The sequence below is a fragment of the Pseudomonas sp. GL_103 genome (assembly GCF_057835175.1).
In genome coordinates this window covers 1184237-1411787 of record NZ_CM174420.1, presented here as the reverse complement: position 1 = coordinate 1411787, position 227551 = coordinate 1184237, and the positions used below count along the sequence as shown (strand labels likewise).

215 protein-coding genes and 2 tRNA genes (2 of these 217 cut by a window edge) are annotated in these 227551 nt (G+C 60.0%); 91 read left to right on the top strand and 126 right to left on the bottom strand.

Features of this window, described 5'->3' with window-relative positions; genetic code table 11:
- Together AC3IP0_RS06360 and dinG are read right to left on the bottom strand one after the other, a co-directional pair.
- A protein-coding gene (locus AC3IP0_RS06360; protein WP_489326931.1) for a beta-galactosidase crosses the window boundary here: on the bottom strand, nucleotides 1-458 show its 5' portion. 1936 nt of this gene lie to the left of the window's left edge; the window shows 458 of its 2394 coding nt (coding positions 1-458); its start codon is at nucleotides 456-458; its stop codon lies beyond the left edge, outside the window.
- 96 nt (nucleotides 459-554) lie between these two features.
- Nucleotides 555-2699, bottom strand: coding sequence for an ATP-dependent DNA helicase DinG (gene dinG / locus AC3IP0_RS06355; RefSeq protein ID WP_007992389.1), 2145 nt, complete (start codon nucleotides 2697-2699; stop codon nucleotides 555-557).
- Between the two features lie 98 nt (nucleotides 2700-2797).
- Here dinG and AC3IP0_RS06350 point away from each other — a divergent pair, with 98 nt between their 5' ends.
- On the top strand, nucleotides 2798-3262 hold the full coding sequence (locus AC3IP0_RS06350; protein WP_489326929.1) for a CopD family protein: 465 nt from the start codon (nucleotides 2798-2800) through the stop codon (nucleotides 3260-3262).
- A 59-nt stretch (nucleotides 3263-3321) separates the two neighbouring features.
- Here the strand turns inward: AC3IP0_RS06350 and AC3IP0_RS06345 are convergent, their stop codons facing one another.
- The 4 genes from AC3IP0_RS06345 to AC3IP0_RS06330 all read right to left on the bottom strand — a co-directional run bounded on the left by AC3IP0_RS06345 (nucleotide 3322) and on the right by AC3IP0_RS06330 (nucleotide 5987).
- Nucleotides 3322-4080, bottom strand: a complete 759-nt coding sequence (locus AC3IP0_RS06345; protein ID WP_489326927.1) for a collagen-like triple helix repeat-containing protein — start codon at nucleotides 4078-4080, stop codon at nucleotides 3322-3324.
- Nucleotides 4073-4351, bottom strand: coding sequence for a DUF1145 domain-containing protein (locus tag AC3IP0_RS06340; protein WP_489318637.1), 279 nt, complete (start codon nucleotides 4349-4351; stop codon nucleotides 4073-4075). The genes AC3IP0_RS06345 and AC3IP0_RS06340 overlap by 8 nt, the downstream gene beginning before the upstream one ends.
- Nucleotides 4352-4499: 148 nt before the next feature.
- On the bottom strand, nucleotides 4500-5207 hold the full coding sequence (locus AC3IP0_RS06335; RefSeq protein ID WP_489318636.1) for a PA1041 family peptidoglycan-binding anchor lipoprotein: 708 nt from the start codon (nucleotides 5205-5207) through the stop codon (nucleotides 4500-4502).
- Between the two features lie 90 nt (nucleotides 5208-5297).
- Nucleotides 5298-5987 (bottom strand): PA1041 family peptidoglycan-binding anchor lipoprotein, encoded by a 690-nt coding sequence (locus tag AC3IP0_RS06330; RefSeq protein WP_489318635.1) that lies wholly within the window; start codon nucleotides 5985-5987, stop codon nucleotides 5298-5300.
- Nucleotides 5988-6176: 189 nt separating this feature from the next.
- On the opposite strand from AC3IP0_RS06330, the gene AC3IP0_RS06325 reads away from it, so the two are divergent.
- From AC3IP0_RS06325 to AC3IP0_RS06310, 4 genes are all read left to right on the top strand, one after another.
- Nucleotides 6177-6674 carry a DUF6231 family protein gene (locus tag AC3IP0_RS06325; protein ID WP_489318634.1) on the top strand — a complete coding sequence of 166 codons (498 nt, stop codon included), beginning with the start codon at nucleotides 6177-6179 and terminating at the stop codon, nucleotides 6672-6674.
- A gap of 4 nt (nucleotides 6675-6678) precedes the next feature.
- Nucleotides 6679-7155, top strand: coding sequence for a YchJ family protein (locus tag AC3IP0_RS06320; protein WP_489318633.1), 477 nt, complete (start codon nucleotides 6679-6681; stop codon nucleotides 7153-7155).
- Between the two features lie 87 nt (nucleotides 7156-7242).
- Entirely contained in the window at nucleotides 7243-7737 is a 495-nt protein-coding gene (locus AC3IP0_RS06315; RefSeq protein WP_489318632.1) for an LEA/WHy family protein, read from the top strand.
- Nucleotides 7734-7952, top strand: coding sequence for an SEC-C metal-binding domain-containing protein (locus tag AC3IP0_RS06310; protein ID WP_489318631.1), 219 nt, complete (start codon nucleotides 7734-7736; stop codon nucleotides 7950-7952). Before AC3IP0_RS06315 ends, AC3IP0_RS06310 begins: the two co-directional genes overlap by 4 nt.
- A gap of 142 nt (nucleotides 7953-8094) precedes the next feature.
- Here AC3IP0_RS06310 and AC3IP0_RS06305 read toward each other — a convergent pair whose 3' ends face one another.
- Nucleotides 8095-8652, bottom strand: a complete 558-nt coding sequence (locus tag AC3IP0_RS06305; protein ID WP_489318630.1) for a cysteine hydrolase family protein — start codon at nucleotides 8650-8652, stop codon at nucleotides 8095-8097.
- A 262-nt stretch (nucleotides 8653-8914) separates the two neighbouring features.
- On the opposite strand from AC3IP0_RS06305, the gene AC3IP0_RS06300 reads away from it, so the two are divergent.
- From AC3IP0_RS06300 to AC3IP0_RS06275, 6 genes are all read left to right on the top strand, one after another.
- Nucleotides 8915-11365, top strand: coding sequence for a penicillin acylase family protein (locus tag AC3IP0_RS06300; protein WP_489326925.1), 2451 nt, complete (start codon nucleotides 8915-8917; stop codon nucleotides 11363-11365).
- A gap of 352 nt (nucleotides 11366-11717) precedes the next feature.
- A complete protein-coding gene (locus AC3IP0_RS06295; RefSeq protein WP_056720873.1) occupies nucleotides 11718-12500 on the top strand; it encodes a transporter substrate-binding domain-containing protein in 783 nt (260 codons plus the stop codon).
- 56 nt (nucleotides 12501-12556) lie between these two features.
- Nucleotides 12557-13285 (top strand): ABC transporter permease, encoded by a 729-nt coding sequence (locus tag AC3IP0_RS06290; protein WP_489318628.1) that lies wholly within the window; start codon nucleotides 12557-12559, stop codon nucleotides 13283-13285.
- Complete coding sequence (locus AC3IP0_RS06285; protein WP_489318627.1) at nucleotides 13282-13992, top strand: ABC transporter permease; 711 nt, start codon at nucleotides 13282-13284, stop codon at nucleotides 13990-13992. Before AC3IP0_RS06290 ends, AC3IP0_RS06285 begins: the two co-directional genes overlap by 4 nt.
- 27 nt (nucleotides 13993-14019) lie before the next feature.
- Nucleotides 14020-15138 carry a succinylglutamate desuccinylase/aspartoacylase family protein gene (locus tag AC3IP0_RS06280; RefSeq protein WP_489318626.1) on the top strand — a complete coding sequence of 373 codons (1119 nt, stop codon included), beginning with the start codon at nucleotides 14020-14022 and terminating at the stop codon, nucleotides 15136-15138.
- Nucleotides 15139-15151: 13 nt separating this feature from the next.
- On the top strand, nucleotides 15152-15916 hold the full coding sequence (locus AC3IP0_RS06275; protein ID WP_489318625.1) for an ABC transporter ATP-binding protein: 765 nt from the start codon (nucleotides 15152-15154) through the stop codon (nucleotides 15914-15916).
- A 132-nt stretch (nucleotides 15917-16048) separates the two neighbouring features.
- Here the strand turns inward: AC3IP0_RS06275 and AC3IP0_RS06270 are convergent, their stop codons facing one another.
- Nucleotides 16049-16258, bottom strand: a complete 210-nt coding sequence (locus AC3IP0_RS06270) for a hypothetical protein (RefSeq protein WP_204930092.1) — start codon at nucleotides 16256-16258, stop codon at nucleotides 16049-16051.
- Nucleotides 16259-16365: 107 nt separating this feature from the next.
- Complete coding sequence (gene dcd, locus AC3IP0_RS06265; RefSeq protein ID WP_007940589.1) at nucleotides 16366-16932, bottom strand: dCTP deaminase; 567 nt, start codon at nucleotides 16930-16932, stop codon at nucleotides 16366-16368.
- 353 nt (nucleotides 16933-17285) lie between these two features.
- Here dcd and AC3IP0_RS06260 point away from each other — a divergent pair, with 353 nt between their 5' ends.
- Entirely contained in the window at nucleotides 17286-17495 is a 210-nt protein-coding gene (locus tag AC3IP0_RS06260; protein WP_002554837.1) for a cold-shock protein, read from the top strand.
- A gap of 148 nt (nucleotides 17496-17643) precedes the next feature.
- On the opposite strand, the gene AC3IP0_RS06255 is transcribed toward AC3IP0_RS06260, so the two are convergent.
- Nucleotides 17644-18651, bottom strand: a complete 1008-nt coding sequence (locus AC3IP0_RS06255) for a DUF481 domain-containing protein (RefSeq protein ID WP_489318624.1) — start codon at nucleotides 18649-18651, stop codon at nucleotides 17644-17646.
- Nucleotides 18652-18814: 163 nt separating this feature from the next.
- Here AC3IP0_RS06255 and AC3IP0_RS06250 point away from each other — a divergent pair, with 163 nt between their 5' ends.
- The 4 genes from AC3IP0_RS06250 to AC3IP0_RS06235 all read left to right on the top strand — a co-directional run bounded on the left by AC3IP0_RS06250 (nucleotide 18815) and on the right by AC3IP0_RS06235 (nucleotide 23603).
- A complete protein-coding gene (locus AC3IP0_RS06250; RefSeq protein WP_489318623.1) occupies nucleotides 18815-19168 on the top strand; it encodes an MGMT family protein in 354 nt (117 codons plus the stop codon).
- A gap of 44 nt (nucleotides 19169-19212) precedes the next feature.
- Complete coding sequence (locus AC3IP0_RS06245) at nucleotides 19213-20772, top strand: AmpG family muropeptide MFS transporter (protein ID WP_489318622.1); 1560 nt, start codon at nucleotides 19213-19215, stop codon at nucleotides 20770-20772.
- A 142-nt stretch (nucleotides 20773-20914) separates the two neighbouring features.
- Nucleotides 20915-22630: a proline--tRNA ligase gene (locus AC3IP0_RS06240; RefSeq protein ID WP_489318621.1), complete on the top strand. Its 1716-nt coding sequence runs from the start codon at nucleotides 20915-20917 to the stop codon at nucleotides 22628-22630.
- 19 nt (nucleotides 22631-22649) lie between these two features.
- Entirely contained in the window at nucleotides 22650-23603 is a 954-nt protein-coding gene (locus AC3IP0_RS06235; protein WP_489318620.1) for a hypothetical protein, read from the top strand.
- Nucleotides 23604-23713: 110 nt separating this feature from the next.
- Here AC3IP0_RS06235 and dinB read toward each other — a convergent pair whose 3' ends face one another.
- Nucleotides 23714-24775, bottom strand: coding sequence for a DNA polymerase IV (gene dinB / locus AC3IP0_RS06230; RefSeq protein ID WP_489318619.1), 1062 nt, complete (start codon nucleotides 24773-24775; stop codon nucleotides 23714-23716).
- Between the two features lie 300 nt (nucleotides 24776-25075).
- Between dinB and AC3IP0_RS06225 the strand changes: the two genes are divergently transcribed.
- From AC3IP0_RS06225 to AC3IP0_RS06210, 4 genes are all read left to right on the top strand, one after another.
- Nucleotides 25076-25152, top strand: a tRNA-Met gene (locus AC3IP0_RS06225).
- A gap of 232 nt (nucleotides 25153-25384) precedes the next feature.
- Nucleotides 25385-25461 (top strand) — tRNA-Met (locus AC3IP0_RS06220).
- Between the two features lie 279 nt (nucleotides 25462-25740).
- Nucleotides 25741-28383 (top strand): bifunctional lysylphosphatidylglycerol flippase/synthetase MprF, encoded by a 2643-nt coding sequence (mprF, locus tag AC3IP0_RS06215; RefSeq protein ID WP_489326923.1) that lies wholly within the window; start codon nucleotides 25741-25743, stop codon nucleotides 28381-28383.
- Entirely contained in the window at nucleotides 28383-29681 is a 1299-nt protein-coding gene (locus tag AC3IP0_RS06210; RefSeq protein ID WP_489326922.1) for a virulence factor family protein, read from the top strand. Before mprF ends, AC3IP0_RS06210 begins: the two co-directional genes overlap by 1 nt.
- A gap of 254 nt (nucleotides 29682-29935) precedes the next feature.
- Here AC3IP0_RS06210 and AC3IP0_RS06205 read toward each other — a convergent pair whose 3' ends face one another.
- Entirely contained in the window at nucleotides 29936-31837 is a 1902-nt protein-coding gene (locus AC3IP0_RS06205; RefSeq protein ID WP_489318616.1) for a potassium transporter Kup, read from the bottom strand.
- 293 nt (nucleotides 31838-32130) lie between these two features.
- Between AC3IP0_RS06205 and rimO the strand changes: the two genes are divergently transcribed.
- The 6 genes from rimO (at nucleotide 32131) to tsaA (ending at nucleotide 37140) form a co-directional block, all read left to right on the top strand.
- Complete coding sequence (rimO, locus tag AC3IP0_RS06200; protein WP_008052161.1) at nucleotides 32131-33468, top strand: 30S ribosomal protein S12 methylthiotransferase RimO; 1338 nt, start codon at nucleotides 32131-32133, stop codon at nucleotides 33466-33468.
- A 112-nt stretch (nucleotides 33469-33580) separates the two neighbouring features.
- A complete protein-coding gene (locus AC3IP0_RS06195; protein WP_489318615.1) occupies nucleotides 33581-34054 on the top strand; it encodes a GNAT family N-acetyltransferase in 474 nt (157 codons plus the stop codon).
- Nucleotides 34055-34154: 100 nt separating this feature from the next.
- Nucleotides 34155-34865 carry an rRNA pseudouridine synthase gene (locus AC3IP0_RS06190; protein WP_489318614.1) on the top strand — a complete coding sequence of 237 codons (711 nt, stop codon included), beginning with the start codon at nucleotides 34155-34157 and terminating at the stop codon, nucleotides 34863-34865.
- A gap of 75 nt (nucleotides 34866-34940) precedes the next feature.
- Nucleotides 34941-35411: a YehS family protein gene (locus AC3IP0_RS06185; RefSeq protein WP_489318613.1), complete on the top strand. Its 471-nt coding sequence runs from the start codon at nucleotides 34941-34943 to the stop codon at nucleotides 35409-35411.
- Between the two features lie 135 nt (nucleotides 35412-35546).
- Nucleotides 35547-36317 (top strand): SDR family oxidoreductase, encoded by a 771-nt coding sequence (locus tag AC3IP0_RS06180; RefSeq protein ID WP_008054102.1) that lies wholly within the window; start codon nucleotides 35547-35549, stop codon nucleotides 36315-36317.
- Between the two features lie 121 nt (nucleotides 36318-36438).
- A complete protein-coding gene (gene tsaA, locus AC3IP0_RS06175; protein WP_489318612.1) occupies nucleotides 36439-37140 on the top strand; it encodes a tRNA (N6-threonylcarbamoyladenosine(37)-N6)-methyltransferase TrmO in 702 nt (233 codons plus the stop codon).
- A gap of 132 nt (nucleotides 37141-37272) precedes the next feature.
- On the opposite strand, the gene fpr is transcribed toward tsaA, so the two are convergent.
- A complete protein-coding gene (gene fpr / locus AC3IP0_RS06170; RefSeq protein ID WP_008054100.1) occupies nucleotides 37273-38052 on the bottom strand; it encodes a ferredoxin-NADP reductase in 780 nt (259 codons plus the stop codon).
- 122 nt (nucleotides 38053-38174) lie between these two features.
- Here fpr and AC3IP0_RS06165 point away from each other — a divergent pair, with 122 nt between their 5' ends.
- Complete coding sequence (locus AC3IP0_RS06165; RefSeq protein ID WP_046041182.1) at nucleotides 38175-39101, top strand: LysR family transcriptional regulator; 927 nt, start codon at nucleotides 38175-38177, stop codon at nucleotides 39099-39101.
- Here the strand turns inward: AC3IP0_RS06165 and AC3IP0_RS06160 are convergent.
- The 3 genes from AC3IP0_RS06160 to AC3IP0_RS06150 form a co-directional block, all read right to left on the bottom strand.
- Complete coding sequence (locus tag AC3IP0_RS06160; protein WP_150754183.1) at nucleotides 39098-39460, bottom strand: diacylglycerol kinase; 363 nt, start codon at nucleotides 39458-39460, stop codon at nucleotides 39098-39100. The genes AC3IP0_RS06165 and AC3IP0_RS06160 overlap by 4 nt on opposite strands.
- 76 nt (nucleotides 39461-39536) lie before the next feature.
- Nucleotides 39537-40187 carry a response regulator transcription factor ErdR gene (gene erdR / locus AC3IP0_RS06155; protein WP_008054094.1) on the bottom strand — a complete coding sequence of 217 codons (651 nt, stop codon included), beginning with the start codon at nucleotides 40185-40187 and terminating at the stop codon, nucleotides 39537-39539.
- Nucleotides 40188-40405: 218 nt separating this feature from the next.
- Nucleotides 40406-41164: a tRNA-uridine aminocarboxypropyltransferase gene (locus tag AC3IP0_RS06150; RefSeq protein ID WP_489318611.1), complete on the bottom strand. Its 759-nt coding sequence runs from the start codon at nucleotides 41162-41164 to the stop codon at nucleotides 40406-40408.
- A 189-nt stretch (nucleotides 41165-41353) separates the two neighbouring features.
- Between AC3IP0_RS06150 and AC3IP0_RS06145 the strand changes: the two genes are divergently transcribed.
- On the top strand, nucleotides 41354-41776 hold the full coding sequence (locus AC3IP0_RS06145) for a PA3611 family quorum-sensing-regulated virulence factor (RefSeq protein WP_057716150.1): 423 nt from the start codon (nucleotides 41354-41356) through the stop codon (nucleotides 41774-41776).
- Here AC3IP0_RS06145 and AC3IP0_RS06140 read toward each other — a convergent pair whose 3' ends face one another.
- A complete protein-coding gene (locus AC3IP0_RS06140; protein WP_057716151.1) occupies nucleotides 41777-41971 on the bottom strand; it encodes a hypothetical protein in 195 nt (64 codons plus the stop codon).
- A 481-nt stretch (nucleotides 41972-42452) separates the two neighbouring features.
- Here AC3IP0_RS06140 and AC3IP0_RS06135 point away from each other — a divergent pair, with 481 nt between their 5' ends.
- Complete coding sequence (locus AC3IP0_RS06135) at nucleotides 42453-43571, top strand: LOG family protein (protein WP_489318610.1); 1119 nt, start codon at nucleotides 42453-42455, stop codon at nucleotides 43569-43571.
- 45 nt (nucleotides 43572-43616) lie between these two features.
- Here AC3IP0_RS06135 and recX read toward each other — a convergent pair whose 3' ends face one another.
- From recX to AC3IP0_RS06110, 5 genes are all read right to left on the bottom strand, one after another.
- On the bottom strand, nucleotides 43617-44084 hold the full coding sequence (gene recX, locus AC3IP0_RS06130; RefSeq protein WP_489318609.1) for a recombination regulator RecX: 468 nt from the start codon (nucleotides 44082-44084) through the stop codon (nucleotides 43617-43619).
- Nucleotides 44085-44092: 8 nt separating this feature from the next.
- On the bottom strand, nucleotides 44093-45151 hold the full coding sequence (gene recA / locus AC3IP0_RS06125) for a recombinase RecA (protein WP_046041172.1): 1059 nt from the start codon (nucleotides 45149-45151) through the stop codon (nucleotides 44093-44095).
- An 83-nt stretch (nucleotides 45152-45234) separates the two neighbouring features.
- Entirely contained in the window at nucleotides 45235-45735 is a 501-nt protein-coding gene (locus AC3IP0_RS06120; RefSeq protein ID WP_056722269.1) for a CinA family protein, read from the bottom strand.
- Between the two features lie 118 nt (nucleotides 45736-45853).
- The gene (locus AC3IP0_RS06115) at nucleotides 45854-46195 is read right to left on the bottom strand and encodes a phage holin family protein (RefSeq protein ID WP_489318608.1); all 342 of its coding nucleotides are present in this window, start codon (nucleotides 46193-46195) and stop codon (nucleotides 45854-45856) included.
- A 172-nt stretch (nucleotides 46196-46367) separates the two neighbouring features.
- A complete protein-coding gene (locus AC3IP0_RS06110) occupies nucleotides 46368-47111 on the bottom strand; it encodes a LexA family transcriptional regulator (RefSeq protein WP_489318607.1) in 744 nt (247 codons plus the stop codon).
- 455 nt (nucleotides 47112-47566) lie between these two features.
- Between AC3IP0_RS06110 and AC3IP0_RS06105 the strand changes: the two genes are divergently transcribed.
- Complete coding sequence (locus tag AC3IP0_RS06105; protein ID WP_489326920.1) at nucleotides 47567-48409, top strand: TIR domain-containing protein; 843 nt, start codon at nucleotides 47567-47569, stop codon at nucleotides 48407-48409.
- 707 nt (nucleotides 48410-49116) lie between these two features.
- Here AC3IP0_RS06105 and AC3IP0_RS06100 read toward each other — a convergent pair.
- Together AC3IP0_RS06100 and AC3IP0_RS06095 are read right to left on the bottom strand one after the other, a co-directional pair.
- A complete protein-coding gene (locus AC3IP0_RS06100; protein ID WP_489326918.1) occupies nucleotides 49117-49527 on the bottom strand; it encodes a response regulator in 411 nt (136 codons plus the stop codon).
- 321 nt (nucleotides 49528-49848) lie between these two features.
- Complete coding sequence (locus AC3IP0_RS06095; protein ID WP_489326916.1) at nucleotides 49849-50217, bottom strand: 4-fold beta flower protein; 369 nt, start codon at nucleotides 50215-50217, stop codon at nucleotides 49849-49851.
- Between the two features lie 370 nt (nucleotides 50218-50587).
- Here AC3IP0_RS06095 and AC3IP0_RS06090 point away from each other — a divergent pair, with 370 nt between their 5' ends.
- Together AC3IP0_RS06090 and AC3IP0_RS06085 are read left to right on the top strand one after the other, a co-directional pair.
- Nucleotides 50588-50953 carry a hypothetical protein gene (locus tag AC3IP0_RS06090; protein WP_489326915.1) on the top strand — a complete coding sequence of 122 codons (366 nt, stop codon included), beginning with the start codon at nucleotides 50588-50590 and terminating at the stop codon, nucleotides 50951-50953.
- Nucleotides 50954-51002: 49 nt separating this feature from the next.
- A complete protein-coding gene (locus AC3IP0_RS06085; protein WP_489326914.1) occupies nucleotides 51003-51284 on the top strand; it encodes a hypothetical protein in 282 nt (93 codons plus the stop codon).
- A gap of 53 nt (nucleotides 51285-51337) precedes the next feature.
- On the opposite strand, the gene AC3IP0_RS06080 is transcribed toward AC3IP0_RS06085, so the two are convergent.
- The gene (locus AC3IP0_RS06080; protein WP_489326912.1) at nucleotides 51338-52132 is read right to left on the bottom strand and encodes a DNA adenine methylase; all 795 of its coding nucleotides are present in this window, start codon (nucleotides 52130-52132) and stop codon (nucleotides 51338-51340) included.
- 265 nt (nucleotides 52133-52397) lie between these two features.
- Between AC3IP0_RS06080 and AC3IP0_RS06075 the strand changes: the two genes are divergently transcribed.
- Nucleotides 52398-52757, top strand: coding sequence for a hypothetical protein (locus AC3IP0_RS06075; protein ID WP_489326911.1), 360 nt, complete (start codon nucleotides 52398-52400; stop codon nucleotides 52755-52757).
- On the opposite strand, the gene AC3IP0_RS06070 is transcribed toward AC3IP0_RS06075, so the two are convergent.
- The 30 genes from AC3IP0_RS06070 to AC3IP0_RS05925 form a co-directional block, all read right to left on the bottom strand.
- A complete protein-coding gene (locus AC3IP0_RS06070) occupies nucleotides 52726-53259 on the bottom strand; it encodes a lysis system spanin subunit (RefSeq protein WP_489326910.1) in 534 nt (177 codons plus the stop codon). The two genes, AC3IP0_RS06075 and AC3IP0_RS06070, sit on opposite strands and share 32 nt — an antisense overlap.
- A complete protein-coding gene (locus AC3IP0_RS06065) occupies nucleotides 53256-53681 on the bottom strand; it encodes a cell wall hydrolase (protein WP_489326909.1) in 426 nt (141 codons plus the stop codon). The genes AC3IP0_RS06070 and AC3IP0_RS06065 overlap by 4 nt, the downstream gene beginning before the upstream one ends.
- Before the next feature lie 72 nt (nucleotides 53682-53753).
- Nucleotides 53754-55919, bottom strand: a complete 2166-nt coding sequence (locus AC3IP0_RS06060; RefSeq protein WP_489326908.1) for a hypothetical protein — start codon at nucleotides 55917-55919, stop codon at nucleotides 53754-53756.
- Nucleotides 55920-55931: 12 nt separating this feature from the next.
- The gene (locus AC3IP0_RS06055) at nucleotides 55932-58469 is read right to left on the bottom strand and encodes a phage tail protein (RefSeq protein ID WP_489326907.1); all 2538 of its coding nucleotides are present in this window, start codon (nucleotides 58467-58469) and stop codon (nucleotides 55932-55934) included.
- Complete coding sequence (locus AC3IP0_RS06050) at nucleotides 58441-58911, bottom strand: CHAP domain-containing protein (RefSeq protein ID WP_489326906.1); 471 nt, start codon at nucleotides 58909-58911, stop codon at nucleotides 58441-58443. Before AC3IP0_RS06050 ends, AC3IP0_RS06055 begins: the two co-directional genes overlap by 29 nt.
- A complete protein-coding gene (locus AC3IP0_RS06045; RefSeq protein ID WP_489326905.1) occupies nucleotides 58908-59765 on the bottom strand; it encodes a DUF2163 domain-containing protein in 858 nt (285 codons plus the stop codon). Before AC3IP0_RS06045 ends, AC3IP0_RS06050 begins: the two co-directional genes overlap by 4 nt.
- Nucleotides 59762-60412, bottom strand: a complete 651-nt coding sequence (locus tag AC3IP0_RS06040; RefSeq protein WP_489326904.1) for a DUF2460 domain-containing protein — start codon at nucleotides 60410-60412, stop codon at nucleotides 59762-59764. The genes AC3IP0_RS06045 and AC3IP0_RS06040 overlap by 4 nt, the downstream gene beginning before the upstream one ends.
- A 9-nt stretch (nucleotides 60413-60421) precedes the next feature.
- Nucleotides 60422-63199: a hypothetical protein gene (locus AC3IP0_RS06035; protein ID WP_489326902.1), complete on the bottom strand. Its 2778-nt coding sequence runs from the start codon at nucleotides 63197-63199 to the stop codon at nucleotides 60422-60424.
- Nucleotides 63200-63260: 61 nt separating this feature from the next.
- The gene (locus AC3IP0_RS06030) at nucleotides 63261-63464 is read right to left on the bottom strand and encodes a hypothetical protein (protein WP_489326900.1); all 204 of its coding nucleotides are present in this window, start codon (nucleotides 63462-63464) and stop codon (nucleotides 63261-63263) included.
- A 65-nt stretch (nucleotides 63465-63529) separates the two neighbouring features.
- Nucleotides 63530-63877 (bottom strand): hypothetical protein, encoded by a 348-nt coding sequence (locus AC3IP0_RS06025; protein ID WP_489326899.1) that lies wholly within the window; start codon nucleotides 63875-63877, stop codon nucleotides 63530-63532.
- On the bottom strand, nucleotides 63874-64629 hold the full coding sequence (locus AC3IP0_RS06020) for a major tail protein (protein WP_489326897.1): 756 nt from the start codon (nucleotides 64627-64629) through the stop codon (nucleotides 63874-63876). The genes AC3IP0_RS06025 and AC3IP0_RS06020 overlap by 4 nt, the downstream gene beginning before the upstream one ends.
- A gap of 10 nt (nucleotides 64630-64639) precedes the next feature.
- Entirely contained in the window at nucleotides 64640-65092 is a 453-nt protein-coding gene (locus AC3IP0_RS06015; RefSeq protein ID WP_431494831.1) for a hypothetical protein, read from the bottom strand.
- Between the two features lie 5 nt (nucleotides 65093-65097).
- Nucleotides 65098-65385, bottom strand: coding sequence for a hypothetical protein (locus AC3IP0_RS06010; RefSeq protein WP_489326895.1), 288 nt, complete (start codon nucleotides 65383-65385; stop codon nucleotides 65098-65100).
- Nucleotides 65378-65590, bottom strand: a complete 213-nt coding sequence (locus AC3IP0_RS06005; RefSeq protein ID WP_489326893.1) for a hypothetical protein — start codon at nucleotides 65588-65590, stop codon at nucleotides 65378-65380. The genes AC3IP0_RS06010 and AC3IP0_RS06005 overlap by 8 nt, the downstream gene beginning before the upstream one ends.
- Nucleotides 65580-65828, bottom strand: a complete 249-nt coding sequence (locus AC3IP0_RS06000; protein WP_489326892.1) for a hypothetical protein — start codon at nucleotides 65826-65828, stop codon at nucleotides 65580-65582. The genes AC3IP0_RS06005 and AC3IP0_RS06000 overlap by 11 nt, the downstream gene beginning before the upstream one ends.
- A 34-nt stretch (nucleotides 65829-65862) precedes the next feature.
- Nucleotides 65863-66807 carry a Mu-like prophage major head subunit gpT family protein gene (locus AC3IP0_RS05995; RefSeq protein WP_489326890.1) on the bottom strand — a complete coding sequence of 315 codons (945 nt, stop codon included), beginning with the start codon at nucleotides 66805-66807 and terminating at the stop codon, nucleotides 65863-65865.
- A 53-nt stretch (nucleotides 66808-66860) separates the two neighbouring features.
- Nucleotides 66861-67277 carry a hypothetical protein gene (locus tag AC3IP0_RS05990; RefSeq protein ID WP_489326888.1) on the bottom strand — a complete coding sequence of 139 codons (417 nt, stop codon included), beginning with the start codon at nucleotides 67275-67277 and terminating at the stop codon, nucleotides 66861-66863.
- A 40-nt stretch (nucleotides 67278-67317) separates the two neighbouring features.
- Nucleotides 67318-68670 (bottom strand): S49 family peptidase, encoded by a 1353-nt coding sequence (locus AC3IP0_RS05985; protein ID WP_489326886.1) that lies wholly within the window; start codon nucleotides 68668-68670, stop codon nucleotides 67318-67320.
- A gap of 2 nt (nucleotides 68671-68672) precedes the next feature.
- Complete coding sequence (locus tag AC3IP0_RS05980; RefSeq protein ID WP_489326884.1) at nucleotides 68673-70283, bottom strand: phage portal protein; 1611 nt, start codon at nucleotides 70281-70283, stop codon at nucleotides 68673-68675.
- Entirely contained in the window at nucleotides 70280-70501 is a 222-nt protein-coding gene (locus tag AC3IP0_RS05975; protein ID WP_085715656.1) for a DUF6148 family protein, read from the bottom strand. The genes AC3IP0_RS05980 and AC3IP0_RS05975 overlap by 4 nt, the downstream gene beginning before the upstream one ends.
- A gap of 3 nt (nucleotides 70502-70504) precedes the next feature.
- Nucleotides 70505-72586: a phage terminase large subunit family protein gene (locus AC3IP0_RS05970; protein WP_489326881.1), complete on the bottom strand. Its 2082-nt coding sequence runs from the start codon at nucleotides 72584-72586 to the stop codon at nucleotides 70505-70507.
- A complete protein-coding gene (locus tag AC3IP0_RS05965) occupies nucleotides 72549-73043 on the bottom strand; it encodes a hypothetical protein (protein WP_489326879.1) in 495 nt (164 codons plus the stop codon). Before AC3IP0_RS05965 ends, AC3IP0_RS05970 begins: the two co-directional genes overlap by 38 nt.
- Nucleotides 73044-73222: 179 nt before the next feature.
- A complete protein-coding gene (locus tag AC3IP0_RS05960) occupies nucleotides 73223-73939 on the bottom strand; it encodes a hypothetical protein (RefSeq protein WP_489326877.1) in 717 nt (238 codons plus the stop codon).
- 39 nt (nucleotides 73940-73978) lie between these two features.
- Nucleotides 73979-74269, bottom strand: coding sequence for a phage holin family protein (locus tag AC3IP0_RS05955; protein ID WP_489326875.1), 291 nt, complete (start codon nucleotides 74267-74269; stop codon nucleotides 73979-73981).
- Entirely contained in the window at nucleotides 74262-74615 is a 354-nt protein-coding gene (locus AC3IP0_RS05950) for a putative holin (RefSeq protein ID WP_110963210.1), read from the bottom strand. Before AC3IP0_RS05950 ends, AC3IP0_RS05955 begins: the two co-directional genes overlap by 8 nt.
- Nucleotides 74616-74804: 189 nt before the next feature.
- A complete protein-coding gene (locus AC3IP0_RS05945) occupies nucleotides 74805-75287 on the bottom strand; it encodes a hypothetical protein (protein ID WP_489326873.1) in 483 nt (160 codons plus the stop codon).
- Nucleotides 75288-75615: 328 nt separating this feature from the next.
- Nucleotides 75616-78312: a DUF5906 domain-containing protein gene (locus AC3IP0_RS05940; protein ID WP_489326871.1), complete on the bottom strand. Its 2697-nt coding sequence runs from the start codon at nucleotides 78310-78312 to the stop codon at nucleotides 75616-75618.
- Complete coding sequence (locus AC3IP0_RS05935) at nucleotides 78309-78515, bottom strand: TraR/DksA C4-type zinc finger protein (RefSeq protein WP_008048893.1); 207 nt, start codon at nucleotides 78513-78515, stop codon at nucleotides 78309-78311. Before AC3IP0_RS05935 ends, AC3IP0_RS05940 begins: the two co-directional genes overlap by 4 nt.
- Nucleotides 78508-78996: a phage regulatory CII family protein gene (locus tag AC3IP0_RS05930; protein WP_008048886.1), complete on the bottom strand. Its 489-nt coding sequence runs from the start codon at nucleotides 78994-78996 to the stop codon at nucleotides 78508-78510. The genes AC3IP0_RS05935 and AC3IP0_RS05930 overlap by 8 nt, the downstream gene beginning before the upstream one ends.
- A gap of 139 nt (nucleotides 78997-79135) precedes the next feature.
- The gene (locus tag AC3IP0_RS05925; protein WP_160388883.1) at nucleotides 79136-79363 is read right to left on the bottom strand and encodes a transcriptional regulator; all 228 of its coding nucleotides are present in this window, start codon (nucleotides 79361-79363) and stop codon (nucleotides 79136-79138) included.
- A gap of 99 nt (nucleotides 79364-79462) precedes the next feature.
- Here AC3IP0_RS05925 and AC3IP0_RS05920 point away from each other — a divergent pair, with 99 nt between their 5' ends.
- From AC3IP0_RS05920 to AC3IP0_RS05870, 11 genes are all read left to right on the top strand, one after another.
- The gene (locus tag AC3IP0_RS05920) at nucleotides 79463-80209 is read left to right on the top strand and encodes a S24 family peptidase (RefSeq protein WP_460155938.1); all 747 of its coding nucleotides are present in this window, start codon (nucleotides 79463-79465) and stop codon (nucleotides 80207-80209) included.
- Between the two features lie 328 nt (nucleotides 80210-80537).
- Nucleotides 80538-81110, top strand: a complete 573-nt coding sequence (locus tag AC3IP0_RS05915; protein ID WP_489326868.1) for a deoxynucleotide monophosphate kinase family protein — start codon at nucleotides 80538-80540, stop codon at nucleotides 81108-81110.
- A 10-nt stretch (nucleotides 81111-81120) separates the two neighbouring features.
- Nucleotides 81121-81396: a hypothetical protein gene (locus tag AC3IP0_RS05910; protein ID WP_489326866.1), complete on the top strand. Its 276-nt coding sequence runs from the start codon at nucleotides 81121-81123 to the stop codon at nucleotides 81394-81396.
- A complete protein-coding gene (locus AC3IP0_RS05905) occupies nucleotides 81393-81767 on the top strand; it encodes a hypothetical protein (RefSeq protein ID WP_154947123.1) in 375 nt (124 codons plus the stop codon). The genes AC3IP0_RS05910 and AC3IP0_RS05905 overlap by 4 nt, the downstream gene beginning before the upstream one ends.
- Entirely contained in the window at nucleotides 81764-82006 is a 243-nt protein-coding gene (locus tag AC3IP0_RS05900) for a pyocin activator PrtN family protein (RefSeq protein ID WP_237882103.1), read from the top strand. The genes AC3IP0_RS05905 and AC3IP0_RS05900 overlap by 4 nt, the downstream gene beginning before the upstream one ends.
- Before the next feature lie 59 nt (nucleotides 82007-82065).
- A complete protein-coding gene (locus tag AC3IP0_RS05895; RefSeq protein ID WP_008048880.1) occupies nucleotides 82066-82407 on the top strand; it encodes a hypothetical protein in 342 nt (113 codons plus the stop codon).
- A gap of 52 nt (nucleotides 82408-82459) precedes the next feature.
- Nucleotides 82460-83269: a DUF2303 family protein gene (locus tag AC3IP0_RS05890; RefSeq protein ID WP_489326863.1), complete on the top strand. Its 810-nt coding sequence runs from the start codon at nucleotides 82460-82462 to the stop codon at nucleotides 83267-83269.
- 80 nt (nucleotides 83270-83349) lie between these two features.
- Nucleotides 83350-83769: a hypothetical protein gene (locus AC3IP0_RS05885; protein WP_489326861.1), complete on the top strand. Its 420-nt coding sequence runs from the start codon at nucleotides 83350-83352 to the stop codon at nucleotides 83767-83769.
- Nucleotides 83766-85856 carry a DNA cytosine methyltransferase gene (locus tag AC3IP0_RS05880; RefSeq protein WP_489326859.1) on the top strand — a complete coding sequence of 697 codons (2091 nt, stop codon included), beginning with the start codon at nucleotides 83766-83768 and terminating at the stop codon, nucleotides 85854-85856. Before AC3IP0_RS05885 ends, AC3IP0_RS05880 begins: the two co-directional genes overlap by 4 nt.
- A gap of 166 nt (nucleotides 85857-86022) precedes the next feature.
- Nucleotides 86023-86220 (top strand): excisionase family protein, encoded by a 198-nt coding sequence (xisR, locus tag AC3IP0_RS05875; protein WP_056856218.1) that lies wholly within the window; start codon nucleotides 86023-86025, stop codon nucleotides 86218-86220.
- Nucleotides 86187-87446, top strand: a complete 1260-nt coding sequence (locus tag AC3IP0_RS05870; protein WP_489326858.1) for an Arm DNA-binding domain-containing protein — start codon at nucleotides 86187-86189, stop codon at nucleotides 87444-87446. Before xisR ends, AC3IP0_RS05870 begins: the two co-directional genes overlap by 34 nt.
- A 420-nt stretch (nucleotides 87447-87866) precedes the next feature.
- Here the strand turns inward: AC3IP0_RS05870 and AC3IP0_RS05865 are convergent, their stop codons facing one another.
- Nucleotides 87867-88520 (bottom strand): hypothetical protein, encoded by a 654-nt coding sequence (locus tag AC3IP0_RS05865; RefSeq protein ID WP_489326856.1) that lies wholly within the window; start codon nucleotides 88518-88520, stop codon nucleotides 87867-87869.
- A 471-nt stretch (nucleotides 88521-88991) separates the two neighbouring features.
- Here AC3IP0_RS05865 and mutS point away from each other — a divergent pair, with 471 nt between their 5' ends.
- Together mutS and fdxA are read left to right on the top strand one after the other, a co-directional pair.
- Complete coding sequence (gene mutS / locus AC3IP0_RS05860; protein WP_489327782.1) at nucleotides 88992-91559, top strand: DNA mismatch repair protein MutS; 2568 nt, start codon at nucleotides 88992-88994, stop codon at nucleotides 91557-91559.
- Nucleotides 91560-91701: 142 nt separating this feature from the next.
- Nucleotides 91702-92025, top strand: a complete 324-nt coding sequence (gene fdxA / locus AC3IP0_RS05855; RefSeq protein WP_150727667.1) for a ferredoxin FdxA — start codon at nucleotides 91702-91704, stop codon at nucleotides 92023-92025.
- A 678-nt stretch (nucleotides 92026-92703) separates the two neighbouring features.
- Here fdxA and AC3IP0_RS05850 read toward each other — a convergent pair.
- The 9 genes from AC3IP0_RS05850 to AC3IP0_RS05810 form a co-directional block, all read right to left on the bottom strand.
- Nucleotides 92704-93726, bottom strand: coding sequence for an IS110 family RNA-guided transposase (locus AC3IP0_RS05850; protein WP_489319727.1), 1023 nt, complete (start codon nucleotides 93724-93726; stop codon nucleotides 92704-92706).
- Between the two features lie 127 nt (nucleotides 93727-93853).
- Entirely contained in the window at nucleotides 93854-94861 is a 1008-nt protein-coding gene (gene rpoS, locus AC3IP0_RS05845) for an RNA polymerase sigma factor RpoS (RefSeq protein ID WP_007990225.1), read from the bottom strand.
- A gap of 105 nt (nucleotides 94862-94966) precedes the next feature.
- The gene (locus AC3IP0_RS05840; protein ID WP_489318605.1) at nucleotides 94967-95824 is read right to left on the bottom strand and encodes a peptidoglycan DD-metalloendopeptidase family protein; all 858 of its coding nucleotides are present in this window, start codon (nucleotides 95822-95824) and stop codon (nucleotides 94967-94969) included.
- Nucleotides 95825-96036: 212 nt separating this feature from the next.
- On the bottom strand, nucleotides 96037-96672 hold the full coding sequence (locus tag AC3IP0_RS05835; RefSeq protein WP_172435346.1) for a protein-L-isoaspartate(D-aspartate) O-methyltransferase: 636 nt from the start codon (nucleotides 96670-96672) through the stop codon (nucleotides 96037-96039).
- A gap of 41 nt (nucleotides 96673-96713) precedes the next feature.
- A complete protein-coding gene (surE, locus tag AC3IP0_RS05830; protein WP_489326855.1) occupies nucleotides 96714-97463 on the bottom strand; it encodes a 5'/3'-nucleotidase SurE in 750 nt (249 codons plus the stop codon).
- Complete coding sequence (truD, locus tag AC3IP0_RS05825) at nucleotides 97451-98509, bottom strand: tRNA pseudouridine(13) synthase TruD (protein ID WP_489318603.1); 1059 nt, start codon at nucleotides 98507-98509, stop codon at nucleotides 97451-97453. Before truD ends, surE begins: the two co-directional genes overlap by 13 nt.
- Nucleotides 98506-98979: a 2-C-methyl-D-erythritol 2,4-cyclodiphosphate synthase gene (gene ispF / locus AC3IP0_RS05820; RefSeq protein WP_007970721.1), complete on the bottom strand. Its 474-nt coding sequence runs from the start codon at nucleotides 98977-98979 to the stop codon at nucleotides 98506-98508. The genes truD and ispF overlap by 4 nt, the downstream gene beginning before the upstream one ends.
- A gap of 43 nt (nucleotides 98980-99022) precedes the next feature.
- Nucleotides 99023-99868, bottom strand: coding sequence for an S-formylglutathione hydrolase (fghA, locus tag AC3IP0_RS05815; protein WP_489326853.1), 846 nt, complete (start codon nucleotides 99866-99868; stop codon nucleotides 99023-99025).
- A gap of 8 nt (nucleotides 99869-99876) precedes the next feature.
- Nucleotides 99877-100989, bottom strand: coding sequence for an S-(hydroxymethyl)glutathione dehydrogenase/class III alcohol dehydrogenase (locus AC3IP0_RS05810; RefSeq protein WP_489318601.1), 1113 nt, complete (start codon nucleotides 100987-100989; stop codon nucleotides 99877-99879).
- A 107-nt stretch (nucleotides 100990-101096) separates the two neighbouring features.
- Between AC3IP0_RS05810 and AC3IP0_RS05805 the strand changes: the two genes are divergently transcribed.
- Nucleotides 101097-101993 carry a LysR family transcriptional regulator gene (locus tag AC3IP0_RS05805; protein WP_489318600.1) on the top strand — a complete coding sequence of 299 codons (897 nt, stop codon included), beginning with the start codon at nucleotides 101097-101099 and terminating at the stop codon, nucleotides 101991-101993.
- 95 nt (nucleotides 101994-102088) lie between these two features.
- On the opposite strand, the gene ispD is transcribed toward AC3IP0_RS05805, so the two are convergent.
- The 23 genes from ispD to rpsB form a co-directional block, all read right to left on the bottom strand.
- Nucleotides 102089-102796 (bottom strand): 2-C-methyl-D-erythritol 4-phosphate cytidylyltransferase, encoded by a 708-nt coding sequence (gene ispD / locus AC3IP0_RS05800; RefSeq protein WP_347910905.1) that lies wholly within the window; start codon nucleotides 102794-102796, stop codon nucleotides 102089-102091.
- Nucleotides 102793-103071, bottom strand: a complete 279-nt coding sequence (gene ftsB / locus AC3IP0_RS05795; RefSeq protein ID WP_007970710.1) for a cell division protein FtsB — start codon at nucleotides 103069-103071, stop codon at nucleotides 102793-102795. The genes ispD and ftsB overlap by 4 nt, the downstream gene beginning before the upstream one ends.
- A 169-nt stretch (nucleotides 103072-103240) precedes the next feature.
- Nucleotides 103241-104530: a phosphopyruvate hydratase gene (gene eno / locus AC3IP0_RS05790; RefSeq protein ID WP_056720952.1), complete on the bottom strand. Its 1290-nt coding sequence runs from the start codon at nucleotides 104528-104530 to the stop codon at nucleotides 103241-103243.
- A 156-nt stretch (nucleotides 104531-104686) separates the two neighbouring features.
- Complete coding sequence (gene kdsA, locus AC3IP0_RS05785) at nucleotides 104687-105532, bottom strand: 3-deoxy-8-phosphooctulonate synthase (RefSeq protein WP_046054578.1); 846 nt, start codon at nucleotides 105530-105532, stop codon at nucleotides 104687-104689.
- Nucleotides 105533-105537: 5 nt separating this feature from the next.
- Nucleotides 105538-107169 carry a CTP synthase gene (gene pyrG, locus AC3IP0_RS05780; RefSeq protein ID WP_489318598.1) on the bottom strand — a complete coding sequence of 544 codons (1632 nt, stop codon included), beginning with the start codon at nucleotides 107167-107169 and terminating at the stop codon, nucleotides 105538-105540.
- 274 nt (nucleotides 107170-107443) lie between these two features.
- On the bottom strand, nucleotides 107444-108772 hold the full coding sequence (tilS, locus tag AC3IP0_RS05775; RefSeq protein ID WP_489318597.1) for a tRNA lysidine(34) synthetase TilS: 1329 nt from the start codon (nucleotides 108770-108772) through the stop codon (nucleotides 107444-107446).
- Between the two features lie 135 nt (nucleotides 108773-108907).
- Nucleotides 108908-109855 carry an acetyl-CoA carboxylase carboxyltransferase subunit alpha gene (locus AC3IP0_RS05770; RefSeq protein ID WP_489326852.1) on the bottom strand — a complete coding sequence of 316 codons (948 nt, stop codon included), beginning with the start codon at nucleotides 109853-109855 and terminating at the stop codon, nucleotides 108908-108910.
- 139 nt (nucleotides 109856-109994) lie between these two features.
- Entirely contained in the window at nucleotides 109995-113516 is a 3522-nt protein-coding gene (gene dnaE, locus AC3IP0_RS05765) for a DNA polymerase III subunit alpha (RefSeq protein ID WP_489318596.1), read from the bottom strand.
- Nucleotides 113517-113593: 77 nt separating this feature from the next.
- Nucleotides 113594-114220 (bottom strand): ribonuclease HII, encoded by a 627-nt coding sequence (gene rnhB / locus AC3IP0_RS05760; RefSeq protein ID WP_340316675.1) that lies wholly within the window; start codon nucleotides 114218-114220, stop codon nucleotides 113594-113596.
- A gap of 11 nt (nucleotides 114221-114231) precedes the next feature.
- Entirely contained in the window at nucleotides 114232-115362 is a 1131-nt protein-coding gene (gene lpxB / locus AC3IP0_RS05755) for a lipid-A-disaccharide synthase (RefSeq protein ID WP_489326850.1), read from the bottom strand.
- 2 nt (nucleotides 115363-115364) lie between these two features.
- On the bottom strand, nucleotides 115365-116141 hold the full coding sequence (gene lpxA, locus AC3IP0_RS05750) for an acyl-ACP--UDP-N-acetylglucosamine O-acyltransferase (RefSeq protein ID WP_489318594.1): 777 nt from the start codon (nucleotides 116139-116141) through the stop codon (nucleotides 115365-115367).
- Nucleotides 116138-116578 (bottom strand): 3-hydroxyacyl-ACP dehydratase FabZ, encoded by a 441-nt coding sequence (gene fabZ / locus AC3IP0_RS05745; RefSeq protein ID WP_007978374.1) that lies wholly within the window; start codon nucleotides 116576-116578, stop codon nucleotides 116138-116140. Before fabZ ends, lpxA begins: the two co-directional genes overlap by 4 nt.
- A 108-nt stretch (nucleotides 116579-116686) precedes the next feature.
- The gene (gene lpxD, locus AC3IP0_RS05740; protein ID WP_489318593.1) at nucleotides 116687-117742 is read right to left on the bottom strand and encodes a UDP-3-O-(3-hydroxymyristoyl)glucosamine N-acyltransferase; all 1056 of its coding nucleotides are present in this window, start codon (nucleotides 117740-117742) and stop codon (nucleotides 116687-116689) included.
- 3 nt (nucleotides 117743-117745) lie between these two features.
- Entirely contained in the window at nucleotides 117746-118249 is a 504-nt protein-coding gene (locus AC3IP0_RS05735; RefSeq protein WP_056720972.1) for an OmpH/Skp family outer membrane protein, read from the bottom strand.
- 45 nt (nucleotides 118250-118294) lie between these two features.
- Nucleotides 118295-120685, bottom strand: a complete 2391-nt coding sequence (bamA, locus tag AC3IP0_RS05730) for an outer membrane protein assembly factor BamA (protein ID WP_489326849.1) — start codon at nucleotides 120683-120685, stop codon at nucleotides 118295-118297.
- A gap of 74 nt (nucleotides 120686-120759) precedes the next feature.
- Entirely contained in the window at nucleotides 120760-122112 is a 1353-nt protein-coding gene (rseP, locus tag AC3IP0_RS05725; RefSeq protein WP_489326847.1) for a sigma E protease regulator RseP, read from the bottom strand.
- A gap of 53 nt (nucleotides 122113-122165) precedes the next feature.
- Nucleotides 122166-123356, bottom strand: coding sequence for a 1-deoxy-D-xylulose-5-phosphate reductoisomerase (gene ispC, locus AC3IP0_RS05720; RefSeq protein ID WP_489318590.1), 1191 nt, complete (start codon nucleotides 123354-123356; stop codon nucleotides 122166-122168).
- On the bottom strand, nucleotides 123353-124159 hold the full coding sequence (locus tag AC3IP0_RS05715) for a phosphatidate cytidylyltransferase (protein ID WP_056720980.1): 807 nt from the start codon (nucleotides 124157-124159) through the stop codon (nucleotides 123353-123355). Before AC3IP0_RS05715 ends, ispC begins: the two co-directional genes overlap by 4 nt.
- On the bottom strand, nucleotides 124159-124914 hold the full coding sequence (uppS, locus tag AC3IP0_RS05710) for a polyprenyl diphosphate synthase (RefSeq protein WP_046041127.1): 756 nt from the start codon (nucleotides 124912-124914) through the stop codon (nucleotides 124159-124161). Before uppS ends, AC3IP0_RS05715 begins: the two co-directional genes overlap by 1 nt.
- A gap of 13 nt (nucleotides 124915-124927) precedes the next feature.
- Nucleotides 124928-125485 (bottom strand): ribosome recycling factor, encoded by a 558-nt coding sequence (gene frr / locus AC3IP0_RS05705; RefSeq protein ID WP_008000041.1) that lies wholly within the window; start codon nucleotides 125483-125485, stop codon nucleotides 124928-124930.
- A complete protein-coding gene (pyrH, locus tag AC3IP0_RS05700; RefSeq protein ID WP_003222124.1) occupies nucleotides 125482-126225 on the bottom strand; it encodes a UMP kinase in 744 nt (247 codons plus the stop codon). Before pyrH ends, frr begins: the two co-directional genes overlap by 4 nt.
- Nucleotides 126226-126434: 209 nt before the next feature.
- A complete protein-coding gene (gene tsf, locus AC3IP0_RS05695; protein WP_477755108.1) occupies nucleotides 126435-127298 on the bottom strand; it encodes a translation elongation factor Ts in 864 nt (287 codons plus the stop codon).
- Nucleotides 127299-127487: 189 nt separating this feature from the next.
- The gene (rpsB, locus tag AC3IP0_RS05690; RefSeq protein WP_008052780.1) at nucleotides 127488-128225 is read right to left on the bottom strand and encodes a 30S ribosomal protein S2; all 738 of its coding nucleotides are present in this window, start codon (nucleotides 128223-128225) and stop codon (nucleotides 127488-127490) included.
- A 371-nt stretch (nucleotides 128226-128596) separates the two neighbouring features.
- Here rpsB and map point away from each other — a divergent pair, with 371 nt between their 5' ends.
- The 7 genes from map to AC3IP0_RS05655 all read left to right on the top strand — a co-directional run bounded on the left by map (nucleotide 128597) and on the right by AC3IP0_RS05655 (nucleotide 137018).
- Nucleotides 128597-129379, top strand: a complete 783-nt coding sequence (gene map, locus AC3IP0_RS05685) for a type I methionyl aminopeptidase (RefSeq protein ID WP_489318589.1) — start codon at nucleotides 128597-128599, stop codon at nucleotides 129377-129379.
- Nucleotides 129380-129420: 41 nt separating this feature from the next.
- Entirely contained in the window at nucleotides 129421-132123 is a 2703-nt protein-coding gene (locus AC3IP0_RS05680; RefSeq protein ID WP_489326846.1) for a [protein-PII] uridylyltransferase, read from the top strand.
- A gap of 121 nt (nucleotides 132124-132244) precedes the next feature.
- Nucleotides 132245-133441: a succinyldiaminopimelate transaminase gene (dapC, locus tag AC3IP0_RS05675; protein WP_489326845.1), complete on the top strand. Its 1197-nt coding sequence runs from the start codon at nucleotides 132245-132247 to the stop codon at nucleotides 133439-133441.
- A gap of 463 nt (nucleotides 133442-133904) precedes the next feature.
- Nucleotides 133905-134213, top strand: a complete 309-nt coding sequence (locus AC3IP0_RS05670) for an arsenate reductase (protein ID WP_236709756.1) — start codon at nucleotides 133905-133907, stop codon at nucleotides 134211-134213.
- A gap of 32 nt (nucleotides 134214-134245) precedes the next feature.
- Nucleotides 134246-135280 (top strand): 2,3,4,5-tetrahydropyridine-2,6-dicarboxylate N-succinyltransferase, encoded by a 1035-nt coding sequence (dapD, locus tag AC3IP0_RS05665; protein ID WP_489326844.1) that lies wholly within the window; start codon nucleotides 134246-134248, stop codon nucleotides 135278-135280.
- A gap of 128 nt (nucleotides 135281-135408) precedes the next feature.
- Complete coding sequence (locus AC3IP0_RS05660; protein ID WP_489326842.1) at nucleotides 135409-136614, top strand: aminotransferase class V-fold PLP-dependent enzyme; 1206 nt, start codon at nucleotides 135409-135411, stop codon at nucleotides 136612-136614.
- The gene (locus AC3IP0_RS05655; RefSeq protein ID WP_489318585.1) at nucleotides 136611-137018 is read left to right on the top strand and encodes a SufE family protein; all 408 of its coding nucleotides are present in this window, start codon (nucleotides 136611-136613) and stop codon (nucleotides 137016-137018) included. Before AC3IP0_RS05660 ends, AC3IP0_RS05655 begins: the two co-directional genes overlap by 4 nt.
- Before the next feature lie 93 nt (nucleotides 137019-137111).
- Here the strand turns inward: AC3IP0_RS05655 and tcdA are convergent, their stop codons facing one another.
- On the bottom strand, nucleotides 137112-137930 hold the full coding sequence (gene tcdA, locus AC3IP0_RS05650; RefSeq protein WP_477806627.1) for a tRNA cyclic N6-threonylcarbamoyladenosine(37) synthase TcdA: 819 nt from the start codon (nucleotides 137928-137930) through the stop codon (nucleotides 137112-137114).
- A 264-nt stretch (nucleotides 137931-138194) separates the two neighbouring features.
- On the opposite strand from tcdA, the gene AC3IP0_RS05645 reads away from it, so the two are divergent.
- The 4 genes from AC3IP0_RS05645 to AC3IP0_RS05630 all read left to right on the top strand — a co-directional run bounded on the left by AC3IP0_RS05645 (nucleotide 138195) and on the right by AC3IP0_RS05630 (nucleotide 143455).
- Complete coding sequence (locus AC3IP0_RS05645; protein ID WP_489318583.1) at nucleotides 138195-140786, top strand: glycosyltransferase; 2592 nt, start codon at nucleotides 138195-138197, stop codon at nucleotides 140784-140786.
- 255 nt (nucleotides 140787-141041) lie between these two features.
- Nucleotides 141042-142193, top strand: coding sequence for a succinyl-diaminopimelate desuccinylase (gene dapE / locus AC3IP0_RS05640; protein ID WP_489318582.1), 1152 nt, complete (start codon nucleotides 141042-141044; stop codon nucleotides 142191-142193).
- The gene (locus AC3IP0_RS05635) at nucleotides 142193-143002 is read left to right on the top strand and encodes a putative RNA methyltransferase (protein WP_489318581.1); all 810 of its coding nucleotides are present in this window, start codon (nucleotides 142193-142195) and stop codon (nucleotides 143000-143002) included. Before dapE ends, AC3IP0_RS05635 begins: the two co-directional genes overlap by 1 nt.
- 75 nt (nucleotides 143003-143077) lie before the next feature.
- A complete protein-coding gene (locus AC3IP0_RS05630; RefSeq protein ID WP_489326841.1) occupies nucleotides 143078-143455 on the top strand; it encodes a hypothetical protein in 378 nt (125 codons plus the stop codon).
- 92 nt (nucleotides 143456-143547) lie between these two features.
- Here AC3IP0_RS05630 and AC3IP0_RS05625 read toward each other — a convergent pair whose 3' ends face one another.
- Nucleotides 143548-143757: a cold shock domain-containing protein gene (locus AC3IP0_RS05625; RefSeq protein ID WP_007954750.1), complete on the bottom strand. Its 210-nt coding sequence runs from the start codon at nucleotides 143755-143757 to the stop codon at nucleotides 143548-143550.
- Between the two features lie 236 nt (nucleotides 143758-143993).
- Here AC3IP0_RS05625 and plsB point away from each other — a divergent pair, with 236 nt between their 5' ends.
- The 4 genes from plsB (at nucleotide 143994) to AC3IP0_RS05605 (ending at nucleotide 148225) form a co-directional block, all read left to right on the top strand.
- On the top strand, nucleotides 143994-146492 hold the full coding sequence (gene plsB / locus AC3IP0_RS05620; RefSeq protein WP_489318579.1) for a glycerol-3-phosphate 1-O-acyltransferase PlsB: 2499 nt from the start codon (nucleotides 143994-143996) through the stop codon (nucleotides 146490-146492).
- Nucleotides 146493-146637: 145 nt separating this feature from the next.
- The gene (locus AC3IP0_RS05615; RefSeq protein WP_489318578.1) at nucleotides 146638-147021 is read left to right on the top strand and encodes a YbaY family lipoprotein; all 384 of its coding nucleotides are present in this window, start codon (nucleotides 146638-146640) and stop codon (nucleotides 147019-147021) included.
- Between the two features lie 88 nt (nucleotides 147022-147109).
- A complete protein-coding gene (locus AC3IP0_RS05610) occupies nucleotides 147110-147508 on the top strand; it encodes a YbaY family lipoprotein (protein WP_489318577.1) in 399 nt (132 codons plus the stop codon).
- A gap of 27 nt (nucleotides 147509-147535) precedes the next feature.
- Entirely contained in the window at nucleotides 147536-148225 is a 690-nt protein-coding gene (locus AC3IP0_RS05605) for a DUF4197 domain-containing protein (RefSeq protein WP_489318576.1), read from the top strand.
- A gap of 45 nt (nucleotides 148226-148270) precedes the next feature.
- Here the strand turns inward: AC3IP0_RS05605 and AC3IP0_RS05600 are convergent, their stop codons facing one another.
- From AC3IP0_RS05600 to AC3IP0_RS05585, 4 genes are all read right to left on the bottom strand, one after another.
- On the bottom strand, nucleotides 148271-149617 hold the full coding sequence (locus AC3IP0_RS05600; RefSeq protein ID WP_489326840.1) for a Fic family protein: 1347 nt from the start codon (nucleotides 149615-149617) through the stop codon (nucleotides 148271-148273).
- Nucleotides 149618-149766: 149 nt separating this feature from the next.
- Entirely contained in the window at nucleotides 149767-150048 is a 282-nt protein-coding gene (locus AC3IP0_RS05595; protein ID WP_223458798.1) for a DUF6124 family protein, read from the bottom strand.
- 787 nt (nucleotides 150049-150835) lie between these two features.
- Nucleotides 150836-153901, bottom strand: a complete 3066-nt coding sequence (locus AC3IP0_RS05590) for an efflux RND transporter permease subunit (protein ID WP_489318574.1) — start codon at nucleotides 153899-153901, stop codon at nucleotides 150836-150838.
- A 6-nt stretch (nucleotides 153902-153907) separates the two neighbouring features.
- Nucleotides 153908-155008 (bottom strand): efflux RND transporter periplasmic adaptor subunit, encoded by a 1101-nt coding sequence (locus tag AC3IP0_RS05585; RefSeq protein ID WP_489318573.1) that lies wholly within the window; start codon nucleotides 155006-155008, stop codon nucleotides 153908-153910.
- A 93-nt stretch (nucleotides 155009-155101) separates the two neighbouring features.
- Here AC3IP0_RS05585 and AC3IP0_RS05580 point away from each other — a divergent pair, with 93 nt between their 5' ends.
- Entirely contained in the window at nucleotides 155102-155737 is a 636-nt protein-coding gene (locus AC3IP0_RS05580; RefSeq protein ID WP_489326839.1) for a TetR/AcrR family transcriptional regulator, read from the top strand.
- 108 nt (nucleotides 155738-155845) lie between these two features.
- Here AC3IP0_RS05580 and AC3IP0_RS05575 read toward each other — a convergent pair whose 3' ends face one another.
- Entirely contained in the window at nucleotides 155846-156628 is a 783-nt protein-coding gene (locus tag AC3IP0_RS05575) for a class I SAM-dependent methyltransferase (RefSeq protein WP_489318571.1), read from the bottom strand.
- A 93-nt stretch (nucleotides 156629-156721) separates the two neighbouring features.
- Between AC3IP0_RS05575 and AC3IP0_RS05570 the strand changes: the two genes are divergently transcribed.
- Nucleotides 156722-157342 (top strand): energy transducer TonB, encoded by a 621-nt coding sequence (locus AC3IP0_RS05570; RefSeq protein ID WP_489318570.1) that lies wholly within the window; start codon nucleotides 156722-156724, stop codon nucleotides 157340-157342.
- A gap of 22 nt (nucleotides 157343-157364) precedes the next feature.
- Here AC3IP0_RS05570 and AC3IP0_RS05565 read toward each other — a convergent pair whose 3' ends face one another.
- The 6 genes from AC3IP0_RS05565 to ppc form a co-directional block, all read right to left on the bottom strand.
- Nucleotides 157365-158186 (bottom strand): isocitrate lyase/PEP mutase family protein, encoded by an 822-nt coding sequence (locus AC3IP0_RS05565; RefSeq protein WP_489318569.1) that lies wholly within the window; start codon nucleotides 158184-158186, stop codon nucleotides 157365-157367.
- A gap of 34 nt (nucleotides 158187-158220) precedes the next feature.
- A complete protein-coding gene (locus AC3IP0_RS05560) occupies nucleotides 158221-159081 on the bottom strand; it encodes a DUF72 domain-containing protein (RefSeq protein ID WP_489318568.1) in 861 nt (286 codons plus the stop codon).
- Complete coding sequence (locus tag AC3IP0_RS05555) at nucleotides 159081-159386, bottom strand: hypothetical protein (RefSeq protein WP_489318567.1); 306 nt, start codon at nucleotides 159384-159386, stop codon at nucleotides 159081-159083. Before AC3IP0_RS05555 ends, AC3IP0_RS05560 begins: the two co-directional genes overlap by 1 nt.
- Nucleotides 159387-159604: 218 nt before the next feature.
- Nucleotides 159605-160279, bottom strand: coding sequence for a tRNA (adenosine(37)-N6)-threonylcarbamoyltransferase complex dimerization subunit type 1 TsaB (tsaB, locus tag AC3IP0_RS05550; RefSeq protein WP_489318566.1), 675 nt, complete (start codon nucleotides 160277-160279; stop codon nucleotides 159605-159607).
- Between the two features lie 94 nt (nucleotides 160280-160373).
- Nucleotides 160374-161021, bottom strand: coding sequence for an adenylate kinase (gene adk / locus AC3IP0_RS05545; RefSeq protein WP_489326838.1), 648 nt, complete (start codon nucleotides 161019-161021; stop codon nucleotides 160374-160376).
- A gap of 288 nt (nucleotides 161022-161309) precedes the next feature.
- A complete protein-coding gene (gene ppc, locus AC3IP0_RS05540; protein WP_489326837.1) occupies nucleotides 161310-163940 on the bottom strand; it encodes a phosphoenolpyruvate carboxylase in 2631 nt (876 codons plus the stop codon).
- 201 nt (nucleotides 163941-164141) lie between these two features.
- Between ppc and AC3IP0_RS05535 the strand changes: the two genes are divergently transcribed.
- Nucleotides 164142-164486, top strand: coding sequence for a pilin assembly protein (locus tag AC3IP0_RS05535; protein ID WP_150754222.1), 345 nt, complete (start codon nucleotides 164142-164144; stop codon nucleotides 164484-164486).
- 36 nt (nucleotides 164487-164522) lie between these two features.
- On the opposite strand, the gene AC3IP0_RS05530 is transcribed toward AC3IP0_RS05535, so the two are convergent.
- The 15 genes from AC3IP0_RS05530 to AC3IP0_RS05460 all read right to left on the bottom strand — a co-directional run bounded on the left by AC3IP0_RS05530 (nucleotide 164523) and on the right by AC3IP0_RS05460 (nucleotide 180993).
- Complete coding sequence (locus AC3IP0_RS05530; protein WP_046041078.1) at nucleotides 164523-164852, bottom strand: PA3694 family proteiin; 330 nt, start codon at nucleotides 164850-164852, stop codon at nucleotides 164523-164525.
- Nucleotides 164849-165763, bottom strand: coding sequence for an alpha/beta hydrolase (locus tag AC3IP0_RS05525; protein ID WP_489318562.1), 915 nt, complete (start codon nucleotides 165761-165763; stop codon nucleotides 164849-164851). The genes AC3IP0_RS05530 and AC3IP0_RS05525 overlap by 4 nt, the downstream gene beginning before the upstream one ends.
- 146 nt (nucleotides 165764-165909) lie before the next feature.
- Nucleotides 165910-167187, bottom strand: coding sequence for a flavohemoglobin expression-modulating QEGLA motif protein (locus AC3IP0_RS05520; RefSeq protein WP_489318561.1), 1278 nt, complete (start codon nucleotides 167185-167187; stop codon nucleotides 165910-165912).
- A gap of 32 nt (nucleotides 167188-167219) precedes the next feature.
- Entirely contained in the window at nucleotides 167220-167774 is a 555-nt protein-coding gene (locus AC3IP0_RS05515) for a hypothetical protein (protein ID WP_489318560.1), read from the bottom strand.
- 52 nt (nucleotides 167775-167826) lie between these two features.
- Nucleotides 167827-168543: a TetR/AcrR family transcriptional regulator gene (locus tag AC3IP0_RS05510; protein WP_223532495.1), complete on the bottom strand. Its 717-nt coding sequence runs from the start codon at nucleotides 168541-168543 to the stop codon at nucleotides 167827-167829.
- A 98-nt stretch (nucleotides 168544-168641) separates the two neighbouring features.
- Nucleotides 168642-170144, bottom strand: coding sequence for a lysine--tRNA ligase (lysS, locus tag AC3IP0_RS05505; protein ID WP_489318559.1), 1503 nt, complete (start codon nucleotides 170142-170144; stop codon nucleotides 168642-168644).
- Between the two features lie 110 nt (nucleotides 170145-170254).
- Nucleotides 170255-171350, bottom strand: a protein-coding gene (prfB, locus tag AC3IP0_RS05500; RefSeq protein WP_185754790.1) for a peptide chain release factor 2 whose coding sequence is annotated in 2 segments (ribosomal slippage) — nucleotides 170255-171277 and nucleotides 171279-171350 — 1095 coding nt in all. Because the reading frame shifts where the segments join, the coding sequence is not laid out codon by codon here.
- 245 nt (nucleotides 171351-171595) lie between these two features.
- On the bottom strand, nucleotides 171596-172597 hold the full coding sequence (locus tag AC3IP0_RS05495; RefSeq protein WP_223458768.1) for a response regulator: 1002 nt from the start codon (nucleotides 172595-172597) through the stop codon (nucleotides 171596-171598).
- Nucleotides 172598-172645: 48 nt separating this feature from the next.
- The gene (locus AC3IP0_RS05490; RefSeq protein ID WP_489326835.1) at nucleotides 172646-173656 is read right to left on the bottom strand and encodes a chemotaxis response regulator protein-glutamate methylesterase; all 1011 of its coding nucleotides are present in this window, start codon (nucleotides 173654-173656) and stop codon (nucleotides 172646-172648) included.
- Complete coding sequence (locus AC3IP0_RS05485) at nucleotides 173653-175932, bottom strand: hybrid sensor histidine kinase/response regulator (protein WP_489318557.1); 2280 nt, start codon at nucleotides 175930-175932, stop codon at nucleotides 173653-173655. Before AC3IP0_RS05485 ends, AC3IP0_RS05490 begins: the two co-directional genes overlap by 4 nt.
- On the bottom strand, nucleotides 175929-176609 hold the full coding sequence (locus tag AC3IP0_RS05480; RefSeq protein WP_489318556.1) for a chemotaxis protein CheW: 681 nt from the start codon (nucleotides 176607-176609) through the stop codon (nucleotides 175929-175931). Before AC3IP0_RS05480 ends, AC3IP0_RS05485 begins: the two co-directional genes overlap by 4 nt.
- Nucleotides 176606-177877 (bottom strand): CheR family methyltransferase, encoded by a 1272-nt coding sequence (locus AC3IP0_RS05475; RefSeq protein WP_489318555.1) that lies wholly within the window; start codon nucleotides 177875-177877, stop codon nucleotides 176606-176608. The genes AC3IP0_RS05480 and AC3IP0_RS05475 overlap by 4 nt, the downstream gene beginning before the upstream one ends.
- The gene (locus AC3IP0_RS05470) at nucleotides 177874-178410 is read right to left on the bottom strand and encodes a chemotaxis protein CheW (protein WP_489318554.1); all 537 of its coding nucleotides are present in this window, start codon (nucleotides 178408-178410) and stop codon (nucleotides 177874-177876) included. Before AC3IP0_RS05470 ends, AC3IP0_RS05475 begins: the two co-directional genes overlap by 4 nt.
- Nucleotides 178410-180032, bottom strand: a complete 1623-nt coding sequence (locus AC3IP0_RS05465) for a methyl-accepting chemotaxis protein (protein ID WP_489326834.1) — start codon at nucleotides 180030-180032, stop codon at nucleotides 178410-178412. The genes AC3IP0_RS05470 and AC3IP0_RS05465 overlap by 1 nt, the downstream gene beginning before the upstream one ends.
- A gap of 268 nt (nucleotides 180033-180300) precedes the next feature.
- Nucleotides 180301-180993 (bottom strand): tellurite resistance TerB family protein, encoded by a 693-nt coding sequence (locus AC3IP0_RS05460; protein ID WP_489318552.1) that lies wholly within the window; start codon nucleotides 180991-180993, stop codon nucleotides 180301-180303.
- A 194-nt stretch (nucleotides 180994-181187) separates the two neighbouring features.
- Between AC3IP0_RS05460 and AC3IP0_RS05455 the strand changes: the two genes are divergently transcribed.
- The 10 genes from AC3IP0_RS05455 to AC3IP0_RS05410 all read left to right on the top strand — a co-directional run bounded on the left by AC3IP0_RS05455 (nucleotide 181188) and on the right by AC3IP0_RS05410 (nucleotide 192396).
- Nucleotides 181188-182102 carry a LysR family transcriptional regulator gene (locus AC3IP0_RS05455; RefSeq protein ID WP_007975056.1) on the top strand — a complete coding sequence of 305 codons (915 nt, stop codon included), beginning with the start codon at nucleotides 181188-181190 and terminating at the stop codon, nucleotides 182100-182102.
- A gap of 105 nt (nucleotides 182103-182207) precedes the next feature.
- The gene (locus AC3IP0_RS05450) at nucleotides 182208-183707 is read left to right on the top strand and encodes a gamma-aminobutyraldehyde dehydrogenase (protein ID WP_489326833.1); all 1500 of its coding nucleotides are present in this window, start codon (nucleotides 182208-182210) and stop codon (nucleotides 183705-183707) included.
- A gap of 83 nt (nucleotides 183708-183790) precedes the next feature.
- Nucleotides 183791-184942 (top strand): putative ABC transporter substrate-binding protein YdcS, encoded by a 1152-nt coding sequence (ydcS, locus tag AC3IP0_RS05445; protein ID WP_489326831.1) that lies wholly within the window; start codon nucleotides 183791-183793, stop codon nucleotides 184940-184942.
- A 166-nt stretch (nucleotides 184943-185108) separates the two neighbouring features.
- Entirely contained in the window at nucleotides 185109-186146 is a 1038-nt protein-coding gene (locus tag AC3IP0_RS05440) for an ABC transporter ATP-binding protein (protein ID WP_489326830.1), read from the top strand.
- Between the two features lies 1 nt (nucleotide 186147).
- Nucleotides 186148-187095, top strand: a complete 948-nt coding sequence (locus tag AC3IP0_RS05435) for an ABC transporter permease (protein WP_489326829.1) — start codon at nucleotides 186148-186150, stop codon at nucleotides 187093-187095.
- Nucleotides 187085-187894: an ABC transporter permease gene (locus AC3IP0_RS05430; protein WP_489318548.1), complete on the top strand. Its 810-nt coding sequence runs from the start codon at nucleotides 187085-187087 to the stop codon at nucleotides 187892-187894. Before AC3IP0_RS05435 ends, AC3IP0_RS05430 begins: the two co-directional genes overlap by 11 nt.
- A 155-nt stretch (nucleotides 187895-188049) precedes the next feature.
- Nucleotides 188050-189474: a gamma-aminobutyraldehyde dehydrogenase gene (locus AC3IP0_RS05425; protein ID WP_489318547.1), complete on the top strand. Its 1425-nt coding sequence runs from the start codon at nucleotides 188050-188052 to the stop codon at nucleotides 189472-189474.
- Between the two features lie 229 nt (nucleotides 189475-189703).
- Complete coding sequence (locus tag AC3IP0_RS05420; RefSeq protein ID WP_489318546.1) at nucleotides 189704-191188, top strand: APC family permease; 1485 nt, start codon at nucleotides 189704-189706, stop codon at nucleotides 191186-191188.
- Nucleotides 191189-191594: 406 nt separating this feature from the next.
- A complete protein-coding gene (locus AC3IP0_RS05415; protein ID WP_489318545.1) occupies nucleotides 191595-192101 on the top strand; it encodes a BRO-N domain-containing protein in 507 nt (168 codons plus the stop codon).
- 100 nt (nucleotides 192102-192201) lie between these two features.
- The gene (locus AC3IP0_RS05410) at nucleotides 192202-192396 is read left to right on the top strand and encodes a hypothetical protein (protein WP_489318544.1); all 195 of its coding nucleotides are present in this window, start codon (nucleotides 192202-192204) and stop codon (nucleotides 192394-192396) included.
- 10 nt (nucleotides 192397-192406) lie between these two features.
- On the opposite strand, the gene AC3IP0_RS05405 is transcribed toward AC3IP0_RS05410, so the two are convergent.
- Complete coding sequence (locus tag AC3IP0_RS05405; RefSeq protein ID WP_046041279.1) at nucleotides 192407-192592, bottom strand: hypothetical protein; 186 nt, start codon at nucleotides 192590-192592, stop codon at nucleotides 192407-192409.
- Between the two features lie 416 nt (nucleotides 192593-193008).
- On the opposite strand from AC3IP0_RS05405, the gene AC3IP0_RS05400 reads away from it, so the two are divergent.
- The 7 genes from AC3IP0_RS05400 (at nucleotide 193009) to aauR (ending at nucleotide 201550) form a co-directional block, all read left to right on the top strand.
- Nucleotides 193009-194637, top strand: coding sequence for a glucan biosynthesis protein D (locus AC3IP0_RS05400; protein WP_489318543.1), 1629 nt, complete (start codon nucleotides 193009-193011; stop codon nucleotides 194635-194637).
- A 277-nt stretch (nucleotides 194638-194914) separates the two neighbouring features.
- Nucleotides 194915-195829 carry a glutamate/aspartate ABC transporter substrate-binding protein gene (locus tag AC3IP0_RS05395; RefSeq protein ID WP_489318542.1) on the top strand — a complete coding sequence of 305 codons (915 nt, stop codon included), beginning with the start codon at nucleotides 194915-194917 and terminating at the stop codon, nucleotides 195827-195829.
- Nucleotides 195830-196023: 194 nt separating this feature from the next.
- Complete coding sequence (locus AC3IP0_RS05390) at nucleotides 196024-196770, top strand: amino acid ABC transporter permease (protein WP_489318541.1); 747 nt, start codon at nucleotides 196024-196026, stop codon at nucleotides 196768-196770.
- Nucleotides 196770-197441 carry an amino acid ABC transporter permease gene (locus AC3IP0_RS05385; protein WP_489319726.1) on the top strand — a complete coding sequence of 224 codons (672 nt, stop codon included), beginning with the start codon at nucleotides 196770-196772 and terminating at the stop codon, nucleotides 197439-197441. Before AC3IP0_RS05390 ends, AC3IP0_RS05385 begins: the two co-directional genes overlap by 1 nt.
- On the top strand, nucleotides 197438-198172 hold the full coding sequence (locus AC3IP0_RS05380; protein ID WP_057716227.1) for an amino acid ABC transporter ATP-binding protein: 735 nt from the start codon (nucleotides 197438-197440) through the stop codon (nucleotides 198170-198172). The genes AC3IP0_RS05385 and AC3IP0_RS05380 overlap by 4 nt, the downstream gene beginning before the upstream one ends.
- 151 nt (nucleotides 198173-198323) lie before the next feature.
- Nucleotides 198324-200225 (top strand): two-component sensor histidine kinase AauS, encoded by a 1902-nt coding sequence (gene aauS, locus AC3IP0_RS05375; RefSeq protein WP_489326828.1) that lies wholly within the window; start codon nucleotides 198324-198326, stop codon nucleotides 200223-200225.
- Nucleotides 200222-201550: a two-component response regulator AauR gene (aauR, locus tag AC3IP0_RS05370; protein WP_489318539.1), complete on the top strand. Its 1329-nt coding sequence runs from the start codon at nucleotides 200222-200224 to the stop codon at nucleotides 201548-201550. The genes aauS and aauR overlap by 4 nt, the downstream gene beginning before the upstream one ends.
- A gap of 117 nt (nucleotides 201551-201667) precedes the next feature.
- Here aauR and AC3IP0_RS05365 read toward each other — a convergent pair whose 3' ends face one another.
- Nucleotides 201668-202702 carry an alpha/beta fold hydrolase gene (locus AC3IP0_RS05365; protein WP_489326827.1) on the bottom strand — a complete coding sequence of 345 codons (1035 nt, stop codon included), beginning with the start codon at nucleotides 202700-202702 and terminating at the stop codon, nucleotides 201668-201670.
- A gap of 218 nt (nucleotides 202703-202920) precedes the next feature.
- Here AC3IP0_RS05365 and AC3IP0_RS05360 point away from each other — a divergent pair, with 218 nt between their 5' ends.
- The gene (locus tag AC3IP0_RS05360; RefSeq protein ID WP_489326826.1) at nucleotides 202921-208155 is read left to right on the top strand and encodes a dermonecrotic toxin domain-containing protein; all 5235 of its coding nucleotides are present in this window, start codon (nucleotides 202921-202923) and stop codon (nucleotides 208153-208155) included.
- Between the two features lie 117 nt (nucleotides 208156-208272).
- Nucleotides 208273-209190, top strand: a complete 918-nt coding sequence (metR, locus tag AC3IP0_RS05355) for a transcriptional regulator MetR (RefSeq protein ID WP_007985733.1) — start codon at nucleotides 208273-208275, stop codon at nucleotides 209188-209190.
- Nucleotides 209191-209324: 134 nt separating this feature from the next.
- Here the strand turns inward: metR and AC3IP0_RS05350 are convergent, their stop codons facing one another.
- From AC3IP0_RS05350 to nosR, 4 genes are read right to left on the bottom strand one after another with little or no spacing between them, the layout of a single operon-like run.
- Nucleotides 209325-209822 (bottom strand): GNAT family N-acetyltransferase, encoded by a 498-nt coding sequence (locus tag AC3IP0_RS05350; RefSeq protein ID WP_489318536.1) that lies wholly within the window; start codon nucleotides 209820-209822, stop codon nucleotides 209325-209327.
- A gap of 2 nt (nucleotides 209823-209824) precedes the next feature.
- The gene (locus AC3IP0_RS05345) at nucleotides 209825-210463 is read right to left on the bottom strand and encodes a LysE family translocator (RefSeq protein ID WP_489318535.1); all 639 of its coding nucleotides are present in this window, start codon (nucleotides 210461-210463) and stop codon (nucleotides 209825-209827) included.
- Nucleotides 210464-210486: 23 nt separating this feature from the next.
- The gene (locus tag AC3IP0_RS05340) at nucleotides 210487-210921 is read right to left on the bottom strand and encodes an NUDIX hydrolase (RefSeq protein ID WP_489326825.1); all 435 of its coding nucleotides are present in this window, start codon (nucleotides 210919-210921) and stop codon (nucleotides 210487-210489) included.
- Nucleotides 210922-210978: 57 nt separating this feature from the next.
- Nucleotides 210979-212337 (bottom strand): response regulator c-di-GMP phosphodiesterase, NosR family, encoded by a 1359-nt coding sequence (gene nosR / locus AC3IP0_RS05335; protein WP_489326823.1) that lies wholly within the window; start codon nucleotides 212335-212337, stop codon nucleotides 210979-210981.
- A gap of 255 nt (nucleotides 212338-212592) precedes the next feature.
- Between nosR and AC3IP0_RS05330 the strand changes: the two genes are divergently transcribed.
- From AC3IP0_RS05330 to AC3IP0_RS05310, 5 genes are read left to right on the top strand one after another with little or no spacing between them, the layout of a single operon-like run.
- Nucleotides 212593-214857, top strand: coding sequence for a GGDEF/EAL domain-containing response regulator (locus tag AC3IP0_RS05330; protein ID WP_489318532.1), 2265 nt, complete (start codon nucleotides 212593-212595; stop codon nucleotides 214855-214857).
- Nucleotides 214854-216728, top strand: a complete 1875-nt coding sequence (locus AC3IP0_RS05325; protein ID WP_489318531.1) for a putative bifunctional diguanylate cyclase/phosphodiesterase — start codon at nucleotides 214854-214856, stop codon at nucleotides 216726-216728. The genes AC3IP0_RS05330 and AC3IP0_RS05325 overlap by 4 nt, the downstream gene beginning before the upstream one ends.
- A 47-nt stretch (nucleotides 216729-216775) precedes the next feature.
- A complete protein-coding gene (locus AC3IP0_RS05320) occupies nucleotides 216776-217729 on the top strand; it encodes a cytochrome-c peroxidase (protein WP_489318530.1) in 954 nt (317 codons plus the stop codon).
- A complete protein-coding gene (locus AC3IP0_RS05315) occupies nucleotides 217726-219540 on the top strand; it encodes a DAHL domain-containing protein (RefSeq protein ID WP_489326822.1) in 1815 nt (604 codons plus the stop codon). Before AC3IP0_RS05320 ends, AC3IP0_RS05315 begins: the two co-directional genes overlap by 4 nt.
- Nucleotides 219537-220943: an ATP-binding protein gene (locus AC3IP0_RS05310; RefSeq protein WP_489326821.1), complete on the top strand. Its 1407-nt coding sequence runs from the start codon at nucleotides 219537-219539 to the stop codon at nucleotides 220941-220943. Before AC3IP0_RS05315 ends, AC3IP0_RS05310 begins: the two co-directional genes overlap by 4 nt.
- Before the next feature lie 7 nt (nucleotides 220944-220950).
- Here AC3IP0_RS05310 and AC3IP0_RS05305 read toward each other — a convergent pair whose 3' ends face one another.
- Both AC3IP0_RS05305 and AC3IP0_RS05300 read right to left on the bottom strand, forming a co-directional pair.
- Nucleotides 220951-222276: an APC family permease gene (locus AC3IP0_RS05305; RefSeq protein ID WP_489318528.1), complete on the bottom strand. Its 1326-nt coding sequence runs from the start codon at nucleotides 222274-222276 to the stop codon at nucleotides 220951-220953.
- A 185-nt stretch (nucleotides 222277-222461) separates the two neighbouring features.
- Nucleotides 222462-223283: a carbon-nitrogen hydrolase family protein gene (locus AC3IP0_RS05300; protein WP_489318527.1), complete on the bottom strand. Its 822-nt coding sequence runs from the start codon at nucleotides 223281-223283 to the stop codon at nucleotides 222462-222464.
- A 124-nt stretch (nucleotides 223284-223407) separates the two neighbouring features.
- Here AC3IP0_RS05300 and AC3IP0_RS05295 point away from each other — a divergent pair, with 124 nt between their 5' ends.
- Nucleotides 223408-224208, top strand: coding sequence for a helix-turn-helix transcriptional regulator (locus tag AC3IP0_RS05295; protein WP_057716236.1), 801 nt, complete (start codon nucleotides 223408-223410; stop codon nucleotides 224206-224208).
- A 103-nt stretch (nucleotides 224209-224311) separates the two neighbouring features.
- Nucleotides 224312-225931: an FMN-binding glutamate synthase family protein gene (locus AC3IP0_RS05290; protein ID WP_489326820.1), complete on the top strand. Its 1620-nt coding sequence runs from the start codon at nucleotides 224312-224314 to the stop codon at nucleotides 225929-225931.
- A gap of 27 nt (nucleotides 225932-225958) precedes the next feature.
- On the opposite strand, the gene AC3IP0_RS05285 is transcribed toward AC3IP0_RS05290, so the two are convergent.
- Both AC3IP0_RS05285 and AC3IP0_RS05280 read right to left on the bottom strand, forming a co-directional pair.
- Nucleotides 225959-227467: a glucosyltransferase domain-containing protein gene (locus AC3IP0_RS05285; RefSeq protein ID WP_489326818.1), complete on the bottom strand. Its 1509-nt coding sequence runs from the start codon at nucleotides 227465-227467 to the stop codon at nucleotides 225959-225961.
- Between the two features lies 1 nt (nucleotide 227468).
- Nucleotides 227469-227551, bottom strand: partial view of a glycosyltransferase family 2 protein gene (locus AC3IP0_RS05280; RefSeq protein ID WP_489326816.1) — the final stretch only. The gene runs 859 nt beyond the window's last position; the window shows 83 of its 942 coding nt (coding positions 860-942); its start codon lies beyond the right edge, outside the window; it ends in the stop codon at nucleotides 227469-227471.

Below are 227551 nucleotides of genomic sequence, written 5' to 3'. Positions count from 1 at the left end.
ATCGGCATCGGCGGGCCAGCCTTCATGCCCTGGCTCAGCGGTGATGTCGCTTGCAAAGGCACCAACAGGGTTTGCGCAGGCCCCGCCGGCAGATCGACGCGGCTGACCAGTGTCTTGCCGTCGTTGCTCTGGATGGTCACATACAGGGTCAAGGCCCAGTTCATCGCGCTCTGGATCCGCAGGCTCATGACGCCCGACTGCGACCAGTCCCAGGCGCCGGTTTGCGGGGTCAGGCGCAACGTCGGTCGGGCGACCGGGTTGAACGTCACCCGGCGCAGCACCTCGCCCTCGGGGGTTTGCTCGGCGTTGGATTGTGGCAGGCTGGCGTCCTGAGTCGCCACCTGGACCACGTCGGCGGGGCGCACAAAGTTGAACAGCGTCTGCTGGCTGGCGGGGGCGGCCAACAGCGGTGTTGCGAACAGCAGGGCAAAAACAGCAGGCAACGAACGGCAAATCATGAGAACGAAATTCTCCCTAACGACCTTCAATGGGCCAGTGGAAAAGCGATGGCAGAGAGATAGACAACGCGGTGGGCAAAACTGCCCACCGGTGCTTCAGGAAATTTCTCGACGGAACGGCGGCAACGCGTTGAGGATGGCTTTGCCATAGCGCTGGGTCACCAGGCGCCGGTCGAGCAAGGTGATGGTGCCGCGGTCTTCTTCGGTGCGCAGCAAGCGACCGCAGGCCTGGACCAGCTTCAGCGAGGCGTCCGGCACGGAGATTTCCATGAACGGATTGCCGCCCCGGGCTTCGATCCACTCGGCCAGCGCCGCTTCGACCGGATCATCAGGTACCGAGAAAGGAATTTTGGCAATGACCACGTGCTCGCAATAGGCGCCGGGCAAGTCGACACCTTCGGCGAAACTCGCCAGGCCGAACAACACGCTGGAATCCCCGCCATCGACCCGCGCCTTGTGCTTGTTGAGTGTTTCCTGTTTCGACAGGTTGCCCTGGATGAACACTTGCTTGCGCCAGTCGCGGTCCAGGCCGTCGAACACGTCCTGCATCTGTTTACGCGAGGAAAACAGCACCAGCGTGCCCCGCGAGCCCTCGACCAATTCAGGCAGGTCACGAATGATCGCGGCGGTATGCGCCGCTGCATCACGGGGATCGGCGTTCAGGTTCGGCACCCGCAACACACCGGCATCGGCATGATGGAAGGGGCTTGGCACCACCGCCGTCACGGCCTTTTTCGGCAGGCCCGCACGCATGCGGAAGCGGTCGAAGGTGCCGAGGGCAGTCAGGGTCGCCGACGTCACCAGGCAGCCATAGGCCACGTTCCACAGGTTGCGGCGAAGCATTTCCGCCGCGAGGATGGGACTTGCGTTGACCTCGATATCGAACAGCGAACCACTTTCGGCCAGGGTCAGCCAGCGAGCCATGGGCGGGTTGTCTTCCGGGTCTTCGACGGTGAAGGCGGTCCACAGCTCCCAGTTGCCGGAAGAACGCGACAACAGACTGCCGAACAGTGGATACCACTCTTCGGCCTGGTTGCTGGCGATGCCGATGTTGACCTCGCCGTCCATGCCTTCCTTGAGCAACTCGGTCAGGCGGGTGAACAAATCGGTCAGCCGTGCGAAGCCTTTCTTCAGCTCGATGCCCATTTCACGCATGTGCTCGGGGATCACCCCGCCGACGAATCGGTGACGCGGGCGCTCGCGGCCTTCGACGTCTTCGCCGGGCTTGAAATCGGCAATCTGTTCGCACGCGGTGAACATGAACTGCTGCTGGGTCTTGATCTCCCGCGCCAGCTCCGGCACCTGCTCGATCAACTTGCCCAGGTCCCCCGGCAGCGGGTGCTGGGCCAGCAGTTTGGTGAGGTTCTTGGCGGTGGTTTCCAGCCAGTCGGCGGTGGAGCGCAGGCGTGTGTAATGGGCGAAGTGGCCGATGGCCTTGTCCGGCAGGTGATGGCCTTCGTCGAACACGTAGATGGTATCGCGCGGGTCCGGCAGCACGGCGCCGCCGCCCAGGGCCAGGTCGGCCAGGACCATGTCGTGATTGGTGACGATCACGTCGACTTTGCCCATGCCTTCGCGGGCCTTGTAGAAGGCGCACTGGCCGAAGTTCGGGCAATGACGGTTGGTGCACTGGCTGTGGTCGGTGGTCAGGCGCGCCCAGTCGGCGTCTTCGAGGGCGGTGGACCAACTGTCGCGGTCGCCGTCCCACTTATTGCCGGCGAGTTTCTCGATCATGCTGGTGAACAGCTTCTGGCTGGCCTCGTCGACCTCGATCTTGAATCCTTCTTCTTCGAACAACTGAGCGGTGGCGGTCTGCGCGTGACCTTCCTGGAGCAACATGTCGAGCTTGGACAGGCACATGTAGCGCCCGCGCCCCTTGGCCAGGGCGAAGCTGAAATTCAGCCCGCTATTGCGCATCAGGTCAGGCAAGTCCTTGTAGACGATCTGCTCCTGCAGGGCCACGGTCGCCGTGGCGATCACCAGGCGCTTGCCGGCGGCCTTCGCCGTAGGAATCGCCGCCAGGCTGTAGGCCACGGTCTTGCCGGTACCGGTGCCGGCTTCCACCGCGACAATCGCGGGGTCGCCACTGCGCCGGCCTTCGTCGTCGGTGTCGATGTCACCCAGGACCTTGGCAACTTCGGCGATCATCAGGCGTTGGCCGTAGCGCGGCTTGAGGCTCTTGGCTTCGAGAAAACGCGAGTAGGCGCCCTGGATCGTGGTTTTGAGTTCAGTGCTGATCATGGATTGTCGGGCGCAAAAACGCTGGATAAATTTTCAGTGGTTCGGTTTGGTCGCTATCATACCCCGCTAATGAATCCCGCGCAGAACGGAGTAACCCAATGACACCTTTTAGCCTCGTTTATAGCCTGCATGTACTGGCGGCCCTGGTCTGGGTCGGCGGCATGTTTTTCGCCTGGATGGTCCTGCGCCCCGCCGCGATCAAGGCACTTGAAGGCCCTGCCCGGTTGAAGCTGTGGGTAGAAGTGTTTCAAGGCTTTTTCCGCTGGGTCTGGGTGGCGGTGGTGCTGTTGCCGGTCAGCGGCGTGAGCATGCTGCACATGCAATTCAATGGTTTTGAAGCCGCGCCGCGCTATGTGCAGGTGATGATGGGCTTGTATGTGGTGATGACCGCACTGTTTATCCGCATTCAGGCGCTGATGCTGCCGGAACTGCGCACCGCCGTGGCCGAGCAGGATTGGCCAGCCGGGGCGGCGATACTGGGGCGGATTCGCCGGTTGGTGGGGATCAATCTGCTGGTGGGGTTGGCTTTGGTGGCGATTGCTGCGGCTCGGCCGATGTTTTGAATCTGCCGAGCTTTTGTGGCGAGGGGCAAGCCCCCTCGCCACAGGGCTCTCGGTGTTTCTTACAACCGCTGCACTGTCACCGAACCCGCCGCGCCTTCCGGCCCAGGCTGACCATCAGCCCCGGGTTTACCGCTCTTGCCGCCATCAGCCTTGTAAATCAGACAGCCCTTGGCCTTGCCACCCGCGCCCGGTTTGCCGCCTGGGCCGGCCAGGCCACCGGCACCGCCAGCCACCTGAACCTTGATCCGGTCTGCCGGGAAGTCGTGCGGCACTGCCAGCTTGACCAGCGCCCCCGGTGCTCCCGGTTGGCCATTGCTGCCATCACTGCCATCGGCACCGCGCCCCGCCTGCCCCCAGGTGCAACCCGGTTCCTGGCCGTTGGCCCCATCAAGGCCAACGAAGCCCGGTGCGCCCGCACCACCGCGAGCATCAACGATCAATTGCGCTGCGTTCAGTGTCTTGATCTGCAAATCAAGGTTGCGCCCGGATCGAGCGGCCTTCTGGTAAGTCCCGGGGGCGCCACGGGAGGTGATCTGGCTGCCTTCGGACATATCAGCGCGACGGACCTTCAGCGCCAGCGCCTGTTCCCCCGGCACGATGGCAATGCGCGCTTCACGCCCCAGATGCAATTCACCCACGGTGACTTCCGTGACGTTCGATGGAATCAGCAAGGTGCCGTAATCGGCCACTTCCAGGCGTTCCAGTTGCAGGGTGCTGGCGGTGTTGGGCAAGCGCATCAGCGAGTTGGTTTCGACACTCACCACCTGTGCGCTGGCCAATGGGCTGATGAGTGCGGCGAGCAGACAGAGTTTACGCATGGGAAGCCTTCGAAGCGGTGGGGGCTGGAATGGTTTGCAGATGGAATACGCCAAAAATGACGATCTTCAGGCGGTCAAGCCAGGGATGGGCGCGACCTCGAAGGCTGCGATAGCACAGCAACGCTTCCAGAAGATGGATGACCCCCAACAGGCCGCCGGCCAGATTGACCAACGGGTGCAGCGGAAAGACAAACGGTGTGAGCAGATTGACCAGCACTACCGACCAGAACAGCAAGGTCAGTAACCGCCCCAGCCCCCATAAGACTTTCATACGCGCCCCCGATGAGAATTATTGTTTGCGCGCACAGTAACGGCTTCCACGCGGGATAAGCCAGAGGGCAACGGAAAAATCTTCATTAGGGCCGCCGAACGGCCGTCGCAGCGATCACACCCGTCGCCCGACGGCTCTATCTCTTGGCTCAGCGGTTTATATGCAGCTCCACGCGACGGTTTTTCGCACGGCCCTCTTCTGTTTCGTTGTCGGCGATCGGTTGGCTCTTGCCCTTGCCTTCGCTGGTGACTTTGTTCGGCGCCACACCCTGGCTCAACAGGTATTCCGCCACGCTGCTGGCACGCCGTTCCGACAAGGCCTGGTTATAGGCATCCGAACCGACGCTGTCGGTATGGCCGACCACCTTGATGCTGACCACATCGGCATCCTCGAACTTGCTCATCAACGCATCCAGTTGACTCTTCGCCGTCGGGGTCAGCTCGGATTGATTGAAGACAAACAGTACATCGCTCAGAGTAATGACTTCGGATTGCGCAGGCTCGGCCTGGACACTGTCCGGGTACTGCGGCACCAGGCAACCGCGATGGTCGACCGGGGTATTGGCGGGAGTATCAGCGCAACGGTCGCGTCGGTCGAAAACGCCGTCGCCGTCTTCGTCGCCATCCTGGGCATAGCAGATCAAGCCGCCGGACAAGATACCCAGCGCCGCCCCGCCCGCGGCCCATGCACCACTCTCGATTGCGCCCAGACCACCACCGACCAGGCCGCCGATGAGGCTGCAAATTGGCCAGGTGCGTTGATTGAGGGGGGCAGTGCCATCGCTGTGGGTCGCGCAGCCGGTCAAGAGGCTGCCAAGTAGCAGAACCGGCAAGACGGTCCTTGTGAGAACGATCATATTGAAAGCTCCTGTGTCCCCGGCCAATACCGGTTACACAGGAGTAAAGACCCGCATCCGCGACTGCACAAGGCGCGGATGCGAGGGGGGCTAACGCTGGATTTTGATTTCGGTACGACGGTTCTGTGCACGACCGTCAGCGGTTTTGTTGTCCGCAACCGGCTGGCTTTCACCGGCACCGACAACCGACACGAAGTTGCTGCGAGGCACGCCTTGATCGATGAGGTATTCAACCACCGAGTGGGCGCGTTTATCCGACAGTTTCTGGTTGTAGGTGTCACTGCCCACGCTGTCGGTATGGCCGGTCACGGTCAGTTGAGCGGTAGGGGCTTCGGCTTTCAGGCGAGTGGCAATCTTGTCGAGTACCTGTTTGTCGGACGAGGTAAGCGTGGCTTTGTCAAACTGGAAGTGGACATCGCGGATGACGATGGTTTCTTCCTGGACCACAACCACTTCTTCGACTACAGGCGCTGGTGGTGGGCAACCGTTGGCATCGACCTGAACGCCTTTTGGCGTGCCTGGGCACTTGTCGCGACTATCCGGTACGCCATCGCCGTCTTCGTCGCCATCTCCGTGCACCCAGCAATAAGCCGCTGCCGTACCGCCGACGAGCAGAGCACCATACCCTGCCCATGCCGAGCTTTCGGTCGCACCGAGGCCGGCCCCCACGACACCACCAACCGCCGCACAGGTCGGCCAGTCGGTTTTCTGCAAACCTGCGCAACCAGTCAAGACACTGGTTAGCAGAACCAAGGGTAATGCTGTCCGAACTATGCTCATCTAGTTTTCTCCTGAAGGATCGGCTTAGAACCGATTCAGGTAGTAAAGACCCGAGTTTTAATCTCCGCCAGCAATAGGCCATGCTGTTTATTCGCGTATTAACGGCAGCTTGGCGCTTTTGTCGCTAGGGCGCTCTAGGCCCGAACGTTAGGGCAGGCTAGTCTTGGCAGATCTGATTGAGGATCTTTGATGATTGCAGGTATTTCTTCACGCACGCCACAACAGGCACTGGCCGCGTTACTCGACCGATATGCCCCCGCGCGCCTGTTGTTGATCGGCGCCAGCGAGTTCCCGGCGCTGGAAGCTTTCAAACTTGCTCACCCGGACAGCTGCGTCGCATTCGCTGCTCCCGGGCCGTTGCCCGACGAGTTGGCAGCCCGCCGTTTCGACCTGGCCCTGGTGGTCGATTGCCTGGAGCATTTGCCCAAGCGCGAGGGCCTGAACCTGCTGGGAGGCATCCGCAACCTCAACGCCAGCCGCATCGCCGTGCTGGCGGACCTGCCGGCCTGTGGCTGGCAGGAAACGGACTTTTTCTCCCTGGCCCTGCAAGCCAGCGAACGATTCCAGCGGGAGGAACAGGTCCTGACCCTGTTCACCTACGATCTGCTTGAATACAAACAAGTCCCCGACTGGCTCAATTCGCGCTTCTGGGCCAATCCGGAAAACTTCGGGAAATACTGGTGGTAATGCAATGAGTACATCCATTTGCCCTTGCGGCAGCGGCACCCTGCTCGACGCCTGCTGCGGTCACTACCATGCCGGACACCCGGCGCCATGCGCAGAAGCCTTGATGCGCTCACGCTACAGCGCCTATGTGCTGGGGTTGGTCGACTATCTGGTCGCCACCACCCTGCCCGCCCAACAGGCCGGCCTGGACCGTCAATCGATCAGCGACTGGAGCGCGCAAAGTACGTGGCTGGGCCTTGAGGTGGAAAGCTCCGAAGTGCTGGGCGGCCAGCCTGAACACGCCTTCGTGACCTTCACCGCGCGTTGGCACGACAGCAATGGCGAGCACAGTCATCGAGAGCGCTCATCGTTTGTGCAGAACACCGGGCGCTGGTATTTCATCGACCCGACCGTGCAGCTCAAGCTCGGGCGCAATGACCCCTGCCCGTGCGCGAGTGGGCAGAAGTTCAAGAAGTGTTGTGCGGGGTATTTCAGCAGTTAGGGCATGCGTAGACTGCCCGCCACGCAGGAGCTGTCGAAGGCTGCGATCCTTTGGGTCTAGACTGGGACTCAAGGGAGAAACACCACTATGATCATCCGCCGCGGCGCACTCTGTCTGCTCACGTTGTTCCTGACACTGGGACTCGGCGGCTGTGCATCATGGTTCGACGACGACTTGCCGGACCCCGAGGTCCATCTGGTTAAAATTGAGGTGGTCAGCGCCAAACTGCTGGAACAGAAATTCCTCCTGCACTTTCGCATCGACAACCCCAACGACAGCGACCTGACGGTGCGCAGTCTGGAGTACCGCGTTCACCTGGGTGACATACTGCTGGCCGACGGCGAGTACGAACACTGGTTCACCATCAGCCCCAGGCACAGCGCTTACTTCAAGGTGCCGATCCGCACCAACCTGTGGTCCAAGGTCCGTGAAATGGCCAAACTGCTGCAAAAATCCGATCAGCCCATTCCCTATCGTCTGGAAGGTGAACTGGAAACCGGTATATTCATCGCCCACTACGTGCACCTGGCGCGCAATGGCGTGATAATCGCTGCCGATTTAATTCCGGAGCAACACCGATGACCCAGCAACCCCATGTCCACGGCCCTGACTGCAATCACGATCATGATCATAACCATCACCAGCATGATCACGACCACGACCACGGCCATGTCCACGGCCCGAACTGCGGCCACGCTCACCAGGAACCGGTGCGCAATGCCCTGAAAGACGTCGGCCGCAACGATCCGTGCCCTTGCGGCAACGGCAAGAAATTCAAGAAGTGCCACGGCGCTTGATGCTTCGGGCGAAGGCTTGCTTCGCCTGTTGAATAGCCATCCTCTCCTGTGGGAGCGAGCTTGCTCGCGATGACGGCAGCACATCAACTATCAATGTGTCAGTCAGACCGCTATCGCGAGCAAGCTCGCTCCTACAGGTTTTTCAGTCAGCCTTTAATACACATGCGGTGCTGACCACCGTCGCATACTCGCCGTGCAAATTCCCCAGCGACATCCCATGCACCTCTTCGGCGCTATGGGCTTGGCCGAAAAAATCAGCCTTGTCGAAGGTAAAGCACGCATCCTCGGCCACCCACGTATCAAACCCCAGGTTGCCTGCGGTACGCGCCGTGGATTCCACCGAGTTGTGGGTCGCGACGCCGACGATGATCAACTGCCCGATCCCCGCCTCGCGCAACTGCGCCTCCAGCCCCGTTGAACAAAACGCATCCGGTACCTGCTTCTGGATCAAGCGTTCACCGGCCATTGGCTGAAACCGTTCCTGAAACTCCACCCCCGACTGCTGCGGCCAGAATACCGAGTCCTCCGAGCGGGACAGGTGCTGCACATGGATCACCGGCCTGGCGGTGCGCCGCCAATGGTCGAGCATTTCCAGCATGCGCGCTTCGGCCTCTGGATTATTCCTGCGGCCGAGCCTGGGATGCAGGATGCCTTTTTGTTGATCGATGATGATCAGTGCCGCGTTTGCCTTGAGCTCCATGCCGACTGTTCTCCTGGATTGTTGAGCGTGTCGCACTTCAATATCACCAGTTACGGCTGGCAAGCCACTGTTGAGGATCAAAAGATCGCAGCCTTCGGCAGCTCCTACGCGAGATCGGCGTATCTCTGTAGGAGCTGCCGAAGGCTGCGATCTTTGACAAATCCTGAAATAACCTCTTACCCCGCTTGCGCGGCCATCGCCTGCTCACTAACGTAGCGCCTTTATTGCGCGCCGCCGCCTCTACCCCCGCAGGAGCTTTGCCATGGCCTCGCCAGCCCTTACTCATTTTCTACCCCGGTTCGGCGTTGCCGCAGCAGTGGCCGGTGTGTTGAGCCTGACCGGTTGTCAGAACTTCAACGCCCAGGACACCCTCCCGCCGACCTCCGGCGTGCAACCGCTCAAGGGCCTGGCGCAGAACGTTTCGGTGCGCCGCAATGCCATGGGCATGCCGCTGATCGAAAGCAACAGCTTCCACGACGCGCTGTTCACCCTCGGTTACGTGCATGCCAGCGACCGCATCACCCAGATGGTCACCCTGCGCCTGCTGGCCCAGGGCCGTTTGGCCGAGATGCACGGTGCCGACCTGCTGGATGCCGACCGTTACATGCGGGCGGTCAACCTGAAGAAAAGTGCTGGCGAGTTGTACAAGGCTTCTTCTCCGCGCCTCAAGCGTTTCTTCGAAGTCTATGCGCGCGGGGTCAACGCCTACCTGTTCCGTTACCGCGACAAACTGCCGGCGGATCTGGCAGCCACCGGCTACAAGCCTGAATACTGGCAGCCGGAAGATTCGGCGCTGATTTTCTGCCTGCTGAACTTCAGCCAGTCGACCAACCTGCCGGAAGAAATTTCCTCGCTGGTACTGGCCCAGACCGTCACCACCGACAAACTGGCGTGGCTGACGCCGTCGGCTCCCGACGAAAAACTGCCGGCCGCCGAAAGCGAAAAACTGCAAGGCCTCAAGCTCAACGGGCAAGTGCCGGGGCTGGCCGAGCTCAGTAAGGCCACTGGCCAACTGTCGGACCTGAACCTGCTGGGCGCCACCTCGTCGAACAACTGGGCCATCGCCCCGCAACGCAGCCGCAGCGGCAAGAGCCTGCTGGCCAGTGACAGTCACGGCCCGTTGGGCGTGCCTTCGTTGTTCAGCTACGTGCAGATTCGCGCGCCGAAGTATCAGGCGTCCGGCGTGACCATCGCGGGCTTGCCAATGGTGCTTGGAGGTTTCAACGGCAAGGTGGCGTGGAGCATGACGTCCGTGATGGGCGACAATCAGGACCTGTTCCTGGAGAAGATCAAGCGCCAGGGCAACGGGCTTACCTACGAAAACGCCGGGAAGTGGCAGCCGGCGATCGTGCGCAACGAAACCTATTTCGTCAAAGGCCAGCGGCCGATTCGTGAAGCGGTGTACGAAACCCGCCATGGACCGCTGCTCAACAGCGCCCAGGGCACCACGCTGGCCAATGGTTTCGGCCTGGCCTTGCAAACGCCGAACTTCACCGACGACAAGACCCTGGACGCGTTCTTCGACCTGTCCCGCGCCCAGAGTGTCGAGAAAGCTTCGGATGCCAGCCGCGAAATCCGCGCCATCGCGCTGAACCTGGTGTTCGCCGATGCCAGCCACATCGGCTGGCAAGTCACCGGTCGTTACCCGAACCGCCGAGAAGGCGAAGGCCTGCTGCCCTCGCCGGGCTGGGAAGGTCGATACGATTGGGACGGTTACGCCGACCCGATGCTGCACCCGTACGACCAGGACCCGGCCCAGGGCTGGCTCGGCACCGCCAACCAGCGGGTCATTCCCCATGGCTACGGCATGCAATTGTCCAATTCCTGGGCCGCCCCGGAGCGCAGCGAGCGCCTGGCGGAACTGGCCGGCGCAGGCAAACACGACAGCCGCAGCCTGATCGCCATGCAATACGACCAGACCACTACCTTCGCCGCCAAGCTGAAGAAAATGTTCGAAGCGTCGGGCATGGCCCAGCCGCTCAAACAAGCCATGGACGCCTTACCGGCGGCCGATCGCGCCAAGGCACACGAAGCCTACAGCCGCTTGATGGCGTTCGACGGCAAGCTCGGCCCGACCTCCACCGATGCGGCCATCTACGAACTGTTCCTGCAGGAAAGCACGCGGCAGATCTTCCTCGATGAACTGGGCCCGGAAAGCAGCCCGGCGTGGAAAGCTTTTGTCGCCGACGGCAAGCTGTCCTACGCGGCCCAGGCCGATCATTTGCTCGGGCGTGAGGACAGCCCGTTCTGGGATGACGTGCGCACTGCGCAGAAAGAAGACAAACCGGCGATCCTCGCGCGCAGCCTCGGCGCCGCGATCAGCGCAGGCGACAGCCAGTTGGGCGGCGATCACAAAGCCTGGCAGTGGGGCAAACTGCATCGCTATGAATGGAAAAACAGCAGCAGCCAGACCGTACGCGGACCGCTACCGGCCGGTGGCGATCACACCACGCTCAACACCGCCGCCTTCGCCTGGGGCCAGGACTTCAATACCACGCTGGCGCCAGCGATGCGCTTTATCGTCGACTTCGGCCAGTCCGAACCGCTGATGGCGCAGAACGGCACCGGTCAGTCCGGCAACCCGGCCAGCCCGAACTACCTCAACAGCATCGAGCCGTGGCTCAAGGGTCAGTACATGAGCCTGCCGATGCAGCCGCAGAACTTCGACAACGCCTATGGCAAGGCGCGGTTGACGCTGACTCCAGGAAAGTAACCCAGCCCTTTACTTGCTCGCGATAGCGGTCTGACATTCAAAATAGAGGTTGAATGTTGAATCGCTATCGCGGTTGCGCTGAGCAAGGACCAGTCGTGTCACACAGTGGAGAACCTGGTGACCCTGCATAACCGGCTCTGTCAAACCGTTTTTTGTGGCGAGATGATTTGGTGCACCCATTTCCCTGCGCCCGTTTTCGTGCATAAATCTGTCTCCGGCCATTTCCAAGCACCTTTTAAAACGCTTGTTCGGCACTCTGGTTCGGAAATTGCTACTTTCAACAGGTCTTACGCTTTCCAGTAACAATAATTCTGCGCCACAAGCGCTCATATTGGTTTTTAGGGATTGAATAATGAAAAAAGCATTGCTGACCCTTTCTGCACTGGCGTTGTGCATGGCTGCTGGCTCCGCCATGGCGAAGGAGTACAAAGAACTGCGTTTCGGCGTTGACCCTTCCTACGCACCGTTCGAGTCGAAAGCGGCCGATGGCAGCCTGGTAGGCTTTGACATCGATCTGGGGAACGCGATCTGCGCCGAGCTGAAGGTCAAGTGCAAATGGGTCGAAAGCGATTTCGACGGCATGATTCCGGGTCTGAAAGCCAATAAATTCGACGGTGTGATCTCGTCGATGACCGTTACTGAAGCCCGTGAAAAAGTCATCGATTTCTCCAGCGAACTGTTCTCCGGCCCAACCGCCTACGTGTCCAAGAAAGGTTCTGGCGTGACTGAAGACGTCGCCTCGCTCAAGGGCAAGACCGTCGGCTACGAACAAGGCACTATTCAGGAAGCCTATGCCAAAGCCGTTCTGGACAAGGCCGGTGTGAAAACCCAGGCCTACGCCAACCAGGATCAGGTCTACGCCGACTTGACTTCCGGTCGTCTCGACGCAGGGATTCAGGACATGCTGCAAGCCGAACTGGGCTTCCTGAAGTCGCCACAGGGTGCCGACTACGACGTCAGCAAGCCAGTCGACAACGCTTTGCTGCCAGCCAAAACAGCCATCGGCATTAAGAAAGGTAACACCGAGCTGAAAGCACTTTTGGATAAAGGTATCAAAGCGTTACACGATGATGGCACCTACGCCACCATTCAGAAGAAACACTTTGGCGATCTGAATCTGTACAGCGGCAAATAATGCCCGGCGCCCATCTCTCGATGGGCGCTTTTTTTATCCGATCAGGTTGCTGATTTATGTTCGAAAACCTACTAGAAAATCTGGGGCTCTCTGCCTTCAGCCTCAAGGGCTTCGGTCCGCTGCTGATGCAAGGCACCTGGATGACGATCCAGTTGTCGGCGTTGTCGCTGTTGGTAGCCGTGTTGCTCGGGCTGCTCGGCGCCAGTGCCAAGCTGTCAAAAGTCAAACTGATGCGCGTGCCTGCCCAGCTCTACACCACACTCATTCGCGGCGTTCCGGACCTGGTCCTGATGCTGTTGATCTTCTACAGCCTGCAAACCTGGCTGACCTCTTTTACCGATTACATGGAATGGGAATACATCGAGATCAACCCGTTCAGTGCAGGGGTCATCACCCTGGGCTTCATCTACGGTGCGTATTTCACTGAAACCTTCCGTGGCGCGATTCTCGCTGTCCCACGGGGTCAGGTCGAAGCGGCCACCGCCTATGGCCTCAAGCGCGGCCAGCGTTTCTGGATCGTGGTGTTCCCGCAGATGATGCGTTATGCCCTGCCGGGTATCGGCAACAACTGGATGGTGATGCTCAAGGCAACGGCCCTGGTGTCGATCATCGGCCTCGCCGACCTGGTCAAGGCTGCCCAGGACGCCGGTAAGAGTACCTATCAGCTGTTTTACTTCCTGGTACTTGCCGCGCTGATCTATCTGGTGATCACCAGCGCGTCCAACTTCATCCTGCGCTGGCTCGAACGTCGTTACTCCGCCGGGACCCGGGAGGCCGTACGATGATCGAACTCCTGCAGGAATACTGGAAACCCTTCCTCTATAGCGACGGCAACAACATCACCGGCCTGGCCATGACCATGTGGCTGCTCAGCGCGTCGATCTTCATCGGTTTCATCGTGTCGATCCCGCTGTCCATCGCCCGCGTATCGCCGCACTTCTACATCCGTTGGCCGGTGCAGTTCTATACCTACCTGTTCCGTGGCACGCCGCTCTATATCCAGTTATTGATCTGTTACACCGGGATCTACAGCCTGGCCGCCATTCGGGCCCAGCCAGTACTGGACGCATTCTTTCGCGATGCGATGAACTGCACGATCCTGGCCTTCGCCTTGAACACCTGCGCCTACACCACGGAGATCTTCGCCGGGGCCATTCGCAGCATGAACCACGGTGAAGTCGAGGCCGCCAAGGCTTACGGCCTGACCGGCTGGAAACTGTATGCCTACGTGATCATGCCATCGGCCTTGCGTCGCTCGTTGCCGTACTACAGCAACGAAGTGATTCTGATGTTGCACTCGACCACCGTGGCCTTCACCGCGACCATCCCGGACATCCTGAAAGTCGCGCGGGACGCCAACTCGGCGACCTTCCTGACCTTCCAGTCGTTCGGCATCGCCGCGCTGATCTACCTGACCGTCACTTTTGCGCTGGTCGGCCTGTTCCGCCTTGCCGAACGCCGATGGCTGGCCTTCCTCGGGCCGACCCACTAGCACTCAACCTGCTTCAGGAAACAACAGATGCGCCACCTGAAACATGACCTGCTGGCCCCGCTGCCGGGGACCGCGAGACAGATCCACAGTTTTCACTTCGGCCCTCAACCGGCCAACGGCAAGATCTACATCCAGGCCTCCCTGCACGCCGACGAAATGCCCGGCATGCTGGTGGCCTGGCACCTCAAGCAACGCCTGGCGGAACTGGAAGCCGCCGGTCGCCTGCGCAGCGAAATCGTACTGGTGCCCGTCGCCAACCCGGTAGGCCTGGAACAGGTACTGATGGATGTGCCGCTGGGTCGCTACGAGTTGGAAAGCGGCCAGAACTTCAACCGCTGGTTCGTCGACCTCAGTGAGGAAGTCGGCAACGCGATCGAAGGCAAGCTCGGTGAGGATCCGCAGTACAACCTGCAACTGATCCGCAGCAACCTGCGCGATGCGCTGGCCCGGCAGACCGCCGGCACCCAATTGCAATCCCAGCGCCTGACCCTGCAACGATTGGCCTGCGATGCCGACATGGTGCTCGACCTGCATTGCGATTTCGAAGCGGTCGCTCACCTCTACACCACGCCGGATGCTTGGCCGCAGGTCGAGCCGCTGGCCCGCTACATCGGCGCCGAAGCCAGCCTGCTGGCAACCGATTCCGGCGGCCAGTCGTTCGACGAATGCTTCACCCTGCTCTGGTGGCAGTTGAAGGAGCGCTTCGGCGAGCAGTTCGATATTCCGCCGGGCAGTTTTTCGGTGACCGTCGAACTGCGCGGTCAGGGCGACGTCAATCACCCGCTGGCCAGCCTCGATTGCCAGGCACTGATCGATTACCTGATCCATTTCGGCGCGATCGCCGGCGAACCCGCGCCGCTGCCCGACCTGCCCTACCCGGCGACACCGCTGGCCGGTGTTGAGCCGGTGGCCACGCCAGTGGGCGGGCTGCTGGTGTTCACCGCGTTGCCGGGTGAATACCTTGAAGCCGGGCAACTGATTGCCGAGATCATTGATCCGGTCAACGATCTGGTCACTCCCGTTCATTGCGCCACAGCCGGGCTGATGTACGCCCGCTCGCTGCGCCGCATGGCCACTGCCGGCATGGTGATCGCCCACGTCGCGGGCACCGAAGCCTATCGCAGCGGCTATCTACTTTCGCCTTGAGGATGCATGCCCCATGTACAAACTGACCATCGAAGGCCTGCATAAAAGCTACGGCGACCATGAAGTCCTCAAAGGTGTTTCGCTCAAGGCCAGGACCGGTGACGTCATCAGCCTGATCGGCGCCAGCGGCTCGGGTAAAAGCACCTTTCTGCGTTGCATCAACTTCCTGGAACAACCCAACGACGGCGCCATGAGCCTCGACGGGCAGAACATCCGCATGATCAAGGATCGTCACGGCATGCACGTGGCCGACGACGATGAACTGCAGCGGATTCGCACCCGCCTGGCCATGGTGTTCCAGCACTTCAACCTGTGGAGCCACATGACGGTGCTGGAAAACATCACCATGGCCCCGCGCCGGGTGCTGGGGTGTGACAGGAAAGAAGCCGAGGACCGCGCCCGGCGCTACCTCGACAAAGTGGGGCTGGCCTCCCGTGTGGCGGACCAATACCCGGCCTTCCTGTCCGGCGGTCAGCAACAACGCGTAGCGATTGCCCGCGCACTGGCCATGGAGCCGGAAGTCATGCTGTTCGACGAACCGACCTCGGCGCTGGACCCGGAACTGGTGGGTGAAGTGCTCAAGGTGATCCAGGGCCTGGCCGAAGAAGGCCGGACCATGATCATGGTGACCCACGAAATGAGCTTCGCCCGCAAAGTGTCGAGCCAGGTGTTGTTTCTGCACCAGGGCCTGGTGGAGGAAGAAGGCGCGCCGGAGGACGTGCTAGGCAACCCGAAAAGCGAGCGGTTGAAGCAGTTCCTCAGCGGCAACCTGAAGTAACGACTACAGCAAAACCTGTGGGAGCGAGCCTGCTCGCGATAGCGCCGGTACAGCCAGCATTGATGCTGACTGATCGACCGCTATCGCGAGCAAGCTCGCTCCCACATTATTTTGATCTGTAGTAACTGGTAATCAGACGACAGGCGCAGGCGGCGGCTCATCCGGCAGCGTAGGCTCGCCCGGCTCATTAGGCTGTTCGTTCGGGGTATCAGGATCAGGCTGGCCGGGAATACCCCCTGCCATGCTGACGGGCGGGTGTGCCAACAAGGACCAGGCCAGAACGCCAACCTGATTGGGTTCAAACCTTGCCAGTTCGGCACTGATTCGCGGATCGATCTTCATTCGGCACTCCTGAGCGATGGCCCGACCCGCCTTGCGCGGATCGGAACAGTACACCCCATAGAGTGTACGCCCGCTCAGGAATTCCCGACATTTGTCAGACGGTTGACTCAGGTGCGCGGCAGAGTCACGCCACGCTGGCCCTGATACTTGCCGCCACGGTCCTTGTAGGACACTTCACATTCTTCGTCGGACTCAAGGAACAGCATCTGCGCCACGCCTTCGTTCGCGTAGATTTTCGCCGGCAGATTGGTGGTGTTGGAGAACTCCAGGGTCACATGGCCTTCCCACTCAGGCTCGAGCGGCGTGACGTTGACGATGATGCCGCAACGCGCGTAGGTGCTTTTGCCCAGGCAGATGGTCAATACGTTACGCGGAATGCGGAAATATTCGACGGTGCTGGCCAGGGCGAAGGAGTTCGGCGGAATGATGCACACGTCGCTATGGATGTCGACGAAGCTGCCGGCATCGAAGTTCTTCGGGTCGACGATGGCCGAATTGATGTTGGTGAACACCTTGAAATGATTAGTGCAACGCACATCGTAGCCGTAGCTCGACACGCCGTAGGAGATCACACGGCTATCGTCGCTGCCGCGCATCTGGCGCTCGACGAAAGGCTCGATCATGCCGTGTTCCTGCGCCATGCGGCGAATCCACTTGTCCGATTTGATGCTCATGGCGGGTGTCCTGAATAGCGAGGTCGAAAAATTCTGTCCGGCATCTTACCGGGCGCGCCGCCGGGTTCAAAGTCCGCGGTGCAATTCTCGCCGAACAGGCAGGAATTACCTGCTCTGGCGACGAACCGTCACACCGCCGATCCTTAAATCAGAGAAACCTGTGCAAGAAGCATTGGCACGTTCCGGAAAAAGGGTTAAGGTGGCGTCACTGTGCTGCTTGTGTCACTGAGAATCTCTACACGATATGTTGAATTTCGATCCAACCATCTACAAGAATTTTTCCTGCTCTTTGCACTCAGTCTCGGCCAGGGTTCTTCCTGAGTCGCAGTTATCTTTGTTCAAGGAGTTACACCATGTCTAATCGCCAAACCGGTACCGTTAAGTGGTTCAACGATGAAAAAGGCTTCGGCTTCATCACTCCACAATCCGGTGACGACCTGTTCGTTCACTTCAAAGCTATCCAGTCCGACGGCTTCAAAAGCCTGAAAGAAGGCCAACAGGTTTCTTTCATCGCTACCCGCGGTCAGAAAGGCATGCAAGCTGAAGAAGTTCAAGTTATCTAACTTGTACTTGCTTTAGTAAAAAGCCCCGCCCTCAACAGCGGGGCTTTTTTGTGGGCGGATGTTTTGTCCACACAAAAAAATCGCCGCCTTCGACAACTCCTGCAGGGTCAACCCGGGAGCTGTCGAAGGCGGCGATCTTTTGATGCTCTTACCAGGTCACGCCAAACCCTGCGGTGTAGCGTGTCTTGTCCAGATCCGAATCGTCGGTGCCGCTGATGATGTCGCGCTCCGCCTTCAAGTTCAGCGAAGCCCAGTCAGTCACCTTGTAGCGCAACCCCATCTCGGCATCGAGCGCGTAGTCGGCCACACCCGACAGCGGCTTGCCGACCTCACCATTGGTGAAGAACTCGACACGTTTGCCGACCAGGTAGCGGTTGTAGTCCCACTTCATGGCCAGGGCGTAGAAATTGTCATTGCTGCCATCGGAAAATTCATAGTCCGTACGGTTGATCAGCGAGCCCAGGGAGAACGCCCCGAGTTCGTTATCCCAGAACTGATAGCCGGGACCGGTTCCGACGGTGCGTTGACGGGAAAGGTCTTCAACCTTGTCGCGCTTGTAGACCAGGCGCCCCTGCCAAAACCATTGCTCGGTCAGGAATCGGTCGATGGAGTACTCCGCCCGCCAATTGTCCGTGGTCACCACGTCGTCCTGGAACTCACGGTTGTACTCACCTTCAGCGGTGTGCCGCCAGCGCCCGTGCCGCGCACTGGTCTTGAAATCGATGTCGTAGTCATCGGTGTCGTTTTCCGCCCGCTGATAATCCAGAGCGACATCGACGTTGCCTTTCCATACCAGATCCTCGACCACCGGTTTTGGCTTGAGAATCTGCTGGATGCTCGCCAGTTCAACCGTCTTCGGTGTCTCGCCGTTGGCCAGCGTGACCTTGCCGGCGTCTGCCGCTATCAGCGACTTGGCTTTCTCGCCACTGTAGGCATCCTGCTTGACCAGCAACTCCTGATCGCTGTCCAGGGTCTTGACCTGTTTCCAGTCGATCGTCACCGCACCGGCATACTCGGTCTGGATCAGCAGCTTGCCGCCATCGAACAGCGTGATCTTGCCGCTCAGCTTGTCACCGTTCTTCAACCACACGGTATCGGCCAGCAAGGGAGAGGATGCGCCAAGGACGGCGAGACACAGCAGGGATCTGGACAACATAAACAAAATACAGGCTCAGGCTTGCGAGAAAAGTCGGCATTATCCGTAGGAACAAGGCCCTGACAAGGACTGACCCGACTATTTCTGTTGAGTTCATTTCTCAACTTCCTGCGCAGGAATTACTCTACAGATGGTAAAGCAATCTTCCCCAGGACTGACGGACGTGACCGATCCAACCGAAGAACCCGAGAGTGCAGCGCAAATCCGACGCACGGCGCTTTATTTGACACTGGCCCAAGTACCCGAGGGCAAAGTCGTCAGCTACGGCCAACTGGCCGAGCTTGCAGGGCTGGGTCGCGCCGCCCGCTGGGTCGGTCGCACCCTCAGTCAACTGCCCGGCGACAGCAAGTTGCCCTGGCACCGCGTTCTGGGCGCAAACGGGCGCATCAGCCTGCCGGCGGGCAGCCCTTCGGGTGATGAGCAGCGCGCACGATTACGCATGGAGGGCATCAGTATCCTGAATAATCGTGTTGATATTCAGCGCCATGGCTGGCGTCCGGTAGAGCACAGCGGTTAGAGTGCGCGCTTTGTTTCCGTATTTCTTGAGGCAGACTCCAGCCCATGCCCCGTAAAACCTGGCGCGCCGCGCTCGCCGCTTATGCCAGCCCCTCGACACTCGTGCTGTTGCTGCTTGGTTTCGCCGCCGGCCTGCCCTACATGCTGGTGTTTTCGACACTTTCAGTCTGGCTGCGTGAAGCTGGCGTGGCTCGTGAAACCATTGGCTATGCAAGCCTGATCGGCCTGGCGTATGCCTTCAAATGGGTCTGGTCACCCTTGCTCGACCAATGGCGACTGCCATTGCTCGGTAAACTCGGTCGACGACGATCCTGGCTCGTGCTGTCCCAGGCACTGGTCATCCTCGGCCTGATCGGGATGGGTTTCTGCGACCCGCAAAAGCATTTGTCCTGGCTGATCGCCATTGCCGTTGTCGTCGCTTTCGCATCAGCGACGCAGGACATCGCGGTCGACGCCTACCGCCTGGAGATCGCCGAAGACAACCGCCAGGCTGCACTGGCCGCCAGTTACATGTCCGGTTACCGGGTCGCTGCGCTGCTGGCTACCGCAGGCGCGCTCTACTTCGCCGAAGGCTTTGGCTCCACCGGCTTCAACTACAAGCATTCGGCCTGGGCCGGCACTTACATTCTGTTCGGCGCCCTGATGGTCCCGGCACTGCTGACCAGCCTGTTCATGCGCGAACCGCCGGTGCCATTGCGCACGCAACTGCAGGCCGGTCGATACAGCTTCGTACACCAACTGGCGTCGGTCTTCGTGCTGATCGTGCTACTGGTTTCGGTGCCGGCCATGTTCACCCAGCTCTACAACACCGACTTCGCCAGCGTACTGTTCGAAGGCGTGAGCCCGGTCGACCTGCTGCTCGAAGACCGCGCGCTCCTGCGGGCCATTCTCTACATCACGCTCACCGCCCTGTGCCTCTCGGCCATGGGCCGTCGTGGCCTGGCGCCAGTGCTGACACCGGTCAACGACTTCATCCTGCGATACCGCTGGCAAGCGCTGCTGCTGCTCGGCTTGATCGCCACCTATCGGATGTCCGATACGGTCATGGGCGTGATGGCCAACGTGTTCTACATCGACCAGGGTTTCACCAAGGACCAGATCGCCAGCGTCAGTAAAATCTTCGGCCTGATCATGACCCTGGTCGGCGCCGGCATGGGCGGCCTGCTGATCGTGCGTTTCGGCATCCTGCCGATCCTGTTCATCGGCGGTGTCGCATCCGCGGCGACCAACATCCTGTTCCTGATGCTCGCCGACATGGGCCCCAACCTGAACATGCTGGTGCTGACCATCTCCCTGGACAACTTCAGCTCGGGCCTGGCGACCTCGGCGTTCGTCGCCTACCTGTCGAGCCTGACCAACCTCAAGTTCTCCGCCACCCAATACGCCCTGCTCAGCTCGATCATGCTGTTGCTGCCACGCCTGATCGGCGGCTACTCCGGGGTCATGGTGGAAAAATTCGGTTACCATGACTTCTTCCTGATCACCGCCCTGCTAGGCGTCCCGACCCTGCTGTTGATCGCCTTGCACTGGTTCCAGGAGAACCGCCGTGCAGGCCCGACACCGACACCGGAACCGGTGCAGACTCCGGTCGCCGAAGAGTCGTAGGCTCTTACGCAGGAAGAATCGCGGATGGCCGAGTGAATCGCGCCCTCCTGCCACACCACCGACCGCACGCCTGTACGCCAGCGGATCTCGCCCGTACAATGCTCCGTCATTTCTCGTCATCAGCAATCGATAACGGCCAACCATGCGCACCAGTCAATTTTTGCTCGCCACACAAAAAGAAACGCCTTCCGACGCGGTCGTGATCAGCCACCAGCTGATGCTGCGCGCCGGCATGATCCGCAAGCTCGCCTCGGGCCTGTACACCTGGCTGCCGATGGGCTTGCGGGTAATGCGCAAGGTCGAAGCCGTCGTTCGTGAAGAAATGAACGCCGCCGGCTCTCTCGAAGTGTTGATGCCGAGCACGCAACCGGCTGAGCTGTGGCAGGAATCCGGCCGCTGGGAAGAGTACGGCCCTGAATTGCTGCGCTTCAAGGATCGCCATGGTCGCGACTTCTGTGCCGGCCCGACCCACGAAGAAGTCATCACCGATCTGATGCGCAACGAATTGAGCAGCTACAAGCAGCTGCCGATCAACCTGTACCAGATCCAGACCAAATTCCGTGACGAAATCCGCCCACGCTTCGGCTTGATGCGCGGCCGCGAATTCATCATGAAGGACGCCTACTCGTTCCACGCAGACCAGTCTTCGCTGCAAGTCACCTACGACCGCATGCACCAGGCCTACTGCAACGTGTTCACCCGTCTGGGCCTGAAGTTCCGCCCTGTAGAAGCCGACAACGGCTCCATCGGCGGTGCCGGCTCCCACGAATTCCACGTGCTGGCCGAGTCCGGTGAAGACGACATCGTCTTCAGCAACGGTTCCGACTACGCGGCGAACATCGAGAAAGCCGAAGCCGTGCCCCGCGAGACCTCGCGTGCCGCACCAAGCGAAGAGCTGCGCCTGGTCGACACCCCGAACGCCAAGACCATTGCGCAACTGGTCGAAGGCTTCAACCTGCCGATCGAGAAAACCATCAAGACCCTCGTGGTGCACGCAGAAGAGAAAGGCAAGCTGATTGCCCTGATCATCCGTGGCGACCATGAGCTGAACGAAATCAAGGCCGCCAACCAGCCAGGCGTTGCCAGCCCGCTGGTCATGGCTTCGGAAAGCGAACTGCGCGAGGCCATTGGCGCCGGTGCCGGTTCCCTCGGCCCGTTGAACCTGCCGCTGCCGATCATCATCGACCGCTCGGTCGAGCTGATGAGCGACTTCGGCATCGGTGCCAACATCGATGACAAACACTACTTCGGCGTGAACTGGGAGCGCGACCTGCCTGTTCCGACCGTTGCCGACCTGCGCAACGTCGTGGCCGGCGACCCGAGCCCGGACGGCAAGGGCACCCTGGAGATCAAGCGCGGCATCGAAGTCGGGCACATCTTCCAGCTGGGCAACAAGTACAGCAAAGCGATGAAATGCGAAGTGCTGGGCGAGAACGGCAAGCCGGTCACCCTGGAAATGGGTTGCTACGGTATCGGCGTGTCCCGCGTCGTGGCGGCTGCCATCGAGCAGAACAACGACGAAAACGGGATCATCTGGAGCGACACCCTTGCGCCATTCCAGATTGCCCTGGTGCCGCTGCGCTACGAGACCGAGCAGGTTCGCGAAGCCACCGACAAGCTGTACGCGGAACTCACCGCTGCCGGCTTCGAAGTGCTGCTGGATGACCGCGACAAGAAAACCAGCCCGGGTATCAAGTTCGCGGACATGGAACTGATCGGCATTCCACACCGGATCGTGGTCAGCGACCGCGGCCTGGCCGAAGGCAACCTGGAATACAAGAGCCGTACCGAGGCCGACGCACAAGCGCTGCCGGTCGCCGACGTACTGTCCTTCCTTCAGGCCCGCATCCGCCGCTGATAGCAGATATAGAGACGTCATGTTCAAGCGAAACACCTTAGGCCTCGGTGGCGCCGCCTTGTGCGGCGCCCTGCTGGTCAGCGGCTGTGCCAATCACATGTCACAACGCAGCGAGCACGAGGAACGGGTCGAGCGCAAATTGCTCGATCACAGCCTGCAGATCGATGTCGGTGAGCCCAAGGTGCTTGAGCTGCCGCAACGGCGGGTGAAAATCCACGAGCAGAAGACTTTCGAAGTCACCGAGTACGAAGTCACTCGTCACTACGACCGCTATACGCCGTACCAACCCTGGCGGGAGATTTACGAAATCCCGCTGGGTGCGGTGGCCGTGGTGGCGGGTGTCGGTGCCAACGTGGTCAATGTGTTCGCCCTCGGCAATCTGCCGGACAGCGTGACCAAGGACTGGCTGAGCTACGGTTTCGCCGGGCTCAACCCGTTCATGAACGTGCAGTCCCACGGTCGCGCGCAGCAGAACCTGGCCGGCATTGATGAAGTCCAGCGCGACAAGCGCACGGAGTACTCAAGCCTGCCCTGGAGCGAGCGCCCGGTCGAGGTCAAGGCCGGCAAGGAAACCTTCGAACTGACCACCGACAAAAACGGCGTGTTGCGCCTGAATCTGTTGGACAACCCGTTCGCCGAACATGACATCAATCATCTGAGCCGGTTGCTGATTCGTGTCGAGGATGCCCAGGACGACGTACACAGCGACTCCTCGCTAGCCGTCAGCAGCACCTTGCGCAGCAAGCTCTATGAGGCCCACGGGCTGATTTATGACGATCTCGAAGGCGACGAAGTCAATCAGTGGGTCCACCGGGTCAAGCGCCTGTCGGAACTGGGCCTTGAAGAAGAAGCCAGCGAACTGGAACAGAGCCTGATCGAACTGACGCGCAACGATCCAGAATTGCAGACCGAATTCCTCAAGTCACTGGCCCGCAATGGCGAGCGATTGGTGGCGAATCCGGGGCTGAACTAAGAGCCAAAAGCTTCGCGAGCAGGCTCGCTCCCACACTGGATTTGTGAACACTTCAAATCCCCTGTGGGAGCGAGCCTGCTCGCGATGATGCCCTCACATTCACCACTCGACTACCGCTCAAACAACTCCATCTGCTCGAACCCGCCCCGCAAGTCCTCCAGCCGCACGCCGACACCCAACAACCGCACCGGTTTACCACCGCGATTGAAAGCCTGGGTCAGCATCAACTGATAACTGCCCAGATCCCGCCCTGCCCCGGCCTGCTCCAATGTAGTCTGGGTGAAGTCGTGGAACTTCACTTTGACGAATGGCTTGCCCGGACGATAGCTGCTGTCGATCCGCGCCATGCGGCCAGCCAGGATCTCCAGCAGCTCGGGTAACTTGTCCAGGCAACTCTTCAGGTCCGGCAGGTCAACGTCGTAGGTATTTTCAACACTGATCGACTGACGACGACTGTCGTTGTGCACCACACGGTCATCGATTCCACGGGCCAGGCTCCAGAGTCGCTCGCCAAAGCTGCCGAACTCACGCACCAGCGCCAACTTGTCCCACTCGCGCAATTGCAGGCAATCGGTGATCCCCAGTCTGCCGAGTTTGTCGGCGGTGACTTTGCCGACCCCGTGCAATTTGCTCACCGGCAAGCCACTGACAAAGTCCTCGACCTGGTCCGGAGTAATGACGAACAGGCCGTTGGGCTTTTTCCAGTCACTGGCGATCTTGGCCAGAAACTTGTTCGGCGCCACGCCCGCCGACACAGTGATATGCAACTGTTTGGAGACCCGGCGCCGGATGTCCTGGGCGATTCGCGTCGCACTGCCCGCGAAATGCGCGCTGTCCGACACATCGAGGTACGCCTCATCGAGCGAGAGCGGCTCAATGATCTCGGTGTAATCGCGAAAGATCGTGTGAATTTCCCTGGACGCTTCTCTATAGGCATCCATCCGTGGCTTGACGATGGTCAGGTCCGGGCACAACTTCAAGGCATGCCCGGAGGACATCGCCGAACGCACCCCGTACGCTCGCGCCTCATAATTACAGGTGGCGATCACCCCGCGCCGGTCCGCCGACCCACCTACCGCCAGTGGTTTACCGGCGAGGCGTGGGTCGTCGCGCATCTCGATGGCTGCATAGAAGCAGTCACAATCGACGTGGATGATCTTGCGTTGGGTCATAGCAAAGCCGTGTTCATGGCAAAGAAAAGGCGTCATGGCGTGCCGGACAAACAGTATCTCACCGACACCTGTATATAGCACCAGTAGTCTGAATGTTCTTTTCCATTCGTAGGAAGAGTCGATTGTGAATTTATTTTTTCAATCGAAAAATTACTTTCAATAGACGCGCAGGCCTTGTCCTGCCTGCCTCACAGACCGGTCGATCGCCCCTTTTGATCGCTAACCGATTGAACGGGAAGAGGTTTTATCGGAATTGGAGGTTGACACCCGAGCGCATCTCTATAGAATGAGCCACACAGACGCGGGATGGAGCAGTCTGGTAGCTCGTCGGGCTCATAACCCGAAGGTCGTCGGTTCAAATCCGGCTCCCGCAACCAAACATCAAAAAAGGCTACTCGAAAGAGTGGCCTTTTTTGTGCGCGCTCGTTTTGTAGTACCGAATGCCGGAACAAGGCCTGGACGCTCAACGATACCGAAACTGGAAATCGTTCTGATTCCGAAACTTAGGCCATCCCTGCGACCGTTTGACGCGATTCAACGTTTATTTGACCTGCTTCAGGATTAACGGTTGACACACCGGCGTATCTCTATAGAATGCCGCCACACAGACGCGGGATGGAGCAGTCTGGTAGCTCGTCGGGCTCATAACCCGAAGGTCGTCGGTTCAAATCCGGCTCCCGCAACCAAACATCAAAAAAGGCTACTCGAAAGAGTGGCCTTTTTTGTATCTGTTGAAAAAGTCCTTTCGCAACAATGACCTGTCACTGTGTAGCAAGCCGTTTGGGGAGCCCCCATGCGCCGGGTTCAGACTATGCTCTATCACAGGCTGAAGCCTTCACGACTGATAACGCGCCGTCTCCGTTGCCCGGTGATAGGCGTTGATATTTGTGATTATTTTTTTCTACAGGGATTGGTAACTTGGCTGGATACCTCCATCCTGTCGCGCACAATCCAAGAGGTGATTGATGCGCGCCAACTCGTCTGATTCACAAGACACTGTCACAGCGGAACAACCGATCAATGCCGAGCGCCTGCGCCTGCTTGATCGATTGAGCAAGTACCGTCAACCCATTGGCCTGGCGGTCACCCTGCTGCTGTTCGCGATCGCGCTGATTGCCTGTCGTCACCTGTTGAGCGAACTCGACCTTTACGCGCTGCACGACTCGATCCTCGAAGTTCCGAAACCTGCCTTGATGGGCGCACTGGGCGCCACCGTGGTGGGTTTCATCATTTTGCTCGGCTACGAATGGTCGGCCAGCCGCTATGCCGGGGTGAGCCTGGCACCGCGCGAGTTGGCGCTGGGTGGCTTCACGGCCTTTGCCATCGGCAACGCCATCGGTCTTTCAATGTTGTCGGGCGGCTCGGTCCGCTATCGCCTCTATGCCCGTCATGGCCTGGGAGCGGCTGAAGTCGCCCGCATGACGTTGTTCGCCAGCCTCTCGCTGGGTTGCGCCCTACCACCGCTGGCCGCCCTGGCGACGCTCAGCGACCTGCCAGCCGCCTCCGCCGCCCTGGGGCTCTCCGAGACGTTGCTGGGCGTGGTGGCGAGCGCCGTGCTCGTGCTGTTTGCGGTGCTGGCCATCGGTATCTACCGTCGTCGGCTGCCGGAGCAGCCTTACCCGGACAACCTGCTGGTCAGGGTCGGGCGCCGCACCTTGCGCCTGCCCGGACGTCGCCTGACGTTCCTGCAATTGATCATCACCGCCCTGGACGTAGCGGCCGCCGCGACCGTGCTCTATCTGCTGCTGCCGGAAGCACCGCCCTTCGGTGCGTTCCTTCTGGTTTACCTGCTGGCTCTGGCCGCCGGTGTGCTCAGCCATGTGCCGGGCGGTGTCGGGGTGTTCGAGGCGATTTTGCTGGCGGCGTTTTCCGAGACCCTTGGCGCTGCGCCACTGGCAGCCGCCCTGCTGCTCTATCGCTTGATCTACGTGGTCCTGCCCTTGTTGGTGGCCTGCCTGTTGTTGCTGATCAACGAAGGTCAGCGCCTGTTCCAGACACGCCAGACGTTGCGCGCAGCCTCGGGCCTGGCGGCTCCGATACTGGCGGTGCTGGTGTTCCTGTCCGGTGTTGTCCTGCTGTTCTCCGGCGCCACCCCGGAAATCGATACCCGCCTGGAACACATCGGATTTCTGATCCCCCATCGACTGGTCGATGCTTCGCACTTTGGCGCCAGCCTGGTCGGCGTGCTTTGCCTGTTGCTGGCCCAGGGGCTGCGTCGCCGACTGTCGGCCGCATGGATGCTGACCACCATTCTGCTGCTGGTCGGCGCCCTGCTCTCGCTGCTCAAAGGCTTCGACTGGGAAGAAGCCAGCCTGATGGTGCTGACGGCGAGCCTGCTCGGGGTATTTCGCCGCTCGTTCTATCGCCCCAGCCGCCTGACCGAACTGCCATTCTCGCCGCTGTATCTGGTGGCCAGCCTGTGCGTGCTCGGTGCATCGATCTGGTTGCTGCTGTTCGCCTATCAGGACGTTCCGTACAGCCACCAACTCTGGTGGCAGTTCACCCTCGACGCCGACGCCCCTCGCGGCCTGCGTTCGCTGCTCGGGGCTGCCGTGCTGCTGGTGGTGGTGTCCCTGACCTGGTTGCTGCGCACCGCGCGTCCGGTCATTCACCTGCCGACGCCCGACGAACTGGAGCGCGCCAGCAAGATCCTCATGGCATCGGCCCAACCGGATGGCGGCCTGGCCCTGACCGGTGACAAGGCGTTGCTGTTTCACCCCAATGACGAAGCGTTCCTGATGTACGCCCGTCGCGGCCGTAGTCTGGTGGCGTTGTATGACCCGATCGGTCCGGGCCAGCAACGGGCGGAAATGATCTGGCAGTTCCGCGACCTGTGCGACATCCACCATGCCCGTCCCGTGTTCTATCAAGTGCGCGCCGAGAACCTGCCGTACTACATGGACATCGGCCTGACCGCGATCAAGCTCGGCGAAGAAGCCCGGGTCGACCTCAAGCGTTTTGATCTCGAAGCCAAGGGCAAAGAGATGAAGGACCTGCGCTACACCTGGAACCGTGGCAGCCGTGACGGCCTGTCCCTGGAAATCCATGAGCCGGGCCAGGCGCCGATGGATGAGCTCAAGGTGATTTCCGATGCCTGGCTGACCGGCAAGAACGTCCGGGAGAAAGGCTTCTCGCTGGGCCGCTTCAGCGATGACTACCTCAAGCATTTCCGCATTGCAGTGATTCGTTTCGAAGGACGCCCGGTGGCGTTCGCCAACCTGCTCGAGACCTACGGCCATGACCTGGCCAGCCTCGACCTGATGCGCGCGCACCCGGATGCCCCGAAGCTGACCATGGAGTACATGATGGTCGGCCTGATTCAACATTATAAAAACCATGGATACGCGCGTTTCAGCCTGGGCATGGTGCCGTTGTCGGGGCTGCAACCCCGTCGTGGCGCACCACTTACCCAGCGCTTGGGCTCGATGGTATTCCGCCGTGGTGAGCAGCTGTACAACTTCCAGGGCTTGCGCCGCTTCAAAGACAAGTTCCAGCCTGACTGGGAACCCCGTTATATGGCCGTGCCCGCCGGACTCGATCCGCTGGTTGCGCTGGCCGACACTGCTGCCCTGATCGCGGGCGGCTTGACCGGATTGGTGAAACGCTGATGATTCAACGCTCCTTGCGGTATGTATTGGGCACACTGGTGATAGTGGCCCTGATTCTCGGTGGCGGTTTCTGGTACCTGAAACGCCCGGCACCGGAACCGACCCTCGAATTGCTGACTCCGGCCGATGGTGCGGCGATGACCCGTGTCATCCCCGGCACCACGCCACGCGCCCAGGTGCTGGTGGCGGTCAACGAAGACCAGAAACTCAGCGACAAGCAATTGATGACCCTGAGCCGCAGTGGCGCGGCGCAAATTGTCCAGGTGATCCTGCCCAAGGATTGCCTGTTGCAAAGCCGCGCCCTGCAATCGGGCCTGCGCGAACTCAAAGGCCCGGCGACCCTGGTCAGCGGCATCGGCCCTGGCGCCGTGCTGGCCTGGCGCTGGTTGTCCGAGCAGAAGAATGACAAGGCCCAGGCCGTGTCGGTGGACCTGGCACTGGAGAAACCCGGCGGCTGCACTCACCTGCTGCCGAAAAGCGCCGCCCATGGCCACTGGCTGGCGGCGTGGAACGACAACCCGGACGACACCAGCGCCGGCTTCGTGCGTGATCAACCGAACGCCGAAACCAGCATCAGCGACTACGACATCAACCTGCCGCAAGTGCTGAACAACGAACTGCGCAAGATCCTCGTCGGTGGCGACAAAGCCGCTGGCGGCCTGCAGATCCCGGTGGTCGAAGTGCCAGCGGGCCAGGCCAGGGACACCGTGACCCTGTTCCTGTCCGGTGACGGCGGCTGGCGCGACCTCGACCGCGACGTGGCGGGCGAGATGGCCAAGATCGGCTACCCGGTGGTCGGCATCGACACCCTGCGCTACTACTGGCAGCACAAGAGCCCGGAGCAAAGCGCGCTGGACCTGGCTGAACTGATGCAACACTACCGGCAGAAATGGGGCACCAAACGCTTCATCCTGACCGGTTACTCGTTCGGCGCCGACGTACTGCCGGCGATCTACAACCGCCTGGCCGAATCGGAACAGCAACGCGTCGACGCAATCATCCTGCTGGCCTTCGCCCGTACCGGCAGCTTCGAGATCGAAGTCGAAGGCTGGCTCGGCAACGCCGGCAAGGAAGCCGCCACCGGCCCGGAAATGGCCAAGCTGCCAGCTGCCAAGGTGGTGTGCATCTACGGCGAAGAAGAAACCGACGAGAGTGGCTGCACCGACAAGACGGCGGTGGGCGAAGCCATCAAGCTGCCTGGCGGCCACCACTTCGACGAGAACTACCCGGCGCTGGCCAAGCGCCTGGTGGATGTGATCGAGAAGCGGCAGGTGAAGGAAACGGCCGCTCAGGAATGATCCGGCCCCGCTGAACAAGAGCCCTCGCTACTTCAAGGTCGCGAGGGCTTTCTCATTCTAGCGTGCACCACACATCCCCTGTGGGAGCGAGCCTGCTCGCGATAGCAGACTTTCAGTCACCTTAAATGCTGAATGTCAGTCCGCCTTCGCGAGCAGGCTCGCTCCCACAAGGGATCGTCACCGGTCTCAGAAATTGCATTGAGCACAAAAAAGCCCCCGCTGCCGCAATGGCAACGGGGGCTTTTTGATGGGACTTACATCTCCACCTGCGTCCCCAACTCAATCACCCGGTTCAACGGCAGATTGAAGAAGCGCAAATTGCCGTTGGCGTTCTGCAACATGAAGGCAAACAACCCCTCGCGCCAACGGGCCATGCCTTCGAGCTTGGAGGCAATGACCGTCTCGCGGCTGAGGAAGTAGGTGGTACGCATCGGGCTGAAATCCAGTTCATCGAGGTGGCACAGTTTCAGCGCCTGCGGTACGTCCGGCTCATCGGTGAATCCGAAATGCAGGATTACGCGGAAGAAACCTTCGCCGTAGGAATCGACCTCGAAGCGCCGTTGCGGTGGCACCCGCGGGATGTCTTCGTACACCACCGTCAGCAACACCACTTGCTCGTGCAACACCTGGTTATGCAGCAGGTTGTGCAACAACGCATGGGGCACGGCATCCGCCCGCGCTGTCAGGAACACGGCGGTGCCCTGAACTCGATGGGGCGGTTGTACGGCAATGCTGCTGATAAAGATCGGCAGCGGCAATCCACCCTCATCGATGCGCTCGACCAGCAACTGCTTGCCGCGCTTCCAGGTAGTCATCAACACAAACAGCACAATACCGGCGATCACCGGGAACGCCCCGCCCTGGACGATTTTCGGCACGTTGGCGGCAAAGTACAGGCCGTCCACCAGCAGGAAACCGAGCAGCAAAGGAACTGCGAGAAGCGGTGGCCATTTCCACAACAGCAGTATCACTGCCGCCACCAGGATGGTGGTCATCAGCATGGTCCCGGTCACCGCCACACCATAGGCCGAGGCCAGGGCACCGGAGGATTCGAAGCCCAGCACCAGCAGCACCACGCCGACCATCAGCGCCCAGTTCACCGCGCCAATGTAGATCTGGCCCTGTTCTGCACTGGAGGTGTGCCGGATGTGCATGCGCGGAATGTAACCGAGCTGGATCGCCTGACGGGTCAGGGAGAACGCACCGGAAATCACCGCTTGCGAGGCAATCACCGTGGCCAGGGTCGACAGGCCGACCAGCGGGATCAATGCCCAGCTGGGTGCCAGCAGGTAGAACGGGTTGCGGGCCGCTTCCGGGTCACCCAGCAACAAGGCACCTTGACCAAAATAATTGAGCACCAGCGCCGGCAGTACCAGGAGAAACCAGGCGCGAGCAATCGGCTTGCGACCGAAGTGGCCCATGTCCGCGTACAGCGCTTCGGCACCGGTCAATGCCAGTACTACAGCGCCGAGAATTGTCACGCCCATGCCCGGGTGGTCGATGAAGAAGCGCACGCCCCACACCGGATTCATTGCCTGCAATACTTCCGGGTGTTGAAGGATGCCGTAGACGCCCAACGCGCCCAACACCAAAAACCAGGCGACCATGATCGGCCCGAACAGAATGCCGATCCGCGCCGTACCATGACTCTGGATCAGAAACAGCGCGACCAGCACCACCACCGACAGCGGCACGACCCAATGGTCGATACCTTCGAAGGCCAGCCCCAGGCCTTCAATCGCCGACAGCACGGAAATCGCCGGGGTAATCATGCTGTCGCCATAGAACAACGCCGCGCCGATCAGTCCGCAGACCACCAGCAACGTGCGCAATTTGGCGTGCCCCGCCGCCGCCCGCCGGGCCAGTGCGGTCAAGGCCATGATCCCGCCTTCGCCCTGGTTGTCGGCGCGCAGTACAAACATCATGTACTTGATCGACACGACCCAGATCAGCGACCAGAAAATGAGTGCCAGAATCCCCAGCACCCCGTCATGGTTGACCGGCACGCCATAGCCGCCGGAAAACACTTCCTTGAGGGTGTACAACGGACTGGTGCCGATATCGCCATAAACCACCCCGACTGCCGCGACCAGCATGCCGATCGGCTTCACCGCCGAATGCTCGGCACCTGCAGCCTGACTACTTGCCTGACCCATCCACCACTCCTACTTCTCAGACCCGGGCTTCTTTGAAAGAAGCACTATGCTTTGTCGTGCAGCATGCGCTGTTTTACTTCACGTTACAGACGTTTTGTTGACAGTAAAAAATCAGTAAAGCGTAACGGCGCGAAGCATAGCGCAGCACTCGTCGTATTTCCCTGCATAAAGCTGGTCAAGTGAACGACTCATCGCTAGAATTGCGCACTTTTTGATCAGAGGCGCAGTTCAAGCGCCCGTCCGTCGGTTTTGCCCTGTCCGGCAAGCGGCGTCACAAAATACCGAGGTTAGACATGTCCACCACTCCTGCGCCGGCCAATCCAAAGGTTGGCTTCGTATCCCTGGGTTGCCCCAAAGCACTGGTCGACTCCGAGCGCATCCTTACCCAGCTGCGCATGGAAGGCTATGACGTGGTGTCCACCTACCAGGACGCCGACGTCGTGGTAGTCAACACGTGCGGCTTCATCGATTCGGCCAAGGCCGAGTCCCTGGAAGTGATCGGCGAAGCCATCAAGGAAAACGGCAAGGTCATCGTGACCGGCTGCATGGGCGTCGAAGAAGGCAATATCCGCAACGTACACCCGAGCGTGCTGGCCGTGACCGGTCCGCAGCAGTACGAGCAAGTGGTCAACGCAGTGCACGAAGTCGTGCCGCCGCGCCAGGACCACAACCCGCTGATCGACCTGGTGCCGCCGCAAGGCATCAAGCTGACTCCGCGCCACTACGCCTACCTGAAGATTTCCGAAGGCTGTAACCACAGCTGCAGCTTCTGCATCATCCCGTCGATGCGCGGCAAGCTGGTCAGCCGTCCGGTGGGTGATGTGCTCGACGAGGCCCAGCGCCTGGTCAAGTCCGGTGTCAAAGAGCTGTTGGTGATCTCCCAGGACACCAGCGCCTACGGCGTCGACGTGAAGTACCGCACCGGTTTCTGGAACGGCGCGCCGGTGAAAACCCGCATGACCGAACTCTGCGAAGCCCTGAGCACCCTCGGCGTCTGGGTTCGTTTGCACTACGTTTATCCGTACCCGCACGTTGACGAGCTTATCCCGTTGATGGCCGCCGGCAAGATCCTGCCGTACCTGGACATCCCGTTCCAGCACGCCAGCCCGAAAGTGCTGAAGTCGATGAAACGCCCGGCCTTCGAAGACAAGACCCTGGCGCGGATCAAGAACTGGCGCGAAATCTGCCCGGACCTGATCATCCGTTCGACCTTCATCGTCGGCTTCCCGGGCGAGACCGAAGAAGACTTCCAGTACCTGCTGAACTGGCTGACCGAAGCCCAGCTCGACCGCGTCGGCTGCTTCCAGTACTCGCCGGTAGAAGGCGCACCGGCCAATGACCTGGACCTGGAAGTCGTCCCGGACGACGTCAAGCAGGACCGTTGGGAGCGCTTCATGGCGCACCAGCAGGCCATCAGCTCGGCACGCCTGCAAATGCGCATCGGCCGCGAGATCGAAGTGCTGGTCGATGAAGTCGACGAGCAAGGCGCGGTGGGCCGCTGCTTCTTCGATGCCCCGGAAATCGACGGCAACGTATTCATCGACAACGGCAGCAACCTCAAGCCGGGCGACAAGGTCTGGTGCAAAGTGACCGACGCCGACGAATACGATCTGTGGGCTGAGCAGATCTAAACGCAAAAAATACGCAAAGCCCCGCTCTCTTGACGAGATGCGGGGCTTTTTTACGGCTATTGTTTGAGGTTGAAAGGATTCCTATCAACCACCGCACAAGAGGCAGACGGGCATGCGTCAGCATTCGGTCATCCACACGCCGAAACTCGGCGACTATGAAGAATTGACCCGGGTCTGGGAGGCCTCGGTACGCGCCACCCACGACTTTCTGCCAGACAGCTATATCGAACTGTTGAAAAACCTGGTGCTGACTCGCTACCTCGACTCGGTGATGCTGATCTGCACCAAGGATTCGAGCCAGCGCATCACCGGGTTCGCCGGCGTCGCGGCCGGCAAGATCGAAATGCTCTTCATCGCCCCCGACCACCGCGGCCAGGGCCTGGGCAAGAAATTGTTGCGCTATGCCCTGGAACACCTGAACGCCTATGAACTGGACGTCAACGAACAGAACCCGCAAGCCCTCGGCTTTTACTTCAAGCAAGGCTTCGAGGTCATCGGTCGCTCGGAGGTCGATGGCATGGGGCAGCCGTATCCACTGCTGCACATGCGTATGCGTCAGGCTGAAAAACTCACGCGCAATGGCTGACACACCATAAATCCAAAAAAAAACATGCATTGAAATGGAACCGGGATTAACCGGCGCCAGGCAGGTACAATGCCCACCCCCTTTTTGTTACGGCCCTGACATGACTGACCCGATTCGTCTCTCCAAACGCCTCATCGAACTCGTCGGCTGTTCCCGTCGGGAGGCTGAGCTGTTCATCGAGGGCGGCTGGGTCACCGTCGACGGTGTGGTCATCGACGAGCCGCAATTCAAGGTCGACACCCAGAAAGTCGAGCTTGATCCAGAAGCCAAGGCCACCGCTCCGGAACCGGTGACCCTGCTGCTCAATGTGCCCGCCGGCATGGACGCAGACACCGCCATGGCCACCCTCGGCGCCGAGACCCTGAGCGAAGAGCACCGCTACGGCAAGCGCCCGTTGCGCGGGCACTTCCTGCGCCTGACCGCCAGCACCGACCTGCAGGCCAACGCCAGCGGTTTGCTGGTGTTCACCCAGGACTGGAAAATCCTGCGCAAACTCACCGCCGACTCCAGCAAGATCGAGCAGGAGTATGTGGTCGAGGTTGAAGGCGAGATGGTGGCCCACGGCCTGAACCGCCTGAACCACGGCCTGACCTACAAGGGCAAGGAGTTGCCGGCGGTCAAGGCCAGCTGGCAGAACGAGAACCGCCTGCGCTTTGCCATGAAGAACCCGCAACCGGGGATCATCGCCCTGCTCTGCCAGGCAGTCGGCCTAAAGGTCGTCGGTATCCGTCGCATCCGCATCGGCGGCGTGTCCATCGGCAAAGTGCCGATGGGGCAATGGCGCTACCTGTCCGGCAAAGAGAAGTTCTAAGGCTTTTCTCGCCGCCACACATTTCGGCGCCGCGCCTGGCCGCGACGCCCACAGCTGAATATCAGGACTGCACACATGATTCATAACGACGTACTGCGCAGCGTGCGCTACATGCTCGACATCAGCGACAAGAAAGTCATCGAGATCATCAAGCTCGGCGGCCTGGACGTGACCCTGCCGGACCTGCTGACCTACCTCGACAAGAAAGAGGAAGACGAGGAAGGCTTCGTACGCTGCCCGGACGAAGTCATGGCGCACTTCCTCGACGGCCTGGTGGTCTTCAAGCGCGGCAAGGACGAAAGCCGTCCGCCGCAGCCGATCGAAGTACCGGTGACCAACAACATCATCCTGAAAAAGCTGCGGGTGGCGTTCGAGCTCAAAGAAGACGACATGCACGCGATCCTCAAGGCCGCCGAGTTCCCGGTGTCCAAGCCTGAGCTGAGCGCACTGTTTCGCAAGTTCGGCCACACCAACTATCGCCCGTGCGGCGACCAGCTGCTGCGCAACTTCCTCAAGGGCCTGACCTTGCGCGTTCGCCCGCAATAAACGCCCGCTGGCCTTGAACGACATGCATGCAGTTCAAGGCCGGGCCATATGGCCCCCCATTCCGCGCAAAAATAGTGGCTCCGCTTCTGGCGGCTGACGACTAGGGTGTAAAGACCTCTGCTCTCAGGATTCGCCATGCATCCCTACTTTTCCCTGCAAGGCCGCACCGCCCTGGTGACCGGCGGCACCCGTGGTATCGGCAAGATGATCGCCAAGGCCTACGTCGAGGCTGGCGCCACCGTGTACGTCTGTGCCCGCGACGTTGAAGCCTGCCTGCAAACCGCTGACGAACTCGGAGCACTTGGCCGCTGTCGCGCCATCGCGGCGAACCTCGCCACCGAAGAGGGCGTCCTGCAACTGGCCACGCGCCTTGGCGAGCAGATCACTCATCTGGACATCCTGGTGAACAATGCCGGCACCACCTGGGGCGCACCGCTTGAGAGCTACCCGATCAAGGGCTGGGAAAAAGTCATGCAGCTCAACGTGACCTCGGTGTTCAACTGCATCCAGCAGTTCCTGCCCCTGCTGCGCAAGGCCGGTTCCGAAGCGAATCCGGCGCGGATCATCAACATCGGGTCGGTGGCGGGGATTTCATCCTTCGGCGAGCAGGCGTATGCCTACGGACCGAGCAAGGCTGCGTTGCATCAACTGTCGAGGATTCTGGCGCGGGAGCTGGTCAGCCAACACATCAACGTCAACGTGATCGCGCCGGGGCGTTTTCCGAGCAAGATGACCCAGCACATCGGCAATGATGAACAGGCGCTGGCGCAGGATACGGCGCTGATTCCAATGAAGCGTTGGGGCCGCGAGGAAGAGATGGCGGCGCTGGCGATCAGTCTGGCAAGTACCGCAGGGGCCTACATGACCGGGAATATCATTCCGCTGGATGGCGGGTTCAGCCTTTAAAAGATCGCAGCCTGCGGCAGCTCCTACGCCGAACGAATTCATCTGTAGGAGCTGCCGAAGGCTGCGATCTTTTGATCTTTGCGGCATCATGCCCTACCTGATTCCGCCTCGACCCCAAACCATGACCTACAGCGTTTCCCCCATCGGCTTCGTACGCTCCTGCTTCAAGGAGAAGTTCGCCATTCCGCGCCAACCCCAACTGGCCCCGGCCGCCCGTGGGGTGCTGGAACTGGTGGCACCCTTCGATCAAGGGGACGCGGTGCAGGGCCTGGAGCAGGTCAGCCATGTGTGGCTGCTGTTCCTGTTCCACCAGGCCCTGGAGGAAAAGCCTCGCTTGAAGGTCCGCCCTCCTCGCCTCGGAGGTAACAAGTCCATGGGCGTGTTCGCCACCCGCGCCACCCACCGCCCCAATGGCATCGGGCAGTCGGTGGTGAAACTGGACAAGGTCGAAGCCGGCCGGTTGTGGATCTCGGGCATCGATCTGCTGGACGGCACGCCGATTCTCGATATCAAACCCTACGTGCCCTACGCCGACATCATCGACACCGCCGCCAACAGCATCGCCAGCGCTGCGCCGCAATTGATTCCCGTGCAGTGGACGGACACAGCGCTACAACAGGCTCACGAGCATGCCCAGCGCCTTGCAGAGCCTTTGGTCGCGTTGATCGAGCAATGCCTGGCGCAAGATCCGCGCCCGGCCTATCAAACGCCTGCACCGGAGCGGGAATACGGCGCGCAGTTCTGGGATGTCGATGTGCGTTGGCACTATCCGACACCGGAATTGATCCGCGTCCTGGAAGTCATTCCGGCAGCCAACACGTAGGAGCTGCCGCAGGCTGCGATCTTTTGACTTTGATGTCAGATCAAAAGATCGCAGCCTTCGGCAGCTCCTACAGGAAAGCAAAAAGCCCGCATTGCCTTGAGGCAACGCGGGCTTTTCAGTGTTGCGCGCTTCTTACTTCTCGACGAACGCACGCTCGATCAGGTAATCACCCGGCTCGCGCATCCGCGGCGAAACCTTCAGGCCGAAGCTGTTGAGCACTTCGCTGGTCTCGTCGAGCATGCTCGGGCTGCCGCACAGCATGGCGCGGTCGTCCTGCGGGTTGATTGGTGGCAGACCGATGTCGCTGAACAGCTTGCCGCTGCGCATCAGATCGGTCAGGCGACCTTCGTTCTCGAACGGCTCGCGGGTCACGGTCGGGTAGTAGATCAACTTGTCACGCAGCGCGTCGCCGAAGAACTCGTTCTGCGGCAGGTGCTCGGTGATGAACTCGCGGTAAGCGACTTCGTTGACGTAACGCACGCCGTGGCACAGGATCACTTTTTCGAAACGCTCGTAGGTTTCCGGGTCCTGAATGACGCTCATGAACGGCGCCAGACCGGTACCGGTGCTGAGCAGGTACAAATGTTTGCCAGGCTTCAAGTCATCCAGTACCAGCGTGCCGGTAGGCTTCTTGCTGATGATGATCTCGTCGCCTTCCTTCAGGTGCTGCAACTGCGAGGTCAGCGGACCATCAGGCACCTTGATGCTGAAGAACTCGAGATGCTCTTCCCAGTTCGGGCTGGCAATCGAGTAAGCGCGCATAAGCGGCCGGCCGTTGGGCTGTTGCAGGCCGATCATCACGAACTGACCGTTCTCGAAGCGCAGGCCCGGATCACGGGTGCACTTGAAGCTGAACAGAGTGTCGTTCCAGTGGTGAACACTGAGGACACGCTCGTGGTTCATGTTGCTCATGTACGTGGGACTCCTGGAGATTTTGCCTGCGCCAGTGATATGCGCAATTGCATCGCATTCTAAAGGCAGAGACAATATCTGTTAAATGGATTATTAAGATAAGGGTTATCGGTTATATCGATATGCGATTTACTCTCCGTCAACTTCAAGTATTCGTCGCCGTCGCCCAGCAGGAAAGTGTGTCCCGTGCCGCGGGCCTGCTCAACCTCTCGCAATCGGCGGCGAGCACCTCGATCACCGAACTGGAGCGCCAGTGCAGCTGCCAGTTGTTCGACCGTGCCGGCAAACGGTTGAGCCTGAACGCCCTCGGTAAACAACTGTTGCCGCAAGCAGTCGCCCTGCTGGACCAGGCCAAGGAGATCGAAGACCTGCTCAACGGCAAGTCCGGTTTCGGCTCACTGGCCGTGGGCGCGACCCTGACCATCGGCAATTATCTGGCCACATTGTTGATCGGCAGCTTCATGCAGCGCCACCCGGAAAGCCAGGTGAAGCTCCATGTGCAGAACACTGCCAATATCGTGCAGCAAGTGGCCCACTATGAAATTGATCTGGGTCTAATCGAAGGCGACTGCAGCCACCCGGACATCGAAGTGCAAAGCTGGGTCGAGGACGAACTGGTGGTGTTTTGCGCCCCTCAGCATCCGCTGGCCAAGCGTGGCACGGCCACCATGGACGAGTTGAGCCACGAAGCCTGGATCTTGCGCGAACAGGGCTCGGGCACGCGGCTGACCTTCGATCAAGCCATGCGCCATCACCGCACTTCGTTAAACATCCGCCTCGAGCTTGAGCACACCGAAGCGATCAAACGCGCAGTGGAATCAGGTTTGGGGATTGGCTGCATTTCCAGGCTGGCTTTGCGCGACGCATTCCGCCGCGGCAGCCTGGTGCCTGTCGAGACGCCGGATCTGGATCTGGCGCGACAGTTTTATTTCATCTGGCATAAACAGAAATATCAGACCTCGGCGATGCGCGAGTTCCTCGATCTGTGCCGCGCCTTCACCGCCGGGGTACAGCGCAGCGACGAGATCGTGCTGCCGACGATCGCCTAGAGCAGAATCACCGCCCACACCAGGGCAATCATGCTCAATGCCACGGCCTGGGCGGCACTGCCCATGTCCTTGGCATTCTTGGACAGCGGGTGCCGCTCAAGGGAAATGCGGTCGATGGCAGCTTCCACCGCCGAGTTGAGCAACTCGACGATCAACGCCAACAGGCATACCGCAATCAACAACGCCCGCTCGACCCGGCTGACATTCAGGAAGAACGACAAGGGAATCAGGATGACGTTGAGCAATACCAATTGCCGAAAGGCGGCTTCACCGGTGAAGGCTGCGCGCAGGCCGTCCAGCGAATAACCGGAGGCGTTGAGAATTCGTTTCAGGCCGGTCTGGCCTTTGAAAGGTGACATAGAGTGGGCAACTGGCAAAAAAAGAAGTGGGAAAGCTAGTTCAACCAAAGTCAAAAAAGCGTGAATTTGCCAGCCTTTAATGACTGGAAATTGACTCAAGTTGTTGCAGGAGCAGCGCGGCCTGGGTCCGGGTCCGCACATTCAGTTTACGGAAAATCGCGGTCACGTGCGCCTTGATAGTGGCCTCGGAAACACTCAGCTCGTAGGCGATCTGCTTGTTCAGCAAGCCTTCGCAGACCATGGTCAGCACGCGGAATTGCTGCGGAGTCAGACTGGCAAGACCTTCGCTGGCCGCCTTGGCCTCATCCGAAACGCTGACCGCTTCGAACGCCTGCGGCGGCCAGAACACGTCGCCATCGAGAACCGCACGCACGGCTTTCTGGATCACACTCAAGTCGCTGGATTTGGGAATGAAGCCACTGGCGCCGAATTCACGAGACTTGACCATGATGGTCGGCTCTTCCTGGGCCGAGACCATGACCACCGGAATCTGCGGGTATTGGCCGCGCAGCAGGACCAGCCCGGAAAAACCGTAGGCCCCCGGCATATTCAGGTCCAGCAGGACCAGATCCCAGTCGGACTTTTCCGTCAGGCGGACTTCCAGTTCGGCGATGCTCGCCACCTCCACCAGACGGACATCCGGGCCAAGGCCCAGGGTCAGCGCTTGATGCAAGGCACTACGAAAAAGTGGGTGGTCATCGGCAATCAGGATTTCGTATGTGGCCATTTTTCAAATGATCCTGTTTTTCATGGGACGCCCGATGCATTCGGACCTCACCAAAGCAAGTCAAGACACAGCCACGGAGCTGCACTGACAAGGCGCGCTCAACGCAAAAAACGGCGTCGAAAATTCCGGCCGCACCCTAATCGGCGCCAAGCATGCCCAGCGAAGCCGGGGTGGTCAAGCAGCATGGCCGGTACACTTTATTGCAGCATGCGCGACAATCAGTCCATCAATGGGGCGACCGACCGGACATAGGGCATCAACTCGGCGTGCGCCGGGGTCGAAACATTCATGTCCAACTGGTGTTTGGCGTCGAGGTAATGCTGGCTGAACACATCGAAATAGGCGTCCAGCGCCGATGCCGCGGCGACATCGCCTGCAAGGTCGAGGCACAGCGCCGCCACTTCCGCCGTGCACAGATGCTCGCTGCGGGTCGAGCGGCGCAACCGGTAGCGGGAGAGTTTCTCTGGCAACAGGCTGAGGATCGGCAGTCGGTCGAAATAGGGGCTCTTGCGAAAGATTTTTCGCGCTTCGGTCCAGGTCGCATCCAACAGAATGAACAGCGGGCGCTTCGTACCATCGACGTCCACGCTGTTTGTCACGCGCTCAGGTTCGACGTACTCACCCGGAAACACCAGGTAAGGCTGCCATTGCGGGTCGGACAACAGCGCCAGCAACTTCGGATCGATCTCGGTACGGGACCAGATGAAGGCATGGTTGTCAGGCACCACGTCGGCGATCAGCCAACCGGTGTTGCTCGGTTTGAACACTTCCTTATTGGTCATGATCAGGCACACGCCGGAGCGGGTAGCGACCTGCGGGCGCCATGCGCACAGGCAGTGGCTCTCGATCACCCGGCAGTCACGGCAGCGCGTCGCGCGCCAACCGCGGGCCTGAATCGGCTTGATGCCCTCCTCCTCACGCTGATCGCGCAAGCGGGCTACGGCATTCAAGGCAAAGCGCGCGGGGGTATGACTCATAGCGGGCAACGCCCACAGAGAAGGGAAATCGACACGAAAAACACTCGACAGGGCAAAAAGTGCCAGCAGTTTACCAGACCGCCCGGCGCAAGCCTGTACCGTCCAGCCCGCCTCCCCTATAATTCGCCGCCACTGAACGCACAGCCACGTGACGGGTCCAACCCCGCATCACTGAACCAGGAGAGTTTCATGCTGCGCCTTATCGTTCCTACCGCGGCCATTTTGCTGGCGTCGTCCTTCAATGCCCAGGCTGCGTCCTTGAAAGACACGGAACTGAACAAAATGCTGCAAAACGTCGCCACCCAGAGCAGCGTCGGCACTCCTCGAGCGATCAACGAAGACATTCTCGATCAAGGCTACACCGTTGACGGCAAACAGCTGATCAACCACCTGAGCGTGCAGAGCAGCCACGCAGACAAGATGCGTGCAGACCCGAAAGCCGTGTACTTCCAGCTGGGGGCTTCTGTCTGCCGGAACGAAGGGTTTCGCAAGCTGATGGCCAAGGGCGCGATCATGCGTTACGACTTCACCGAGGTGAAGACCAACCGCCCGGTCGGCTCTGCAAGCTTCCAGGAATCGGATTGCCTGCAACCGGCCAAGAAGAAAAAGTAATCACCTGGAATTGGCGCGCCGTTGTTCATCTTCGGCGCGCAGCTCTGCCAGCAGCGCCTGCAAGTAATGTGAACGGCGTTCGCCACCGCGCAAACGCCGGCAGCACTCCTCTTCGAGACTCAAATGATGGGTCTCGGCTGATGACTTCAGCAATCGATACAGTTGCGTATCGATCTCCAGAACGACTCTGGCCATGGTTTCCCGCCTCCCTGCACTTCACTCATGTTTGAGTGATAAATCCTTGAACCGCTTGTACCGTGCGCCCTGCCGTTGACGCAAAGTTGTCGTGTGACACCTGTAACTTAGTAAATCAGAGTGCAGCACATGCGACGCGCGTTCAGACGAGCGGTGAAAGCACCTTGCAAATCGTCAATAAGCGGTTGCCAGGAAAGACTTTGTGGCGCAATGATCAAGGCAGCGCAAATCACTATGAAGGTCTAGATTTCAGGGTATCCACGTTTACTTTTTCAGGGCTGGAAAGGGGCTGGCCTTCGCTTGTCGTGTTATGCGAACGTTTCTTTCATCCAAGGGAAAACAGAGCCTGTTTGGTTGACCCGATGCCTTTCGGGTCAAGTAGGTCGCCCAGGCATGGGCCTGGGCAGACGGCGACACATGAAGTGTCGTGGCACCGACGTACATTGTCGGGCCGAGGGTTCTGTGCAGAAGGAGAAGTTGAATGCCTTACCAACCGAATGACCTCCTGAGCCGACATTTTGAAGAAAGCGGCCACGACCTCATCAGCAAGGTCGAAGAACAGCTCAAGCTGATTTCACCCAACAGCCCGAACGTCCCGATTTACCGCGACATGATCCTGACCGTGCTGCGCATGGCCCAGGAAGATCACAATCGCTGGAATGCCAAAATCACCCTGCAAGCCCTGCGCGAACTGGAACAGGCTTTCCGCGTGCTCGAACAATTCAAGGGACGGCGCAAAGTCACAGTGTTTGGCTCGGCCCGCACGCCCATGGAACATCCGCTCTACAACATGGCCCGGGAGCTCGGTGCTGCGCTGGTGCGCTCGGACATGATGGTCATTACCGGCGCCGGTGGCGGCATCATGGCCGCCGCCCATGAGGGCGCCGGCCTGACACACAGCCTGGGCTTCAACATCACCCTGCCCTTCGAGCAGCATGCCAACCCCACTGTCGACGGCACGACCAACCTGCTGCCCTTCCACTTTTTCTTCACCCGCAAGCTGTTCTTCGTCAAGGAGGCCGATGCCCTGGTGCTGTGCCCGGGTGGCTTCGGTACACTGGATGAGGCGCTGGAAGTGTTGACGTTGATCCAGACCGGCAAGAGTCCATTGGTGCCCGTGGTACTGCTCGACTCGCCGGGCGGCAAATTCTGGCAGGGCGCTCTGGACTTCATCCACCAGCAACTGGAGGAAAACCACTACATCCTGCCCACTGACATGAAGCTGGTGAAACTGGTCTACAACGTCGAAGACGCGGTAGAGCATATCAACCAGTTCTACAGCAATTTCCACTCCAGTCGCTGGCTCAAGCATCAGTTCCTGATTCGCATGAATCACACACTCAGCGACCACGCACTCGAACACATGCAGGAGGCTTTCGCCGACCTGTGCCTGAGTGATCATTTCCATCAGCACACTTACAGCGCCGAGGAACACAACGAAGCCGAATTCAGCCATCTGGCGCGGCTGGTCTTCAACTTCAACGCCCGCAATCATGGCCGCCTGCGCGAGCTTGTGGACTACATCAACCTGCCGGAAAACTGGACACAATCAAAACCCCAGGTACAACAACGCACCCGGGCGCCGTCGAAGGTTTCGTGAGGCATAAAAAAACGGCCCGCTATCGAAATAGCGGGCCGTTTCAGTTCAATCGTCCATCCCTCGACCGCTGAACAGGCGGTTGATCATTTCCATGGAGTATCCCCGATACGCCAGGAACCTGCCTTGTTTGGCTCGCTCCCGGGCGTCTGCCGGCAATTGCCCGGAGAACTTGCGCCGCCAGGTGTCGACCAGTTGCTCCTGCCAGTCGATACCACTCTCACGCAGGGCGAGTTCAATATCGGTGCGCTGCAGGCCACGCTGGCCCAACTCTTCACGAATGCGTAAAGGGCCATAACCGGAACGGGCGCGGTAGGAAACGAAACTTTCGAGATAACGGGTTTCGGACAACAACCCCTCTTCCGTCAACCGGTCGAGTGCTGTTTCGATCATTTCAGGAATGGCGCCGCGCTGACGCAGTTTACGCGTCAGCTCGACACGACCGTGCTCGCGTCGGGCGAGCAGGTCCATTGCGGTTCGCCGCACCGCGACGAGTGTATCGAGTACGGCGGTCATTGCTTCGATCAGATATCAGCGTCAGCCAGGTCGTCTTCGGTCTCTTTGACCGCAGAAGCTTTGGCGTCTGCTACCGACGAAGGGGACAGCAGCTTGTCACGCAGTTGTTTCTCCAGCTTTGCCGCGACTTCCGGGTTGTCTGCCAGGAACTTGGCCGAGTTGGCCTTGCCCTGACCGATCTTGGTACCTTCATAGGCATACCAGGCACCGGACTTCTCGACGAAACCGTGCAGAACACCCAGGTCGATCATCTCACCGTTGAGGTAGATGCCCTTGCCGTAAAGAATCTGGAACTCGGCCTGACGGAACGGCGAAGCGACCTTGTTCTTCACAACCTTGACGCGGGTTTCGCTACCGACGACCTCATCACCTTCTTTCACCGCGCCCGTACGACGGATGTCCAGACGAACCGATGCGTAGAACTTCAGTGCGTTACCACCGGTGGTGGTTTCCGGGCTACCGAACATCACGCCGATTTTCATACGGATCTGGTTGATGAAAATCACCAGGCAGTTGGCGTTCTTGATGTTACCGGTGATTTTACGCAGCGCCTGGGACATCAAACGGGCTTGCAGGCCCACGTGCATGTCACCCATTTCGCCTTCGATTTCAGCCTTTGGCACCAGGGCGGCCACGGAGTCGACGATGATCACGTCAACCGCGTTGGAACGCACCAGCATGTCGGTGATTTCCAGGGCCTGCTCGCCAGTGTCCGGCTGGGAAACCAGCAGGTCGTCGACGTTGACGCCCAGCTTGCCGGCGTATTCAGGGTCGAGGGCGTGTTCGGCGTCGACGAATGCGCAGGTCGCGCCGGCTTTTTGAGCCTGGGCGATCACGGACAAGGTCAGCGTGGTTTTACCGGAAGATTCAGGACCGTAGATTTCAACAATACGGCCTTTTGGCAGGCCGCCGATGCCGAGAGCGATGTCCAGACCCAGAGAGCCAGTGGAGATGGCCGGGATCGCCTGACGGTCCTGATCGCCCATACGCATTACGGCACCCTTGCCGAATTGACGTTCGATCTGACCCAGGGCCGCAGCCAAGGCTTTCTTCTTGTTGTCGTCCATTAAAGTCCTCACGTAATCAATAAGGCCTGACGGCCAACACCTGTATAAGTAGCCAGTATTATTCCACAGCGATTCCGGATCGCCTACCCCTGATTTGAGATTTCTGCCGCGGCATACCGCAGCAGCCCCTCTAGCGCGGCCTTCACCGTTTGTCGGCGGACGTCGTCGCGATTACCCGGGAAGTGCTGCCGCTCACAGAACACCTGGTCTCCAACGCCCCAGGCCAGCCAGACCGTGCCAACCGGCTTGTTCGCCGTTCCACCATCCGGACCGGCGATGCCACTGACCGCCACGGAGAAATACGCGCTATTTTTCTTCTGCGCCCCCCGCACCATGGCCTCGACCACCTCGCGGCTGACCGCGCCCACGGTGGTGAACAACTCCACCGGGACATCCAGTTGCAGGGTTTTCTGCCGGTTGGAGTAGGTGACATAACCGGCCTCGAACCAGGCCGAACTCCCGGGGATACGGGTGATTGCCTCGGCGATGCCTCCGCCGGTGCAGGACTCCGCCGTGGTGACGTGGGCATTGAGAACCTGCAGGCGTCTGCCGAGTTCGGCGGCGAGCTGGGTGATTTCGTTCACGGTCATCTCCTGATCGGGCGGGATGAGGTTAACCGTACACGAGCAGACCGCACTTGCAAGCGACAGGACCGATCAAAATGTAAAGAACCAAAGGCTCTGGAAAAGGCCTGTCGGGGAATCAATCTTCGACGTCACCGGACGGGGCATGACCGACCCCCATACGCTTGGCCACCCAACGCTCATACAACCCTAGAACGACGTCTGTCCCGGCCATCGCCGCTAAACAACCACCCGCACAAGCAGCCCAAATGGAAACATTGGCAGCGTGCAACAACATGATGACCGAAGCGCCGCAGATCATGCTGGAGCCAGACCGCAGGCTCAGGCGCCGGACAAGGGACCAGCCACGAACGCCCTCTTTATCGGCACGCCACATTTCACCGGTAACGCCACCGAGTATTGGCAGGCTGATGACCAGCCACAGAGGCATGTCCAGCAACGCATATTGCTCAGCGGTCATTTCATGCCTCCTTGAGTGAACGCTCACACCGCGCTCTTGACTAGATAGGCAAGCAGATTATGCATTAATGCATATACAGTCAATGCATTAACGCATTAAAAAATGATCCAATGTTTTCAGCTCGCGAAAAAAACCCGCTCCGGAAGCGGGCTTTTATCTGAACGCTGGGGTGTTAGCGGGCGTACATGCCCCACCAAAAGACATGCCCAAGGATAACAATCGGCTCCTCCTGGACTTCCTGAAAGGTGTAATCCTCGTCCGGATGCTCGTCACGATTGAAGCTACGCAAGCGAATCCCGGACGGCAGCCGATACAACTGCTTCACCCGCAATTGGCCGTTGTGATTGATTGCATAAAGGTCGCCGTCAACGATATCGCCGATGCCGCACTTGCCGGCATTGACCCCGACCGTGGCGCCGTCGCGCAATACCGGCAACATGCTGTTGCCCCGCACTGTCACGCATTTGGCCTGGTCGAACTGCACACCGTTATGGCGCAGGCTTCGCTTGCCAAAGCGCAGGCTAGAGCGCTCGCTTTCTTCGATGACGAATCTTCCTGATCCCGCGGCCAATTCAACCTCGCGAAGAAAGGGGACCGACACCTCGTCGTCATCGACAGGGGTATCGTCGTCCCACAGACTTATATCCTTGAGTTCCGAATGCACGGGAGCGCGCCCGGCATTAGCGGCAGGCGCGACGTCCACGCGGCCACGCAACTGGTCGGTACTCAAGGAGAAGTACTCGGCGATCTTCGAAATATGTTTATCCGAAGGATCGACGATCTTCCCGCTGAGAATGCGCGAGAGCGTGGATTGAGGCACGCCGGTACGACGGTGAAGCTCCGTGGGGGAGATCCCGTGGTGATCGAGCAATGCTCTTAATACGGTCGATACGTTGCGTTTTTGCATAACGTGCATAGTGCTTGTTCTTTTCGAAGAAGACAAATGCCGATTTGCATAACCCATGCATAAATTGATTTTTGCATGCCGAAAGCTGTCACCCGGCCGCGATGCCTGCGTCGGGTAGACCGCCCATGGTAACCTTGCGCCCATCGCGGAAAAGCCCGGCCATTGCCCCGCTTTTGCCCCACCTCTTTCAACGAGCTTCCTGACAATCCGATGAATAAAGCCGTCTCCGACCTGTCCTCCCACACCCCGATTGTGTTGGAGTACTACCGTAAAAAAGCCCCACAACCCCGCAAATAAAGGGCTGTAGGGCTTTTTTGACATAACGAGATTATTGTTCGCTTGGCATTAAATGGCATTGATTGGCGTATGATTTGCCCCATTTTTGCCCCATGGATTTTTAGAGAGCAGCAATTCTTTACCTAGCTCTCGCTTACCTTTATCACACATAGGAAAGGACTCACCCGATGGCTCAACCTACCTTCCCTCCAGCCGCTATTCAAAAAAACATCGAACGTCTCGATGCGCGGGTTACGGAGCTTGAAGCATTTGATGTCGATGCTTTGATTGACGGAAGAAGCCCTGAGCTAGAAGCGTTGGAAGCCGCGATCAAGGACACCCTCAACAGATGTTTTGGAGAGAAGCCGAGGACCTACATCCTTTATGAGCGGGCGGCGAGTCTTAGATACACCAGGGGGGCGGTTCGGCGCCATCCAGTAGACTACAACACGCCTACCCGGCGAAATATCGGTATTGCAATCGCACTCCTTAAACGCGCGAAAGCTGCCCTGGAAGAAGACCTTGTCGATCATCTGCATTCGATTGAAATGGGTTCATTAGCCGAGAAAGCGGCGGCAGTGCCATCCAATCGGGTTTTTGTCGTGCATGGCCATGATGAGGCTGCACTCCAGGGTCTTGCGCGCTTCCTCGAAAAGCTTGGATTGGAAGCCATTATTCTCAGAGAGCAGCCTGATCAGGGCCGCACCATTATCGAGAAATTTGAGGAAACTGCAGACGATATTGGTTTTGCAGTGGTGTTGCTGACGCCTGACGATGTAGGTGCTTCGGTGAAGGCTGAGACCCCGGACGCTCGAGCGCGGCAGAACGTGGTTTTTGAGCTGGGCTACTTTTCTGCAAAACTCGGCCGAGGCCGTGTTTGCCTGTTGCGCAAAGGTCATGTGGAAATCCCTTCAGACCTGTACGGCGTCATCTATACCGACATGGATCCTGCGGATGGCTGGAAAGCCAAACTGGTAGGTGAGCTCAAAGCCGCAAAACTGGACTTTGATGCCAACAGATTCTGGCAGTGATGACCATCAGCTGGCCGGTATTACCGTCCACCACTGACAACTTTGGATCGTTTTCCGCCTCTCCCGACAGGCAGAAAGCGGCCAAAAACGGCCACTTTTATCACTGTCCGCCTGCAGAATCGTCCCTGGGTTTTCCTTTCTACCTACTACTGCCGTGCCCCCTAAAGGCAAAGCGTTAGGTCTCCAATCCCGCTGGATAGCATCCGGATGAATGCCCCCCACATGTGGGGAATCTCATTGTTTGGGGGGGGGTTCGTCTGAAGGAAGTAGCCTTGAACGTAGTGCTACAGACTCAAGGCTTGCAGCCAAGCATCTTTCATTCAAACGGCTTGATTCTTGCTTTATTTGTTCATACGAGGTTCATGAACCTCACAACCCCCATTTGAAAACACTAAAATAAAAACAACGGTATGGGAGATGCGTCATGCGGAATCACCCTTTGATGCTAACGGTTGTCTTCTTTATTTACACCTACAGCCTCGCTTGGTGGCTTTCCGAGGCTTTCCTAGATTTTCTTTGATTCGATGGAAAAAGTTAACAGAACCTGATTCTGCTCAGCTCCGAGGGATCGTTTATGGCTAGGTTTAACAATTTTGAACGCACGGAACGGGTCGCTAGCTTCCTATAGCCAAGAGCTGCAAATCGGCTATGGCTTCAACCGGTCGACACAACAGATTGGCTTAATCGTTCAGCGGGCATTTCGTTGTTTAGTATTTTTTGAGGGGGCGATCAGGCTGAAGTAGGTTTACTACAGCCATCACCAGATCATCACTAGACCAGGGCTTGGCCAGGTACGTAGTTGAGTAGGGCACTATTGAAGCATCCAGCGCGTAGCCGGAGGTGAGAATCGTAGCGGTAGCGGGCCATTTCGCCTTAACCATCCTTATGAATTCCGCACCTTGGAGTTGACCTGGCAAAACTTGATCCACGATCACCAGTGGGCAACCGTCCGGCATGCTCCGTAGGTAGGTCAAAGCGTCATCGGCAGAGCCAAAGTCTAAGGAAAGCTGACCGATCTCGTTCAAGATATCGACGATCAACTTGCGAACTTCTGGGTCGTCCTCAACAACAACCGCCCATCCCATCACCAGCGAAAGCCTTCCCCATTCTCTGGACACGCATAGCTCCTTTATCGGGTTCGAATTCCGAAACAGGCGGAGATAACGTGTCCAGTGTAGGTGTTTTCTACGCGGCACTACGGATCCAATCAGCGGCGAAAAAAGCCATAAGTGGGCACGTTTTGAACGGTTGAGGGAGCATCGGCTTTCGGTCGTTTACAGCCCCCTGAGCTACCTTTTCGAAGCTTATGTGGGGACAGGGATTCGAACCCTTCATATGATCCTGCTGGCCGCTATAGGCCAACAAAGTCGGGGGTTTTGTCGTTGCGTTCTCGGCCTATTGCGGCCCTCGACCTGCCCTAAAAATGCCCTATAGCCACGTTATAAGAAGAAAACGTCACCGCTCAGCGGAGACCACATTGTCGTTCGAGCTGGCCTGGCGGGGCGAGCATGACGAGCCCCCCGTGCAGGTCGCGCTTGACGCGCCCCCCTAGCCGGACGGGCATGCCGCGCGGGCCGCGCGGGGCCACCGCCGCAATCTGGAGTGAAGAACACGGCATGACCATGCGAATCTCGAATCCAACCGTCAATGAACCAGCCGAGATGGGCTCCCGAATAAGCATAAATGGACTCATCAGAGATCCAGGCCACCGGCCTACCGCTATAAAGATAAATGGCAGGATTCTCCTGCTCGTCATCGAACCAGGCCACCGCCCGGCCTTGTCGATCATAGAAAGTCACATACGCCATAAGCACGCTCTCCGGCCGTTAGAAACTTGATCCAAGCATAGCTCGGCATCCAGTCCCTCACCCGGACTCTTGCCTGTTTGAAGCTTTATATGCTTTCTTCCAAATCACAGCGCAGCGTCTGTTCTCAAATGGAAGTTCACAAGAAATGGCTATCGACCCACTCCGTCAAGCAAAGTCTGAGTTATCCGCCGCGTCACGGTCCATTGAGGACATGGCATCAGCCACATCCTTTGAGGAATTTGAGGCAGGATGGCGCGCTTTTTTGACTTGCCTTGAGAAAGCTTGGACAAAGACGGAAAGAATTTGTGAGCCTCACAGGGCCCAATTCCAACCCTGGCAAGGACGATTCCAGGCGCTCCGCAAGAAAGACATGTTGCTGCGTTATTTGAAGCACGCTCGAGACGCTGACAATCACACAATTCAGGATTTAGCTGAACTCCAGCCCGGTTATACCTCAATTGATTTTGTTGGCGGAGGCGGCGGTTACATTGAATACATGGAACTAGACGCTCAGAAAGGATTAGTCGAGTATCGCGGCACCCCCGTACAGCAAACCGTGGTACCACCACAGCCTATAGCCGTCCCCGTTCAGACCTGTGGACATTGGTACAACCCTCCGACGAGCCACATGGGTAATGTTGTTCATGACTTGAACCCTTTGAACTTGGCACAGCTGGGATTGACTTTCTACGCCGACTTCGTCGACCAAGTGGAACGTAAATTTTTTCCTCGGTAGTTCATGAACGCTGTACCCCTTCCTGGACTATACAAAGCATGGAGTTCTTATGAGCGTGAAACCGATTGAATACCATATCGAAATCTACGAGGACTCCTTCCTCAATGATCCAGTTTGGAGCGTTGAAGCGCTCACCCCCTTCCCTGCTGTTTCGATTGGAGATCGATTTGAACATCAAGGATTGCTTAACGCTACCTGGACCAGAGCGCCCCAAGAAAATCAGGAATTTAGAGTTATAGATATTGATCATATCTTTTGGGATAGCGGTGACAAATTAGGTCATAAGTTGAGGGTCAAGCTGGAACTAATGGACAGCACCCAAGAGTTTTGAATTAGAGGGCTCATGGGCGAAGTCCACTGATCCGGTTCGCCGAGCCTTGGTGACTAAAACAGCCCCCCCAAAGATGCCGGGGTCCAGTTCATGATCACCAGTTCGCCACTGACCTCAGCCTTGCCATGGCGCTGGTTGGTTGTGGAATAGCGGATGTCCAGCGTTTCGACATGAAAACCCTCGAACACCCGGCGAATATCCGGGTGATCGTTGATGCTGACCATCACCTTGCCTTTGCAGCGACGCATGAAGTCGGCCATTCGTTCGTAATTCTCAAACGGAAAATCCATCCCATACCCTGCAGTCTGCCAGTACGGCGGGTCCATGTAGTGGAAAGTATGGGCGCGATCGTAGCGCTCAGCGCACTCCAGCCAGGGTAGGTTTTCGACGTAAGTACCGGACAGCCGCTGCCAGGCGGCCGAGAGATTTTCCTCGATCCGCAGCAGATTGATGGCCGGGCCGGTGGTCGCGGTACCAAAGGTCTGCGCTGTGACCTTGCCGGCAAAGGCATGGTGCTGAAGGTAGAAGAATCGCGCGGCGCGCTGGATGTCGGTGAGGGTTTCGGGGCGGGTCAGCTTCTGCCACTCGAACACCTGGCGCGAGCTGAGCGCCCATTTGAATTGGCGCACGAACTCTTCCAGGTGGTTCTGCACGACGCGGTACAGCGTTACCAAGTCGCCGTTGATGTCGTTGATGACTTCAACGGGCGCAGCCTGGGGCCGCATGAAGTAGAGCGCGGCACCGCCGGCAAAGACTTCGACGTAGCATTCGTGCGGTGGAAAAAGCGGGATGAGGCGGTCGGCCAGGCGGCGTTTGCCGCCCATCCAAGGGATGATGGGTGTGGACATAGAGAGCAAGACCTTTACTGTATGGATAAACAGGTGCTAGGCTCGCCGCGCTTCGTGCACGGAGTAAGAGCCTTGGCTGGACTTGCAGGGACGTTCTGCAGGGACGGCGGCCAGGCTGGGTGTTGACGCACCCAGCTCGGTCGCTCTTTTTTCTTTATGTTGAGGCTACGGAATCCGGAATGGCTCAGCAGTTCGTCAGCTTGATCTCGCCTAATCGTGACGCCTCAATTACTGTATATAAAAACAGTGCTCGCAAGGTGTGACCGTGGACCCGTACGAAACCGAAGACACCTCAGACTGGCTCGGCTGCCCGACTCCGCTCGAAACCTGCCAGCATCAACTCCGGATGTATGAGAACGAATTTGAGGAACTGACTCTGCAGCTGCGCCAGGCCAGGGAAAAAATCTTCAAGTTGGTCGAGATGCACACCGAAGCGGTAGGTGAACGCGATGCGCTACGCTCACAGTTGGCCACAACCAAGGCCGAGGTTTCCCGTCTCCGCGTCGAAAACTCTGAGTTATCCGGGACAGTCCGCAGCCTTATGCTCGTTTCTGATCAGCGAGATCATTTGTTTCGAGAGAACCAGAAACTGCTCATGGAGAAACGGGAGCAGAGGACACAATAGCTCGCACATGGGCTTGGCATGCCGCCAGCGCTATCAGTCCTTGGTCGCCGGCGTCGGTGATACCGATAATTCGTTGAGCATGCGCTGGGTCAAGTTGGGCTCTTGCGGCGCCATGAACCACGCCGCCGGCGCCGGTATTGGCTGACACTGAACAGCCACTGGCTGAATCCGAAGTGTCGAGGAGGACTGACAACCGCAGATCAGCAGTGGCAAGGCGATCGCGCAGGCGAGCCTGTTTCGTTTGAGCATCGCTCAGTTCCTGGTAATGAGTTTGTTCACTGGCCGACAGCCGCTGCTCGAGAGCGAGACGTTTGTCCTGTTCGGTCCGTTGCGCGGTGGTGGCGGCATTGCTGATGGTGTTCAGGTCGGACTGGTGCAGCCCGTCCTGCTCGGCCAGTTTCTTACCGTAACGCCAGTCCTGCATCTTCCACACGCCACCGGCGGTGGCCAGCACCAACAGCAGAACGCCAGCCAGTGCGACTTTCAGTGCGGCGGGGCTCATGGAACGTCCTTGAAAAAGATGTGATGGCCGAGCCTCAACGTCTCCTTGGCGCCTTTCACCCAGACCGGTGGCTTGGACATGGTGGTCGCGTAGTAATGCGTGGCGCCGCCGGTCGGATCCGGCACCTTTCCATCGATCACCTGGTCAGCGGCAATCCGCGCCTGGGCGAGCTCGCGGAACGGAATCTTTCTCGCACCACTCAGGTAGGCGAAGTTCGGATCGTTCCTGTTCCAGCAACTGAACTGGTAGGGCTTCTGGCACACGCCGGCATAGCCCTCCCCCCACCACGACTTGTCTTTGCCGTCGTGTACACGGTTGCGGATGGTACAGGCCACGGCAATCTGGCCGGCCAGGGATTCGCCGCGCGCCTCCCCCCACAACGTGCGGGCGAGGATGTCGCGGTCTTTATCGGATACGGTCATTACGTTTCTCCAGGCATTAAAAAACCCGCTCGAAGGCGGGTCTGGGGTGCGGCTATTCAGTCAGCGGTGGTGTTAAACGAAGTCCATCGGGATTAACTCGGCATAACAATTGAGCAGATCCAGTGGCCCGGCAGCGTTATGCCGAACCTGAAACGTCCAGGACTGACCAGGAACGCCGGTGGCCAGGTAGCTCACACTGAAACGATCGGTATCCGGGTTGATACCTCGCAGAAAGGTTTGCCCGGCCACCGTGACGTTCGCATTGTTGACGATGATGGTGCTGACCGTTTTTGCCGCTCCGTTCACCGCCAGCGCCCCGTTCACAACGATCAGCATGCGTGTACAACCGGCTGGCATTGTCAGCAACGTTGGCGCACTGAGGGTGAAGCCACCGACGTTATCCTCAATGACCGTGTCAAATTGAACCGGTGTCACGGCAAAGGCGTTCGGGATCGACTGCACAGCCGCACGGCGCAGACTGACGCGTTTTGCTCCAGCCAGATATGGCCGCAACCCTGAAGGGATTCGCCCATACCCCAGCCCGCCATCCGGGTTAACCGATGATGGGACCCTGATGTCTACGTGGAAGAAGTTGTAAGCCTTGTTCCCTGTCGCCGCTTCCCACGCAGCCATGTAGGCCGGAATATTGAAAGAACTCGGATTTACGATGTACGGGACTTCGGCCGGACCGAGAACATCTCGAATGATGATGTTTTGCGGAACATGCCCATCAAGAATAACGATGCCAGAGTCGGACACTCCACCAGGCCCGGCGAAGGCCCAGCCGCCTTGAATATCCACCATACTCCCCAGGAACGGGTAAGTGGTGTCTGCCGGTTTCAGGTGGTTAACGATGGCCATCCCGCCGTCTTCCCCGCCAAAACGCGATCCTCGCGACTCAACCGAGCCCCAGTTGTCGATCCACCGCGGATGAGACACGCGCCCTGCCCCAACGCCCATGGTTGGCACGCCAAACATGTTGCGCAGGATCAGGCGAGCATGCCCTGTCGTGCCGCCGTTGTTCACAAACGCTCCACCGTTGGGAGTGAAGTTGGCTTTGTCCAGGTAACACCAGGTGTTGTCGAAAAGAGCCGAGTCACAGACGTTGTTGATGATGCCGTTGCACCGCAGGAACCGGGTATCTTTCACGGACAAGTTGGCCGACATGTGCTGATACACGCCGCCAGACGTATAAGTGTGCAGGGGCTTGGAAAGACTCAGGTGATGTTCATTATGCTCAAGCTGAAACAGTGCACTGTCAGAATTAGCGTTGTGCATACTGAGTTGATGACGGCCACCGACAAAGATGAAACCTGAAACCTTCCACTGATAAGCCTCGCCGGCAAAAATATCCCGATTCGGGTCGGTCTGGGTGATGATCGACCCCTCACCCTCACAGTCGAAGTAAGCAGGAACCGCCGGCGTTCTGCTGATGGTGTAGTCGCCACGCCGAATAATAACGCGCGGTGTCGTAGCCGCGTACGAACTCGGCAGGCCCGCAAAGGTGATCAGTCGACTGGTCGTCTTGTTCGGAATATCAGCGACCATATTTTCGAACTGGACGGTATCGTCAGCGCCACCAGGAACATAGTCGGCCAGCTCAATTTCGCGCTGAACCTTGCTGTAGAGACTGCGCACAACGGTGTTGACGCCCGGAGCCTTGATCGCAACATTCTCAGCGCCCTGAGCACTCATCAGAACCTGACGAAGTGCGATGTCGCCCACAGCAGTAAGCTTCAGCTTATCTGTTGTCCAGGTTCCGGTGAGCGTCAGTGGGAGCAAGGCCTGATTGGCAACCCGGTAAAGTTCGCCGTCACGTTGCACCAACTGGGTTTGGCGCTGGACAACTACGCCCCCGGCATAGGCGAGAAAAACACTTTCATAACCCGAGTGCTGCAGCAAATTATCGAAATCATCTCTCGCCTGATCTAGAACCTGATCGATTTCCCCTCGAACCTGCTCTACGGCTGTAGCCACATCCACAGTCGAAATATCGACCAGCATCGGCGCGACATAGCCATAACGACTGATGCGAATATCGATGCGGTTGGTCGTCGAATAGAAGAACACCCGGGCGTTGGCATCAGCGCGCAAGGGGTTCTCAAGTGGAACGGCACCAGCCGAATCCGAAAACAAGACGGCGCGGGTCTGAGTACCATGGGCGAACACATCCACGGTTGCATCAGGCAATAGGGCACCGTCTTCGGCTCTTGCGGCGAAGAACTGAATGGGTTGCATAGTTGTTCTCTGTCAGGTCGTAAAGGTTATCGCCGGAGCGAAATTGAGTTGCGAGCGAACGCTGCTCCAGGTGTCATAAGCGGCAGCGCGCAAGTAGTAGGTCGTACCCGGCGCCAGGCCCGTGATCTGGCCGGCGACCGAAGCGCCCTGATAGCCAACGGTCCCCGAAATCGTCGGATCGAAGCCCGACACAGTTGAATAGACGTACATATAGCCTGCCGCGTCCGGGGCCGAGCTGGTGGCGCAGCTCACGTTCGCTGTGGTGCCCGTCACCGTTGCGGCAACGCCACTGACTGCCGGCGGCGCCGTATTGGTTACCACCACAGCCGTCACCGCCGCATTGCCCGCCGAGTTCCGCTCGATGACTTCCACGCGATAGCTTCGAACCAAAGCACCGTCCACCAGGGCGTCAGCGCGTTGATAAGTGAACGTCGTGCTGGTGGTGACGACTTCGCGCAGCAAGGCGTTGTTCGAAGCGTTGCGGATCCTGATGATGCGATCGGTGGCATTGCTCCCGGCGGTCCAGCTCACCGCGAAATACGGTGCCTCGAATGCGCCGACCAGCTGCAAACCTTGCGCCGCAGTGGGCACTACCCGGGCCGGGTTGAGGGTGATGCTGAAGGCCGTCACGTCGGCCAGATCCTGCAGGGCACGCCCGAACACGTTGAATGAGCGGAACTTCACCCATACTGTTTTGCCGATCTGATCGACCGTGTAGCTGTACTTCCAGAGCGCATCATCAAGGCGAACGAACGGGGCGCCGACCGGATGACTGAGCACGGAGGATCTGAGGCGCCCCCGTCGCAGGTACTGCAGGTTGTAAGCCCCGGCACCTGTCAGCGTTGCATCGCGATAGCTGATCAACTCACCGTTGACCCAGCACAACGTGGCCCCGCTGTCGGCCTCGGTGGTCGTTGCGGCCGTGAGCTGGCCAGCGGCTGACAACTGCACCGACAGAGCATTGGTGACGTCAGGATCCACCCCAGTAGGAAGCGGCGCGGCGAGCTGGCCAATTCGGGAGCGACCGTAAATGCTTTCGACCATCCGATAGCTGTCGCCATCCGCGCTGATCCAGACTTCACAGCCCCCCCAGTTTTCGTCGGCACCGGCCACCGCGCCCCAGACCTGTGTCTCACCGGGCAGCAACAGACTGTCGGGCGGGTTGAAGATTATCGGGACCATCACCGGGCCGGGATCGGCGTTCTGATTGCCCTGATATCCGGCCTTGCTTTGTACCGGGTAGCTCGGCGCACTGCCGATCCCCAGCAGGGCATCTTCGGCCACAACCGAAAGCTTGCCGTCCTCGTCTTCCTCGATCGACATCAGCCGGACCAGCCGGCGATCGATGTTCAGCCCGGGGTCAGTCACGGTGACCAGATCCATCGGTTCTAGCAGCACATGCTGCCAGCCCAGGGAAAACTGGTATTCGTTACGGACATACAGCTTGCGCTGGACCAGCAACTGGGCCGCGTGCGAGGCGATCGCCGTGCTGCAGATCTCGTAAGCCTTGATGGTGTCCATCGGCCGGGAGCCGAACTGCTCAATGGCCGCCTGGTCCACACCGCGCACCACGTCGGTGTTGTACTCATGATCACGATCAAGGATCTCCAGCGACACTTCGTTGTAGCTGTCGGCCTGGCTCTTGATCTTGAGCTGAATCGGCGGCGTCCCTTCTTCTGCGAGAAAGTCATCATCGGTCAGATCCGCCACCGGGGTGATATTCGGGTACCAGGTGACACCGTTGCCGGTGACAACCTGGTCACCGAAGGGGATAACCTTCATTTTCCCCGCCGACCAGACCACCTCACTGTTGGTCAACTGCAGCCAACGGGTAATGGCGTCGCTGGCCTCCGCCTGCTCATCGAGTACCGGACTGAGCAGCAGGTTTTCTGCCAAGCAGTAATCCCGATAACTGCTCATGTCGTCGATCCACTGCGGATCAAACCCCACACCATCGAGCGGGTCCATCAACAACGCCGGCAAGAAAAGCCCCGGGTTGGCGTCAGGCAATCCCGACACCTGGTAGGGACCATCAACTTCGAAGGTGTGGTTCTGCACCCCGGCGTTATCGTTGAGCAGGTATCGCGGCGAATATACATACGCCGTGCTCGAGTACGCGATCGCCTCGGCCGGATGCTTGGTTGCAAGGTAGCCCCAGACCGGCTGATCGGGCGAGCCGGTCATAAAGCTAAATCCGATCTGGGCCAGGGACGACTGTACGGCACCCCCTACCACCTTTTCCTCGAACACTTCCTTGTCACGGAAGATCCGGCGGACCGCGCTGAGCGAGCCCCGGCCGATCGCCAGAATGAGCGCTGCATAGTAGGTGTAGGTTGTGTCCTTCTGGGTCGCACCGCCGCCGCCCTTGCCGCCGGTCTTGGTCTTGGTCGTCTTGGCGACAGCCTCGAAGTCGGTGTAGTAGATCAGGTTGGGGCTGATGCGATTGCGCCCGGCCATCCAGGCGATCGGCTTGCCAGCCGCACTGCTCTGGATCTGCATGGCGTTGATGCGTGTGGCGCTGTTAGAGATCGTTGTGCTGCTGCCCCCCATCGCTGCCTCCGTAATTATCAAGTGTGTAATAGCGCACCGGCCGGCAAACAAAACGTTCTTCGCGCATGTCGGCAATTTCAACGCCGATATCGCGATAGGCATGGATGATCCGGCGATCATCGATGACCACCGCGGCGTGGCTGTAGGTGCGACCGAATTTCCAGATCGCGACGTCCCCGGGCTGGGGGCTTTCGACCTCATGGCCGTACTCGTCCAGCCAGCCCAGGTACAGCTCCTGACTTCGATGCAGGTGCCAGTCCTGCGCGTAGGCGCCCGGGTCGATCCGCGGCATCAGGCCAGCCGAATGAAACACCTCGATCAGCAACCAGGCGCAGTCGACTCCCACACCGTGGAGGTGCTGTCGGTGCTGGTAGGGTGTGCCGAGCCAATGCCGGGACTCGGCCAGCACCGCGTCACGCTGTAGCTGCTCCTGCTCAGTCATATGGACGTCTCCGCGACGGGGATGAAGGGCATGCCGCGATAGCGACCGCGGTTACCGAACTTGTTCGTGCAGGCATCCAGCGTGCGTGGGCAACCTGGATAAATCAGGAACTGATCCCCGGGTGCCGGTACCGCTGGCAGACCCAGGATCAGACTGACCACGCCATCCCCCGCCTGGCGCCGCACCGTGCGCGCAACGCCGGCATTCCCGCCGTTCACAAAACGGATAACGCCCTGATCAAACCAGCCACTGGCTGCGGAGAGATTGGTATGAATGCGCAGCGCCGTGGTGTCCGCCAACACCTGGCCAGCCGTCTCGAATAGCGAACGGTTCACCCCGCAATCCGCGCTGTACACCGTGCGCAGGCAGCCGGGCTGGTAGACGCCTTTGGGCACCTTGGTATCCAGCAACTCCAACGGTGACTTGACCTCGACGGTGGCCTGCTCGCGGTCCGCTTCGACCCCGGCCACTCGACCGATGAAACGCATCACGGTACCGACCACAGATCCGCCCCAATCCGGCATAAACGCCCGAGCGAGTGTCAGGGAAGCACCGTCAAAACCACCGCCGGCAATGAACGCAAGTACCGGCTCGCCCAGAAGCGTGTCATCCACGCCGGCATAAAAGGTCACGCTCAAGGTGTCGACCTCAATACCTCGAACGATCCGCACGCCAGTACGCTTGATCAGCGGGCCGGAGGCCGAGTAGTTCACACCGCCGGCATAGATCTGGATGCCGGCGTCGGTGTAGCGCAGCACCTGCCCGCTGGCCAGGGTAATGGTGTACAAGTCAGCCATCACGAAGCTGCGCGCCGTGGCCAAAAACTGCTGCAATTGGGGACTGGCTGCGATCATGGTTTGATGCTCGTGAAGGAGATGTTTTTCATTTCCCAGATCTTTCCGAATGGCTGCGCGCTATCCAGTGCATCTGAGTCGTAGGCACAACGGAAGAAGAATGCCCCTGTCCATTCCAGCGGCGCGCCGCTGGCCGGTGCATGGGCAAAGGTGATTTGCCCCAATTCATCGACGGTAAAGCCCGTCGCCAGCACGCCGGCAACGCTCAACCGCTCGATGTTGACGACGCCATAAATCGGCTCGACCCAATTGCCAATGGCCCGGGACAGTTGAAAGGTTCGGGTAATGCCGTCGCCGGTACCGAACCGGTGCTTGTTCACCTGGTGATCGGTGCGATCAAAGAACAGGAACTCGCCAAACTGCCCTTTTCGTTCGTTGAAGAAATTCAAGATCCGCGACCACTCGTCCAGACCTGGCCGCTTGCGAATCGCGTTGTAGTTCATCTGGAACGTCCACAGCGGCGCCGAGTAATACGCTGTCGTTCGGCGCCGACCGCTCACCGACTTCTGAACACCCGTACTCCACTCCGGCGCCTTCTTCGCCAGTAACGTTTGCCCGGGCAAATGCGGCAACACGTCATCGGCCATCACACCGCGGTCCGGAAAACCCGCAATCCAGCGTGCCGGGAAAAATGGCCCTAAAAGCATGATTACCCCTTATGCCTTGATGGCACCGTTGCGCTTGAGCTTCTGCATTTCCTCGGCGAACACTCGAGCGTTTCGACGAATGTCCGAGGGCGTCAGACGGCCGCTGTTATCGTGGTAGTGGTACCCGCCTCCACCGCCCCCCAGTTGGCCTTCACCATTCGCCGCCTGGCGGATAACGTTGGCGTACTGCTTGGGCAGAACCATTTCCTGTTCGTGAAGTTGGGTCATCGGGTTGGTACCCGCCGGGATGTCGTAGCCGCCTTCGGCAGACGCCACGTTCTTGACCAGCCCGAACACAAACGCACCGGCCGCAGCGGCCGCGGCCACGCCCAGCACAGGGCCGATGATTGGAATCGCCGACATCGCCGCGAAGGCACCGGCCATGGCCTGCCAGGCACTGGCGATGATGTTCTTGATCGTTGCCGCGCCCCAGATCGCGACTGACATCGCCGCTCCGCCCGCCTCAGCCGCGGTTCGCACGCCAACACCGGTAACCGTTGCGCCGGTTTTCGCCGTTTCGCCGAAAATCCAGGCCATCAATGGCTTGGTCACCATGTTCTCGATGAACGCGCCACCGATGCTGCTGAACAACCCAGTCATCAGCCCGCGGGCGTTCATGGTGCCGGTCAAGATTCCATTCATCGCGCCGGACCAGCTCCCGCGCAAACTATCGACCATGCCTGTCCAGTTACTCTGGGACTCGATCGTCTGCTGGCGACCGATGACGGCCAGGCTGTTACGGTGGTTCTGCTCCAAGGTTTGAATCTGCTGCTGGACCTGCTGCAGGGCGACCGGGTTGCGGTCAGGGTCCTGCTCGAGCAATGCCTTGCGCTGGACCAGCGCCTGGGCCTCGATCGCATACCGTTGTTTTTCGAACTCCGCCTGGGCCTGCAGCAGTTGCCCCTGAGTGATCAGATTGGCCTGCAGATCCAGTTGCGCCATCTGCTCCGCATGGGAAACGTCTGCCAGCCGGGCCTGCTGGTCGGCGCCGAACTGTTGCTGCTTCATGTTGGTGATCTGTTGCTGTTTCTCCCGCTCGATCGCAACCACCTCGGAGGCCGCCCGCTGGTACTCCTGAGAGTCCTGGCCATAGAGCAACCGGCTACGATCCAACGCCTGCTGAGCAATTTGCAACCGAGCGTCCATGTTGTGGCGGTACTGCTGGGCCTGGGCTTGCAGATCGGCAAACGCCTTGCCTTCGTCCTGACGGCGAAGCCCGTTCAAGGCGCCCAGGTAGTTGCGTTGCACGGTGAGCCGTTCGGAGGCGCTGAGGTCAGTCCGTTTCAGGATGCCCTGCCAGTAGTCCATTTCCTGCTGTTGCGAGAACTTCAGAAACGTCCCCTGCTCCGACTGCTGCTGCGCGTGCGCGACCTTCTGCGCATCCAGCGCTTCAGACCACTGGCTGACCCGGGACTTTGCAGGTCCCGTCGGCGCGGTCGGCGTGTCCGGGTTCGCCGCCGGCGGTGTTGTGGTTTGAATCAGGCTTTTGCGATGTTCGACGGCAGCGGCGTAGGCCTGTTCAAGCTTGGTCAGGCGGGCGATCTCAATGCCATAGGCGGTGGGAGCGACGCGCCCTTGCTGGGGAGCCTTGGTCAGCGCGGTGTCACCGCTCGCCGCCATCTCCGCGACCTTGGCTCGCTGCGCCTCGATTCGCGCCAGGCGCGAGCGCATGCCGGCGTCTACCTGATCGATCTTCGTAGAGGTCAGCTGCATGCTTTCCAGCAAGAGGCGCTCTTCCTGTAGTGAGCCCTCGAGCTGGGCCTTACCACCGCCACCCCGGGCGCCTTTGTTACCAACGTTCTCCAGCATCGTTTCCATGCGGGCGATGTTGGCGGCCACTTCCTCGACCGTGACGCCGGTCCCACTCATGGATTTGAGCAGGTTGTTGAACCAGCTGGCCGTTTCAGCCAGGTGCTTGTTCAGGCTGATGAAAGCCGGTTCGAGAATGGTCCCGATGGTGACCTTGAGTTCATTGCTCCTCGAGTCGAGCTCGGCCTGACTCCCGGTCAGCCCTTCGGCGGCCTTCTTCGCATTGCCGACCTGGGCCTCGGTCTCTTTCATGATCCCGTTGTATTCGGCCTGGATCTTCTGCGAATCGCTCAGCTTGTCACGCGTCGTGCCAACGCTCTTGGCGTACTCGTCCCACATTTTCGCAACGTTTTTCGTTACCCCGGCGTTGTCGACCAGCACCGAGTTTTCGTTCTTCAAACCCTCGGTCGCGGTCACCACCGCTTCGGACATGCTGAGGCTGGCTTGCCGGTTGAATGCCGCAGCATCCTTCAGGCGGTTGATAACCGACACCGCCTGATCGACGCTGTACCCGCGGCTCAGCAGGTTCTGCAGCGCCTTGGCCGCATCCCCGACGCTGACCAGGCCATCGGCGGCCAGTTTGTTGGCCTCATCCATGGCACGGCCGATACCGACGCCGGCATGGTTGGCCACCGCTTCCAAGCCGCGATAGGCCGCCTGCTGCTCGACCGCCGCATCCTTGCTGTCACTGACCATCTGGCCGAGCTTGAAAGCGCCGAGCCCAAACACGCCCAGAATGCCCGCGGCTACCCCGCCCAGCCCTGAGCGCATAACAGTGGCGACGCCAGCAAAGGCATCATTCACCGCCGGACCAAACTTTCCGATCTGGGCCTGACTCCCCACCATATCCGTGTTGATGGCCCGCAATTCACGGCTGAGCGTGGTGCGGGCATCACGCATATTGCGCTCGATGCTTTCGACTGCGCGGTCAAAACCCTGGGTGCCGGCAGTGAACTGGTACGCGATATTTCTATCCATGCCGGACACTCACTGTGCAAGAAATGAAAAACTCCGCCGAGGCGGAGTTCTATTGATGGTGTTACTGGAGCGGCGCGGCTGGCACGACAAAGGCATCCAGCGCGCCCCGCAAATGCGGCGGTAGTTCGTCGCGCATATCGGCTGCCAGTGCCGCCATGTTGGCTGCCAGGTCAGGTGCAGCCCCCTCCGACTGCGTGGGCTTGTATCCCAGATACCCGGCAACCAGCACATGTACAGGCGGATGGTGATGCCAGTAGTCGGTCATGTGCCCAACCATGACCATGTCCCAGTCACGCCGCAGCGTGACCGGGCTCTGACCGGTACTGGCGATCAGGTGTGCGTAGAGCTGGCCCCAGTCGAAGGGGCCACCACTTCCCCCGGTGCCGTATCCTGGACTTCCATGCCCGAGGCGTTCATCACCGCATCGAGGGCATCCCGCATGTTTCGCAGGTCCAACAAAGCGGCAACCTCGCCGCGTTCGATCTCGGGATAGTTACGACGCAATGCCGCATGCGTCGCATCGATCACGGTCGCGACGCCATCCTTGTCCATGTTGCCCGCCATCACCGAGTTGATGCGGTCCAGCAACTGTTCCAGATCACCGAGCGCCAGCGGTGGAATCACCAACACCTTCCCGGGAAACGCGAATTCGACACCCGGTATATTCACGACCGTCATTCGCTGGCACTCCAGTACGCGACCTCACCAAACTCATCGGCGTAGCCGGTGAACTCAAAGTCAGGGATGGTGTAGTCGTCCTGCTTGGTGCCGAGACCCAGCTTGTTGCTGACGAAATTCGGCACACGCACATAGATCGATTTGCCCTTGTACTTCAGGTACAGCTCACCCTGAAATACCGGCATATCGCCCATGGGCAAGTTGCGAACCGACAGGCTCTTGCCCGTCGAAACCGAGTAGCGGTAGTCGATAAACACCGGTACATCGACATCGGCCGCCGCGAAGCTGTACTCGCCCGTCGAAGCGTTGTAGGTGTACTGACCGACTGTAGGAGCGCTCAGCACCCGCTCGAAAGGCACGGCGCCGCCGCCGCGCACACCAAGATCACCCGCCAACAGACCACCAACAGGCGGCGTGACAGTGATCTTGCCGCCGACAGGCACAGGGGTCGGCGTGGTCGCGTGATGCACCAGCACCTGACCGGGCTGCAGGTTCTGGCCGAACACCAGGGCATTCCACTGCGAGAGGCTGATCTGCGCGGCTTTGGCCTTGCCGGACAGCTTGCCCTGACCGCGCGCGGCGTCGACCGCGAACTGCTCGCTACCGAACAATTCCTTGGAGTCATACGACAGATCGACCGAAGCTTCCTGCATGATGCCGAGCAGGATGGGGGTCGGTGAGGCCAGCGAGTTGCCATAGGCGTCCATCAGCGGGGTGGCATAAAACAACCCGCTGCCGAATGCAATTTGCATAATGTGTTCCTCAGTAAAAGGTAGGACCGGACGTCAGGTCGCCGGTGTTGCACAGGTAGGTGAAGCGGTAACGCACCATGCAGTTACCGGCTGTGTTGTCCCCGTCTTCCTCGATCCAATCGATGTAGAAGCGTTGAACCCGGTCCGCCTCAACAAACGCATCCTCGGCCAGCAGGACGGCATGAACCGCGACCTTGACCAGATCGGCAACCTGGTCCCAGGCCTCACCGGTGGTGGTGTTCTCCCGCGCCAGAATTTCAACTGACAGTTCGAACTGGTTGCGGTCCACCGAGTGGCTTTCGCGCTCGGTGGTTTCCAGGTCAGGATGCAGCACGATGGCCGGGGTCATGCCCCGCGTCAGCGCTTCAGTACGGCTGCGAAACACCCGGTCGCCGGCCAACGTATCGGCAGCCAAAATCAGCGCCTTCGCCTTTTCGACGATGCGTTCTTGAATCGAGGGCATGGGATTTAAACCTTGGTGAGAGAGGCCAGACTGAAAGCGCCGTCATCGATCATGCGGCGATCGCGCACCCTGAAAGTGACGCCACCGACGGTGATCAACTTGGGATTGTTGATGCCAAGGCGTTCAGCCTCGGCGGTGATAACCAGGATCTCGTAGCTGGTGGATTGACTGTTCAACCCACCCATTCCAACGATCTCGTCGGGCATATCTCGGGCCGCCAGAAAGGGTTGACCATCGATCTCCCCTCCCACGTCGAAATCTTCCAGGAAGCCCGCGAGATCCTCGTTAAGCACTGCCGCCCTCCTTGGCCTGAGCGTTTTTACGAGGGGCGCTTTCCTGAACTGGCTGGGCGACGGCTTCCACTTTCACCTCCACCAGCTGGTGACGAAAGCGTTCGGCAACGTCGGCCGGCAGTTCAATCTGGCCACCGAGTGCGGTGACCTTGTCGCCCGGGCCGCGAAAGGCCCCGGACACGACGGTGTAGGTCTTATTCGCCATCGTTGCCCCCGGCTACTTTCTCGACCTTACTCACGCGCTGCGCCAGCGCCTTGTCCGGTTCGCCAGGGATAACGATCACCTCCCCCGCCTTGAACTGAACGGCATCCAAAATGATGTAGCGCCCCTTCTTGCCCGCGATCGCCTCCAGGCTGTGCGCACGCGCAGCGGCCTGGGCAGCGGTCAGGATCAACTCACCGCTGTACAGCGTGATGGGCTGATCAACGTGATACTTCGGCATATCAATGTCCTCGATGACGTGTAGGCCCGCGGGCTTACACCAGTTGGTTCAGGACGGCGTACTGCCAGCGACCGAAGCCAACGTTGCGCCAGGTGTCGACACCGTACTGGTGGGCATCATTGTCGAACTCGTACTCCGAGCCTTCGGCCTTGGCCTTCATCACCACATCGGTTTCCTGCTGACGAATGAACGCTTTCAGGCGACCGTCGGTACGCAGGGTGACGAACTTGTCGGTCCAGGCGTTGAGGCGAACGTTGCCCACCACGCGCACCACGACGTTGTCCGGCATGACGATTTCGCTGATGTTGGTACCGCGCGGAACGCTCAACGCTGCTTGGGCAACGCTCAGCAGATTGAACGGCACCATCACCAAAAACTCGCGAGCCAGTTCGTTGATTGGCTCGCCCTGATCGTCCTTCAGGCTGGTCAGTTGAGTGACCGACTTGGCCACGGCCTGCTGAAATTCCTCAACGCTCGGGGCAGTCGGTGTGCCGTGCACCGTGGCCGGCAGGCTGGCAATGGTCGTGGTGATCTTGTTGGACTGGACACCGCTTTGGCCTTCCTGGTGGTCGGTGTCGAAGTAATACTGCCCGTCGTAGCAGACTTGGCTCTCGCCGTTGAGCAGCAGCACCGACAACAGGCGGGCCCAGTGCGCGTTGGTACGGTCGGCCAGTTCGCCCAGACGGATGCGTAGTTGACCGGTTTTGTCGCGGCGCAGTTCTTTGACCAGGACTTCGATCGTCGCTTCAAAGTGCAGATTCTCGATTTCGAGGTCAGCACTGTTGAAACCCTTGGCATGGCGCCCGCCGATCCATTCACGCAGGGTTGGCACCATGCCGATCCATGGATAGGTTTCTTTGGCCTGGTCGGAGTCGAACAGGTTGGAGACTGCATCGATCCAGGTATTGCCAACATTTTGTTCGAGCAGCTCGTAAAACGTACCGATCACGGCACGACTGGACAGTACTTCAGTACCCATGGGTGATTCTCCCGAGGAAGGATGAATTGGAAAAAATGGAGTTGCGCGGGGTGTTACGGAGCGACCGGAATGGCCTGAGCAGCGAACTTGACGATGCCAATGCCGCCACTGACGAAGCGGTGCACATGGCCGACACGGCTATTACCAGCCGCGGTCAACACGAAGGTGCCGCTGTCACTGGCGTAGACAGCCTTGCCGATGTCCGTGATCGCCAGTGCAGTGACGGCGAGCTGAACCTTGCCGTGCTCACGTGTGCGGACACGGATCGCGCCGGCGCCGCCGATGCGGTTGTCAGCGCCACGATCAGCAAAGCCGGCAAACAGATCACCAGCGGCGAGCGGTCGAGCCAGGCCGCTGGCGGCAACAATGCCGATCGCCGAGCCTTCGAAGATTTGAGCGGCGCCGGCAACGGGCAATTCGTTGATATCCCCCGTCTCGTAAGCGCGTGGGGTGTCGAGTGTAAGTGGCATAGGATTCTCCAGGGCCAGGGGTTAGAGGATTACCAGGTACTTACTTTTTTAGGACCTTGATCAGGCCTTTTTCGGAAGCCCGGCGATAGCCGTGGTAGGCCTCGAAGGTTCCGAATTCAGCGCGCAATTCCTTGTCGCTGTCCCACGTTGCTTTGGCGCGCTCTTCCAGCGGAGCGTCCGGATCTTCCTTGGTAGCCGCTGGAGCCGCTGGCGGTGTAGCGACACCCGGTACGGGCTCGGCAGCACTGCCGCGGATATCGGCCAGTGCGTTTGCGCGCTTCGATTTCTCGGCACCGATCACCTGCGCGGCAGCTTCGGCACCGCTGGTTTTGCCATCGAACTTGAGGCTGGCAATCAATTCTTCATGGCCCGGCAATCCAGCCGCCTCAACAGCCTTGATGCGGTCACACTCAGCACGGGCACCGGCTGCGTGTGCGTCATGTTCCAGGCTCGCCAGCAGCTCGGCATGGTTCGCAGCCAGGTACTCGCGGGTGATGGCCGGCTTTTCAATCGTTGGGGTCGGTGCGGTGCTGCTGCTTGGCGTGTTCATGGATAGATCTCCAGAAGAGCTGCCGTTGAATTCGGCGATAAGGTTTTCAAGGGTGGATTCACGGTCAGCCATGCCCAGTTCAACGGCATCGGAACCAATCCGCATGTCGCCCTGGCCGAAGTCGGCCAGCACGGTTTCAACACTGAGGCCGCGATAGTTGGCGACGTCCTCGACAAAGATGTCGGTCAATCGATCGACATGGGCCTGGGCCTGCGCACGGCCTGACTCGGTGCCGAAGTCCGGGCGTTTTTTGGGGCTCTGGCTGCTGACGATCTCGAAACTGCCGTCGTCGCCGTTTTTCTGCACCGTCAACACAGTGCCAATGGAGCCGACCGCGCCGGTGCGGCTCATGACGATTTCATGGGCCGCCGCGGCCATCCAGTAACCGGCGCTGGCTGCGTTGCCGGAGACGTAGGCCACCACCCGTTTGGGCGAGGCGCGGATCATTTGGCCGAACTCCGCGATGCCGCTGGCAATACCGCCGGGCGTATCCATCACCAGGATGATGGTGTCGGTTCGCGGGTCGTCCACCGCCGTGGTGAACTCCTTGGCCAGCACGTCCAGCGAGGTCGCACCCGACAGTGCTGTAAAGAGATTGGCGTAGCGGAACACCGGGCCGGTGACGGGCAACAACGCCACGTTGCCGCGCTGTGTCACCGTTCGAGTGTTCTGCAAGGGCTTGCCTTGCCGAGCCTCCAAGGCTTCTGGCCCTTCATTTTCGCGGCGGGCGATGGCGGTGATGGTCTGCAGCATGTCCGGGGTGATGGCCCAGGGCTCGCGTGACACCAGGTCGAACGCCGTCACCCGGTGCACCGGAGGTGCATCGGTTGGGTTGTCGCTCATAGTTATGTCCGTTCAGGAAGGTCGGGGTTTACGGCAGGCTCATTTTCCGGGCGCGCTGTTGGCGTGGCAGAAAGACCATCGTCAAGGCGGCGCTTTACCTCCAGCGCCCGCTGTTCGTGGTTTTCTTCCCAATCGCTGCCGTCATAGAGCATCGATTCCTTCGCCAGCGTGCTGATGCCGATATCAATACGCTTTTCCGCGGCGTTGACGTCTTTCAGCGGGTCCACCGTGCCCGGGCCATCCCCGACCCACAGCGAGCCGCAATAGGCATACCGCAATAACGGGTGGTCGAAAAAGCCCGGCGCTTCGACATCACCCTGCGCCACGGCCTCTTCCAGCCAATGCTCGTACACCGGCTGGCAGAAGTTGTGCCCCAAGAAGTCGCGACATCCCCGCACAAACTGCCAAGCCTCCATCACGGCAGCCCGGGCCGCCGTATAGCTGGCCGTGAAGTGCTTGATCAGCACCTCATAAGGCAGCTCCAGGGCCATACCGATCTGGCGCAGCATGGCCAGCACGAAAGGATCAAAGGCCATGTTCGGCCGCCCCGGTGCGGCGGTGTCGATGGAGGCGCCGTCGTCCAGCTCGGCGACGATGCCGCCGCTGAGCGAACCGTCCCAGCCACCAGAAGCGCGCCCTGCCGGACTGTCGCCGCCGACCGGCGTATTGCCCGTCGCGGCCGAGGCCAAAGGGCTGAGCTGGCCACCATTGCCGGGCTTGATGAACACCGCGAAAAACGCCGACACCACCGCCGCTTCCAACTCGGCATCGGTATAGCGATCAAGTTGCTTGAGCTTCTCGATCACCGGTGCCAGATATGGCACCCCGCGGGGCTGACCGACACGACGGCGCCGGTACAGGTGCAGCAGCACCCGGCCACCCCGCTCATTGAAGAAGGGACGCTCATCCCATTTGCGCTCCTTCACACCCAACGCACCCGGATGGCTGCGCAGGATATGCGCCTTGACGGGCGCCCCGTCCGCATCCCGTTCAATACCCGCGGTGAGTAATTCGGTGTCGGCCTTGCCGTCCGGGTTGCAGACCCGATCGCCCTCGATCAGTTGAATGCACGCTGAGTAGTGATGGCCAGGTTGAACTTTGTGCGTCAGCAGCGGGAACACATCCCCGCTGCTCAACACCGACCGCCATGCCAGCTCCTGCAGGCCGTAAAAGTTCTGCTCTCGCGTGATGTCGCAGCAGTTGGTTTCAGCCCAGGACTTGAACAGCGATTCGGTATTGCGCTGCCAGTTGCGGGCCTGCTCTTCATCCCACCCGAGGATCTGCCGATTGACCACCGACTTGAGGGCCAGACCGGTACCGACCGTTTTCGTCGTCACCGTGTTGATCGCGCCGCCGCCGATGGGGTTGTTGCGCTCCAGGTCACGACAGCGCTCGCGCAGCGTGGGCAAGTCAGGCAGCAGGTCCGCCGCAGCACTGCCCGCCGTAGGATTCCAGGCACTCAACGAGCGCTTGGCCTTGGAGGCGCCGGTGTAACCACCCAACGCGGTCATCGTCATCCGGGCATGCATCCGCTTGGCACCACGCTCCGGACTGATCCAACTGATGGCCTTGTCCAGCAGCGTCGGTTCAGGTGCTTTCGGTGCGCGGCTCATAACGGCGTGATCCCACGCAGCGTTATACCCCGAGGCCGCCCGCTGGCCAGCCGATCAACCTGGCCTTGCCAGTAGTCGATCATCCGCGTGATTTCAGCGGCATCGGCATATTCCAGCTGCCGGGTGCCGATGCGATAGCTCTGTTTTTGGCTTACCTTGATGCTTGCGTCGAGCCACGCTTGAAGCTGGCTCTGCGCCTGTTCCAGTGTGATGGCCATGGATTAATTCCTGCGTTGGGAGAGCACACGCATTGCACTGCGGCGCCCAGAAATAACTCTCCCGCCAGGTGGCGGGAGTTCAGGTGGTTCAACAGGTGCGGCCGGCGCCGGTTGTTCAACTGCTGCAGCAGGCCCAGGATCTGGATCGTGAGCCGGCTCAATCGCCGGGGGTGCATCGAAGAAAAGCGCCCCCTGCCGAATCTGGGCATCAAGCGCCGCCCAGTCGTGCTCTTGCAGCAGGTGAGTTTTCAGCGATCTGGCCGCGTGCAGTGCGTATGTTTCGCAGTCGGTGGCTTCGTTCGGCTCACCGGCCTTTTTCTGCCACACCTTGCGGTAATGATGCCGGCGGCTGGGGGCTTTCACTTCCGCCGTGATCTGCCGCCAGTAGTCCGGCCGCACCGTCTTGTAGAAGTGCATGCGGCCCGGGCCGTCTCCAGCCAGCGGCAAACGCCCCTCAATCCAGAGGTCCTTGGCTCGCGAAGTGCCGACGATGTAAGGGCGCAGGCCGTACTTCGAGGCCTTCTGCTCTTTGTCGGTGTCCACCCCCTGCCGCGGCGCGCTGAAGATTTCTTTTCGTTCATCATCCCGGCTGTTGCCTCGCTCGCTGGCCCCCTTGATCGCCATAACGCCGCGTTGTTGATGCTTACGGCAAAACGCATAGGCCGCGTCCTGGGTGACGGTACCGTCCGAGGTGTCGAGTGACACAGCGAGCACCTTCAACTTGGCGCCGCAGGCGTGGGTGATGGGAGCAAACAGCAGTTTCTCCAGGTCCAGCCACACACCCTGATCGGGCAACACCACTTCTCCGTAGATCTCGCCCCAATAGAGCAACCAGGACTCCTCCCCGCGGCCCCAAGCCCGCATGACAACCGCGAGGCGGTCATGCTGGACGTCCACTCCGGCCGTGACCACCAAGCCACCCATCGGCACGAACAGTTCGGGGTAGTCCTCGGCCCGCTCTGCCAGTTTGTCCGCTTCCGGCAGGTCGGATTTGTACTCGTAGGCCCGGCCCTGTTTCTGATTGACGAACTTGATCAGCAGCGACAGGTTGCCCATCGAGGCCTGGTGCTCGGCGTTGAGTTTCTCGCGCACGATATCGGCCAGGCTGGTGCCCGGCAGGCAGGCGTAGAGCTCGTTCAGTTCAATGAAACCGGCACGCCCGGCAAAGGGTTTGGTCGGCACCCAGCCGCAGTTCGGGTCACCGGCATCAATGGCGTTGAACACCGTGTTGCGGATGTTCTCCTTGCGCTGGTAGTCGTCCCAGATTTCCCCGCAGTGCGGGCAGGCATAGCCCGCTGTCGCCGGATCCGCACGCCCGTAGATTTCATGGGGCTGGGCTTCCTCCTCGATGTCGAGCCACTTGATGTGCGCGAAGTCCAGCACATGAGCTTGGCCGCAGGTGTGGCAGATGATCGGCAACACCCGGCAATCGGTCTGGGCCAAGCGCGCCTCGGTCTTGCTCGCGCCCTTGATCGCTGGCGTACCACCCACCAGCATTTTCGAGCCGGGGTAACGTTTGCCACGCTCTTCGAGCAGGGCGATCGCATCACCCTGCCCCTTCACATCGTCGCTGGTATCGTCTGGCTCCTCGACCACCGACAGGCCGACAGACGAAGTGGATTTGACGTTGCCGGGAGAGTTGGATGCCACCAGCTTGAGGAACCCGCCCGGAAAGGTCTTATGGTCCCAGCGGTTGCCGGAGGTGCGACTGACGTCGACCGGCATCAGCTTCGCCACTTCCGTGTTCGCCGTGACACCGAACTTGAGCTTTTCGTCGTGGAAGTTTTTGCCGTCCTTTTCCTTGGCAAACAGGATCATGATCGGACGCGGCAGGTTATGAATGAACTTGAACAGGTAGCCGATCAGGAACCAGGTCCAGCCGATCTGCGCCGCCTTCATCAGGTCAACTTCGCTGACCCGCGGATCATCCAGGGCAGCGGCAACGCCGAGAAAGTAAGGCGTGTACTGGAAGTCGTAGAGCCCGTGCAACACGCCGCTCTCCGAGGGCAGGTAAAACTCGGTACTCAGGTAATGCGCGGTCGGAATGTCACGCGGCGGGTTGAACTTCCCCGCTGCTGCCAACAAGCTCCGCGCCAAGTTTTCGCGCGTAGCCTGCAATTCGCTCGGTTGTAGGTCCAGCAACTTTGGCCACCACTGTTCGATCAATCGTGAGTTTCTGCACGTTTTCGATTTCCTGAATAATTCGCTCAAGGCCACCCAGGTATTCCCGGTTTGCGAAGCTGGCCCAGTCGGACAGCACCCGCTCAGCCTCACCGGCGGAGATCAATGAGCGCAGTTTTTCGTGATAGGCCAGCCGGCCGTTTGCCGCCTTCTGCTGCAAGTCATCGATCCGCGCTCTGTTGAGCTGTTCAAGCTGGCTGCCTCCGCGCCCCGCAGCTTTTCCCCGCAGGTCGCGGATGTAAGCCGTGCGGATCTCGTCGAGGGACGCCGTCTGCCCGTCCAGGCTCAACCCCTTGAGCACATCGCGGGCATTACGCTCACTCATGTCCAGGTGTTCGGCGATTTCACGTTGGGTTGGCATGGTCTGGTCCTGTTGCTGACAGGGAAGCGGAACCCCCTATGTCAGGTTGAATCTGCAAAAAAGTCGGGGTTCGAATTACCCCATTCTCAGGATCGCCCGGAAGGACCCATTGATCAGGGCAACATGGCCCTGCCCCACGCCCAAACCACCCCAACGCCGGGAGAAATCGAGGCCCGCCGTCATCCCCGGCCCATCTCGCGAGCCAATGCTCGTCGAAACAGTGGTTCGAACTCGGCAGCCGCCACGCGATTGGCCACACCGTAGAAGTCGAAGCGCCGCCGATAGGTCGGACGCTTGACGAAGATTAGGATGGGCCGCGCCCCGCTGCCGATGCGCTGCCAGATGCCCAGCGGCCCGGCGCCGTTGCCTGGGCGACCAACGAAGTAGTCAGGGGCATTACGATTACGTCGTTTACTGCGCGCCGTGCGGTTGGCCATGAACCCTGATACCCGCTCGGCGGCGCCCAGCGCTGACAGTATCTGCACGATCTGGCCTCGGCTGATGTTGCCATTGCCATCCATTCGAGCCCGCCGACCTGGTACCGCATACATGTCGGCAGGCATCAGGCCATAGTGGATCAGCGCCTTTTCGAACCGCTTGTGCGGACGATTGCCTCCGTCCATATGCACCGGCAAATACTTCGACGCGGGAACGCCCGCGCTGCCTTCATCCCTGACCCACGTGCGGGCGAACAACCGGGTGGCTGTGGCACTGCGCTTATAGACGGAGTTCAAGGTCCAGCGGGTGGGACGATCAAACACCCGTGCCATCTCGGCCTTCTCGGCGAGCTGTACCCGTTCAGCGGTGAACGTCAGTGCCTTGGCCGCAGCCGTTGGCACCTTGTTGCGGGCCAGCCCGCGCATGTCACGCACGATCTTGTCGATGTTGTCACGCATCTCAAGCCGCATCATTGCCAACCCCCTCAGCGATCACCATCAACCAACTTTCCAGACACGAGCCAAATTACCCGCGCTCTGGCAGACAGATCCAACGAATACCGAAAGGATGATCACCAACGGCCAGGAGTTATGCGGCATCACAAGTTGACCCTTGCCGATGTACACCACGACCGAACCTGCCGCGACCATTACCAGCCAGGCAAGACAACTCATGCTTCGGCGAAACCGGGCGCCGCGGCGGCGGAAAGTAAACAGCCGGACAAACAACGCCATGCACAACCAAAACGTCACTTGCGTGAGAACCAGCGGCACCAGTTGACTATCCATCCTGCCTCCCTTGCTGATCAGCAATGAGGCCGCGCCGCTTGATGACGGCCAGTGCGACGGTGACAACCACAACCGAAGCACCGAACGCCGCCGGCCCGGTGAACTTAAAGGGCCTGACGCCGAACAACTCAACCTCGGCCATGCCAGGGGCGAACATGTAACCCATCACGAAAGACACGAGCAGAAACAGCACCCGCTTCCATACTGGCAATTCCTCAGTCGTGGTGAAGAAGACCAACGAGCCAGCCAAGGCGCCGATCACCGCGAGCATATCCACGCCCGCCAGCAGGCCAGTTGCAGCCAATCCCACACCACCGGCCACGACAACAGTTGCCGGCTCGCTCATGCTGATTCTCCATTGCAGACACCCATCGGGCCGAAAATAAAAACCCCGCCGAAGCGGGGATAGGTGACCGGCTCAGGGAGGGCCGGGTGAAGCTGCACAGCACGTGCGAGGTCAGCGCCAAGGCGCAAATTCCATATCGTGGGGACTTTTTACCCCCTGAGTACGGAACCGAAAAGGGGCCATTTTCGGTTAACCAACTCGACGCAACTTTGACGCAACTTTGAGGAGACTTTGAGGCAAAACGCCCCGACCAGCGGTAAGCCACTTACGGGCATCGGCGCGCTCGGTCAGCACCTCCAACAGTCGCACATGCAGACTGTGTACCTGGTCGTAGTAAGTCTGCTTTGCTCGGGACTCCAACCCCAGCAGATGCAACTGCATCAGCCAGGTCGGCGCCGGATCATCGCCATATCGCAAGCCAGCCAAACACGACAACCGCTCACCCCGCTTATCCTGCCGGGAGATCTCTGACAAAGCGGCAGCGATCTCTTGTGCAACTGCATCAGGCCCTGCTCCAGCGCCGAGGATGACTCGGGACCCGGGCGTGCCGCGTGGTGCGCAACCACCCCATTCCATGATCGTTGCCATTGGGCTACCCATGCCGCCACTTTCGCCATTGAGTCGAAGTTGCTCGCCCCAGTGCTTCAGCAGTACTTCCATTGCCTCGATCATCGCCCTACTCCCCCGAAAACCGAACCCGACACAAAAAATACCAAACCCGACACAAACCCAACACAGATAGAACCCTTTAAAATCAACAGCTTTAATCGAGTTGTGTTTAGTGTGTTGGGTTTGTTGGGTATTTCTGTCCTCGCATGAAGAAAATAATCAGCCGTAGGAAACCGAACATTGAACGTCACGCATGCGCGCACGCGTAGCGAAACCCAACACACCCAACACAAAGCCCGCAAACCGCCGAAAATGAAGGCTCCAATCTGTGTGGGGTAACTGAAATCAACCCAACACACACCCGACACACCCAACACACTTTTAGAGGTAGTCATGCGGCAGCCGCCTTGATGTGGTCCCAGCTGTCCACATGCCAGCCCGCGAGCTTCGCCTTGGCCCGCCAATTTTCGACCTGCTTGCCCAGCTCGGCCGCCTTCAGTGATGGGGGCGGGGAAGCGTCCGGATCGACAGGAAAGAAGAACGCGCCAAAGCGCCGGTTGTTGCCGTCGGTCCAGGGAATGGCGCGGGTTTTATCGACCTCGGAACTGATGAACAGCGAGAACTTCGTCTGACTCATCACATGCTCTTTATTGCGCTGGCACCATTCGAGGAACAGTGAATAAAGATCAGTCGACAGACACGGTCCCCAAAGCCCCTGACCCAGCTCGCTGTACTTCCACAAATGCAGGAACGTCTGCCATCCAGCCCGACTCAAGGCCACCAGGCGCTCACGGGCATCCGTCGAGGGTGGTCGCGTCCGCTGGTTGAAGTCGCCCAGGTCGATCGACAACAACCAACCGTACAGCGCCGCAACACCACCCTGTTCCAGCTCCCGCCCGATCGCCTTTTGCCGCTCGACCGGCAAGGTTTCCATGGGCCACATCACCAGCATCCGTCGGTCACTGTCGCTGATCGGCCATGGCAAAATTTCGTTGCTCAGGAACACCGCGTTCATATGGTTGGCTTCCTCCCAACCGTTGATGAACTTCGACTCCATACGCACTGTCTTGCCGGTGATCAGGTGCTTGATCTTGCCCACCTGGTTGTAGCGCTGATCGCGACTCACGACCTCTTCAAATACCGACCACAATTTGCGACTTTGCCAGGCGTTGAAGTTGCTCTCCAGCTGCGTCTGGCCGACCGTGGCCGCGTACTGGCCGTACAACATGCCCAGTGCATCCGCGAACAGCAGGCTTTTGCCAGAGCCCTCCATGATCGAGTGCATCAGCACGGCGGTGTCCATCTTGGCACCCAAGTGCTGCAACGGGTACGCTAGCCAGCGGGTCAGCCATTGAGCCGCAGCTTCATCGTGGTTGCACAAAAACGAAATCAGCCAGCGCAGGTTAACGCAGGCTTCGTCATCCCTGACCGGTTCGAGCGGCAGGCCATCAAAGGTGTTGATGTACACCGCTGGATCCTTGCTCATGGTCGGATCAAAAACGATATGTTCGACATCCACGGTGCGCCGTTCACTGCTGTTCAGCCACAGGGGATACGTGTCGCCCAGCGCCATCTTCACCGCGCCCTCGGCAATCCGTCGCTTCTTTTCCCGATCCCAGACGTCCTTGGTGCCGTCGATGTACACGTAACGGTCTGTCGGCGGCATGCCGAACGCACCGCCCTTCTTGCCCGCCATGCGCCGCGCTTGCTCAATGTCGCGGACATGATCATCTGCAATCAACCGTTTGCCCGTGTCATCCAGCCAAGCCTTGGCGAGCGGCTTGCCCACCCGAGCTTCGAAGGCGGCCTTCTTCATCACCCGCGACTGATCGCAGTCCCACACTTGCGTGGTGCCCTCGACCAGCGCAAAACGTCGCAATAGCTGGTCAAGCGTGAGCGAGTCCCCCGCGCCCCCGTCAGGAGCCGGAGCGGCCTCGCTGACTTCGTCGGCGCCGGGGCTCGGCTCGCACTGGTCACCAGATGGGGTCGGGGGAAGGTCACGCGGATCAGGCCGCGAGGAATGCTGCATACCCATCATGCGAGCAGCGTCCTTCACCGCCTTCGACTGGTCCCCGCCGTGCTCGAGCAAACAGAACACCTCAAAAGCGTCGTTCTGATGCCCGTTCGCAAGTGGATCGGCACCATGGTGCGAATAGACTTTGCCCTCACTGATGGTCACGCCGGGCAACCCGGTGCTGCTCTGCGGGTAAAGCCACTTGCTGCCTCGCTTGATGTATCCGTGGCTACGCAGCAGCTCCTCAATGTCGTGGCAGCGGTTGAACTCATCAATTACCGACGGGCGCTGGCCCACCGCGGCTGCTGGGCGCTTGGCAACTTTCGCCGGTGGCGTGGTCGGCTTGATCGCCCAAGGGCATGCTGCTTCAGCATCGCGTTTAAAGAAGTCCCAGTTTTGCCAGACAGAAAGCAACTCATCGGTCAGCGTTGGCAATCCGTCCGCAGCGCTGGGCGGGGTTCTCCAGGTGTAAGGCTTGCCGGTACCCGGATGAATCGAAGGCGGGAACACGTCCTGTACCAGGCCAGCACGCAGTTCGAACACCGTGAAGCGCTTGTACTCTTCGGCCTTCGTGCGCGCCGCAACCTCCCCGACGCCATCGCCCTGCTCTTTCGCAGCCTTGGCTTTATCCATCAAGCCTTTGTGAATCGAACCGTCAGGGTCTTTTTCATTCGGCCACGAGAGAGAATGCCGGGTCAGCTCAATGCCTTCCGGCAGCTTGAACAGCACGCGAAAGCGCGCAGGGTTCCCCACAATGGTCGGGTACACCAACGCCATAGCATCCAGATCGACACCCAGCAGCTCATACAGCACATGCCGCGTCCACTGAACGTCGTCGACGTCCAGCGAGCAGACACGGCTCGGCCCAAGGACGACGCCGAGGTTGTGATTAGGGTTTCGTTGCCAGAATGCTTCAGCGGTGGCGGCATCGGTAATGTAGCCGCCCGGTTTGTTCCACCCCAAGCCCTTTGGGGCTTTTTCACCTGGCTCGATTGATACCAGGGCGAGATCGAAAGTGTTGATGTAACGTTTTGCCCATGTGGCGATGGCTATTCCTTTGGCCGGTTCAGTCATCGCCGAGCCTCCCGCAACCCCTGACAGTCAACACAGGTTTGGCAACCCTCAATCGACTGTTGCCGGCGTAACGGGATAGGCTCGTCGCAATCGGCACAGAACTGCGCGCTCACGCGATTCGAAGGAACACGGCGACTGCGCTGAAGAGCAACGTCGAGCAGGTATTGTGCCTGGTCATTAGCACGATCGATTTCGTCAGCCATGGTTGCGATCCTCCATCGCCTGGCGGGCACCCGCCATGATGCCGAGGATTTCGCGAATCACGTCCATGCCGCGCTGCTCCAGGTCTACGACCTCGCGCAGCTCCCAGACATTGTCGGCTGCGCCGTCGTGCATCGCCGCCACAAACTCCCCTGTCTCACCGAGCAACTTGCCAACAGCTTTCAGGGCATCGCGAGTTGCCGGTACTGGCACCGGGCGATACCACACGGCACCCGCTGGACGCATCAATGCGTCAAGCAAACGTGAGTCACCGGTCAGCCGGATCACTTCCTCAAGCTCATCAGGGTTCAGCCAGCGGCGCTCTTCATCGAGTTTGAGTTTCTTCTGGAGGGTGTCGTTGTCCAACACCATGTCAAAGGCAAGGGCGGTGATTCCGCCCTTGTAATCACGACCAGCGCGGTAAATAGCCTGGCGCAAAGGAAGGACCGGACCCGCGTCCGGCAAAAGATCTGTTCGACTCATAACCGTAAATCCCCTGTTTACGGTGTAGCCATAAGATGGGGCAAACCCTATCCTACGACCACGACCGATGTGCATGTGCTGTGTGTCGTCGTCGCTGGGCTGGGGGATTCTTTGGTGAGAGGCCCCAGCCCGGCACTTTTTAAGCAGCTTTGGAACCGCGAAGGTAAGCCCAGTCAATGTCTGCACGGAGTTGCTCGCAAGTGACTGAACCCGCCGACTCTCGCTCGATACCGACCGCCAACGCAGCGCCAGCCCGACGGTTGCCGTAAGCGACCTGCTTCAACTGGCCAACTGACGTGCCGCAACGGCCCGCGAATGCATCCAGCGCGGCTTTATCAAGACTCTTCAAATACTCGTGCAAGGTCATATGCACCTCCTTCTGAATGCCGAGATTAGCAATTGCTAATGCTTTCAGCAATAGCAAACCGTAATTTACTGTTTGCTAACGGAAAGCGATGATTGGGGAATGGATATAAAGAAAATGCGAGTTCAGGTGCTACGCGACTTGATGGGCGAAAAAACCCAGAAAGAGTTCGCCGACCAATACAACCTAGACGCCTCATACCTGTCGCAATTGCTCAATGGGCATAGATCGCTCGGCGAGAAAGCGGCTGCGAATCTTGAAGCGAAAATTGGTCTTGCCGAGGGCACGCTAACAGCGCCCTCCAGCTCGATGCGCGCCTCCACATCCAGAGCGCCGCAAACGCCAGAGAATGAAATCGTCCCAAGCAATGCCGAGTATCTCGGCCCCATTGATGTTTGGGACGACGATACCCCCTTGGATGATGACGAGGTCTACGTGCCGTTTCTTAAGGAAGTTGAACTATCCGCTGGGAGCGGCCGAACCGCAGTACATCAGTCACACAAGCAAAAACTTCGCTTTGGAAAAATGACCCTAAGGCGGCAAAACGTCCAGGCGAATGAAGCGGTCTGCGTAACTGTTAACGGCAACAGCATGGAACCCGTTCTTCCCCACGGAAGCACCGTAGGTGTTGACCAGGGCTGTACAACCATCACCGACGGAAAAATGTACGCGCTGAATCACGGCGGTCAGCTGCGAGTGAAAACGCTTTACCGGCTACCAGGTGGAGGCATCAGGATGCGTAGCTATAACCGGGAAGAGCATCCTGACGAAGAGTACAGCGCGACCGAACTGCTCAAAAACGAAATCATCGTAATCGGCAAAGTCTTCTGGTATTCCGTATTGCTGTAACCGTTCGCGTCTCAAAGAACCCGCCAAGTGCGGGTTTTTTTTTGCACATCGCAAAACTAAATTAGCATCTGCTATTGCATGTTTATTTAGCTATTGCTAATTTTGCACTCGTATCTACCTCTCACCAAAGAGTACGAGCAATGCAAACCACACAGCACAGCAGCACCCGCTGCCCCGTTTATCTACACCCGACAGCAGCGACCAACCGCGAAGCCGTAATCGCCATTCAGCAAACGACTGGCCTGCTCCTCATCACCAATGTACGCGGCAAGGCGGCAGCACAGCTCATCGCTAGCGCCGACACTTCCCCATGGGGAGGTGACGCAGCATGAAGCAACTATTGATCGGGCTTGCCGGCCGCGCACGCACCGGCAAAACCACTGCCGCCAATCACCTGGCCAACGTTCACGGTTTCCAGACCTACGCATTCGCAGACCCTCTGCGCGAAGGTTTGATGAACATCTTCAACTTGAGTCCGTGCGACTTTGACGACGATCGCAAAGAGCAGCCCATCGCCTGGCTCGGTCGATCCCCTCGCGAGCTGATGCAGTCCATGGGCACCGAATGGGGCCGCAACATGGTCCACCCAGAACTATGGCTGCTACTGGCCGAACAGAACCTCGAATTCCTAGGCCAAGCGCACGACACCGCAACCGGTTTCGTCATCAGTGATCTGCGTTTTGAGAACGAAGCCGACTTTGTCCGCAATCGTGGAGGCATCGTTATCCACGTCCTTCGAACTGACGCGGCAGAGGTCAATCCGCACGTCAGCGAAACGGGCATCGGCATTCAGGACAACGATCTGGTGCTGCACAACGAAGGCGCGCTCGACGACCTTTTCGGACAGCTCGACGAGTTTTTCGGCGCTCTAACAGCTCGCCCTAACAACGCCGCAGCCTGAGGACCGCGCCATGAATCGCACCCTGGACGAAACGGCAGCCGTACTCGGCCTCAAGCCCCGCTCCTTCCGCACCAGGTTGCGGGAGCTGGGAGTCCTCACCAACAACGGCGAGCTCGCCAGCAAACACCGCGATCGCGGTTACCTGTTCTCAGACCCACGCAGTACCTGGGTTCCTGCCATTAAGCAGTACCGCCACTACGCGGTGGTGATGGTGAAAGAAGCAGGCGTTGAATGGGTCGCCAAGAAACTGAACATCATCATTACGCACAAGGACGCCGCAGCATGAGCCAGAACGCCATTACCCAAGCCATCGGCGCACTGAAGCTGGTCCCGATGTTTCTCAACCACCCAACCGTCATCAGCCGCGCCACGCTAATTGGCGCTTCAGCCGAAGCGGTACAACTATTGGAGTCGCTGCCACCGGTCAGCGCCGAACTGGCCGAGGTATTTCGCTGTGTCGATGCCGTCATTGGCGAAGGACAAATCGCCTACGTCACGCCGACTAAATCGCCGGAATACCCCTACGGTGCCGTAGTCGCCGACCAACGCGGCAACGTCTGTGCGGCCGCCATGGGCAAAAGCAAAGAAGGCCTAGCCGAACTGATCCGCCTCAAGTTGCTGCCCCCATCGGAGGGGTTCGGGGAGGACGCTGCATGAGCAACACCCTCGACCAACTTCGGCGCCAGTTCGCAACACCGTGCCCGACGCTGGCAGCCGTACGCGAGCACTACTTCTCGCACATCCGTACCGATCGCCACCTGCTGACCGAAATCAAGAAGGGCCGCATCAAGCTCACGGTCAAGCGCCTGCACGGCTCCACCCGGGCCAAGCCGGTGGTCTACCTGCACGACCTCGCCGAATACCTCGACGCCCAAGCGTTGACAGCTGCGGCCTGATTCAACGGTGGCCCTTGCCGTTCAGGGGCAAACAACACGCACTCAATAAGGCACAGCACATGAAAGCCACAGACACGAACGACTTTTTCAACTCACTCAACGCCGGTGTGTTTGCCCAACAAATCGGCCAAGCGCTCTCGAACGTCGCGGCTGGCGTCATCGATTACGGCAAAGCGGGCGAAGTGAAGATCACCCTGAAGATGAAACAAATCGGCCAGAGCAACCAGGTTGCCATTAGCCACACCCTCGATTTCGCTCAACCCACCAAGCGCGGCAAATTGCGCGAAGACTCGACCCTGGACACACCGCTGTACCTCACACCGCAAGGTCTCACGTTGTTCCAGAACGACCCGACTTCGCAGCTTTTCAAGAGCGAAGACACGCCGGTAGTTCCGCGCTAATAGCAGCACCGCACCGCAGTACAAAATCCTCTCACCAAAAAAGGAAGCATCAATGCCACTCGCTAAAGACGCACTCGAACACATCCTGGCTCAATCCCACGCAGCCACCACCCTGCCTCCGACTCTGGTGCCCGTAACGGCTTTGCCCGCAGACGTCAAAATTCACAATCTGGAACATCTCCAGGCTCTCCGCTCGCGCTTTCGCGGAACGCTCTCCACCCACAGCCTGCGCGACTTTGCCGACTACACCATTTCCCGCAACGGTGCCGAAGCGCAGGGCTTCATCAATCAAGATGACATGAGCTGCAAAGTGTTCTTCAACCTGGGTGATGAAATCACCCCAGGTCATGCCGACGACGTGGCGATCCTGAAACTCAAGCCAACTGCCGCGTACAAGGCACTGCAAGAAATTGCCGGGAGGAAGCTCAGCCAACGGGACCTGGCAGAGTGGATCGAAGACTGGCACCTCAGCCTTGTCGCAAGCAAGGAAGGTGGCGGCACCATGCCCATCAGTGCCGCCGTCGCGAGCGTGCGCAACATCACCATCGAAGCCCGCAGTTCGGCCACCAGCAGCGAGCACAACTTCGGCGCAACCCGCAGCGCAATGGACAGCATCGAAGCCGCCAGTGCAGAAAGCCGTATCGAAGCCCTGCACTTTTCGCTGATCCCATACGAAGGCCTGGCCGTGCGCGTCTTCACCCTGAAGCTCAGCATCCTGACCGGCGATGACAAACCGACCCTCAAGCTGCGCTGGGCCGGCGAAGAACAACAAGTCGAGGAGATTGCCCAGGAGTTCAAAACGACACTCGCCAAAGAAGTCGGAGGCGCAGCGAGCCTGACCCTGGGCACCTTCAGCGCGTAACCACTCAACCCATATAGCACCATCCCGTCGCCGGCCTCTCACCAAAAATCCCGGCGGCGGGCTCTACCGAGGCACAGCACATGACAGCAATTCAAATTTGCGCCCTGATCGTTCTGATTCTGCTTTTCGCCCTCACCTATTGGGCCGGCTATCGCGGCGGTCTAATCGATGGCCGAATTGATGGCATTGACGAAAGCAAAGCTATTCAACACTCAGATGAGGCAGAAACGATCCGCAATCTGCAGCTTTCGCTTGACCAGGCCCAAGGCCACCATAAGCAATTGTATTCCCACTACGAACGCGCATTGGCTGCCTCGAAACTGGGGGAACAAGAGCGTCAAACCCTGATGGCCATCGCTGAACAACTGAGAATCGCGGCCGAGACATTCAGCGCCTTTCGCACCGGCAAAAAACTCGAACGAGACACCCTCTCGCTCCGCGATCAAGCACTCGCTATGGCAGCCCTTCTGGTGCCAACAGCACAGGAGGACGTTGCATGACCTCCTTTAAAAAACAACCCTTCGACTTCAAGACTCAATACGGACTCGGCTTCAGCGCTCAGGATGATGAGATTGTTGTCGACTTCTTCTGTGGTGGCGGCGGCGCCGGTACCGGGCTGGAGATGGGCTTGGGTCGCGCAGTGAATGTCGCGAAGAACCATAGCGCCCAAGCGATCAGCATGCACACAATCAATCACCCGGGCGCCGTGCACTACACCACCGACGTATTCGATGGCGATCCGGACACCGAATGCGGTGGCAAGGCCGTGGGTTGGTTCCACATGTCTCCAGACTGCACGCACCACAGCCAGGCCGCTGGCGGGCAGCCGCGCAAGCGGGAGATACGCAACCTGTCGTGGATCGGCCTGAAGTGGGCAGGCAAAAAGAAGCCCCGTGTTATCAGCCTGGAGAACGTGAAACAGATTCTCCAGTGGGGGCCGCTGATCGCAAAGCGCTGCAAGGTTACCGGCCGGGTGGTGACTCTCGACCTGGTACCGCATCCCACGAAGCCGAATAGCATGGTTAACCGCATCGCCGACCAGGGTGAGATCGTGCCGGTGAACAATCAGTTCCTGGTGCCCGACCCGAAACGCCGCGGGCAGACCTGGGGCGTGTTCGTTGCCGAGCTGCAGCACCTTGGCTATGTCGTTGAGTGGCGGGTGCTGAAGGCCTGCGACTACGGCGCACCGACCAGCCGCGAACGCCTGTTCATGATTGCCCGATGCGACGGCCAGCAGATCATGTGGCCAGAACCTACTCACGCAAAGAATCCGACCAAGGGCCAGAAGAAGTGGCGCACTGCCGCCGAGTGCATCGACTGGACGATCCCAAGCAAGAGCATCTTCGACCGGGCAAAGCCGCTGGCACCGGCCACCCTGCGTCGGATCGCTAAGGGTATGAAGAAGTTTGTCATCGATGCCGCTGACCCGTTCATTGTGCCGATCGCGAACTGGTCCGGCGACAGTGTGCAGTCAGCAAATGATCCGTTGCGCACCGTGACCTCATGGCCGCGCGGTGGCTCGTTCGCCATGGCCAGCCCGATCATCGCACCAGCCACGCACCAGGGCAGCGATCGGATCAACGATCCACACGCCCCGCTACCAACGGTAACCTGCGCCAATCGCGGCGAGCTGACGTTGATCAGCCCTACCCTGATCCAAACCGGCTACGGTGAACGCGCCGGTCAAGTACCGCGGGTGCCCGGGCTGGATCAACCGCTCGGCACGGTGGTCGCTGGCGGCGTGAAACACGCAGTTGCCGCTGCGCACCTGGTGAAATTCCGGTTTGCGGACGAAGGCAAAGCCCTCGATGAGCCGCTGCCGACCGTCACCAGCGGCGGCAACTACCAACGGCCGGCCGGGGCAGCCCACGCGATGGGCATTTCGACGGTGTTCATGGCCCAGATGAATGGTGGCTTCAACGCCACCGACGCCAAGAGCATCGAAGACCCGATGACCACGGTAACCAACACCGGTAGCCAGCAGCAGCTGGTGACCGCGAACCTGGTGCACCTGCGCGGCAACTGTGATGCACGGGACGCCGCCGACCCGTTACACACCATCAGCGCCGGCGGCACTCATCACGGCCTGGTCACTGCCTTCATGGAGCGTCAGTTCGGCGCCAGCGTTGGCCAGGCCATGGACGAACCGGCACCAACCATCACCGCAGGCGGTGGCGGCAAGAGTTCGCTAGTCGAGTTCCAACTCTCGCCAGAGGTTGAAGCCGGAGCGCTGCGCGTCGCAGCATTCCTCATCAGCTACTACGGCACCGAGAACGTGAGCGGCGCTGGCGAGCCAGCACCAACCATCACCACCAAAGATCGGCTGGGACTGGTCACCGTGACCATCAAGGGCACGCCGTATGTGATCGTCGACATCTGCCTGCGGATGTTGCAACCCACCGAGCTGTACAAGGCCCAGGGCTTCCCGGCCGACTACATCATCAGCCACGGTGCCGACGGCAAGCCATTCACCAAAACCCAGCAGGTGCACATGTGCGGCAACAGCGTCAGCCCTCCGCCGATGGCCGCACTGGCGCAAGCGAACGACCCATGGCGCCAAGCACAAGTGCTGAAGGAGGCTGCATGACAGCCCTTCGCCGAACAGTCCGAATCCGGAGCGGACAAATGCCGCCTCTCGATTTACAAACCATCTGCGACAAGTGCAACACGTCGCGGGCACATGGCAACCACGAACAATGCAGTAAACAGCGCCAGGCCGAGGGCATCGCGCGCCGCGCAGGGGAGAAACAGCAATGAGCCTTCCACGCTGGGTAATGATCAATCGCGCATCTGAGCTGACTGGATACAGCGAAGACGCCATTCGCCACAAAGTGAAGAACGGCACCTGGGCCCAAGGCCGCATCTGGCGCAAGACGCCAGACGGCCGCATCGCAATCAACATGACGGAGTATGACAAGTGGGCCGAGAGCGCACCGCAGGAAGCGGCCTAGAAGCAGAGCTGGCCAAGCATAAAGGGATCGAAATACACGGCGGCTACATACGCATCGTGTTCATGTGGCGGCGAATCCGCTGCCGTGAATCCCTTGGCCTCCCCGTCACCAAAGCCAATATCAAACACGCCGCCCTACTCCGGGCGGCGATCATCCACGAAATCAAGACAGACCGTTTTGATTACAGCCGGCACTTTCCCGACTCAAAGAATGCGACTAACTACAGCAATATAAAGGACGAGCGCCTGACCGCATTGATGGCCCGCTATAAGCCATTAAAGGCCGTGGACCTCACGCCGATGACCGAGGAGAAGTACGGCTATGCACTCGACATCTGTACTGAACTGCTTGGACCAGACCGACTGGCAGGAATCCTACTGCCCGAAGACATTCAGCGGCTCAGGACGCAACTGATTACCGATCGGGCACCATCTACCGCGAACCACTACTTGGCCACATTCGCGGGATTCTTGACGTGGTGTGAAAACAACAGCTACTGCCGAAAAGGGCTGGCCGCGGCATGCATACGATTCGCAATGACCGACCGCGAGCCGGACCCTCTGACCAAAGCCGAATTTCAACAGCTGCTCAACAAGGGTTGCCTGCACCCGCAGGATTCAGCGGCTATTACTCTCGCGGTTTATACCGGCCTTCGCCCAGGCGAAATGTGCGCGCTCGCAGTCGAAGATATTGACCTGACCACCGGACAGATCAACATCACTAGGGCAATCACGGCAGACGGAACCTTCAAGGTGCCCAAGACTGGAAAGCCTCGGACAGTACTTCTTATGCCGCCGGCTGTTGAGGCCTGCAAAATCCTGATGGGGTTGGTAGCCGAGCATGCGCCACGCGAGATCGAGGTGTACATGAACCGCCACGAAAGCCGCGTCGAAACCGTAACGCCGCTGCTGTCCCCAACCACGCAAGCCAGAAAGAAAATCATCAACCACTGGTTTATTCCGACATCCTGGAATACCAAGTGGGCAGCCATTCAAAAACGCTCAGCTATCCGCGCGCGCCGTCCATACCAGACTCGACACACCTACGCCTGCTGGTGCTTAACCGCTCGCGGCAACCTAGCGTTCATAGCAAAGCAAATGGGTCACAAGGACTTCACAATGTTGGTCGAGGTGTACGCCAAGTGGATGGACGATGAATCGCCAAGCGAGCTGGAACACATATGGCAAAATTTGAGGGGAATACAGCAACAAAGGTGGGAAAAATGAACAATTTTACGTCTCCCCCAGGTAACCACCCCAGCTACGCTGGGGTGGTTACCTGGGGGAGCATTTCAAGCAGAAAGGCACCTATCCCATTTATTTAGCCATACGTCAATATAATTTACAAGCATAAGAGTTAGAAAAACACAGCTCGCAAAATATAAGATCCGGACGTGCTTATAAAACAGGCGAAAAAAAGCCCGGCGTATAGCCGGGCTTTTTTTGATCGCGAATCAGCACGTCATGACGGGTTTCTCGATACCCAGCTCAGCGCACGCTTGCTTCAGGCTTTGATCAGCCTCTTGGAAACGACGTACGCGGGCTAGAGTGTAGTCACGACCACTGAGCCCGTCTTTGCGAGGGGTTGCGGCGTGCTTTGCTTGATACTCGCTAGCGCTAAAGCTTTTCATGACCTGATTCCTTTCCTTACAAGGGAATAAAGCAATCTTTGTTGCTTTGATATGTTTCTAACATGTGCTGCAAGACGTGTTTGAAGGTTGCATGCCCCGTTGAGTACGTGGCTGCATGCACTCCATTGAATCCCTGAAAATCAAGATAACGATAGAACAGGTCGTCAAACATATCTACCTGCTCACGAACGCTATCTCGGATCGTTTTGTTCTTGAAATCATCAATAAAGTGATAGTAGTCGCCATTTGGCCATCGTGGGCGGTGATACATCAGCACCGCTGGCTTCAAAGGATTAACAGAAACTACACGCCCCTCGTTTGGATCATTCGTAGGATTGATCGGATCGAGTGCGAACCACAGCCAAAGGACCGCGGCACAACTCATAGCAAATCTGCCCACCGCAATTTCAACGTCGGCGTCGGTGCGACCCAAGGCCTCAATAAGGTCCTGCAGTTGCCCCACATTACCGCCAGGGTTTGCCCGCAGATAAATACGGATCTTTTTTCCGAGCGGAGCATCCTGTAGCACCTGAATCAAAGGTCCCACCGACGCCGGATCGATACAGGAGAGCTCGATAGTCTCCCTGTCATCAGCCTGGACAACGTGCAACTGTGACACTACGGACTCAGCAGCAGTTCCATCCTGCTCGGCGATTGCACCTACTTCCATGAATGACCCTTAATTGACACGTTCTTATTGCCAATAATCATATGGCAATAGTGGCCATTTGCCACCTATATAGTCGAAAAAAGCCCGGCTTCAGCCGGGCTTATCGATCATTCCTCGCAATAAATAGGAACGACGGGATGTGCGAATCTTCGGTCATGCGGCCTTTTGATGTCAAGAAATGGATTGTGACATGTCACACTTTTCCTCAAGGTTTCATCCTGGAAACGGGTCAGAGCCCAGCACTTCACGAAACAGCGCCCATTACCGCTGGGCATGGCCGCTCCACACCCATGGTAATCTAAGACTCAACGAGCAAATTTTAAGTAGGGAAGCTCATCATTATCAGAGGTGAGTAGTGCGGGATTGAACCATGCGCCTCCGCGCTTCAAACTTACGCAATGCCGTACGAAACGCCCCATTTTTGCCCCACACTTTCGAGAGCACAGCTCTAAGCCACTGATGAATAAAGCAATTTCTGACTTATCCAGCCACACCCCGATGATGCAGCAGTACTGGCGCCTGAAAAACCAGCACCCGGACCAGCTGATGTTCTACCGCATGGGCGACTTCTACGAGATCTTCTATGAAGACGCGAAGAAGGCCGCCAAGTTGCTGGACATCACCCTGACGGCCCGCGGGCAGTCAGCCGGGCAGGCGATTCCGATGTGCGGGATTCCTTACCACGCCGCCGAGGGTTACCTGGCAAAACTGGTGAAGCTTGGCGAATCGGTGGTGATCTGCGAGCAGGTCGGCGACCCGGCCACCAGCAAAGGGCCGGTGGAGCGGCAGGTGGTGCGCATCATCACGCCGGGGACGGTGAGTGACGAGGCGCTGCTCGACGAGCGTCGGGACAACCTGATCGCCGCCGTCCTGGGTGATGAGCGCCTGTTCGGCCTGGCGGTGCTGGACATCACCAGCGGCAACTTCAGCGTGCTGGAAATCAAGGGTTGGGAAAACCTGCTGGCGGAACTGGAGCGGGTCAACCCGGTGGAGCTGCTGATCCCGGATGACTGGCCCAAGGACTTGCCGGCGGAAAAACGCCGTGGTGTGCGTCGCCGCGCGCCGTGGGATTTCGAGCGCGATTCGGCACTCAAAAGCCTGTGCCAGCAATTCTCGACCCAGGATCTCAAGGGCTTTGGCTGCGAAAACCTGACCCTGGCGATCGGCGCTGCCGGTTGCCTGCTGGCCTACGCCAAGGAAACCCAGCGCACCGCCCTGCCCCATTTGCGCAGCCTGCGCCATGAACGCCTGGACGACACCGTGGTGCTCGATGGCGCCAGCCGTCGCAACCTGGAGCTCGACACCAACCTGGCCGGGGGCCGTGACAACACCCTGCAATCGGTGGTGGACCGCTGCCAGACCGCCATGGGCAGCCGCCTGCTGACTCGCTGGCTGAATCGCCCGTTACGCGATTTGACGGTGCTGTTGGCGCGTCAGACCTCGATCACTTGCCTGCTCGACGGCTACCGCTTCGAAAGACTGCAACCGCAGCTCAAGGAAATCGGCGACATCGAGCGGATTCTTGCTCGGATCGGCCTGCGCAATGCCCGCCCCCGCGACCTCGCCCGCTTGCGTGATGCCCTCGGCGCACTGCCGGAACTGCAAGTGGCAATGACGGAGCTCGAAGCCCCGCACCTCCAGCAACTCGCCACCATCACCAGCACCTACCCGGAACTGGCGGCACTGCTGGAAAAAGCCATCATCGACAACCCGCCCGCAGTCATTCGTGACGGCGGCGTGCTGAAAACCGGCTACGACAGCGAACTCGACGAACTGCAGTCGCTCAGCGAAAACGCCGGGCAATTCCTGATCGACCTCGAAGCACGGGAAAAGGCTCGCACCGGCCTGTCACACCTGAAGGTCGGTTACAACCGTATCCACGGCTACTTCATCGAGCTGCCAAGCAAGCAGGCGGAATCGGCACCGGCCGACTATATTCGCCGCCAGACGCTAAAAGGCGCCGAGCGCTTCATTACGCCGGAACTCAAGGCGTTCGAAGACAAGGCACTGTCAGCCAAGAGCCGCGCCCTGGCCCGCGAGAAAATGCTGTATGAGGCACTGCTCGAAGATCTGATCAGCCAGCTGCCACCGCTGCAGGACACTGCCGGCGCCCTGGCCGAGCTGGACGTCTTGAGCAACCTGGCCGAACGTGCGCTGAACCTCGACCTGAACTGTCCGCACTTCGTCAGCGAGCCGTGCATGCGCATCACCCAGGGTCGTCACCCGGTGGTCGAACAAGTGCTGACCACGCCATTCGTGGCCAACGACCTGAGCCTGGACGACAACACCCGCATGCTGGTGATCACCGGTCCTAACATGGGCGGTAAATCCACCTACATGCGTCAGACCGCCTTGATCGTGCTCCTGGCGCACATCGGCAGCTTCGTGCCGGCAGCCAGTTGCGAACTGTCGCTGGTCGACCGCATCTTCACCCGGATCGGCTCCAGCGATGACCTGGCCGGCGGGCGTTCGACCTTCATGGTGGAAATGAGCGAAACCGCGAACATTCTGCACAACGCCACCGAGCGCAGCCTGGTGCTGATGGACGAAGTCGGACGCGGCACCAGCACCTTCGACGGTCTGTCCCTGGCATGGGCGGCGGCCGAACGCCTGGCGCACCTGCGTGCCTACACGCTGTTCGCCACCCACTACTTTGAACTGACCGTCCTGCCGGAAGCCCAGCCGCTGGTGGCCAACGTGCACCTCAATGCCACCGAGCACAACGAGCGCATCGTGTTCCTCCACCACGTGCTGCCCGGGCCGGCCAGCCAGAGTTATGGCCTGGCCGTTGCGCAGCTGGCAGGCGTACCGAGTGAAGTCATCACCCGTGCCCGCGAGCATTTGAGCCGCCTGGAAGATACCGCCCTGCCCCATGAAACACCGGCACCGGCCAAAGGCAAACCGGCCGCGCCGCAGCAAAGCGACCTGTTTGCCAGCCTGCCGCACCCGGTGCTGGATGACCTGGCCAAGCTCGACCTGGACGACATGACGCCACGTCGTGCTCTCGAAATGCTCTATACACTAAAGACACGGATCTAACGCAGCGGCTTGCAAGCTGTTAGAATCTCGCGCGGTTTGGGATGCTGCTGGCTAATAGCCTGGCCAGCAGACTATCGCTCCCGAACCTGGCGACCCCTACGAGAAGGGGCGCAGCAAGCCGCGCCTGAGGAGAAAATTAGAAATGACCTTCGTCGTCACCGACAACTGCATCAAGTGCAAGTACACCGACTGCGTAGAAGTCTGTCCGGTGGACTGCTTTTACGAAGGCCCGAATTTCCTGGTGATCCACCCGGATGAGTGCATCGATTGCGCGCTGTGCGAACCTGAATGCCCTGCTGTGGCTATCTTCTCCGAAGATGAGGTTCCGGCCGGCATGGAAAACTTCATCGAGCTGAACGCTGAGCTGGCCGATATCTGGCCGAACATCACCGAGAAGAAAGATTCGATGCCCGACGCTGAAGAGTGGGACGGCAAGAAAGGCAAGATCGCAGACCTCGAACGCTGATTACCCCCGCGTTCGCGAAAAAGGCCCCACAAGGGCCTTTTTGCTTTTCTGCAGGCAAAAAAAAGGGGCGGTTTGACCCGCCCACATTTTTTCCCTATTCCCTGTGTTCCTTTTCATCGTCCTGATGAATCGCGTCCTGCGATATCCATATCCCTCATCCTTGAAGGACGTGTCTGTCCATCGACACAACCTCAATACTAGAGTGTTCCCCTCCGGGATCAATCGCCCCATTGGCGCGAGATCCAGCTGTCACACATCATTAATATTAAAAAATAGCTATATAAATCATAAAGATAGTGACGCGAAGTGTTCAGCATGGACGACTGCCAGTGTGTAAAAATAACGAACACTTACGCAAGAGTAAGCCAAGGCTTACAGCACGAAACCAAAATCCCGAGGGGACTCGATCTACTGGCCAGACAATAAAATGTATGGTCAGCCCATCTCCTGCAACCCCATAGGCTGTTTTCGGTAAAACTGGCTTGCGCTAATGTATCCGGGCTCGTTGTGAGCGTTGCTGTAACAACGCTCGACCCTCGATGAGTAGCCGCTCCCTACTGTCCTGAAAAAACCCTCAGCCTCTAAAGCTGATTTTATTGCCAGGTTCTCAGTCGGGCCGTTTGCCGTTTACTGTCATCAGTCAGTGACGTCGCAAAAGCCGGTGGCAAAGCAGTACGTTCAAACGTTCGGATGTGGGTCGTACTGGCCGCCCTTGGTCAGTACCGCCCACACGATTCGCGCCAGTTTGTTCGCCAGTGCGCACGCGACGACATTGGAGTGGCGACGTCTCAGCAGCTCTCGAACCCAAGGTCCAAGGGCGTCTTCACGCTTGTCGATATGTTGCATGATGGCCCGCGCACCCTGCACCAGTAGCCGGCGTATGTGCTTATCGCCGCGTTTTGTAATCCCCAGCAGCACTGTCTTTCCGCCGGTTGAATGCTGCTTCGGCACCAACCCCAACGAAGCCGAGAAATCACGTCCGCTGCGATAATTCGATGCATCCCCTATATCCGCCAGCAGCGCGCTGGCAGTAATCGGGCCGATGCCTGGAATACTCTGCAAGCGACTCGCGGCATCGTCTTCTTCCAACTGCTGCTTCAAGTCGGACTCGATGTCCTTGATTTCATCATTAAGCTGTTGGATTTGATGATGCAGGCGTATCACTACGCCCTTGAGGCGCAATGGCACCGGGTGTTGTGGGTCATCCAGCAACGCTGGCACGCGGTGCAACGCAGTGACCCCAATAGGCAGGCTGATCCCGAACTCCAACAGAAAACCGTGGATCTGATTAGTCGCCTCGGTGCGATGGCCAATCAATGAATCACGAACACGGTGCAGGGCTGAAAGCGTTTGCTGCTCTTCGGTTTTAATCGAGCAGAAGCGCATCGCGGGGCGGCTCGCCGCCTCGCAAATCGCTTCGGCATCAATGAAGTCGTTTTTGTTGCCTTTGACGAACGGTTTGACGTACTGCGGGGCGATCAGCTTCACCTCGTGGCCCAATGCACCGATCTGTCGAGCCAGCCAGTGGGCGCCGCCGCAGGACTCCATTACCACCGTGCAGGCTGGCAGTTGGGCCAATGTGCTGAGCAACTGGCCGCGGTTGGTTTTTTTGCGCAATACCTGATGGCCTCTGGCGTCCTGGCCATGCAGGTGGAAACTGTGTTTGCCAATGTCGATACCGAGAAGTGTCATCGTGTTCATGAGAGATCCTCCGCCCGAAAACGAGAAAAGCCCTGCAAGCGTAAACCTGCAGGGCTTCTCGGTCAGGCTGACCATCTCATTAAACCCCGAGCCAGTCGGGGTTTTTCATGCCATCGCAGTGAGTGCCCTATTGGAACAGCGACTCGCTCGACAGACCATTTTTTTCCAGGATCTCGCGCAGCCGCTTCAAGCCTTCCACCTGAATCTGTCTGACTCGTTCCCGGGTCAGGCCGATTTCCAGGCCTACGTCTTCAAGGGTGCTGCTTTCATGACCGCGCAGGCCGAAGCGGCGTACAACCACCTCGCGTTGCTTGTCGGTCAGTTCCGAGAGCCACTGATCGATGCTCTGGGACAGGTCGTCGTCCTGCAACAGTTCGCATGGATCGGTTGGGCGGTCGTCAGTCAGGGTATCGAGCAGGGTTTTATCCGAATCCGGCCCCAGCGAGACGTCGACCGAAGAAACCCGCTCGTTAAGGCCCAGCATACGCTTGACCTCTCCCACCGGTTTTTCCAGCAGGTTGGCGATTTCTTCGGGTGAGGGTTCATGGTCGAGTTTTTGCGTCAGCTCCCGCGCGGCCCGCAGGTACACATTCAGCTCCTTGACCACATGGATCGGCAGCCGGATGGTCCGGGTCTGATTCATGATTGCGCGTTCGATGGTCTGGCGAATCCACCAGGTCGCGTAGGTCGAGAAGCGGAAACCGCGTTCCGGATCGAACTTCTCCACCGCCCGGATCAAGCCGAGGTTGCCCTCTTCGATCAGGTCCAGCAGCGACAACCCACGATTGACGTAACGCCGGGCGATTTTCACCACCAGCCGCAGGTTACTTTCAATCATGCGTTTACGCCCGGCCGGATCGCCACTTTGCGACAGGCGCGCAAAATGAACTTCTTCTTCGGGTGAAAGCAGGGGAGAGAAACCAATTTCATTGAGATACAGCTGCGTGGCATCAAGTGCCCGCGTGTAGTCAATGTACTTGTGCTGTTTCAAGGATGCGGAGTGTTTGGATTTGGCACGAACGGAAGGTGGAGCCGCCCCTTCATCATTCGACATCGAATCCGTATCGATGCTGCTCTCCATCAGGAGAACCTCATCGTCGATGTCAAACTCCGGCACTTCTTTACTGAGAGCCATTGTTATAGTCCTTTGGTGAGTTCGACCTCAAGCTCAAGCGGCGCCTTTCTCCCTGGCAACGCTGGAGCCTGTCCCCTCTACGCGACGGAACAGGCTGGTAAGCGATCAACGACGTGGCAGGAATTGCAGCGGATCTACAGGTTTACCTTGGCGGCGAATCTCAAAATGCAGTTTCACCCGGTCTGTACCCGTTGACCCCATTTCGGCAATTGTCTGTCCGACCTTGACCTGCTGCCCCTCCCGAACCAACAGCCTGCGGTTATGTCCGTAGGCGCTTACGTAGGTTTCACTGTGTTTGATGATTACTAATTCGCCGTAGCCCCTTAAGCCACTCCCGGCGTATACCACCGTCCCATCAGACGCAGCTAAAACAGGCTGTCCCAAATCTCCGGCGATATCAATTCCTTTATTCAAACTACCGTTTGAAGAGAATTTTCCAATCAGAATGCCATTAGATGGCCATCCCCAGCCGGTCGGGGCTGGCCCGGGAGGGGGTAATGGAGCGGGTGCAGGCTTGCTCGCGACGGACGGTACAACCGTCGTCGTGCTGGTGGTCGTACCGTTTGCCGAACGACGGATGACCGTGGTTTTACTCGACGATGAAGGCGTTGAACTGGACGAACTGACCACTGCCGTCGACGTTGAATCGGTACGACCATCAAAGCGAATCGTCTGACCCGGACGGATGGTGTAAGGCGCAGGAATGTTGTTGCGTGCCGCCAGGGCCTTGTAGTCCCAGCCGTAACGGAAGGCGATGGAGAACAGGGTGTCCTTGGGCCGAACGACGTATTGCCCGGTCGTCACGGCTGGGCGCTGAGCCGCGGCATTGTTGCGGTCCACGACACGAACATCGCTGGACTTGTTGCTGGAACAACCGACCAGCAAGGTGCTCAAGACAAGGCCAGTCACCAGGCGCTGAAAGCTCGTTTTACTCATTCGCTGCGCAATGACTGTGAGACTCACCCGCCGCTCCCTCTGTGGTGGCTGAAAATGTGAAATACCGGAGTCCGGTAATGAACTGTCGCAAGTATAACGGGCCGTGCACGCTTTACCTTTAATGTGGCGAATCGGTGTCGCGCACACGTTTGCTGCCTGACGATGAATCCCGTTTAACACAACGATGCCGCTGTAAGACAAAGGCAATCGAAGAGAATTCAGCGTGCCGAAACAAATGCTCAGGCCAGTGGCCCATTGAGCAATGGCACGAAGCGCACAGCTCCCAGGACATGCCTGGAAAAACCTTGTTCCTCGCGAATGATCAGCATCAATTGCTGGACTTCGCCGGCCCCGACCGGGATCACCATTCGGCCTCCCGGCGCTAACTGGTCAAGCAGTGCCTGGGGCACGTCGGTCGCCACTGCGGTGACGATAATCCCGTTGTACGGCGCCAGTGCCGGCCAGCCTTCCCAGCCATCACCCCAGCGGAACACCACGTTGCGCAGGTTCAGTTCGACCAGACGTTCCTTTGCCCGATCCTGCAGAACCTTGATGCGCTCGACCGAGAACACACGCTCGACCAGTTGCGACAGCACCGCCGTCTGATAACCCGACCCGGTGCCGATCTCCAGCACCTTGTCGAGGGGACCGGCCTCCAGCAGCAGCTCGCTCATGCGCGCCACCATATAAGGCTGGGAGATGGTCTGGTTGTTGCCAATCGGCAGCGCGGTGTCTTCATAGGCACGGTGCGCCAGCGCTTCGTCGACGAACAGGTGACGCGGGGTCCGGCGAATGACCTCCAGCACCCTGGCGTTGGAGATGCCTTCTTCATACAGGCGCTGGATCAGCCGCTCCCGGGTTCGCTGGGAGGTCATTCCGATGCCGCGACGCAGCATATCGTCTTGTTCGCGACCCATCAGCGCAGCCCCTCCAGCCAGCCGTCCAGACTTCTGAAGGCATCATTGAAGGTGCGATCCAGTTGTAGTGGCGTGATCGAAACATAACCCTGCATCACTGCATGGAAATCGGTACCCGGGCCACCGTCTTCGGCATCCCCGGCCGCCGCGATCCAGTAACCGGACTTGCCCCGCGGATCCACCACTTTAATCGGTGCCGCGGCCCGGGCGCGATGGCCCAGGCGGGTCAACTGGATACCGCGGATACGGTCCAGCGGCAAATTGGGAATGTTCACATTCAGTACCGTACGCGGTGGCAGATCCAGGTCAGCATGGGCTTCAACCAGTTTGCGCGCGAAATAGGCAGCTGTGGGAAGGTTCTCTACCTGGCGTGAGACCAGCGAAAAGGCAAACGAAGGGTGTTTCAGGAAACGCCCCTCAAGGGCCGCCGCCACCGTGCCGGAATACAGGACATCGTCCCCCAGGTTCGCGCCCAGGTTGATGCCGGAAACCACCATGTCCGCCGCGCGCTCCAGCAGGCCGTTGAGGCCCAGGTGCACACAATCGGTTGGCGTGCCGTTCAGGCTGATAAAGCCGTTGGCCAGGGTTTGCGGGTGCAACGGACGGTCGAGCGTCAGCGAACTGCTGGCGCCGCTCTTGTCCTGGTCCGGGGCGATAACCACGCACTCGGTGTAATCCGCCAGCGCAGCATAAAGCGCGGCGAGACCGGGTGCTGTTACCCCATCGTCGTTAGAAATCAGAATACGCATGGGCTGTCCGTCTGCCCCACCGGCACCAGATCAACAAGCTCGCGCACCAATACGGTGGCGAAGCATCCGGCCGGCAGGACGAATTCCAGTTGCAGAATGTCAGGCTCGGGATAATGCCACGTCAACCCGCCAATGGGCAGCCGCAGGATGCGACGTTCGTGGCTCATTCCGGCGTTGATCAACCAATCACGCAAATCCGCTTCGCGTGCGGCGATGGCCTGCTCCAGTTCATGGACAACGCCCGTGGCCGGCGAGTCACCTTCGCCCCACTGCGGACCGGTCGGGTGCAGATCGAGAATCGCCAGGCGCGGGTCGCTGCACTCGGCTTCGCCTGCCGGGAAAAAGCTGCGGCTGTCGGTGAACGCCAGCAGATCGCCCACCTGAGCACGCTGCCAGGTGCCGTCGGCAACTCGAGCGGCCAGCACCTGGTTGAACAGAAAACTGCGCGCCGTGGAAAGCAGACGCGAGCGCACGTTGCGCTGCTCCGGCAGGGCCTTGCGCGCGGCCCAGGCGCGAGCATCGACGACGTTGCCGCCGTCATGACCAAAACGCTGGGCGCCGAAATAATTGGGGATGCCTTGCCTGGTGATCAGTTGCAGACGTTCTTCAAGCGCGGCCTTGTCGCCGGCGAATTGCGTCAGGCGCAAGGTAAAACCGTTGGCCGAGTGGGCACCGCGTTGCAGTTTGCGCTTGTGGCGGGCGGTCTTGAGGATCTTCAGCGTATCGTTTTCCGCAGCCGACAGATCAGGGTCGGCCTTGCCCGGCAGTTGCACGCTGAACCATTGGCGAGTCAACGCCTGACGGTCCTTGAGCCCGGCATAACTGACGGTGCGCAATGGCACGCCGGCAGCCTTGGCAATCCGTCGCGCCGCTTCTTCAGTATTCAGGCCGCGCTTTTCCACCCAGATCCACAGGTGTTCACCTTCGCCGCTGAGGGGAATGTCGAGGACTTCGTCGACCTGGAAATCTTCCGCGATCGCTTTCAGGACCGCTGTACCGAGGGCCTCACCGTAAGCCCGCGGGCCGAGCAATTGCAGTTCGTTCATGCGCGCAGCAACAAGGCAACGGAGTGCACGGCAATGCCTTCTTCGCGACCGACAAAGCCGAGCTTTTCGGTGGTGGTAGCTTTCACGTTCACTTGATCCAACTCTACTTGAAGATCCGCGGCAATCAGCGCGCGCATCGATTCGATATGCGGGGCCATTTTCGGCGCCTGGGCGACGATGGTGTTATCGACGTTGCCGACTTTCCAGCCTTTGGCATGGACCAGTGCGACGACGTGACGCAACAGCGCACGGCTGTCGGCGCCCTTGAATTGCGGGTCGGTATCCGGGAAATGCTTGCCGATGTCGCCCAGCGCCGCGGCGCCGAGCAAGGCATCGCTCAAGGCGTGCAAGAGGACGTCACCGTCAGAGTGAGCGAGCAGCCCGAAGCTGTGTGCAATGCGCACGCCGCCCAGAGTGATGAAATCGCCTTCAGCGAAACGGTGCACATCATAGCCGTGGCCAATACGCATAAAAAAACGCCCCGATTTTTGTCAGGGCGTGATTCTACCTGCATTAGCCAACCAGAGCATGCGCGTGATGCCGCAAGTGCTCATCGATGAAACTGGCAATGAAGAAATAGCTGTGATCGTAGCCCGGTTGCAGGCGCAACGTCAGCGGATGACCGGCCAGTTTGGCCGCCTGCTGCAAGGCTTCCGGCTTGAGCTGGTTGGCGAGGAAATCGTCGCGATCACCCTGGTCGACCAACAGCGGCAGCTTTTCATCGGCCTCGGCAATCAACGCGCAGGCATCCCATTCGCGCCATTTCGAACGGTCCTCTCCCAGATACCGGGAGAAGGCTTTCTGCCCCCACGGGCAATCCATCGGATTGTTGATGGGCGAGAACGCCGACACCGACAGATAGCGCCCCGGATTGCGCAATGCGCAGACCAGCGCACCGTGACCGCCCATGGAGTGGCCGCTGATGCCGCGCTTGTCCGACGCAGGAAAATGGGCTTCGACCAATGTCGGCAATTCCTGCACGACATAGTCATGCATCCGATAGTGGCGCGACCAAGGCTCCTGAGTGGCATTCAGGTAAAACCCGGCGCCGAGGCCGAAGTCCCAGGCGCCATCCGGATCACCCGGCACGTCCGGACCGCGAGGACTGGTGTCCGGGGCGACGATGATCAACCCCAGCTCGGCGGCCATGCGCATGGCACCGGCCTTTTGCATGAAGTTCTCGTCGGTGCAGGTCAGGCCGGACAACCAGTACAACACCGGCAGCTTGCCGCCCTGCTCCGCCTGCGGCGGCAGGTACACGGCGAACACCATGTCGCAGCCGAGCACTTCCGAGCGATGGCGATAGCGCTTGTGCCAGCCGCCGAAGCTTTTCTGGCAGGAGATGTTTTCCAGGCTCATGGCGGACCTCAAAAATGGATGACGGAACGAATGCTTTTCCCTTCATGCATCAGGTCAAACGCCTTGTTGATATCTTCCAGGCCCATGGTGTGGGTGATGAAGGTATCCAGCGGAATCTCACCGGTCGCGGCCATTTCCACATAGCTTGGCAACTCGGTACGACCGCGCACGCCGCCGAACGCAGAACCCCGCCAGACGCGGCCAGTGACCAACTGGAACGGACGGGTCGAGATTTCCTGACCGGCACCGGCAACGCCGATGATGACCGATTCGCCCCAGCCCTTGTGGCAGCACTCCAGTGCCGCACGCATCAGTTGTACGTTGCCGATGCACTCGAAGGAAAAATCCACGCCGCCATCGGTCATGTCGACGATGACTTCCTGGATCGGGCGATCGAAGTCTTTCGGGTTCACGCAGTCGGTTGCGCCCAGCTGCTTGGCGATTTCGAATTTCGCCGGGTTGATGTCGATGGCGATGATCCGCGCAGCCTTGGCTTTCACGGCACCGATGACGGCAGAAAGACCGATGCCGCCGAGGCCGAAGATCGCCACGGTATCACCCGGTTTCACCTTGGCGGTGTTGAGCACTGCCCCGATTCCGGTGGTGACACCGCAGCCCAGCAGGCAGACTTTTTCCAGTGGCGCTTCTTTAGCGATCTTGGCCACGGAGATTTCCGGCAGCACGGTGTACTCCGAAAAAGTGGAAGTACCCATGTAGTGGAAAATCGTTTCACCCTTGTAGGAAAAACGCGAAGTCCCGTCGGGCATCAAGCCTTTGCCTTGGGTCGCGCGAATCGCCTGGCAAAGGTTGGTTTTACCCGACAGGCAGAATTTGCATTGACGACATTCAGGGGTGTACAGCGGGATCACATGATCGCCGACTGCAACGGAGGTCACGCCCTCGCCAATCGCTTCCACGATCGCACCACCTTCGTGGCCGAGAATCGACGGGAAGATGCCTTCCGGATCTGCGCCGGACAATGTGTAGGCATCGGTATGGCAAACACCGGAGGCCACCACGCGCAGCAATACTTCACCGGCCTTGGGCATGGCGACATCGACTTCAACGATTTCGAGGGGCTTCTTGGCCTCGAAGGCAACGGCGGCGCGCGACTTGATCATGATGACTCTCCAGTGAATTAAAACGAGACAGGGAGTGTAATACATGGCTCAACGATGAATAATCGATGCAAATGCAAAATATTATTGCTGTACAGGGATAATCATCGATGTCCGAAAATCGCTGGGAAGGGATCGACGAGTTTGTCGCGGTTGCCGAATGCAGCCAGTTCACCGCTGCCGCACAACGCCTGGGGGTTTCGTCTTCCCATATCAGTCGACAAATTGTACGCCTGGAAGAGCGTTTGCAGACTCGTTTGCTCTACCGCAGCACCCGTCGGGTCACGCTGACCGAGGCCGGGCAAACCTTCCTGCAACATTGCCAGCGTTTACAGGACGGCCGCGAAGAGGCGTTGCGAGCGGTGGGCGACTTGACCAGCGAACCCAAGGGCATGCTGCGCATGACCTGCGCCGTGGCTTACGGCGAGCGCTTCATCGTGCCGCTGGTGACTCGCTTCATGGGGCTGTATCCGCAACTGCGGATCGACATCGAACTGAGCAATCGCCAGCTTGACCTGGTGCACGAAGGCCTCGACCTGGCGATTCGCCTCGGGCGCTTGCAGGATTCACGGCTGGTCGCCACCCGCCTCGCGCCGCGCCGCATGTTTCTCTGTGCATCGCCCTCCTATCTTGAACGCTACGGTCGCCCGCATAGCTTGTCAGAGCTGAGTCGCCACAACTGCCTTATCGGCAGCTCGGACGTCTGGCAACTGGAACAGAACGGGCGGGAATTTTCGCAGAGAGTGCAGGGAAACTGGCGCTGCAACAGTGGCCAAGCCGTACTGGATGCCGCGCTGCAAGGCGTAGGGCTGTGTCAGTTGCCGGACTATTACGTGCTGGAGCATTTGAATAGCGGCGCGTTGATTTCGTTGTTGGAAGCACATCAACCACCGAACACGGCGGTTTGGGCACTGTATCCGCAGCAACGGCATTTGTCGCCGAAGGTGCGCAAGTTGGTGGATTTTTTGAAGGAGGGGTTGGCTCAAAGGCCGGAGTACAGGATTTAAGATCAAAAGATCGCAGCCTTCGGCAGCTCCTACAGGGATTGGGTACGACATTCTTTGCGGATCCCTCTGTAGGAGCTGCCGCAGGCTGCGATCTTTTAGTGACGATTGGCCCAACGCTGTCTCAACCATTCAAGATCTTCGGGACGCGTAACCTTGAGGTTATCGGATCGCCCTTCGATCAGGCGCGGCGCCGAACCGGCCCACTCCATCGCCGAAGCTTCGTCGGTAATAACGGCATCCGCCACCAGACTGTCAGCCAAAGCCCGATGCAACGCCCCAAGGCGGAACATCTGCGGCGTGTAGGCCTGCCAAATCACGCTGCGGTCCACGGTTTCGACGACTCGACCGTGCTTGTCGACTCGCTTGAGCGTATCCCGCGCCGGAACCGCCAGCAGTCCGCCGACGGGATCGTCAGCCAGTTCAGCCAGCAGCTTGTCCAGATCGTCACGACTGAGGTTCGGCCGTGCGGCATCGTGAACCAGTACCCAATCCTCATCATCGGCACCCTGCGCATGCAAGTGCAGCAAGGCATTGAGCACCGACCCGGAACGTTCGGCACCGCCCTCGACCCGGGCAATACGCGGATCACTGGCACATGCCAGGTTCGGCCAATAAGGATCGTCAACAGCAACACTGACCACCAAGCCTTTCAGACATGGATGATCAAGGAAACAGCCAAGGCTGTGTTCGAGAATAGTGCGCCCGCCCAGTTGCAAGTACTGCTTGGGACGGTCCGCGGCCATACGGGCACCGACGCCCGCGGCAGGAATCACGGCCCAGAAGGCCGGTAACGAATTAATCATTGGGCCAACTGGTAAAGGGTTTCACCGTCCTTGACCATACCCAACTCATGACGAGCCCGCTCTTCGACGGTCTCCATGCCCTTTTTCAACTCACTGACTTCGGCGTCCATCACCCGGTTGCGTTCCAGCAATGCCTGGTTCTCAGCCTGCTGATCCGCAATCTGCTGAGTCAACTCGGCCACTTGCGCCAGACTGCCGTTTCCCACCCACAGGCGGTACTGCAGGCCAGCCAGCAACAAAAGCAGGATGAGGAACAACCAATTGGGACTGCGCATCGAATATCGGGTATCCAGTGAAAAAAGACAGCCATGCCAAACGTGAAGCTTCTGATAGCACGAAGCCTGGAAGAACCAGGCTTGTGCATATAAGGCATCAGATTAGTGGCAAATCCATCGCTGCTGCGATTTTTCCGACACAATCCGGTGTCTTTTTATCGATTTCCGCTTAACCGCGGAACTCGCTGCGACCGTTGTACTTGGCTTTGCCGTTCAACTGCTCTTCGATACGCAGCAGTTGGTTGTACTTGGAAACACGGTCGGAACGGCACAGGGAGCCGGTCTTGATCTGGCCAGCCGAGGTGCCCACGGCCAGGTCGGCAATGGTCGAATCTTCGGTTTCGCCGGAGCGGTGCGAGATCACGGCAGTGTAACCGGCAGCCTTGGCCATCTGGATGGCTTCCAGGGTTTCGGTCAGGGTGCCGATCTGGTTGAACTTGATCAGGATCGAGTTGGCGATCTTTTTGTCGATGCCTTCTTTCAGGATCTTGGTGTTGGTCACGAACAGGTCGTCGCCTACCAGTTGGGTCTTCTCGCCGATCTTGTCGGTGAGGATCTTCCAGCCAGCCCAGTCGGACTCGTCCAGGCCATCTTCGATGGAGATGATCGGGTAACGCTCGGTCAGGCCTTTGAGGTAGTCAGCGAAACCTTCGGCGGTGAACACCTGGCCTTCGCCGGACAGGTTGTACTTGCCGTCTTCGTAGAATTCGCTGGCCGCGCAGTCCAGGGCCAGGGTCACGTCGGTGCCCAGCTTGTAACCGGCGTTGGCCACGGCTTCGGAGATCACTTTCAAAGCGTCTTCGTTGGACGCCAGGTTAGGTGCGAAACCACCTTCGTCACCCACGGCAGTGCTCAGGCCACGGGCCTTCAGTACAGCCTTGAGGTGGTGGAAAATCTCGGTACCCATGCGCAGGCCTTCCGAGAAAGACTTGGCGCCAACCGGCTGAACCATGAATTCCTGGATGTCGACGTTGTTATCGGCGTGCTCGCCGCCGTTGATGATGTTCATCATCGGAACCGGCATCGAGTAGACACCCGGGGTGCCGTTCAGGTTGGCGATGTGAGCGTACAGCGGCAGGTCCTGGTCCTGTGCTGCTGCCTTGGCCGCGGCCAGGGAAACGGCGAGGATCGCGTTGGCGCCCAGGGAACCTTTGTTTTCAGTACCGTCGAGCTTGATCATTGCCAGATCGAGCGCTTTCTGGTCGCTTGGGTCCATGCCTTTCAACAGGTCGCGGATCGGACCGTTGATGTTGGCTACGGCCTTCAGAACGCCCTTGCCCAGGTAACGGCTCTTGTCGCCATCACGCAGCTCGAGCGCTTCACGCGAGCCAGTGGAAGCACCGGACGGCGCGCAGGCACTGCCGATGATGCCGTTGTCGAGAAGCACGTCCGCTTCCACGGTGGGATTGCCACGGGAGTCGAGAACTTCACGACCTTTGATGTCGACGATTTTAGCCATTGTTGTAAACACTCCAAAGTTGACGAAAACGACGCAGCTGTAGGAAATCTTTGATCGTCGGCAAGTGAGGTGCAGCGGGCAGTCTTGCAGACGACAAGGCTCAGGCCCGAGGGCCTGAGCGTTAAATCGTGCGGTACTTTACCGGAGAATTGAGGATTACGCGGTTTCTACCGTCGGAAAACTCTTCACCAGTTCGTCCAAAGCCTTGAGCTGGGCCAGGAATGGCTCCAGTTTGTCCAGGCGCAAGGCGCAAGGACCGTCGCATTTGGCGTTGTCCGGATCCGGGTGGGCTTCCAGGAACAGGCCGGCCAGGGACTGGCTCATGCCGGCCTTCGCCAGGTCGGTGACCTGGGCGCGACGACCGCCAGCGGAATCGGAGCGACCACCAGGCATTTGCAGCGCGTGGGTCACGTCGAAGAACACCGGGTATTCGAACTGCTTCATGATGCCGAAGCCGAGCATGTCGACGACCAGGTTGTTGTAGCCGAAGCTCGAACCACGCTCGCAGAGGATCAACTGATCGTTACCCGCTTCCACGCATTTGCTCAGGATGTGTTTCATCTCCTGAGGTGCGAGGAACTGGGCTTTCTTGATGTTGATCACAGCACCGGTCTTGGCCATAGCGACCACGAGGTCGGTCTGGCGCGACAGGAAGGCCGGCAACTGGATGATGTCGCAGACTTCAGCGACGACCGCGGCCTGATCAGGCTCGTGGACGTCGGTGATGATCGGCACGCCGAAGGCTTGCTTGATGTCCTGGAAGATGCGCATGCCTTCTTCCAGGCCAGGACCACGATAGGAGGTCACAGAAGACCGGTTGGCCTTGTCGAAACTGGCCTTGAACACGTAAGGGATACCGAGCTTTTCGGTGACCTTCACATACTCTTCGCAAACCTGCATGGCCATGTCACGGCTTTCCAGCACGTTCATGCCACCGAACAGCACCATGGGCTTGTCGTTGGCAATCTCGATGTCGCCGACGCGGATGATCTTCTGTGCCATCGGGGTTACGCCTTCTTCTGGTGTTGAGTCAACGCTGCCTTGACGAAACCGCTGAACAGCGGGTGACCGTCGCGTGGCGTCGAGGTGAACTCAGGGTGGAACTGGCAAGCGACGAACCATGGGTGATCCGGAGCTTCAACCACTTCAACCAGTGCGCCATCACCGGAACGACCGGAGATTTTCAAACCAGCTTCCATGATTTGCGGCAGCAGGTTGTTGTTCACTTCGTAGCGATGACGATGACGCTCGACAATCACGTCCTTGCCGTAGCAACCGTGGACCAGGGAACCCGGCTCCAGCAGGCAATCCTGCGCGCCCAGGCGCATGGTGCCGCCCAGATCGGAAGTTTCGGTGCGGGTTTCGACAGCGCCGGTGGCATCTTCCCACTCGGTGATCAGGCCCACGACCGGGTGACCGCTTGCACGATCGAACTCGGTGGAGTTGGCGTCTTTCCAGCCCATCACGTTACGTGCGAACTCGATCACGGCCACTTGCATGCCCAGGCAGATACCCAGGTACGGAATCTTGTTTTCGCGAGCGTATTGAACGGCAGTGATCTTGCCTTCAACGCCACGCAGACCGAAGCCGCCAGGCACCAGGATGGCGTCGACGCCTTCCAGCAGCGCGGTACCCTGGTTCTCGATGTCTTCGGAATCGATGTAGCGCAGGTTGACCTTGGTACGGTTGCTGATGCCGGCGTGACTCATCGCTTCGATCAGCGACTTGTAGGCGTCCAGCAGCTCCATGTACTTGCCGACCATGGCGATGGTGACTTCGTGCTCAGGATTGAGCTTGGCGTCGACCACGGCTTCCCACTCGGACAGATCGGCACCGCCGCATTGCAGGCCGAAACGCTCGACGACGAAATCGTCCAGGCCCTGGGAGTGCAGGATGCCCGGGATCTTGTAGATGGTGTCGGCGTCTTCCAGCGCGATCACCGCACGTTCTTCAACGTTGGTGAACTGCGCGATCTTGCGACGCGACGACACATCGATCGGGTGATCGGAGCGGCAGACCAGCACGTCCGGTTGCAGGCCGATGGAACGCAGTTCCTTCACCGAGTGCTGGGTTGGCTTGGTCTTGGTTTCGCCGGCAGTGGCGATGTACGGCACCAGTGTCAGGTGCATCAGCATCGCGCGCTTGGCGCCGACTTCGAAACGCAGTTGGCGGATCGCCTCGAGGAACGGTTGCGACTCGATGTCACCCACGGTGCCGCCGATCTCGACCATTGCCACGTCAGCGTCGCCAGCACCCTTGATGATGCGGCGCTTGATTTCGTCGGTGATGTGCGGGATCACCTGGATGGTTGCACCCAGGTAGTCACCACGGCGCTCCTTGCGCAGGACGTGTTCGTAGACACGGCCGGTGGTGAAGTTGTTGTTCTGGGTCATGGTCGTGCGGATGAACCGCTCGTAGTGGCCCAGGTCCAGGTCGGTCTCGGCGCCGTCGTGGGTGACGAACACTTCACCGTGCTGGAACGGGCTCATGGTGCCCGGGTCGACGTTGATGTACGGGTCCAGCTTCAGCATGGTGACCTTAAGTCCCCGCGCCTCCAGGATGGCCGCCAGTGATGCCGATGCAATGCCTTTCCCCAATGAAGAAACAACACCGCCCGTGACGAATATGTAGCGCGTCATGAAAAACCCTAGAAGTCTGCGTTAAAGCGGTCCGAGCCGCCGGGGAAAGCGAAGGAAGGCCGAAGCCCCCGATCACCTGCATTAATCACAGTGCACCTTTCGAAAAAACCGCCGCGTTGGGACAGACCGGAAAATGAAACACCGGTTCGTTGCTCGCTACACATTTTTTGGAATCGCCCAGCAAAGACTGCTTGGTAATCGGCAACTCCTGCAATTCAGGCGAATCCACAGAAGTTGTATCAAGAAGGGAGCGTAGTCTACCGGAAAGCCCCTTTCAGCTCAAACCTTGATCTTCGTTCAGTGGCTGCCAATGCAAATGCCAGTCGCCGAGCGCACCACCATCGAGCCCCTTGAGGTTCGCTACCGCCAGCAGTTGCCCGTCTTTGTAGAGCAGCGGCAATCTGCCGCGTACGAAGGACGGTACAGCGCTTTCATTGAGCAAACGTTTCAGGTCCCGATGGCCGCGGCCTGGCAGAGCCATGACCTCTCCCCCTTCACGATAGCGGATATGCAGCGGGCCAGCGGGGAATTGGCCGCTGAGCGAAAGCACGCCGTTACCCGGGATAGCCAGTGGTAACGCCGGATCCAGCCACACCCCGGCGACCGGTAGAGGCCGCAGCCAGTGGCCGGACAGCCACCAGATCCGCCCGCCCGTCCGATGCAGTTCGCCATCGACCAACCGCCACACCGGGCAGGCATCGCCGGTGGCGTCGCGCAAATCCTCCCAACCCGACCAATGGTCAGTGTCCGGCAGGCGGGTCAGCGGTTCGAGCCAATGACTCAAGGCATTGCGCTGCCGGGCATCAGACAATTGCGCAAGCGGCGCCAGTTCAAGGGACCGCAAGCCCAGCCAGGCGAACTCAGTGGCAGAGTTGGCCTCACGCAAATCCATGTCCGCCAGTTCTTCGAGCAGTCCCTGTGCTTCAGTCAAATGCGCCGCGCTGCGGGCCATGGTCGCGACCGCTTGTGGCCAGCGCTGGATCAGCACGGGCAAGACTTGATGCCGCAGGTAATTGCGCGAGTACTGCCGATCCTGGTTCGAGGGATCTTCGATCCAACTCAAGCCATGCGCACTGGCATAAGCCTCCAGTTCAGCCCGCGTGACATCAAGCAATGGCCGCAGCAGATGCCCCTTGCCCAACGGGCGCTGACGCGGCATTGCGGACAATCCGCGCACGCCCGCTCCGCGCAACAAGCGAAACAACAGGGTTTCCGCCTGATCGTCGCGGTGCTGGGCAGTCAGCAGCACTTCGTTGGCCTGAACGGTTTCAGTGAAGGCGTGATACCGCGCATCCCGGGCTGCACGTTCAAGGCTGGCACCCGGTCGCACCTGCACGCGAACCACTTGCAGCGGCACGCCCAGCGCAGCGCACACAGCACGACAATGTTCCGGCCACGCATCGGCCACGGCTTGAAGACCGTGATGGACATGGATGGCGTTGAGCGCCGGCAGGGATTCGGTTTTGGAGAGTGTTGCCAGAAGGTGCAGCAGGACAGTGGAGTCGAGGCCGCCGGAGAAGGCGATGCGCCAGGTCGCAGCATTGCGCCACGAGGCAAGATTCAACAAGAGTCTGGCGGGCAGATCAATATTGGACCGACTCATATCCATCACCTTGCACAAATCAAATGTGGGAGCGAGCTTGCTCGCGAAGACGGTTCAACATTCAACACATTCGTTGGCTGTTATACCGCTTTCGCGAGCAGGCTCGCTCCCACACATGGGCACTGCGTGTTCGGCTTAGAGACCGTAGCTCATCAGTCGATCGTAGCGGCGCTTCAGCAGCGCGTCGTTATCGAACTTCTTCAGCATCGCCAGTTGCGAGCCAAGCTCGGCGCGGATCGATGCGGCTGCGGCGGCCGGGTCGCGGTGCGCACCGCCCAATGGCTCGCCAATCACCTTGTCCACGATGCCCAGGCCTTTGAGGCGCTCGGCGGTGATACCCATCGCTTCTGCGGCATCCGGTGCTTTCTCGGCGGTTTTCCACAGAATCGAAGCGCAACCTTCCGGCGAGATCACCGCATAGGTCGAGTATTGCAGCATGTTCAACTGGTCACAGACACCGATCGCCAACGCACCACCGGAACCACCCTCACCGATCACGGTGGCGATGATTGGGGTTTTCAGGCGGGCCATGACACGCAGGTTCCAGGCAATCGCTTCACTCTGGTTGCGCTCTTCAGCGTCGATGCCAGGGTAAGCGCCCGGGGTGTCGATGAAGGTCAGGATCGGCATTTTGAAACGTTCGGCCATTTCCATCAGGCGGCAAGCCTTGCGGTAGCCTTCCGGACGCGGCATGCCGAAGTTGCGGCGAACTTTCTCGCGCACTTCACGGCCTTTCTGGTGACCGATGATCATCACCGGCTTGTCGTCCAGACGGGCAATACCGCCAACGATGGCAGCGTCGTCCGAGAAGTGACGGTCACCGTGCAGTTCGTCGAACTCGGTGAAGATGTGTTCGATGTAGTCCAGGGTATACGGACGTTTCGGGTGACGCGCCAGACGTGCGATCTGCCAGCTGGTCAGCTTGCCGAAGATGTCTTCGGTCAGCGTTTTGCTCTTGTCCTGCAGGCGGGAGATCTCATCGCCGATATTCAGCGAATTGTCATTACCGACCAAGCGCAACTCTTCGATCTTGGCTTGCAGGTCGGCGATCGGCTGTTCGAAATCTAGAAAATTCGGGTTCATAGGCGTCCGTCTTGGGTCGAGTCCCAAGGGTTCTTGGGCCGGCCGGTTGTCTATTCGCGCCCTACCTTAAGGGACAGGCGCGTTGAGGTCGAGATTAAAAATTCAGGTCAAGGTCAGGGCAATCTGATGGCACTGACTGTCAACGGTATTGGAGGAAGACGTTGTCTCGCCCGAACTGGTCACGCAGGGCTTGAATCAACGCATCCGCCGGATCAATTCGCCAGCCTTCGCCGAACTGCAACAAGGCCTTCGCATCGGGGCTGGTGTAGTCCATGGTGATCGGGCACGCGCCGCGGTGACGCTTCAACAGTTCACCCAGCCAGCGTAGCTGATCGCCCTTGAGGTCCTTGGCATGCAACTTCAGGCGCAGGCTCTCGGCCAGATTGGTGCGCGCATCCTCCATGCTCATCACCCGCTTGACCCGCAACTTCAGGCCACCGGAGAAGTCGTCGTTGCTGACCTCGCCTTCGACCACCACCATCGCGTCGGTCTGCAACAGCGACTGCGCGGAATGGAACGCCTCGGAAAACAGCGAGGCCTCGATCCGTCCGGAGCGGTCGTCGAGGGTGATGAACCCCATCTTGTCGCCCTTTTTGTTCTTCATCACCCGCAAGGCGATGATCATCCCTGCAACAGTCTGGGTATCACGCGCCGGTTTCAGGTCGATGATCCGCTGGCGGGCAAAGCGGCGGATTTCACCTTCGTATTCGTCGATCGGGTGACCGGTCAGGTACAGGCCGAGGGTATCTTTCTCCCCTTTCAGGCGCTCCTTGAGGGTCAGCTCCTTGGCCTTGCGGTGATTGGCGTAGACGTCGGCGTCTTCTTCGACAAACAGACCGCCAAACAGGTCGGAGTGACCGCTGTCCTGGGTGCGCGCGGTCTGTTCGGCCGCCTTGATCGCTTCTTCCATGGCGGTCAGCAGCACCGCGCGATTGCGGTCGATATTGGCCTGATAGGCTTTCTGCTCATCGTGGAAATACGGCCCGAGGCGATCCAGGGCACCGCTGCGGATCAAACCGTCGAGGGTGCGCTTGTTGATACGCTTTAGGTCAACCCGGGCGCAGAAATCGAACAGATCCTTGAACGGACCGGCCAGACGCGCTTCGGTGATCGCCTCGACCGGGCCTTCACCCACACCCTTGATGGCGCCCAGGCCGTAAATGATCCGGCCTTCGTCGTTCACCGTGAACTTGAATTCGGACGTGTTCACGTCCGGCGCGTCGAGACGCAGCTTCATGGTCCGCACTTCTTCGATCAAGGTCACGACCTTGTCGGTGTTGTGCATATCCGCCGAGAGTACCGCGGCCATGAACGGCGCCGGGTAGTGGGCCTTCAGCCATGCGGTCTGGTACGACACCAGGCCATAGGCGGCGGAGTGGGATTTGTTGAAGCCGTAACCGGCGAACTTTTCCACCAGGTCGAAAATGTTACCGGCGAGGTCTGCGTCGATATTGTTGGTGGCGCAACCTTCAATGAAGCCGCCGCGCTGCTTGGCCATTTCCTCGGGTTTTTTCTTACCCATGGCTCGACGCAGCATGTCCGCACCACCGAGGGTGTAACCGGCCATGACCTGGGCAATCTGCATCACCTGTTCCTGATACAGGATGATGCCGTAAGTCGGTGCCAGTACCGGCTTGAGGCCTTCGTACTGGTAGTCCGAATGCGGATACGCCAGCTCGGCGCGACCGTGCTTACGATTGATGAAGTCGTCCACCATGCCCGATTGCAGCGGGCCCGGACGGAACAGTGCCACCAGTGCGATCAAGTCTTCCAGGCAGTCGGGCTTGAGCTTTTTGATCAGCTCCTTCATGCCCCGGGATTCAAGCTGGAACACCGCCGTGGTTTCGGCTTTTTGCAGCAAGGTGTAGGTCGGCTTGTCATCCAGAGGGATGAACGCGATATCCAGCGGCGGCTCATTGACCTTGGCGCGGTCGCGGTTGATGGTTTTCAGCGCCCAGTCGATGATCGTCAGGGTCCGCAGGCCGAGGAAGTCGAACTTCACAAGGCCGGCCGCCTCGACGTCATCCTTGTCGAACTGGGTTACCAGGCCGTCACCGGCTTCGTCGCAATAAATCGGCGAGAAGTCGGTCAGCTTGGTCGGGGCGATAACCACACCACCGGCGTGCTTGCCGACGTTACGCACAACGCCTTCGAGCTTGCGGGCCATCTCCCAGATTTCCGCTGCTTCTTCATCGACCTTGATGAAGTCGCGCAGGATCTCTTCCTGCTCGTAGGCCTTTTCCAGGGTCATGCCGACTTCGAACGGAATCATCTTCGACAGACGATCCGCCAGGCCATAGGACTTGCCCTGCACCCGCGCCACGTCACGGACCACGGCCTTCGCAGCCATGGAACCGAAGGTGATGATCTGGCTCACGGCGTTGCGGCCATACTTCTCGGCTACGTAGTCGATTACCCGGTCACGACCGTCCATGCAGAAGTCGACGTCGAAGTCGGGCATGGATACCCGTTCCGGGTTGAGGAAACGTTCGAACAGCAGGTCATATTCCAGCGGGTCGAGGTCGGTGATCTTCTGTACATAGGCCACCAGCGACCCGGCACCCGATCCACGGCCAGGACCCACCGGTACGCCGTTGCTCTTGGCCCACTGGATAAAGTCCATCACGATCAGGAAGTAACCGGGGAACCCCATCTGGATGATGATATCCAGCTCGAAATTCAGCCGGTCGACATAGACCTGACGCTTGGCTTCGTAGTCTTCGGTGGTGTCCTTGGGCAGCAGAACGCTAAGCCGCTCCTCCAGGCCGTCGAAGGACACCTTGCGGAAGTACTCGTCGATGGTCATGCCATCGGGGATCGGGAAGTTGGGCAGGAAGTGCGTGCCCAGCTTCACTTCGATGTTGCAGCGTTTGGCGATCTCGACGGTGTTTTCCAGCGCCTCGGGAATGTCGCTGAACAGCTCGGCCATTTCATCGGCGCTTTTGAGGTACTGCTGATCGCTGTAGTTCTTCGAACGCCGCGGATCGTCGAGGGCGCGACCCTCACCGATGCAAACGCGGGTTTCGTGGGCGGCGAAGTCTTCCTGCTTGATGAAGCGCACATCGTTGGTCGCCACCAGCGGCGCACCGAGCTTCTCGGCCAGGGCCACGGCGCCGTGCAATTGTTCTTCATCGTTGGGGCGGTTGGTGCGCTGGATTTCCAGATAGAAACGATCCGGGAACACTTCCATCCATTCGCGGGCCAGGGTTTCGGCCTCGGCGGGGTTGCCGCTGAGCATGGCCTGGCCGATCTCGCCTTCTTTGGCCGCCGACAGCATGATCAAGCCCGAGTTGGCTTCAGCTACCCATTCGCGCTCGATGATGATCGCGCCGTTGCGCTGACCATCGATAAAACCGCGGGAAATCAGTTCGGTAAGGTTGCGATAGCCTTCGGCGTTCATCACCAGCAGGCTGATCCGGCTCAGCGGGTTGTCCGGATCCTTGTTCGACAGCCACAGGTCGGCGCCGCAGATCGGCTTGATCCCGGCACCCATGGCGTTTTTATAGAATTTGACCAGGGAACACATGTTGTTCTGGTCGGTGACCGCTACGGCAGGCATGTTCATGCCGACCAGGGTCTTGACCAGCGGTTTGATCCGCACCAGACCGTCGACCAGGGAGTATTCAGTGTGCAGGCGTAGGTGAACGAATGAAGCCGGCATAGTGATCCTGTCTATAAACATGAAGACAACAAGGCCCGGATTGTACCGGGCCTTGGTTAAAAAAATCAGCCTCGCGACTAACTCTCGATGAGACCTTCCCGCGCCTCATATGCCAGCCGCACCGGGGCAAACGAGCGCCGGTGAATCGGGGTCGGCCCAAGCCGTGCCAGTGCTTCCAGATGAACGGGGGTCGGGTAGCCTTTGTGGCCGCCGATGCCGTAACCCGGGTAGATCAATTCGAACGCAGCCATTTCACGATCACGGCTGACCTTGGCCAGAATCGATGCGGCGGCGATGGCTGGAACCTTGCTATCGCCCTTGACCACGGCTTCGGAGCGCATCGGCAGTTTCGGGCAACGGTTGCCGTCGATCATCGCCAGCTTCGGCTGAACGTGCAGCCCCGCGACCGCGCGCTGCATGGCCAGCATGGTGGCGTGCAGGATATTCAGTTCGTCGATTTCTTCGACTTCGGCGCGAGCGATGCACCAGCTCAGGGCTTTTTCGCAGATTTCGTCGTAGAGCTTTTCGCGACGGGCTTCGGTGAGTTTCTTCGAGTCGTTCAGGCCGAGGATCGGGCGGTTCGGATCAAGGATCACTGCCGCCGTCACCACCGCGCCACAGAGCGGGCCGCGACCCACTTCATCGACACCGGCAACCAACTCTTCGATTTCAGCGACCAAGGTGAAATCCAGCCCCATCTGCATATTCGTTTTGCTCATTTTACTTGGCCGATCAGGTTCAGCACTGCATCCGCAGCCTGGTTGGAGGCATCCAGACGCAGGGTCCGGTGAATTTCATCGAAACCGCGGGTCTGCTCTTCCCCACCCTCAATCAGCGGCGACAAGGTCTGGGCCAGCGCTTCGACCGTGGCATCGTCCTGCAACAACTCGGGCACCAATAGACGCTGGGCCAACAAGTTCGGCAACGAAATGTAGGGGCTTTTCACCATGCGCTTGAGAATCCAGAACGTCAGCGGCGCTAGGCGATAGGCGACCACCATCGGTCGCTTGTACAGCAGCGCTTCAAGCGTTGCAGTGCCGGAGGCAATCAACACCGCATCGCACGCGGCCAGGGCCAGATGAGACTGCCCATCGAGCAGGGTCAGCGGCAGATCGCGACCGGCCAGCAATGCTTCGATCTGGGTCCGGCGCTGAGGACTGGCGCAAGGCATGACAAACCGCACCCCTGGGCGCAACGCCCGCAGGCGCTGCGCCGTATCGAGAAACAACGCACCAAGCCGGCCAACTTCACCGCCACGGCTGCCGGGCATCAACGCCACCAGCGGCCCGTCGGGCAAACCGAGTTCGGCCCGCGCAGCAGCACGATCGGCTTCGAGTGGAATGGCATCGGCCAGGGTATGGCCGACGAACCGCACCGGCACGCCTTTCTCTTCGTAGAATCTGGCTTCGAACGGGAACAGCGTGAGCATCAGGTCGCAGCCTTCGCGAATCTTCAGCACGCGTTTCTGCCGCCAGGCCCAGACCGACGGGCTGACGTAATGCACGGTCTTGATCCCGGCCTGGCGCAGCTTGAGTTCGATATTGAGGTTGAAGTCGGGCGCGTCGATACCGATGAACACATCGGGTTTCGCGGCGATCAGGTCGGCGACCAGCTTCTTGCGCCGCGCCAGCAGTTCGCGCAACCGGCCCAGCACTTCCACCAGGCCCATGACGGACAGACGCTCCATCGGGAAATACGAGGTCAGGCCTTCAGCCTGCATCAACGGACCACCGACACCGATGAACTCGACCGCCGGGTGGCGAGCCTTGAGCGCGCGCATGAGGCCCGCACCCAGAATGTCACCGGAAGCCTCACCCGCTACCAGCGCAATACGCAGATTGGCCATGGTTAGCGGGTGATGCCGCGAGTCGAAGACTGGATGGAGTCACGGAATACCGCTACTTCCGGGAACTGCGCAGAAGGCTCGGCCAGTTCGGCGAGTGCCTGCTCCACGGTCAGGCCCTGGCGGTACACCACCTTGTAGGCACGACGCAGCGCGTGGATCGCATCTTCGCTGAAGCCCCGACGGCGCATGCCCTCGAAGTTCATGCTCCGGGCTTCGGCAGGGTTGCCGAACACCGTGACATACGCAGGAACATCCTTGCCGATCGCCGTACCCATGCCTGAAAAGCTGTGGGCGCCAATGTGGCAATACTGGTGAACCAGGGTAAAACCGGAGAGGATCGCCCAGTCTTCCACGTGCACATGACCCGCCAGTGCGGTGTTGTTGACCAGGATGCAGTGGTTGCCGATAACGCTGTCGTGGCCGATGTGGGCATACGCCATGATCAGGTTGTGATCGCCCAGGGTCGTTTCCGAACGGTCCTGGATAGTGCCACGGTGAATCGTCACGCCTTCGCGGATGACGTTGTGATCACCGATCACCAGGCGGGTTTCCTCGCCCTTGTACTTCAGGTCAGGTGTGTCTTCGCCCACCGAGGAGAACTGGTAGATGCGATTGTGCTTACCGATTCGGGTCGGGCCCTTGAGAATTACGTGCGGCCCGATGACTGTCCCCTCGCCGATTTCCACACCTGCGCCGATGATCGACCACGGGCCGACCTCGACACCGTCAGCCAGAACAGCTGTCGGATCGATGATTGCACGAGGGTCAATCAAACTCATAGCTTGCGTTCCGCACAGATGATCTCAGCCGAGCAGACAGGCTTGCCATCGACCGAAGCCTGGCATTCGAACTTCCAGATCTGACGCTTGCAGCTGATGAACTTGGCTTCAAGGATCAGTTGATCACCCGGCAATACCGGCTGGCGGAAGCGCAGCTTGTCGGAACCGACGAAGTAATAGAGCGTGCCGTCGGCCGGTTTCACGTCAAGCATTTTGAAACCAAGGATCCCGGCAGCCTGAGCCATTGCCTCGATGATCAATACGCCCGGCATGATTGGATGCGCAGGGAAGTGACCATTGAAGAACGGTTCGTTGATGCTGACATTCTTGTAGGCGCGAATGCGCTTGCCTTCAACATCCAGCTCCACTACCCGGTCCACCAGCAGGAACGGGTAACGGTGAGGCAGGTATTCGCGAATCTCGTTGATGTCCATCATTTCGGGGGGAAGCCTATGTAAAGATTGGGGGCGCGCGACTGGCGCACGCTCCACTAGCAAATCAGGGACGCAGTCTAGCGGCTGCGCGCACTTGATATGGAAATGGTATCAGCCATCTGATGAAGCATTACCGTCAGGGGTCACTTCCCCTGCCTGCTTTTCCAGCTGTCGCAGACGTCGCGCGATGTCATCGAGCTGACGGATACGTGCCGCGCTTTTGCGCCACTCGGCTGCCGGCTGCATGGCCGTACCGGAAGAATAGGCGCCTGGCTCGGTAATCGAGTGGGTCACCATGGTCATCCCGGTAATGAAAACGTTGTCGCAAATGTCGATGTGTCCCACCAGGCCTACGCCACCGGCGAGCATGCAATGCTTGCCGATTTTGGTGCTGCCGGAGATCCCGACGCATGCCGCCATGGCGGTGTGATCGCCCACCTGAACGTTGTGGGCAATCTGAATCTGGTTATCGAGCTTCACGCCGTTACCGATGACGGTATCGGCCAACGCACCGCGATCTATAGCCGTGTTCACGCCGATTTCAACATCATCGCCGATCAGCACACCACCGATCTGGGCGATTTTCTGCCAGATACCTTTTTCATTGGCAAAGCCGAAGCCTTCGCCGCCGAGCACTGCACCCGACTGAATGACGACCCGCTTGCCGACGCGAACGTCGTGATACAAGGTCACCCGCGGCGCGAGCCAGCCCCCCTCACCCACCACGCTGCGAGCGCCGATGAAGCAATGCGCACCGACAGTCGTACCGGCTGCCACCTGTGCACCGCTTTCGATCACCACAAAAGCGCCGATACTCGCCGCCGGGTCGACAACCGCATCCGCCGCGATCACCGCCGTCGGATGAATCCCGGCCGTGGCCTTGGGCTTGGGATCGAACAGGTGAGAAACACGCGCGTAGGCTGCGTACGGATCCGGCACCACCAGCACATCCCCGGCATGACCTTCGGCGTCAGCGGCCTTGAGCAACAGGGCTGCAGCCTGACTGCCTGCCAGGTACTTGCGGTATTGGGGGTTTGCAAGAAAGCTCAACTGAGCTGGGCCAGCCTCCTGCAAGGTGGCTAGCCCAGTAATTGCTTTCTCGGGGTCGCCACGTAGCGTGGCGCCGAGGAACTCGGCCAGCTGGCCGAGCTTAATGGTCACGGTCATGGGTTACTTCAGCTGATTCATGCGCTCGATAACCTGGCGAGTGATGTCGTACTGAGGCTTGACATCAATCACTGCGCCACGCTCGAAAACCAGGTCAAAAGCACCTTTCTTGATGACTTCTTCCACAGCGCTGTCCAGTTTCGGCTTGAGCTGCTTCAGCATTTCACGGTCGGCAACGGCTTTGGCTTCGTTCAGTTCCTTGGACTGGAACTGGAAGTCACGGGCCTTTTGCTTGAATTCAAGCTCCAGACGCTCGCGCTCGCCCTGCTGCATTTTGTCGCCACCGGCCATCAGGCGATCCTGAATGCCCTTGGCGCTGGTTTCCAGCGACTTGAGCTTGGTCAACTGAGGACCGAACTTCTTCTCGGCATCCACGGCGTATTTCTTGGCCGCGTCGGACTCCAGCAGAGCCATCTGATAGTTCAGAACAGCAATTTTCATGTCGGCGAACGCCGGACCAGCGACCAGTACGCTGGCCAGGAGAACCAATTGAGTCAACTTACGCACGATGTACTCCTACAAAATTCATTGTCGTTATCTTGGGTCAGACGCTTAAAACGTCTGGCCGAGAGAGAATTGGAACACTTGGGTTTCAGCGTCATCCGGTTTCTTGACTGGCATGGCCAGGGCGAAACTCAGAGGCCCCAGTGCGGTGACCCAGGTCACTCCCACACCGACGGAACTGGCCATGTTGCTCAGACTGACATCGTTACACTGCGTGTTGGACTTCGACGCAGGGTTGGTATTGGTCGTCTGCTCGCACTTGGAGTCGAATACGTTACCCACATCCCAGAATACCGAGGTACGCAGGGATCGTTGATCCTTGACGAACGGCAGCGGGAACAGAACTTCCACACCACCCTGGATCAGGACGTTACCACCGAACGGCAGTGGATCCTGGTCCGGGTCTTCCTGCGTTCCGGCATTACCCGTTACACCCACGCCAAGACTCGGCGTACTACGAGGCCCCAGAGTGCTGTCCTTGAAGCCACGAACCGAGTTGAAACCACCAGCATAGTAGTTTTCATAGAATGGCAAGCTTTCGGTGGAACCGTAGCCGTCGCCATAACCCAATTCGGTGTGCAGGCGCATGGTGTAGTTTTCGCTCAGCGGCTGGAACAACTGACCACGGTAATCGAGTTTGAAGAACGACAAGTCGCTACCCGGCACGGTGACTTCCGCCGTCAAGCTTTGAGAATGACCACGAGTCGCCAAAACGCCTTTGTTCAGGGTGGACTCGGACCAACCGGCCGAAGCCTTGAAGTTCAGGTACTTGTCGCCTTCCTGGTTAACGAAGTCGAAGATCTCGTCGACGGTGTAAACGCCAGTCTTGATCGTGTCCTGTTGCGCATTCAGGCCGAAGGTCAGACGCGAAGTCTCGCTGATTGGATAACCGACACTCACACCGGCACCCAGGCTGTCCACGGCGTAGCTGGCGACGTCGGTATCGAGCTCATCGTAGTCAGTCGTGCGGTAGAACGCGTTGTAACCCAGGCTCACGCCGTCGGCGGTCCAGTAGGGGTCGACAAAGCCGAAGTTATAACGGGTCTGGTATTCGCTTTTGGTCAAGCCGACGCTGACCTTGTTACCGGTGCCCAGGAAGTTGTTCTGGGTGATCGAACCACCGAGGATCAAACCGGCGCTCTGGGCGAAACCGACGCTGGCGGTAATCGAACCGGAGGCTTGTTCTTCAACGCTGTAGTTGACGTCCACCTGGTCATCGACACCCGGCACGGCCGGAGTCTCAACGTTGACTTCCTTGAAGAAGCCCAGACGCTCCAGACGGGTCTTGGATTGATCGATCAGGTAGGTCGAAGCCCAGCCGCCTTCCATCTGGCGCATTTCACGACGCAGCACTTCGTCTTCGGACTTGGTATTGCCACGGAAGTTGATGCGGTTCACGTAGGCACGCTTGCCCGGATCGACCGCGAACAGGATGTCTACGGTGTGATCTTCTTCGTGCGGTTGAGGCACGCCGTTGACGTTGGCGAAGGTGTAACCCTCGTTACCCAGGCGACGAGTGATCAGTTCGGAGGTGGTGGTCATCAGCTTGCGCGAGAACACCTGGCCTTTTTGCACCAGCAGCAGGGACTTGACCTGGTCTTCAGGGACTTTCAGGTCACCGCTGAGCTTGACGTCACGAACGGTGTACTTGTCGCCTTCGTTGACGTTGACGGTGATGTAGACGTGCTTCTTGTCCGGCGTAATGGAGACCTGGGTCGAAGCGATATCCATGTTGATATAGCCACGGTCCAGGTAGTAGGAACGCAGGCGCTCCAGGTCACCGGACAGTTTCTCACGGGCGTACTTGTCGTCGTTCTTGAAGAACGACAACCAGTTGGTGGTCTTGAGTTCGAACAGGTCGATCAGGTCCTCATCAGGGAAGACCGTGTTGCCCACCACGTTGATGTGCTGGATAGCCGCAACGGTGCCTTCGTTGATGTTGACCTTCAGGCCGACGCGGTTACGCGGCTGTGGCACCACTTCGGTGTCGACGGTAGCCGAGTAGCGACCCTGGGCGACGTACTGGCGTTGCAGTTCGTTACGCACACCTTCAAGGGTGGCACGCTGGAAGATCTCGCCTTCGGCCAGACCGGATTGCTTGAGGCCCTTCATCAGGTCTTCAGTGGAGATCGCCTTGTTACCTTCGATCTCGATACTGGCGACCGACGGGCGCTCGACTACCGTAATGACCAGGACGTTGCCATCGCGGCCCAGCTGGATATCTTGAAAGAAACCGGTTTTGAACAACGCACGAGTGGATTCCACCAGGCGACGATCATCCGCCTGTTCACCGACGTTCAACGGCAAAGCACCAAAGACGCTACCCGCGGAGACCCGCTGGAGGCCATTGACGCGAATATCAGAGATAGTGAAGGACTCGGCGTGAACTTCGGCGATCATCAATACGGTGAGAACCGCAGTTAGCAGCAGACGTTTCATGAAGTCCTTTCTTATTCCAACTGGCAATAAACAAACTGCCGCAAAATGCGGCAGATTCGCAATTCAGCGAAGCGTTACAGTCGACCCAGATCATTGACCAGAGCAAGCAACATCACCCCGATCACCAAACTGATGCCGATCTGTATCCCCCAACCTTGCACCCGATCTGACAAGGGACGACCACGCACCCACTCGATCAGATAAAACAACAAATGCCCCCCATCCAGTACCGGAATGGGCAACAAATTCAGAACGCCCAAGCTAATACTCAGATAAGCAAGGAAATTCAGGAAATCAGCAATACCCGACTGGGCCGAAGCGCCCGCCACTTTAGCAATGGTTATCGGTCCACTCAAGTTTTTTACCGAGAGCTCACCGAACAACATTTTCTTCAGTGAATCGAGGGTCAGCACGCTCATGGTCCAGGTGCGTCGAGCCCCCTCGCCAATTGCTGCCAATGGCCCGTAGCTGACCTCGCGGATCATCTCCGGCGGCCAGTCGACCGCCTTCACCCCAGCCCCCAAATAACCGCTGGGTGACTTTCTCTCGCCGCGAGCGGCAAGCGTCACAGGGACGTCGATTTGAGCACCGTCGCGCTCAACCCGCAGCATGATTTTGGTATCAGGATGCTTACGGACGGTATCGACCACCTGCTGCCAGTCATCCAGCGCACGACCATCGAGCGCCAGCAACCGGTCTCCGGTCTTCAGGCCGGCAGCCTTGGCCGGCCCCTTTGGATCAAGCTCGGCCAGGACAGGCGGCAATGCCGGACGCCACGGACGAATCCCCAACGAATGGATAGGGTCGGGCTCGTCAGCCCCTTTGAGCCACTTATCCAGCGCAAGTTCACGAGGAGAATCGGTCGTGGAGCCTTGCTCGCGCACCAATATCTGCAACGAACCGCTCTCGCCCAGGCGACGCACCAGCTGCAGGTTCACCGCCGCCCAGCCGGAAGTTGCCTCGCCATCAATGGCCACGATTTCCTGGCCGGGGCTCAAACCCGCCTTGGCCGCAATACTGCCGGACTCGACAGCGCCGATGACCGGACGCACCTGCTCGCTGCCGAGCATCGCCAATGCCCAGAAGAACACTAAAGCCAGCAGGAAGTTGGCAATCGGCCCCGCCGCTACGATGGCAATGCGCTGACGAACGGATTTACGATTGAAGGACTGGTCGAGCTGATCGAGCGGTACTTCACCCTCGCGCTCGTCAAGCATCTTGACGTAGCCGCCCAACGGGATGGCGGCGACGACAAATTCGGTGCCCTGCTTGTCGCGCCAGCGCAGCAAAGGCATGCCGAAGCCTACGGAGAAGCGCAGCACCTTGACCCCACAGCGACGCGCGACCCAAAAATGGCCGAACTCGTGGAAGGTAACCAGCACACCCAGAGCGACCAGGGTGCCGACAATCATATAGAGCGCGCTCATCTACTTTCTCCGCATTCCTATCCGCTGCTGCCTGGGCCAACCATCCGCAGCATTTACCGCCCGTGACGGCTCAACCATTGTCCGGCCAGCAATCGCGCCTTCGCGTCTGCCGTGAACACTGCATCGAGATCATCCACTGCCACTACGGGCTCCAGATTCAGTACTTCCTCGATGATACTCGCGATTTCCGGGTAACGAACCCGTTCGTCGAGAAATGCCGCCACCGCCACTTCGTTCGCGGCATTGAGCATGGCTGGCGCGCTGTTACCCGCTTCGGCCGCCTGACGGGCCAGACGCAGGCAAGGGAAACGTTCTTCATCGGGCGCCTGGAAGTCCAGCCGCGCAATGGCAAACAGATCCAGCGGCGCCACACCCGAATCGATCCGCTCCGGCCAGGCCAGGGCATTGGCGATGGGCGTGCGCATGTCCGGATTACCCAGCTGCGCCAAAACAGAACCATCTACGTAGTCGACCAGCGAATGGATCACGCTTTGCGGGTGAATCACCACCTCGACCTGGGATGGCCTGGCATCGAACAGCCAGCAGGCTTCGATCAACTCAAGCCCCTTGTTCATCATGCTGGCCGAGTCCACGGAGATTTTTCGCCCCATGGACCAGTTCGGGTGAGCGCACGCCTGATCGGGAGAAACATGCGCCAGCTCAGCCAATGGCGTCTGTCGGAACGGACCGCCGGAAGCCGTCAGCAAAATCCGGCGTACGCCGACCGCCTCAAGGCCACGGGCATAATCGAGCGGCATGCACTGGAAAATCGCGTTGTGCTCACTATCGATCGGCAGCAATACCGAACCGCTCTTGCGCACCGCCTGCATGAACAGCGCGCCGGACATGACCAGCGCTTCTTTATTGGCCAGGAGGATCTTCTTGCCAGCCTCGACCGCCGCCAGTGTCGGGCGCAATCCCGCCGCACCGACGATGGCCGCCATGACCGTATCGACTTCCGGATCGGAAGCGACCTGACACAAACCTTCCTCACCCACCAGAACACGGGTCGAAAGACCCGCCGCGCGCAAATCATCCTGCAGGGTGCGGGCAACTGCGACTTCAGGCACCACGGCAAATCGCGGGACATGGCGCACGCAGAGCGCCAGCAATTCACTCAAGCGGGTGAAGCCAGTCAAGGCAAAGACCTGATATCGATCAGGGTGACGAGCGATGACGTCGAGCGTGCTGAGGCCGATCGAGCCGGTCGCCCCCAGAACGGTTATCTGTTGCGGGCGGCTCATGGCGCTGCCATCCACAGCAGCACGGCAAACAGCGGAATCGCTGCCGTCAGGCTATCGATACGATCCAGCACGCCGCCGTGACCCGGTAGCAGGTTACTGCTGTCCTTGATCCCGGATTGACGCTTGAACATGCTTTCAGTGAGATCACCCACCACCGAAATGAACACGATCAGCGCGGCACCGATCAACCCCTTGAACAGTTCGGCAACCGTCCAGTCGCGCACCAGAGCAACGATTGTGGTAATCACCAGGCTCAGCGCCAGACCGCCGTACACGCCTTCCCAGCTTTTGCCCGGACTGACCTGTGGTGCGAGCTTGCGCTTGCCGAAAGCACGACCGGAGAAGTAGGCGCCAATATCGGCACCCCAGACCAGCACCATCACCGCCATGATCAGCCAGTTACCCAGCGGGTATTGCTTGATCTGCACCAGGCCTTGCCAGGCCGGCAGGAGAATCAGCAGGCCGATCACCAACTTGGTCGCCGCATTGGACCAATGCTCGCTCGAACGCGGATAGGTCAGCACCAGATACGTTGCCACCGCCCACCACAGCACCGAAGCGCCCAATACCCAAGGCGCGAGTCCGGGCAGGATGTACATGAGGAACAGCGCCAAAGCGACCACAGCGGCATAGCCGACGCGGAACGCTTGAGCGGCGAAACCCGCCAGACGCGCCCATTCCCAGGCACCCAGGGTCACGACCAGCCCGATGAACAGTGCAAAACCGGAACCTTCAAGCAGGAAAAACCCGCACAGGGCAATCGGCAGCAGGATCAGTGCGGTGATGATTCGTTGTTTAAGCATTAAACCCGGGCTCCAGCCTCGACCTGCTCGCTCGTTTTACCGAAGCGGCGCTGGCGGGAAGCGTAATCGGCCAGCGCATTGCGCATGGCATCGTGTTTGAAGTCCGGCCAGAACAGGTCGGAGAAATACAGCTCGGCATAGGCCAGCTGCCAGAGCAGGAAATTGCTGATGCGATGCTCGCCACCGGTGCGGATACACAGGTCCGGCAACGGCAGGTCGCCCGTGGCCAGGCAGGTCTGCAGCAGATCAGGCGTGATGTCTTCCGGACGCAGGTGTCCGGCCTGGACCTCTCGTGCCAGTCGCTGCGCAGCTTGCGCGATATCCCACTGACCGCCGTAATTGGCGGCGATCTGCAGGACAAATCGATTGGCGCCAGCCGTCATGGCCTCGGCTTCACGCATGGCAGCCTGCAGCTCTGGATGAAAACGCGAGCGATCGCCAATGATGCGCAGGCTGATGTTGTTGTCGTTGAGGCGCTTGGCCTCACGACGCAGCGCCTTGAAGAACAGATCCATCAAAGCGCTGACCTCATCGGCCGGACGTTGCCAGTTCTCGCTGGAAAAGGCGAACAGGGTCAGCACTTCGACCTTGGCCTCGGCACAAACTTCAATGACGGCACGTACCGCATCCACGCCCGCTTTATGCCCGGCGACACCCGGCATAAAGCGTTTTTTCGCCCAGCGATTGTTACCATCCATGATGATCGCGACATGGCGCGGCACCGCGGACGGTGCAGACTGCTTGGTCTTTTCCATGAAAACGCGACCCTTATACGGCCATCAGGTCTTTTTCTTTCTGCGCCAGGTCCGCGTCGATTTTAGCCACGAACTTCTTGGTCAGATCGTCGATCTCGCCAGTCGCACGACGTTCTTCGTCTTCGCTGATCTCTTTTTCCTTGACCAGATCCTTGAGCTGGCTGTTGGCATCGCGACGGATGTTGCGCACTGCAACACGGGCATCTTCAGCGACGTCACGAGCCTGCTTGGTGAAGCCCTTGCGGGTTTCTTCAGTCAGGGCAGGCATGGAGATCAACAGCAGCTCGCCGAGGTTGGTCGGGTTCAGGTTCAGACCTGCGCTACCGATCGCCTTGTCGACGGCACCCAGCATGTTGCGCTCGAAAGCAACGACCTGCAGGGTACGGGCGTCCTTGACAGTGATGTTGGCCACTTGCTTGATCGGGGTGTCGGAGCCGTAGTACGGCACCATCACGCCTTCCAGGATGCTCGGGTGCGCCTGGCCGGTACGAATGCGACCGAAGTTGTGCGCCAGCGACTCCACGGACTTCTGCATGCGCTCTTGAGCGTCTTTCTTGATTTCGTTGATCATTGTTGGCCTTCCTCGATCAGGGTTCCTTCAGCGCCGCCATGTACGATGTTCAGCAGGGCGCCGGGCTTGTTCATGTTAAATACGCGTAGCGGCATCTTGTGGTCGCGGCACAGGCAAATGGCCGTCAGATCCATTACACCCAGCTTGCGATCCAGCACTTCATCGTAGGTCAGATGATCGAACTTCTCGGCATGCGGGTCTTTGAACGGGTCAGCGGTGTAGACGCCATCGACCTTGGTCGCCTTGAGCACGACATCGGCATCGATTTCGATTGCACGCAGGCAGGCTGCCGAATCCGTCGTAAAGAACGGGTTGCCGGTACCGGCCGCGAAAATCACCACGTCCTTGGAGTTCAAGTGGCGCATGGCCTTGCGACGATCGTAGTGATCGGTCACGCCAACCATGGAAATAGCGGACATCACGATGGCCGAAATGTTGGCGCGCTCAAGGGCGTCGCGCATGGCCAGGGCGTTCATCACAGTGGCCAGCATGCCCATGTGGTCGCCGGTGACACGGTCCATGCCAGCCTTGCTCAGCGCTTCACCGCGGAACAGGTTGCCACCACCGATAACCAGACCGACCTGAACACCGATGCCGACCAGTTGGCCAACTTCCAATGCCATGCGATCCAGAACTTTCGGATCGATCCCGAACTCTTCCGAGCCCATCAGGGCCTCGCCGCTAAGCTTGAGTAGAATGCGTTTATAGCGAGCCTGATAACCACTGCCCTGCTGAGCCATTGCGAATCTCTCCTGCGGCGTATTTTAAAAATTCTTTGCGAGCTGTTTACAGCTGGCGCTCACTCTAGCTTGGCGCTGCTTCAGCGCCATCGGAACATGGCTTTGTAAGCCAGTTCCAAAAGGAAACCAATTAAAAATTGGTGCCCCATCTGAAAAGAGGCTGCGCGCGTGAGCGGGCAGCCTCTTCTGGGCGACAGTCAAAAACCGTCTTATTGCTTGGCGGCAGCCAGCTGGGCAGCAACTTCTTCTGCGAAGTTGTCCACTGGCTTCTCGATGCCTTCGCCTACCTTGAAGTAAGTGAAGGAAACGATTTCAGCGCCGGCTTTCTTGGCCAGGGCACCTACGGTGACTTCCGGATTCATGACGAAAGCTTGCTCGACCAGGCTGGCTTCAGCCAGGAACTTGGTGATACGGCCGGCGATCATCTTCTCGACGATTTCAGCTGGCTTGCCTTTCATCTTGTCTTCGTTCAGGGTCAGGAAAACGCCCTTCTCGCGCTCGATGGCTTCTGGCGAAACCTGCGATGGCAGCAGGAACTCAGGGTTGCTTGCCGCCACGTGCATGGCGATCTCTTTGGCCAGCTGAACATCGCCGCCCTTGAGAACAACAGCAACACCGATCTTGTTACCGTGCAGGTAGGTGCCGACAACGTCGCCCTCTACGCGTACCAGGCGACGAATGTTGACGTTCTCGCCTACTTTGGCAACCAGTGCTTCACGAGCCGATTCCTGAGCGGCGATCAGCGGAGCTGCGTCGGTCAGTTTTTCGTCGAAGGCTTTTTCTACGCTGGCAGCAACGAAGTTCTTGAAGTCGTCTTGCAGGGCCAGGAAGTCGGTCTGCGAGTTGACTTCCAGCAGCACGGCTACCTTGTCGTCAGCCTTGATGGCGATAGCGCCTTCAGCGGCAACGTTGCCGGCTTTCTTGGCAGCCTTGATGGCGCCCGAAGCACGCATGTCATCAATGGCTTTCTCGATGTCGCCGCCAGCCTTGGTCAAGGCCTTTTTGCAGTCCATCATGCCTTCGCCAGTACGCTCGCGCAGTTCTTTGACCAACGCTGCAGTAATCTCTGCCATTTCAAAATCCTCTTGGATAGGTTTTCAACCATTCCACCCGATCGAACGGGCGATCAATTCTTCCCGAACCACCCTTGTTAGCTGCCGCACGTTACAGATAGAGCAGTGGGCGCCGACAAATGGTTTTCGAGGTGGCAAAAAGGGGGCCAAGCCCCCTTTTTGCTTACTGAGTCAACGCCAAGGCGTCAATTACTCAGCTGCAGCCTGAGTTTCTTCAGCTGCGAACTCTACAGTGCCGCCGGCAACATTGTTGCGACCACGGATAACAGCGTCAGCCATCGAACCCATGTACAGCTGGATAGCGCGGATTGCGTCATCGTTGCCTGGGATGATGTAGTCAACGCCTTCCGGGCTGCTGTTGGTATCGACTACGCCGATAACCGGGATGCCCAGCTTGTTGGCTTCGGTGATCGCGATGCGCTCGTGATCAACGTCGATAACGAACAGAGCGTCTGGCAGACCGCCCATGTCCTTGATACCACCCAAGGAACGATCCAGCTTTTCCAGGTCACGAGTGCGCATCAGCGCTTCTTTCTTGGTCAGCTTGGCGAAAGTACCGTCTTCGGCTTGCACTTCAAGGTCACGCAGACGCTTGATGGAAGCACGGATGGTTTTGAAGTTGGTCAGCATGCCGCCCAACCAGCGGTGATCGACGTACGGCGAACCGCAACGTGCTGCTTCTTCAGCAACGATCTTGCCAGCGGAACGCTTGGTGCCGACGAACAGAATCTTGTTTTTGCCCTGGGCCAGACGCTCTACGAAAGTCAGAGCTTCGTTGAACATTGGCAGGGTTTTTTCAAGGTTGATGATGTGGATCTTGTTACGCGCGCCGAAAATGTACTTGCCCATTTTCGGGTTCCAGTAACGGGTCTGGTGACCGAAGTGCACACCGGCCTTCAGCATATCGCGCATGTTGACTTGGGACATGATAGTTCCTTAATAAGTCGGGTTTGGCCTCCACGTATCCCAATGACCAACCAGCAGCATCAGCTGAAGGCACCCAGGTCATCGTGTCGACACGTGTGTGGATTTAGGCTTTACGGGACATCCCCGGAAAGCGGCGCATTTTATATCACAAGACAGGGCAAAACGGAACCCGGATTCTGAAATCCTGGCGAGCGTTTTGCTCCTTCCCTTGGAATCCGCCAAGAATGCACCATTCTATAGAGAGAAGCGATGCACACAGGCGCAGATTTGCGCTGCTCGTCTGGTAGAATCGCATTTTTCAGGGCCGCGAAGTTCGATCGCGCAACGCCCTTTCCGTTTAGAAAGCGCCGCCTGGCGCAGAGAGAGCCTGTATGACCGTCACCCTCAAAACCCCCGAGGATATCGCCAAAATGCGCATCGCCGGCAAACTGGCCGCCGATGTGCTGGAAATGATTGCCGAATACGTCAAGCCGGGCGTTACCACCGATCAACTGAACCAGATCTGCCACGACTACATCGTCAATGAGCAGAAAGCCATCCCTGCCCCGCTCAACTACAAGGGCTATCCAAAGTCGATCTGCACGTCGATCAACCATGTGGTCTGCCACGGCATCCCGAACGACAAGCCGCTGAAGGATGGCGACACCCTGAACATCGACGTCACCGTCATCAAGGACGGTTACCACGGCGACACCAGCCGCATGTTCCACGTCGGCACCGTGCCGGTCTGGGCCGAGCGCCTGTCCCAGGTGACCCAGGAGTGCATGTACAAGGCGATCGAGATCGTCAAACCCGGCTGCCGCCTGGGCGACATCGGCGAAATCATCCAGAAGCACGCGGAAAAGAACGGTTTCTCGGTGGTTCGCGAATTCTGCGGCCATGGTATCGGCAAGGTGTTCCACGAAGAGCCGCAGATCCTGCACTACGGCCGCGCTGGCACCGGCATGGAACTCAAGGCCGGCATGACCTTCACCATCGAGCCGATGATCAACCAGGGCCGCGCCGACACCAAGGTACTGGGCGACGGCTGGACCGCGATCACCAAGGACCGCAAGCTCTCGGCACAGTGGGAACACACCCTGCTGGTGACCGAAACCGGTTACGAGATCTTCACCCTGCGCGGCGATGACACCATCCCTCGCGTTTCGGCCTGATCCCGCCACCGAACCTCGCCTATAGAAAGGAAAGCCAATCGATGCCGCAGGTGGATCCCGAACTCTTCGACCGCGGCCAGTTCCAGGCTGAACTGGCCCTGAAGGCAAGCCCGATCGCGGCCTTCAAGAAGGCGATCCGCCAGGCCCGCGGGGTGCTCGACACGCGCTTTCGCGATGGCCGGGACATTCGCCGGCTGATCGAGGATCGCGCCTGGTTCGTCGATAACATCCTGCAAAAGGCCTGGGAGCAGTTCAGCTGGAGCGAGGACGCCGACATCGCGCTGGTCGCGGTCGGTGGCTACGGCCGTGGCGAATTGCACCCTTATTCCGATATCGACTTGCTGATCCTGCTGGACAGCGCCGACCACGAAGTTTTCCGCGATTCCATCGAGCGTTTTCTGACGCTGTTGTGGGACATCGGCCTGGAGGTCGGTCAGAGCGTTCGTTCGGTCGACGAGTGCGCCGTCGAGGCCCGCGCCGACCTGACGGTCGTCACCAACCTGATGGAAAGCCGCACCATCGCCGGCCCCGAGCATCTGCGCCAGCGCATGCTGGACGTCACCAACACCGGACACATGTGGCCGAGCAAGGACTTCTTTTTGGCCAAGCGTGCCGAACAAAAGGCTCGCCACCACAAGTACAACGACACCGAATACAACCTGGAACCCAACGTCAAAGGCTCACCCGGCGGCCTGCGGGATATCCAGACGATTCTGTGGGTGGCCCGTCGCGAGTACGGCACCCTGAACCTGCGGGCACTGGCCGGGGAAGGATTCCTGGTCGAGAGCGAAAACGCCTTGCTCGCCTCCTCCCAGGAGTTCCTGTGGAAGGTTCGTTATGCCCTGCACATGCTGGCTGGCCGCTCCGAAGACCGCCTGCTGTTCGATCATCAGCGCACCATTGCCGGGCTGCTGGGCTTCAAGGGCGACGACGCCAAGCAAGCCATCGAAAACTTCATGCAGCAGTATTATCGGGTGGTGATGAGCATCGCCCAGCTCAGCGACCTGATCATCCAGCACTTCGAGGAAGTCATCCTCGCACCGGAAGACGAATCACCACCGCAGCCGATCAACTCGCGATTCCAGCTGCATGACGGCTACATCGAGGCACGCAACGACAACGTTTTCCGCCGCACCCCGTTCGCCATGCTCGAAATCTTCGTGCTGATGGCCCAGCAGCCGGAAATCAAGGGCGTGCGCGCCGACACCATCCGTCTGCTGCGGGAAAACCGTCATTTGATCGATGATGATTTCCGCAACGACATCCGTAACACCAGCCTGTTCATCGAGCTGTTCAAGTGCAAGATCGGTATTCACCGCAATCTGCGCAGGATGAACCGCTACGGCATTCTCGGGCGTTATCTGCCGGAGTTCGGCTTTATCGTCGGGCAAATGCAGCACGATTTGTTTCACATCTATACGGTCGATGCGCACACCCTGAATCTGATCAAACACCTGCGCAAATTGCAGTACACCCAGGTGTCGGAAAAATTCCCGCTGGCCAGCAAACTCATGGGCAAGTTACCCAAACCCGAGTTGATCTACCTGGCCGGTCTGTACCATGACATCGGCAAGGGCCGGCATGGCGATCATTCGGATATCGGCGCCGTTGACGCCGAGGCGTTCTGCCAGCGCCATCAGCTCCCCGTGTGGGACAGCCGCCTGATCGTGTGGCTGGTGCAAAACCACCTGGTGATGTCGACCACCGCCCAGCGCAAGGACTTGTCCGACCCGCAGGTGATCCATGATTTCGCCCAGATCGTCGGTGACGAAACCCGCCTCGACTACCTGTATGTGCTGACCGTCGCCGACATCAACGCCACCAACCCGACCCTGTGGAACTCCTGGCGCGCCAGCCTGCTGCGCCAGCTCTACACCGAGACCAAGCGCGCCCTGCGTCGCGGCCTGGAGAACCCGGTGGATCGCGAAGAGCAGATCCGCCAGACCCAGAGCGCCGCCCTGGATATCCTGGTGCGCGGCGGCACCGACCCGGACGACGTCGAGCAGTTGTGGGCGCAGTTGGGTGATGACTATTTCCTGCGTCACACCGCCGGTGACGTGGCCTGGCACAGTGACGCGATCCTCCAGCAACCGGCCGACGGCGGGCCACTGGTGCTGATCAAGGAAACCACCCAGCGCGAGTTCGAAGGCGGCACGCAGATCTTCATTTATGCGCCGGACCAGCACGACTTCTTTGCCGTGACCGTGGCCGCGATGGACCAGCTCAACCTGAACATTCACGACGCCCGGGTCATCACCTCCAGCAGCCAGTTCACCCTCGACACCTATATCGTGCTCGACACCGACGGCGACTCGATTGGCGACAACCCGGCGCGGGTCAAACAGATCCGCGAGGGCCTGACCGAAGCCCTGCGCAACCCGGACGACTACCCGACCATCATCCAGCGCCGGGTACCGCGCCAGCTCAAGCATTTCGCCTTTGCACCACAGGTGACGATCCACAACGACGCCCAGCGCCCGGTGACGGTGCTGGAACTCACGGCGCCCGACCGCCCGGGCCTGCTGGCGCGGATTGGCACGATCTTCCTGGAGTTCGATCTGTCGTTGCAGAACGCCAAGATCGCCACCCTCGGCGAGCGCGTGGAAGACGTGTTCTTCATCACCGACGCCCACAACCAGCCATTGTCCGACCCGCTGCTGTGCAGCCGCCTGCAGGATGCGATCGTCGAACAACTGAGCGTCAACCAGGAACCTGATATCAAACTGTCGCGCATCAGCATCTGAATCAACACATTTCCCCTGTGGGAGCGAGCCTGCTCGCGAAAGTGGTGTGTCAGTCACTACACACCTCACTGCGATACCGCTTTCGCGAGCAAGCTCGCTCCCATATTGAACGAGGCACCCGATGAACAACGCTCTGTCCCAGCTCCAGCCCTACCCGTTCGAGAAACTCCGCGCCCTGCTCGGCAGCGTGACGCCCAACCCGGACAAGCGCCCGATCGCGCTGTCCATCGGCGAGCCAAAACACCGCTCGCCAAGCTTTGTCGCCGAGGCCCTGGCCAGCAATCTGGAAAAAATGGCTGTGTACCCGACCACACTCGGTATCCCGGAGCTGCGTGAAGCCATCGCGGCATGGTGCGAGCGGCGCTTCGATGTCCCCAAGGGCTGGATTGATCCGGCGCGCAACGTGCTGCCGGTCAACGGTACCCGCGAGGCGCTGTTCGCCTTCACCCAGACCGTGGTCAACCGTGGCGATGACGCACTGGTGGTCAGCCCGAACCCGTTCTACCAGATCTACGAAGGCGCGGCGTTCCTCGCCGGGGCCAAGCCGCATTACCTGCCATGCCTGGACGAAAACGGCTTCAACCCGGATTTCGACGCCGTATCGCCGGACATCTGGAAACGCTGCCAGATCCTGTTCCTGTGCTCGCCAGGCAACCCGACCGGTGCCTTGATCCCCGTCGAAACCCTGAAAAAACTGATCGCCCTGGCCGACGAACATGATTTCGTGATCGCCGCGGACGAGTGCTACAGCGAACTGTACTTCGACGAACAAACCCCGCCGCCAGGCCTGCTCAGCGCCTGCGCGGAACTGGGCCGCAAAGACTTCAAGCGTTGCGTGGTGTTCCACAGTTTGTCCAAGCGCTCCAACCTGCCGGGCTTGCGTTCAGGTTTTGTCGCGGGCGATGCCGACATCCTCAAAGGCTTCCTGCTTTACCGCACCTACCACGGCTGCGCGATGCCGGTTCAAACCCAACTGGCCAGCGTTGCCGCGTGGAATGACGAAGTGCACGTACGCGCCAACCGGGCGCTGTATCGCGAGAAGTTCGATGCGGTACTGGAAATCCTCAGCCCGGTCATGGACGTACAGCGGCCGGATGGCAGCTTCTACCTGTGGCCGAATGTCGCCGGTGACGACGCTACGTTCTGCCGCGACCTGTTCGAGCAGGAGCATGTGACCGTGGTACCGGGCTCTTACCTGTCGCGGGATGTCGACGGCGTCAACCCTGGGGCGGGACGTGTGCGCATGGCACTGGTTGCGCCGCTGGCGGAATGTGTCGAGGCTGCCGAACGTATTCGTGCGTTCATCCAGCGCCGGTAAGCGCCAGGTTTACTTCACCTGGCCAAGCTTGGCCTCGCTCAGATCCAGCTCCCCCAACACCTCACGCAACACGTCATCACCAATCTGGTGATGGCGGCTGAGGCTATACAACTCCAGGCGCTGCGTCCGCAGGCGCCTTCAAACGTGACAGCAGAATCACCCCGTCCGCGATGAAGATCAGCAAATCATCCTTGGTAAACGCGCCGGCTCCTGGAAGTGCCATATTTGCCGCTTAGACTGCCCGTTGACGGTTGGACCTATGTCGTACCCGGACCGCGTCAACCCCTGTGGGAGCGAGCTTGACGCCATCGCGAGCAAGCTCGCTCCCACAGGTTTTGCGTTTTAACTCAATGCCCATGGCATAATCCGTCACCTTTATATTTACGGCACCTGCAAAGGGGGCAATTCCTTGACCGTTTCAAGCAAAACGTTGCACCTTTTCGGCATCAAAGCCTGCGACACCATGAAAAAGGCGCGCACCTGGCTCGATGAACACGCTGTCAGCTATGACTTTCATGATTACAAGGCGGTCGGTATCGACCGTGAACACCTGACCCAATGGTGCAGCGAGCACGGCTGGGAAGTGGTGTTGAACCGTGCAGGCACGACCTTTCGCAAGCTCGACGACGAACGCAAAGCCGATCTCGACCAGACGAAGGCCATCGAACTGATGCTCGCACAACCCTCGATGATCAAGCGCCCGGTGCTCGATCTCGGTGACCGAACCCTGATTGGCTTCAAGCCAGATATCTACGCGGCCGCGCTCAAGTAAGCAGCCCGTTCAATTTTGTTAGAGGTATACACATGTCCACTACCCTGTTCAGCCTGGCCTTCGGCGTCGGCACTCAAAACCGTCAAGGCGCATGGCTGGAAGTGTTCTACGCCGCCCCGGTACTCAAGCCATCGGCTGAAATCCTCGCCGCTATCGCACCGATCCTGGGCTACACCGAAGGCAATCAGGCCATCGCGTTCAGCACCGCCCAGGCCTCGCAACTGGCAGAAGCGCTGAAAAGCGTCGACGCTGCCCAGGCTGCCCTGCTGACCCGCCTGGCCGAGAGCCACAAGCCGCTGGTTGCCACCTTGCTGGCTGAAGACGCCCAACTGTCGTCCACCCCTGAGGCCTACCTCAAGCTGCACCTGCTTAGCCATCGCCTGGTCAAGCCACACGGCCTGAACCTGGCAGGGATCTTCCCGTTGCTGCCAAACGTGGCCTGGACCAGCCAGGGCGCGGTCGACCTGAGCGAGCTGGCCGAACTGCAACTCGAAGCCCGCCTGCGCGGCGAGCTGCTGGAAGTGTTCTCGGTGGACAAGTTCCCGAAAATGACCGACTACGTGGTTCCGGCCGGCGTGCGTATCGCTGACGCTGCGCGTCTGCGCCTGGGCGCTTACGTGGGCGAAGGCACCACCGTGATGCACGAAGGCTTCATCAACTTCAACGCCGGCACCGAAGGCCCGGGCATGATCGAAGGCCGCGTATCCGCTGGCGTATTTGTCGGCAAGGGTTCGGACCTGGGCGGCGGTTGCTCGACCATGGGCACCCTGTCGGGCGGCGGCAACATCGTGATCAAGGTCGGCGAAGGCTGCCTGATCGGCGCCAACGCCGGTATCGGTATCCCGTTGGGCGACCGCAACACCGTCGAGTCGGGCCTGTACGTGACCGCCGGTACCAAAGTCGCGCTGCTGGACGAGAACAATCAGCTGGTTAAAGTCGTGAAGGCCCGTGAACTGGCTGGCCAAACCGACCTGCTGTTCCGTCGCAATTCGGAGACCGGTGCCGTGGAATGCAAAACCCACAAATCGGCGATCGAACTGAACGAAGCGCTGCACGCTCACAACTAAGTGCCGCAGGCACCTGTGGGAGCGAGCTTGCTCGCGATGCTTTTTGGCGGCCTTACGGACGCCATCGCGAGCAAGCTCGCTCCCACAAGGTCCGGTGTACATCCGCCCAAGTTCACAGGGCTGAACACATGATGATTCTCTCTCCCTGGCGTGCCGATTTTCCGGCCATCGCCGCCCTGCAACGGCAAGACCAGACCTATCTGGACAACGCCGCCACCACACAAAAACCTCAAGCCCTGCTCGATGCCCTGGCGCACTACTACGCCAACGGCGCGGCCAACGTGCATCGGGCGCAGCATTTGCCCGGCGCCCACGCCACCCAGGCGTTCGAGGACAGCCGTCGCAAAGTCGCGCAATGGCTCAATGCCGGCGATTGCGGGCAGATCATCTTTACCCACGGCGCGACGTCCGCGCTGAATCTCCTGGCCTATGGCCTGGAACATCTTTTCAATCCGGGCGACGAGATTGTCATCAGCGCCCTGGAGCATCACGCCAACCTGCTGCCCTGGCAGCAACTGGCGCACCGTCGCGACCTGAAACTGGTGATCCTGCCGCTGGATGCCGACGGCGTGATCGACCTTGAAGCAGCCGCCGGTTTGATCGGCCCGCGCACACGTCTGTTGGCCGTCAGCCAGTTGTCCAACGTGATTGGCGCATGGCAGCCGCTGCCTGAATTGCTGGCACTGGCCAATGCGCACAATGCCCTGACCGTGATCGACGGCGCCCAGGGCGTGGTCCATGGCCGCCACGACGTGCAAGCGCTGGGCTGCGATTTTTATGTGTTCTCCAGCCACAAGCTCTACGGCCCCGATGGCCTGGGCGTGCTGTTCGGGCGCAATACGGCGCTGCAACAACTGCGCCCCTGGCAGTTCGGCGGCGAAATGGTGCTCGATGCCAATTATCACGACGCACGCTTTCGCCCGGCACCGCTGGGTTTCGAGGCCGGGACGCCGCCGATTGCCAGTGTGATCGGCCTTGGGGCGACCCTGGATTACCTCGCCGGGCTCGATCAGGACGCCGTGTCCGCCCATGAAGCGGCACTGCATGCCTGCCTGCTCAAGGGCCTTGAGGCGCGCAACGGCATTCGCCTGCTGGGCAAGCCACAAGTGGCGCTGGCCAGTTTTACCGTCGAGGGTGTGCATAACTCCGATCTCGCGCACTTGCTGACCGAACAAGGGATCGCGGTGCGTGCTGGCCATCACTGCGCCATGCCGCTGCTCAAACGCTTTGAACTGGCCGGAGCGATTCGGGTGTCGTTGGCGCTGTACAACGACTCCGAAGACCTGGAGCGGTTCTTTGAAGCCCTGGATCAGGCGCTGGAGCTATTGCGATGAACATGCCTGCCGATGCCGTGACGGCACTGGACACCTTTCAGAAAGCGGCCGGCTGGGAACAACGCGCACGCCTGTTGATGCAATGGGGTGAGCGTCTGCCGGCCTTGAGTGATGCACAGATGTGCGATGCCAACCGGGTGCATGGCTGTGAAAGCCAGGTGTGGCTGGTGGGCGAATTGCGCGATGACCATTGGCAATTCAGCGCCAACAGTGATGCACGGTTGATTCGCGGGTTGGTGGCGTTGCTGCTGGCGCGGGTCAACGGCTTGTCGGCGGCCGAGTTGCAGCAGGTGGATTTGCCAGACTGGTTCAATCAGCTTGGGCTGGGGCGGCAGTTGTCCGAGTCCCGCAGTAATGGCTTGAATGCGGTGCTTCAGCGGATGCGGAGCCTAAGCGACGCGTAGGAGCTGCCGAAGGCTGCGATCTTTTGATCTTGCTTTTAAAAAACAAAATCAAAAGATCGCAGCCTTCGGCAGCTCCTACAGGGGGCATCGCCATTAAATTTTAGGTTTGACCCGCTCCGCCGGCCGCCGCACACCCGCGACAATCTTGTCCACAGCCTTGGTCGCCGCGACCATGCCAAACGTCGCCGTCACCATCATCACTGCGCCAAACCCGCCGGCACAGTCGAGCTTCACCCCATCACCGACAAAACTCTTCTGCAGGCAAATACTGCCGTCCGGTTTCGGATAGCGCAGTTGCTCGGTGGAAAACACGCACGGCACGCTGTAATGGCGGGTCACGGTGCGTGAGAAGCCGTAGTCGCGGCGCAGCGTGGAGCGCACTTTCGACGCCAACGGATCGTTGAACGTGCGATTGAGGTCGCAGACCTGGATCAACGTCGGGTCAATCTGCCCGCCCGCGCCGCCGGTGGTGATGATCTGGATCTTGCGCCGCTTGCACCAGGCGATCAGCGCGGCCTTGGCGTTGACGCTGTCGATGCAGTCGATCACGCAGTCGATGTTCGGCGTGATGTACTCGGCCATGGTGTCGCGGGTAACGAAGTCAGGCACCGCATGCACCGTGCAGTCCGGGTTGATCCCGCGCAGACGCTCGGCCATCACCTCGACCTTGGGCTTGCCGACGGTACTGTCCAGCGCGTGCAACTGGCGGTTGGCGTTGCTGACGCAGACGTCGTCGAGGTCGAACAGCGAAATCTCGCCCACGCCACAACGGGCCATGGCTTCCGCCGCCCAGGAACCAACACCACCGACGCCGACGATCGCCACATGGGCCGCGCGCAGGCGTTCAAGGCCTTCGATGCCATACAAACGGGCGATGCCAGCAAACCGCGGATCTTCTGTACTCATGACCATTACCCCAAAAACCGGCGCGCATTATAGGGCCGTCGGCGCCCAAGAGCATAATTGCGCTATGAACGGGCAACATCCACGAAAACTACATCGAACAAAGATTCGACCTACACGCTCTAACGAAAGAACTTAAACCGACTTGGATTGCCCAATGTCCGGCAATTCCCTGTCCGCTGTACGACCAGAGAATGCCCGGTGTAGGATGCGCGCCCCTTGGCGACCGCCAACCGTTCCTTCGTTCCACAGTCTTTGGAACCCGAAATAACTATGTCATCGCGTAAATTTGGACTCAACCTGGTCGTGGTGCTCGCCATCGCAGCCTTGTTTACCGGCTTCTGGGCGCTGATCAACCGCCCGGTCACCGCCCCCAACTGGCCTGAACAGATCTCCGGCTTCTCGTACTCGCCATTCCAGCAGGGCCAGTTCCCGCAGAAGGACCAGTACCCGACCGACGATCAAATGCGCCGCGACCTGGAGATCATGAGCAAGCTGACGGACAACATCCGCATCTACTCGGTCGATGGCACGCTGCAAAACATCCCGAAGCTGGCGGAAGAGTTCGGCTTGCGCGTGACCCTCGGGATCTGGATCAGCCCGGACCAGGAACGCAACGAACGGGAAATCACCCGCGCCATTGAAATCGCCAACTCCTCGCGCAGCGTGGTTCGCGTGGTGGTCGGCAACGAGGCGATTTACCGCAAGGAAATCACCGCCCAGGAACTCAGCGTCATGCTCGATCGCGTGCGCGCTGCCGTGAAAGTGCCGGTGACCACGTCCGAACAGTGGCACGTGTGGGAAGAACACCCGGAACTGGCCAAGCACGTCGACCTGATCGCCGCGCACATCCTGCCTTACTGGGAGTTCGTCCCGATGGACAAGGCCGGGCAGTTCGTCCTCGACCGCGCCCGCGACCTGAAAAAGCTGTTCCCGAAAAAACCACTGCTACTGTCCGAGGTGGGCTGGCCGAGCAACGGCCGCATGCGCGGTGGCGCCGATGCCTCCCCGGCGGACCAGGCGATCTACCTGCGAACCCTGGTCAACAAGCTCAACCGCCAGGGCTTCAACTACTTCGTGATCGAAGCGTTTGACCAGCCGTGGAAAGCCAGCGACGAAGGTTCCGTCGGCGCCTATTGGGGCGTGTTCAACGCCGCGCGCCAGCAGAAGTTCAACTTCGAAGGCCCGGTGGTGGCGATTCCGCAATGGCGCGTGCTGGCCATTGGTTCGGTGGTATTGGCCCTGTTGTCGCTGACCCTGCTGATGATCGACGGCTCGGCCCTGCGCCAGCGTGGCCGTACCTTCCTGACCTTCATTGCGTTCCTGTGTGGTTCGGTGCTGGTGTGGATCGGTTACGACTACAGCCAGCAATACAGCACCTGGTTCAGCCTGACAGTGGGCTTCTTGCTCGCTCTCGGTGCGCTCGGGGTGTTTATCGTGCTGCTGACAGAAGCCCATGAACTGGCCGAAGCGGTGTGGGTGCACAAGCGCCGGCGCGAGTTCCTGCCGGTGGAAGGCGACTCCAGCTACCGCCCGAAAGTGTCGATTCACGTGCCCTGCTACAACGAGCCGCCGGAGATGGTCAAACAGACCCTCAACGCCCTGGCCAACCTCGACTATCCGGACTTCGAAGTCCTGATCATCGACAACAACACCAAGGACCCGGCGGTCTGGGAACCGGTACGCGATTATTGCGAAACCCTCGGCCCGCGCTTCAAGTTCTTCCACGTGGCACCGCTGGCCGGTTTCAAGGGTGGTGCGCTGAACTACCTGATTCCGCACACCGCCAAGGATGCCGAAGTCATTGCCGTGATCGACTCGGACTACTGCGTCGACCGCAACTGGCTCAAGCACATGGTGCCGCACTTCGCCGACCCGAAAATCGCCGTGGTGCAGTCGCCGCAGGATTACCGCGACCAGAACGAAAGCACCTTCAAGAAGCTCTGCTACGCGGAATACAAGGGCTTCTTCCACATCGGCATGGTCACCCGCAACGACCGTGACGCGATCATCCAGCACGGCACCATGACCATGACCCGCCGCTCGGTGCTCGAAGAACTGGGCTGGGCCGACTGGTGCATCTGTGAAGACGCCGAACTGGGCCTGCGGGTATTCGAGAAAGGCCTGTCGGCGGCGTATTACCACACCAGCTACGGCAAGGGCCTGATGCCCGATACCTTTATCGACTTCAAGAAACAGCGTTTCCGCTGGGCCTACGGAGCGATTCAGATCATCAAGCGCCACACCGCCAGCCTGCTGCGCGGCAAGGACACCGAGCTGACCCGGGGCCAGCGTTACCACTTCCTCGCGGGCTGGTTGCCGTGGGTGGCGGACGGCATGAACATTTTCTTTACCGTCGGCGCACTGTTGTGGTCGGCGGCGATGATCATCGTGCCGCAACGGGTCGATCCGCCGCTGCTGATCTTCGCAATCCCGCCGCTGGCGCTGTTCGTGTTCAAGGTCGCCAAGATCATCTTCCTCTACCGCCGAGCGGTTGGAGTGAATTTGAAGGATGCCTTCTGCGCGGCGCTGGCCGGTCTGGCGTTGTCCCACACCATCGCCAAAGCGGTGCTGTACGGCTTCTTCACCAGCAGCATTCCGTTCTTCCGTACGCCGAAGAATGCCGACAACCACGGCTTCTGGGTGGCGATTTCCGAAGCCCGTGAAGAGATGTTCATCATGCTGCTATTGTGGGGTGCGGCGCTGGGGATCTTCCTGGTGCAGGGCCTGCCGAGCAACGACATGCGTTTCTGGGTGACCATGTTGCTGGTGCAGTCGTTGCCGTACCTGGCGGCGCTGATCATGGCGTTCCTGTCGTCGCTGCCGAAACCGACCGCCGAGCCTGAAACGGCACCTGTCGTCTAAATCTGCGCGGATGCACTAAACGGCGGCCAATGGTCGCCGTTTTGCTTTAAGATAAGCGCCATTTTGCGGGGCTTGGCGTGATATAGGTCTTACTGACCACACACAATTCCTGTGGGAGCGGGCTTGCTCGCGAATGGGTTGTAACAGTCGGGGAGTATGTTGACTGACACACCGCATTCGCGAGCAAGTCGAAGCGTCGAACCGCCGCTCCCACATTAAAGCCCATGCCCAATTTCAAGTTTTCCGGAGTTTCCCATGACGGCCCACGCCGACCTTTCGCCGACCCTCCAACTCGCCATCGACCTGATCCGCCGTCCGTCCGTGACGCCGATCGACGCCGATTGCCAGAAGCAGATGATGCAGCGCCTGGGCGATGCCGGTTTCACCCTGGAACCGATGCGCATCGAGGATGTGGATAACTTCTGGGCCACCCACGGCCAGGACGACGGTCCGGTGCTGTGCTTCGCCGGCCACACTGACGTGGTCCCGACCGGCCCGGTAACGGCCTGGCAGATCGAACCGTTCAACGCGCTGATCGACGAACACGGCATGCTCTGCGGCCGCGGCGCCGCCGACATGAAAGGCAGCCTCGCCGCCATGACCGTCGCCTCCGAGCGTTTTGTCACCGACTACCCGAATCACAAGGGCAAGGTCGCCTTCCTGATCACCAGCGACGAAGAAGGCCCGGCGCACCACGGCACCAAGGCCGTGGTTGAACGTCTGGCCGCGCGCAAGGAACGTCTGGACTGGTGCATCGTCGGCGAACCGTCGAGTACCACCCTGGTGGGTGACGTGGTCAAGAACGGCCGTCGCGGCTCCCTCGGCGCCAAGCTGACCGTGCACGGTGTGCAAGGCCACGTGGCCTACCCGCACCTGGCGAAGAACCCGATCCACCTCGCTGCCCCGGCCCTGGCCGAACTGGCTGCCGAGCACTGGGACCACGGCAACGATTTCTTCCCACCGACCAGTTTCCAGATCTCCAACGTCAACTCCGGCACCGGCGCGACCAACGTGATCCCGGGTGACCTGGTGGCGGTGTTCAACTTCCGCTTCTCCACCGAATCGACGGTCGAAGGCCTGCAAAAGCGCGTCGCCGACATCCTCGACAAGCATGGCCTGGACTGGCACATCGACTGGGCGCTGTCCGGCCTGCCGTTCCTCACCGAACCGGGCGCGCTGCTCGACGCGGTGTCGGCGAGCATCAAGGACATCACCGGTCGCGAAACAAAAGCGTCCACCAGCGGTGGCACCTCCGATGGCCGCTTCATCGCGACCATGGGCACCCAAGTGGTTGAGCTGGGCCCTGTCAACGCGACCATCCACCAGGTCAACGAACGCGTGCTGGCCGCCGATCTCGACGTGCTAACCGAGATCTACTACCAGACCCTGATCAAGTTGCTCGCCTGATGCTTGCGTGCCCGATCTGCAGTGAGCCGCTCAATGCGGTGGACAACGGCGTGGCCTGCCCCGCCGGGCATCGTTTCGACCGTGCGCGCCAGGGTTACTTGAACCTGTTGCCGGTGCAGCACAAAAACAGCCGCGACCCTGGGGATAACCAGGCAATGGTCGAAGCCCGCCGCGACTTCCTGAACGCCGGGCATTACGCCCCGGTGGCCAAGCGTCTGGCGCAGCTGGCGGCCAGTTATGCACCGCAGCACTGGCTGGACATCGGTTGTGGTGAGGGTTACTACACCGCGCAAATCGCCGAGGCACTGCCGGATGCCGAAGGTTATGCCCTGGACATCTCCCGCGAAGCGGTCAAACGCGCCTGCAAACGCAACCCGCAGCTCACCTGGTTGATCGCCAGCATGGCGCGGGTGCCGTTGGCTTCCGGCAGTTGCCAGTTCCTGGCCAGTGTCTTCAGCCCGCTGGATTGGGAAGAAGCCAAGCGCCTGCTCAGCCCCGGTGGCGGCCTGATGAAAGTCGGACCGACCAGCGGCCACCTGATGGAACTGCGCGAGCGGCTGTATGACGAAGTCCGCGAGTACATTGACGACAAGCATCTGGACCTGGTGCCGGAAGGCATGACACTGGCGCACAGCGAGACGCTAACGTTCAAGCTGACGCTGGACAAGCCGCAGGACCGCGCCAACCTGCTGGCGATGACGCCCCACGGCTGGCGTGCCAGTGCCGAGCGTCGTGCGGCGGTGATCGAGCAGCCCGAGCCGTTCGAGACCACCGTGTCAATGCGCTACGATTATTTCGTTCTTCAATAACTTTTGGTTCCGGGCAATCGCCCGAGACCGGCTAAATCCGCGAATGGATTTTTCAGACACGCAGTGAGGACATCCATGCGCCAACCCGATATCGAGATTTACCTGAAAGACGCCGACGTCGACCACAAGGCCATTTCCGCCTGGCTCGGTGCGGCATTGGGCCCGTGCACCGACTGGGTCCAGAAAGGCCAGACCTACAAGTGCAAGGCCGGCAACGTGCCAGTGACCTGGCTGCCAAAAGCCGTCGGCAAGTGGAACAGCCTGTACCTGGAAAGCGACCAGACCCCATGGGACGACGACATCGCCTGCGCCCGCGTCGCGTTTGTCGCGCTGAACGTGGAAGTGCGTTGCGCGCCGGGCACCTGGGTCGAGGAAGAAGGTGAAGAGACCGCCGATCGCTGGATTCGCATCAGCGTCGATGGTGAAGAAGAAATCACCTGGAAAACCGCTTAGAAAGCAAAAGATCGCAGCCTTCGGCAGCTCCTACAGGGTTTTGCATACACCTGTAGGAGCTGCCGAAGGCTGCGATCTTTTGATCTTAAAGGTTACAGACCTACAACATCCTCAGCCTGCAAGCCCTTCTGCCCTTCGACCACCGCATATTCAACCTGCTGGCCTTCAGTCAGCGAACGGTGCCCTTCACCGCGAATCGCGCGGTAGTGCACGAACACATCCACCCCGTCCTCGCGCTGAATGAAGCCGTAGCCCTTGGCGTCGTTGAACCACTTCACATTGCCGGTTTCGCGTGTTGCCATTTGTTCATACTCCCTTTTTATTATTGGTCGGGCTTTTCGCAGGAAAGCCTCGGGAACGTCAGCCTGCGCATACCGGTCCCATGAGGGCAACGGCGACAGAGCGCCGAGTATATGACAGACGTTAAAACTCTCAACAGGAGTTTACTTACGCGCTTTTTTGCCGATTTTCGACGAATCCGGCACACTATCGGCCTCCCAAGCAATTGCTTGGTTTTATTCACTCACGCAGAAGCCGTATGACCCGCTCCCCGTTCCGCCGTCTTGTGTTTGGCACCCTGCGCCGACTGTTGTATCTCTGGGTTCGCTCGGAGACGATCAACCAATCGTCGTTCACCCTCAACCTCGACCGCAGTCGTCCGGTGTTCTACGTCCTGCAAAACCCTTCGCTGACCGACCTCGCCGTGGTCGACACAGAGTGCAGCAAGGCCGGCCTGCCACGCCCGGTGCTGCCGGTGTCGGTGGGCAACCTGCTGGAACCTGCCGCGTTCTTCTACCTGACTCCCGATCCTGACTGGCTCGGCCGCCAGGACAAGCGCGGCGCGCCGCCGACACTGACCCGCCTGGTCAGCGCCCTGAGCCAGAACGCCGCCGAAGATGCGCAGATCATTCCGGTCAGCGTTTTCTGGGGCCAGTCGCCGGACAGCGAAAACAGCCCATGGAAACTCCTGTTCGCCGACAGCTGGGCCGTTACCGGGCGCCTGCGTCGCTTGCTGAGCGTCATCGTGCTGGGGCGCAAGACCCGCGTGCAGTTCTCCGCGCCGATCCACCTGCGCGAACTGATCGAACACAACAAGGGCCACGAACGCACCGTGCGCATGGCCCAGCGCATCCTGCGGGTGCACTTTCGTAACCTGAAGGCCGCGGTGATCGGCCCGGACATTTCCCACCGCCGCAACCTGGTCAAAGGCCTGCTCAACCAGCCACAGGTCAAACAAGCGATTCTCGACGAAGCCGAACGCGAGAACATCTCGCCGGAGAAGGCCAAAGCTCAAGCGCTGCGCTACGGCAACGAAATCACCTCGGACTACACCTACACTGCGATCCGTTTTATGGAAGTGGTGCTGAGCTGGTTCTGGAACAAAATCTACGACGGGATCAAGGTCAACCATATCGAAGGCGTGCAGAAGGTCGCCCAGGGTCACGAAGTGATCTACGTGCCGTGCCACCGCAGCCACATCGACTATCTGCTGCTGTCCTATCTACTGTTCCGCAACGGCCTGACCCCGCCGCACATTGCCGCGGGCATCAACCTGAACATGCCGGTGATCGGCGGCCTGCTGCGTCGAGGCGGTGCGTTCTTCATGCGCCGAACGTTCAAGGGCAACCCGCTCTACACCTCGGTGTTCAACGAATACCTGCACACCCTGTTCACCAAGGGCTTCCCGGTGGAGTACTTCGTCGAAGGCGGCCGTTCGCGCACCGGACGCATGCTGCAACCGAAGACCGGGATGCTGGCGATTACCCTGCGCAGCTTCCTGCGTTCGTCGCGCATGCCCATCGTCTTCGTGCCGGTGTACATCGGCTACGAGCGCGTGCTGGAAGGCCGGACCTACCTCGGCGAACTGCGCGGTGCGGCCAAGAAGAAAGAGTCGATCTTCGATATTTTCAAAGTCATCGGCGCGCTCAAACAGCGCTTCGGCCAGGTGGCGGTGAACTTCGGCGAGCCGATCAAACTGGCGGAATTCCTCGACGGCGAACAGCCGGACTGGCGCCAACAGGAACTCGGCCCGCAGTTCAGACCCGCCTGGCTCAACGAAACCACCAACCGCCTCGGCGAGAAAGTCGCCCGGCATCTGAACGAAGCGGCGGCGATCAATCCGGTAAACCTCGTCGCGCTGGCACTGCTGTCCACCACCCGACTGGCGCTGGATGACCGGGCCATGGCGCGGGTGCTGGACCTGTACCTGGCGCTGCTGCGCAAGGTCCCGTATTCGCCGCACACCACCTTGCCGGAAGGCGATGGCCGGGCGCTGATCGAGCACGTGAAGGACATGGACCTGCTCTCGGAGCAGAGCGATGCGTTGGGCAAGATCCTGTATCTGGACGAGCAGAATGCGGTCCTGATGACTTACTACCGCAACAACGTGCTGCACATCTTCGCACTGCCGGCGTTGCTGGCGAGCTTCTTCCAGAGCGCCTCGCGCATGAGCCGCGAACAGATCCTGCGCTACACCCGCGCGCTGTACCCGTACCTGCAAGCAGAGCTGTTCATTCGCTGGTCACTGGACGAACTGGATGCGGTGATCGATCAATGGCTGGAAGCCTTCGTCGAACAAGGCCTGCTGCGTTTCGAGAATGACCTGTACCTGCGTCCGGCGCCAAGCTCGCGGCATTTCGTGCTGTTGACCTTGCTGTCGAAAAGCATCGCCCAGACCTTGCAGCGCTTCTACATGACCGTGTCCCTGTTGCTCAACAGTGGCCAGAACAGCATCAGCGCCGAAGAACTGGAGGACCTGTGCACGGTCATGGCCCAGCGCCTGTCGATCCTGCATGGCCTGAACGCCCCGGAATTCTTCGACAAGAGCCTGTTCCGCCACTTCATCCAGACGATGCTCGACCTCGACGTGTTCAAGCGCGATGAAGCGGGCAAGCTGAGCTATCACGAACTGCTCGGTGAACTGGCCGAAGGCGCGGCCAAACGGGTATTGCCGGCGGAGATTCGTTTATCGATCCGGCAGGTGGCGCTGCATCGCAGTGAAGATGCGGCGGATCAGGTGCCGTCGATCGCGCCCTGAATCTCTTGGCGACGATGAAACGGAACACAGATGCTCAAGGATTTTCGTCGTTGATTTGAAGATTTCGCCTACAAGGGTTTGGCGGGGTCAACGCCTATGCTTGGCCCTCGTCATCTTCGACGAATCACTGGATAAGGAAATCAAAATGAGCAGCGAACTGGCAAAGACTATCAGCGGCAAAGTGTACTGCCCGCAAGAGATCGAGTTGGGGCCTTACTCAACGGTAAGCGTCGAACTGCTGGATGTCAGCCTGGCTGACGCACCAGCCCAAATCGCCGTGCACGTGAAGCCCAACGCAGACGTTGCAGGGTTGGACTTCACTCTGAAGTATAAGGCATCCGATGTCTTGCCCGGTCATAGTTATGCTATCAGCGCACGAATCGCCGACGGTATCGAAGTGCTGTACATGACTATTGAAAACCATCCGGTGTTGCTGGATGGCAGCTGCGTGCAACCACAGGAAGTACGGGTCGATCGTGTCTGCGTAATGCCATTTCCGAAATCGACAACTTCGTTACCCACCGATTAACAGGGTGTTGAGCGATATTGCTGGAAAAATCCGTTAAATTGTCGTTGGCGCCGGTCTTCTTCAGGCGCCAATGACAAGGATCCGCCTCATGAAAAAACTCTCTCTCCTCGGGCTTACGGTTTTGCTCGGCGCCTGCCAATCCATGCAACCTGCCCCGAAAGCCAGCCTCGACGGCGAAGTCTTCTACCTGCAACGCAGCGCCCTGCCGCCCACCGCCACCCTGAGCGTGAGCTTGCAGGACGTGTCTCTGACCGACGCACCCGCCATTGTCCTCGACGAACAGAAAGATCAGGTCAAAGGCCAGGTGCCACTGCCATTTCATCTGAGTTACGATCCGGCGCAGGTCAAACCAGGCCATCGCTACTCGGTCAGCGCGCGCATCGAAGTCGACGGCAAGCTGATGTTCATCACCACCGAAAACCATGCCGTGCAGCTTGATGGCAAGGACCCGCAACCGCTGAAAATCCGCGTCGACGCCGTTCGCTAATTCTCTTTTTTGAACAAGGAAGCTGCCATGCTCCGCCCTACCCTCCGCTTTGCCGGCCTGTGCGCAGGCTTGATGATCTGTGCCAACGCCCTGGCGCTGTCCCTCACCGACCTGTCGCAGAAAGACGCCACCGGCGGACTCAAGGACGCACTGACCCAAGGCGCGCAACTGGCCGTCAAACAACTCGGCACCCCGGGTGGCTTCAGCAACGACCCGGACGTGAAAATCGAACTGCCAGGCAAGCTGGGCAAGGTCGCAAGCAAGATGAAACAATTCGGCATGGGTGACCAGGTCGATGAACTGGAAGCCAGCATGAACAAAGCGGCGGAAACCGCCGTGACCCAGGCCCAGCCCATCCTCGTCGATGCCGTGAAGAAAATGACCGTGGAAGACGCCAAGGGCATCCTCAGCGGCGGCAACGACTCGGCCACCCAATACCTGAGCAAGACCAGCCGCGAACAGATCCGCGCCAAGTTCCTGCCGATCGTCAAGCAAGCCACCGACAAGGTTGGCCTGGCCCAGCAGTACAACTCGTTCGCCGGGCAAGCAGCGACAATGGGCGTAGTGGATGCGAAGAATGCCAACGTCGAAAACTACGTCACCGAGCAGGCGTTGAATGGCTTGTTCGAGATGATCGGCAAACAGGAAGAAACCATCCGCCAGAACCCGGCGGCTGCGGCGACCAGTTTGGCGAAGAAGGTGTTTGGTACGCTCTGAGCCGCGACACAAAACCTGTGGGAGCAGGCTTGCTCCCACAAAGGTTCAGGCCGCTGATACGGGCCTTAGGAAGAACACCCACTCCCGCCCCATCTTGCGTTTCTCGAACAGCTTCAACGCGACCAGCCCATTTAGCGTGGCCGACGCCGTGTTGTAGGAACAACCCAGATTCTCCTTCACGTTGACCGCCGTGAACTCCTTGGCCATTCCGCTCCTGGCCACTTGAAACAACGCACGTTGTTTCTCGGTGAGCTGATCGAGAAAACCACTTTCACGCAACCAGCAATCAAATTGCTGCGCATCTTCCAGACTTTTCCGATACGCCTCGGTAAAACTGCCCACAGCCCGCAACACCACCGAACACTGGAAATCGATGAAGTACGTCAGATCCAGGTCATCCGCCTCGGTATTCAAATACGACCGTCCGTACTTCAACGGCGCATTGCGCAACAAAACACTGATGGCGATGTAGCGAAACGCCGAGTAGTCATTTTTGAACATGAACCAGTAAAACAACGCGCGCGCTACCCGACCGTTGCCGTCGCGAAAAGGATGCTCGTAACCCAGGACAAAATGCAGCGCGATGGCTTTGATCAATGGATGAAGGTAGTTCGCTTGATGAGGGTTGTTGTGGGGTTGGTTGATCCACTTCGTCAGTACCTGCAAACGTGACACGAGCCCTGTTGCAGGCGGTGGCGAATGCACGGTGTTGCCCTCGCCATCCTGGACGACGACGTCATCGTTGGTCCTGTACGCTCCAGGCGAGTACTGCGAATCGTCGATCCCCTCGACGCCAACCCGATGCATGGCTGCAATCAGCTCAACGCTCAGTGGCTCGTAACGTTGCTCCCAGGCGAAGTTCATCATCTTGAAGTTACCGATGACCATTCGCTCATCCGGCGTGCGCGGCGAGCGATGACGTTTAAGCATGTCCTTGGCCTCCCGCGTCGTGGTGGCCGCACCTTCGAGCTGGCTGCTGCTGATGGCCTCGTCTTCGATCAGATCATTGAGCAAATAGCTGAAATGAGCGCGCTCGCCAATCTGGCCAGTCATGTATTCCAGCACCGCGGTTGTCGCCTGACGATCCACTACGGAAATGGCTTTTTGCGCCTGCGGCGTCAGCATGAATTTCAGCCAGCACGCCGGTTCACCCAATGGCAAAAGGTTCGAATACTGTGCAGTCCGCGCTTTCTTGACCAAGGCCCAGCACAGGTTCGAATCCAGCCCAGGCGCCCAGCGGTAGCGCAATGAATCGAACGGCAGGTAACGCCCCTGATCGTCCAGGGGCTTGAGCAAGGCGAGGTATTGCGAAAGGCGTTCCTTGTGGGGCGATCGCAACAGCCGATCAAACACCGGATCGGACCGGCCCCTCAATGTGGGTGGGTTTTTCATGGTGCTGTCTCAAACGTGCGTAAAACCGGGCTCCGAGTACAACACCTGAGCTTTTTAGCCTCAATATCAGACGGGGCCGAGATCAATGCAGGAACAATGAAGGCCCGCTGGTTGGTACAGGTTCAGCGGGCTTTTTCCTTTTGCTATTGCTATTGCTGCGGATCCAGCTGATCGAGGACGCGATTCACCGAAAGCTGCGCCAGGACAATCATCTGCTGAATGCCGAGTGCCAGATTGCAGGTTGGCCCGCTCAAGATGGACGACAATTCAGTTGCCATCACATTCGCTGAAGCAAGGGTTTCATAGGCATGGACAAGGAGGGTTTCGGAATTGACGCCTGGGCGGATGGTGAAAATTGGGCAGGGGCGGTATGAAGTTCTCGTTTGCTTTTCGGATTCGGAGGCAGAGTAATCAGGACTGTCATTGATCATTGCGAAGCTCCCAAAGTAGGCGCCTAACGACTATTCGCGGGCTTGCAGTCCCGGCCGCTGAATTGGCAGCGACGGGTAAAGGCTAGAGATCGTGCTTCCGACGGGCAAGCTGAAAGTCTTGTGGGAATGGTCTGAATGGTTGGCTTGGGCGAAAAACATTGTTGACTGTTGGGCAGCCATCGCGAGCAAGCTCGCTCCCACAATTGAGTCGGGTGCATCTGTGAGGGATTGGTTGGCTGCCAGGCCGCCTTCGCAGGCAAGTCGGATCGCCGCACCGCCGCTCCCACAATTTGACCGAGTACATTCGGTAGAAATGGGTCGGCTGACAGGCCGCCTTCGCGAGCAAGCCCGCTCCCACAGAAGAGCAAAGCAGATCGGCGTACACCCACGCTTCTCACCACTCATCAGGCCGAGCGTTAGCTCGCCTGCAGCTCTTGATCTTGATCCACCCGCCCCCTCGGAAGGCTGAGTGGAGGTGTTCATCCGGGGATTGGCGCGCAGCGCCGTTCGACGCAGTCGAACTCATTGCATGTAGGTCGAAGCGAAGCCGACCGGAGGGCAATGCCCTCGGATGAATGCCGGAGCGAAGGAACGCCGAGCCTCAGCGAGGGGCCGTACGTAAGGGGCGAGCGCTTTTGGTTACTTTTAAGGCGCTTGTTAAAAGTGACTCGCCGTAAGGGCGAAACCCTAAGTGACCGTTACCGCAGCAATGGATATGTACTCATTCACACGGCCAACAAAAATCCCCATGAACCTGGTCGGCCCGAAGGCCGCCAAGGTCAACCCCTCAAACCGACTCTTTGCGAACCCGAAACCAGGCAGCATAAAGGGCAGGCAAAAACAGCAGCGTCAACGCCGTGGCCACAATCAACCCCCCCATGATCGCCACCGCCATCGGCCCGAAAAACACACTGCGCGACAACGGAATCATCGCCAACACCGCCGCCAGCGCCGTCAGCACAATCGGCCGGAACCGCCGCACCGTCGCCTCGATGATCGCCTGCCAAGGCTTGAGCCCCGCCGCGATATCCTGCTCGATCTGATCCACCAGAATCACCGAATTACGCATGATCATCCCGGACAACGCGATAGTCCCCAGCATGGCCACGAAACCGAACGGCTGACGGAACACCAACAGAAACAGCGTCACCCCGATCAACCCCAGCGGTGCGGTCAGGAACACCATCGCCGTGCGCGAGAAACTTCGCAGCTGCAGCATCAGCAAGGTCAACACCACCACGATGAACAGCGGCACCCCGGCCTTCACCGAGTTCTGTCCGCGCGCCGAGTCTTCCACCGTGCCGCCGACATCCAGCAAGTAGCCATCCGGCAATTCAGCGCGGATCGAATCGAGGGTCGGCATGATCTGCTGCACCAGCGTCGCCGGTTGCTCCTTGCCATAGATGTCGGCGCGAACCGTCACGTTAGGCAGGCGGTTACGGTGCCAGATGATGCCCTCCTCGAAGCCGTACTCCAGGGTCGCGATCTGCGACAGCGCGACACTGCGACCGTTATCGGTCGGCACTGCCAGGCTCGGCAGCAACGACAACTCGGTGCGCTCATGCAAGGTGCCGCGCAACAGGATCTCGATCAACTCGTTGTCTTCACGGTACTGGCTGACGCTGGAACCGGTCAGGGAGCTTTGCAGGAACCTCGACAGGTTCGCCGTGCTCACGCCCAGCGCCCGCGCACGGTCCTGATCGATGTTCAGGTACACCACCTTGCTCGGCTCTTCCCAATCCAGGTGGACGTTGACCACATGCGGGTTCTCGCGAACCTTGGCTGCGACTTTGCGCGCCAGCGCCCGCACTTCCTCGATGTGCTCCCCGGTCACGCGGAACTGCACCGGATAGCCAACCGGCGGACCGTTTTCCAGGCGCGTGACCCGCGAACGCAGAGCCGGGAATTGCTCGTTGAGGGTTGAGATCAACCAGGTGCGCAGGGCTTCCCGTTCTTCGATGGTTTTCGCCAGGACGACAAACTGGGCGAAGCTCGCCGCCGGCAGTTGCTGATCCAGCGGCAGGTAGAAACGCGGCGAACCGGTACCGACATAGGCTACGTAATTGTCGATCCCGGCCTTGTCCTTGAGCAGCACTTCGAGGCGTTTGACCTCGTCGGCGGTGTTGCTCAGCGAAGCGCCTTCGGCCAGTTTCAGGTCGACCATCAACTCCAGGCGACCCGATGCCGGGAAGAACTGCTGCGGCACAAAGCGGAACAGCACGATAGAGCCAATGAACAACAGCACGGTCGCCAGGATCACGGTTTTGCGCCAGCGCACGCACCACTCCACCAGACGCCGGACGCGCTGATAAAACGGCGTGCCATACGGATCGGGCTGGCCGGCACCGTGCTTGGCGGCATGAATCTTCGCCAGGTCCGGCAGGAGTTTTTCCCCGAGGTACGGCACGAACACCACCGCGGCCACCCACGACGCCAACAGCGCGATGGTGACCACCTCGAAGATCGAACGGGTGTATTCACCAGTGCCCGATTGCGCCGTGGCAATCGGCAGGAAGCCGGCCGCGGTGATCAGCGTACCGGTGAGCATCGGGAACGCAGTACTGGTCCAGGCATAACTCGCGGCTTTGACCCGGTCGAAGCCCTGCTCCATTTTGATCGCCATCATTTCCACGGCGATGATCGCGTCGTCCACCAGCAAACCCAGGGCCAGTACCAGCGCGCCGAGGGAGATCTTGTGCAGGCCGATGCCGAGGTAATACATGCAGGCGAACGTCATCGCCAGCACCAGCGGAATCGCCAGGGCCACCACCATGCCGGTGCGCACGCCGAGGGAGAAGAAGCTCACCAGCAACACAATGGCCAGCGCCTCGACCAGCACTTGCACGAACTCGCCGACACCGGTTTTCACCGCCGCCGGTTGGTCGGAGACTTTGCGTAGCTGCATACCGGCCGGGAGGTTTTTCTGGATGCGGGCGAACTCGATTTCCAGCGCCTTGCCCAGCACCAGAATGTCACCGCCGTCCTTCATCGCCACCGCGAGGCCAATGGCGTCTTGCGCCATGAAGCGCATGCGCGGCGCCGGTGGGTCATTGAAACCACGGCGCACGTCGGCCACGTCGGAGATGCGGAAGGTGCGATCACCGACGCGGATCGGGAAGTTCTTGATCTCGTCGACCGTCTGAAAATTCCCCGTCACCCGTAGCTGCAATCGCTCGCTGCTGGTTTCGAAGAAACCTGCCGTGGACACCGCGTTCTGTTCTTCAAGGGCTTGCTGGACGACAGCCAGCGGCAAGCCGAGGGTGGCGAGCTTGACGTTGGAGAGTTCGATCCAGACTTTCTCGTCCTGCAACCCCAGCAGTTCGACCTTGCCCACATCCTTGACCCGTTGCAGCTGGATCTGGATGCGGTCGGCGTAATCCTTGAGCACGGCGTAGTCGAAGCCCTCGCCGGTCAGGGCGTAGATATTGCCGAAAGTGGTGCCGAATTCATCGTTGAAGAACGGCCCCTGAATTCCCGGCGGCAAGGTATGACGGATGTCGCTGATCTTCTTGCGCACCTGATACCAGAGCTCCGGGATCTCCACCGAGTGCATGGAGTCGCGAGCGATGAAGGTCACCTGGGATTCGCCGGGGCGAGAGAACGACACGATCCGGTCATATTCGCCGGTTTCCATCAGCTTCTTTTCGATGCGTTCGGTGACCTGGCGCGAGACTTCCTCGGCGGTCGCCCCCGGCCAGTTGGTGCGAATCACCATGGCCTTGAAGGTGAACGGCGGATCCTCGCTCTGGCCGAGCTTGGTGTAGGAAAGTGCGCCGACAACCGCCAGCAACAGCATCAGGAACAGGACGATCTGGCGATTACGCAGCGCCCATTCGGAAACGTTGAAGCGCATCGGGGCTTACTCCTTGTCCGCCAGATTGACCACGCGATTGGAGCGATCCACCGGGCGCACCTGCTGCCCTTCGAGAAGCACATGGACACCGGCGGCCACCACCCAGTCGCTGGCGTTGAGCCCTTCAAGCACCGGTACGGTTTTCTCGCCAAAGGCACCGATCCGCACCGGGGCCTTTTTCAAGGTGTTATTGGCGCTGACGATCCAGACATAGGTCACGCCGTTTTCCGCCGTCAGCGCAGACAGCGGAACGGACAATGGAACCACGTCGGCGGCCTGCACGAACACTCGGGCACTCTGGCCCAGTTCGACAGGAACCTTGCCGGAACTGAAGGCAATGCGAGCCGCGAAGGTACGCGATTTTGGATCAGCCGATGGCGACAGTTCACGGATACGCCCTTCGAATCGCTGATCGGGTTGGGTCCAGAGTTCCACCGACACCGGCTCACCGACCTTGAAGCGGCCGAAGTTCTGCTCCGGCAGGCTGATCAAGACTTCACGCTCGCCATCGGTTGCCAGTGTGAACACCGTTTGCCCGGCAGCCACGACTTGCCCGACTTCCACCAGGCGCTTGGCCACGACGCCGTCCTGCGGCGCACGCAACACGGCGTAGCTGGCCTGGTTATTGGAAACGTTGAATTCGGCTTTGATTTGCTTGAGGCGCGCTTCGCCGGAGCGGTAGAGGTTTTCGGCGTTGTCGTACTGCGAGCGGCTGACCATTTGGCGCTCCATCAGGGTCTTGTAGCGATCACGTTCGGAACGCACGAGGTTCAGGTTGGCTTCAGCGGCGGCAACCTGGGCCCGGGTGGCTTCCAGTTGCAGGCGCACGTCCTGGGGGTCGAGCTCCGCCAAGGGTTGATCGGCCTTGACCCGCTGCCCCTCCTCGACCAGTCGTCGGCTGACTTTGCCGCCGATACGGAACGCCAGGTCCGGCTCATACCGCGCGCGAACTTCACCGGGATAGCTTTCCATGGCCTGCGCCGAAGGCTCTGGCTGGACCACCATGGCCGGGCGCACGCTAACCTGCGACGCCTCTTCATGACCGCACGCAGACAATAAAAAAGCCAGGGTGACTGGCAACGCGAGGGGCAAGGCATAGCGGAACATGGTGAAGGACCTTTCGCTAATGGTGCTTTGAATAATTATACTGAGCAGTATGTTATTAATAGCAAACTCACCAGTCCAGTAATAAAAACGAATATGCCAAACAATCTTTCAGCACCTAATGGCCCAGGCAGACCCAAGGATCTGGTCAAGCGCCGGGCGATTCTCGATGCGGCCAAAGCGCTGTTTCTGAGTAAGGGTTATGCCAATACCAGCATGGATGCCGTCGCGGCCGAGGCCGGTGTGTCGAAGCTGACGGTCTATAGCCACTTCAACGACAAGGAGACATTGTTCTCCGCCGCTGTGGTGGCCAAGTGCGAGGAACAGTTGCCACCGCTGTTCTTCGAACTGCCGGAAGGCGTGGCCGTGGAAACCGTGCTGCTGAACATCGCGCGCGGTTTTCATCATCTGATCAACAGTGATGAATCAGTGAACCTGCACCGTTTGATGATGACCCTGGGCAGCCAGGACCCTAAGCTGTCGCAGATATTCTTCGAAGCCGGGCCGGAGCGCATGCTGCATGGGATGGAGCGCCTGCTGAGCAAGATCGATGAAAGTAGTGTGCTACGCATCGACAAGCCGCACAACGCGGCCGAGCACTTCTTCTGCCTGCTCAAGGGCGCCGGGAATTTCCGTTTGCTGTATGGCTGCGGAGAACCGCTGGTTGGCGAAGAGGCGGAGAGCCATGTGCGGGAAGTGGTGGGGTTGTTTATGCGGGCTTATCGGCCCTGATTAAAATAGAAAAAGTGTTGCTTGCAAAGAGATCGCAGCCTGCGGCAGCTCCTACAGGATCGGGTTCACATCGCCCGGATGTAGGAGCTGCCGAAGGCTGCGATCTGTTCAGGGCTTCAACGCTTTTTTCGGATAGATGTCATACCGACTGGACTTGCCATCCAGCGCATGACTCGGTTTCGGCCCGTCGATGCACGGCGCCTTGCGCGGACGCTTGACCACCACCCGGTGGCTGGCCAGGGCCAACGCGGCCTCAAGCAATGCCGGCGCATCCGGGTCATCGCCCACCAGCGGCCGAAACAGGCGCATTTCCTTCTTCACCAGCGCGGTTTTCTCACGGTGCGGGAACATCGGGTCAAGGTAGATCACCTGGGGCGGTTCGCCCTCCCAGTTGCGCATGACCTCGATCGAATTGCCCTTGAGCAAGCGCATGCGCGCCACGATCGGCGCCACCTCGAAATCTTCCGCGCCACGGGCCAGGCCGTCCTCCAGCAAGGCACCGATCAGCGGCTGACGCTCGATCAGGCTCATCTCGCAACCGAGGCTGGCCAGCACGAACGCGTCCTTGCCCAGCCCCGCCGTGGCGTCCAGCACCCGCGGGCGCACACCTTGGGCGACGCCAACGGCCTTGGCGATCATTTGTCCGCTGCCACCGCCGTACAACCGGCGATGGGCCGCACCGCCTTCGACGAAGTCCACCCGCACCGGGCCGGGCGCATCCGGCCCCAGCTGTTGCAACTGCAATCCCTGGTCGCCTACCTGCAAGGCAAATTCGCCGTCCGCCACTTGCATTGGCAAGCCCAGGCGCTCGGCCCATTGCTCGGCTTGTGGCTCGAAAGCCGCGTCGAGGGCCTGGACATGGATGCGGCAGGCCGCAGGTTGATCAATCATCGGAAAACACGCTCAAAAAATTAATGATCGGCAAAAACTGCCGATAACAAAACTATCGAGCATTTTGCCAGAGCTGAGCGTCGACCGAGAGAAATGTCAGACATTCAACCCACAATCACAGGTTTTATCTCGCCCTACGGCGACTACAACCTGCGAAACACCCAGGCACTGAGCGGCGTCAGCCACATCTGGCAGGATTTCTTTGCCCGAGCGCTGGCCGAACAGTCGGGTGAAGTGCTGCCGCAATCCCTGAATTTTCCACCGGTCGACCTCGAAAGTCCTGTTGAACCCACGGTCGGCAGCGACCTGCTGGCGCACATCGTGTCCCAGCGCGAGTGCGACGTGAAGGACAACGTAATCCGCCCGCCCGAGCCGCTGTTCCTGCCGATTGCCGAATTCGAAATGGACCTGGCCGACAAACCGTCCCCCCCGTTCCCCGCGGATGAAATCGTCGCTCAGCAAAAACAGCAGGACTTCGAAAGCGGCTGGGTTCGCCCGATCGTATTGAACGCCAGTCAGCCGGTGCCAGAAGCTGGCCCTGCACCGCAAGCGCGTCCGCTGCACCTGCCCATCGCCGAGTTCGAACTCGATCTGCTCGACAAGCCGTTCCCGCCGTTCTCGCCAGAAGAACGGGTGGAGCAGCAGAAACAACTCGATTTCGACAATGGCTGGGCGCGCCCAATCATCCTGCAGAACCTGCGCATCGCCGCCTGATCCTCAACCGCGCCCTCTTCCCTCAGCCTTTGAAAAACTGATTGGCCTTCTGATACGGCATCGACCGGGACGTGAAACCGAACGTGCCTGACGTCTGGATTTCTTCGGCGGCGCGGAAGAATTCACCATAGGCCGCCAATGCCAGCGCCGAGCCCACGCTAATGCGTTTGACGCCCATCTCACCCAACTGCGCGACCGTCAGCTTCAAGCCGCCCGACATCAACACATTCACCGGTTTGGGCGCCACGGCGCGCACCACCGCCAGCACATCCTCAGCGCTGCGCAGGCCGGGTGCGTAGAGCACATCGGCACCGGCCTCGGCGAATGCCTGCAAGCGGCGGATGGTGTCGGCCAGATCAGGCTTGCCGTGCAGGAAGTTTTCCGCCCGGGCAGTCAACGTAAAGTGGAACGGCAGACTGCGAGCGGCCGCCACAGCGGCTTCGATGCGCGCCACGGCGTGTTCGAAACAGTAGATCGGGCCTTCTTCGCGGCCGGTGGCATCTTCGATCGAACCACCGACGGCTCCGGCCTCTGCCGCGCGTAAGATACTTTTCGCGCAGTCGGCCGGGTTGTCGGCAAAGCCGTTTTCCAGGTCCACGGCAACCGGCAGGTCGGTGGCGGCGACAATCGCCTGAACGTTCATCAGGGTATCGTCGAGGGTCAGTCCGCCATCGGCACGACCCTGGGAAAAGGCATAACCGGCACTGGTGGTCGCCAGCGCCTCGAAGCCGAGGCTGGCGAGCATTTTCGCTGAACCGGCATCCCACGGATTGGGAATCACAAAAGCCCCGGGGCGTTCGTGAAGGGCTTTGAACGCCTGGGCTCGAAGGGTTTGCGCATCCATTGGGCAGGCTCCTGAAGAGGGAAAAGAGTCCGCCTCAGAGCAGGCCAAGTTGCTCGGCGACGGGCTCTCTGTATAGCTCAGGCAGCGCCGGCAAGCCAGGCAAACGCAGCATCAGCCGGGCGTGAAAACGCTGCGCCAGTTTCGCGGCCAGCAGGTTGTCGGCCGTGTGCAGGAAGATGTACGGAGTTCGGCCTACTTCGATCCATAACGCGATTTTCTCGACCCATGGCTCCAGGAACGCATCGTTGGCCTCAAGCGTCGGATGGCCGATAAAACGCACCTGCGGGAATTGCGTGAATGCCGCAGGGCGCGGCGGCACACGGGGTTTCTTCGATTGGGCGTGGAGCACCGAGGGCTCGGTCGAGGTGCAACTGAACAGCGCACGGGGATCGAGACAGATACGTTCGACTCCGCGATCCAGCAGCAGGCGGTTGAGCATGCGTTCGCTGTCACCCTTGGCGAAAAACTCGTCATGCCGCACTTCCACGGCCAGAGGTCGCTGCAGGGCATCGATAAACCCGGCCAGCTCAGGCAAACGTTGGGGCGTGAAGCTTTTCGACAGTTGCAACCACAACGGCGACACGCGCTCACCCAACGGGCTGAGCAATTGCAGGAAGGTTTCGGCGGCGGTCAACTGCTCGCGCAGATCGCCACCGTGGCTGATCTCCCCGGGAAACTTGGCGGTGAAGCGAAAGTGTTCGGGCATGGTCTCGGCCCAACGCTGCACGGTGCTGGCAGCCGGGCTCGCGTAGAAGGTCGTGTTGCCTTCCACGGCATTGAAAACCTGGCAATAGAGATCAAGAAAATCGGCGGGTCTGGATTCCGGCGGATACAGGTAGTCGCGCCAGGCGTTTTCGCTCCAGGACGGACAACCGAGGTAATACGGCAGCAACATCAGATGTACAGGTCGAGACCCAGCACATCCGCTTCCCAATCGACGAAACCGGCGGTGCTCAGGTAGCTGGCCAGGGCTGTCGCCACGCTTTTGCTCATGGCACGGTGGTAAATCAGGTCTTGCTGACGGGCGGGAAGATTGCTCAGTTTTTGCGCAGAGGCTTTGGCGGCGCGGGCAGCCAGTTGCTCTTCAGTCGGGAATTCCAGCTCGCCTTCGATATCAATGGCGTCGTCTTCCACCACGCGGCCTTTGCGAAGTTTGCGCTTGATGGGGTAGGACTGAGAGGAAACGCCGTCTATACGCATACGTGCATACTCGGAATCAGTGATGGCAGTTTAGTGGCGCAAAACCCACTTCGCAAACCGCCGAGTGATAACTAGAACACATAAAAGGCAAAAGGTTTAAAAGCTGAGGTTAGAAAAAGACGATTGGTGGTGCCTGGAAAAGATCGCAGCCTGCGGCAGCTCCTACAGGGAAATGCGATCTTCTGTAGGAGCTGCCGCAGGCTGCGATCTGTAAAGGCTTAACGCGCCTTGGGCGTCGCCACCTTGTCACGCAGATATACCGGCTGCGCCTCATCGGCCACGATCGCCTCGCCGCGTTCCCAGGCAAATCGCGCCAGGGTCAGCAGGTCTGCGGCGTGTGGCAACATGCCCGCGTCCTGCCCGCTCAGGCTGACAGCGATACGCTCGCCATAACCCCAACCGGTGCCCGCGCCGAACCATTCGCCGTCGGCATCGGCCGGCAATCCAGCGGACTCCGGCGGCAGTACCGCTTCCGCACCCACCAGGCACATCTCCCCGGCCGTTTCGCGGTAGCAACCCCAATACACTTCATCCATGCGTGCATCGATGGCGGCGGCGACCTGAGTGGCGCCGTGTTCGCGCAGCGCACGTTGCGCCAGCACAGCCAGGTTCGACACCGGCAGCACCGGACGATCCAGGGCAAACGCCAGGCCTTGCACCACGCCGATGGCAATGCGCACGCCAGTGAAGGCACCCGGGCCACGGCCGAACGCGATGGCATCGACCGCTTGCAGCGTGGTGCCCGCATCGGCCAGCAATTGCTTGATCATCGGCAACAGCTTTTGCGCGTGCAGGCGCGGGATCACCTCGTAATGGCTCGTGACCTTGCCGTCATGCAGCAAGGCAACGGAGCAAGCTTCAGTCGCGGTGTCCAGGGCCAGCAAGGTGCTCATCGATGTATCCACAAGAGAGATCAGAAAAAAGTGCGTCAGTATAAACAACTACGGCCCGCAAGCGGGCCGTGGATGATGCAGCGGATCAGGTTTTTCAGCTCAGGGCTGCAAGCACCTTGGCGGTGATCGCTTCAACCGAACCGACGCCTTCGATGTGGCTGTACTTCGGTTTGCCATTGGCAGCCGACAGCGTCTGGTAGAACTCCACCAGCGGCTTGGTCTGGGAGTGGTAGACCGACAGGCGATGACGCACGGTTTCTTCGGTGTCGTCCTTGCGCTGAACCAGCTCTTCACCGGTGACGTCGTCAATGCCAGCCACTTTCGGCGGGTTGTAGACGATGTGGTACACGCGGCCGCTGGCCTCGTGAACACGGCGACCGGCGATACGCTGGACGATTTCTTCGTCTTCAACGGCGATTTCAACCACGGCATCCAGTTCAACGCCGGCAGTCACCAGGGCTTCAGCCTGGGGAATGGTGCGCGGGAAGCCGTCGAACAGGAAACCGTTGGCGCAGTCGGACTGGGCGATGCGGTCTTTGACCAGTGCGATGATCAGGTCATCGGACACCAGGCCGCCGGCATCCATGATGCTCTTGGCCTTGATGCCCAGTTCGGTGCCGGCCTTGACCGCTGCACGCAACATGTCGCCGGTGGAGATTTGCGGAATGCCGAATTTTTCGGTGATGTACTTAGCCTGAGTACCTTTACCGGCCCCGGGAGCTCCCAGCAGAATGACGCGCATCGATGTGCTCCTCAATTTTTTATATGGATAACGTCAGATTCGCCTCGTGGGGCCAATCTCAAAAATAGGGTCGTGACCGCCCAAACGGTCAAAGGCTGATCAAGATACACAGCAGGCTGCGCCCACACAAGACGCCAAAAGTCGGAGAAACCGCTGCCTCTTGCGACCATTGCGCACAGTTTCCCAAGTCGCAACCCCATCATTAACTGTCGCCTGACAGCACTTTTCAACCCGTCATATGGCGGCATCCGACTCACCTGCCGGATGCCTGACCCCACGGCAAAAACCTTAGCCGGTGTTACGCAAACCGGCGGCAATCCCCGCCACAGACACCAGCAAGGCCTGTTCTACCGGGCTGCCCTGCGCCACGTCCTGCACTCTTGAACGGGCCAGCAACTCGGCCTGCAATAGATGAAGCGGGTCGAGGTAGGTGTTGCGCAAGCGGATGAACTCAAGGGTCGCTGGGCTATGTGCCAGCAGCTGCGACTGCCCGGTCAGGCCGAGAACGATGGTGCACGCCTGCGACAATAGGTCGCGTAAGTGCGCACCCAATGGCAACAGATTCGGCTCCACCAGACGCTCATCGTAGGACTGCGCAATATCGGCATCGGCCTTGGCCAGGACCATTTCGAGCATGTCGATGCGGGTGCGGAAGAACGGCCACTGCTCGCGCATTTGCCCCAGCAGTTCGCCTTCGCCACGCTCCAGCGCCTTGCTCAGGGCCGCCTCCCAACCCAGCCAGGCCGGCAGCATCAGGCGTGTCTGGGTCCAGCCGAAGATCCACGGAATCGCCCGCAGGCTTTCGATCCCCCCGGCCCGGCGCTTGGCCGGACGACTGCCCAGCGGCAAACGACCGAGTTCCTGTTCCGGCGTGGACTGGCGGAAATACTCCACGAACTGCGGGTTTTCCCGCACCACGGCGCGGTAGGCGCTGACACCATCCGCGGCCAGTTCGTCCATCAAATGGCGCCACTCAGGCGTAGGTGGCGGCGGAGGCAGCAAAGTCGCCTCCAGCACGGCGGCCAGGTACAGATTGAGATTTTGCTCGGCGATGTCCGGCAGGCCGAACTTGAATCGAATCATTTCGCCCTGTTCAGTGGTGCGGAAACGCCCCGCCACCGAACCCGGTGGCTGCGACAGGATCGCCGCATGGGCCGGGCCGCCGCCTCGCCCCACGGTGCCACCGCGACCGTGGAACAACAGCAGCTCGACTTGTTGTTCGCGGCAGATATCCACCAGGCGCTCCTGCGCCCGGTACTGCGCCCAGGCCGCCGCGGTGGTGCCGGCGTCCTTGGCCGAGTCGGAGTAGCCGATCATCACTTCCTGCGGCCCTTGCAGGCGTGCGCGATAGCCCGGCAACAGCAGCAGCTTCTCGATCACCGGCCCCGCGTTGTCGAGGTCGGCCAGGGTTTCGAACAGCGGCACCACGCGCATCGGCCGCAACACGCCGGACTCTTTGAGCAACAACTGCACGGCGAGTACATCGGAAGCCGCACCGGCCATGGAAATCACATAGGAACCGAGGGACGCCTGCGGCGCAGCGGCGATTTCCCGGCAGGTCGCCAGCACCTCGGCGGTGTCGGCAGAAGGCTTGAAGTACGTCGGCAACAGGGGACGACGATTGCTCAATTCGCGCATCAGGAAGGCGATACGCTCTTCCTCGCTCCAGTCCTCGTAGCGACCCAGGCCGAGGTAGTCGGTGATTTCGGTCATCGCCGCGGTGTGCCGCGACGAGTCCTGGCGTACATCCAGACGAACCAGGAACAGACCGAATGTCACTGCCCGCCGCAGGCAATCGAGCAGCGGCCCGTCGGCGATCACGCCCATGCCGCACTCGTGCAGGGAGTGGTAGCAAAGCTCCAGTGGATCGAGCAGTTCGCGGTTGTCTTGCAGCACGTCGGCGGGTGCCGGCGCTGGCGTCGACAACGCGGCGTGTGCCCAGTTACGCGTTGCCCGCAGGCGATCGCGCAGCTGTTTGAGCACTGCCCGGTACGGTTCGGCGCTGTCTCCCGCCTTGGCCTTCAACTCATCGCTGGCCTGCTGCATCGACAGTTCAGCGGCAAGGCGATCGACATCGCGCAGGTACAAATCGGCCGCCATCCAGCGCGCCAACAGTAAAACTTCCCGGGTAACAGCCGCCGTCACGTTCGGGTTGCCGTCGCGGTCGCCGCCCATCCACGAGGCAAAGCGAATCGGTGCCGCCTCCAGTGGCAAGCGCAGGCCGGTGGCGGCGTACAGGGCCTGATCGGCCTTGCGCAGGTAATTGGGAATGGCCTGCCACAGCGAATGCTCGATCACCGCGAAACCCCACTTGGCTTCGTCCACCGGCGTCGGGCGCGTGCGGCGGATTTCCTCGGTGTGCCAGGCTTCGGCGATCAGGCGTTGCAAGGTGGTCTTGATCTGCTCGCGCTCGGCACTGGTCAAGTCACGGTGATCCTGAGCCGCCAGTTGCGCGGCGATGGCGTCGTACTTCTGGATCAGTGTGCGGCGTGCAACTTCGGTAGGGTGCGCCGTGAGTACCAGCTCGATCTCCAGCCGGCCCAGTTGCCGGGCCAGCGCGTCGGCGCCATGTCCCTCGGCGCGCAGGCGTGCGAGCAACTCCGGCAGCACCCGGGATTCGAACGGCGCTTCCTGGGATTCCTCGCGGCGGTGAATCAACTGATATTGCTCGGCGATGTTCGCCAGGTTGAGAAACTGGTTGAACGCCCGCGCCACCGGCAGCAATTCGTCTTCGCTCAGCTGATTGAGGCTGGCGCTGAGTTCGGCGTCCATGGAGCCGCGCCGGTCAGCCTTGGCGCCCTTGCGGATCTGCTCGATCTTGTCGAGAAAACCATCGCCATATTGCTCACGAATGGTGTTGCCCAACAGCTCACCCAACAGGTGAACGTCCTCGCGCAAGCGTGCATCAATATCGGTCATCAGCAGGTCTCCAGCAAAAATCCGGGCGGCTAAGAACCTAGAGAGTGCCGCCCCAGACAGGTTCTTACAAGCAAGACGACGAAGGGCCTTTAAACCTTGCCTGTTGAGGCTAGTCTGAACGGTAAGCCGTACAACGGTTGTCACCGGCCAGTGCCGGACACTCACCCTGCCTGCCACGAGCGGGCGCGCAATGAGGTCAATATGAAAATCCGCGAGCTTGCCCACCACTGGGAAGAAAACGCCAAGGGTCGCCTGACCGACACTGGCTACTCGATTCATCTGGACGTGGAGTCTGCCGCACGCCTGGCCGCGCTCGTCGAGATGTACCCCAAGCGGCATCCCGAAGAACTGCTCGGCGATCTGATCGGCGCCGCACTGGAAGAGCTGGAAAGAAGCTTCCCGTACGTCAAAGGCACGACCGTGGTCGCCACCGATGAAGAAGGCGATCCGCTGTACGAAGACATCGGGCCGACCCCGCGTTTTCTGGCGCTGTCCCGTCGGCATTTGCATGACTTGTCGATGCCTGACGACAAACAGAAACACTGATTTTCCACAGGGGGACTTTGATAGCCACAGACTGGTTTACTGCTCCAGCTTCTGCGGTGTCTCCTGCCCCATGCAGCGCACGGCTTTTTTCTTGCTGTCGACCAGCACGCCGGTCAGGCCTTTCTGTTCCATGTCGAACAGCACCAGCACGCCATCGATGCACTGTGCCACTTGGGCGGCCGGCTCCAGGGAGACTTTGTAGTCTTCACCCGGCACGGTCTTGAGCATGGTGAATTCGTTGAGCAGCAACGCATCCTCTGGCTTGGCGAAGTGCAGGTAGCCGTACCACCACAGGGCACCGACGGTGCCGAGGATGCTGCAGATACCGGTGATGATCAGCGGGATGGCGTTACGTTCTTCACTCATTGCGGACTCTCTGGTGGTTCGGTTTCTGAATTCGGGGGTGCCGGATAGTTGGGAATTTCACCCAGGCGGCGCAGGCCGTTGAAATGTTGCGGGTCATCGAGATAACGCAGCATGACCTTGCGCCAGACCGGGTCGGCGAACGTCTGCACATGACCGCCACGGGTCAGTTGCAGCACCCGTGGCGGCGGCGCAGCTTGATACAGTCGGATGCCGTTGGAAAGAGGCACGATAGGATCGTCGATGCTGTGGTAGATCAGTTTCGGCACGTCCTTGAGTTGCGCCATGGAGTTGATCGCGCTGTCGCCGTCCGGCACCAGCCACGACAACGGCACCTGCACCGGCCAGGTCAACCATGAAGTACTCAAGGCAAACTGACCGATGCTTCGGTAACTGGCGGGCACACCGTCGAGGACAATAGCCTTCAGTTGTTTCTGCCGTTCCGGGTGCTGGACCAGGTAATGCACGGCCATCGAGCCACCGAGGCTCTGGCCGAGCAGGATCAGCGGCTTGCCTTTGACCTCCGGTGCCTGGTCGAGCCATTTGAAGGCCGCATCGATGTCCTGATAGATCGCCGGCAGGCTGGGTTCACCTTCGGACAGGCCATAACCGCGATAGTCCACAAGCAACACCTGGTAACCATTTTTCGGCAACCAAAAGCTCCCGCCCAAGTGCATGGGCAGGTTTCCGCCGTTGCCGTGCAGGTGCAGCACCGTGCCTTTGACCTCGACCCCCTTCTTCGCCGGCAGCCACCAGGCATTCAGCTTGAGACCATCGGCCGTGTTCAAGGTGACGGTGCGGTATTCGAGCCCGGCCTTTTCCGGTGTGAACAACTGGCCGGGCTCGGGGTAGAACAGCAGTGAACTGCAACCGGTCAAGGTCAGGAGAAGGCAGAGGACGCCGAGGATTCTCATCCGTTGAAACCTCGCAGCGAAGATTGGAATACATACCCCTGTGGGAGCGGGCTTGCTCGCGAATGCGGATTAACATTCAACATCTCAGTTGGCTGACACACCGCTTTCGCGAGCAAGCCCGCTCCCTCATTTGGATCTCACCAGCCTTAAAGGATGTTGGAGTAATCCGCCTCGATCCGGTCCAGGCTCAGGTGGTTGAGGAAGTTGGAGAAGCACATCCACGCCGACAGCGCGTTCAGGTCACGGAACTGATCCGGCAAATACTTCGGTGGCACCACCAGCCCTTCATCCACCAACTGGCGCAAGGTGCGCATGTCTTCCAGCGTGGTCTTGCCGCAAAACAGCAGCGGTATCTGCTCAAGCTTGCCTTTACGCACGGCCAACTGAATGTAGTTGTAAACCATGATAAAGCCCTTGAGGTAGGACAAGTCTTTGGTAAATGGCAGACCTGTCGGCACCGAGCCGCGGAAAACGCGACTGGCGTTGCTGTAGCTCTCGGGCATTTCGAAGCCTTGCTCGCGGAAGAACTCGAACACCTGCAGGAAGTCGGCGCCCTCCTCCACCATGTGAATGGCGCGGGTGCGGTTGGTCAGTTTGCGCAGACGACTCGGGTACGAGGCGAAGGTGATTATTTCCATCAGGATCGCCAGGCCTTCCTGGGTCACGGTCGACGAGGGCGGCCCCTTGGAGAGGAAGGTGCAGATCGGCTGGTTCAGGCCGTTGAGGGTGGTGCCGACATGCACCAACCCTTCATGGACTTCCAGCGCCCGCACATCGCGGTCGTTGAACATCGCGTCGGCGCGGATCTTGATGTAGTCGGCGCCCGCCGCCGCATCGGCGACGATCCCGTCGGACTCGAACACCCGAATGGTTTCCTCGGCCTCGCCGAACACCTTGTTCAAGCGGTGTTGCAGCAGGTTGACGGCATCTTTGGCGGTCAACGTCTTCGGCTCATCCTTGAGGTCGCCACGACCGTCGATGTTGTTCAGGTATTCGGACAACATCATGCCCAGGTCGGACAGCGTCGGGTCACCGGCGTGGAACGCGTCGGACGCGGCGCCGTACAACTCCTGGGAGATCAGGCCGAAATCCTCGGTGCCACGCGCTTCGAGCATGCGCACCACCATGCGGTATTCCTTGCACATGCGGCGCATGATCTGGCCGACCGGGTTGAACTGACCGAGCTGGCGGGTGATGTCGCGCTCGATGTTCTGGAACTCCAGCTTCACTTTGCTGGAATCGAACGCCAACGGCCGGTTGAGATAGTAGTCGCGATCCACCGCCGGCATTTCCTTGCCCTTGGCCTTGAGGAAACCCTTACGAATGTTGTCGTCCCACTTGACCGCATCGAGAACGCGGATCGGCGTCTGCGCCAGCACGATGCGATCGGATAAAATGCGTATCGACTGTTGGTAATCGTCCACCCGAAACTCCTGTAGAAACCTGTTTGTGCTGCTTATTTGGCTTTGGCCTGACGCTGGTAGCGTACGGCTTCGACGAACACATCGGAATTGGCCGGGTCGTCTAGGTAGGCGGCGACTTGATCCATGTGGCTGTCGATCAATACGCCATCGCCGTCGTGGGTCTGGAAGCTTTCACCGCTCAGGGCTTTTTGCTTCATGGCCTGGTTGATCTGGTCGAGGTCGAGGTTGTAGACCACCAGCTCATGCTTGTCGGTCAGTTCAAACCCGCCAATGGTGAAATGCCCGCCGAACTGCGCCGGCACCTTCGCCGACAGATACCAGCGGTTGCCATGGCGCGTCACTGTGAAGGGATAGGCCTCCCGTTCCCTGGGCCTGGTCCGGTAATAGCTGACAGCCTGATAGCGGTTGTCGCCGATGCGGGTCAGTTCGAGGTTGAGCGGTTCGCCCCAGGCATTGGTGCTGGTCCATTTACCGAGCAATCCCTTGGGCGCGGGTTCGCTGACAGGCAGCGGTTCCTTGAAGGTCACCAGACAGCCACTGAGCAGCAGGAACGACAAGGCGATCACAACGACACGCCAGGCTTTCATTCAATACTCCCTATGAACATACCGCTCCTACAGGGTTAACTCGTGCCCGGAATCACACCGACGCCAGCACCAGGTGCATGTAGCGCGTCAGGATGCCGAGCATTTCCTCTTCGGCGGCAGGCTCGTCTACGTTGAGCAGGCCCTGATATTCCATCCGGCCGATAATCGCCGTCAACACCTTGGCATCCTGATGCGGCTCGCGCGAGCCCAGCACCTGGAACAGCTGGCAAGAGCCCTGCAACAGGATTTGCTGATGCGAGCGCACCAGTTCGGCCAGGCGCGGGTTGAGCAATGCCTCCTGACGGAACGCCTGCTCGGCCATCAAATGTTCGCGGCGATTGACCAGTTGCCGGTGAACGTAATCGGTCATCAGCCGTGCAATGTCGTCCGCCAGTTTCGAGCGTGCCTGCGGGCTGCCATCGCCCCTGTCGATCATGTCGCGCAGCAGGCCCTCGTTGTTCACCCAAAGCTTGCCCATGTACGCCGCACTGCGTTCCACGTATTGGGCGAAGGTATCGGTGAGCAGGTCATCGATATCCTTGAAATAGTAAGTGGTCGCCGACAACGGCACTTGTGCCTCGGCGGCCACCGCACGGTGCCGGACCGCGCGCACGCCATCGCGCACGACAATGCGCATGGCGGCATCCAGGATTTCCTGTCGTCGCTGTTCGCTGCCCTGTCGGCTGGCCTTGCGGCCCTGGTACTGAACGCTTTCAGCGACCGCAGTGGCGATACCCGCTGCACCTTCTTGAGCTATTGCACGAATCACGACAGGTATTTCCTCTCAGATGAAAGTAACAAGTTGATACGTTTGTACCAGACAGGCAATAAAAAGCCGCCTCAAAGGCGGCTTTTTATTTGAAACACTTACGCTTGCGGCCGCATGTGCGGGAACAGGATCACGTCGCGGATCGACGGGGAGTTGGTCAGCAGCATCACCAGACGGTCGATACCGATGCCCTCACCCGCCGTTGGCGGCATGCCGTACTCCAGCGCACGAACGAAGTCGGCGTCGTAGTGCATGGCTTCGTCGTCGCCGGCGTCCTTGTCGGCCACCTGGGCCATGAAGCGCTCGGCCTGGTCTTCCGCGTCGTTCAACTCGGAGTAGGCGTTGGCGATTTCACGACCACCGATGAACAGCTCGAAACGGTCGGTGACGTTCGGGTTGTCGTCGTTGCGACGGGCCAGCGGCGACACTTCGAACGGGTACTGGGTAATGAAGTGCGGCTGCTCCAGCTTGTGCTCGACCAGCTCTTCGAAAATCATCACCTGCAGCTTGCCCAGGCCTTCGAAGCCCAGCACCTTGGCGCCGGCCTTCTTGGCGATGGCGCGAGCCCTGTCGATGTCGTTCAGATCATCGGCGGTCAGCTCAGGGTTGTACTTGAGGATCGAGTCGAACACCGACAGACGCACGAACGGCTCGCCGAAGTGAAACACCTTGTCGCCGTACGGCACGTCGGTGCTGCCCAGAACCAGCTGCGCCAGCTCGCGGAACAGTTCTTCGGTCAGGTCCATGTTGTCTTCGTAGTCGGCGTAGGCCTGGTAGAACTCCAACATGGTGAATTCAGGGTTGTGACGAGTCGAAACGCCTTCGTTACGGAAGTTGCGGTTGATCTCGAACACTTTCTCGAAGCCGCCAACAACAAGGCGCTTGAGGTACAGCTCCGGCGCGATACGCAGGAACATGCCCATGTCCAGCGCATTGTGGTGGGTTTCGAACGGCTTGGCTGCCGCGCCGCCCGGAATGGTCTGCAGCATCGGCGTTTCCACTTCCAGGAAGTCACGCTGCATCAGGAAGCTGCGGATGTGGGCGATGACTTGCGAACGCACGCGGAACGTCTGGCGCACGTCTTCGTTGACGATCAGGTCAACGTAACGCTGGCGATAGCGCTGCTCGGTGTCGGTCAGGCCGTGGTGCTTGTCCGGCAGCGGGCGCAGGGATTTGGTCAGCAGGCGCACGTTGGTCATTTCAACGTACAGGTCGCCCTTGCCGGAACGGGCCAGGGTGCCAACGGCTGCAATGATGTCGCCCATGTCCCAGGTTTTCACCGCGGCCAGGGTTTCTTCGGACAGGGTCTTGCGGTTGACGTAGACCTGGATGCGACCGGTCATGTCCTGGATCACCATGAACGAACCACGGTTGAGCATGATGCGACCGGCAACCTTGACCGGGATTGCAGCTTCTGCCAGCTCTTCCTTGGTCTTGTCCGCGTACTGTTTCTGCAGTTGTTCGCAGTAGTTTTCGCGGCGGAAGTCGTTCGGGAAGGCATTGCCCTTGGCGCGCTCGGCAGCAAGCTTTTCCTTGCGCAGGGCGATCAGGGAGTTTTCTTCCTGTTGCAGGGCTTGCGGGTCGAGTTCTAGGTCGCTCATGTCTTTAAATATTCCATCAGGTTCGTTGTCCCCAGCCTGCGGCTGGGGATCGCGGGCAAGCCCGCTCCCACAGGGATCGCGCTGTGTCAGGCGATCCGGTATTGCATTGCTTACAGCCCGGACTTCAGGCTTGCTTCCAGGTATTCGTCGATGTCGCCATCGAGCACCTTGTCACAGTCGCTGCGTTCGATGTTGGTGCGCAGATCCTTGATCCGCGAGGCATCGAGCACGTACGAACGGATCTGATGACCCCAGCCGATATCGGACTTGGTGTCTTCCAGCGCCTGGGACGCCGCGTTGCGCTTCTGTATTTCCTGCTCGTACAACCTGGCCCGCAGCATTTTCATGGCGGTGTCTTTGTTGGCGTGCTGGGAACGTTCGTTCTGGCAGCTGACCACGGTGTTGGTCGGTACGTGGGTGATACGTACGGCCGAGTCGGTGGTGTTTACGTGCTGACCACCGGCACCGGAGGAGCGATAGGTGTCGATCCGCAAGTCTGCCGGGTTGATTTCGATTTCCACCTTGTCATCGATCTCTGGCGAGACGAACACCGCGGAAAACGAGGTGTGGCGACGGTTGCCGGAGTCGAACGGGCTCTTGCGCACCAGACGGTGCACGCCGATCTCGGTTCGCAACCAGCCAAAGGCGTATTCGCCCTTGATGTGCACGGTCGCGCCCTTGATCCCGGCGACTTCACCAGCCGACAGCTCCATGATGGTCGCGTCGAAGCCGCGTTTGTCGGCCCAGCGCAGGTACATGCGCAGCAGAATGTTGGCCCAGTCCTGGGCTTCTGTGCCGCCGGAACCGGCCTGGATGTCCAGGTAGGCGTTGTTCGGGTCCATTTCATGGCTGAACATGCGGCGGAATTCCAGCTTGGCCAGACTTTCCTCGAGACGGGCCAGCTCGGCGACGACATCGCCCACTGCGCCTTCGTCGTTCTCTTCAACGGCCATGTCCAACAGGTCGCGGCAATCGGCCAGACCCGTGTTCAATTCGTCCAGGGTATCGACGATCTGCGCCAGCGCAGCGCGCTCGCGGCCCAGTTCCTGGGCGTATTCAGGTTTGTTCCAGACACTCGGATCTTCAAGCTCGCGATTGACTTCGGTCAGACGCTCATGCTTTTGATCGTAGTCAAAGATACCCCCGAATAGTTTCGGAGCGCTCGGACAGGTCCTTGATGGTGTTCAGGATCGGGTTGATTTCCATGACGGGCAGCACTCGTTGGCGAACTTTTGAAAGCCGGCGAGTATACCGGGAAACAGCCGAAAACGGCAGTCCGCTTGGCCGAAAAGACGGGGTTACAGGCGTTCTTTACAGCCATTGAGGCCATTGTGGGAGCGAGCTTGCTCGCGATGACGGCGTGTCAGTCCATGGAACTATCGACTGACACAACGCCATCGCGAGCAAGCTCGCTCCCACAGGGCTTTGCGTCGTTCAGGAAATAGGGTAGATCACTCCACACCCACCTGATTACGCCCATTGTTCTTCGCCGAATACAGCCCCTTGTCCGCCGCCAGGATCAGGTCGCGGCAGTTGCTGCCCGCTTTCGGCGTGATGGTCGACAGGCCGATGCTGATGGTCAGGCTCGAACCTTCGGTCGGCGAGTTATGCGGGATCTTCAGGGCGGCCACGGTCTGGCGCAGCTTCTCGGCCACCAGCCGTGCCCCGCCCTGGGAGGTATTGGGCAGTACCAGGGCAAACTCTTCGCCGCCATATCGGGCCGGCAGGTCCGAGGGCCGGGCGCTGGCATCCTTGATCGCCGTGGCGACCTTGCGCAGGGCTTCATCGCCCTCCAGGTGGCCGAAGCTGTCGTTGTAGGCCTTGAAGTAGTCCACGTCGATCATCAACAACGACAACTGGCTCTGCTCACGCAGCGAACGGCGCCACTCCAGTTCCATGTATTCATCGAAGTGCCGACGGTTCGACAACCCCGTCAAGCCATCGGAGTTCATCAGGCGTTGCAGCACCAGGTTGGTGTCGAGCAGTTGTTGCTGGCTGACCCGCAACGCGCGGTACGCCGCGTCCCGTTGCAGCAGGGTCATGTAGGAGCGCGAGTGATAGCGGATGCGTGCGACCAGTTCGATGTTGTCCGGCAGCTTGACCAGATAATCGTTGGCCCCGGCGGCAAAGGCCGCGCTCTTGATCAGCGGGTCTTCCTTGGTCGACAGGACGATGATCGGAATATCCTTGGTCGCCGGGTGATTGCGGTATTCGCGCACCAGGCTCAGGCCGTCCAGGCCCGGCATCACCAGATCTTGAAGAATCACCGTCGGCTTGATGCGTACCGCGTGGGCGATGGCCTGGTGCGGGTCGGCGCAGAAGTGGAAATCGATATTCTCTTCGTTCGACAGGCCGCGGCGCACGGCTTCGCCGATCATGGCCTGATCGTCCACCAGCAACACCATGGCGGCGTTTTCGTCGGTCTTGAAGTCGTCGAGTTGTAATTCAGTCATGTGCGGTCACCTGAGTACTACCTGAGCCAGGAATGAGGAAAAAGGTGCTCATTTGGCGAAAATCTCCAGCAATCGTGGTGCTATCTTGTCCAGCGGGCGAATCTCCACGGCAGCGTCGATGGCCGCAGCCGCCTTCGGCATGCCGTACACCGCGCTGCTGCTTTGGTCTTGTGCGATGGTCAGGTAGCCCTGTTCGCGCATGAGTTTAAGCCCCTGGGCGCCATCACGCCCCATGCCGGTGAGCAAAACGCCTACGGCGTCACCGTTCCAGTAACTGGCCACGCTCTCGAAGAACACATCGATGGAGGGCCGGTAGATCTCGTTGACCGGTTCGGCGGTGTAGGCCAGCGTGCCGTTTTTCAGCAAGCGAATATGATGATTGGTGCCGGCCAGCAACACCGTGCCGCTTTGCGGCGGCTCGCCTGCCTGGGCCAGGCGCACGTCGAGGCCGCTGGCGCTGCCGAGCCACTCGGCCATGCCGGCGGCAAACACCTGGTCAACGTGCTGCACCAGCACGATGGCCGGAGAGAAATCACGCGGCAGCCCCTTGAGCAAGACTTCCAGCGCTGCCGGTCCACCGGCGGATGAGCCAATGGCGATCAGGCTCTGACGAGAGCCCGAACTGCGCAACGGTGCCGGCGCCGGGCGCGGGCGGTTGCCCTTGTCGCCGATCAGCCAGACGATGTTCAGGATCTTGCGCAACAACGGCGCGGCCGCTTCCTGGGCATTGCCGGAGCCTAGGGCCGGGGTGTCGACCACGTCCAGCGCACCGTGGCCCATGGCCTCGAACACCCGGTGCACGTTCTGCTGGCGATCCACGGTGACGATGACGATGGCACACGGGGTCTCGGCCATGATTCGCCGCGTGGCCTCGACGCCATCCATTACCGGCATGATCAGGTCCATCAGAATCAGGTCCGGGGTGTCCAGCGCGCACTGGCGCACCGCCTCGGCACCATTGCCGGCGACCCAGACCACCTCGTGGGCCGGCTCGAATGCCAGGGCGCGGCGCAGGGCCTCCACCGCTATGGGCATGTCATTGACGATTGCGATCCTCATGCCCGTGCTCCTCCGATGAGCTCGACCACTGCATCGAGCAAGGCGTCGTCATGAAAACTGGCCTTGGCTAGATAATAGTCGGCCCCGGCATCCAGTCCACGGCGCCGGTCCTCGTCACGATCCTTGTAGGACACCACCATCACCGGCAGCGACTGCAGGCGATTATCCCGACGCAGCAGCGTGACCAGTTCGATGCCGTCCATGCGCGGCATATCAATGTCGGTGATCAGCAGATCGAAATCCTCCGAACGCAGCGCGTTCCAGCCGTCCATGCCGTCTACCGCAACCGCCACGTCGTAGCCGCGATTGAGCAACAGCTTGCGCTGCAACTCTCGCACGGTCAGGGAATCATCCACCACCAGAATTCGTTTGCGGGCCGCCTCGACCACCTGATTGCTGTGACGGGCAATGCGCTCCAGGCGACCTGTGTTGAGCAGCTTCTCCACCGAACGCAGCATGTCCTCGACATCGACGATCAGCACCACCGAGCCGTCGTCGAGCAGGGCCCCGGCGGAGATGTCCTGCACCTTGCCCAAGCGCTCATCCAGCGGCAGCACCACCAAGGTCCGCTCACCGATAAACCGCTCCACTGCCACGCCGTAGATGGCATCGCGCTCGCGAATCACCACGACCTTCAGGGTTTCTCCGCTGTTCTGGCTGGCCGGACGTTGCAACAGCTGACTGGCCGCCACCAGGCCGACATGCCGGCCTTCGTGCCAGAAATGCTGGCGGCCTTCGACCTGCACGATATCCGCCGGCTCCAGGTCGCACATGCGCTCGATATGAGCCAGCGGGAAGGCATAGGCTTCGTCACCGACGTCCACCACGAGGCTGCGCACCACCGACAGGGTCAGCGGCACCTCAAGGTGGAAACGACTGCCCTCGCCCGCCGTCTGCTCCAGCACCACCGCACCGCGCAACTGCCGGACCATGTGCTGCACCGCATCCAGGCCGACGCCGCGACCGGACAACTCGGTGACTGTGTCGCGCAGACTGAAACCGGGCAGGAACAGGAACGTCAGCAATTCCTCTTCGCTCAACTGCGCGGCGGTTTGTGCGGGCGACAAATTTCGTTCAACGATGCTGCGTCGGACCTTTTCCAGGTCCACGCCGTTACCGTCATCGCTCAGTTCAAGCACCAGCAAACCGGCCTGATGAGACGCGCGCAGGCGAATCAAACCTTCAGCCGGCTTGCCCGCCAGCAGGCGCTGCTCCGGGGTTTCGATGCCGTGGTCGACCGCGTTGCGCAACAGGTGAGTCAGCGGCGCTTCGAGCTTTTCCAGTACGTCGCGATCGACCTGGGTGTTTTCGCCTTCAATTTCCAGCCGCACCTGTTTGCCCAGATCGCGCCCCAGATCCCGGACCATCCGCACCTGCCCGGTCAGCACATCGGCAAAGGGCCGCATGCGACAGGCCAGCGCCGTGTCGTACAACACCTGCGCCCGCTGGCTGGCATGCCAGGCGAACTCGTCGAGTTCGGCGTTCTTTTCCATGAGCAGTTGCTGGGATTGCGCGAGCAAACGCCGCGCATCCTCAAGGGCTTCCCGGGCCTCCAGGCTCAAGGCGTGATCCTTGAGATGCACATTGAGATTCTCCAGTGCGCGCAGGCTGTTGCTCTGCATGCGCTTGAGTCGCTGCATGGTCGCCAGGTGCGGTTTGAGCCGCAGGGTTTCCACCAGGGATTTGCTCGACAGATCGAGCAGGCTGTTCAGGCGCTCGGCAGTGACACGCAGCACACGCTCGCCGTTTTCGGTGGTGCGCTTGGTCTTGCGCGGAGCTGGCGTCGATGGTGCTTCGACGACAGGCGCCGGCGGCTCGACCTTGGGCGCGGGTGCTTCGAGCTGAAGTTCGGCCATCACCGATATGGCAGGCGCAACCAACGAGGCCGTCAGGTCCGGCAACCGCGCCATCAACGCCACGTAGGCCTCGATATCCGTGGCCTCCGGGTTGTTGTTCGGTGTGGCGATGCGCATCAGCAAATCGGTGCCTTGCAGCAACGCATCGATGTGCTCGGGGCGCAGCAACAAGCGGCCTTCCTGGGCACTGACCAGGCAATCTTCCATCACATGGGCAACGCTGACCCCGGCATCGACGCCAACGATCCGCGCCGCGCCCTTGAGCGAGTGCGCCGCACGCATGCACGATTCAAGTTGATCGGCCTGGGTCGGATCGCGCTCAAGCGCCAGCAGGCCGGCGCTCAAGACCTGGGTCTGGGCTTCGGCCTCCAGGCTGAACAGTTCCAGCAAAGAGGCGTCGCGCATTTGCTCGGGGGTCATGTAAGGCTCCGGGTCACGGCGGACAGCAGCTGTTCTTCATCCAGCCAACGCAGGCTGCGACCTTTGAATTGCAACACGCCACGGGTGTATTTGGCGCTGGCCTGGGTACCCGAGCGCGACGCGGCATCGAGGGTTCGTTCGTCGATGGCGTGAATCCCGTCGACTTCGTCCACCGGCACCACCACCGGTCCACCATCGGCGGCGATGATCAGCATGCGCGGCATGACCCGCGCACCGGTGGCCACGCTGCTGGCGCCGTCGAGCCCGAGCAGCTCCACCAGCGACAGGCAGGCAACCAGCGCGCCGCGCACATTCGCCACGCCGAGCAAGGCCAGGGAACGTTGATGCGGCAACGAGTGAATCGCTTGCAGCGGCGCCACCTCGACCAGACTACGGGTCGCGAGCCCCAGCCACTCTTCCCCCAGACGGAACATCAACAGCGAGCGGGTTTTCACCTCGCTCTCGACCGAGACGGACACGGTCCCGCGATCTTCCTGCTGCAACGCATAGCGATCGAGCAAACGTGTGGCGGCCGCCGAATACACCGCACAATTGCGGCAATGAATATGCTCGCTGAGCAGCGGGCAGGATTTGTCACCGTGGATGCCAATGCGGTTCCAGCAATCGTCGATGGCCTGGGCATCCCGGGTGACGCTAAAGGTGTCGGCGGCGATCATCGTTTACGCTCACTGTCGGCGGCGCGTGCGCTGCGGGCGGCACGCTCCTGCAATCGTCTGGCACCCATCGCGTCGCCCTGGGCCAGCAACAAACCGGCCAGGTGCATCAACGCTTCAGGATGTTGCGGTTCGAGGTACAACGCCTTGCGGTAAAAACCCTGGGCTTCAAGGGTATTGCCGGCCACATCGCTGAGCAGTCCCAACCAATAAAAGACCTGGGCCACCGGCTCATGGCTGCGCAAGTAGCTTTCACATGCCGCTCGCGCCTCGGCGCTTTTGCCTTCATCGGCCAGCACGGCGATATTGGCCAGCAGCGCGGCAGTGTCGGAGCCGGAGTTGGCAGGCGCAGGCCGCAGCGGCGCAACCTGGGCAAACGGACGGCTGCGCACCGGCGCAGGCGGTGGATTGCGCAGCGGTTGCGGCACTGGCAATGGTGCAGGAACGAATACCGGCAAGGGATCAGGGTCCGCAGTCCCCTGTCGACTGAACGCGAAGGACTGTGCGATACCGATCGAGCGCATCCCCAAACGCCCCAGCAGACTGCCCTCGGCCGGACCGATAAACAGCACGCCGTCAACGTGGGTCAGGCACTTGAGCACTTCGAAGACTTGCTTCTGGGTCGGCTGGTCGAAATAGATCAGCAGGTTGCGACAAAACACGAAATCGAAGGGCGGTTCACCGGCCAGCAAGGCCGGATCCAGCAGGTTGCCGACCTGCAGGCGCACTTGCTCAAGCACGCGCTGATCGAGGCGATAGCTCTCGCCTTCGGCGATGAAATGACGGTCGCGAAACGCAATGTCGTCACCCCGAAAGGAATTCTTGCCGTACAACGCCCGCCGGGCTTTTTCCACTGACAACGGGCTGACGTCCAGGCCGTCGACCTTGAACTGGTGCGGTTTGAGCCCGGCATCGAGCAACGCCATGGCGATCGAGTACGGTTCTTCGCCAGTGGAGCACGGCAGGCTGAGAATCCGCAGTGCGCGCAGGTTGTTGATCTCGGCCAGACGCTTGCTCGCCAGATTCGCCAGGGTGACGAAGGACTCCGGATAGCGGAAGAACCAGGTTTCCGGAACGATCACCGCTTCGATCAAAGCCTGCTGCTCGTCCCGCGATCCCTGCAGGGTGCGCCAATACTCATCGGCCGAAGGTGCTTGCGCAGCGATGCTGCGCTGGCGCACCGCTCGCTCGATGATCGCCGGCCCCACGGAAGTCACGTCGAGGCCGATACGTTCTTTGAGGAAGTCAAAAAAACGCTGATCGCTGTTCATGAGCGCGCCTCCAGCAGCGCCGGATCCAGTGGCGGCGAGGGGAACAGTAAAGCGCGAACCTGATCGTCCAGCAGATCGCCGACCCGCACCCATTGCAGCAAGCCCTGCTCGTCCCTGCGGACCGGCCCGAGGTAAGGCGTCTGGCGATTGTCCAGGCCGTAGGGCTGAAAATCCGCCGGATCGCAGCGCAAGGTGTCAGTCGCCTGTTCCAGAATCAGACCGAGCAGCCGCGATTCGGCGGTTTCATCCGGGCGATAGTTGACCAGCACCAGTCGCGTACTGGTACGGGCCTGTGCAGGCGTACCAAAGGTCAGCGCGCTCAAGTCGATCACCGGCACCACCGCGCCCCGATAGGCGAACACCCCGGGGACCCATACAGGCGCATGGGCAATGGGTTTCAAGGGCAAGCGCGGCAGCACTTCAGCCACTTCGATAGCCTTCAAGGCATAGCGCTCGTTGCCGAGGCGAAACACCAGAAACAATGCATGCAGCGCCTGCTTCACGGCGGTGCGTTTGGCCGTGGGTTCGCTCATCAGACTTTGAATCGCGAAACGCCGCTGCGCAGCCCGACGGCCACCTGGCTCAGCTCGTCGATGGCGAAACTGGCCTGGCGCAGAGACTCGACGGTCTGGCTGCTGGCATCACCCAACTGCACCAGTGCGTGGTTGATCTGCTCGGCACCGGTGGCCTGGGCCTGCATGCCCTCATTGACCATCAGTACCCGCGGCGCCAACGCCTGAACCTGATGGATGATCTGCGACAACTGCTCGCCGATTTGCTGCACCTCGGACATGCCGCGGCGCACTTCTTCAGAGAACTTGTCCATGCCCATGACCCCGGCCGACACCGCCGACTGGATCTCGCGCACCATCTGTTCGATGTCGTAGGTGGCCACGGCCGTCTGATCCGCCAGGCGCCGCACTTCGGTGGCGACCACGGCAAAACCGCGGCCGTACTCACCGGCCTTTTCGGCCTCGATGGCGGCGTTGAGGGACAGGAGATTGGTCTGGTCGGCGACCTTGACGATGGTCACCACCACCTGATTGATGTTGCCGGCCTTCTCATTGAGGATCGCCAGTTTGGCGTTGACCAGATCAGCCGCGCCCATCACCGAGTGCATGGTCTCTTCCATCCGCGCCAGCCCTTGCTGCCCGGAACCGGCAAGTACCGAGGCCTGATCGGCGGCGGTGGAGACTTCGATCATCGTGCGCACCAGATCCCGCGAAGTGGCCGCAATTTCACGGGACGTCGCGCCGATTTCGGTGGTGGTGGCGGCGGTTTCGGTGGCGGTCGCTTGCTGTTGCTTGGAGGTGGCAGCAATCTCGGTCACCGAGGTGGTGACCTGCACCGAGGAACGCTGGGCCTGGGACACCAGGGACGTCAGCTCGGTCATCATGTCGTTGAAGCCGGTTTCCACGGCGCCGAATTCGTCCTTGCGCGCAAGGTTCAGACGACTGCTGAGATCGCCGGTACGCATTATTTCGAGGATCTGCACAATGCGGTTCATCGGCGCCATGATCGCGCGCATCAACAAAAGACCACACAACCCGGCACTAATGACTGCGACCAGCAACGAAATGCCCATGATCAGCTTCGCCACCGCTACCGATGAAATGATCGAGTCAGTGGCCGCCTCAGCCGCCTCCCTGTTGAACTCAATGAGTTCATCCAGCTGTTTGCGGCCGGCAGCCCATGCCGGGGTCATCTGTTCGGCGAGGATGCGACGGGCCTGTTCGAAGTCCTTTTGCTGGTAGGCATCGAGCACCTCTTCGAGCAGCTTGTCATATTGATCGTGCAGCTTTTCAAACTCCTCGAACCTTGCCCGATCATCTTTCTCGAAGATGGTACCCCGGTAGCTGGCCATCGCGCGTTGCAGCCGTTCCTCAATACCCTGGTACATATCCTTGTCAGCCTGGGTCATGCCTCGACCGCCCCCCAGCCCGATCAGTTGCTGGGTCAGCACGTAATCATCGACCCAGGCACCGCGAATCAGGGAGCTGTAGTGAATCCCGGGAACACTGTCCGAGCGCACAACGTTCTCACTGGACTCAATCGACAGTAAACGGGAATACGACACGACCACCATCAGCAACATGATGGCGATAATTACCGCAAAGCTCGCCAAAATGCGTTGGCGTAACGTCCAGTTCTTCACAGTCAATCCTCGGGGCCTGATTCGAAATGCGGGGAGTATAGCTGAGGGCGGTGTTTCATTTATAAGACGGTTGCGCACCACTTCTCATCCCGCCAAAAAAAGGCGGGATGAGCTCTGGGGGGACTGTCCGCTAATGGAGGGGATGGGTGCCAGGGGTGATTGGGCAGAAAGGGACCGTGCAATGGTCATCAAGGAATGTGTTGTGACCGAAATTGTCATCGCGAGCAATCGAGCGTCGACCGGCTGCTCGCGATGGCGGACTGAAGGTTTACAGGGAAGCCTGGCGAACCTGCTTCTCCAGCTCGGCTTTCAACCCCGGCTCGAGCTTGAGCTGGCGCGCCAGTTCGTCGAGGTAGGCCTTCTCCATGAAGTTTTCCTCGTCCACCATCATCACGCTGGCGATGTACATCTCGGCGGCGATTTCCGGGGAGCGGGCGGCGCGGGCGACATCGCTCGGGTCCAGCGGTTTATTGAGTTCGGCGTGCAGCCAGTGTTGCAGTTCCTGGTCGCTGTCGAGCCGGGTGAATTCGCCTTCGATCAAGGCACGCTCACGCTCATCGACATGACCATCAGCCTTGGCCGCGGCCACCAGCGCCTTGAGAATCGCCTGACTGTGCAGCTCGACTTGTGCGGCCGGCACGCGGTCCAGGGTTTGCGGTTCCGTAGCGGCTGCGCCGCCCTGCTGCGCCTGCCAGTTACCGTAGGCTTTATAGGCCAACACTCCCAACGCGGCGAGACCGCCGTAGACCGCGACCTTGCCCCCGACTTTACGGGCCTTTTTGCTGCCGAGCAGCAAGCCCATGGCGCCTGCCGCCAATGCCCCGCCACTCGCGCCGGAGAGCAAACTGCCGAGGGCACTGGTGCCACCGCTCGCGCCCTTTTGCTGTGGGCTGCCGGCCTTGTTCTGCAACAGATCCTGGCCGGATTTGAGTAGTTGATCGAGCAATCCACGGGTGTTCATTTACCGCCTCCACAAAACGTTTAACCTGAAACCAAGACCACCAGCCTAAAACGAAAGTGCCCACGCCCCGTGGGCGAGAGTGCTTCCAGATGTTGCATTGTCTCAGTGCGTGCATTGCCGCTTGCGCCGGCCTATCAGAAAAAAAGATATACACTCTCGCCAATCGATAAAAACAGCCCACCGGGTGCTTTCCCATGATGACCTTGCGTCAGATCCGTCACTTCATCGCCGTGGCCGAGACCGGCTCGATCTCGGCCGCCGCGCAAACCGCGTTCATTTCCCAGTCGACCCTGACTCTGGCGATCCAGCAACTGGAGGAGGAGATTGGCGTCAGCCTGTTCAGCCGCCACGCCAAGGGCATGACCCTGACCCACCAGGGGCATCAATTCCTGCGTCAGGCGCACTTGATCCTGGCCACGGTGGATAACGCCAAGCGCAGCCTGCAACAGAGCACCGACCAGGTCGCCGGGCAACTGATCGTCGGCGTGACCAGCCTGGTGGCCGGTTATTACCTGGCGGATCTGCTCACCCGTTTCCAGCGCGCCTACCCCAACGTGGAAATCCGCGTGATGGAAGATGAGCGCCCGTACATCGAGCATTTGCTGGTCAGCGGCGAGATCGATGTCGGCGTGTTGATCCTGTCCAATCTCGAAGACCGCCACGCCTTGCAGACCGAAGTGCTGACCCATTCGCCGCACCGGCTATGGCTGCCGGCCCAGCACCCGCTGCTGGAACACGACAGCATCAACCTCGCCGACGTGGCCCGCGAGCCATTGATTCAACTGAACGTCGATGAAATGGACCGCAACGCCCAGCGCATGTGGTCGGCAGCCTCCTTGCAACCGCGCATCACCCTGCGCACAGCCTCGACCGAAGCGGTGCGAAGCCTGGTGGCTGCCGGTTTGGGCGTATCGATCCAGCCCGACATGACCTATCGCCCGTGGTCACTGGAGGGCGACATCATCGAAGCACGGCCGATCGCCGACCTCAGCCAGACCCTGGATGTCGGCCTGGCGTGGCGTCGCGGCACCGCGCGGCCGGCACTGGTGGACCCGTTTCTCACGGTCGCCCGCGAACAACCCCACGGCGGGCGCAAGCCATCTATTTAATCGAACGCCACCTTCAGTATTTAGTATTTGTTGTCCTCGGGTCCGCGAACTAGTCTTGTTGCATCCAATAAAGACGGCCGGGCCCCAGTCACAGGGAGCGCTGCCATGTCTACACAACAAGCCACACAAAAAACGAGAACCCGAAAAATGGCTGGCGCGCAGACCCCGTTGTTCACCGCATTGTTGATCGATGGTGAATTGGTTGCCGGTCAAGGCTGCGTCGAGCCGATTCTCAACCCCGCCACCGGCGAAGTCCTGACCCGGATCGCCGAAGCCAGCACCGAGCAAGTCGAAGCAGCCATCCTCGCCGCCCACCGTGCCTTTGCCGGTTGGTCGCGGACCACGCCACAACAGCGTTCGAACCTGTTGCTGGAGATCGCCAACGCCATCGAAAAAAACGCCGACCTGCTGGCCCGCCTCGAATCCATGAACTGTGGCAAGCCGCTGCACCTGGCCCGTCAGGACGACCTGAATGCCACGGTCGACGTGTTCCGCTTCTTCGCCGGTGCCGTGCGTTGCCAGACCGGCCAGCTCAGCGGCGAATACCTGCTGGGCTACACCAGCATGGTCCGGCGCGATCCTATCGGGGTCGTGGCGTCGATTGCGCCGTGGAACTACCCGATCATGATGGCCGCGTGGAAAATCGCCCCGGCCCTGGCCGCCGGCAACACCCTGGTGTTCAAGCCATCGGAACACACACCGCTGTCGATCCTGGCCCTGGCCCCGGCACTCGCCGAAATCCTGCCGCGCGGTGTAATCAACATCGTTTGCGGTGGCGGCGAAGGCGTCGGCAGCCATCTGGTGAGCCATCCGAAGATCCGCATGGTGTCGCTGACGGGCGATATCGTCACCGGCCAGAAGATTCTCCAGGCCGCGTCGAAGACACTCAAACGCACCCACCTCGAACTCGGCGGCAAGGCCCCGGTGATCGTCTGCAACGATGCCGACATTCAGGCCGTGGTCGAAGGCGTACGCACCTACGGCTATTACAACGCCGGCCAGGATTGCACCGCCGCTTGCCGCATTTACGCCCAGGCCGGGATTCATGACCGTCTGGTGGCCGAGCTCGGCGCCGCCGTCAGCAGCCTGCGTTTCGCCGGAAAACGCGATGCCGACAACGAAATCGGCCCGCTGATCAGCACCCGCCAGCGTGACCGCGTGGCCAGCTTTGTCGAACGTGCCCTCGGCCAGCCGCACATCGAGCGGGTGACCGGCGCGGCGGTGCACTCCGGCGCCGGCTTCTATTACCAGCCGACCCTGCTCGCCGGTTGCAAGCAAAGTGACGAGATCGTCCAGCGCGAAGTGTTCGGGCCAGTGGTCACCGTGACTCGCTTCGATGAGCTGGAACAAGCGGTGGACTGGGCCAACGATTCGGAATACGGCCTGGCCTCGTCGGTCTGGACCCAGAACCTCGACAAGGCCATGCAGGTCGCGGCGCGCTTGCAGTACGGCTGCACCTGGATCAACAGCCACTTCATGCTGGTCAGCGAAATGCCCCATGGCGGCCTGAAACGCTCGGGCTACGGCAAAGACCTGTCCAGCGATTCGCTTCAAGACTACAGCGTGGTGCGGCACATCATGGCCCGCCATGGCGAGCATCTCTGACTACGCTAATAACAAGCCACCAACGGCATGCTTCATCACGTTCACAACTGCCCCGACCATAATTTAAAGAAGAGGGAATTCCCATGTTCGTGCACAAGACCGCACTGCTCAGTGCAATCACCACCGCGCTGCTGGCCAGCGCCAGTGTCCAGGCCGCCGAGCCGCTCAAAGCTGTCGGGGCGGGCGAAGGCCAACTGGATATTGTGGCCTGGCCCGGCTACATCGAACGTGGCGAGAGCGACAAGGCCTACGACTGGGTGACCGGTTTCGAGAAGGAAACCGGCTGCAAGGTCAACGTCAAGACCGCCGCCACCTCCGATGAAATGGTCAGCCTGATGGCCAAGGGCGGTTACGACCTGGTGACCGCGTCCGGCGACGCCTCCCTGCGCCTGATCGTCGGCAAGCGTGTGCAGCCGATCAACACCGCGTTGATCCCGAACTGGAAGAACCTCGACCCGCGCCTGAAAGATGCACCGTGGTACGTGGTCAACAAGCAGACCTACGGCACCCCGTACCAGTGGGGCCCGAACGTACTGATGTACAACACCAACGTGTTCAAGACCGCGCCCACCAGCTGGGGTGTGTTGTTCAACGCGGAAAATCTGCCGGACGGCAAGCCGAACAAGGGCCGCGTGCAGGCCTATGACGGCCCGATCTACATCGCCGACGCAGCGCTGTACCTGAAGACCGCCAAACCGGAACTGGGCATCCAGAACCCCTACGAACTGACCGAAGCCCAGTACAAGGCCGTGCTCGATCTGCTGCGCGCCCAGCAGCCGTTGATCCACCGCTACTGGCACGACACCACTGTGCAAATGAGCGACTTCAAGAACGAAGGCGTGGTCGCCTCCGGCGCCTGGCCGTATCAGGTCAACGGCCTGATGAACGAGAAGCAGCCAATCGCCTCAACCATCCCGAAAGAAGGCGCCACCGGGTGGGCCGACACCACCATGTTGCACGCCGAGGCCAAGCACCCGAACTGCGCCTACAAGTGGATGGACTGGTCGCTGCAACCGAAAGTCCAGGGTGACGTAGCTGCGTGGTTCGGCTCGCTGCCAGCAGTGCCGGCAGCGTGCCAGGGCAGTGAATTGCTCGGCGCCGAAGGTTGCAAGACCAACGGTTTCGACCAGTTCGACAAGATCGCCTTCTGGAAAACCCCGCAGGCTGAAGGCGGCAAGTTCGTGCCGTACAGCCGCTGGACCCAGGACTACATCGCGATCATGGGCGGTCGTTAAGCCCTCTTGAGATCAAAAGATCGCAGCCTTCGGCAGCTCCTACGACCGCGAGCACCGAAGATGCGGCGTCTTCTACAAATCCTGTAGGAGCTGCCGCAGGCTGCGATCTTTTCACAGCACACTCGATTCCGTTGAAAGAAAGCGCGCCTTTTTGGAGCACCGCACCATGACGCTTGCAGTCCAGTTCACCAACGTTTCCCGTCAATTCGGCGAAGTGAAAGCCGTAGACCGGGTTTCCATCGACATCCAGGACGGCGAGTTCTTCTCCATGCTGGGGCCGTCCGGCTCGGGCAAGACCACCTGTTTGCGCCTGATCGCCGGTTTTGAACAACCGAGCGCAGGCTCCATCCGAATTCATGGCGAAGAGGCCGCCGGCCTGCCGCCGTACCAGCGCGACGTGAACACCGTGTTCCAGGATTACGCGCTGTTCCCGCACATGAACGTGCGCGACAACGTCGCCTACGGTTTGAAAGTCAAAGGCATCGGCAAGGCCGAACGCCTCAAGCGCGCCGAAGAATCCCTGGAGATGGTCGCCCTCGGCGGCTACGGCGAGCGCAAGCCGGTGCAGCTCTCCGGCGGTCAGCGCCAGCGTGTGGCCCTGGCCCGCGCTTTGGTCAACCGTCCTCGCGTACTGCTGCTCGACGAACCCCTCGGCGCCCTCGACCTGAAACTGCGCGAGCAAATGCAGGGCGAGTTGAAGAAACTGCAACGTCAGCTCGGCATCACCTTCATTTTCGTGACCCACGACCAGACCGAAGCGCTGTCGATGTCCGACCGCGTGGCCGTGTTCAACAAGGGCCGCATTGAACAGGTCGATAGCCCGCGCAACCTGTACATGAAACCGGCCACCACCTTCGTGGCGGAATTCGTCGGCACCTCCAACGTGATTCGCGGCGAGCTGGCCTGGCAGCTCAGCGGCAATCCGCAGCCGTTCTCGATTCGTCCGGAACACGTGCGCTTCGCCGAAGGCCCGCTGGCCAGCCACGAAATCGAAGTCAGCGGTTTGCTGCATGACATCCAGTACCAGGGCAGCGCCACCCGCTACGAACTGAAACTGGAAAACGGCCAGACCCTGAATATCAGCCAGGCCAACATTCAGTGGATCGACAGCAGCGCGCAACACCAGACCGGGCAGCGCCTCAGCGCACGCTGGGCGCGGGAAGCAATGGTCCAGTTGCACGACACCCTTGCAGGCGGGGTGTGAGATGAGCACCTTGGCTATTTCTCAATCCTCGTCAGGCGGCTCGCCGTTGCGCAGGTTTTCCAACCTGTTGTATCGCCGGCCGAACCTGTACCTGTCGATGCTGCTGGTGCCGCCGTTGCTGTGGTTCGGCGCGATCTACCTGGGCTCGTTGCTGACGTTGCTGTGGCAAGGCTTCTACACCTTCGACGACTTCACCATGGCGGTCACCCCCGACCTGACCCTGGCGAACTTCACCGCGCTGTTCCAGCCGTCGAACTTCGACATCATCCTGCGCACCCTGGGCATGGCGATTGTGGTGTCGATTGCCAGCGCCATCGTCGCGTTCCCGATTGCCTACTACATGGCGCGCTACACCACCGGCAAGACCAAGGCGTTTTTCTACATCGCCGTGATGATGCCGATGTGGGCCAGTTACATCGTCAAGGCCTACGCCTGGACCCTGCTGCTGGCCAAGGGCGGCGTGGCGCAGTGGTTCGTGCAGCACCTGGGGCTGGAGCCGGTCCTGCAGTTCGTGCTGGGCATTCCGGGGGTTGGCGGCAGTACCTTGTCGACCTCGCACCTGGGGCGCTTCATGGTGTTCGTCTACATCTGGCTGCCGTTCATGATCCTGCCGATCCAGGCCTCGCTCGAACGCTTGCCGCCGTCGCTGCTACATGCCTCCGCCGACCTCGGCGCCAAGCCGCGCCAGACCTTCATGCAAGTGATTCTGCCGCTGTCGATCCCGGGCATTGCCGCCGGCTCGATCTTCACCTTCTCGCTGACCCTGGGCGACTTCATCGTGCCGCAACTGGTCGGCCCGCCCGGCTACTTCGTCGGCAGCATGGTGTACGCCCAGCAAGGCGCGATCGGCAACATGCCGATGGCCGCCGCCTTCACCCTGGTACCGATTGTGCTGATCGCCATTTACCTGTCCATTGTCAAACGACTGGGGGCCTTCGATGCACTCTGAGAAAGCTTCTTTTGGCCTGCGCATCGCGGCCTGGGGCGGGTTGCTGTTCCTGCACTTCCCGATCCTGATCATCTTCCTGTACGCCTTCAACACCGAAGACGCGGCGTTCAGCTTTCCACCCAAGGGTTTCACTTGGAAGTGGATCGGCGTGGCGTTCTCGCGGCCGGACGTGCTTGAGTCCATAAAGCTGTCGTTGCAGATCGCCTCGATTGCCACGCTGATCGCCATGGTGCTCGGCACATTGGCTTCGGCCGCGCTGTACCGCCGGGACTTCTTCGGTAAGCAGGGCATCTCGCTGATGCTGATCCTGCCGATTGCCCTGCCGGGGATCATCACCGGGATCGCGCTGCTGGCGACCTTCAAGACATTGGGAATCGAGCCGGGGATGTTCACCATCATCGTCGGCCACGCGACCTTCTGCGTGGTGATCGTCTACAACAACGTCATCGCCCGCTTGCGCCGTACTTCTCACAGTTTGATCGAGGCGTCGATGGACCTCGGCGCCGACGGCTGGCAGACCTTCCGCTACATCATCCTGCCGAACCTCGGCTCGGCGTTGCTGGCCGGCGGCATGCTGGCGTTTGCCCTGTCGTTCGACGAAATCATCGTCACCACCTTCACCGCCGGCCATGAACGCACCCTGCCGCTGTGGCTGCTCAACCAGCTCAGCCGCCCACGGGATGTGCCGGTGACCAACGTGGTGGCGATGCTGGTGATGATCGTGACCATGTTGCCGATTCTCGGTGCCTATTACCTGACCCGGGGTGGTGAGAGCGTTGCGGGCAGTGGTGGCAAGTAACCGACACCCCATTACCCCTGTAGGAGCTGCCGAAGGCTGCGATCTTTTGATTTTGTTTTTTTGAAGATAAAGATCAAAGGATCGCAGCCTTCGGCAGCTCCTACAGGATTCGGTTTCTACAGAGAAAAATAATTGCTTCGAAGAGGACACATGCCATGCAAACCAAACTCTTGATCAACGGCCAACTGCTCGCTGGCGAAGGCCCCGCCCAACCGGTGTTCAACCCGGCGCTGGGCCGTGTGCTGGTGGAAATCAACGAAGCCAGCGAAGCCCAGGTCGATGCTGCCGTACGCGCCGCCGACGCCGCGTTCGACAGCTGGTCGCATACCCCGCCGAAAGCGCGCTCGCTGCTGCTGCTCAAACTCGCCGATGCCATCGAAGCCCATGGCGAAGAGCTGGCCAAACTGGAATCGGACAACTGCGGCAAGCCCTACAGCGCCGCGCTGAACGACGAGATCCCGGCGATTGCCGACGTGTTCCGATTCTTCGCCGGCGCCAGCCGTTGCATGAGCGGTTCGGCTGGCGGCGAGTACCTGCCGGGCCACACCTCGATGATCCGTCGCGACCCGGTGGGCGTGATCGCCTCCATCGCGCCGTGGAACTACCCGCTGATGATGGTCGCCTGGAAAGTCGCCCCGGCCCTGGCCGCCGGCAATACCGTGGTGCTCAAGCCGTCGGAACAAACCCCGCTGACCGCCCTGCGCCTGGCTGAACTGGCGTCGGACATCTTCCCGGCCGGTGTACTCAACCTGGTGTTTGGCCGTGGTCCTACCGTCGGTAGCCCGCTGGTGACCCACCCGAAAGTGCGCATGGTGTCGCTGACCGGTTCGATTGCCACCGGTTCGAACATCATTTCCAGCACCGCCGACAGCGTCAAACGCATGCACATGGAACTGGGCGGCAAGGCTCCGGTGATCATCTTCGACGACGCCGACATCGACGCCGCCGTCGAAGGCATCCGCACCTTCGGTTTCTACAACGCAGGCCAGGACTGCACCGCCGCCTGCCGCATCTATGCCCAGGAAGGCATCTACGACAAGTTCGTGGAGAAACTCGGTGCCGCCGTCAGCAGCATCAAGTACGGCTTGCAGGATGATCCGTCGACCGAACTCGGCCCTCTGATCACCGCGCAACACCGCGACCGCGTTGCCGGTTTCGTCGAGCGGGCCATCGCCCAGCCGCACATACGGCTGATCACCGGCGGCAAGGTGGTTGAGGGCAACGGTTTCTTCTTCGAACCAACCGTGTTGGCCGATGCACAACAGGACGACGAAATCGTGCGCCGCGAAGTGTTCGGGCCAGTGGTGTCGGTGACCAAATTCGCCGATGAAGCGCAGGTGCTGGGTTGGGCCAACGATTCGGACTACGGCCTGGCCTCCTCCGTGTGGACCACCGACGTCGGCCGCGCCCATCGCCTGTCGGCACGTCTGCAATACGGCTGCACCTGGGTGAATACGCACTTCATGCTGGTCAGCGAAATGCCCCACGGCGGTCAGAAACTGTCCGGCTATGGCAAGGACATGTCCATGTACGGGCTCGAGGACTACACCGTTGTGCGGCATGTGATGTTCAAGCATTAACCGCGAAAAGATCGCAGCCTGCGGCAGCGCCTACAAAGAGCGCCGTACACCCTGTAGGAGCTGCCGCAGGCTGCGATCTTTTCAGCAGACACACGGATGATGTCAGCGATTTACACCAAGGATTCACCGCAACTCAAAAAAACAATAACCACCGATCCGGGCGGTGCCTTCAAGGCCCCGTCACGGTTTCGGACATCCGAAATCTGCCGATTTTCCGGAGCAATCACACATGAGTGCATCACCCGATCTCTCTGCAGCCCTTGCCGACAGCGATGCCGAGCAACTGCGCAAGCTGGGCTACACCTCCAACTTCAATCGCAGCATGAGCCTGTGGGAAAACTTCGCCCTGGGCTTCACCTATCTGTCTCCGGTCGTAGGGGTTTATACCCTGTTCGGCCTGTGCCTCGCCGCCGGCGGGCCACCGATGTTCTGGGCCTACTTACTGGTCGGTTGCGGCCAGTTGCTGGTGTGCCTGATCTTCGGTGAAGTGGTCTCGCAGTTCCCGATTTCCGGCGGTGTGTACCCATGGGCTCGCCGCTTGGTGGGCAAACGCTGGGCGTGGATGGTCGGCTGGATCTACTCCATCGCCCTGTGCGTGACCATCGCCGCCGTTGCTGTCGGTGCCGGTCCGTACCTCGCCGCCATGATGGGCTTTGAACCGAGCAACAACACCAACATCATCATCGCCCTGTTCCTGACGCTATTCGCCACCCTGGTCAACCTCAGCGGCACCAAAGTGCTGGCGCGGATCGCCATGTTCGGCTTCCTCTGCGAGCTGGTGGGCGCCGTGATCGTCGGCGTTTACCTGCTGATTTTCGAGCGTCATCAGCCCATCAGTGTGTTGTTCAACACCTTCGATATCAGCGTCGACGGCTCGTATCTGCCGGCCTTCCTCACCGCGTCGCTGGCGGGGATGTTCCTGTACTACGGCTTCGAGGCGTGCGGCGATGTCGCCGAAGAAACCCCGAACCCGAGCAAGAAAATCCCGGTGGCCATGCGCATGACCATCTACATCGGCGGCATCGCAGCGATGTTCGCCTGCCTGGCGCTGATCCTGGCCGTGCCGGACATGCAAGCGGTGATTAACGGCACCGACAAGGACCCGGTCACCACCATCCTCAACAACGCCTTCGGCCCGGTCGGTTCGAAAGTGGTGATGGGTGTGGTAATGATCTCCTTCATCTCCTGCGTGATCAGCCTGCAAGCGGCGGCCAGTCGTCTGCTGTATTCCTACGCTCGTGATGAAATGGTCATCGGCAGCCGAATGCTGAAGAAGATTTCCCCTACAACCCAGGTTCCGGTTGCCGCGCTGTTCGTGTCCAGTGTCCTGCCGGCACTGATCATCATCCTCGGCTTCTTCCTGCAAGACGCGGTCGCCACCATCGTCAGCTTCGCGGCCATCGGCATCTATCTGGCGTTCCAGATGATCGTGCTCGCAGCCCTGTACGCCCGCCTGAAGGGCTGGAAACCAAGCGGCAAATTCACCCTCGGCGCCTGGGGCTGGGCGGTGAACATCGGCGCGCTGGTCTATGGTGTCGGAGCCATCATCAACATGGCCTGGCCACGCACCCCGGATGCCGCGTGGTACATCAACTACGCGATGGTGCTGAGCACTGCCATCGTCATTGGTTTGGGCCTGCTCTACATGTGGATCGCCAAGCCGTATGACCACGGTACGGCACCTGCGGGGGATGCTTGGAAGGTTAGTCACTAATGAAAATCGCCCCGGGATCAAGTGCGATCTCGGGGCGAGTTCTGTCCAGTGCAAACACAGGAAATTCCTACAGGCGCAGCCTTCCTGAAAAACCCTCGTTTCCTACAACAAGTGTCGCCAGAGTAGACTTGGCGCCGCGAGCGCCTGACCGATAGGCTTTGCTCCGTCGCTGCCAAATCAGCGGCCCGGAGTCGAAGCCGGAACAAGTCAAAACGGTGCTCGTGTGCCCCCATAGAACTGTGGCTGTTTTATGCCTTCAGTTCTGCATTATGGCGGGCCGTGTGGCGCGGGCCTTTCGGCTTCCGTTTTGACCTGGAAGTGTCCCGACTTCGAACGCCACTCGGTCCGCCACCCAACCTGTCGAAGGGTTGGTGGCGACTTTCCAAGCCAAAACGGAAATCACGCCATGCCAATGCATCCCCAAAGCTCGCTTCCTCCCTATTTCGATCCCTCCGTCTTCACCCGCCACAACCGCTTCCTCCATGCCTTCATGCAAGACAGCCAAGTCTGGTTCTGCGTCCAGGATCTGGGTCGATTGATGGGCAAACCACTCAATGAACGCCTGACCCTCAAACTCGATCCCGACCAACGTCGCACTGTCTGGCTGCTCAAGGACGGCAAAACAGTCGAAACCCTGATGGTCAGTGAATCAGGCATGTACGCCTTGCTGGTTCACCACTTCGTACCGGAAAACCGCAATCTGCGTCAGTGGTTGAGCAACGAAGTCATACCCTCGCTGCGTGATGCGAAATCAGCGCCTGTGGAAAACCTGCCAAGCCTGAGTTCGTTGAATTGGGCGGGAGTTTCGGTGCCCTTGCTGCATTACCAACATCACGCCTGGGTCAAGTGGCGAGACATGCCTGAGTTGATGCAGGTGCAGCGCCCCTTCCCAATCGCTGGCACTTGCCGTTGAAGGGATGTATCAAGCCGATCAAACAGGGACAGACTTCACAGTCCGTCCCTTTGGTTTGAGTCCTCTCAAATAATTGTCCTGCTGAATGAGTTGTTTCCACATGAACGAGACTCGCAGCGCCAAACGAAACATCATCGAAATGATTCCATGTGATAGCTCGTTTGCAGAAGCGTATCTGCATAAGCTCGACCAGCAATCTGTCCGACAGCAAGCAATAGACGCTGGCATAGCCGACGCGGATGCAGGCAGGTTAACCAGCCTGGCCACCGTGAAGGCCAAATGGCTCCCACGGTAACCAGCCCTGCTCAAAACCTCGAAACACTCCTCATCGCATCCACCAGATACCTCATCGCGATCCTGTCGCTCTCCGACAGCTCCCGATAGCGTTCCACCAGTTTCATTTCCTCGCTGTTGAGCCGGCGTCTTCGTCGCCCCAGGGCCAGACACGGAAAGATTCCCAACATTTCGGTGATGCCTTGTACTTTCGACATGGACGATGTCCTTCTAAACGTCAAAGAAAACTGCAAAAAACCGCATCGCCCTCCCCCTTTTCAGCAGCCGCATCGTGCCGACTGAACCGCACCGGTCTTTCGGGCATAAACCGGTCATGTGCACAGAATAGAAATATTCCGGGCGCTGAAAAGCGGTTTTTAGAGTAATTAGTCGAAAAAAGCAGAAATGCCCTGCAAATCAGAAACCCCTGTCGGAATTGTTTCCCGACATGTCTTGTTTCATTGCCGAGCCGGCGCAGTGCCATCAATCAATTTTGCTCTGCAATCGAACGGTTTAAGCTGTCGGGCATCTGTTTAAAAGTCCGTTGCGTTTGGCCGAAGGCATGTCCGAACCGATATTTCTGATCCAGCACGTGCCAGGAACGGCGCGGGATTGTTCACGACAGGTTGTATTTATGCACCGCAGGAACTTGCTCAAAGCCTCCATGGCCATCGCGGCCTACACCGGTTTGTCCGCCACGGGCCTGTTGGCCGCCAAGGCCTGGGCCGCCAGCGGCGGCACCGCTGATGGCGAGGCCAGCGCGTTCGATTTCGAGGCGCTGAAGCTCCAGGCCAAACAGCTCGCCAGCAATCGCTACCAGGACACCAAGCAACAGTTGCCGCCGACCTTGGCGACCATGACGCCGCAGAACTTCAATGCGATCCGCTACGACGGTAATCATTCGTTGTGGAAAGAACTCAAGGGCCAACTGGACGTGCAGTTCTTCCACGTCGGCATGGGCTTCAAGCAGCCGGTGCGCATGTACAGCGTCGATCCGAAAACCCGGATGGCCCGCGAGGTGCATTTCCGCCCGTCGCTGTTCAACTATGAAAACACCACGGTCGACACCGCACAGCTCAAGGGCGACCTGGGTTTCTCCGGCTTCAAGCTGTTCAAGGCCCCGGAACTGGACAAGCACGACGTCGTGTCTTTCCTCGGCGCCAGCTATTTCCGTGCGGTGGACGCCACCGGCCAGTACGGTTTGTCGGCCCGCGGGCTGGCCATCGACACCTACGCCAAGAAACGCGAAGAATTCCCTGACTTCACCAAGTTCTGGTTCGAGACACCGAACAAGGACAGCACCCGCTTCGTGGTCTACGCCTTGCTCGACTCGCCGAGCGCCACCGGTGCCTACCGCTTCGATATCGACTGCCAGGCCGAGCGCGTGGTGATGGAGGTCGATGCCCACGTCAACGCACGTACCGCCATCGACCAGCTGGGCATTGCGCCGATGACCAGCATGTTCAGTTGCGGCACCCACGAACGCCGCATGTGCGACACCATTCACCCGCAAATCCACGATTCCGACCGCTTGGCCATGTGGCGCGGCAACGGCGAGTGGATCTGCCGCCCGCTGAACAACCCGGCGACCCTGCAATTCAATGCCTTCGCCGATACCGACCCGAAGGGCTTCGGCCTGGTGCAGACCGACCACGAGTTCGCCAGCTATCAGGACACCGTCGACTGGTACAGCCGTCGCCCGAGCCTGTGGGTAGAACCGACCACCGCATGGGGCGAAGGCTCGGTCGATCTGCTGGAGATCCCGACCACCGGCGAGACCATGGACAACATCGTCGCCTTCTGGACGCCGAAGAAACCGGTGGCTGCGGGGGATTCGCTGAACTACGGCTACAAGCTGTACTGGAGCGCACTGCCACCGGTCGGCACTCCGCTGGCGCGAGTCAATGCAACCCGTTCCGGGATGGGCGGCTTCACCGAAGGCTGGGCGCCTGGCGAGCATTACCCACCAGTCTGGGCCCGTCGTTTTGCCGTGGACTTCACCGGCGGCGGTCTGGACCGCCTGCCTGAAGGCGCGGGCATCGAGCCTGTAGTCACTTGCTCGAACGGCGAGGTCAAGGATTTCAGCGTACTCAAGCTCGATGACATCAAGGGCTACCGCATCCTGTTTGACTGGTACCCGACCAATGACAGCGTCGAGCCTGTGGAGCTGCGCCTGTTCATCCGCACCAACGACCGCACGCTGAGTGAAACCTGGTTGTACCAGTACTTCCCGCCGGCTCCCGACAAGCGCAAGTACACCTGATGATCGGGTAGCACCCTGCCACCATTCGGTTTTCCGAACGCGACCTGCGGGTCGGTTCGGTTAACCGGATCATCTCAGTGAAATCTCAACGCAAAAAATATTTAATCCCCTTATAAATCAATACTTTGATCAATTCGCACTGGTCTGGCACGAGTCATGCTCTACACTTCTTCGACGAATGTCCTTTGCGCCGACTCTCAATAGCGCTCAGGTGTTTTGCAGCACAAAAGGGCCGATGAACTGGCTCCATAAAAAAAACAATGTCGAGGAAAATTTGATGCGCATCGTTCCCCATATCCTGGGCGCAGCCATTGCTGCCGCTCTGATCAGCACGCCAGTTTTCGCCGCCGAACTCACCGGCACCCTGAAGAAGATCAAAGAGTCCGGCACCATCACCCTGGGCCATCGCGACGCTTCCATCCCGTTTTCCTACATTGCAGACGCTTCCGGCAAACCGGTCGGCTACTCCCACGACATCCAGTTGAAAGTCGTCGAAGCCATCAAAAAAGACCTGGACATGCCGAACCTCCAGGTCAAGTACAACCTGGTGACTTCGCAAACCCGTATCCCGCTGGTGCAGAACGGCACCGTGGACCTCGAGTGCGGTTCCACCACCAACAACGTCGAGCGTCAGCAGCAAGTTGACTTCTCCGTCGGCATCTTCGAAATCGGTACTCGCCTGCTGTCCAAGGCAGACTCCAAGTACAAGGATTTCCCTGACCTGGCCGGCAAGAACGTCGTGACCACCGCCGGCACCACGTCCGAGCGCATCCTCAAGTCGATGAACGCCGACAAACAGATGGGCATGAACGTCATCTCCGCCAAAGACCACGGCGAGTCGTTCCAGATGCTGGAAACCGGCCGCGCAGTGGCCTTCATGATGGACGACGCCCTGCTGGCCGGTGAAGCCGCCAAGGCCAAGAAGGCGAGCGACTGGGCCGTGACCGGCACTCCACAGTCCTACGAAATCTACGGCTGCATGGTGCGCAAAGGCGACGAGCCGTTCAAAAAGGCTGTGGATGACGCCATCAAGGCCACCTACGCATCGGGCGAGATCAACAAGATCTACGAAAAATGGTTCATGCAACCAATCCCGCCAAAAGGCCTGAACCTGAACTTCCCGATGAGCGACGAGCTCAAGGCCCTGATCGCCAAACCGACTGATAAAGCGGCTGACGACAAGAAGTCCTGATTTCTGACTAACCTTATCTCCTGAGAGGGCCCTGGCCCTTTCAGGAGGTGGTCACTTCCTGCTGGCATTTTTTGGAAACACTCGAACCGGTGGCTGTCGAGCCGGGAGCGTGTGCCTGATCGTAAAGATCGGGCGGGAACGGAGCTTCCCCCAAGCGGGCACTTGTACATCGATTGAACTGAGGGGAGACCCTAATGAATTACAACTGGGACTGGGGCGTGTTCTTCAAGTCCACCGGCGTGGGCAGCGAGACCTATTTCGACTGGTACGTGACCGGCTTGGGCTGGACCATCGGCATCGCCATCGCGGCCTGGATCATCGCCCTGACACTGGGCTCGATCCTGGGCGTCATGCGCACCGTGCCGAACCGCATCGTATCGGGCATCGCCACCTGCTACGTTGAACTCTTCCGTAACGTGCCGCTGCTGGTTCAGCTGTTCATCTGGTACTTCCTGGTACCCGACCTGCTGCCGGCGGACCTGCAAGAGTGGTACAAGCAGGATCTGAACCCGACCACCTCGGCCTTCCTCAGCGTCGTCGTGTGCCTCGGTCTGTTCACCACCGCCCGGGTTTGCGAACAGGTGCGCACCGGTATCCAGGCCCTGCCAAAAGGTCAGGAATCCGCCGCCCGCGCCATGGGATTCAAGCTGCCGCAGATCTACTGGAACGTGCTGCTGCCCCAGGCCTACCGGATCATCATTCCGCCGCTTACCTCGGAATTCTTGAACGTCTTCAAGAACACCTCCGTGGCCTCGCTGATCGGCTTGATGGAACTGCTCGCGCAGACCAAACAGACCGCCGAGTTCTCCGCCAACCTGTTCGAAGCCTTTACCCTGGCAACGCTGATCTACTTCACCCTGAACATGAGCCTGATGTTGCTGATGCGTGTGGTCGAGAAGAAAGTCGCCGTACCGGGCCTGATCTCCGTAGGGGGTAAATGATGGAATTCGACTTCTCGGGCATCATCCCGTCCCTGCCGGGCCTGTGGAACGGCATGGTCATGACCCTCAAGCTGATGGCCATGGGCGTGGTCGGCGGGATCATCCTCGGCACCCTCCTGGCGTTGATGCGTCTGTCCCACAATAAGCTGCTGTCGAATATCGCCGGCGCGTACGTCAACTATTTCCGCTCGATCCCCTTGCTGCTGGTGATCACCTGGTTCTACCTGGCGGTACCGTTCGTGCTGCGCTGGATCACTGGCGAAGACACGCCGATCGGCGCGTTCGCCTCGTGCATCGTGGCCTTCATGATGTTCGAAGCCGCGTACTTCTGCGAAATCGTCCGCGCCGGTGTGCAGTCGATTCCCAAGGGCCAGATGGGTGCTGCCCAGGCACTGGGCATGTCTTACGGGCAGATGATGCGCCTGATCATCCTGCCGCAAGCGTTCCGCAAGATGACTCCACTGCTGCTGCAACAGAGCATCATCCTGTTTCAGGACACCTCGCTGGTCTACGCCGTCGGCCTGGTGGACTTCCTCAATGCTTCGCGCGCCAGTGGCGACATCATTGGCCGCTCCAATGAGTTCCTGATTTTCGCGGGTCTCGTGTACTTCATCATCAGCTTTGCCGCCTCGCAGCTGGTCAAGCGTCTGCAAAAAAGGTTCGCCGTATGATCTCTATCAAAAGCATCAACAAGTGGTATGGGGACTTCCAGGTACTGACTGATTGCAGCACCGAGGTCAAAAAAGGCGAAGTGATCGTGGTGTGCGGGCCATCCGGTTCCGGCAAGTCGACCCTGATCAAGTGCGTCAACGCCCTGGAACCGTTCCAGAAAGGCGACATCGTGGTCGACGGCACCTCCATCGCCGACCCGAAGACCAACCTGCCGAAACTGCGTTCCCGCGTAGGCATGGTGTTCCAGCATTTCGAGCTGTTCCCGCACCTGACCATCACCGAGAACCTGACCATCGCGCAGATCAAGGTGTTGGGCCGCAGCAAGGAAGAAGCCACCAAGAAAGGCCTGCAACTGCTCGAACGCGTCGGTCTCTCGGCCCACGCCCACAAGCACCCGGGCCAATTGTCCGGCGGTCAGCAACAGCGTGTGGCGATTGCCCGTGCGCTGGCGATGGACCCGATCGTCATGCTGTTCGACGAACCGACCTCGGCGCTCGACCCGGAAATGGTCAACGAAGTGCTCGACGTGATGGTGCAACTGGCCCACGAAGGCATGACCATGATGTGCGTGACCCACGAAATGGGCTTCGCCCGTAAAGTGGCCGACCGCGTGATCTTCATGGACCAGGGCAAGATCATCGAAGACTGCAAGAAAGAAGAGTTCTTCGGCGACATCAACGCCCGTGCCGAGCGTACGCAGCACTTCCTCAACAAGATTCTGCAGCACTAAAAAGCTTCACGGTCTCCCCTGTAGGAGCTGCCGCAGGCTGCGATCTTTTGATGTTGCCTTTAACAAGCAAAGATCAAAAGATCGCAGCCTGCGGCAGCTCCTACAGGGAGTCCTCTGGGCTTGTTGTTGTGGTTGACCCAAGGCATCTGTGATGAAATGCGACCCCACTCTTTATCGCGCAGCAATGCCATCACTCGCCGTGAAACCCCGTCTGGTTCGTCATTTGTTCCTGCCCCCGCTGATCCTCGCCATGATGATCGGCCTGGGCTATATCGGCTTCTGGATCAGTGAGCACTACGGCATCCGCAGCCTCAGCGAAAACGGACAGCGCCAGCTGGAACTGCACGCCCGCGCGGTCGAAAGCGAAATCAGCAAATACACCTACCTGCCCAGCCTGCTGGAACTCGAAACCAGCGTTCCGCAGTTGCTGGCCGACCCGACCCCGGAACACCGGCAGACGGTCAACGATTACCTCGAAGGCCTGAACCGGCGCAGCCGCAGTCGGGCCATCTACGTGATGGACACCACCGGCCGCGTCATGGCCACCAGCAATTGGCGCGATGTCGACAGTTACCTGGGTGAAGACCTGTCCTTTCGCGCCTATTTCCAGAACGCCGTGCGCGGTCAGCCGGGGCGCTTCTATGGCATCGGCAGCACCAACGGCGAACCCGGTTACTACCTGGCCCATGGCCTGGAAGAACACGGCAAGATCATCGGCGTCGCGGTGGTCAAGGTCCGCCTGGAAGCCATGGAAGAGCGCTGGCAACGGGCACGCCTGGAAGCCTTCGTCAGCGACGAGAACGGCATCATCATTCTGTCCAGTGATCCGGCGCGGCGCTTGAAATCAGTGGTGCCGCTGAGCGAAGAAACCAAGGAAAAACTCGCCCGCAGCCTGCAGTACTACTGGTTCCCGCTCAACGAACTGCAGCCGCTGGCGCGGGAAACCCTGTCCGAAGGTGTGGAAAAACTCACGTTCCCGGCCAACAGCGAACTGGTGTCCGACGATGAAAACATCAGCTACCTGGCGCAAACCCGGCCGTTGAGCGATACGCCGTGGAATTTCACCCTGCTCACGCCACTCCAGGACTTGCGCCGCGAAGCGATCAATCAGGGGATCCTGGTGGCCGTGGCGTTTGCCCTCCTGGCGTTCCTGCTGATCGCCTGGAACGAGCGGCGCAAGGTGATCGCCACCCGCCTCGCGGCCCGGGAAGCCTTGCAGGAAGCCAACAATCAGCTGGAGCGTCGGATTACCGAACGCACCACCGACCTGCGCGCCAGCAACGAACGGCTCAAGGGCCAGATCCGCGAGCGCCGGCAGGCCGAAGAGACCTTGCGCCGCGCCCAGGATGAATTGGTACAGGCCGGAAAACTCGCGGCCATCGGCCAGATGTCCACCAGCATCGCCCACGAACTGAACCAGCCGCTGGCGGCGCTGCGCACCTTGTCCGGCAATACCGTGCGCTTCCTCGAACGCGGCCAGCTCGACGTGGCCAGCACCAACCTCAAGACCATCAACGAACTGATCGACCGCATGGGCCGGATCACCGCCAGCCTGCGCTCGTTCGCCCGGCGCGGGGACGACAAGGGTCAGGCCTGCCTCGGCAAAGGCGTGGACGCGGCCCTGCAATTGCTCGGTGGCCGGGTGGAAAACATTCACCTGCAACTGCACCGCGATTTCACCGATGTGCAGGTGCAGATCGACCAGACCCGCCTGGAGCAGATTCTGGTCAACCTGATCGGCAACGCCCTCGACGCCATGCAAGCGCAGCCGCAACCCGAGCTGTGGCTCGAAGGCGAAGAGTTCGATGGCAAATACCGCCTGCGCGTGCGTGACAACGGCCACGGCATCGACGCCGAAGCGCGCAAGCACCTGTTCGAACCGTTCTTCACCACCAAACCCGGCGAACAGGGCCTGGGCCTTGGCCTGACCCTTTCCGCCAGCCTCGCCGCCGCCACCGGCGGTCACCTGGGTGTCGAGCACCCGGCCAGCGGTGGTACCGCATTCGTCCTCAGTTTACCGTTGGTAAGCCCCACTCCCGCCGAGCCAATATGAACAACGACCTTAGTGTATTGATCGTCGAAGACGACCCCCATGTGCTGCTCGGCTGCCAACAGGCGCTGACCCTGGAAGACATTCCCTGCATTGGCGTGGGTAGCGCCGAAGAAGCCCTGGAGCAGGTCGGCGACAACTTCGCCGGCATTGTCGTCAGCGACATTCGCCTGCCGGGCATCGATGGCCTGGAACTGCTGACACGACTCAAGGAGCGTGATCGCAGCCTGCCGGTGGTACTGATCACCGGGCACGGCGACATCTCCATGGCCGTCGGCGCGATGCAGAAAGGCGCCTACGACTTCATGGAAAAGCCGTTCTCCCCCGAACGACTGGTGGATGTCGCCCGCCGCGCCCTGGAGCAACGCAGCCTGGCGCGAGAAGTCTCGTCGTTGCGTCGGCAACTGGCCGAACGCGATTCCCTCGAAGGGCGGATCATCGGTCGCTCGCCCGCCATGCAGAACCTGCGGGAACTGATCGCCAACGTTGCCGATACCTCGGCCAACGTGCTGATCGAAGGCGAGACCGGCACCGGCAAGGAATTGGTCGCGCGTTGCCTGCACGATTTCAGTCGGAGGCACACCAAGCAGTTCGTCGCCTTGAACTGCGGCGGCCTGCCGGAGAACCTGTTCGAAAGCGAAATATTCGGCCACGAAGCCAACGCCTTTACCGGTGCGGGCAAACGGCGGATCGGCAAGATCGAACACGCCGACGGCGGCACGCTGTTCCTCGACGAAGTGGAAAGCATGCCCCTGCCCTTGCAGATCAAATTGCTGCGGGTGTTGCAGGAACGCACTCTCGAACGCCTCGGTTCGAACCAGAGCGTAGCGGTGGATTGCCGCGTCATCGCAGCGACCAAATCCGACCTCGTCGAGTCGAGCAAGGCCGGCGAGTTCCGCAGCGACCTGTATTACCGCCTAAACGTGGTGACCTTGGAACTGCCACCGCTGCGCGAACGCCGCGAGGACATCCTGCAATTGTTCGAACACTTCTTGCAGCAGTCGTCCCTACGCTTCGACCGCTCGGTGCCGGAGTTGGACAACCAGACCGTTTCGAACCTGATGAGCCACGACTGGCCGGGTAACGTGCGTGAACTGCGCAACGTTGCCGAGCGCTTTGCCCTGGGCCTGCCGGCGTTCAAGAAAACCGGTGCCGGCGCCGGCAATCAGGGCCTGGCCTTTGCCGAAGCGGTGGAAGCGTTCGAGCGCAACCTGCTCAGCGATGCCTTGCAACGTAGCGGCGGCAACCTGACCCAGGCCAGCCAGGAACTGGGCATGGCCAAGACCACGCTGTTCGACAAAGTGAAAAAGTACGGCCTGAGCCATTGAGCAAAAACCTGATCGCCCACTACCCCTGTAGGAGCTGCCGGAGGCTGCGATCTTTTGATTTTCAAGATCCAGATCAAAAGATCGCAGCCTCCGGCGCTCCTACAGGGGATTGAGCGGTTAGAGGAGGTTGCGATCGGCCACAGGCTCGATCTGCGCCCAGTGCGAAGTGTCTTCACGGTGCTCGCGCAAGTACGGCAACACCGCCCCCAGCAACGGCGCCTTGAACGCCTCCTGGAAGCGATGGGCCAGGCCCGGAATCAAGACCAACTGACTGCCACGCAGATGCGCCGCCAGATGCACCCCGTGCATCACCGGCAGCAGCGGGTCGGCCGTGCCATGCACCACCAGCGCCGGCACCCGCAACTGATTGAGCAGGGTCACCCGGCTCGGCTCGGCAAGAATGGCCATGATCTGGCGTTTCACGCCCTCGGGATTGAACGCCCGGTCATAGGACTGCGCCGCCTGATGCAGCAGCGCCTGACGATCGTCGGTGACCATCGGGCTGCCCAATGCCGCCAACAGGTCGGCCTGCTGCTCCAGGGCCACTTCGCGGTTCGGTGCGCCGCGCCGGGACAATAACTGCACCAGCGCCGCACTCGGCGCCGGCAAGCCTTCGGCGCCGGAGGTGGTCATGATCAGGGTCAGGCTCTCGATCCGTTGCGGTGCCATGGCCGCCATGTGCTGGGCGATCATCCCGCCCATACTGGCGCCCAACACGTGGAATTGGTCGATGTGCAAGGCGTCCATCAGCCCCAGGCCATCGTCGGCCATGTCGGTCAGCGAATACGGCGACGACACCGGCAATCCGAGTTTGTAACGCAGCACTTCGAAGGTCAGGTTGGCTTCGGCCGGTGCTTGCCGCCAGGTCGACAGGCCGACATCGCGATTGTCATAGCGGATCACCCGGAACCCCTGCTGGCACAGGGCGACCACCACCTCGTCCGGCCAGTGAATCAATTGCCCGCCCAGGCCCATCACCAACAGCAAGGCCGGATCGGACGCACGGCCGATGCTCTGGTACGCCAGGCTTACCTGGGCCAGATCCACCCGTTCGGTCGGAACATTGACGTCACAACGCGAAGCCGCCATGGACGGCAGGCCGAAAAACAGCGCGGCCAACAATACGATTCGTGAAAGGAATGAAGCACCCATGAAAAAACACCAAAACGCAGAACCCCAGTAGAGCGCGAGTCTGATGAAGTTTGTTCAAGCGCGCTGCCACAGTTCCATGACAGTTTGATGAAGAGTGCCGAGCGGTCATCAGACGTCAGATTCAGCCGCGCAATAACTATGTACCACCCGCCCTTTTGACGACTGTCTCCTAATGCCCGTACCGCCGGCATGGCCCGGTCTTCTGGAGATTCATCGTCATGGTTGACGAAACCACCCCCCTGACGGCCGATTTCGGCCTTGCCTTCCCTTTGCCCGCGAACCCGGATCAAAGCCTGACTCTGAGCGCCTCGGAACGCTGGAATGATTGCTGTGAGCAGTGGCGGGCGCTTATGGCGCAAAACCCGCAGTCGCCACTCGCCAGCACCTGGTGGAATGCCCGCGCGCGCGGTACGGATCAGTCGCGCAAGGCACAGGCCAACCGCTTGTACCGCCAACATTTCGAGGCATCGAGCCAATGGGCTTTTGCCCAGGGCATTCTGCAAGCCGAACAGATCGAGACATTACAGGCGATCATCGACCCGCCCGTGCAGACAGCAACGCCTGCCACTCCACGGGTTTACGTCGAGCAAATGCAGTTCAAGGATGACAAAGGCCTGTCAATCGAACTATCGGGTGCCTTGGTCATCACCCGGGACACGCCCCAACCGGTCGCTCAATTTCTGTACTTGCCTTCCCTGCCATCCGTCTGGATGACCTTCGAGAACCGTGTCGATATGGAAAGGTGGCTGATCGAACATCAGCCGCAGATGTTCGACCAACCCCGTCTACCGACAGGCACCCTCAGGGTCTATTACACAGTGCTTGAGCGCAGCGTGCTGCAGACCAGCGCTGAATCCTTGTGGGCACGATTGCCTGTCACCCCTGCCGATCGGCCGCGTCACGAATTGATCCTGGCCCCGCCCGCCACCCTGTCGGACGCGGATACCAACGACGACGGTGTCCTGTTCGGCCAGTTGAGCCCCGATATTCCACTAGGCATCCGTCGCCAGGCACTGGCGCAACAGCGCACTGCACTGAATGCCTTGCTGGGCGAGAAGTTTCAGGGCGACCACACCGACCCGCGTCTGCAGCGTCTGCAACAGCAAATGGACGCCCTCACCAACGCCGAGCAGGCCAGCACCACCGCCGCAACCGCGCTGCTGCACAGCGACAGTGCGCAGAAAATGCTGGAACTAAACCACAAAAACCGCCCGCACTACGCCGCCCTTTACCAGGCACGCCTGGACGGCCTGCGCGCCGAAGCAGGACTGCAACTGAGCCTGAACCAGATCAGCCACGAGGAACATCAATGGCTGATCAGCGTGCTGGACGCACCGGATCAACCACGCCCGGACGGGGTGGTGGTGGCGCGCCTGGTATTGTCGATGACGGACACCGAAGGTGGCACCACCGGCACTCAAACCCGGGAACTGGACGGTGTATTGCTGTTTTCCCGGCCGTCGGCCTTGCTGCCGTCCTCGACCGAAACCCTGTTGCTCTACTGGCCCGGACGCTTCGGTGGCCTGCAACGGTTCGCCTCTCGACAGGCGCTGGAACAGACGCTGTTCAAACTGGCGGCCAACGACAGCACTCAAGCACTGCATCTGCTGCCGCTGACTGCGAACCCGTTCGAATACGCCTTGCAGAACCAGCTTCACAGCTGCGTACAAGAAGTGGCCCGGCTGCTGACCGCCAACCCGGTTCCATCTCGCGCCAGTCAACGCCAGACGGAACTGGAAAAGCTGCGCGAGCAGACCCTCGCCTGCCTGACGGCTCCTGTTCCCGCAGCCCGGGAGCTGGCGCACCAGCACATTGTCGAGCAAGTTCACAGCGGTGCGCTGGCCGCACGCTTGCCGGCGTGGCACGGCACCCTGTCCGCCGAGCAACGTGAGCGGATCAAGACGCTGCTCAAGTCCTACATCACGGCCATGAAGCGCTCCCATGAATGGCTGGAGCGCGAGTTGCCGCCCCGCGACGCCTTCAGCAAAAAGGCCATTGATGCCCACCTGAGCCAGGCGTTCGGCCTGACCCGCAACGTTGACGTGCTACTGGACGTGCCTGACTCCACCACTTGGCGCAAGGTCGTCACCGAGGGTGCGGCACCGGGAACACCCCAGGAAAATGTGCTGGTCGCCAGCGAGCAGCGCAGCAAGCTGTCCCTCGGCGACCTGGCGCAAAGCAACATTGATCAGGCGATGTCGTGGCGATTGTCGTTCATGCAAGTGGAGACCAGCGGCGGCGAGGAAACAGATCAACAGAAGCTGAAAAACGGCATCACCCCGACCTGGCTGCGCAAGATGGTCACCGAACTGGACCTGGCCGGACAGTATGAAACGCTGATCCGTGAAACCTTCCTCGGCACCTCGACCGCGCCGGCCTTCAGCAATGAATACCGCCACGAATGCCTGAGCGAACCCTGGCGCCTGATGCTGCGCCTGCAAGGCGAGTTCGCCGCGCTCGCCAAAGACATCAATGCCGATGGCCAACAGGTCCTGGACATTGCCATCGATGCCAGCAGCCGTGAAGCCTTCAGCGCCAATGGCAAACGCATCGAACTGCTGCCGGCGCACCTGACAGTCGGCGGCAGCGATACACCTGGCCAGGGGCCGAGCACCCTGTCCGGCGTGACCTTCATTGTCGAACGGATCAGTGGCCTGACCCTGCTCTACCTGCCGGACAGCCCGGACGGCGTGTTTGTGCGCCAGTTCGACAGCCTTGAGCAGGCACGAATGCGGCTGTTCAACGATTGCCTGCGAAGTTCGATGGTCACCTATCTCGCCGGACGGGCCTTGACCGGAGAGTTAGCCCGTCACGTCAGCCGAATCAACGAGGCGCGAGTGAGAAACTTCGACGGCCTGATCGGTGTCGGTACGCCTTGGCCATCCCGCACCTCCCTGGCGGCGCATCTGCTGAACGTACACATGGGCCGTTTGTTGGAGGCTCATCGAGCAACATCGCGCTCCAACGACGCTTTGTACCTGGAGCAAGTCGCCCTGAAGTCAGGTGCGATGTTCAACTACCTGAAAATGGCTGTGGGTATGCTGCCTTTCGTTGGTACGACCATCGCCCTGTACGACGCCTGGAACAGCGCCAACCTGGCGGTGGCGGCCTTCCTGCGCGGTGATGTTGGCCACGGGCTGGCCGAGGTCGAAGCGGTGCTGTTGTCATTGATCGACGCGGCCATGGATGTGCTGCCCGGCGCCGGTGCAGCACCTTCGGCAGCGCTTGCCATCACCCGCCAGCGCCAGTTGCGCGCCGTCAGCAAAAGCGTCGGCGCCCTGCGCAGTTCGACTCAGCGCCAGGCACAACGAACCCTGGAACGTTTCAAGGGCTATGAATACGAACAGATGATCTCCCTCGCCGGTCTGCAACCGGGCACCGAGGGCCTCTATCGTCAGGTGTATCGCCACGCTGACGGCCATTTCATGGTCAGCCAAGGGCGAATCTATCGCATCGAGCTGGAAGGCCAACCACCCCGCTGGCGCTTGAGCGGCACCAGCAGCCGGACCTACAAACAGCCGGTTGCCCTCGATGAATCCGGCCATTGGAACACCCACTACGCGGCATACGGCACCGTGATCGAAGGCGGCGGCGTGGGCGGTGGCACGGTGCTTGGGCACATGGCCGATGGATTGGACCCACTCTGGCCGGTCGCCATTCGCCGCTGGCTGCCACGCTGGTGGACGGATCGGGCCTTGCGTCGGCAGTTGACCCTGAAAAACACCGCCGATGCCTATACCCGGCGCCTCGATGCCCAGACCCGCAAGAACAACAGCCTGGTGCAGGGCTACTACGATATTGCGCCCGCGCAGCGCCCGGCAGCTCGCCCCGGTGTCGACCTTGCCTGCCTGGACGATATCGAAAACGCACAGGCTTTGTACCAGACCCTTGAAGAGCTGATGGTGTTGAGTCATGGCAACAATCGCGCCCAAATCATTGATATTCAAAGCCGCTGCGCCTGGATTGTCGTCGACCGCCTGGACCGCAGGATCGGCCTGGCCAGGGAGCGACTGCTGGAAAGCCTCGACCGGATCGAACAACTGATCGCCCGTTCGGACACGACACCGGTCAACGATACCTCCGCCCATTTGAAACTGATGGCCGAGCGCAAGACGGTTCGAAAAGCTTTTCTCCAGGAATTCGACCAGCAACACCAGGCCGTCGAAGCAGCCAACCAATGGTACCGCCGAATCACCCGACCCAAGCACAAAGAGATCATGGCCCAGATCATGAAGCTCTTGAACGAGTCGTACAGCGATGCCAATTACCGCTACCTGAAGGCAGCGCACGTTCTGGAAACCATCACCCACTACGACGCTGTCGACGACCTGTCGTGGACGTACTTCCACGTACAGTTGAAAAAGTCCCGCGAGAAGGTCGGACGCGCCTTGCTGACCCAACATCAGCTGCCGCAAGTACGCTCCAGCGTCGTCCAGCGCACCAGGGTTTTCGAAGATTGCCTGGACATCTACACCCAATTCCGTCGCCAGCTCGGCGCCTGGACGCTGGGCTATCCGCAGCACCTGGACTTGGAGCAAGTCACTTTGTTTCTGGATAACCTCGACCAGATGGAAACATTCGCCCGCAATGCCATCAGAAATCGATCAGCAACCCCACCTCCGACAAAAAGCACCGGAAAACAACTGTTCGAGACTGAAGACAACCGATTGCTGATTGGCGAGCCCAGTACCGATGTCGTGACTCGGCAACAGCGCTTCACCATCGAAGGGGTCGATGGCCGTACGGAAACCTGGCTGCCCCGCTCCAACGGTAAATATCACCTCAGTGAACCCGCCGTCTCCGCGCAACCGATGCTGCCGACCGATGTCAGGCCGCTGCTGACAGAAGCCAGAAAAAGGCTGGGGGCCGCGGACGCCTATACCAACAAAGTCAAAGGCTATGCACAGCAAAACATGCTGCCCGTCGACCTGGAACACATGATGAGCAGCGAAGCGGCGGAGTTGACCCTGCGCGCCCAGGCCATCGAACGCTTGTCCCCCGCCGAGGCCGTGGCGCTGCAACTGCGCACTCGGGCGGATGAAATGCTGCGCACGGGGCACACCCTGCGCATCGATCAAAGCATGAACAGCAAAACCCCGACCGAAGGTTATCTGGACTATCTGCTTGAACAGCAAGTGGTGGATATCCGCAAGGAAGGCGGTTTGCGCGACCTGGGCAAACGCCCGGACGGACGACGGGATTTCCTCCAGGAGTACGAGGTGCGCGACCTGCGCAGCGAACCGGCGCAAACCCTGTGGTACGCACACTTCCACTACACCTCGGCCAAGCCTCAGTTCAGTGACTTCGTCAAAGGCCATCTGAAACTGCCGGAACAACGCAACCTGGGCCTGCAATGGCAGAAGGACGTGGCCGCCAGTGGCGGTACGGTCGAGGCGATCTGGCGCGGCGACATCGGCAAACCGCTGGGCAACAAACACTTTTCCACACTGTGAAGCAGCAACGGCGGGGCACGCAATGTGCTCCGCCGTGCTGGTGGTCGACAGCGGCATCAACATGAGACAAACTCAACCTTTTCGATTTATCGACAAATTTTCCTCATGGAGCCCCCGGTGCTTGAAATCCGTCACCTCAAGACCCTGCACGCCCTGCGCGAAGCCGACAGCCTGGTGGATGCGGCCGATCGCCTGCACCTGACCCAGTCAGCCCTGTCCCATCAGTTCAAGGAACTGGAGGAGCGCATGGGCATGCCGCTGTTCGTGCGCAAGACCAAACCGGTGCGTTTCACCAGCGCCGGTTTGCGCCTGCTGCAACTGGCCGACGCCACCCTGCCGCTGCTGCGCGCCGCCGAGCGAGACATCAGTCGCCTGGCCGGTGGCACCGCCGGTCGTCTGCACATGGCCATCGAATGCCACAGTTGCTTCCAGTGGCTGATGCCGACCATCGACCAGTTCCGCGACGCCTGGCCGGAAGTCGAGCTGGACCTGGCCTCGGGGTTTTCCTTCGCCCCGCTGCCGGCCCTGGCCCGCGGCGACCTGGACCTGGTGGTGACCTCCGATCCGGTGGACCTGGCCGGGATCACCTATGTACCGCTGTTCACTTATGAAGCGATGCTCGCGGTGGCCAACCAGCACCGCCTGGCCAGCAAGGCCTATATCGTCCCCGAAGACTTGCTCCCGGAAACCCTGATCACCTACCCGGTGGAACGCGACCGGCTAGACATCTTCACCCGCTTCCTCGAACCCGCCGACATCGAACCGGCCCAGGTCCGCACCTCGGAACTGACGGTGATGATGATGCAACTGGTGGCCAGCGGTCGCGGCGTGTGCGGCATGCCCCATTGGGCACTGCATGAATACAGCTCGCGAGGTTATGTGAAGGCCAAGCGACTGGGTGAGAAAGGCTTGTTCGCCACGCTGTATGCGGCGATCCGCGCCGACATGCTTGATGCGCCGTACATGCGCGACTTCCTGCTGACGGCCAAGGACACGTCGTTTTCGACGCTGGACGGGGTTAGTGCTGTTCGCTGATTTCTTAATGAAGGAAAACTGTACAAATGTGGGAGCGGGCTTGCTCGCGAAGGCGGCATAACATTCAAGATTGATGTTGCCTGACCCACCGCTTTCGCGAGCAAGCCCGCTCCCACAGGGGATCAGCGGTGACTTCAGAGCTCGCGCCACATGTGGATCTTGTCGAAATAGTCCTCCCCCACCCGCACCGCCATCGGTTCAAGCCCGAACTGGACGAAACCGCAGCGCTGGTAGAGGTTGAACGCGGCATCGTTGCCGGCGGTGACGGTCAACTGGATCAGGCGCAAACCCGCGTGGTTCTGCGCCTCGGCCAATGCCGCCTGAACCAGTTGATGGCCGAGCCCGCGCTGGCGGACCTTGGCGGTCACGTACATGCCAAACAGCGTCACCTTGTGCCGGGCCTTTTCCCGTGGCTCGAACGCAAGGCCGACGATGCCGGCCAACCGGCCTTCTTCGAACGCCCCGAGCACCACGTCCAGCTTGCCGGTCAGGCGCGACTCCCACCAGCTCAGCGGCATCACCGCCCGCTCACGCACGCTCGAGGTAAAGGCCTGCGGGTGCAGGTCGTAGGCTTCGAGCATCAGCGCCCGGTAGTCCAGGGCATGGCTGGCATCCAGTCGTTCGATCCACATCCTCAGGCCATCCGTTTTTGCTCAAGCATCAAGCGCAGCGCCAGCGCCGACAACACGAAGCCCATGAAGTAGCGCTGCATCGCCAGCCAGGTCGGATTGCTGACGAACCACGAGGCGATGCCCGCGGCAAACATGGCGATCAGCAGGTTGACGCAGAAACTGACGCTGATCTGGGTCAGGCCGAGGATGATGCTCTGGCTGAACACCGAGCCGTGCTCCGGCGTGATGAACTGCGGAAACACCGACAGATAGAACACCGCGATTTTCGGGTTCAGGGCACTGGTCAGAAAGCCCATGGTGATCAGTTTGCGCGACGAATCCGGTGGCAGCTGCTGCGCCTCGAACGGCGAGCGCGCACCGGGTTTGACCGCCTGCCAGGCCAGCCACAACAGGTACAGCGCACCGGCCCACTTCAACACCTCATAGGCCATCGGCACCGCCAGGAATACCGCGGTCAAACCGGCGGCCGCAGCAAACAGGTGCACGAAGAATCCAGCAACCACCCCAAGCAGCGAGATCACCCCGGCCTTGCGGCCCTGGCAGATCGAACGGGAGATCAGGTAGATCATGTTCGGCCCCGGCGTCAGTACCATCAGCAACGCGGCAGCAGCAAAAATCAGCAGGTCTTGAAGCGGGATCATGGGCGAGGTCCTTTGCGTAATGATCAGGCGATCGCGGTCAGCGATGCTCGATAAAACGGCAGGATCAGGTCCCGTGTCAATGGCGCCAGGCTGACACCGCCGTCGGTGGCCGGGTCGATCCAGAGCACTTCTTCGATCTCCGCCGCCGGGGTGACATCCGAATGGATCTTCAGCTGAAACAGCTCGGCGTGTACGACAAAGCCCGGCTCGTTGGCGGCCGGTGCCGAGAAATGACCGAGGTAAGCGGCCTGCGCCGGGTCGATGTCCAGACCCAGTTCTTCTTCCAGCTCCCGGGCCAGGGCGTGGACCGGCAATTCATGGGGCTCGATCTTGCCGCCCGGCTGCATGAACGCCGTGGTGCCGCGCTTGCGTACCAACAGTGTGCGGCCATCAGGGCCGATCAGCAGGGCGGCGGCGATATGGATAATGCGCGGTGAAACAGCGGATGCAGATGTCATGTGTCAGCCATGGACCCTGATGGAAATCACAAGGATCCCATGTCCGACCGTCCGCCGTCATGCCTTGGCCTGAAGCAGCTGCGGCGTATCCTGCGAGACCTTCACGAAAATCCTGTACTTGCCGCTTTCCATGGCTTCGAAGGCGATCAGTTTTTCCACCAGAGGGCCGTTCAACACCTTGCCGGCATTGAGCAGAAGCATGCCGTTATCGGCGTTGAGATTGCGCGCCAGCACCATCCCGGCCATCAGTTCCCGGGTGGTCAGGACCTTGATCTGCGGATCGGCCAGGGTGATATCGCTCAGGAATGTGATGCATACCTTAATGAAATCTTCGAGCAGGTCAGGATCGTAAAGCCGTCCGGCGTACTGGCGCAGGTAGAGCAGCGCTTCGTCGCTGTTCATCTGTCGTTCGAGAATCAATCCTCGCTGCAACTCGACGAAGTCGACCGCCAGCTTCAGCAATCGCGATCCGAACGGAATGGCTTCGCCCTTGAGCCGGTCGGGGAAACCGCTGCCGTCCCAGCGTTCCTGATGGTGCAGGATCAACCGCGCCGCATCCTTCATCGGGTCCAGGGTCATCAGTAGCGATTCGCTCTGCTTCGGATAGCCACGATAACGGTCACGGTCAGTGTGCCTCAGCAGATCCGAAGGGGTGACCATCATGCTGTCGGACCAGCTCAGCTTGCCGATGTTGTACAGAGCGGCCGCCATGGTCAGGTCGCGGCTGGCGGCTTCGTCCAGCCCGTGTTCCGTGCAGTAGCCGCGCACCAGTTCGATGATCTGCCCATTGGTCTGCTTGGCCGGTGGCAGGCGCAGGTTGGCCAACAGCGAAAACACCTCGGTGCCGGTGACATAACTGTGCTTGAGCTCCTCGTAAGCCAGGTCGAGCATGTCGGCGGTCTGCTGCAATTCGGCGGTGCGGGCGGCGACGTGTTTTTCCAGTGTGCTGTTGAGCAACTTGAGCTGGTCGTTCTGCACCCGGGTCAATTGTTCCAGGCGCTGGCGCTCACGCTCCGAATGCTGGTGGTCCAGGGCCTGTCGCAGGGTCAGGAGCATTTCGTCGTCATTCCAGGGTTTGCTGATGTAGTGGTGGATCTGCCCTTCATTGATGGCTTTGATGATCGCCGAGGGGTCTGCATAACCGGTGAGCATGATCCGCATCGTTGCCGGATAGCGCTGACGGACATGGGCCAGCAACGTGGCGCCGTCCATATTGGGCATGCGTGCATCGCTCATCACCAGATCCACCGGCTGCAACGCCATGATTTCCAGCGCCTGGGCACCGCTGGTGGCCAGCAGCACCTCGTAGGGCTTGCCGCGCAACAGGCGACGCAGACTGTTGAGGATCGACTCCTCATCATCCACCAGCAAAACTTTGGGGCGATTGCTCAACATCGGTACGGATTGCTCTTCCATGGCATGGTCTCAAGCGAGTCATTGACAGTGACAGGCAGCGCGGGCTTACCGTCTTTCCTGCCTGCGCTTGAATGACAGGCTAGATGATTTTGCGCATCGCCCGCGCTAATTATTGTCTTGAGTTCTGCGGGCAAAGTGGCCAGTGGCAACTATGCTCAACGCAATGGACTGCACAACCGGCCTGCAAGCAGGCCTGTGACGAGGGAAACGGATGCGCCCGATAATTTACGCGTGTACTCCTGCGGGTACCGCCCCATGAACACCTGGCAGACGTGCATCAATCGCCGTGTGCTCATCGTCGACGACACCGCGTCGATCCATGCCGATTTCGCCAAGATACTCAGCCCGGCCACTGTCGAAGATGACAGTCTGGGACAAACCGAAAGCCTCCTGTTCGGCACCCTGTCCCCCACGCAGACACAACACTTTGAACTGGACTCGGCGTTCCAGGGCCGCGAAGCCCTGGACAAGCTCGAAGCCGCCCTGGCCGATGATCGTCCCTATGCAATGGCATTCATCGATATGCGCATGCCGCCAGGCTGGGATGGCCTGGAGACCATCGAACGGTTGTGGCAGGTCGATCCCAAACTGCAGGTGGCGCTGTGCACCGCCTACTCCGACTACTCCTGGGAGGACATCGACCAACGACTGGCGCTGAACGACCGCCTGCTGATTCTGAAGAAGCCCTTCGACGCCATTGAGATACGCCAGATGGCCAGCGCACTCACGGTCAAATGGCAAATGACCGAAGACGCCGCGCTCAAGATGAACCTGCTGGAACAAGCGGTCCAGGAACGCACCCGGGAACTGTCCGACGCCAACATCATCGTGCAGAACAGCCCGACCATCCTTTACCGGTTGCGTGGCGAGCCGTCGTTTCCGCTGATGTACATTTCCCATAACATCACACGCTACGGTCACGTTGCGGCCGACCTGCTGAACTCGGCCAACTGGGCCCAGCAACTGATCCACCCGGAAGACCAGTCCAGTGTCGATACGGCCATGGCCCGGGTGCTGGACCGGCATGCGCTGGGCGCCTCGATCGAGTTTCGCCTGCGCACCGGCCAGGGTGCATGGCGCTGGGTGGAGAACCGCTACATTCCCGTACGCGACCATGACGGTCGCCTGCTGGAAGTCGAGGGAATCATTCTCGACATTACCGAACGCCGGCTGGCCGAGGAAAAAATGGCCTTGCTCGCCCGCACGGACGGGCTCACCGGCCTGGCCAACCGCGCCACCCTGATCGAACGCCTGCATCAGGCCTTTGCTGCCGCACGTCGAGGCGCAGAGGCATTCGCGGTATTTTATCTGGACCTGGATCACTTCAAGCGGATCAACGACACCCTCGGCCACCCGGTGGGTGATCTGTTGTTGCAGGAAGTGGCCCGGCGCATCACATCCGGCGTGCGGGAAAACGATGTGGTGGCACGCCTGGGCGGGGACGAGTTCGCGATCCTGCAACTGGACGTCAGCGACCCGACCCAGTCCGCCGCCATGGCCACCAATATCCGCGATGCGCTGCTGATCCCGTACAACCTCGCCGGCAATGCCCTGCACCTTTCAGTCAGCATCGGTATCAGTAGCTACAGCGTCGCCTGTCTCGACGCCGACAGCCTGCTGAGCCAGGCGGACATGGCGCTGTACCGCGCCAAGGAAATGGGCCGCAATCAGTATCACTTCCACTCTCAGGAGATCACTCAGGAGGTGGCCGAACGCATGGCCATCGCCAATGACTTGATGACGGCCATCGAACGCGATGAACTGGCGCTGCATTACGTTCCGGAAGTGGATATGCACAGCGGCAGGATCCTGGGCATGGAAGCGCAAGTGCGCTGGTGCCATCCCCGGCGCGGCGAACTGCAGGCGTCGGCTTTCGTGCCCGCGGCGGAAAAGACCGGTGCCATCATCCCTCTCGGACGCTGGGTGCTGAATCAGGCCTGCCGGCAGATGAGCCTGTGGCGTAACGACGGAATGGCGCCCCCCGTGATGGCGATCAAACTGTCCCTGGCGCAGCTCAAGAGTGGTCCGGAGCTCATTTACGACGTGCTGCGCACCACTGCACGATGGGAGCTCGCCCCCTGGGACCTGCGTTTCGACGTGACCGAAGCGACTCTGGCGCAAACCAAGTGGACCCAGAACGATGTATTGCCGCGCCTGCGGGAGCTGGGGGTAAAGATCGCCATCGATGATTTCGGCACCGAATATTCATCATTCGATTACCTGAAAACCTACCGGGTCAATCACCTGAAGCTGAACCAATCCTTTCTCGATGGCGCGACCCAGGATGCGGCTGGCGCCAACAGCCTGCGGGCAATCGTCAACTTCGCCCGGGACCTGGGTATCGGCATCATTACTGAAGGCGTCCAGACGTCGGATCAACCCCGCACACCAGAGTCAGCCGCCCCGCTATCAAGCGCGCAAGGCCTCTACTTCAGCGAGGCCGTGAGTCCTGAACAAGCGGCCCGATTGCTCAAGGACGGGAGCATGGCTCCTCCGTCCTCCAGGGAGGATGAGGGATGAAAACACTTTCCCCCCAGACCAACCGACGTATTCTCATCATTGACGATGCACCGGCGATCCATGCCGATTTTCGCAAGATCCTCACCCCGAGCACCAGCAACGAGGTGGACCTGGACAGTCTCGAACACTCACTGTTCGGGACTCGACAATCACTGCGTCTCACCTTCCAGATAGACTCCGCCTATCAGGGCAAGGAAGCCCTGGAGCTGGTCGAACGCGCACTGGCCGATAGCCGCCCCTATGCCCTGGCATTTATCGACATGCGTATGCCGCCCGGCTGGGACGGCCTGGAAACCATTGAACACCTGTGGAATGCCGACCCGAACCTGCAAATCGCCTTGTGCACCGCCTATACCGACTACAGCTGGGAGGCCATGGCCGAACGACTGGAGTTCGGTGACCAGTTGCTGATTCTGAAAAAACCTTTCGATACCCTGGAAATCCGTCAGATGGCCAATGCCCTGACCTGGAAATGGCAGCTGGCACAGGACGCGGCGCTGAAGTTGTTGAGCCTTGAGCAGACCATCGAGGCACGGGTACACGAACTGCTCAAGGTGTCGCACCTGCTGCAGTACGACGCCCTTACAGGGCTGCCCAACAGCACATTGCTGGGTGATCGACTGAGCCAGTCGCTGGCCACTTGCCGACGCCATGACAAGCATCTGGTGGTGATGTTTCTCGGGCTGGACCGGTTCAAGCGCATCAACAACGCTCTGGGCCACCCGGCCGGGGACGAAATGCTCAAACGGGTCGGGCAACAACTGCTCAAGTACGTGCGCGAGTCCGACTCGGTCTTTCGCTATGGCGCCGACGAATTCGTGGTGATCCTCAGCGACATCAACCACCCCCAGCAGACTCGTGGCATCGCCGAAAAACTGCTGAGTGCCGTGCGCAGCCCACAGTCGATCGCCGGCCAGGAGATCAGCATCACCGCCAGCCTGGGCATCAGCGTTTATCCCGATGACGGGCTCGACGCCATCGACCTGATCAAAAAAGCCGAATCCGCCATGCGCCACATCAAGGAAAGCGGCCCAAACGACATCGGTTTTTTCATCGAAGCCATGAACCAGCGTGCCCGGGAGCAGCACAGTATCGAATCGGGCATTCGTCAGGCCCTGCAAAGGCACGAATTCGTCCTGCACTACCAACCGAAAATCGAACTGCGCAGCGGACGGGTAGTCGGTGCCGAGGCTCTGGTGCGCTGGCAAAAACCCGGGCATGGCCTGATCTATCCTTCCGAATTCATCCCCGTGGCCGAAGACAGCGGCCTGATCGTGCCACTGAGCAAGTGGGTATTGACCGAGGCCTGTCGCCAGGCACGACGCTGGCAAGTAGCCGGGCTGCCGGCGATCCGCATGTCGGTCAACACATCGGCCATCGACTTTCGTCAACGTGATTTCGTCGAAGACATCGAACAGATACTCGAACAGACGGAAATGCCCCCCTGCCTGCTGGAACTGGAGATCACCGAAGGTGTACTGATGCAGAACGTTGAGGCGACCATGACCGCGCTGAACCGGCTGAAGACGCTGGGAGTGCGGCTGGCCATCGATGACTTCGGCACCGGTTATTCCAGCTTGAGCTATCTACGCCGGTTCCCCATCGATGTGCTGAAAATCGATCAGTCGTTCATTCATGGCTTGAGCAATGAAACCAACGATGCCGCCCTGGTCAGCGCGATCATCAGTCTGGGCAAGAGCCTCGATCTGAATGTCATCGCCGAAGGCGTCGAGACCGAGGAGCAACTGGCGTTTCTCAAGGCCCATCAATGTGAGGAAGGCCAAGGTTACTACTTTAGCAAGGCCCTGCCGGCAGACGCTTTTGCGCGGCTGCTGGCCGTTGGCTGGGCAGAACAGCGAGACGACTCATGAACAGGCAGAAACGACAGTCCGGCGGTAAATTCGCGAGACGATGGCCCATGTCCCTTGTCCCCCACTCCCTTGCGATCCTGCTTTGCGGGCTCTGTGCAATCGCCGGTGCCGCGCCGCTGGACGAACCGCTCAAACCTTTGCCCGAGATACCGAAACAGAACCCCGGCCAGGTCGAACTCGGTCGCAGGCTCTTCAGTGATCCGCGCCTGTCGGTCAACAACACCCTGTCCTGCGCCAGTTGTCATCAACTGGACAAGAGCGGAGCTGACACCCGCGCACTGTCCCTCGGCTTCGATGGACAACCGGTATCGATCAACACGCCGACAGTGTTCAACGCCAGCCTCAACTTTCGCCAATTCTGGGACGGCCGCGTCGAAACGCTCGAGGCGCAAAGCAACGTCGTCATTACCAGTCCCCACGAAATGGGCAGTGACTGGAAGACCATCGTCCAGCGGATTTCCGAGGATGCAGACTACCGAGCAGGCTTCAGCGCGGCGTACCCGAATGCAGTGACCAAGGCCAACATACAGAGCGCCCTGGCCACCTACGAGCGCACCTTGCTGACGCCCGGCTCCCGTTTCGATCAATACCTGCTGGGCAATACGGACATCCTGACCCTCGAGGAGAAATACGGCTATCAGCGCTTCAAGGACTACGGCTGCATCGCCTGTCATCAGGGCGTGAACATCGGTGGCAACATGTTCCAGAAGTTCGGGGTGTTCGGTGATTACATCGCCGATCGCGGCAACCCGACCGCCGCCGACCAGGGACGGTTCAACATTACCGGTGACGAAGCGGACCGCTCGGTGTTCAAGGTCCCGAGCCTGCGCAACGTCGAGCTGACCGCCCCCTACTTTCACGACGGCTCGGCGCCCACCCTCGAAAGAGCTGTGGACGTCATGTTCCAGTATCAGTTGGGGCGCATGCCGAGCGCTGAAGACAAAGCGCTGATTGTGAAGTTTCTCAAGACGCTGACCGGCGAAAGGGCGGGCAAGTCATGAAAAGAATCTCGCGTCGTGCCAGCCTGCTGTTACTCGGGCTCGTCGCCGTGCTCCTGGCCTCGATTCTGGTTTTTCTGTACTTCAAATCCAACTCGGAACAGACCGTGACCTACTCGGAATCCCGGGATCTGATCCGCCTGATCAAACAGCAGGACGCCCAGTGGGAAAACGAGGTCCTCAAGTCCCGGGTGGCGATTTCGCATAACTACGACCCTCTGGTTTCGCCAATGAACGAGATGAACCGGCTATGGGAGCACTTCGATACCATGGAGTCAGGTCATGGGCGCAACGACTCACAGCAATGGAACGATGCCCGTGAGGCTTTTCTGCAGGCGATGCAGGAAAAGACCCACCTGGTGGAGCAGTTCAAGTCGCACAACGCCTTGCTGCGCAACTCGCTGGCCTTCCTGCCCACCGCCGAGGACGACATCCAGGCACAACTGGCCGACCTGCCTGACCTCGACAAGCTGCAAGTGCAAAACATCGCCACCGATACCTATGACCTGTTGCTCAGTGCCCTGGAGTTCGCCCAGGTCACCTCCACCGACAAAGCCGCCGACATTCAGGTGGGGCTGAGCAAACTGGCGGTCAACGCGCAACGCTTGCCTGGAGAATTTCATGACCCGATCAGGATCCTCAGCAATCACGTCGCCCTGATCCTGCGCGAGCAGCCGCTTGTCAACGCTTTGCTCGAAGATATCGAAGCGGTTCCCGTGGCGGATCGTCTGGACGACATCACCAACTTGCTCAACCAGGATCAGCAACGGGCCGAGAAAATCGACAAAAAGTACCATTTCTACCTGCTGGTGTTTTCCGGCCTGCTGGTGTTGCTGCTGATGTGGCTGGCATTTCGCCTGATCCGCAGCTTCGCCGAGATCAACCGGGTCAACAGCGCTCTGCAAACCGCCAACGACGTGCTCGAACAGCGGGTCGAGGAACGTACCCGCGAGCTCAGGAATGCCCAGAGCGAACTGCTCGCCACCGCACGCCAGGCCGGCATGGCCGAAATCGCGACCAACGTACTGCACAACGTCGGCAACGTGCTCAATAGCGTGAACATCTCTGCCGACCTGATTGCGCGAAAGCTTCGCAGCAGCAAGACCCTCGGACTGGGCAAGGCAATGCAACTGATCAACGGGCATCCGGAGGACCTTGGCCATTTCCTGACCGAGGACGACAAGGGCAAGCTACTGCCCGGTTATCTCAATCAACTTGTCGACGCCATCGCCCAGGAACAGCAGGAGATGACCGACGAACTTGGGCAGATGAGCAAGAGCGTCGACCATATCAAGGACATCGTTGCCACCCAGCAATCCTATGCCGGGGCCAACAGCATCACCGAACCGCTGTACATCGGCGAACTGCTCGAAGACGCCCTGCGCATGAATGCAGGAGCACTGACTCGGCATCACGTCACGGTGATCAAGGAATACAGCGAGGTGCCTCAGGTGATGGGGGACAAGCACCGCTTGCTGCTGATCCTGATCAACCTGATCAGCAACGCCAAGTACGCAATGTCCGACCTCAACAACCGCTCAAGGGAAATGACCCTTGGTGTGCGAATCGTCGACAACACGTTCCTGGAAATCAGTGTCAGGGATGATGGCGAAGGTATCGCCTCGGAAAACATGACGAGGATCTTTGCCCACGGTTTCACCACCCGCAAGGAAGGTCATGGTTTCGGCCTGCACAGCTGCGCGCTGGCGGCTATCGAGATGAACGGCCACCTCACCGCCCACAGCGACGGCCCAGGCCTGGGCGCGTTGTTTACCTTGCAGATACCGCTGATCGCCGTAACGGAGAACGCATGAGAGTGCTCTCGAACCGCCGCATTCTGTTGATCGACGACATGCCGTCGATTCACGACGATTTTCGCAAGATCCTCGCCCCACCCCAGGTTCACACGGCAGAACTCGACGAGATGGAGGCCGCATTGTTTGGCGAACAGGCCAAACCCGAGCGCCCGATGTTCGAACTGGATTCGGCCTATGGTGGCGAAGAAGGCCTGGGCAAACTCAACCGGGCGCTGCAGGAACAACGACCCTACGCGCTGGCGTTTGTCGATATGCGAATGCCCGACGGCTGGGACGGGGCAAAAACCATCGAACACCTGTGGCAGCAGGATCCGCAACTACAGGTAGTGGTCTGTACCGCCTACTCCGATTATTCCTGGGACGATCTGCTCAATCGTCTGAATGCCCATGACCGGCTGCTGATCCTGAAGAAACCGTTCGACAACATCGAAGTCCAGCAAATGGCCAACACCCTGCTGACCAAATGGGAAATGACCGAACGGGCCTCGCTGCAGATGCATCACCTGGAACACCTGGTGGATCAGCGCACCGCCCAGCTCAAGCATGCCAGCGAGGCCTTGCAGCGGGAAATCGACGAGCGCAAGCAACTGGAAGGCCAGTTGGTGCAATCGGAAAAGCTCGCTTCGTTGGGCCAACTGGCGGCCGGTGTCGCGCATGAGATCAACAATCCGATCGGGTTCATCTCCTCCAACCTTGGCACCCTGGACGGTTACTTTCAGCAATTGCTGACCATGCTCGACGCCTATCACAGCGCAGAACAGGTCCTGGCGGGCAGCCAGACGGCGCTGCAACTGGAGCACATTCGCGAGCAGATCGAACTTGAGTATCTGCGCGAGGACGTACCGCTGTTGATCAAGGAGTCGAAGGAGGGCATCAGCCGGGTCGGGCAGATCGTCAGGGACCTGAAAGACTTCTCCCGGATCGACAACACTCAGGAATGGCAATGGGCCAATCTGCAACAGGGCATCGAGTCGACACTGAACATCGTTGCCAGCGAACTCAAGTACAAGGCCGATGTGGTCAAGGACTATCAGGTGCTGCCGGAAATCGAGTGCCTGCCGTCGCAAATCAACCAAGTCATCATGAACCTCGTGGTCAACGCCGCGCAGGCCATGGGCCCCGAACGCGGCACCATCACCCTTCGCACCGGGACGCAGGGCGAGACGGCGTGGATCGAAATCGCCGATACAGGATCAGGCATCGCGCCCGACACCCTGCAAAAAATCTTCGATCCGTTTTTCACCACTAAACCGGTGGGCCAAGGGACAGGGCTGGGCCTGTCCCTCTCCTATGGCATCGTGAAAAAACATGGTGGCGATATTTCGGTGCGCAGCGAACTGGGGGCCGGTACGACGTTTCGTGTACAACTGCCGCTACGCCAGACCCGACCGGCCGCCTGACGGCGCCTCAGAGCGCTTCCTGGAAATCCATTTCCGGCGGCTGGCGACGGAACCCGCCGGTCAGCACCGCCAGGTACACCACGCCGATCGCCAGCCAGCTCAGGCCCAGGTAAATCGCGAGGTGATCGAGGCTGACCATCAGCCACAGGTCCGCTACCAGGCCGATGAACGGGAACAGCAGGAACAACACGAACTCGCGCAGACCTTTGTTTTCGCCACCGATCCAGTAATGGAAGATCACCGACAGGTTGACCAGGCTGAACGCCAGGAACGCGCCGAAGTTGATGAACGAGGTCGAGGTGGTGACGTCCAGTTTCAGTGCCAGCAACGCCACCACCGCGCACAGCAGGATGCTGTTGATCGGCGTGCCGAAGCGTTCGTGCAAGCTGCCGAAAAACGCTTTCGGCAACACGCCGTCGCGACCCATGGCGTACAGCAGTCGCGAACCGCTGGCCTGGGCCGACAGCCCCGAGGCGAACTGACCGACGATCAGGCCGATCAGGAAGATCGACACGAACAGGTCGCCACCGATGTTGCGGGCAATTTCATAGGCCGCCGAGTCAACGCTGTCGAACTGGAACGACGGATGAGCAATCTGCACGAAGTACGACACGCCGACGAAAATCAGCCCGCCGATCAGGGTGATCAGCATGATCGCCCGGGGAATGGTGCGGCGTGGATCGCGGGTTTCTTCGGTCAGGGTGCTGACCGCGTCGAAGCCCAGGAACGAGTAACAGGCGATGGCCGCGCCGCTCATGATCAGCGGCATCTGCATGTCGCCGTTGAAGAACGGCTTGATCGACCACAGCGGCGTGCTCGCATCGCCGCCGACGTAATGCACGCACAGCGCGACGAAGGCGATCAGCACCAGGAACTGCACCAGCATCAGCAAGGCGTTGATACCGTTGGCCAGTTTCAGGCCGACGATGTTGATCGCGCTGGTGATGCCGATGAACGCCAGTACCCAGATCCACTGCGGCACCGCCGGGAATGCGGAGTTGAGGTAAGCCGCGCCGATCAGCCAGATCGCCATGGGCAGGAACAGGTAATCGAGCAGCACCGCCCAACCGGCGATGAACCCGAGTTTCGGGCTGATGGCCTTGCGCACATAGCTGTAGGCCGAGCCGGCCACCGGGAACGCCGAGGCCATGCGCCCGTAGCTCATGGCGGTGAAGAACATCGCCACCAGCGCAGCGAGGTACGCGGCCGGCACCATGCCGGCGGTGGATTGGGCGAGGATGCCAAAGGTGCCGAGCACAATGATCGGCGTCATGTAGGCGATGCCAAACAGCACCACCGATCCTAGTGACAAGGTGCGTTGCAAACGAGCCATGAGCGACTACTCCGGATTTTATTGGATTTATGGCAGAGCCGAGTTCGGCGCAAATTACGGGGGTTGCGTTGTTGTTCTTTGGCGTTGAATCCAGTTGAAAGCCTGAAAAGATCGCAGCCTTCGGCAGCTCCTACGCCGAACGCATTTACCTGTAGGAGCTGCCGAAGGCTGCGATCTTTTGATGTTCAGTTCGAAGGAATCAGCAGCTCCCGCAGCCCACCCGCCTGCTCAACCACCTCCCCCGGCAACCTCAGCCGCTGATCATCCAGATAGCGATAATCCTGGCGCGCCGCCGTCAGTTGGTTCAGGTCCAGTTCGACTGCAAATTGCCCCTCCTCGCGTCCGGCTTCGAACAACAAGGTGCCCAGCGGATCGACCAATGCGCTGCCGCCGGCAAACACCAAACCTCCGTCACCCTCCTCCACCCGGTTAACCATCAGCGCAAACGCCTGGTTTTCCTGGGCGCGAGCCATGATCGCGGTGCGGTGGGTCGGGCCGTACGGGTCCATGTTGCCGTTGGTGACGATCAACAGTTCGGCACCCAGTTGCGCCAGGGCGCGGGCGCTTTCGGGGAATTCAATGTCGTAGCAAATCAGCAGACCCACGCGCACGCCGTTCCACAGGCAGGTGGCGTAGCGATCGCCGGCCTCGTAGACACCGCGATCCGAGGCCCACAAATGAGTCTTGCGGTATTTCAGCGCGATGCCTTCAGGAGTGATCAACAACGTGGTGTTGTAGAAACGGCCGTTGTCGTTCTCGGCCATGCCGATGGCCACGGCGATATTGCGCTCGCGGGCGGCGGCGATCACCGCGCTGACGGACGGGCCGTCCAGCGCCTCGGCCACCTCGGCCACGGACTCGGCCGAAGGGAAGCCCATCAAGTGGCCTTCGGGGAACAGGATCAGCTGCGTGTCGGCAGCGCACGCAGCCATCGCCGCCAGGGTGCGTTCGAGGTTGTATGCCGTGTCATTGTCACGGCCTGCCAATTGGGCGAGTTCGACCTTCATGGGTATTCCTTGTTATGGACCGGGCCGCAGAAAGATTGCCCGGTCGGTGTCTGTGCGCCAGTATGCGCAGCAAGCAACCGGGCGGGGAATCACGCCGCTGGGGTAACACGATAGGGGTAGATGCATGACACTCTCGTTGGACGACATCGCCTGGCACCGCTCGGTGGGGCAACTGATCGACGCCCTGGACAAGCCCAATTTCTGGACCCAGCTTGTACGCCTGCTGGACCAGTACGTGCCCTTCGACAGCTGGGTGGCGCTGCTTTTCAGTGCCGATCAGCGCCCCCAGGTGTTCGCCGAATGCCCCGGCGAAGACGGCAGCCCTGACCAGTTATTCCAGGATTACCTGCGCGGCCTGTACCTGCTCGACCCCTTCTACATCGCCTGTCGCGAGCAGTCGCGCACCGGGCTGTATCGCCTGTCGGAAGTGGCCCCGGAGCACTTCGAGCTGACCGAGTATTACCAGCGCTACTTTCGTCTGAATGTGGTGGCCGACGAAATCCAGTTCAATTGTCAGCTCGAAGGCGACCGCACGCTGTGCCTGTCCCTGGGCAGCACCCAGCGCTTCAGCGGCCAGCAGATCGCCTTGCTGTCGTTAATCCAGCCGTGGGTGCTCGGCCTGTTGCGCCAGCGTCTACCCTATGAAATCAACGAAGTCGTGGCCCTGGCCCCCGCACCGCCGCAAGCCGACTGGCGGGTGCAACTGGAGGCTTCGGTGCAGCAGCTCAAAGGCGCGCAGTTGACGGCCCGCGAGCTGGATGTCGGGCGTTTGATGCTCAGCGGTTGCTCCAGTAAAGAAATCGCCCGTAAGCTGGAAATCTCTGTCGAAACCGTGAAAGTCCACAAGAAACACATGTACAGCAAGCTGGGGATCAAATCCCAGTCCGAGCTGTTTTCGATTTTTCTCCAGGCACAAAATGCCTGAAAAGATCGCAGCCTTCGGCAGCTCCTACATGGATCGCATTCCCCTGTAGGAGCTGCCGAAGGCTGCGATCTTTAAAACTCGAGTCCGAACCCAAGGAAACCGTATGAGCCTGTCACTCCTGAGCCGCTACGCCTTCTTTGCCATCTGCGTGATCTTCACCCTCGCCAGCCTGCCATTTCTTGACTATGACTGGCTCTGGCCGATCACCGCCGTCACCGCTGTCCTCAGCCTGATCGGCCTGTTCGATCTGCTGCAAAGCCCCCACGCGGTGCGCCGCAATTACCCGATCCTGGGCAATATCCGCTACCTGGTCGAAGGCATCCGCCCGGAAATCCGCCAGTACCTGCTCGAATCCGACAGCGACGCCCTGCCCTTCTCCCGGGCCCAGCGCTCGCTGGTCTATTCCCGGGCCAAGAATGAAACCGCCGACAAACCCTTCGGCACGCTGATCGATGTGTATCAGTCGGGTTTCGAATTCATCGGCCACTCCATGCGCCCCGCTCCCTTGAGCGATCCGAGCAGTTTCCGCGTCACCGTCGGCGGCCCGCAGTGCACCCAGCCGTATTCGGCGTCGGTGTTCAACATTTCAGCCATGAGTTTCGGCTCCCTCAGCGCCAACGCCATCCGCGCCTTGAACCAGGGCGCCAAGCTCGGCAATTTCGCCCATGACACCGGCGAAGGCAGCATCAGCCCCTATCACCGGGAAAACGGTGGCGACCTGACCTGGGAACTGGGCAGCGGCTACTTCGGCTGCCGCACCAGCGACGGCCGCTTCGACCCGGAACGCTTCGCGGCGCAAGCCCGGACGCCGCAGGTGCGGATGATCGAAATCAAGATGAGCCAGGGCGCCAAGCCCGGCCACGGCGGCATCCTGCCCAAGCACAAGGTCACCCGGGAAATCGCCGAAACCCGCGGCATCCTGATGGGCGAGGACTGCGTGTCACCGTCGCGCCACACTGCGTTTTCCACGCCGATCGAAATGATGCATTTCATCGCGCAACTACGTGAGTTGTCCGGCGGTAAACCGGTGGGCTTCAAGTTCTGCCTCGGCCATCCGTGGGAGTTCATGGGCATCGCCAAGGCCATGCTGGAAACCGGCATCCTCCCGGACTTCATCGTCGTCGACGGCAAGGAAGGCGGCACCGGCGCCGCGCCCGTGGAATTCACCGACCACATCGGCGTGCCGATGCGCGAAGGCCTGCTGTTCGTGCACAACACCCTGGTGGGCCTGAACCTGCGGGACAAGATCAAGCTCGGCGCCAGCGGCAAAATCGTCAGCGCCTTCGACATCGCCAGCGTGCTGGCCATCGGCGCCGACTGGGCCAACTCGGCGCGTGGCTTCATGTTCGCCATCGGCTGCATCCAGTCGCAGAGCTGCCACACCAACAAATGCCCGACCGGCGTCGCCACCCAGGACACCCTGCGCCAGCGCGCGCTGGTGGTGCCGGACAAGGCCCAGCGCGTGTTCAACTTTCACCGCAACACCCTCAAGGCCCTGGCGGAAATGCTCGCCGCCGCCGGCCTTGAACATCCGTCGCAGTTGTCCGCCAAGCATCTGGTGCGACGCATGTCGGCGACCGAGATCAAGCTGTTCTCGCAGTTGCACGTGTTCCTCAAACCGGGGGAGTTGCTGACCGGCGAAGTGAACGGCGAGTTCTACTCGCGGATGTGGCAGATGGCCCGGGCCGACAGCTTCGAGCCCCATGACATAGCGGCGGCATGACCTCGCCACCCCGATCAAAATCCCGCGTCACCAACGCAGTGTTTTGCTCGGGGTCGGCTCCTTCATCACGATGAAACCGTAATCACCGATCAGGTAAATCCGGTAGAACTGGCTGTCCACCAGCGCCGGATAGCCCTGATACCCCACCCGCGTCGCATTGCGCCGCTCCCGCTCCGCCACCACGTTGGTGATCCCCGCTTTCGGCAGATTCTCGGCCAGCATGTAAAAGTCGGTATTGAGCAGGTAGTGCAGCACCGGCAGTTGCTTGAATGAGCCGGCCGCCGCCACTAACCAATAGTCGGAGTAACTCACCGACATATAGATCCGCCTGGCCTCGCGCAGCGACTGATGGCTGGCGATGTCGTACGCAAGACCGGCCAGCGCCGTGGACGCAAAGGTTTTCTGCACCGTCAGCACCCGGCCATAGGCGAACGACAGCGACAACATGGCCAGCAGAGGGATCATCAACAACAGTGGCAGCCGCTCATGGATCGAGGCCAGCGCCAGATGGCCCAGGTAGAACAGCAATACCAGCAGCACGGCGAAGCCCATCAAGGTGCGGGCGCCTTCGTTGAAGTCGCGGAAAAACAGCGCGACACCGGACACCAGCAGCGTCACCACCGGCAATGTCAGCAAACACATCAGTCCGATCAACAGCTTCTTTGGCCCGCCGTCCTGACGCGCCGCTACGTTCAATCCCAACCGCACCGCCCCGGCTATCGCAAGCAACAGCAACCCGCCGAACACCCAAAGCCATCCGCCATGGAATAGCAGCACGACTTTTTCCAGGACCCGGGCAATGTTGATCTGGATCTGCAATGAGGGATGCACAGTCCATTCGAGCAGCAATGTGCGATTCGAGTCCATGAACAGATAAGCACTGACGCTGTAGATCAACCCGCCGAGGATGACCTGGGCGGCTTTCCAGCCCAGCAGGTCGCGCCATGGCACCGGGGCTGTTTTATCGTTGGCGGCCCTGAGCAACTCCAGGCAACACAGGCCCAGGAACACATTCAGGCTGATCTGATACAACCCCAGCGCCAGTGTTATCAGGAACGCCGGCACCAGCCATTGCACACTACGCCACGGGTGACGAAAGGTGATGGCGTAGATCACCACCACCAGGCTCAGGGCCGTGGTGGGACCATCGTATTGATAGGACAGGTTTTGCAGGAAGAACGGGTTGTACCAGAGCGGCAACAGCACCAGGCAGCAAGCAATGGTGGGCTGGCGGAAGTAATGGAACGTCAGGCTGGTCAGCGCCGACGCCATGGCCAGCGTGGCGATCAACAAGGGCAAGGGAAAGATGTTCGGCGCGGCATGGCTGAAGGTCAGCGCGTTGTAGAACAGCTGGGCGAAGAGTCGGCCCTGTTCAGCCCAGGCCATGCCCGCTGACAGCGAGCGCCAGTTGTCATCGATGTAGGGATAATCCGCGAGGATCAACGGCAGGACATACACCAGGGTGGCGAACAGAAAAAACCGCCAGACCTGATGCCGGCTGAGCTCGCGAACGAAGAAGTCGCTGAACCGGCCCATGCTAGCGCCTGCCCCGGTCTTTACCGCCGACGATGTCCTTGATCACATAACGCGGCCGGTGCTTGGCCTCGATGTAGATGCGAC

What these genes read in the sequence shown, in the direction of transcription:
- dinG (WP_007992389.1), bottom strand. Translation starts at nt 2,699, where the DNA reads ATGATCAGCACTGAACTCAAAACCACGATCCAGGGCGCCTACTCGCGT.
- AC3IP0_RS06350 (WP_489326929.1), top strand. Translation starts at nt 2,798, where the DNA reads ATGACACCTTTTAGCCTCGTTTATAGCCTGCATGTACTGGCGGCCCTG.
- AC3IP0_RS06345 (WP_489326927.1), bottom strand. Translation starts at nt 4,080, where the DNA reads ATGCGTAAACTCTGTCTGCTCGCCGCACTCATCAGCCCATTGGCCAGC.
- AC3IP0_RS06340 (WP_489318637.1), bottom strand. Translation starts at nt 4,351, where the DNA reads ATGAAAGTCTTATGGGGGCTGGGGCGGTTACTGACCTTGCTGTTCTGG.
- AC3IP0_RS06335 (WP_489318636.1), bottom strand. Translation starts at nt 5,207, where the DNA reads ATGATCGTTCTCACAAGGACCGTCTTGCCGGTTCTGCTACTTGGCAGC.
- AC3IP0_RS06330 (WP_489318635.1), bottom strand. Translation starts at nt 5,987, where the DNA reads ATGAGCATAGTTCGGACAGCATTACCCTTGGTTCTGCTAACCAGTGTC.
- AC3IP0_RS06325 (WP_489318634.1), top strand. Translation starts at nt 6,177, where the DNA reads ATGATTGCAGGTATTTCTTCACGCACGCCACAACAGGCACTGGCCGCG.
- AC3IP0_RS06320 (WP_489318633.1), top strand. Translation starts at nt 6,679, where the DNA reads ATGAGTACATCCATTTGCCCTTGCGGCAGCGGCACCCTGCTCGACGCC.
- AC3IP0_RS06315 (WP_489318632.1), top strand. Translation starts at nt 7,243, where the DNA reads ATGATCATCCGCCGCGGCGCACTCTGTCTGCTCACGTTGTTCCTGACA.
- AC3IP0_RS06310 (WP_489318631.1), top strand. Translation starts at nt 7,734, where the DNA reads ATGACCCAGCAACCCCATGTCCACGGCCCTGACTGCAATCACGATCAT.
- AC3IP0_RS06305 (WP_489318630.1), bottom strand. Translation starts at nt 8,652, where the DNA reads ATGGAGCTCAAGGCAAACGCGGCACTGATCATCATCGATCAACAAAAA.
- AC3IP0_RS06300 (WP_489326925.1), top strand. Translation starts at nt 8,915, where the DNA reads ATGGCCTCGCCAGCCCTTACTCATTTTCTACCCCGGTTCGGCGTTGCC.
- AC3IP0_RS06295 (WP_056720873.1), top strand. Translation starts at nt 11,718, where the DNA reads ATGAAAAAAGCATTGCTGACCCTTTCTGCACTGGCGTTGTGCATGGCT.
- AC3IP0_RS06290 (WP_489318628.1), top strand. Translation starts at nt 12,557, where the DNA reads ATGTTCGAAAACCTACTAGAAAATCTGGGGCTCTCTGCCTTCAGCCTC.
- AC3IP0_RS06285 (WP_489318627.1), top strand. Translation starts at nt 13,282, where the DNA reads ATGATCGAACTCCTGCAGGAATACTGGAAACCCTTCCTCTATAGCGAC.
- AC3IP0_RS06280 (WP_489318626.1), top strand. Translation starts at nt 14,020, where the DNA reads ATGCGCCACCTGAAACATGACCTGCTGGCCCCGCTGCCGGGGACCGCG.
- AC3IP0_RS06275 (WP_489318625.1), top strand. Translation starts at nt 15,152, where the DNA reads ATGTACAAACTGACCATCGAAGGCCTGCATAAAAGCTACGGCGACCAT.
- AC3IP0_RS06270 (WP_204930092.1), bottom strand. Translation starts at nt 16,258, where the DNA reads ATGAAGATCGATCCGCGAATCAGTGCCGAACTGGCAAGGTTTGAACCC.
- dcd (WP_007940589.1), bottom strand. Translation starts at nt 16,932, where the DNA reads ATGAGCATCAAATCGGACAAGTGGATTCGCCGCATGGCGCAGGAACAC.
- AC3IP0_RS06260 (WP_002554837.1), top strand. Translation starts at nt 17,286, where the DNA reads ATGTCTAATCGCCAAACCGGTACCGTTAAGTGGTTCAACGATGAAAAA.
- AC3IP0_RS06255 (WP_489318624.1), bottom strand. Translation starts at nt 18,651, where the DNA reads ATGTTGTCCAGATCCCTGCTGTGTCTCGCCGTCCTTGGCGCATCCTCT.
- AC3IP0_RS06245 (WP_489318622.1), top strand. Translation starts at nt 19,213, where the DNA reads ATGCCCCGTAAAACCTGGCGCGCCGCGCTCGCCGCTTATGCCAGCCCC.
- AC3IP0_RS06240 (WP_489318621.1), top strand. Translation starts at nt 20,915, where the DNA reads ATGCGCACCAGTCAATTTTTGCTCGCCACACAAAAAGAAACGCCTTCC.
- AC3IP0_RS06235 (WP_489318620.1), top strand. Translation starts at nt 22,650, where the DNA reads ATGTTCAAGCGAAACACCTTAGGCCTCGGTGGCGCCGCCTTGTGCGGC.
- dinB (WP_489318619.1), bottom strand. Translation starts at nt 24,775, where the DNA reads ATGACCCAACGCAAGATCATCCACGTCGATTGTGACTGCTTCTATGCA.
- mprF (WP_489326923.1), top strand. Translation starts at nt 25,741, where the DNA reads ATGCGCGCCAACTCGTCTGATTCACAAGACACTGTCACAGCGGAACAA.
- AC3IP0_RS06210 (WP_489326922.1), top strand. Translation starts at nt 28,383, where the DNA reads ATGATTCAACGCTCCTTGCGGTATGTATTGGGCACACTGGTGATAGTG.
- AC3IP0_RS06205 (WP_489318616.1), bottom strand. Translation starts at nt 31,837, where the DNA reads ATGGGTCAGGCAAGTAGTCAGGCTGCAGGTGCCGAGCATTCGGCGGTG.
- rimO (WP_008052161.1), top strand. Translation starts at nt 32,131, where the DNA reads ATGTCCACCACTCCTGCGCCGGCCAATCCAAAGGTTGGCTTCGTATCC.
- AC3IP0_RS06195 (WP_489318615.1), top strand. Translation starts at nt 33,581, where the DNA reads ATGCGTCAGCATTCGGTCATCCACACGCCGAAACTCGGCGACTATGAA.
- AC3IP0_RS06190 (WP_489318614.1), top strand. Translation starts at nt 34,155, where the DNA reads ATGACTGACCCGATTCGTCTCTCCAAACGCCTCATCGAACTCGTCGGC.
- AC3IP0_RS06185 (WP_489318613.1), top strand. Translation starts at nt 34,941, where the DNA reads ATGATTCATAACGACGTACTGCGCAGCGTGCGCTACATGCTCGACATC.
- AC3IP0_RS06180 (WP_008054102.1), top strand. Translation starts at nt 35,547, where the DNA reads ATGCATCCCTACTTTTCCCTGCAAGGCCGCACCGCCCTGGTGACCGGC.
- tsaA (WP_489318612.1), top strand. Translation starts at nt 36,439, where the DNA reads ATGACCTACAGCGTTTCCCCCATCGGCTTCGTACGCTCCTGCTTCAAG.
- fpr (WP_008054100.1), bottom strand. Translation starts at nt 38,052, where the DNA reads ATGAGCAACATGAACCACGAGCGTGTCCTCAGTGTTCACCACTGGAAC.
- AC3IP0_RS06165 (WP_046041182.1), top strand. Translation starts at nt 38,175, where the DNA reads ATGCGATTTACTCTCCGTCAACTTCAAGTATTCGTCGCCGTCGCCCAG.
- AC3IP0_RS06160 (WP_150754183.1), bottom strand. Translation starts at nt 39,460, where the DNA reads ATGTCACCTTTCAAAGGCCAGACCGGCCTGAAACGAATTCTCAACGCC.
- erdR (WP_008054094.1), bottom strand. Translation starts at nt 40,187, where the DNA reads ATGGCCACATACGAAATCCTGATTGCCGATGACCACCCACTTTTTCGT.
- AC3IP0_RS06150 (WP_489318611.1), bottom strand. Translation starts at nt 41,164, where the DNA reads ATGAGTCATACCCCCGCGCGCTTTGCCTTGAATGCCGTAGCCCGCTTG.
- AC3IP0_RS06145 (WP_057716150.1), top strand. Translation starts at nt 41,354, where the DNA reads ATGCTGCGCCTTATCGTTCCTACCGCGGCCATTTTGCTGGCGTCGTCC.
- AC3IP0_RS06140 (WP_057716151.1), bottom strand. Translation starts at nt 41,971, where the DNA reads ATGGCCAGAGTCGTTCTGGAGATCGATACGCAACTGTATCGATTGCTG.
- AC3IP0_RS06135 (WP_489318610.1), top strand. Translation starts at nt 42,453, where the DNA reads ATGCCTTACCAACCGAATGACCTCCTGAGCCGACATTTTGAAGAAAGC.
- recX (WP_489318609.1), bottom strand. Translation starts at nt 44,084, where the DNA reads ATGACCGCCGTACTCGATACACTCGTCGCGGTGCGGCGAACCGCAATG.
- recA (WP_046041172.1), bottom strand. Translation starts at nt 45,151, where the DNA reads ATGGACGACAACAAGAAGAAAGCCTTGGCTGCGGCCCTGGGTCAGATC.
- AC3IP0_RS06115 (WP_489318608.1), bottom strand. Translation starts at nt 46,195, where the DNA reads ATGACCGCTGAGCAATATGCGTTGCTGGACATGCCTCTGTGGCTGGTC.
- AC3IP0_RS06110 (WP_489318607.1), bottom strand. Translation starts at nt 47,111, where the DNA reads ATGCACGTTATGCAAAAACGCAACGTATCGACCGTATTAAGAGCATTG.
- AC3IP0_RS06105 (WP_489326920.1), top strand. Translation starts at nt 47,567, where the DNA reads ATGGCTCAACCTACCTTCCCTCCAGCCGCTATTCAAAAAAACATCGAA.
- AC3IP0_RS06095 (WP_489326916.1), bottom strand. Translation starts at nt 50,217, where the DNA reads ATGGCGTATGTGACTTTCTATGATCGACAAGGCCGGGCGGTGGCCTGG.
- AC3IP0_RS06090 (WP_489326915.1), top strand. Translation starts at nt 50,588, where the DNA reads ATGTTGCTGCGTTATTTGAAGCACGCTCGAGACGCTGACAATCACACA.
- AC3IP0_RS06085 (WP_489326914.1), top strand. Translation starts at nt 51,003, where the DNA reads ATGAGCGTGAAACCGATTGAATACCATATCGAAATCTACGAGGACTCC.
- AC3IP0_RS06080 (WP_489326912.1), bottom strand. Translation starts at nt 52,132, where the DNA reads ATGTCCACACCCATCATCCCTTGGATGGGCGGCAAACGCCGCCTGGCC.
- AC3IP0_RS06070 (WP_489326910.1), bottom strand. Translation starts at nt 53,259, where the DNA reads ATGAGCCCCGCCGCACTGAAAGTCGCACTGGCTGGCGTTCTGCTGTTG.
- AC3IP0_RS06065 (WP_489326909.1), bottom strand. Translation starts at nt 53,681, where the DNA reads ATGACCGTATCCGATAAAGACCGCGACATCCTCGCCCGCACGTTGTGG.
- AC3IP0_RS06060 (WP_489326908.1), bottom strand. Translation starts at nt 55,919, where the DNA reads ATGCAACCCATTCAGTTCTTCGCCGCAAGAGCCGAAGACGGTGCCCTA.
- AC3IP0_RS06055 (WP_489326907.1), bottom strand. Translation starts at nt 58,469, where the DNA reads ATGGGGGGCAGCAGCACAACGATCTCTAACAGCGCCACACGCATCAAC.
- AC3IP0_RS06050 (WP_489326906.1), bottom strand. Translation starts at nt 58,911, where the DNA reads ATGACTGAGCAGGAGCAGCTACAGCGTGACGCGGTGCTGGCCGAGTCC.
- AC3IP0_RS06045 (WP_489326905.1), bottom strand. Translation starts at nt 59,765, where the DNA reads ATGATCGCAGCCAGTCCCCAATTGCAGCAGTTTTTGGCCACGGCGCGC.
- AC3IP0_RS06040 (WP_489326904.1), bottom strand. Translation starts at nt 60,412, where the DNA reads ATGCTTTTAGGGCCATTTTTCCCGGCACGCTGGATTGCGGGTTTTCCG.
- AC3IP0_RS06035 (WP_489326902.1), bottom strand. Translation starts at nt 63,199, where the DNA reads ATGGATAGAAATATCGCGTACCAGTTCACTGCCGGCACCCAGGGTTTT.
- AC3IP0_RS06030 (WP_489326900.1), bottom strand. Translation starts at nt 63,464, where the DNA reads ATGACCGACTACTGGCATCACCATCCGCCTGTACATGTGCTGGTTGCC.
- AC3IP0_RS06025 (WP_489326899.1), bottom strand. Translation starts at nt 63,877, where the DNA reads ATGACGGTCGTGAATATACCGGGTGTCGAATTCGCGTTTCCCGGGAAG.
- AC3IP0_RS06020 (WP_489326897.1), bottom strand. Translation starts at nt 64,629, where the DNA reads ATGCAAATTGCATTCGGCAGCGGGTTGTTTTATGCCACCCCGCTGATG.
- AC3IP0_RS06015 (WP_431494831.1), bottom strand. Translation starts at nt 65,092, where the DNA reads ATGCCCTCGATTCAAGAACGCATCGTCGAAAAGGCGAAGGCGCTGATT.
- AC3IP0_RS06005 (WP_489326893.1), bottom strand. Translation starts at nt 65,590, where the DNA reads ATGGCGAATAAGACCTACACCGTCGTGTCCGGGGCCTTTCGCGGCCCG.
- AC3IP0_RS06000 (WP_489326892.1), bottom strand. Translation starts at nt 65,828, where the DNA reads ATGCCGAAGTATCACGTTGATCAGCCCATCACGCTGTACAGCGGTGAG.
- AC3IP0_RS05995 (WP_489326890.1), bottom strand. Translation starts at nt 66,807, where the DNA reads ATGGGTACTGAAGTACTGTCCAGTCGTGCCGTGATCGGTACGTTTTAC.
- AC3IP0_RS05990 (WP_489326888.1), bottom strand. Translation starts at nt 67,277, where the DNA reads ATGCCACTTACACTCGACACCCCACGCGCTTACGAGACGGGGGATATC.
- AC3IP0_RS05985 (WP_489326886.1), bottom strand. Translation starts at nt 68,670, where the DNA reads ATGAGCGACAACCCAACCGATGCACCTCCGGTGCACCGGGTGACGGCG.
- AC3IP0_RS05980 (WP_489326884.1), bottom strand. Translation starts at nt 70,283, where the DNA reads ATGAGCCGCGCACCGAAAGCACCTGAACCGACGCTGCTGGACAAGGCC.
- AC3IP0_RS05975 (WP_085715656.1), bottom strand. Translation starts at nt 70,501, where the DNA reads ATGGCCATCACACTGGAACAGGCGCAGAGCCAGCTTCAAGCGTGGCTC.
- AC3IP0_RS05965 (WP_489326879.1), bottom strand. Translation starts at nt 73,043, where the DNA reads ATGCCAACCCAACGTGAAATCGCCGAACACCTGGACATGAGTGAGCGT.
- AC3IP0_RS05960 (WP_489326877.1), bottom strand. Translation starts at nt 73,939, where the DNA reads ATGCGTGACAACATCGACAAGATCGTGCGTGACATGCGCGGGCTGGCC.
- AC3IP0_RS05955 (WP_489326875.1), bottom strand. Translation starts at nt 74,269, where the DNA reads ATGGATAGTCAACTGGTGCCGCTGGTTCTCACGCAAGTGACGTTTTGG.
- AC3IP0_RS05950 (WP_110963210.1), bottom strand. Translation starts at nt 74,615, where the DNA reads ATGAGCGAGCCGGCAACTGTTGTCGTGGCCGGTGGTGTGGGATTGGCT.
- AC3IP0_RS05945 (WP_489326873.1), bottom strand. Translation starts at nt 75,287, where the DNA reads ATGATCGAGGCAATGGAAGTACTGCTGAAGCACTGGGGCGAGCAACTT.
- AC3IP0_RS05940 (WP_489326871.1), bottom strand. Translation starts at nt 78,312, where the DNA reads ATGACTGAACCGGCCAAAGGAATAGCCATCGCCACATGGGCAAAACGT.
- AC3IP0_RS05935 (WP_008048893.1), bottom strand. Translation starts at nt 78,515, where the DNA reads ATGGCTGACGAAATCGATCGTGCTAATGACCAGGCACAATACCTGCTC.
- AC3IP0_RS05930 (WP_008048886.1), bottom strand. Translation starts at nt 78,996, where the DNA reads ATGAGTCGAACAGATCTTTTGCCGGACGCGGGTCCGGTCCTTCCTTTG.
- AC3IP0_RS05925 (WP_160388883.1), bottom strand. Translation starts at nt 79,363, where the DNA reads ATGACCTTGCACGAGTATTTGAAGAGTCTTGATAAAGCCGCGCTGGAT.
- AC3IP0_RS05920 (WP_460155938.1), top strand. Translation starts at nt 79,463, where the DNA reads ATGGATATAAAGAAAATGCGAGTTCAGGTGCTACGCGACTTGATGGGC.
- AC3IP0_RS05915 (WP_489326868.1), top strand. Translation starts at nt 80,538, where the DNA reads ATGAAGCAACTATTGATCGGGCTTGCCGGCCGCGCACGCACCGGCAAA.
- AC3IP0_RS05910 (WP_489326866.1), top strand. Translation starts at nt 81,121, where the DNA reads ATGAATCGCACCCTGGACGAAACGGCAGCCGTACTCGGCCTCAAGCCC.
- AC3IP0_RS05905 (WP_154947123.1), top strand. Translation starts at nt 81,393, where the DNA reads ATGAGCCAGAACGCCATTACCCAAGCCATCGGCGCACTGAAGCTGGTC.
- AC3IP0_RS05900 (WP_237882103.1), top strand. Translation starts at nt 81,764, where the DNA reads ATGAGCAACACCCTCGACCAACTTCGGCGCCAGTTCGCAACACCGTGC.
- AC3IP0_RS05895 (WP_008048880.1), top strand. Translation starts at nt 82,066, where the DNA reads ATGAAAGCCACAGACACGAACGACTTTTTCAACTCACTCAACGCCGGT.
- AC3IP0_RS05890 (WP_489326863.1), top strand. Translation starts at nt 82,460, where the DNA reads ATGCCACTCGCTAAAGACGCACTCGAACACATCCTGGCTCAATCCCAC.
- AC3IP0_RS05885 (WP_489326861.1), top strand. Translation starts at nt 83,350, where the DNA reads ATGACAGCAATTCAAATTTGCGCCCTGATCGTTCTGATTCTGCTTTTC.
- AC3IP0_RS05880 (WP_489326859.1), top strand. Translation starts at nt 83,766, where the DNA reads ATGACCTCCTTTAAAAAACAACCCTTCGACTTCAAGACTCAATACGGA.
- xisR (WP_056856218.1), top strand. Translation starts at nt 86,023, where the DNA reads ATGAGCCTTCCACGCTGGGTAATGATCAATCGCGCATCTGAGCTGACT.
- AC3IP0_RS05865 (WP_489326856.1), bottom strand. Translation starts at nt 88,520, where the DNA reads ATGGAAGTAGGTGCAATCGCCGAGCAGGATGGAACTGCTGCTGAGTCC.
- fdxA (WP_150727667.1), top strand. Translation starts at nt 91,702, where the DNA reads ATGACCTTCGTCGTCACCGACAACTGCATCAAGTGCAAGTACACCGAC.
- AC3IP0_RS05850 (WP_489319727.1), bottom strand. Translation starts at nt 93,726, where the DNA reads ATGAACACGATGACACTTCTCGGTATCGACATTGGCAAACACAGTTTC.
- rpoS (WP_007990225.1), bottom strand. Translation starts at nt 94,861, where the DNA reads ATGGCTCTCAGTAAAGAAGTGCCGGAGTTTGACATCGACGATGAGGTT.
- AC3IP0_RS05835 (WP_172435346.1), bottom strand. Translation starts at nt 96,672, where the DNA reads ATGACCTCCCAGCGAACCCGGGAGCGGCTGATCCAGCGCCTGTATGAA.
- surE (WP_489326855.1), bottom strand. Translation starts at nt 97,463, where the DNA reads ATGCGTATTCTGATTTCTAACGACGATGGGGTAACAGCACCCGGTCTC.
- truD (WP_489318603.1), bottom strand. Translation starts at nt 98,509, where the DNA reads ATGAACGAACTGCAATTGCTCGGCCCGCGGGCTTACGGTGAGGCCCTC.
- ispF (WP_007970721.1), bottom strand. Translation starts at nt 98,979, where the DNA reads ATGCGTATTGGCCACGGCTATGATGTGCACCGTTTCGCTGAAGGCGAT.
- fghA (WP_489326853.1), bottom strand. Translation starts at nt 99,868, where the DNA reads ATGAGCCTGGAAAACATCTCCTGCCAGAAAAGCTTCGGCGGCTGGCAC.
- AC3IP0_RS05810 (WP_489318601.1), bottom strand. Translation starts at nt 100,989, where the DNA reads ATGATCAAGTCGCGCGCCGCCGTTGCCTTCGAGGCCAAGAAGCCCCTC.
- AC3IP0_RS05805 (WP_489318600.1), top strand. Translation starts at nt 101,097, where the DNA reads ATGTCCGAAAATCGCTGGGAAGGGATCGACGAGTTTGTCGCGGTTGCC.
- ispD (WP_347910905.1), bottom strand. Translation starts at nt 102,796, where the DNA reads ATGATTAATTCGTTACCGGCCTTCTGGGCCGTGATTCCTGCCGCGGGC.
- ftsB (WP_007970710.1), bottom strand. Translation starts at nt 103,071, where the DNA reads ATGCGCAGTCCCAATTGGTTGTTCCTCATCCTGCTTTTGTTGCTGGCT.
- eno (WP_056720952.1), bottom strand. Translation starts at nt 104,530, where the DNA reads ATGGCTAAAATCGTCGACATCAAAGGTCGTGAAGTTCTCGACTCCCGT.
- kdsA (WP_046054578.1), bottom strand. Translation starts at nt 105,532, where the DNA reads ATGGCACAGAAGATCATCCGCGTCGGCGACATCGAGATTGCCAACGAC.
- pyrG (WP_489318598.1), bottom strand. Translation starts at nt 107,169, where the DNA reads ATGACGCGCTACATATTCGTCACGGGCGGTGTTGTTTCTTCATTGGGG.
- tilS (WP_489318597.1), bottom strand. Translation starts at nt 108,772, where the DNA reads ATGAGTCGGTCCAATATTGATCTGCCCGCCAGACTCTTGTTGAATCTT.
- AC3IP0_RS05770 (WP_489326852.1), bottom strand. Translation starts at nt 109,855, where the DNA reads ATGAACCCGAATTTTCTAGATTTCGAACAGCCGATCGCCGACCTGCAA.
- dnaE (WP_489318596.1), bottom strand. Translation starts at nt 113,516, where the DNA reads ATGCCGGCTTCATTCGTTCACCTACGCCTGCACACTGAATACTCCCTG.
- rnhB (WP_340316675.1), bottom strand. Translation starts at nt 114,220, where the DNA reads ATGCAGATGGGGCTGGATTTCACCTTGGTCGCTGAAATCGAAGAGTTG.
- lpxB (WP_489326850.1), bottom strand. Translation starts at nt 115,362, where the DNA reads ATGGCCAATCTGCGTATTGCGCTGGTAGCGGGTGAGGCTTCCGGTGAC.
- lpxA (WP_489318594.1), bottom strand. Translation starts at nt 116,141, where the DNA reads ATGAGTTTGATTGACCCTCGTGCAATCATCGATCCGACAGCTGTTCTG.
- fabZ (WP_007978374.1), bottom strand. Translation starts at nt 116,578, where the DNA reads ATGATGGACATCAACGAGATTCGCGAATACCTGCCTCACCGTTACCCG.
- lpxD (WP_489318593.1), bottom strand. Translation starts at nt 117,742, where the DNA reads ATGACCGTGACCATTAAGCTCGGCCAGCTGGCCGAGTTCCTCGGCGCC.
- bamA (WP_489326849.1), bottom strand. Translation starts at nt 120,685, where the DNA reads ATGAAACGTCTGCTGCTAACTGCGGTTCTCACCGTATTGATGATCGCC.
- rseP (WP_489326847.1), bottom strand. Translation starts at nt 122,112, where the DNA reads ATGAGCGCGCTCTATATGATTGTCGGCACCCTGGTCGCTCTGGGTGTG.
- ispC (WP_489318590.1), bottom strand. Translation starts at nt 123,356, where the DNA reads ATGAGCCGCCCGCAACAGATAACCGTTCTGGGGGCGACCGGCTCGATC.
- AC3IP0_RS05715 (WP_056720980.1), bottom strand. Translation starts at nt 124,159, where the DNA reads ATGCTTAAACAACGAATCATCACCGCACTGATCCTGCTGCCGATTGCC.
- uppS (WP_046041127.1), bottom strand. Translation starts at nt 124,914, where the DNA reads ATGGAAAAGACCAAGCAGTCTGCACCGTCCGCGGTGCCGCGCCATGTC.
- frr (WP_008000041.1), bottom strand. Translation starts at nt 125,485, where the DNA reads ATGATCAACGAAATCAAGAAAGACGCTCAAGAGCGCATGCAGAAGTCC.
- pyrH (WP_003222124.1), bottom strand. Translation starts at nt 126,225, where the DNA reads ATGGCTCAGCAGGGCAGTGGTTATCAGGCTCGCTATAAACGCATTCTA.
- tsf (WP_477755108.1), bottom strand. Translation starts at nt 127,298, where the DNA reads ATGGCAGAGATTACTGCAGCGTTGGTCAAAGAACTGCGCGAGCGTACT.
- rpsB (WP_008052780.1), bottom strand. Translation starts at nt 128,225, where the DNA reads ATGTCCCAAGTCAACATGCGCGATATGCTGAAGGCCGGTGTGCACTTC.
- map (WP_489318589.1), top strand. Translation starts at nt 128,597, where the DNA reads ATGACCGTCACCCTCAAAACCCCCGAGGATATCGCCAAAATGCGCATC.
- AC3IP0_RS05680 (WP_489326846.1), top strand. Translation starts at nt 129,421, where the DNA reads ATGCCGCAGGTGGATCCCGAACTCTTCGACCGCGGCCAGTTCCAGGCT.
- dapC (WP_489326845.1), top strand. Translation starts at nt 132,245, where the DNA reads ATGAACAACGCTCTGTCCCAGCTCCAGCCCTACCCGTTCGAGAAACTC.
- AC3IP0_RS05670 (WP_236709756.1), top strand. Translation starts at nt 133,905, where the DNA reads ATGAAAAAGGCGCGCACCTGGCTCGATGAACACGCTGTCAGCTATGAC.
- dapD (WP_489326844.1), top strand. Translation starts at nt 134,246, where the DNA reads ATGTCCACTACCCTGTTCAGCCTGGCCTTCGGCGTCGGCACTCAAAAC.
- AC3IP0_RS05660 (WP_489326842.1), top strand. Translation starts at nt 135,409, where the DNA reads ATGATGATTCTCTCTCCCTGGCGTGCCGATTTTCCGGCCATCGCCGCC.
- AC3IP0_RS05655 (WP_489318585.1), top strand. Translation starts at nt 136,611, where the DNA reads ATGAACATGCCTGCCGATGCCGTGACGGCACTGGACACCTTTCAGAAA.
- tcdA (WP_477806627.1), bottom strand. Translation starts at nt 137,930, where the DNA reads ATGGTCATGAGTACAGAAGATCCGCGGTTTGCTGGCATCGCCCGTTTG.
- AC3IP0_RS05645 (WP_489318583.1), top strand. Translation starts at nt 138,195, where the DNA reads ATGTCATCGCGTAAATTTGGACTCAACCTGGTCGTGGTGCTCGCCATC.
- dapE (WP_489318582.1), top strand. Translation starts at nt 141,042, where the DNA reads ATGACGGCCCACGCCGACCTTTCGCCGACCCTCCAACTCGCCATCGAC.
- AC3IP0_RS05635 (WP_489318581.1), top strand. Translation starts at nt 142,193, where the DNA reads ATGCTTGCGTGCCCGATCTGCAGTGAGCCGCTCAATGCGGTGGACAAC.
- AC3IP0_RS05630 (WP_489326841.1), top strand. Translation starts at nt 143,078, where the DNA reads ATGCGCCAACCCGATATCGAGATTTACCTGAAAGACGCCGACGTCGAC.
- AC3IP0_RS05625 (WP_007954750.1), bottom strand. Translation starts at nt 143,757, where the DNA reads ATGGCAACACGCGAAACCGGCAATGTGAAGTGGTTCAACGACGCCAAG.
- plsB (WP_489318579.1), top strand. Translation starts at nt 143,994, where the DNA reads ATGACCCGCTCCCCGTTCCGCCGTCTTGTGTTTGGCACCCTGCGCCGA.
- AC3IP0_RS05615 (WP_489318578.1), top strand. Translation starts at nt 146,638, where the DNA reads ATGAGCAGCGAACTGGCAAAGACTATCAGCGGCAAAGTGTACTGCCCG.
- AC3IP0_RS05610 (WP_489318577.1), top strand. Translation starts at nt 147,110, where the DNA reads ATGAAAAAACTCTCTCTCCTCGGGCTTACGGTTTTGCTCGGCGCCTGC.
- AC3IP0_RS05605 (WP_489318576.1), top strand. Translation starts at nt 147,536, where the DNA reads ATGCTCCGCCCTACCCTCCGCTTTGCCGGCCTGTGCGCAGGCTTGATG.
- AC3IP0_RS05600 (WP_489326840.1), bottom strand. Translation starts at nt 149,617, where the DNA reads ATGAAAAACCCACCCACATTGAGGGGCCGGTCCGATCCGGTGTTTGAT.
- AC3IP0_RS05595 (WP_223458798.1), bottom strand. Translation starts at nt 150,048, where the DNA reads ATGATCAATGACAGTCCTGATTACTCTGCCTCCGAATCCGAAAAGCAA.
- AC3IP0_RS05590 (WP_489318574.1), bottom strand. Translation starts at nt 153,901, where the DNA reads ATGCGCTTCAACGTTTCCGAATGGGCGCTGCGTAATCGCCAGATCGTC.
- AC3IP0_RS05585 (WP_489318573.1), bottom strand. Translation starts at nt 155,008, where the DNA reads ATGTTCCGCTATGCCTTGCCCCTCGCGTTGCCAGTCACCCTGGCTTTT.
- AC3IP0_RS05580 (WP_489326839.1), top strand. Translation starts at nt 155,102, where the DNA reads ATGCCAAACAATCTTTCAGCACCTAATGGCCCAGGCAGACCCAAGGAT.
- AC3IP0_RS05575 (WP_489318571.1), bottom strand. Translation starts at nt 156,628, where the DNA reads ATGATTGATCAACCTGCGGCCTGCCGCATCCATGTCCAGGCCCTCGAC.
- AC3IP0_RS05570 (WP_489318570.1), top strand. Translation starts at nt 156,722, where the DNA reads ATGTCAGACATTCAACCCACAATCACAGGTTTTATCTCGCCCTACGGC.
- AC3IP0_RS05565 (WP_489318569.1), bottom strand. Translation starts at nt 158,186, where the DNA reads ATGGATGCGCAAACCCTTCGAGCCCAGGCGTTCAAAGCCCTTCACGAA.
- AC3IP0_RS05560 (WP_489318568.1), bottom strand. Translation starts at nt 159,081, where the DNA reads ATGTTGCTGCCGTATTACCTCGGTTGTCCGTCCTGGAGCGAAAACGCC.
- AC3IP0_RS05555 (WP_489318567.1), bottom strand. Translation starts at nt 159,386, where the DNA reads ATGCGTATAGACGGCGTTTCCTCTCAGTCCTACCCCATCAAGCGCAAA.
- tsaB (WP_489318566.1), bottom strand. Translation starts at nt 160,279, where the DNA reads ATGAGCACCTTGCTGGCCCTGGACACCGCGACTGAAGCTTGCTCCGTT.
- adk (WP_489326838.1), bottom strand. Translation starts at nt 161,021, where the DNA reads ATGCGCGTCATTCTGCTGGGAGCTCCCGGGGCCGGTAAAGGTACTCAG.
- ppc (WP_489326837.1), bottom strand. Translation starts at nt 163,940, where the DNA reads ATGACCGATATTGATGCACGCTTGCGCGAGGACGTTCACCTGTTGGGT.
- AC3IP0_RS05535 (WP_150754222.1), top strand. Translation starts at nt 164,142, where the DNA reads ATGAAAATCCGCGAGCTTGCCCACCACTGGGAAGAAAACGCCAAGGGT.
- AC3IP0_RS05530 (WP_046041078.1), bottom strand. Translation starts at nt 164,852, where the DNA reads ATGAGTGAAGAACGTAACGCCATCCCGCTGATCATCACCGGTATCTGC.
- AC3IP0_RS05525 (WP_489318562.1), bottom strand. Translation starts at nt 165,763, where the DNA reads ATGAGAATCCTCGGCGTCCTCTGCCTTCTCCTGACCTTGACCGGTTGC.
- AC3IP0_RS05515 (WP_489318560.1), bottom strand. Translation starts at nt 167,774, where the DNA reads ATGAAAGCCTGGCGTGTCGTTGTGATCGCCTTGTCGTTCCTGCTGCTC.
- lysS (WP_489318559.1), bottom strand. Translation starts at nt 170,144, where the DNA reads ATGAGCGACCTAGAACTCGACCCGCAAGCCCTGCAACAGGAAGAAAAC.
- AC3IP0_RS05495 (WP_223458768.1), bottom strand. Translation starts at nt 172,597, where the DNA reads ATGACTGAATTACAACTCGACGACTTCAAGACCGACGAAAACGCCGCC.
- AC3IP0_RS05490 (WP_489326835.1), bottom strand. Translation starts at nt 173,656, where the DNA reads ATGAGGATCGCAATCGTCAATGACATGCCCATAGCGGTGGAGGCCCTG.
- AC3IP0_RS05485 (WP_489318557.1), bottom strand. Translation starts at nt 175,932, where the DNA reads ATGACCCCCGAGCAAATGCGCGACGCCTCTTTGCTGGAACTGTTCAGC.
- AC3IP0_RS05480 (WP_489318556.1), bottom strand. Translation starts at nt 176,609, where the DNA reads ATGATCGCCGCCGACACCTTTAGCGTCACCCGGGATGCCCAGGCCATC.
- AC3IP0_RS05475 (WP_489318555.1), bottom strand. Translation starts at nt 177,877, where the DNA reads ATGAACAGCGATCAGCGTTTTTTTGACTTCCTCAAAGAACGTATCGGC.
- AC3IP0_RS05470 (WP_489318554.1), bottom strand. Translation starts at nt 178,410, where the DNA reads ATGAGCGAACCCACGGCCAAACGCACCGCCGTGAAGCAGGCGCTGCAT.
- AC3IP0_RS05460 (WP_489318552.1), bottom strand. Translation starts at nt 180,993, where the DNA reads ATGAACACCCGTGGATTGCTCGATCAACTACTCAAATCCGGCCAGGAT.
- AC3IP0_RS05455 (WP_007975056.1), top strand. Translation starts at nt 181,188, where the DNA reads ATGATGACCTTGCGTCAGATCCGTCACTTCATCGCCGTGGCCGAGACC.
- AC3IP0_RS05450 (WP_489326833.1), top strand. Translation starts at nt 182,208, where the DNA reads ATGTCTACACAACAAGCCACACAAAAAACGAGAACCCGAAAAATGGCT.
- ydcS (WP_489326831.1), top strand. Translation starts at nt 183,791, where the DNA reads ATGTTCGTGCACAAGACCGCACTGCTCAGTGCAATCACCACCGCGCTG.
- AC3IP0_RS05440 (WP_489326830.1), top strand. Translation starts at nt 185,109, where the DNA reads ATGACGCTTGCAGTCCAGTTCACCAACGTTTCCCGTCAATTCGGCGAA.
- AC3IP0_RS05435 (WP_489326829.1), top strand. Translation starts at nt 186,148, where the DNA reads ATGAGCACCTTGGCTATTTCTCAATCCTCGTCAGGCGGCTCGCCGTTG.
- AC3IP0_RS05430 (WP_489318548.1), top strand. Translation starts at nt 187,085, where the DNA reads ATGCACTCTGAGAAAGCTTCTTTTGGCCTGCGCATCGCGGCCTGGGGC.
- AC3IP0_RS05425 (WP_489318547.1), top strand. Translation starts at nt 188,050, where the DNA reads ATGCAAACCAAACTCTTGATCAACGGCCAACTGCTCGCTGGCGAAGGC.
- AC3IP0_RS05420 (WP_489318546.1), top strand. Translation starts at nt 189,704, where the DNA reads ATGAGTGCATCACCCGATCTCTCTGCAGCCCTTGCCGACAGCGATGCC.
- AC3IP0_RS05415 (WP_489318545.1), top strand. Translation starts at nt 191,595, where the DNA reads ATGCCAATGCATCCCCAAAGCTCGCTTCCTCCCTATTTCGATCCCTCC.
- AC3IP0_RS05410 (WP_489318544.1), top strand. Translation starts at nt 192,202, where the DNA reads ATGAACGAGACTCGCAGCGCCAAACGAAACATCATCGAAATGATTCCA.
- AC3IP0_RS05405 (WP_046041279.1), bottom strand. Translation starts at nt 192,592, where the DNA reads ATGTCGAAAGTACAAGGCATCACCGAAATGTTGGGAATCTTTCCGTGT.
- AC3IP0_RS05400 (WP_489318543.1), top strand. Translation starts at nt 193,009, where the DNA reads ATGCACCGCAGGAACTTGCTCAAAGCCTCCATGGCCATCGCGGCCTAC.
- AC3IP0_RS05395 (WP_489318542.1), top strand. Translation starts at nt 194,915, where the DNA reads ATGCGCATCGTTCCCCATATCCTGGGCGCAGCCATTGCTGCCGCTCTG.
- AC3IP0_RS05390 (WP_489318541.1), top strand. Translation starts at nt 196,024, where the DNA reads ATGAATTACAACTGGGACTGGGGCGTGTTCTTCAAGTCCACCGGCGTG.
- AC3IP0_RS05385 (WP_489319726.1), top strand. Translation starts at nt 196,770, where the DNA reads ATGGAATTCGACTTCTCGGGCATCATCCCGTCCCTGCCGGGCCTGTGG.
- AC3IP0_RS05380 (WP_057716227.1), top strand. Translation starts at nt 197,438, where the DNA reads ATGATCTCTATCAAAAGCATCAACAAGTGGTATGGGGACTTCCAGGTA.
- aauS (WP_489326828.1), top strand. Translation starts at nt 198,324, where the DNA reads ATGAAATGCGACCCCACTCTTTATCGCGCAGCAATGCCATCACTCGCC.
- aauR (WP_489318539.1), top strand. Translation starts at nt 200,222, where the DNA reads ATGAACAACGACCTTAGTGTATTGATCGTCGAAGACGACCCCCATGTG.
- AC3IP0_RS05365 (WP_489326827.1), bottom strand. Translation starts at nt 202,702, where the DNA reads ATGGGTGCTTCATTCCTTTCACGAATCGTATTGTTGGCCGCGCTGTTT.
- AC3IP0_RS05360 (WP_489326826.1), top strand. Translation starts at nt 202,921, where the DNA reads ATGGTTGACGAAACCACCCCCCTGACGGCCGATTTCGGCCTTGCCTTC.
- AC3IP0_RS05350 (WP_489318536.1), bottom strand. Translation starts at nt 209,822, where the DNA reads ATGTGGATCGAACGACTGGATGCCAGCCATGCCCTGGACTACCGGGCG.
- AC3IP0_RS05345 (WP_489318535.1), bottom strand. Translation starts at nt 210,463, where the DNA reads ATGATCCCGCTTCAAGACCTGCTGATTTTTGCTGCTGCCGCGTTGCTG.
- AC3IP0_RS05340 (WP_489326825.1), bottom strand. Translation starts at nt 210,921, where the DNA reads ATGACATCTGCATCCGCTGTTTCACCGCGCATTATCCATATCGCCGCC.
- nosR (WP_489326823.1), bottom strand. Translation starts at nt 212,337, where the DNA reads ATGGAAGAGCAATCCGTACCGATGTTGAGCAATCGCCCCAAAGTTTTG.
- AC3IP0_RS05330 (WP_489318532.1), top strand. Translation starts at nt 212,593, where the DNA reads ATGAACACCTGGCAGACGTGCATCAATCGCCGTGTGCTCATCGTCGAC.
- AC3IP0_RS05325 (WP_489318531.1), top strand. Translation starts at nt 214,854, where the DNA reads ATGAAAACACTTTCCCCCCAGACCAACCGACGTATTCTCATCATTGAC.
- AC3IP0_RS05320 (WP_489318530.1), top strand. Translation starts at nt 216,776, where the DNA reads ATGTCCCTTGTCCCCCACTCCCTTGCGATCCTGCTTTGCGGGCTCTGT.
- AC3IP0_RS05315 (WP_489326822.1), top strand. Translation starts at nt 217,726, where the DNA reads ATGAAAAGAATCTCGCGTCGTGCCAGCCTGCTGTTACTCGGGCTCGTC.
- AC3IP0_RS05310 (WP_489326821.1), top strand. Translation starts at nt 219,537, where the DNA reads ATGAGAGTGCTCTCGAACCGCCGCATTCTGTTGATCGACGACATGCCG.
- AC3IP0_RS05305 (WP_489318528.1), bottom strand. Translation starts at nt 222,276, where the DNA reads ATGGCTCGTTTGCAACGCACCTTGTCACTAGGATCGGTGGTGCTGTTT.
- AC3IP0_RS05300 (WP_489318527.1), bottom strand. Translation starts at nt 223,283, where the DNA reads ATGAAGGTCGAACTCGCCCAATTGGCAGGCCGTGACAATGACACGGCA.
- AC3IP0_RS05295 (WP_057716236.1), top strand. Translation starts at nt 223,408, where the DNA reads ATGACACTCTCGTTGGACGACATCGCCTGGCACCGCTCGGTGGGGCAA.
- AC3IP0_RS05290 (WP_489326820.1), top strand. Translation starts at nt 224,312, where the DNA reads ATGAGCCTGTCACTCCTGAGCCGCTACGCCTTCTTTGCCATCTGCGTG.
- AC3IP0_RS05285 (WP_489326818.1), bottom strand. Translation starts at nt 227,467, where the DNA reads ATGGGCCGGTTCAGCGACTTCTTCGTTCGCGAGCTCAGCCGGCATCAG.